The organism is Sphingomonas montana (genome assembly GCF_001956315.1).
Classification (GTDB): Bacteria; Pseudomonadota; Alphaproteobacteria; order Sphingomonadales; family Sphingomonadaceae; genus Sphingomonas_R; species Sphingomonas_R montana.
Genome location: NZ_KV887143.1, coordinates 54,997 through 279,653, shown reverse-complemented (window position 1 = coordinate 279,653; position 224,657 = coordinate 54,997). Strand labels below are relative to the sequence as shown.

Genomic DNA, 224,657 nt, shown 5'->3' with positions numbered 1-224,657 from the left:
CGCCACGACGGTGCCGACGCCGGTCTTGGTGAAGAACGCCGGAATGCCGGCCCCGCCCGCGCGGATCCGTTCCGCCAGCGTCCCCTGCGGGTTCAGTTCCAGCGCCAGCTCACCGCTCAGATATTGCTGCTCGAACAGCTTGTTCTCCCCGACATAGCTGGAGATCATCTTGGCGACCTGCCGCGATTCGAGCAGCATCCACAGTCCGAACCCGTCGGCCCCGGCATTGTTGGATACCACCGTCAGGCCCGTCACACCCGACGCGCGAACTTCCGGGATCAGGCTTTCCGGGTTGCCCGACAGGCCGAACCCGCCCGACATGATCGTCATGCCGTCGAACAACACGCCTTCCAGCGCCGCTGCGGGACTGTCGTAGATCTTGCTCTTCATGCTGCCTCCAGTGGGAGCCGACATATCTGTCCGCCGACCCGCGCCGCGCGGACCGCCCGCCTGCGGATATAGCCGAGTTCGGCCGTCTGGATATGCCGGTCGAACACGCCCGTCGTCGGAAACCGGCGGGTGGCCGTCCGCACGCCGCGCATGGGAACGGCTGGCGACGCGCGTCGTTCAATAGAGCGAAGGAGAATGACGATGGCCGACGACAATCTGGAAAACCACGCCTCCGAAGCCGGTGCCGCAGCCGGTGGCCCCAACGGCAACGAAACGGGCGATGCCAATCTGACCGAGGCACAGCGTCTCGAACTCCGCCGCCGCCGCGCGATGGCGAGCGCGGTCGACGACGCCGACGCCAGCCACCAGGGTGGCATGGGCGCACAGGGTGGCGCCGCCGATTTCGGCAAGCCCAAGAACTTCGGCCTGCCGGAGTAGGCGCCCGGCGGGGTGCCGCGGCCGATGGCCGTGGCACCCCGATCTTCAGGACGCGGCATGGGTTAAATCCCCCCCCGTTTGGTTCGAGCCTGTCGAGAACCCCGCGCTGAGTTCCCGACAAATTCGGGCATGGCGTGTGTATCAGCAAAACACCGAGATAGCGCCTGACCTGTGCCCGTTCCGACCAGGATACCACCGAAACTACTGGCGCGGTTTTCACGCCGCGCTAGTCTCCGGTCAAATCCTGATCGGAGCGCCTGGATGATCCTCGACCGCCGTACATTCGTCCTGTCCACTGCCGCTGCGGCGCTGTTGTCCGCGGGTGGCCGCGCGGTCGCCGCGGTCGATCCACGGCTCGGCACCGGGCTGGACGGCATCGCGAACGGCATTCTCGACACGTCGCCCGAAACGCTCAGCTATCTCGGGCTCGACAGCGGTGCGCGCGCCGGAGCACGCGGCCAGCTGTCGGATCGGTCGCCCGCCGCCCGCGCACGGACGCAAACCGACATCGCCCGCTACCGCCGTATCCTGGCGGGCATCGACCGCGCCGCATTGTCGCCGCACGATCGGCTGCTCTACGATTCGGTCGCCTACGAACTGGCCAACGGCGCGGCGGGTGGCCGCTTCGCCTATGGCAGCGTCGGCGTCCTGGGCGGCGGCAACCCCTATGTCATCAGCCAGCAGGACGGGGCGTACCAGAGCATCCCCGAATTCCTCGACTCCGTCCACCGCGTCGAAAACCGCGCGGATGCGGAGGCGTATCTTGCCCGCCTCGCCGCCTTCCCCACCGCGCTCGATCAGGAAACCGCGCAGGCCCGCCACGATGCCGGCCTCGGCGTCGTCGCGCCCGATTTCCTGCTCGATACCGCGCTCGGCCAGCTGCGCGATCTGCGCGCCGTGCCCGCCGCGCAGGCGCGGATGGTCACCTCGCTTACCCGTCGCACGGCGGAAAAGGCGATCGCTGGCGACTGGGCCGGCCGCGCGACGAAGATCGTGTCCGGCACCGTCTATCCCGCGCTCGACCGCCAGATCGCCGCGCTTACGACGATCCGCGGCAAGGCGACCGCGGACGCCGGCGCGTGGAAACTGCCGCAGGGCGACGCATATTATGCCTGGCTGCTGCAATATGCGACCAGCACCGATCTGTCGCCCGACGCGATCCACCGGATGGGTCTTGAACAGGGCCGCGAGCTCGACGCGCGGATGGACGCCGTCCTGAAGTCGCAGGGCCTGACGCAAGGGTCCGTCGCCGAACGACTCGCCGCGCTCACCCGCGATCCCAAACAGCTGTTCCCCAACAACGATACCGGCCGTGGCCAGGCCATCGCCTATGTCGAACAGCAGCTTGCAAAGCTCCGCACCATGTTGCCGCGTGTGTCGCGCATGACGATGCGCGCCGATCTCCAGGTCAAGCGCGTGCCGCCCGATATCGAGTCCGGCGCGGCGCTCGGCTACATGAACTTCGCCTCGCTCGACGGGTCGCGGCCGGCCATCTACTATATCAACCTGAAGGACATGGGGAACTGGCCGCGCTTCACCATTCCCTCGCTGTCCGCGCATGAAGGCCTGCCGGGCCACACTTGGCAGGGCGCCTATGTCGCCGAACATCGCGACGACGTACCGCTGATCGGGTCGCTGATGGGCTTCAACGCCTATACCGAAGGCTGGGCGCTCTATTCGGAACAGCTGGTCGACGAACTCGGCTTCTACGACGACGATCCGCTCGGCCGGCTGGGCATGTACCAGGCGCTGCGCTTCCGCGCGTCGCGGCTCGTCACCGATACCGGCCTCCATGCCAAGCGCTGGTCGCGCACGCAGGCGATCGACTATCTCACGTCCAGCACCGGCCGCGCGCGTGCCGCCTGCACCAGCGAGGTCGATCGCTATTGCGCCTCCCCCGGCCAGGCCTGCGGCTACAAGGTCGGCCATACCGAAATCGTCCGGCTGCGCGACAAGGCGAAAGCGGCGCTCGGCGCGCGGTACGACGTGCGCGATTTCAACGACGCGGTGATCCGCGCCGGGGCCGTGCCGCTGACCGTCCTGTCGACCGCGATCGACGATTATGTCGCGACGACGCGCCGGGCATGACGTCGCGCCCCCGTCGCATGACGATTGCGCAAACAGCATCGTGGCATCCGATCTAAGCACTTGCGAATCAACGTGCTGCGCTGCACAAAGAGTGTGCCTTTCAGGCATCCTCTCCTAAAACTTACGGGCTGGCCTTCGGGTCGGCCCTTTTTTTATGTGCGCTTATGCGATAACGCCGCCGCTCTGCAGCTCGGCCGAACAGCATAACTCGGAGCGGAGCCGCCGGCATGACCGGCAACGGCGTGCCGCAGCTGGGGGATCGAGCGTCTCGACGCTCTCCCCCAGACGCCGGGGCGGGTCCCCATCTCAAAGGCTGATCGCTGAAATCGGACCAGACCTGTTCTGACGTCGTTGTTCAGTAACCCGAAGCAGTCGTCATCCCGGACTTGATCCGGGATCCAAGGACGCAAGCGCAGACCCCGACCCTGGATCCCGGATCAAGTCCGGGATGACCGAACCGTTTGCGCAAAGGGGCGGAGAAAACCTCAAAGCGGGCCGGCACCCACCAAACCCGTCCATCCCGAGCGCAGTCGAGGGACCCGTCGAGCGCAGCCGAGACGGCCAACAGCCCCCCCCTCGGCTCCGCTTGAGGAAGCGTGCCTCGACTTCGCTCGGCATGGACGGGTGTTCAGTGATTCGATCGGAAGTCATCGCGCTCTGAAGCGCCATGATCGCGTCTCTCATACGGTCGCACTCTAAAGGTCGACAGCGTCCAGGATGATCGCATGCTGCCCCTGCTCGGGCATCGTGGCCGCGATCCGGGTCGCCACCCGTTCGATCCGCGCGCGCACCGTGTGGGACATCGCGCCGGCGGGACCGATGCCCAGCTTGGCGTCCGCGCCCGCCGTCAGGCACACGACAAAGGCGCGCGCATCGTAACAGGCGCGGTAGCAGCTCAGCATGGGCATCTGCACCGTGCCGCCCGCCACCGTCGGGTCGCGCAGCGGGTTGATGATGAGGGTCGGGGCGCGGCGCATACCCGCATCTACACCGGACCGCCGCCCTGCTCCAGCCACCGTCCAATTCCCCGGAAACCCACGACGATTGCGCTAACAACACGCGTCACGACCAAAAACGCACTTGTCTCAACGCGTGCTGCATCGCACAAGGATCGGGCCTTTCAGGCATCCTCTCCTAAAACTTTACGGGCTGGTCTTCGGATCGGCCCTTTTTTTGCCCGACGCCGATCGGTGCGCCGAACCCTGCCGTCACCGCGCGATATAACGGTCCGGCCGGTGCCAGGCGATCAGGATAAGGCTGATCGCCGCGGCGCTCAGTGCGGACCAGCCCAGCCGGTCGATGCTGACCACCGGGATCGCCGCCGCCAGGATCAGCACGTCGATCGCGATCTGCGTCCGGCCCGCATTCCAGCCACGTCGGCGTTGCAACCACAATGTCACGACGCCGGTGCCGCCCACGCCCGCATCGTGCCGCGCCAGCGACAATATGCCCATCCCGATCACCGTGCCGCCCACCAGGGCTGCGAACATCGGATGCACCGTCGCGATCGTCAGCGACAGCTTGGCGACCGCCGATATCGCCGCGATCCCGACATTGACCAGCACCGTCTTCACCGCGAACCGCGCACCCATCACGCGGTGCGCGAACAGAAAGAACGGAATGTTGATGACCGTGAACAGCACCCCGACCGGCAACGGCACCAGATAGGACAGCAGCAGCGCGACGCCGGCGATCCCCCCGGTCACCAGCCCCGCGGCGTGCAGCAGCACCAGCCCCAGCACCAGCAGGATGCACCCGACGACCAGCGCATAGCCATCCTCGACCAGGCTGTGCGCCGTTCCGGTCACGCCCGTCTCCGGTGTCTTGCTGCCGGTCGGCATACGGGTCGGCGTGGTGGTCGTCATGCGAAGGACCCGGATCCGGTGTGGCTGTATCGTCCGGCATCCGCTCCACCGGCCTGCTCGCGGCGCGACCTGTGTCACCCTCCTACCCCGCCCGGTCGCGCCCGTCGATGGACGACGCACGACCCGGTGCCGGATCACCCGCCGCGCCGCCCGGCCAGAACCGATCGATCCGACGCCCCACGCCGTCATGCCGCGCACGCCGTATGACGACCGCATCGCGCCCGCCCGCGCCATTTCGCTTGTCGCCGGGCAAGCCGGTACGCCAGGATGCGGCATGTCCATTCCCGAACTCCCCACGATGCGCCCGCTCGATCCGCGCCAGGTCGCCGTGCTCCGCGCGCATGGTGCGGCCGCCGCGGTGCCGGTGCTGCTGGCCACCGGCGTGGCGGAACTGGCTCTGGCGGCGAACGACGGGCCGAACGGCATCGTCGCCGCGCTTGCGCTGCTCGTCGTCGGCTGGCTGGTGATGGTGGCGCCCCGCCGGCGCTGGCGGCGCTGGTCCTACGCCTTCACGTCGCACGAACTGCATGTCGCCTCCGGCTGGCTGACGCAGGTCCATACCATCGTGCCGGTCGCGCGCGTCCAGCATATCGATCTGGCGCAGGGCCCGGCCGAACGGCGCTACGGCGTCGCCACGCTCGTCCTGCATACCGCCGGCACGGACCATAGCCGCGTCACCGTGCCCGGCCTCGCCCGCGCCGATGCCGAATCGATCCGCGACACGATCCGCGCCCATATGCTGCCCACCCCGTCAGCCTCGGCCCGGCCGGTCGCCCCGTCATGACCGACGTTTCCCATCACGCCGCCACCCCGCGCCGGCTCGATCCGCGCTCGCTCGTCCTGACGGCGGTCCGCAAGCTGCCGTCGCTGCTGTTCGGCATCCCGCTGGTCGCGACGATGAACGGCACGGGCCGGATCTGGCTGATCCCGCTGGCGCTCGCGGCGCTGATCGTCGGCGCGACGTCGCTCTGGCTGCGCTGGCGGTCCTTCACCTATGCGGTCGGCGTGGACGAGGTCGTCATCGCGCAGGGCATCGTCAATACCCGTCGCCGCTCCATCCCGATCGACCGGATCCAGGACGTCGCCGTCGAACGCGGGCCGCTGGCGCGCCTGTTCGGCCTCGCCACCGTCCGGCTGGAAACCGGCGCGGGCGAAACCGACGAGGGTCTGCTCGACGGCGTATCGCTGGCCGAGGCGCAGCGCCTGCGCGGCCTGCTCCGCGGCCCCGCGCTTGGCCCGGTCGGTCGGACCATGGCCACCACCGATACCGCGACCGCGACCGCCCCCGCCGAACGGATCCTGTTCGCGATGGGCGGCCGCCGGATCGCGCTGATGGGTGCGTTCGGCTTCTCGCTGGTCTGGCTCGCCGCTCTCGGCGCCGTCTGGCAGGCGGCGGACGGGTTCATTGATCTGGACTATGACCGCGTCGTCGACCGGATCGGCACCGCGCGCACCGCCGCGACGCGGGCGCTGTCGCTGCTCACCGTGCTGGCGACGGGTGGCGCGCTGCTCGCCACCGGGGTCGTCGCGGGCTTCGTCCACACGCTGATGACGCAACACGGGTTCCGGCTGTCGCTGGCCGACGGGCGCTTCCACCGGGTGCGCGGGCTGCTGACCCGGACCGAGGTGATCGTCGGCATCGCCCGCATCCAGCTCGCGCTGGTCGAACGCGGGCCGTTGTCCGGCCGGCTCGGCTGGGCATCGCTGCGGTTCCAGACCCTCGGCGGCAGCGACGATGCCGGCGGGCGGCAGGACATGGCCCCGTTTGCCCGCGACGCGGAAATCGCCGCGATCGTCGCGGCCGCCGGCCTGCCCGCATTCGATCCGCAACCGCTGCGCACGGTCGCGGCAAACCATGTCCTGCGCAGCGCGCTGGTCCATGCCGGCGCGCCGCTGGTCGCGCTGATCGTCGCCGGCATCCTGTTCCCGCCCGCCTTCTTCGGCCTGCTCCTGCTGCCGGTCCCCATCGGCAGCGCCCTGCTCGCCCGCCGGCATCACCGCTACGCGCTGGCCGGGCGCAGCCTCCAGGTGACGCGCGGTGTCCTGACGCGCCGCGAATGGACGGTTCCGCACGATGCGGTCCAGGCGGTGTCCCTGTCGCGCAGCTGGCTGCAACGCCGGCTCGGGCTCGTCACCGTGCGGATCGACACGGCGGGTGCGCGTGGCCTGCACCGGCCCGACATCGTCGATATCGCGCCGGCCGACGCGGTCCGGCTGGCGGCCAATCTGACGATGACCGAAATGAAATGGGAAACCGTTCGCAGTTCGGGCGTTGCCACACCCGTTACGACCCCGCAACGGGGACCAGACGACGAAAGGAACGATCATGAGCATCACGACACTGAAGGGTGACGGCAACGAAATCGGCGGCAAGCTTAAGGAAGCCGCAGGCGACCTGACCGGCGATCGCTCGCTGCAGTCGAGCGGCGTGGCCGACCAGGTGACCGGCAAGGTCCAGCAGGGCGTCGGTGCCGCGCGTGATGCGATCTCCGAAAACGTCGCCCCGCTCGCCGACAAGGCGAAGGGGTTCGCCAAGCAGCGCCCGTTCGCGACCGCGGCTCTGGTCGGCGTCGTCGGCATCGCGCTGCTCAACACGCTGCGCGGCCGCTAAGCCGTTTTCTCCAGCGTCCCGGCCGGTCCGGGACGCTGGGGACATCCTATTCGAATTCCATGATTACCGCGTCGACCGCCAGGCTGTCGCCCGGCCCTGCGTCGATCCGCGCCACGATGCCCGCCTTCTCCGCGCGCAGGATGTTCTCCATCTTCATCGCCTCGACCACCGCCAGCGGCTGACCCGCCTCGACGCGGTCGCCCGCCGCCACATGCACCGCGGTGACCAGCCCCGGCATGGGGCACAGCAGGAACCGGCTCAGGTCCGGCGGCACCTTCTCGATCATATGCTGCGTCAGCGCCGCTATCTCCGGCCGCAGCACGCTCACCCGGTGGCTCGCCCCCCGCGTCGTGAACCGCCACTGCGTCCCCCGCCGCGCGACGCGGATCGCCAGCGGCTCGCCGTTGACGGTCGCCTCTACCAGCCGCTGCCCCGGCACGTACGGCGCGTCGACCACCAGCCCGGTTCCATCCACCGTCACCTGCTCGCCCTCGATCAGCACGTCATGCGCCACGCCGTCGATCGTCGCGACCCACGTCGCCACCTCGTCGGGCGCGCCGTTCAGCTGACCGCTGATCTGCCCTGCGCGCAGGGTCTCCGCCGTTGCGATCAGCCCCGCCACCGCCGCCATCCGCGCGACCAGCGCCGCGTCGGCCGGCGCGCCTGCGAACCCGTCGGGATATTCCTCCGCGATGAACCCCGTCGTGATCGCGCCGGACCGGAACCGCGGATGCTGCATCAGCGCGGACAGGAAATCGACATTGTGACCGATGCCGTCGATCTCGAACCGGTCGAGCGCCGCCACCTGGGCGTCGATGGCGTCCTTGCGGTCGGCACCGTGGGTGATGAGTTTCGCGATCATCGGGTCGTAGAACATCGAGATATCGGAACCCTCGACCACCCCGTCGTCGACGCGGACTTCCGCCGACGTCGCCGGTGGCCGATACCGCACTAGCCGGCCGGTCGACGGCAGGAACCCGCGATACGGGTCCTCGGCATAAACCCGCGTCTCCACCGCCCAGCCGTCCAGCCACACATCGTCCTGCCCGAACGACAGCCGCTCGCCCGCCGCCACGCGGATCATCTGTTCGACCAGGTCCAGGCCGGTCACATATTCGGTGACCGGATGCTCCACCTGCAACCGTGTGTTCATTTCCAGAAAATAGAAACTGCGGTCCGCTCCCGCGATGAACTCGACCGTCCCCGCGCTGTGATATCCCACGGCGCGCGCCAGCTCGACCGCCTGCGCGCCCATCGCGCGGCGCATCTTGGGCGTCACGAACGGCGACGGCGCCTCTTCCACCACCTTCTGATGGCGGCGCTGCACCGAACATTCGCGCTCGCCCAGATAGACCAGATTGCCATGCTGGTCGCCCAGCAGCTGGATCTCGATATGGCGCGGGCTCTCGACGAACTTCTCGATGAACACCCGGTCGTCGCCGAACGACGCCAGCCCCTCGCGCTTCGTCGCGTCGAACCCCTCACGCACGTCGCGCTCGCTCCACGCCAGCCGCATCCCCTTGCCGCCGCCGCCGGCCGACGCCTTCATCATCACCGGATAACCGATGCCGTCCGCAATCTCGACGGCATGATCGGTATCGCGGATCTCGCCGATGAAGCCCGGCACCACCGACACGCCCGCCGCCAGCGCCAGTTTCTTGGATTCGATCTTGTCGCCCATCGCCGCGATCGCGGCCGGCGGCGGGCCGATGAATGCGATGTCGTTGTCCGCCAGCAACCGTGCGAATGACTCCCGTTCCGACAGGAACCCGTATCCCGGGTGCACCGCCTGCGCGCCCGTCTCCTTCGCCGCCAGCAGGATCGCGTCCGCCAGCAGATAGCTGTCCGACGCCGGCGGCGGTCCCAGGCGGACACTCTGGTCGGCCATCAGGACATGCGGGCTGCGCGCATCCGCATCGGAATAGACCGCGACCGTCTTGATACCCATCGCGCGCGCCGTGCGGATCACCCGGCACGCAATCTCGCCGCGATTGGCGATCAGGATCTTGTCGAACATGCTGGTCCTCTCCAAACGCGCTTTTTCCCAAGCACTTGATCATATTCCGGTGCAGGCCGGGGCTTGGACGCAAGGGCTTCACCTAAACCCCGGCTTGGCGCCGGGGAACGATAGCGGCCACTACTTCGCCAACGCCGCCGACAGCCGCATGTCGGTCCCGCCGTCCGCCGCGTTGCGTGTCCCCGCCGAAATGCGCACCGCGCGCCCGTCCGGCCCGGCGGCGGACCAGTCGGTGACGGCCTGCCCCTTGCCGGACCGCGTACGGCCCGTCTTCAACGCCAGCGCCTCGGCCACCCGCGCCGAAAAGCCCAGCTGGTCGACGCTGCCCGTGGCACGACCCAGCACGGTGCAGCGCATCGCCCCGTCCCGCGCCTGCCCATAGGTGACGAGCGCGCGATCCGCCCGCCACGCCTGCCCCACGCCCGCATCGCGGCGCGGGATGGCCGCGAACGACAGGTCCGACGCCGCAACGGCCGCCGAAAACGCCGTCGGATCGGTCAGGTTGGGCAGGCAAAGCGTCTTGAACAGCGCGACTGCCGCCGCCGGATCGACCGCGACCCGCTGCGGCTGCCCGGCTGCCGCGCCCGGCAACGTCGTAACGACCGGCGGGCGCGCAGCCAGCATCTCGGCGGACGGCGCCACCGCCTGCGCGGTCAGCAGCAGCGCAAGCCCGATCATGCCCCCGCACTCATCGGCATCAGTCCCAGCGCCGCGAACAGCGCGCCGTCCGCATCGCCACCCGCATTCTCCGTCGTCAGCAACCGGTCGCCGGTGAAGATCGAATTCGCCCCGGCCAGGAAGCACAATGCCTGGCACGCCTGGCTCATGCTCTCCCGCCCCGCCGACAACCGCACGCTGGACGTCGGCATCAGGATGCGCGCCACAGCCACGGTCCGCACGAATTCGATATCGTCGATCCGTGCCTCGCCGCCTGCGATCATCCGATCGCCGATCGGCGTCCCCGCGATCGGCACCAGCGCGTTCAGCGGCACGCTTTCAGGGTGCTTCGGCAACGTCGCCAGCGCATGCAGGAAATCGACCCGGTCCGCGCGGCTCTCGCCCATCCCCAGGATCCCGCCGCAACACACCGCCATGCCCGATGCGCGGACATTCTCCAGCGTGTCGAGCCGGTCGCCATAGGTCCGCGTCGTCACGACCTCGCCGTAAAACTCCGGCCCGCTGTCGAGATTGTGGTTGTAGTAATCGAGCCCCGCACCGGCCAGCCGCTCCGCTTGGCTCCGGTCGAGCATGCCCAGCGTCATGCACGTCTCCAGTCCCAGCGCCTTCACCTCCGCGACCATCGCGGTCAGCGCCGGCATGTCGCGCTCCTTCGGGCTCCGCCACGCCGCCCCCATGCAGAACCGCTCGGACCCCGCCGCCTTCGCCGCGCGCGCCGACGCCACCACCGCGTCATGATCCATCAGCTTGGACGCCTTCAGCCCCGTCTCGAACGATGCCGACTGCGAACAATAGCCGCAATTCTCCGCACATCCGCCCGTCTTGATCGACAGCAAAGTCGACAGCTGCACCCGGTTCGCATCATGATGCGCACGGTGCACCTGCTGCGCCCGGTACAACAGATCCATGAACGGCAGATCGAACAGAGCGGCGATGTCGGCATGCGCCAACGCAGCGGGGGGCGCGTCCGAAACCCCTCCTTCCCGAGCCTCTCCACCCCGTCCATCCTGAGCGAAGTCGAGGGACCGCCCGAGCGCAGTCGAGGGCTCGACGTCTCGGCTGCGCTCGACGGGTGCCTCGACTGCGCTCGGCATGGACGGCTTACTGATAAGGGTATCGGTCATCATACTCACTCCACACCCGCCGGCGGCACATTATGCCCCAGCAACTGCAACACCTGCGCGGCCGCGTCCACCAGGTTGGTACCCGGCCCGAAGATCCCCTGCACCCCCGCGTCGCGCAGGATCTGGTAATCCTGCGCCGGGATCACCCCGCCCGCGATCACCTTGATGTCGCTCCGCCCCGCCTCGCGCAGGTGGCCGATCAGTTCGGGGATCAGCGTCTTGTGCCCGGCCGCCAGGCTCGATGCGCCCACCACGTCCACGTCGCGCGCGACCGCCAGTTCGGCCGCCTCGCGCGGCGTCTGGAACAGCGGGCCGGCGACGATCTCGAACCCCAGGTCGCCGAACGCGGACGACACCAGGTTCGCGCCGCGGTCATGCCCGTCCTGTCCCATCTTGGCGACCAGCATCCGCGGAGCATGCCCTTTGCGCTGCGCGATCGACGCCACGCCGTCCTTCAACCCATCCCAAGCCGCGTCGCCCTCATAGGCGCTGCCATAGATGCCCGACACCGGCGTCGGCTGCGTGCCGTACCGCCCGAACACCGTCTCCATCGCCGCCGAAATCTCGCCCAGCGTCGCGCGCGCCCGCGCGCACGCGACCGCCAGCGCGAGCAGGTTCGCGTCCCCGCGCGCGCCCTCGGTCAGCGCCGCCAAGGTCGCCGCGCACGCCGCCTCGTCACGCCCGGCCTTCACGGACGCGATCCGCGCCACCTGTGCCTCGCGCACCGCGACATTGTCGACATCCAGGATGTCGATCGGGTCCTGATCGGGCAGCGTATATTTGTTCACCCCGACGATCACCGCCTCGCCGCGGTCGACGCGCGCGGCGAAACCGGCCGCCGCCTCCTCGATCCGCCGCTTGGGCATGCCGCTCGCCACCGCCTTGGTCATGCCGCCCAGCGCCTCGACCTCCTCGATGATCGCCCAGGCCTCGTCGTGCAGCTGCTTGGTCAGCGCCTCGACATAGTAAGACCCGCCCAGCGGATCGACCACCTTCGTGATCCCGGTCTCCTCCTGCAGCACGATCTGCGTGTTGCGCGCGATCCGTGCGGAGAAATCGGTCGGCAGCGCGATCGCTTCGTCCAGCGCGTTGGTGTGAAGCGACTGCGTCCCCCCGAACGCCGCGGCCATCGCCTCCACGGTCGTGCGGATCACATTGTTGTACGGGTCCTGCTCGGTCAGCGACACGCCGCTCGTCTGACAATGCGTGCGCAGCATCTTGGACCGCTCGTCCTTCGCGCCCAGCTCGGTCATCACCCGGTACCAGAGCGTCCGCGCCGCACGCAGTTTCGACACTTCCATGAAGAAGTTCATGCCGATCGCGAAAAAGAACGACAGCCGACCCGCGAACGCATCGATGTCCTGCCCGCGCGCGATGGCGGCGCGTGCATATTCCATCCCGTCGGCGATTGTGAACGCCAGCTCCTGCACCTGCGTCGCGCCAGCTTCCTGCATGTGATAGCCGGAGATCGAGATGCTGTTGAACTTCGGCATGTACGCCGACGTATATCCGATGATGTCCGCGATGATCCGCATGCTCGGTTCCGGCGGATAGATATACGTGTTGCGGACCATGAACTCCTTCAGGATGTCGTTCTGGATCGTCCCGTCGAGCAGGTGCTGCGGCACCCCCTGCTCCTCGCCCGCCACGATGAAGAACGCCAGGATCGGGATCACCGCGCCGTTCATCGTCATGCTGACCGACATCTTGTCGAGCGGGATGCCGTCGAACAGGATCTTCATGTCGTCGATCGTGTCGATCGCCACGCCTGCCTTGCCGACGTCGCCCGTCACGCGCGGATGGTCGCTGTCGTATCCGCGGTGCGTCGCCAGGTCGAACGCGACCGACAACCCCTTCTGCCCCGCCGCCAGATTGCGCCGGTAGAATGCGTTGGACGCCTCCGCGGTCGAAAACCCGGCATATTGCCGGATCGTCCACGGCCGCCCGGCATACATCGACGCGCGCACCCCGCGCGTGAACGGCGCGAACCCCGGCAACCCCGGATCGATCCCCGCCACGTCCTCGGCGGTATAAAGCGGCTTCACCACGATCCCCTCCGGCGTCCGCCAGTCGAGATCGCGCCCCTTCACCTCCTTGGCCGCCGCCCGCTCCCAATCGGCCAGCGTCGGGTCCGACTTGGGCTCAGGCTGAACCGCTTCCTTAGGCGGAACCCCCGGATCTTCACCCGGAAGAATGGGCTCAACAATGTCGGTCATAACTCCCCCTCCCTTTCAAGGGAGGGGGTCGGGGGGTGGGTGCAACGTGCATGGGGAAACCCAACAGCGTCGCACCACCCACCCCCAGCCCCTCCCTTAAAAGGGAGGGGAGCCTGTCGCGTTTGCATCATGGTCATTTCCCGGAAAACTCCGCTTTGCGCTTCCCCACGAAAGCCATAACACCCTCCGCAAAATCCGCAGTCCGCCCCGCCGCCCGCTGATCCATCGCCTCCCGCGCCAAAACCTCCACCAAAGGCGCCGTCAAAGCCCCGGCCACAGCCCGCCGGATCATCCCCATCGCCCGCGTCGGCCCCGCCGCCAGCCGAACCGCCAGCGCCCGTGCCTCCGCCAGCAAGACCTCATCCTCGACGACCCGGTGGATCATCCCCCACTCCAGCGCCAACTCCGCCGGCACCCGCTCGCCCAGCAGCATCATCTCCAGCGCCTTCGCGCGCCCCGCCGCCTTCGCGACAAGCCAGGTCGCGCCGAAATCCGGCACCAACCCGATATTGACGAACGCCAGCAGGAAATAGGCCGACCGCCCCGCCACCACGAAATCCCCGTGCAGCGCCAGCGAACAACCCGCCCCCGCCGCCGCACCCTGCACCGCCGTCACCACCGGGATCGGCAGCTCGGCCAGCTGCACCGCCAGCGGATTATAATGCGTCTCCAGCATCTGCCCCAGATCGTCCGGCAGCCCCCCGTCGCTCCGCGCGATCAGGTCCGCCCCCGAACAGAATGCCCGCCCCTCGCCCGCGATCAGCACCACCCGCGCACCCTCGTCCACCGCGCGGGCCAACGCCGCACTCAGCTCCGCCAGCATCTCCGGCACGATAGCGTTCAATCGCTCCGCCCGCGCCAAAGTGATGGTCGCGACCGCCTCGTCCAGCGCGTACCGGATAGTGGTGTATTCGGTCATGTCAGCGTCCGTTCCCATAACCGTCACACTCCATCCCAAACCCGTTCGGTTCGAGCAGCATCGAGCTTGTCGAGATGCGCCCGTCGAGAACGCTGCGAAGAGTTCTCGACTCCGCGTCTCGGCTCCGCTCGACACTCGCTCGAACCAAACGGGTCGGGTGGACAAGCCCCGTTGAGGTGTCGGGGCTCAATGCCCCGCCCCCGGCGCTTCCATCAACTCCACCAGCACTCCGCCCATGTCCTTCGGGTGCAGAAAAACCACCAAAGTCCCATGCGCCCCGATCCGCGGCGCCCCAAGCACCCGCGCCCCCTTCGCGGTCATGTCAGCCACCGCCACCGCGATATCGTCCACCTCAAAACACACATGATGCTGCCCACCCGCGGGGTTCTTGCGCAGAAACCCGTGGATCGGCGATGCGTCCCCCAAAGGCTCGATCAACTCGATCTGCGTATTGGGCAGGTCCACGAAACACACCCGAACCCCCTGTGCCGGCAGATCGAACGGCTCCCCCACCGCAGCGCCGAGCATGTCGCGGTACACCGCCAACGAAGCCTCGATCGACGGCGTCGCCATCCCGACATGGTTCAAACGACCGATGGTCATGACGTCATTCCCACATCCCAACCCCGCAACGCGAACATCCCAACATCGTCATCCCGGACTTGATCCGGGATCCAGGGTCACAAAAACTGCGTCCGGAAACCCTGGATGCCGGGTCAAGCCCGGCATGACGGCGGCGCCGCGGAACCGCACGTCGGCCCCCGTCACAACGGAATATTGTCATGCTTCTTCCACGGATTCTCCAGCACCTTGCCGCGCAGCTTGCGCAGGCCCAGCGCCACCCGCCGCCGCGTCGCGTGCGGCATGATGACGTCGTCGATGAAACCCTTGGACGCCGCCACGAACGGGTTGGCGAACCGCGCCTCATATTCCGCGGTCCGCTCCGCGATCTTCTCCGGGTCGCCGGCCTCGCGGCGGAAGATGATCTCCACCGCGCCCTTCGCGCCCATCACCGCGATCTCCGCGGTCGGCCACGCATAGTTCAGGTCGCCGCGCAGATGCTTCGACGCCATCACGTCGTACGCGCCGCCATACGCCTTGCGCGTGATGATCGTGATCTTCGGCACCGTCGCCTCGGCATAGGCGAACAGCAGCTTCGCGCCATGCTTGATGATCCCGTTATGCTCCTGCGCCACGCCCGGCAGGAACCCCGGCACGTCAACGAACGTCAGGATCGGGATGCCGAACGCATCGCAGAACCGCACGAACCGCGCGGCCTTCTTGGATGAGTTGATGTCGAGCACGCCCGCCAGCACCATCGGCTGGTTCGCGACGATGCCCACCGTGCGCCCCTCGACCCGCCCGAACCCGGTCAGGATGTTGCCCGCATGCGTCGGCTGCGTCTCGAAGAAATCCCCCTCGTCCACCACCCGCGCGATCAGCTCGCGCATGTCGTACGGCTTGTTCGAACTGTCGGGGATCAGCGTGTCGAGCGCGGGTTCGATCCGGTCCCACGGGTCGGTCGTCGGCCGCACCGGCGGCTCCGCCCGGTTCGACGCGGGCAGGAAATCCACGAAGTCCCGCGTGGCGAGCAGCGTCTCGATATCGTTCTCGAAAGCCACATCGGCCACGCCGGACTTCGTGGAGTGCGTCACGGCACCACCCAGTTCCTCTTGGGAGACCACTTCGTTGGTGACGGTCTTCACCACCTCGGGGCCCGTGACGAACATGTAACTCGAATCCTTCACCATGAAGATGAAGTCGGTCATCGCGGGCGAATACACCGCACCCCCCGCGCACGGCCCCATGATGACCGAGATCTGCGGCACCACGCCTGATGCCAGCACGTTGCGCTGGAACACCTCGGCATAGCCGCCGAGCGACGCGACACCCTCCTGGATGCGCGCGCCGCCGCTGTCGTTCAGCCCGATCACCGGCGCGCCGACCTTCAACGCCATGTCCATGATCTTGCAGATCTTCTGCGCATGCCGTTCGGACAGCGACCCGCCGAACACCGTGAAGTCCTGGCTGAAGACGAACACCAGCCGCCCGTTGACGGTCCCCGATCCGGTAACGACCCCGTCGCCCGGAAAAACCTGATCCTGCATGCCGAAATCGACGCAATTATGCTCGACATAGGTGTCCAGCTCCTCGAACGACCCGGCGTCGAGCAGCACGTCCAGCCGCTCGCGCGCGGTCAGCCGCCCCTTGGCATGCTGCGCCGCCACCCGCGCCGGCCCACCACCCGCGCGCGCCTCCGCCCGTTTCGCTTCCAACCGTTCCAGGATCGCCAGCACGCTCGTCTCCTTGTGGGATCACCTCCTCCCACCCTGCGCCCGCCCACGCAAATGTGAACTTGCAAAGTTGCGAAGCGCGAGTTTGCATAATAGATCTTCTTGCTCCCCCTCCCCTTCAGGGGAGGGGGTCGGGGGGTGGGGAATGACGGGCAGTGCGGGCTCCACGGCCGTCACACCAAACAACCCGGTAGCACCCACCCCCAACCCCTCCCTTGAAAGGGAGGGGGGAAAGAAGAAAGCCAGGACAAGAAAATGCCCACCCCCCGCCGCTTCGCAGGCCAGACCCTCAAGACCCTCCGCCGCTCGGCAGCCCTCGGCCAGGCCGCCATGGCCCAGCGCCTCGGTGTCTCGGTCAGCTACCTCTCGCAACTCGAAAACGACGACCGCCCCGTCACGGCCACCGTCGCCGCCGCGCTGGCCCGCCACTTCCCGCTCGACTGGCAGGAGGACGACGATGCCCCCGCCCGCCGCCGTGCCGCCCTCGCCGATGCATTCGCCGACCCCGTCCTCGCCGCCCTCGGCTCCACCGAAGGCCTCGCCCGCACCGCCGAACAGACGCCCGCGCTCGCCGATCGCTTCCTGGCACTCCACGCCGCCTGGCGCGCGGCCGAGGAACGCCGCCAGATCGCCGACGAAGCCACCGCCTCCGGCCTCGCCACCACCGCCCGCCTGCCCTGGGAAGAGGTGCGCGACTGGTTCCACGCGGCCGGCAACTATGTCGACCTGCTCGACCGCGCCGCCGAACGCACCGCGGACGACCTGATCGGTCCTTCTCCCAGTCATCCTGACGAAAGTCGGGATCCATTATCACTTCGCCCGACCGTGACCCCGGACCACGCCGCACGCCCGTTCGACACGACGAGCGAGTCCGAAACCCCCACCATCTCCGCCATCATTGCCCATCTGGCCGATCTCGAAATCCAGGTCCGCCACAGCCCGCACGCCGACGCCCCCATGCGCCGCTACGATCCCGCCGCGCGCACCCTGACCCTCAACCGCGCGCTCCCACACGAAAGCCGCCGCTTCCTGCTCGCCCACCAGATCGCCGCCGCGGCACAAGCCGACACCATCGCCGCCATCGTCGCGGACGCGGACATCAGCCCCGCCGCGCGCCCGCTGCTCGCCATCGGTCTGGCCAACCATGCGGCCGGCGCGCTCCTGATGCCCTACGCCCGCTTCGCGCGCGCTGCGCGCGCCACCCGCCACGATATCGACCGGCTCTGTCAGCGGTTCGACGTCAGCTTCGAACAGGCCTGCCACCGCCTGTCCACGCTGCAACGCCCCGGCCAGCGCGGCATCCCCGTCTTCTTCTGCCGCGTCGACATGGCGGGCAACATCACCAAGCGACACAGCGCGACCCGGCTGCAATTCGCCCGCTTCGGCGGCGCCTGTCCGCTCTGGATCGTCCACGAAGCGGTCGCGATCCCCGACCGCATCCTCGTCCAGCTTGCCGAAACGCCCGACGGTGTGCGCTACGTCTCGATGGCCAAGGGCCTCGTCAAACCCAGCGGCAGCTTCGCCCGCGCGCCCCGCCGCTACGCCGTGGCACTCGGTTGCGAGGCGACCCAGGCCGCCGAATTCATCTACGCCGACGGCATCGGCGCCACCCCCACTCCGATCGGTATCAGCTGCCGCCTCTGCCCGCGCCCCGACTGCGACCAGCGCGCCTTTCCCCCCGCCGATCGCGCCATCGCCATCAACCCGGACGTCCGCGAAGTGGTCCCGTACCGGGTCCTTTGAGGGGGTTGCAGGTTCCAAACCCCGCTCATCCCGAGCGAAGTCGAGGGACCCTTCGAGCGAAGCCAAGAAGCCAGCGCCGCCTCCTGCACCACACCTGAAGCTACAACCAGCCCCCCTCCCCCTGCTCGGTTCGAGCTTGTCGAGAACTCGCCCAGTTCTCAACAGGCTCGAACCAAACGGTTTCAGCCGAAACTCACTCCGCCCGACGAACTCCTGTCGATCCCCGCACGACCAGTTCATAATCCGGCACGGCCCCCGCCCCGCCGCTGCCATCCGTATCCAGCAACATGTCCGCCGCGGCATAGGCCAGTGCATGGATCGGCTGACGGATCGTGGTCAGCGGCGGCCACACCGCACGCGCCAGGTCGATATCGTCGAACCCCGCGATCGACAGCGCGTCCGGCACCGCGATCCCGCGCGCATGGGCAGCGGCCAGCGCACCCGCCGCCATGTCGTCGTTGCTCGCGAAGATCGCGGTCGGCGGCGCTGCTGCATCCAGCAGCGCACCGGCCGCCGCCTCGCCCGTCTCGAAATCGAAACCGCCCGCGGCCATCAGCCCCGCCTCCGCTGCGATCCCCGCCTCTGCCAGCGCGGACCGGTATCCCTCCAGCCGGCGCTGCGCGGAAACATGGCCGGCCGGACCGGTCACGAACCCGATCCGGACATGGCCTAGGTCGATCAGGTGGCGCGTCATCCGCGCCGCCGCCCCCGCATCGTCCATCGTCACGCGGGCCTCCGCTACGGTCGGGTCCCCCGGCGTGATCCGGACATAGGGCACGCCGCGGCGTTCCAGTTCGGCGGTCACCGCGGCGATATCGCCCAGCGGCGGCGCCAGGATCACCCCGTCGACATGCGTCTCGTCGACCAGCCCACCGATTTCGGCCGCCAACCCCGGCGACGCCAGGTCGCATGGCTGCACGATCATCCGGATCCGGTCCTCCATGCACCGCGCCCGCACGCCCATCTGGATGGTGTGGACATAATAAGGGCTGGGATTGTCGTAGATCAGCGCGATCTGGAACGAGCGCGCCCCCGCCAGCGCCCGCGCGGCATAGCTTGGCCGGAAATTCAGCGCCTTCATCGCCGCTTCCACCCGCTCACGCGTGGCGGGGCGGACATGACGTTCCTTGTTCAGCACGCGCGACACGGTCTTGAACGACACGCCGGCCGCTTCGGATACGTCGCGGATCGTGATGCGCATCGCCCGTCATACTCCTGTTTGCCCACCGCGCTTGCGCCTGCACGACGAAGGCCCGCCCCTCCTGCGACGAACCGCTCGGCTAACGCAAGCGACCTGACGGCACGCGCCACCATCGCTCGGCTATGGCACCCGGACAGCATGCGGCCGCGATTGAACCGCAGCGCGTCGCCCACGTTGTCACGCCATTGTCATGGAAGAAGGATCGCCCGATGTCGCATACCCCGCCTGTTCCGGAAGCATCGATCGCGCCCTTCCCGTCCCATCCGGCACCCCAGCCGCCTGATGCCACCCCGACACCGAAGGCGCAGACAGAAAAAGCCCAGGCGGCCGGTGAGGACCGCTCGCGACTGATCACGGGCGCGGCGGTCGGCATCGGATCGGCGGCGATCGTGGCCGCCTTGCTCTACGTCAATCGAAAGCCCGGCAAGGCACCGAAGCCGGCAACGCCGCGCGCCTGACCCGAACGGGCGGCAGTACGGGGGTTGACCCCTGCCGCCGCCCTGCGCACCCTGTCGGACGATGAAATATCTCCTGCTCGCCGCCGCCGCCCTTCCGCTCATCGCCGCCGGCCCCGCGCCCGATCCGGTCGAACTACGAACGTCGATCGCCGCGCTGGTCGCATTCGGCACGCGCCATACGCTATCGTCCGCGACCGATCCGGCACGCGGCATCGGGGCGGCGCGGACCTGGGGCGCCGGGCGCTTCGCCGCCATTTCGCGGGCGTGCGGCAACTGCCTGATCGTCGAACGCCCGTCGCAGCGGTTCGACGGCCCCCGCGCGCCCGACGGCGTGATGGTCGAGGACGTCATCGCCATCCAGCGCGGGACGAACGACCCCAACCGCGTCATCATCATCCAGGGCCATATCGACAGCCGCGTCTCCGACGTCATGAACGCCACCGCCGACGCCCCCGGCGCGAACGACGACGCATCGGGCAGCGCGCTGGTGCTGGAGGCCGCGCGCATCCTGTCGAAAGAACGCTTTCCCGCCACCATCGTCTACGCGTTGCTGTCGGGCGAGGAACAGGGACTGTGGGGCGGCAAGCTCCTCGCCGACCTCGCCACCCAGCGCGGCTGGCAGATCGCCGGCGTCCTTAACAACGACATCGTCGGCAACACTCACGGCCAGGGCGGCGATCATGTCGCCAACCGCGTCCGGGTGTTCAGCGAAAGCCTGTCCGCCGCCGCCGACCTGCCCGCCGCGAAAACGATGCGCCAGATCGGCGCGGAGGATGACGGCCCCTCGCGCGCGCTCGCCAAACTCGTTCGCCGCGTCGGCACGCCGAACGCCGCCGCACTGGAGGTCGTCACCGTCCACCGCCCCGACCGCTTCGGCCGCGGCGGCGACCAGACCCCGTTCCTGGAAGCCGGCTACCCCGCCGTGCGGTTCAGCGAGGCGGTCGAAAATTACGACCGCCAGCATCAGGACCTGCGCACCGAAGGCGACACCCGCTTCGGCGACACGATCGACGGCGTCGACTTCCCCTATCTGGCGAAAGTGACGGCGCTCAACCTCGCGGTCGCCCGCGAACTGGCCACCGCCCCCGCAGCACCCACCGGCGTCACCATCGCCGGCGCGCTGAAAGCGGACACGACGGTTGCCTGGTCCCCCGTCCCGGCCGCCGCCGGCTACCGCATCCGCTACCGCCGCGCCGACAAGCCCGACTGGACCGACCACCGCGACGTGCCGGCAGGCTCGACCACGCTGGTCCTGAAGAACATCAACATCGACGACACATTCTTCGGCGTCTCTTCGCTGGCGGCCGGGGGCGCGGAAAGCGTCGTCACCTTCGCCGGCGCTGCACCGCGGCGGTAAGCGGAAGGCGAAAGGCGCGCACTTTCGCCTGGCCAAACCGAACCCCAACCCGTTCGGTTCGAGCCTGTCGAGAACGCTCCGCAAGGTCCGCGACAATCGCAGACCAGGGCCGCGCAACAGCACACAAACTACGCCCCCCAACCTCGTTCGTGCTGCGTAAAGACCGAGTAGCGCCCATCGGCGCATATCGAGGGCTTGCATCGAAGCATGGCGCACAGCCCCTTCGATACGAGCCCTCGACAAGCTCAGCCCCTAGTCAGGGTAAGCGGATCGCGGTGGGAAGACGGACTCAGAACGGAACGTCATCATCCAGATCGCTGTCGAACGCGCTCGACGTCCGCGATCCGCCGCTGGACGAGGACCCGCCCCGCGCACCGCCGCCGGAACCACCGTTCCCGCCGTCGTTGTAGCCGCCACCACCGGCGCCCCACTCGTCGCCGCCGCCGGAACCACCGCGCGCGCCGCCACCGCCGCCGCCTTCACCGCGGCCGTCGAGCATCACCAGCTGCCCGTCGAAGCCCTGCAGCACGATCTCGGTCGAATAGCGGTCGTTGCCCTGCGGGTCCTGCCACTTCCGCGTCGCCAGCTTGCCTTCGATATAGACCTTGCTGCCCTTGCGCAGATATTGCTCCGCCACGCGGCCCAGCGGTTCGGAGAAGATCGCCACCGAATGCCATTCGGTCTTCTCCTTGCGCTCGCCGGTATTCTTGTCCTTCCACGTGTCGGACGTGGCGATACGCAGATTGACGACCTTGCCGCCGTTCTGGAAACTCTTCGACGTCGGGTCCGCACCCAGATTGCCGACGATGATGACCTTGTTGACGCCTGCCATGGGGGCCGCTCCTATAGTCCGAGCGCCGTTGCCGCCCAGAACGTGAATCCTGCCGCCAGATAGGCCAGCCCGAACAGATAGGCCAAGCTGAAAAGCGGCCACTTCCAACCATTGGTCTCCCGCCGGATCACCGCGATCGTCGACAGGCACTGCGGCGCGAACACGAACCACATCAGGAACGCCAGCGCGGTCGGCAGCGACCAGCGACCGCGCAACCGCCCGACCAGCGACCGCTCGGTCTGCACCTCGTCCCCGCCCTCGATCGCATAGACGGTCGCCAGCGCCGACACCGCCACCTCGCGCGCCGCCATTGCCGGGATGATCGCCAGCGCGATCTCGTGGTTGAACCCGATCGGGCGAACGATCGTCTCCAGCCCGCTCGCGATCCGCCCGGCGGCGGAATAGCGCACCTGATCGCGCCCGGTCGGCGATTGCGGAAAGCTCAGCAGTGCCCAGAGTAGGACGGTCGCCAGCAGGATCAGCGTGCCCGCGCGGTGCAGGAAGATCCACGCACGCTGCATCAGCCCGATCGCCACGTCGCGGATCACCGGCATCTGGTAGCGCGGCATCTCCATCATGAAGCCCGCGCTCTCGCCCTTCGCAATCGTCCGGCGGATGACGAACGCCGCGATCATCGCCGACACGATCCCGGTCACGTACAGCCCGAACAGCACCAGCCCCTGCAACCCGACGCCCAGCCCCACGTCGCGCGCCGGAATGAACGCCCCGATGATGACGGCATAGACCGGCAGCCGCGCCGAACAGGTCATCAGCGGCGCGATCAGGATCGTCGTCAGCCGGTCCTTCGGATCGTCGATCGTCCGCGTCGCCATGATGCCCGGAATCGCGCAGGCGAACGACGACAGCAGCGGGATGAACGCCCGTCCCGACAGCCCGACGCCCGCCATCAACCGGTCCATCAGGAACGCGGCGCGCACCATGTACCCCGACGCCTCCAGCAGCAGGATGAACAGGAACAGGATCAGGATCTGCGGCAGGAACACCAGTACGGACCCCACGCCCGCGATCACCCCGTCGACCAGCAGAGACCGCAGGATACCCGTCGGCAGCACCGCGCCGACCGCATCCTGCGCCGCCACGAACCCGGCCTCGATCCAGCCGATCGGCGCCTCGGACCAGGCGAACACCGCCTGGAACATCACGAACAGGATCACCGCCAGCACGATCGGCCCGCTGACCGGATGCAGCGCCACCGCGTCCAGCCGGTGCGTCCAGGCACGCGCCAGGCTCTCCTCCCGCGTCGCCGCCACCGCAATCGCGCGGGCGCGGCGTTGCAGCGTGACGATGTCATGTTCCGGCGGCGCACCTGCGCGCACCGTCCGCGTCCCGTCGCCGACCACGGTGGCCAGCGCGGTCTTGAGTTCGTCCATCCCCAGCCGCCGCACCGCGACCGTCTCGACCACCGGCACGCCCAGCGCCTTCGACAGCGCGTCGACGTCGATCGTCAGCCCGTCGCGCCGTGCCATGTCCATCATGTTGAGCGCGATCACCACCGGCAGGCCGAGCGCGATCAGCTGCAACGCGAAGCGCAGATGATTGTCGAGGTTCGTCGCGTCTAGCACGACCACCAGCGCGGACGGCAACTTCTCGCCCTCCTGCCGCCCGACCACCACGTCGCGCGTCACCTGCTCGTCAGGGCTGGCCGGGTCCAGGCTGTACGTGCCGGGCAGGTCGACCAGTTCGATCGGGCGACCATCGGGCAACGCCATTCGCCCGGATTTTCGCTCCACGGTCACGCCGGGATAGTTGCCAACCTTCTGGCGGGCTCCGGTCAGCGCGTTGAACAGCGCGCTCTTGCCGGCATTGGGGTTTCCGACGAGGGCGACCAGCGGTGTCGAATTCACTCCGCCGCCATCGGAAACGGCTCGACCGACACGGCGGCGGCCGTCTTGCGCCGCAGTGCAATCGTCATGCGGCCGACGCGGCAGGCGATCGGGTCCATCCCCACCGGCCCGCGGTGCAGCGTTTCGACGCGCACGCCCTCGTCAAATCCCAGCTCGCGCATCCGCCGGGCCTCGCCCGCCTTCAACGCGGTCCAGTCGATCACGCGGATCAGCGCGGCTTCGTGCGGGGGCAGTTCGTTCAGGCGCATGACGTCCATTCACAATATTGCTTGCGAATGATTATCATTACTCCGGCGCGAAAGCCAGCCCCGATCGGATCACGATGCGGGGTAGCGCAACCGGCCCAGGAACCGCACCGGGCTGAACATCCGGTCCGGATCGGGCTTCAGCTGCGCCTTCAGTTTCTCGAACCGCATCACTCCCGCGATCCGCCGGTCGAGGAACGCGCGCGTGTCGACGAAATTGTCGCTCTGGTCGTCCATGAACACCAGCAGCGTCGCGGCATAGACCCCGGCCAGCGTCAGCCGCTTGGTATAAAAAGCCAGGTCGACCGCCGTATCGCCGGCCAGCCGCCACATCCGGTCCGCCGCGCGCCAGCCCAGCCGTGCGGCGCGACCCGCATTCTGCGGCATCGCCAGGATGGCCAGCGCGCGGCGCAACGCCTCGCGATGCATCTCGATCGTGTCCAGCCGGGCCGCTACCAGCCGGGTGATCCGGTCGCGGATCTTCCGTGCGCGCAACATCGGCGCCGGTGCGCGGATCGCCATCTCGTCGTCAACGCAAGCGAACCAGGCATCGATCATGTCGACCGCCCCGCCCGGAAACGCCAGCCGCGCGCGATCCGCCGGCACGTCCAGTTCGGCCGCCGCCTGGCCCAGCGCCGCCTCCCCCCATCCGTCGAACGCCGCATGCATCGGCAGGATCGGTGCCAGCGCGACGCGCAATTCGTCCAGCGTCATGTCCTGGGGCGCGACGGGGGCCGGCGCGTCGTCGGCAACCGGACCTGCGGTGGGGACGGGGAAGGCGATGCTGTCTGTCATGCCCCGAACATACGCCCGCGGCCCGCCGACACCAAGCGGTCCTATCGTCCACGTCCGCACTTCTTTTGGCCGGGAAAGCTTTTCTCGCGGATGCCGGACCTGCCGAAACCGCCGACGCCGCCCTATCTCCCGCTCCGATACGAACGATATGAAGGACCCGTCCCCATGCCCACCCTGTTCGACCCGATCCAGCTGGGCGATATTGCCGCCCCCAACCGAATCGTTATGGCCCCGCTCACCCGCGGCCGTTCCACGCGCGATCATGTCCCCGTCGACATGATGGTCGACTATTATACGCAGCGTGCGACTGCCGGTCTGATTATCACCGAAGCGACCGGCATCAGCCAGGAAGGGCTAGGCTGGCCCTACGCGCCCGGCATCTGGAACGACGAACAGGTCGCCGCATGGAAGTCCGTCACCGACTCCGTCCACGCCGCCGGCGGCCGCATCGTGATGCAGCTCTGGCACATGGGCCGCCAGGTCCACAGCTCGGTCATCAAGACGCAGCCCGTGTCGTCCTCCGCCACCGCGACCGCCGGCCAAGCGCACACCTATGAAGGCAAGCAGGATTTCGAGGTTGCGCGCCCGCTCGAACTCGACGAGATCCCCCGCCTGCTGAACGACTATGAACTGGCGACGCGCAACGCGCTGGCCGCCGGGTTCGACGGGGTCCAGATCCACGCCGCGAACGGCTATCTGATCGACCAGTTCCTGCGCGACAACGCCAACTTTCGTGACGACACGTACGGCGGCAGCGTCGAAAACCGCATCCGCCTGCTCCGCGAAGTGACCGAGCGGGTCATCTCGGTCGCCGGTGCCGGCCGCACCAGCGTCCGCCTGTCCCCCAACGGCGATTCGCAGGGCGTCGACGACAGCAACCCGACCGCGCTGTTCCTGCCGGCCGCCCAGATGCTGTCCGATCTCGGCATCGGCTTCCTCGAACTGCGCGAACCCGGCCCCGACGGCACGTTCGGCAACACCGACGTGCCGAAGCTGTCGCCGGAAATCCGCAAGGTGTTCAAGGGTCCGCTGATCGTCAATTCGGACTATGACTCGGTCGGCAAGGCGCAGGCCGAACTCGACACCGGCATTGCGGACGCGATCAGCTTCGGCCGCCCGTTCATCGGCAACCCCGATCTCGTCGCTCGCCTCCGCACCGGCGCCCCGCTGGCGAAGGACGATGCCAAAACCTGGTACAGCCAGGGTCCCGAGGGCTATATCGACTACCCGGCGCTGGAAACCGCTGACGCCTGATCGACTCGGAACTGCAGCCCTGCCTCACCGAGGAGACAGGGCTGCAGTCCGTTACCGCACCAGTATCTCGCCCCTCATGTTCGTGGCGGCATCGCGCAGGTTGGTGCTGCGGAACCGATAGACCGCATTGGGCGTGTCGGGTGCGCGGAAATGCACCGTGGCGCTCCGCCCCGCCTTCACATCTACCCGGTCGTTGCGAACCAGCACTGCGTCGCGCGGGGCCACGCGGGCGAGGCGAAAAAACTCCGGTGCCGAAAAATTATGCCGCCGGTCCGATCGGTTGCGGATGGTCAGCACATAGGACACCCCCCGCCGCAACATGATCCGCGCGGGGGTGAACCGCTCGTTGTTGACGCCGACCGTGATCGGCACCGCGCGCCGCACGGGCGCCGCCGCCGTCGCGCCGGTGGCGGCGGCGACCAGCCCTAGCATGAAGCCGATGGATTTCATGTGCGCTCTCCTTTGAATGAAGCGGGACAGAGGACCTCAGTCCGAAAAGCGCGTCCGCAACGCCAGCATCGCCAGCGCCGCCTTGGCCGCCTCGCCGCCCTTGTCCTTGTCCGCCGGCCGGGCGCGCACCCAGGCCTGCTGCTCGTCCTCGACGGTCAGGATCCCATTGCCGATCGCGACCCCCGCCAGGGTCAGGTCCATCAACCCGCGCGCGCTCTCGTTCGATACGACCTCGAAATGATAGGTCTCGCCGCGGATGATAACGCCCAGCGCGACGAACGCGTTGTAGCGGTCGCTTTCCGCCGCCAGCGCGATCGCCCCCGGCACCTCCAGCGCGCCCGGCACCGTCACCGTCTCATGCGTATGGCCCGCCGCCTCGATCGCGGCCTGTGCGCCCGCCACCAGATTGTCGTTCAGTTCGTCGTAGAACCGCGCTTCCACGATCAGGATATGGGCCATCGTCACTTGTCCTTTGAATTACCGCGCGGCCCGAACACCAGATCTCTACGCGCTATGAATTACAACCCGCCAATCCCGAGCGCAGTCGAGGGACCCCTTCGAGCGAAGCCGAGAAGCCAACAGCACGCCGGCAACTACGCCCGATACGCGTGACCCCTCACCCTGCGGCCAGGTTCCGCAACGCTTCCATCCGCCCCAGATAACGCGCCAGCACGTCGATCTCGACATGCACCTTGTCGTCCGCCTCCAGCCGGCCCAGCGTCGTGACCGATCCGGTGTGCGGGATGATGTTCAACCCGATCACCGGCCCGTCCGCGCGGTCCTCCACGCTGTTGATGGTCAGTGACACGCCATCGATCGTGACCGATCCCTTGCCCGCCACATAGGGCGCGATCGCGACCGGCAGCAGGATCTCGTAACGATGCGAATCGCCCTCCGGCACCTTTGACAGGATCGTGCCGACCCCGTCGACATGGCCCGTCACGATATGCCCGCCCAGCTCGTCGCCGACCTTCAGCGCGCGTTCTAGGTTCAGCGCCTGCCCCTCGTTCCACACCGGCGCGGTCCGCGACACGCTTTCGGCCGACAGGTCCACCGCGAACCAGTCCGCGCCCTTGTCCACGACGGTCAGGCAGACGCCCGCGCAGGCGATCGACGCACCCAGGTCGACCCCCCCCATGTCATAGCCACACGTGATGCGCAGCCGCCTGTCGCCCCGCGCCTCGACCGCGCTGATCGTGCCGATGTCCGTGATGATGCCGGTGAACATGCTTATTCCTCAATCCGTGACGCGGTCGTAGACTTCGAGCCGGTCGCTGCCAAGCATCCGGGCATCCACCAGCCGCCACCGCCCATGGGCCTCATGCAGCGCGTCCAGCCCGATATCGCCCAGCGCCGCCAGACCGGCCCCGACCAGGATCGGCGCACGGTACAGCAGCAACCGATCGACCAGCCCGGCACGCACGAACGCCGCCGCCGCCCCCGCCCCGCCCTCCACCAGCACGGTGTCGATCCCCGCCAAGCCCGCCACCGCCTCCGGCGCCGCGATCCGTTCCCACCCGGCCGGCGCCTGACCGCGGGTCAGCACGCCACGCCGCGGCGACCGGTCGGTCAGCCCGCCGATTCGCACGTCCAGCCGCGGCGCATCGATCCGCACCGTGCCCGCGCCCGCGACGATCAGGTCGCACCGCGCCCGCTCCAGATGCGCATGCCGCCTCGCCCGGTCGCCGGTGATCCAGCGGCTGCGCCCGTCCGCCATCGCGATCCGCCCGTCCAGCGACGTCGCCAGTTTCAGCGTGACATGCGGCCGCCCCGCCCGCTGCCGCAGCAGGAATCCCGCCATCGACGCCGCCGCACCCGCCGCCCCGCACCCGACATCGACGCGGATCCCGGCGTCCCGCAGCCGTGCGATCCCACGCCCGGCGGTGCGCGGGTCCGGATCGACCAGCGCCACCACCACGCGCGCCGGCCGTGCTGCGATCAGCAGGTCGGCACAAGCCGGCCCGCGGACGCTGTCATGCGCGCAGGGTTCCAGCGTGACGAACAGCGTTGCGCCCGTAACGTCGCCGGCCTGTTCCAATGCCACCGCCTCGGCATGCGGCCGCCCGCCCGGCTGCGTCCAGCCGCGCCCGATCACTTGGCCGTCACGCACGATGAGGCATCCCACCGCCGGATTGGGCGCGGTCCGGCCCCGCCCGCGCTCGCCGATCGCGACGGCCGCCGCCATCCAGCGCGCGTCATCCACCATGACGGGGCTCACATCCCCAACTGGCGTTCGACCTTCTTGAACTGGCGCTGGCGTTCCGCCACCCGCGCCACGCGCGCTGCCTCGTCCACCTTCTGCTGCGCGATGATCTCGGCATCGCTCCGGTCGGCGGACCAGCTCGGGATGAACGTCATCTCCGGCTCGGGCCGCTCCATATAACTATCGTGCAAAAACCCCGCCACGATCAGGACCGGCATCAGGATCGAGAGGATCGCGATCGGCGTCCGATGATCGCGGTCACCGGTCGTAATGAACGCTTTCAGGTCCGCAATCACGCGGCGCGGCGAACTGGGACGAGGGAAGACTGCCATGTGCTCAATATAGGCGCATCGCATCGGCCGCGCCACTATGACGAGAAGGACTCCCATTCCTCCAAAAGCAACGTCATCCCGGACTTGATCCGGGATCCAGGGACGCCAGACACAGCCTCTGTGGCTCTGGATCCCGGATCAAGTCCGGGATGACGAAACTCGACCTAAGCCCCCGCCGCCGCCGCCGCGCGCAACCGCGCCACTGCCCGCTCGCGCCCGATCAGCGGCAACAACGCCGCCATATCCGGCCCCGAATCCTGCCCCGTCAGCGCCAGCCGCAGCGGATGGAACAGCGCCCGCCCCTTGACCCCCGTCGCCGCCTTCAACGCCGCGGTCAGCGCATGCCACGGGTCCGCGCCCCAATCGATCCCTTCGGCCGTCTCAGCAGCCGTCGCCAGGAACCCACGATCCCCTTCGGCCACCACCGCGATTTCACCCGCGATCACCGTCCACCACGCCACCGCACCGGCAACCGTCGTCAGATTGCCGCGCACCGCGTCCCAGGCAACCGCCGTCATCCCCGCCGGCAACCGGTCCGCCACCGCCGCGAACGGCATCTGGTGGACGATCCGCGCGTTCATCGCGGCCAGCTCGTCGAAATCGAACCGCGCAGGCGCCCGCCCGAACTTCGCGAAATCGAGCGTCTCGGCCAGCACCGCGGCATCGGCAACCGGCTCGACCGGCAAACTGGTCCCGATCCGCGCCAGCAACGCCGCCACTGCCGCCGGCTCGATCCCCGCCTCGCGAAACGCATCGCAGCCGAGCGACCCCAGCCGCTTGGACAGCTTCCCCTCGTCCCCGGTCAGCAGGGCGACATGCGCGAACGCCGGCGCCACCGCCCCCAGCGCCGCGAAGATCTGCACCTGCATGCCGGTATTGGTGACATGGTCCTCGCCGCGCACGACATGTGTCACGCCCATCGCGATATCGTCTACCGCGGACGGCATCATGTAGAGCCAGCTGCCGTCCGCCCGTCGAATCACCGGATCGGACAGCAGCGCCGGATTCAACGCCTGCGGCCCGCGCACCATGTCGTCCCACGCGATCGGCGTGCCATGGTCCAGCCGGAACCGCCAATGCGGCCGCACACCGTCCGCCTCCAGCAGCGCCCGGTCCTCGTCGGTCAGCGCAAGCGCCGCCCGGTCATACACCGGCGGCAACCGCCGCGACGCAAGTATCTTGCGCTTCAGGTCCAGTTCCTGCGCGGTCTCATAGGCCGGGTAGACGCGGCCCGCCGCCCGCAGCCGCTCGAACGCCGCCTCGTACAGCGCGTCGCGGTCCGACTGCCGCACCATGCTCTCCGCCCGCAGGCCCAGCCAGTCCAGGTCGCGGACGATCGACTCCGCGAAGTCCGCGGTGGATCGTTCCGCATCGGTATCGTCCATCCGCAGCAGGAACCGCCCGCCATGGCGCAGCGCGAACAGCTGGTTCAGCAACGCGGTGCGGATATTGCCGACGTGCAGCGTACCCGTAGGCGACGGCGCGAACCGCGTGACGACCTGTCCGGTCACCGCGCTCATGCCGAACGAAACGCGTTGGTGATCGGATAGCGCCGGTCGCGACCGAAGTTCCGCCGGCCCAGCTTCACCCCCGGCGGGGCCTGCCGCCGTTTATATTCGGCGACGTACAACAGCCGCTCGATCCGCACGACCGTCTCGCGGTCGAACCCGCGCGCCACGACCTCGCCCACCGACAATTCCTCCTCCACCAGTCCGTGCAGGATCGGGTCGAGCACTTCGTAGGGCGGCAGCGAATCGCTGTCCTTCTGGTCCTCGCGCAGCTCGGCCGACGGCGGCTTTTCGATCACGCTGTCCGGCATCACCGGCCCGCGCGGCCCCAGGCCGAAGCGCGGGGCGTTCGCATTCCGCCAGCGCGACAGCGCGAATACCAGCGTCTTGTACGCATCCTTCAGCACCGAATAGCCGCCCGCCATGTCGCCGTAGATCGTCGCATAGCCGACCGACATCTCGCTCTTGTTGCCGGTGGTCAGCAGCATCGGCCCATACTTGTTGCTGATCGCCATCAGCGTCAGTCCGCGGATCCGCGACTGGATATTCTCCTCCGCCAGGTCCGGCACCCGCCCGTCGAACACACCCGCCAGCATCCCGTCGAAGGCCGTCATCGCCGCGGCGATCGGGATCGTATCGAGCCGACACCCCAGCATCCGCGCACATTCCGCCGCATCCGACAGGCTTTCCTCGCCCGTAAAGCGCGACGGCATCATCACGCACCACACCCGCTCCGGCCCCAGCGCATCCACCGCGACCGCCGCCGACAACGCGCTGTCGATCCCGCCCGACAGGCCGAGGACCACGCCCGGAAAACGGTTCGCCTCGACATAGTCGCGCAGCCCCACGACCATCGCATGATAGGCATCGACCGGGCTCGGGTCCTGCGCATGGATCACGCCCGGCCGGCACGTCCAGCCGGCGCGCGCGCCCTGACTCGGCACGGCGCGGTCCCACACCGTCTCGACCACCGCCGCGTCCCATTCGGGCAACTGGTGCGCCACGCGACCGTCGCCGTTCAGCACGAACGACGCACCGTCGAACACCAGTTCGTCCTGCCCGCCGACGCGGTTCAGGAACACCAGCGGCAAACCCGTCTCGCACACCCGCACCGCAGCGATCCCGTCGCGGCGCAGATCGTCCTTCTCCACCTCGAACGGGCTGCCATGCGGCGCGATCAGCATTTCCGCGCCTGCCGCCGCCAGATGCCCGCACACCGTGGGGAACCAGATGTCCTCGCACACCGGCAGGCCGATCCGCATGCCACGTATATCGACCGGCTCCGGCAACGGGCCGGGCGCGAACACGCGCTTCTCGTCGAACGTCCCGTAATTGGGCAGTTCATGCTTCTCGCGCACCGCTACCACCTGCCCGCCGTCCAGCACCGCCAGGACATTATGGAGCAACCCGTCGCGCACCCGGATCGTGCCCACCAGCATCGCCGGCCCGCCGTCCGCGGTCGCCTGCGCCATCCGTTCCAGTTCCGTGGCCGCCCGCGCCTGCACCGCGGGTTTCAGCACCAGGTCCTCCGGCGGATATCCGATCAGCTGCAGTTCGGGAAACAGGATCAGGTCGGCGTGGGGGTGGGCCGCGCGCACCGCCAGCATATGGTCGGCATTGCCGCGCAGGTCGCCCACCGTCTGCGGCAACTGGGCAAGGATGATGATGCGGGTGTCGGCCATGCCGCGTACCTAGGGTCACCGGCGGGTCGGGGCAATGCGGCCGGCGTTCCGGTTGGTCGCCGCCCGTGCAATCTGCCGCTAATGTGTAACAAGGCTCGCAGTTTCGCGCACCCGCGGTTATGGCACGCCGCATAACGACGGGGACCGGTTCGATGAAACTGCTGACGGGCAATGCCAATATCGGGCTCGCCACGGCGATCGCCGGCTATCTCGACCTCGAACTGACGCGGGCCAGCGTCCGGCGCTTCGCCGACGAGGAAGTGTTTGTCGAAATCCACGAGAATGTCCGCGGAGAGGATGTGTTCGTGATCCAGTCGACCGGTTTTCCCGCCAACGACAACCTCATGGAACTGCTGATCTGCATCGACGCGCTCAAACGCTCGTCGGCACGGCGCATCACCGCGGTCGTCCCCTATTTCGGCTATGCCCGGCAGGATCGCAAACCCGGTCCGCGCACGCCGATCTCGGCGAAGCTGGTCGCCAACCTGATCACCGTGGCGGGCGCGGACCGTGTCCTGTCGGTCGATCTGCACGCCGGGCAGATCCAGGGCTTCTTCGATATCCCGACCGACAATCTCTACGCCGCCCCCGTCATGTCCGCCGACATCAAAGCGCGCTTTTCCGGTCGCAACCTGATGGTCGTGTCGCCCGACGTCGGCGGCGTGGTGCGCGCGCGGGCACTGTCGAAACGGCTCGACAACGCGCCGCTCGCCATCGTCGACAAGCGCCGTGAACGGCCGGGCGAGAGTGAGGTCATGAACATCATCGGCGACGTCGCCGGCCGCTTCTGCATCCTGGTCGACGATATCGTCGATTCGGCCGGCACGCTGTGTAACGCCGCCGCCGCCCTGCGCGCCGCGGGTGCGGAGGATGTCGTCGCCTATGTCAGCCACGGCGTCCTGTCCGGCGGCGCTGTGGCGCGGGTCGAAGGATCGACGCTCAGCGAACTGGTCATCACCGATTCGATCATGCCGCCGGATGCGGTGGCGGGCGCGAACAAGATCCGCCTCCTCACCATCGCCCCCCTGCTGGGCGAAGCGATCAAGCGCATCGCCGACGAAAGCTCGGTCTCCTCGCTGTTCGACTGAGGCAACGACCGCTGGACCGGATACCGCGCCGTCCCGACCGAAGTCCCGCCCCGTTTCCTACGTCATCCTGACGGACGTCAGGATCCATGATCACGCCGCCCGATGCCGGGTGACGACACCCCACCGGACGACGCCCCGCCTTCATCCAGGCTACCGAGCGAACAAACGTGTCGCTCGGATATGCCCGAGCCAGGAGAGACCTCCGGGTCATCCATCCAAACCCCGTTTGGCGCAGCCCCACCCCAACGTCATCCCGCATCCACGGAACGGACCCGCCAGCCTCAATACACCGTGAAGATCCGCTCCACGATTCCCGCCGCGGTGCGCGACCCGACCAGCCCGGCCAGCGCGTTCCAGCGGGGCATCGGCATGCCGTCGGTCAGCACGCCGGTCGCCAATATCACGACGGCCAGCATCACGCCCCCCGCCGCGATGCCGACCAGCGTGCGCGTCGTGGCCGGCCGATCGCCGGCATCGGCGTCGCGCGCCGCGATCTGGGCGCGCAACGCCCGCACTTCCTGATACAACCGACCGACCTCGTCGGTCGCGGGTCCGGCACCGTCTTCGGGCCTGTCTGGTTCGCTCGGCACTCTGCTCGGCATGGCGGTCCCCCGGACATTGTCGGCCGGGTCGATATCATGCTTCCCGCTGCGGTGCGACGGGTAGCCTGTGGTTGCGCAATCGGGTCGATATCGCGATGACGGCGGCCATGACAGACGCCGACATCCGCCTCGCCCATCTGCTCGCCGATGCCGCCGGCGCCGCGATCCGCCCCTTCTTCCGCGCGCGGTTCGATATTGAGATGAAGGCCGACGCGTCGCCGGTGACGCAGGCCGATCAGGCCGCCGAACGCGCCATCCGCGCGCTCCTCGCCGTCCATGCGCCCGACGACGGGATCATCGGGGAGGAATATGGCAGGATCCGCGAGCATGCCGACCGCGTCTGGGTGCTCGATCCGATCGACGGAACCCGCGCCTTCATCGCCGGGCGGCCGATCTTCGGCACGCTGATCGCGCTCCTGGAACAGGGCCGCCCCGTCCTGGGCGTGATCGACCAGCCGATCTCGGGCGAACGCTGGGTCGGCGCAAACGGTCGCCCGACGACGCTCAACGACGTCGCCGTCACGACCCGCGGCTGCCCGGCGATCGGCCGCGCCTTGCTGGCCACCACCTCGCCCTGGTTGTTCGATGGCCCGGGCGGCGCGGCGTTCGACCGCGTCCGGACCGCCGTCCGCGATACCGCACTTGGCGGCGACTGCTATAATTACGCGCTGCTCGCTTCCGGCCACGGCGACGTGATCGTGGAACAGGGCCTGCAACTCTACGACTTCGCCGCGCTTGTGCCGGTGGTGGAGGGGGCCGGCGGCGTCATGCGCGACTGGTCTGGCAATCCGCTCGATGCCGCCAGCGACGGCCACGTCATCGCCGTGGGCGACCCCGCCCTGCTCGACCCGGTCCTGGCCCTGATCCGCGACGCCTGACCCTACCCCCGCACGGCCGAATCAAAACCAGCCCCTAAGCGTACCCCGGGGCAGGCCGTGGCGTGGACACAGCGCTTCTCTCCGACCCCGGTCTCCGCCGGGAACGCCCGTACCTCAGAAGATTCCCAGGAACTTCTTCCGCTTACCACCGTCCTCGGACTTCGCTTCGGCCTTGGTACCCTTGCCGACATCGGTCCGCGCCGCACCCTTCACCGTGCGCTGCGCCGTCGCGCGCGCACCGGCCAGCACCGGTCCGCAGGCGGTCGACTTCGCATCGCCCACGTCGACGAACGCCACCACCGCCGCCACCGGTGCCGCGACCACCGCCAGCCCGAGCGACGCGCCCGCCCGCGCCAGCAGTTCCGGACTGATGACCTTGTAACCCGGTGCCGCGAAATGACCGTTGATCCCGATCGGCGACTGACCGGCGAACATACTGAACTTCTTGCTGTCCGCGCGGAACGCCAGGTCGATCGACTCATCCTTGAAACTGAACCCGCCGCGGCCCAGCATCACGTTCTTGCGCGTATCGATCAGGATCGGGTCGGCCGTCGCGATCCCGTCGCGCACCGTGAAGCCGATCAGCCCGCAGTTGATCTGCACCGGTTCCTTCAGCGTCCCCTGGAACATCTTCTGCGCGAACGTCCCCAGGTCCAGCTCGGCCAGCTGGATGTTGCGCGCCCAGAACGTGCCCTGCGGCAGGATCACCGCGATCCGCCCGTCCGACGACGCCAGCGACGCGCGCAGCGAATCACCCTCGCCCGTCATCCGGATCCGCGCCTTCACCGTCCCCGTCGTGCCCGACTCGGCGACGCCGAACCCCGCCAGCAGCTTGCCCATCGGAGTCGGTGACAGGCGGATATCGTAACTGGTCCGCACCAGCCTGCGCCGCGCATTCAGCCGGACGTCCGACGTGACGAACCCGCCGGCCAGGTCGAACGTCAGCGGCGACATGGTCAAAAGGCTGCGGTCCAGCACCAGGTTCAACGCGACGTTGGACACCGGCAGGTTCGGCGCGCGCACGGTGGCAACCTTGTACCGCACCTTCGCATCGAACAGCCCGATCGAATCAGCGCGGAGCGGCGCATCGGGCAGCAGGCGCGGCACGCTGCCCGTCTGATGCACCGCCGCCTTCACGCCGACCGTCGCCAGCGCCTCCGGTTCATAACCGATGAACGGCCCGATATCGACGATGTCCACCTTGCGCGACGCGATGTCGGCATCGACCAGCAACCGGTCGTTCGGCAGCGAGATCGTCATCCGCCCGGCCAGGTCGCTGACCCCGAACCCGCCCTTCATCCTCGTGAAACGCCATTCCTCACCCACCTTGGTCAGGTCGGACGTCAGCTTGTAGCGCCGCGTCTCGGGCGTCACCACGCCCAGCAGTTCGAACAGCCCCGCCAGGTTCGGCCCGTCGGCACGCACCTTCAGGTCCGCCCCCTCCAGCACGGTTGCTCCGCGCAGCGTGCCGTCCACGCCCAGCTTGTCGCGCCCGGACACCGCCCGCATGGTCAGCCGGTTGCGCCCGCCCGCGATCGTCTCGTTCGGCGACAGGATCGCGCCCTGCATCGTGAACGGCCGCCGGCGCAGCGTGCCGTCGCCGGTAAAGCGCAGGTCGTCGGCGAACTGCGTGTCGGTCGCGCGCAACGTGTCGAACTTCACGTCGGTGCGCAGGAACAGCTTGGGGTCGATGTAGCGCAACGTCGTGCCGGCGACGTTCGCGCGCACGATCGTCGGCATCCTGAACGGCTCGCCCTTCTCGTTCGGGTCCCCCAGTGTCCAGGTGTTGCGCTGCCCGTCGGCATTCCATTCCATGTCGAGCGCACCATCGACCAGGTTCAGCTGCTTCACCCGCTGCGTGCCCCAGATCAGCGGGAACGACGCGACCCGCATGTCGATGCGCTTGGCCTTGAACAGCTCGTCCTTCGTCGCCCATTCCGGGTTCTGGATCGTGATCCCTTCCGCCACGAACTTGATGTCGAACGGATCGAAATACAGCTGGAAATCGCCAGCCACCGCCACGCGCCGCTCCGCGCTGCCACCGGCATAGCGTTCGAAATACGGCTTCAGGAACCGGCCCTTGGTTACGTACAGGACAGTCCAGGCCAGCACGACCAGTCCCAATATGCTCGCCACCACGGCCAGGATCGCGGCCAGCGAAAGCGTTGCCGGGTCGCGTGGGCGGGCCGCTGCGGCGGGCCGGGGGGGGGCGGGCGCGTGCGCCGATGCGGTGTCAGCCATCGTCGATCAACCTTGTAGGACTTTCCCGGTTCCGGGGCCTTGTGCCACGCGGCGGTTGCTTTTGGCGACGAATTTCCCTAACGCCCGGCGCTTCCGCGATCTGGAACGACGGTCCGGCCGAAATGGGCTGCCGTGGCCGTTTACAGCTGTCGCAAACGAAGGAGACAGAAATGCCCAAGCTCAAGACCAAGTCGGGGGTCAAGAAGCGGTTCAAGATCACCGCGAGCGGCAAGGTGAAGCACGGCGTCGCCGGCAAGCGCCACCGTCTGATCAGCCACAATTCCAAGTACATCCGCACCAACCGCGGCACCAGCGTCCTCTCCGCGGCCGATACGCCGCGCGTGAAGCTCTGGGCACCGTACGGTCTGAACTGAGGGAGTACGGATAAATGGCACGCGTCAAACGTGGTGTAACCACCAAAGCCCGCCACAAGCGGATCCTCGAACAGGCGAAGGGCTATTATGGCCGTCGCAAGAACACCATCCGCATCGCCCGCCAGGCGGTGGAGAAGGCCGGGCAGTACGCCTACCGTGATCGCAAGGTAAAGAAGCGCACGTTCCGCGCGCTCTGGATCCAGCGTATCAACGCCGCCGTGCGCCAGGAAGGCCTGACCTACGGCGTGTTCATGCACGGCCTGAAGCTGGCCGGCGTCGAACTGGACCGGAAGGTCCTGGCCGACATCGCCATGCACGAAGCAAGCGTCTTCTCGACCATCGTCGCACAGGCGAAGGCCGCCCTGCCGGAGGGTTCGCGCCACATGGCGTAACCCTTCGCGCCCCGGCGTGAAGACAGCAAAAAGGGCGCGGACCGGATCGGTTCGCGCCCTTTTTCACGTGAAGCGTGGCCCGGACGTTCGACCGCCCCGGCTACGCTACATTCACCGATACCGGCGGCGGTTGTTCTTCTGGCGATAGATCCGCCCACTCGCGCGGTCCTGCCGGTTATCGAGCCGCTGGCGTTCGCGGTAGGTCAGCCGTCCGCCACTCGCGCGCATGCGCTGCTCCGCACCGTTGATCCGGCCCTGATTGCGCTGCAGCCGGGCCGCCTCGCGCGGCGTGATGCGGCCGCTTCGGATACCCTGGTCGATGCGGCGTTCCTGCGAATATTGCCGCCGATTGACCTGCGCGTCCGCCGGCGCGGCTGCCGCCACCGTGGTCAGGCCCAGTGCGGCCAGCATGAGAAGAATTTTCATGATGTCTCTCCCTTATGAGTCGATCAGCGCCGCGTCTGGCGATCGGTCTTCTGCGTGCGGATGCGCTGACTCAGCGCGTCGAACCGGCGATCGAGGTCGCGGCGCTCGGCCACCGACAGTCCATTCGATGCACGGTAACGCTGCTCAAGGCGGTTCAGCGTCACGAACTGCCCACGGATACGGCCCGCCTCGGCACGGGTCAGCGCGCCGCTTCGGATCCCCTGGTTGATCCGCTGCTCCTGCTGGGACTGCCGCTGATTGATTGGCCGCCAGGACTGCGCGCTCGACAGGCTCGGGGTCAGAACCGCCACGGCCGTCGCCAGTACAAGATAGGTCTTCATCACATGCCCTCCTGATTTGATGCTGTGAGAAGGCACTGGTGCGGCTGAACCCATCATGACCGCGTCGTGCAGGAACACGACAGCTTTGGCCAACGCCTGCGCTCATACCTCAATGACCACCGGTCGAACTTTCGGCGGACGCACGTCAGACGCCGGGAACGCACCGCCCGTGGACGATCCCGCGATCAGTCCACCCGCCGCCCCTTGACGACGGCCAAGCCAATGGTCAATCCGGCGCCGATCAGGATCGTCGCGATCAACAGGACGACACCCACCACCGGGTGCAGCGAAAAGCCGTAGCGGGCGAGAATCAGCCCAGCGACGATCGCTCCGCAGACACTGAGGAAGAACACGACCCACCCCTTGGCGTTGACCGGCGCGGCCGAGACACGCCCCGCACTGCGTGAACAGACGAACCACGTATCGTCGCGCTCATTCTCGCGATCCAACATCCCCGACTCCGGCATGGCCTACACGTTCTCAGGCTCGCGGAGTCGCGTGAAGACGCAATCCGATCGATCGCAGGCCCCGCCTCCACGGCGGACCACGCACAAGAAAAACGAGCCGAACGCTGGTGCGCCCGACCCGTTTTCAAATCATATCCACGCCAACCGGATTACATGCCCGGAGGCATGCCGCCCATGCCGCCCATGCCGGGCTGCGGCGGCGCGATGCCGAGCATCTCGACGTCGAACACCAGCAACGAGTTCGCCGGGATCACGACCTTGCCGGTTCGCGGATCCGGCATCGCCTGTGCGCCGTAGCCGAGTTCCGGTGGGATCCAGAAGCGGTACTTGGCACCCGCGTTCATCAGTTGCAGGCCTTCGCTGAAGCCCGGGATCATTCGGCCGACCGGCATCGGCGTCGGCCCACCATGCGACTCGGACGCGTCGAACGTCGATCCGTCCGCCAGCTTGCCGTCATAGGTAACAATCGCCGTGTCCTGCGCCGTCGCGCGCGGCCCGGTGCCCGGCTTGACGATACGATATTGCAGGCCGGACGGCGTCGTCTGCACGCCCTGTTTCTTGGCGTTGCTCGCCAGGAACTCGGACGCCGGTTGTGCGAGCGCGACCTGCGCCCGCGTACCGACCCAGGCAAAACCGATTGCCGCAGCAAAGGCGATGCCGATGCCGACCCACAGCTTGGTCAGCGAGCCCTTGGCAATCGGACGCAGCGGTACGGCGGTCACTTCCGACATGAGCTCACTTTCTTCGGCAGATACTGGTGCCGGCTATTGCCGACAGTGCAAACGACAATCCCTTAACGGGCGCCGTCACGCTCCATGCGTTTGCGCTCCAGCTTACGGGCACGACGGATGGCGGCGGCACGTTCGCGCGCGCGCTTTTCCGACGGCTTCTCGTAATGCCGGCGCAGTTTCATCTCGCGATACACACCTTCGCGCTGCAGCTTCTTTTTCAGGGCGCGCAGCGCCTGGTCGACATTGTTATCGCGGACGATGATTTGCATGAGGTTAGTGTCTCCGGTCGATTATGCCGGTCCATGTCCGCCGATGCGCGAACCGAACCTGCCATTCCGTCAAATAGGATTCGGCGCGGAAAAGAGCTCCCGCGTCGATCAAGGGCACGCCCCTATCAGTCGCCACCCGCTATTTCAACCCGGACTCAACGCAGGTCCCCGAACGTCGGCGGCAACTTGGCGGCCCGCGCCTCCGCGATCGCGCGCAGGTCCGCGCTGGCCAGCGTGGCCGCGTTCCACGTCGCCACATCGCGCAGCCCGTCCGCCACCGTCCGCCCGCGGCTATGGTTCAGCGACCGCTTGGTCCCGACCACCGCCATCGGCGATTTCGCCGCGATCGTCCTCGCCAGCGCCCACCCGGCCGTCAGGCCCGAGTCGCGGTCGGGCGCAAGCTGGTTGACCAGGCCCCACCGCATGGCCTCCTCCGCTGCCATCCGCCGCCCGGTCAGTGCCAGTTCGCGCACGATTCCGCCGGGGATCAGATACGGCAGGCGTTGCAGCGTGCCGAGATCGGCGGTGATGCCCACGTCCACCTCGGCCACCTGAAACCACGCGTCCGCCGTGGCCACGCGCAGGTCGCAGGCGCAGGCCAGGTCGACGCCGCCGCCGATGACACCGCCGTGCAGCACCGCGATCACCGGTTGTCGCGCGCCCTCCACCGCGTCGATCGCGGCCTGCAGACCGGCGATGTCGCGCACCTGCTTTTCCGCGAACCGGCCCGGATCGCCGACGTCGGCAAACTGCGCCGCGGCCCAGCCGAGGTCGAGCCCGGCGGAGAAATGCCGCCCCCGTGCCGACAGCAGGATCGCGCGCACGCCCGAGTCGGCGGACAACGCACCGAACGTCGCGGTCAGTTCGGCAAAGAACGCGCCGTCCATGGCGTTCAGCCGCTCCGCCCCCGCCAGTTCGACATGCGCGACCGATCCGTCCTGCGAAACCGCGATCCTTGCTGCTTCCATCGTCATCCTCCCTGGCTTATCGCCGCCGGCATGACGCGTTTCACCGTGAACGGCCAGCCCATCCAGTATCTCCTCGATCCGGAGACGCCGCTGCTGTGGGCGCTGCGCGACGCATCGAACCTGACCGGCACCAAATATGGCTGCGGCGCGGGGCTGTGCGGCGCTTGCACCGTCCATGTCGACGGCAATGCCGTGCGGTCCTGCCAGGTTGCGATCGGCACGCTGGAAGGCAGCTTCGTCACCACGATCGAGGCGCTGTCGCGGGACCGTGGCCACCCCGTGCAGCAGGCCTGGATCGCGCGTGCCGTGCCGCAATGCGGCTATTGCCAGTCGGGCATGATCATGGCGGCCGCGGCCTTGCTGGCGCGCAACGGCAACCCGACCGATGCCGATATCGACGCGGCGATCACCAACATCTGCCGCTGCGGCACCTATCCGCGCATCCGACGGGCGATCCGCGCGGCGGCCGCCGTGGCGGCGGGACGCATCGTGCTGGAGGCCGGCCCCGCCCCCGGCATCGACCCGGCCGACGCCGCCCGCGCCGTGCCGGCCATGACGGTCGCCCGCCCGCGCGACTGATCCGCTGCTTGCGTGCCGATGCTTTCGGCCGGATGCTGTCTGATCGCTGACGGACCAGTTCAGCGTGCGTATCGGACGCATCCGCCATCCGTGTGACGACCGCGGCGCAAACGCCGGCGGTGAGGGAGACCAACCCATGCACAAGATGCTCACCGCACTGCTGCTCGGCGCGACGATGGCGGCACCTGTCTTGGCCCAGCAGGACCGCGGGCCCGCCCGCGCCCGCTCGGAAGGCGACCGCGGTCCGCGCGGCGATCGGCCGGAACGCATGGATCGCCGCGCCGCCGCGCCCGCGCCCGACATGCCGGTCCGCGCCGAACCGCCCGGCCAGTTCGACGAGGTCGAACAGGTCGGCCAGCGTCCGGATCGCGACGGTCGGCACCGGGACCGCCTTAGCAACCGGCGCGACGACCGCTTCGACGATCGCATCCAGGGGGGTCCAGGCCGGGGCAATCCTGATCGCGGCTATTTCGGGCGGGACGGCTTCGACCGGAACGGCCCGGATCGACGCGGACCGGACCGCGACGGGCGCTATGACGGCCCCCGCAATGGCCGCTTCGACGGGCGCGATCCACGCGGCCTGCAGCCGGGGCGTGGCAACGAAGCCTATGGCCGCAACGCATATCGCTGGCAGGGCGGATCCGGCACCTGGAATCGCGACTGGCGGAACGACGGACGCTATGACTGGCAATCCTACCGCCGCGGCAACGACCGCGCGTTCCGCGCACCGCGCTATTACGGACCACCGGGCCTGGGTGGCAACGGCTATCGCCGCTGGTCACCCGGTTACCGGATCCAGCCGGCTTTCTACGGCCGCAACTACTGGATTTCGCGGCCCGAACTGTACCGGTTGCCACCGGCCTATGGGGGGTATCGCTGGGTCCGCTATTATGACGATGTCGCACTGGTCGACATCCGGTCCGGCCTGATCGCGGACATCCTCTATTCCTTCTTCCTGTAAAGCCCGACCTGCCTCGCACAGCCCCCGCGACGCCCCCCGGTGTCGCGGGGGTTTTCGTGTCGGCGGGACGGCCTTCCGCAATCTTTCTGTTGGCTGACGAACATGTTCCCGCGTCGTTCAGTTCGACTCGGCGATAAGCGGGGCATCGGACGGAACGGGATCACCCGGCCCCGCCGAACCAGACAGGAAGGAACAGCATCATGCGCAAGTTTCTGATCGCCGGCCTCATGGCCCTGACGCTCGCCCCCGCCATGGCCGCTGCCCAGCCCGGCGAACTGCGCCGTGATCGGCAGGACATCCGCGAGGAGCAGCGCGAGCTGCGCCAGGCACAGCGCTACGGCAGCCGTCGCGACATTCGCGAGGAACGGCGCGACGTGCGCGACGCACGGCAGGAATATCGCGAGGACTGGCGCCAGTATCGCCAGCAGAACCGCCGCGTCTTCACGCAGGGTCGTTATGTCGGCCCGAACCGCAACTGGCGCTATCGCCCGGTCGCGGTCGGCTACCAGTTCCAGCCGTCCTTCTACGGCCAGCGCTACGTGATTGCCGATCCGTATCGCTATCGCCTGCCGCGTGCGACCGGCATCAACCGCTGGGTGCGCTACGGCAACGACGTCGTGCTGGTGAACACCCGCAACGGCCGCGTGGTCCAGGTGTATAACAGCTTCTTCTACTGAGGCTCACACCGCCGACGAGGGCGACCGAACGACGCACCGAACGACTCGGGGGCCATCAGGCGCCCGGGTCGCTTGTCGTCGGCGCGTGCAGCGCGTAGCGGCACATCGTCCCTGCCGGAGTTTGCCGCCCCATGCGCCTGTTCGCCGCCATCTCGATCGCCCTCGCCATGCCGCTGGCCGCATCTGCCCAGGTCGTGCGCCCCACCCCGCCCGCCGCCGCGCCGAATGCGGACGGGCTGGCGCTGCGCCGCCTGTTCACCGCCAGCGACGAGGCGATGCTGCGCCGCAATCCGATCCAGGCGCTGTTTCGCGGCGACCTGCGCTATGCCGACCGGTTCGGCGACTATATCACCGACCGCTATTTCGCCGATGAAAAGGCCGCGGCACAGGCCGATCTCGCCGCACTGGGGCGCATCGACCGCGCCCGCCTGTCGGCCGAGGACCAGTTGTCCTACGACGTGTTCCGCTATCAGACGCAGTCGACGCTGAACAGCTTCGCGCCTGCCTTGCTGAAGGCGCAGGTCGAACGGCCGATCGACCATTTCTCCGGTTTCCAGACGTTCGTGCCCGACATCTCGTCCGGCGACGGCGCGGCGCCGTTCAAGACGGTCAAGGACTATGACGACAATCTGAAGCGGCTGGACGGTTATATCGTCTACCTCGGCCGCGCCACCGACCGCATGAAACAGGGCATGGCGGACGGTATCGTCAACCCGAAGCTGGTGATGCGCAACGTCGTGGCGCAGCTCGATGCGCTGGTGGCGCAGGGGGTCGAAGGCTCCATCTTCTACAAACCCGTCACGCGCTTCCCCGCTGCCGTGCCCGCTGCCGACCGCGCCCGGATCACCGCGGCCTATGCCGCCTTCATCCGCGACCGGCTTAACCCCGCGCATGTCGCCCTGCGCGATTTCATCCGCGACCAGTATCTGCCGAAGGCGCGTGACAGCGTCGGGCTGGGCGAAATGCCCGGCGGCCCCGCGCTCTACCGCTTCATGGTCGCACAGACCACGACGACCGACATGACGCCGGACGCCATCCACACGCTCGGCCTGGCCGAGGTGGCGCGCATCCACACGGCGATGGCCAGGGTGCAGGCGACGGTCGGCTACAAGGGCACGTTGCCGCAATTTTTCGAACATATGCGCACCGATCCGCGCTTCGCCCCGCCGACGCGCGAGGCGATCCGCGACGCCTTCCTGGCGATCGACACGCGCGTGAAGGCGACCGTCGGCCGCGATTTCTCGACCATCCCGAAATCGCCGCTCGATATCCGCGCCGTCCCCGCCTTCAAGGAAAAGACCGACGCGGCCGGTTCCTACCAGCAGGGCACGCCCGACGGATCGCGGCCCGGCGTGTTCTACTACAACGCCTACGACCTGCCCTCGCGCTTCACCTGGGGTTTCGAAACCCTGTTCCTGCACGAAGCGATGCCGGGCCACCATTTCCAGATCAGCCTGGCGCAGGAAAATACCGCGTTGCCCAGCTTCCAGCGGTTCGGCGGCAACACCGCCTTCGTCGAAGGCTGGGCGCTCTACGCCGAAAGCCTCGGGCCGGAACTGGGTATGTTCACCAATCCCTACCAGCTTTACGGCCACCTGAACGACGAAATCCTGCGTGCCATGCGGCTGGTGGTCGATACCGGTCTCCATGCCAAGGGCTGGAGCCGCGACCGCGCGATCGCCTACATGCTCGACAACAGCGCGATGGGCCGCACCGACGCCACGGCGGAGGTCGAACGCTACATCGCGATCCCGAGCCAGGCCACCGCCTACAAGATCGGCCAGCTCACCATCCGCCGGCTCCGCACCCGCGCCGAACAGGCGCTCGGCTCCAGGTTCGACGTCCGCGCCTTCCACGCGCAGGTCGTGATGTCCGGCGCCCTCCCGATGGCTGTGCTGGAAGCCAAGATCGACCGTTGGATCGCGTCGCAGAAGTAGGGCGCATTCGCACAAGAGTCGGCTTGGATCAGGTCCGACCATCACCGCCGTCATCCCGGACTTGATCCGGGATGACGGTCGGTTAGAGTGACCGACACCGCCTCCAGGAAGATGGACTGTCCCCGACACCGTCATCCTGACGGAGGTCAGGATCCATTATCACTCGGCCGACGACGATAGGCCACGCCGCACCAAGCCCCATGCGCAGTCACACGCGCTGCGACAACGGCCTGTCTTCAAACGTGGAATAATCCTGTGTCCTGGCTCCACCGCGGAAACACAGTGCCCGCTATTGTTCGGCAGGAACACCTGACCAGAACCGTCGTGATAATGGATCCTGACGTCCATCAGGATGACGGCTTGGCGGGACGCACTTCCGATAACAGCACCGGGCCGTCCGCCGTACCTGGCGAACGACCCCAACCCTTACCCAAAGCTCAGCGTGCCACGCGCCCGAACGGTAGCAGCTGTTTCGCCAGCGCCTGCGCCGCCTTTGCATTGCCGGCGCGCACCGGGACCAGCACGGCATTCGCACTCCGCTGGATCATGCGGTCGAGCGCAGTCGGCGTTGCGCCGCGCAGTGACGCCTCGGCCAGCCCGCGCGCCTTGGGATCGGCCCCGTCCAGCGTCAGCCGCAGCAAGGCGGCCAGCCCCGGGAACATCGCACGATTGCCGCCCAGCGCCACCGACCGGTCGAGCGCGGCCAGCCCCGTCGCCTTCTTCGCGCCCAGCACCGTTCCGGCCATGAAACCGCCCACCGCCGTCACCGCATCGATGTTCCAGCCGGCGACGATGGCCTGCGCCTCCGGATCGCGCGGATTGGCGGCGGCCAGCGCGTTGAACCGGTCGCGCGCGTCCACCGCATCGGCCCGACTCTTGGTCAGCTTGGCGCGATAGCCGATCGCCATCGCCTTGGTCAGCTGCGCCTCGCGGTCACCGGGGTTGCGGGCCAGCGCGGCATTCGCGCCCGCCTCCGCCTGGGCCAGCTGGGCCAGCGCCGCCGCCTTGTCGCGCGCGCCGAACGCGGCGGTGGTCAGGATATCGCGTGGGCTGGCGGCAACCACCGGGCTCGCAACGAGTGCGATCGCGCACAGGGCGCTCATTTGCTTGAACATCGGTCTTCCTTTCAGGCTCTCCGACTCGAAAGGCCACGTCGCGCATATTTGCGACGCGGCCGATCGGGGCGTGATCCGCACGCCCGCCGGTCCGAAAGGGGATTGGACCGTTGCTGCGAACGCGCCGCCGGATCGTCGGTTGCGTCTTGGTTGACGGATACTTACGCCGCCTCCGTCGAACCGGACATGAATGGCCGGTCCAGCGCCTCCGCGATCAGCCGCCGGCTCGGCTCGACACCGTAGAGCGCGAAGAAACTGCCCATCCGCGGCCCCTGCTCGGCGCCCAGCAGCGTCTCGTACAGGACCTTGAACCAGTCGCGCAGCGCCTCCTTCCCGTAATGGCACTTGCCCACGTCATAGACGTGGTTCTGCAACCGGACGGCAGGGTCCCCGTCGGCATCGCCCGCCTCGTCCGCCGCCAGAAGCGCATCCAGGTCACGCAGGGCCACCGCCTCCGCCTCGCTCGGCGCGCGCCGATTGAGCGTCCCCGCCACGAAATGCGCGGCATAGGCGATCGCATAATCAATCAACCGGTCCAGCTCCGGATGCGTCTCCGCCGACAAGGTCGGGTCATACCGGTGCAGGAACGCCCACATCGTCTCGCGCTCGCCGACGCCCGGCAGGCTGGCCAGGTTCAGCAGCAGCCCGAACGTCACCGGCAGCGTGGCTGTCGGCACCGCGCCATTGTGGATATGATGCACCGGATTGCCCAGCTTCTGCTTCAGGTCCTGCGTGTGATAGTTGCCGCGGAACTGCCAATATTCGTCGATCGCCCGCGGGATCAGGCCCAGATGCAGCGACTTCGCCTTCTTCGGCTCGCGGTAGGAATAGAAGGCGATGCTCTCCTCCGGCCCGTAGCGCAGCCATTCGTCCAGCCCCAGGCCGTTGCCCTTGGACTTCGAAATCTTCTCGCCGCGCTCGTCGAGGAACATCTCGTAGGTCAGCCCCTCCGGTGGCCGCGCGCTCAGCACGCGCGCGATCTTCGATGCCTGCGTCACGCTGTCGGTCAGGTCCTTGCCCGACATTTCGTAATCGACGCCCAGCTCGACCCAGCGCATCGCCCAGTCGACCTTCCACTGCAATTTCGCCTGCCCGCTTAGCACCGACCGCTCGATCCGCTGCCCCGCATCCTCGAACGCCACGATCCCTGCCTCGGCATCCACGACGGTCACCGGCACCTGCAAGACGATCCCGCTCGTCGGGCTGATCGGCAGGATGGGCGAATAGGTCGCGGCCCGCTCGGCGCGCAGCGTCGGCAACATCACGCCCATGATCGCATCGTAATTGCGCAGCACGCCGCGCAACCCGTCGTCGAACCGCCCCGACCGATACTGCTGGGTCGACGACACGAACTCGTAATCGAAGCCGAACCGGTCGAGGAAGGCGCGCAGCAGCGCGTTGTTGTGATCCGCGAACGATGCATGGCACCCGAACGGATCGGGCACCTCCGTCAACGGCTTGCCCAGATGCTCCGTCAGCATCGCCTGGTTCGGCACATTGTCCGGCACCTTGCGCAGGCCGTCCATGTCGTCGCTGAACGCCACCAGCCGGGTCGGCGTGTCAGACAATGCGGCGAACGCGTTGCGCACCATCGTCGTGCGCAACACCTCGTTGAACGTGCCGATATGCGGCAGGCCGGACGGGCCGTACCCCGTTTCGAACAGCACCGCGCCGGCGGGCTTGCCGTCCGGATACCGCTTCAGCAGCTTGCGTGCCTCCTCGAACGGCCAGGCCTTGCTGTCCAGCGCGGCGGCGCGGAGCGTCGGATCGTTTGCCATATGTTCCCGTGTCTTCTAGCGTGTCGACTCCGGTCCTTAGAACAGCGTGCGGCGCTTGTCGTGCCGCGGGCGACCGGCATGTTGACGGAGACGCCGATGGCGACGGAAGGCCCCATTCCCCCCGGTCCGGAAATCCTGTCGGGCAGCGATGCGCTGCTCCCCGCGCTGCCGATGAAGCAGGCGCGGCGGATGGACCACAGCCCGGAACGCACCGTCTATGTGGCGCAACCGGGTCTTCGCGCGCTGCCGTCCGGTACGCTCGTCATCCTCGGGTTCGCCAGCCCGCAGCTGCTGTCCGTCATCTTCCTATTCTGGGCGATCTGGTGGCCGGCCCCCGCCACACCCAGCGCGCTGCGTTTCGCGCTGGCGGGTACGCTGCTGCTCGGCGGGCTGTCGCTGCTCGTCTTCTGGCTGCTGCTGCGCCACAATCTCGCGCTTGCCGCCGGTATCCTGCGTGCGCCCTTCACCCGCGTGACCGTGACCAACCGGCGCGTGCTGTGGACCGTCCCTTGGTCCCGCCATCCGGTGATGGAGATCGCCGCGCGGCGGATCGCGGGCGGCATCCTCGGCCCCACCGACCGGCGCGGCACGGGTTCCGCCGCGATGGTCCTGCGCGACGGCGATCCCTCCGCCGATTTCGACGGCAACATCCATTTCGACCGCCTGCCCGACGCCGCCGGCTTCGTCGCCGCGCTCGACAGCCTGCACTGAACCCGCCCCCGGCAATCCTCCTATCCCGGCGCAGGCCAGGATCCAGCCAAGCCGGATTACAATTCACCGACCGACATCCGTCTATCATGTCCGCGCTTCAGCGCCCGCCACAGGATAAACGTCTTGTTGAGGCGGTCTGCGCTACACCGCCCCATCATGGCCGCGACCCCGAAACTCAACGGCATACAGGCGCTGCGCGGCGTCGCTGCCGTCGCGGTGATCCTCTACCATGTCGCCCGCCATCTCGACCGCGCCCACGGCACCCCCGCACTGATGCGAATCTTTCAGGCGGGCCATGCCGGCGTCGACCTGTTCTTCGTGCTCAGCGGGTTCATCATCCTGTTCGTTCACGGCCGCGATATCGGCCGGCCCGCACGCCTGCCGCATTATGCCCGCCAGCGGCTGACCCGCGTCTGGCCGATCTACTGGGTCGCGCTGGCCGCCACCGTCGTGCTGGCGATGCTGGGGACGACCGGCCCGCCCGATCCCGCACGGCTCATCTGGTCGGTCACGCTGCTGCCCTCGGCCCAGCCACCTGTCCTGGGTCTCGCCTGGTCGCTGCGGTTCGAGATCGTCTTCTACGCCATCTTCGCGCTGCTCATCCTCAACCGCACGCTGGGTATTGCCGCGCTGATCGGATGGGCGGCCGTCCTGCTGTTCCTGCCGGCCGGCGCGGCACCCGGCGCGCTCGCGGGGCAACTGCGCGATCCCTACAACCTCCATTTCTTCCTGGGGATGGCGGTCGCCTGCGCCGCCCGCCGCGCGATCCCTGCCCCCGGGCCCGGCCTGTGCGCTGCTGATCCTGGGGCTGGTCGTGCGCGAACGAACCGCCGGACTCACCGTCCCGCGGCCGCTCGTCCGCCTCGGCGGTGCGTCCTATTCGCTCTATCTGTTCCAGTTCGTGTTCATGGGCCTCGCATGGAAGTTCTGGCTGGCGACCGGCCTAGACGCCGCGCTGCCGGTCGCGGTCACATTCGTCGCGCTCACCGCCGCGGCGATCACGGGCGGGATGGCGATGGCCACGTGTGTCGAACGCCCGCTGATGCGCCGCCTCGCCCCCCGCCGCTGACCGCCCCGCCGGGGATCACGGGCGCCGGTTTCGCCTGACAGCCGCGCCCCCGGCGGCTATCATGCCGTCATGCTGTCACCGCCGGCCCTCAGCGCGCTCCACGCGACTCACGGCGGCATCTGGATCGCCGATGCCGACGGCGGCGTCCGCACCGTCGGCCGGGGCGAGGCGATCGCCCATGCCGCCGAAACGCCGGTCGTGCTGCTGAACGCGCCGCTGGCCGCAACCCGGCTCGGCTACGGCGAACTGAGCGGGCTCGACCTGCTCGAACTCTACGCCTTCGTCCATCCGGCCCGGTTCGCGGTGCCGACACCCGCCGGGCTGGCGCGCGCGCTGAGCCTGCCCCCGCCGCAGGACGAAACCAGCGCCGCGGCGTTCCTGCTGATCGCGGCAGAGGCGTTGCTGGCGCGGATGGAACGCGCGGACTGGGCGGAACGCGAGGGCGGCTGGACGGCGGCCCAGACGCTCCACCGCCTCCGCTGGACCTGGGGGCCGGCCGTCGTCGCCCGCATCGCGCGCCCTGAAAAGGCCGAACGCTGGCTCTTCTCCCGCCTGCCCGAATGGGACGAGAGCGCCGCGCGTCCGCAACCGCGCCCCGTCGTGCTGGGCGATGTCGAAACCGTCGCCACGCTGGAACGGCTGGTCGGCGCCCAGGCCGAACCGCGGCAGGGGCAGCGCGACTATGCCGTCGCCGCGGCGCGCGCCTTCGACCCGCGCGTGCATGACGACCGCCCCCACGTCCTGCTGGCGGAGGCGGGCACCGGCATCGGCAAGACGCTCGGCTATCTCGCCCCCGCCGCCCTCTACGCCGCGCGTGCCGAAGGCCCGGTCTGGATCAGCACCTATACCAAGGCGCTTCAGCGCCAGCTCGACCGCGAAAGCGCGCGGATCTTCACCGATCCCGCCGAACGGCGCGAAAAGGTGGTCGTCCGCAAGGGTCGCGAAAATTACCTCTGCCTGCTCAACCTGGAGGATGCGTTGCAGGGCGGGTTCCAGGGCCGCGCCGCCATCCTCGCGCACCTTGTCGCCCGCTGGGCCGCATACAGCCGCGACGGCGACATGGTCGGCGGCGACCTGCCCGGCTGGCTGCCCACCCTGTTCCGCCGGGCGGGCTCCACCGCGCTGACCGACCGGCGCGGCGAATGCGTCTATGCCGGTTGTCCGCATTACCGACGCTGCTTCATCGAACGCGCCGCGCGCGCCAGCGAGGGCGCGGACATCGTCATCGCCAACCACGCGCTCGTCATGATCCTGGCGCAGCGCCGCCGGGACGAGGGCCGCCCGCTCGCCCGCATCGTGTTCGACGAAGGGCATCATCTGTTCGACGCCGCCGACTCCACCTTCGCCGCCGCGCTGACGGGGCAGGAAGCGATCGAGCTGCGCCGCTGGATCATGGGTCCGGAAAAGCACGCCCGCGGCCGCCGCCGTGGCCTGGCCGCCCGGCTGTCCGACGTCGGCTCCTATGACGAGGCCGGCGGCCTGGCGATCGAGAATGCGGTCCAGGCCGCCGGCGCGCTGCCTGCCGACAGCTGGCTTGGCCGGATGGGCGAGGGGTTGCCGCTCGGGCCGATCGAAATCCTGCTCGCCCGCGTCCGCGACACGGTGTTCGCCCGCGCCCGCGCTGCCGACGCCGGCTACGGGGTCGAAACGGAGGCCGCCGAACTGGACGGGCCGTTGATCGAGGCCGCCGCCCCCGCCGCGCAGGCGCTGGAGGCGCTCGTCGGCCCCATGCTCCGCCTGCGCCAGCGGCTGGAAGCGGTGCTGGAGGACGGCCCCGACTGGCTCGACGCCGCTGCCCGCGCGCGGATCGAGGGGGCGATCGGCGGCCTCACGCTGCGCAGCCGGATGCTCGGCGGCTGGATCGCGCTGCTCGGGCGGCTGGGCGGCCCGGTCGATCCGGATTTCGTCGACTGGCTGGCGGTCGACCGCGTGGAAGGGCGCGAATTCGATATCGGCCTCCACCGACACTGGCTCGATCCGTCGAAGCCACTGGCCGAAACCGTGTTGAAATCCGCGCACGGCGTGATCGTGACGTCGGCCACGCTGCGTGGCGGATCGGACTGGATCACCGCCGATGCCGCGATCGGCACCGCACATATCGCGGTCGTCCCGCGCCGGTTCGCGGTCGCCAGCCCGTTCGACTATGCCGCCCGGTCAGAAGTGCTGGTGGTGACCGACGTGAAGCGCGGCGACCTGGCGCAGCTTGCCGGCGCCTATGCGCAGCTGATCGAGGCGGCGGGCGGCGGCACGCTCGGCCTGTTCACCGCGGTCGCGCGGCTGAAGGTCGTGACCGCGCGCATCGCCGACCGGCTCGCCCGCGCCGGTCTGCCGCTCTATGCCCAGCATGTCGATCCGATCGACACCGGCACGCTGGTCGACATCTTTCGCGACGATCCACGCGCCTCGCTGCTCGGCACCGATGCGCTGCGGGACGGGGTCGACGTGCCCGGGGAATCGCTGCGGCTGGTGGTAATGGAAGGCGTGCCCTGGCCGCGCCCCACCGTGCTGCACGCCGCCCGGCGCGTCGCCGGCGGCGGATCGGCGCATGACGACCGCGTGGTGCGCGCGCGGCTGGCGCAGGCGTTCGGCCGGCTGATCCGGCGTGCGGACGATCGCGGGATCTTCGTGCTGCTGTCCGCCGCCATGCCGTCCCGTCTGCTCGATGCCTTCCCGCCGGGCGTCGCGGTTTCGCGCGTCACGCTGACGCAAGCCGTCGCGCGCGTCGCATCGCGACTTTCCCTCGACGCAAAAGCCGGGCATCAGGCCGCGACCATCGATGCGCCGGGGCTGCCATGAAGACCTTGATCCTGCTCCGCCATGCCAAGTCCGGATGGGATGACACCGTCTCGCGCGATTTCGATCGCCCGTTGAACCCGAAGGGCAAGCGGGCCGGCCGCACCGTGGGGCAGCATATGCGCACGCTCGGCCTCGCCTTCGACGCGGCGGTCGCGTCGCCCGCGGTGCGCGTGGTCGAAACGCTGGCACAGGTCGCGGACGGATACGGCGTCGCAATCGATCCGGCCTGGGACCGCCGCATCTACCTCGCCTCGGCCACAACCCTGCTCGACGTGGTGCGGGAAACGGACGACGCCGCCGCGACGCTGCTGCTGGTCGGTCATAATCCAGGGCTGGAGGATCTTGTCCTCGCGCTCGTCCCGGACCGCAACGGCAATCTGGAACGTAACAAGGTGGAGGAGAAATTCCCGACCGCCAGCCTGGCGGTGCTGCATTTCGAAATCGATCTCTGGGCCGACGTGAAGCCCGGCTCGGGCACCCTCATCCGCTTCATCCGCCCCCGCGACCTCGACCCCACGCTGGGGCCGGACACGTAATCCAACCGAACCCCCTCCCCCCACCGGGGGGAGGGCTAAGTAGGGCAAAGCTTCAAGCCGCCAGCGGAAACCGCAGCATCCGGTCCGCGACCGGCACCAGTGCCTGCCCCGGCGCACCCAGTGCGCGGCAGATTTCCGGGTGGCCCGCATCCAGCCCCCCCGTCAGCGCGCCGAACGCCGGCAGGATCAGCTTGGTCTCCGTCGCCACGAAGCATCGCCGCGCGATCCGCCGTCCGCGCACCGTGACGCGCAGCTTGGGATGGAAATGCCCCGACAGTTCCGGCCGCCGCTCGCGCGGATCGGCCTCGTGGCGCAGCACCAGCCCGTCGACCATGACCTCGTCCACCACCTCGCCGCCGCAATGGTCGGCGACCTGCCGGTCATGGTTGCCCGTGATCCAGACCCAACGCGTCGCCTCCGTCAGCGCGCGCAGGCTCGCCCGCGCCTGCGCCGGCAACCGCTCGCACCCCGCCACGTCGTGGAAACTGTCGCCCAGGCACCAGATCTCCACCGCGCCCGTCGCGGCGACCAGCGCAGTCAGGTCCGCCAGCGTCGCGATCGAATCATACGGCGGCAGCAATTGCCCGAACCGCGCGAACCAGCTCGCCTTCTCGAAATGCAGGTCGGCGACAAGCAGCGCGCGGCGTGCCGGCCAGAACAGCGCCCCCTGGGGCAAGGCCATCAGATCGTGGCCACAGAACGAAAAGGGAACCATATCGTCCCGGCCTATAGGTCGGCCGGGCGGCGTGTCGCAAGCGCGATCGCGGCGCCTGCGATCGGGATGGCGGTAATCAGGCGGCGCTCTTCTCGCTGCCCTGTGCGACGTCGGCCTTGGCGCTCACGTCGTTCGCGACGTCGCTGGCCGCCTTGACCAGCGCCTTGCCGCCGTAGATGAAGCCGTAGACCGGATAGGCCTTGATCCCGATCGACTTGATCGGCGCGTACCAGACCTTGACCTGGCTCCAGTCGTTGGCCGGCGACGCGTCGATCACCGTGACGTCGTTCTCGACCTGTCCGCGGTGGCCGTTGATGAGCGACCAGTTGGCGTGCGTCACCTTGATGATGCGGTCGCTGACGATCTTGCTGACCGTCGCGACATGGCCGACGCGCATCGCGCCGGTTGCCTTGAACACCAGCACCGCGCCCGCCTTCGGCGCCGTGCCGCGATCATATTTGCCGATCGCGCCATTCCACCAGGTGAAGGCATTGCCGAACAGGTTCACGCCCGAAAACATCCGTGCGAACGGCACGCACTGCCAGCCGAAGCTCTTGGCCTCCGCCGCAGCGGGCGTCATCGCGAAAAAAAGCAGCGCGATGAAACCAACTGCGTTCCGGGTAGTTTTGGTCATGCGTGGTCTCGCTCGCTGTTGGGTTTGAGCTATCCGATGATCTGGTGTTGGCAAAGCATCCCGCGGTCGTCTGATCCTGCCTTGCGGTGAGCTGAACGCCCATTTCGCGGCATTTTCTACTCGTCCCGGCAAAGCTTCGGTTGGTCGATCCAGGCTGCGAATGCCGCGAAGCGTCGAGACATTTCGACCGCCAGAGCTTACGCGAGAATTGACGGCTAGGCACCGCTGCCTTCCCCATCGTCCTGACGGAGGTCAGGATGACGCATGAGGGGGTAGTTCCTCCGGTCACTCACCATCCCATCCGCCACGACGCTTGATCCACCCCCCGCCGCCCGACTACGGGTTCCGCAACGACGCCCGGCGCGGCGGGACCGTGAAAGGGCGATGCGTGGACGATATCGAACAACAGAAGGCCGCCCTGCTGGCCGAGGTGGCGACCGCCGACGCCGCAGCGTTGGAGGCCATCCGCGTCGCGGCACTCGGCAAGAGCGGCAGCATCACCGCGCTCCTGAAGACCATGGGCAAGCTGACCCCCGAGGAACGCCTGGTACAAGGGCCGGCCATCCACGGCCTGCGCGAAGCGGTGACCACCGCGATCGCGGATCGCAAGGCGCTGCTTGATACACAGGCGCTCGATGCCCGGCTCGCTACCGAACGGCTCGACCTGACCTTGCCTGTGGCGCTTCCCCCGGCCGGCTCGGTCCACCCGGTCGCCCAGGTCATGGACGAACTGGCCGAAATCTTCGCCGACCTGGGTTTCGCGGTCGCGACCGGCCCCGAGATCGAGGACGACTGGCACAATTTCAGCGCTCTCAACATTCCCGAGACGCACCCGGCGCGGGCGATGCACGATACATTCTATGTCGAGCGGGTCGGCGGGCAGGCAGAGGCGCACGCCGGGCAAAGCCCGTCGTCGGACGGCGCGGAGTCCGCGTCGCCGGCCGGAGAAGCATCTGCGCCCGCAGGGCCGCGAATGCTCCTCCGCACCCATACCTCACCCGTCCAGATCCGCACGATGCTCGGCCAGCAGCCCCCCATCCGCATCATCGCACCCGGCCGCACCTACCGATCGGACAGCGACGCCACCCACACGCCGATGTTCCATCAGGTCGAGGGTCTCGTGATCGATCGCGGCATCACGATGGGCCATCTGAAATGGACGCTCGAAACCTTCGTGAAGGCCTATTTCGAACGGGGCGACATCGTCCTGCGCCTGCGCCCGAGCTATTTCCCCTTCACCGAACCCTCGGCCGAAGTGGACGTCGGATTCACCTGGGAAAAGGGCCGCCGCGTGATCGGCGGCGGGGGTGATGCAGCCGGCGGCGGCTGGATGGAAATCCTCGGTTCCGGCATGGTCCATCCGAAGGTGATCGCCGCCTGCGGACTTGATCCGGCCGAATGGCAGGGTTTCGCCTTCGGCTGCGGCATCGATCGGCTCGCGATGCTCAAATATGGAATGGACGATCTGCGTCCCTTCTTCGACGGCGACCTGCGCTGGTTGCGCCATTACGGATTCGCGGCGCTCGACATGCCGACGCTGTCCGGGGGGATATCGGCATGAAGTTCACATTGTCCTGGCTCAAGGACCATCTCGATACCGACGCCACCGCCGAACAGGTGGCCGAACGGCTGACCGCGATCGGGCTGGAGGTGGAAGGGATCGACGATCCCGCCGCAAAACTGGCGCCCTTCCTGATCGCCCGCATCCTCACCGCCGCCCCGCATCCGCAGGCCGACAAGCTGCAGATCCTGTCGGTCGACGCCGGCGGGCCGGAACCGCTGCAGGTCGTCTGCGGCGCGCCCAATGCGCGTGCCGGCCTGGTCGGCGTGTTCGGCGCGCCCGGCACCTATGTGCCCGGCATCGACGTCACGCTGAAGGTCGCGGCGATCCGCGGTGTCGAATCGCGCGGCATGATGTGTTCGGCGCGCGAACTGCTGCTGTCCGACGCGCATGACGGCATCCTGGAACTGGCCGACGACGCGCCGGTCGGCACCTCCTACGCCGACTATGCGCAATTGAGCGACCCGGTGATCGACGTCGCGATCACCCCCAACCGCCAGGATTGCATGGGCGTGCGCGGCATCGCGCGCGATCTCGCCGCCGCCGGGCTCGGCACGCTGAAATCGTTGATCGTCCCCACGATCAAGCCCGCCTTCCCCTGCCCGATCGCGATCCGCACCGACGATCCCGACGGCTGCCCCGCGCTCTACGGCCGCGTCGTGCGCGGCGTCGCGAACGGTGCCGCCCCCGACTGGATGGCGCGCCGGCTGACCGCGGTCGGCCAACGCCCGATCTCCGCGCTGGTCGATATCACCAACTATGTCATGCTCGATCATGGGCGTCCGCTCCACGTCTACGATCTGGCCAAGCTTCAGGGCGGGCTGGTCGCGCGCAAGGCCGCGGCCGGCGAGACGCTGACCGCGCTCAACGGCCGCGACTATGCGCTCACCCCGGCGATGACCGTCATCGCCGACGACACGACCGTCCACGACATCGGCGGCATCATGGGCGGGCTGCATTCCGGCGTCTCGGCGGACACCACCGATATCGTCGTCGAATGCGCCTGGTTCGAACCGACCACGATCGCCCGGACCGGCCAGGCTCTGGCGCTCACCAGCGACGCGCGCACCCGGTTCGAACGCGGCGTCGATCCGCAATTCCTCGACGACGGCCTCGCCATCGCGACCGACCTGATCCGTCAGATTTGCGGCGGCGAGGCGTCGGACGTGGTCAGGGCCGGCACCCCGCCAGAAGGGATCCGCGTGATCGCGCACGATCCAACGCTCTGCCTGCGCCTTGCCGGCATGGCCGTCCCGCCCGATCGCCAGCGCCGTATTCTGACCGCGCTCGGCTTCGGCGTCGACGCGGCCTGGAACGTGCGCGTACCCAGTTGGCGGCGCGATATCGACGGCCCGGCCGATCTGGTCGAGGAAGTCGTCCGGATAGAGGGGCTCGACATGCTCGAGTCCACCCCCCTGCCGCGCGTCGACGGCGTCGCGCAGCCCACCGCCACACCCGTGCAACTGCTGGAACGCCGGGTCCGCCGCACGGCCGCCGCGCGCGGCATGAACGAAGCGGTGACCTGGAGCTTCATCGCGCAGGCCGAGGCCGACGCGTTCGGCGGTGGAGCCTGGGCGCTCACCAATCCGATCAGCGAGGCGCTAAAGATCATGCGCCCCTCGATGCTCCCCGGCCTCCTGTCCGCCGCGAAGCGCAACGCCGATCGCGGTGCCGCCACGATCCGACTGTTCGAGGTCGGCCGGCGCTATCTGGGGGACGGCGAGCGCGCCACGCTCGGCTTCGTCCTGATGGGCGACCGCGCACGGCGCGACTGGCGCGACGGCAAGCCCGCTACCTTCGACGCCTACGATGCCAAGGCTGAGGCGCTGGCGCTCCTCGCCGCCGCCGGCGTGCCGGTCGACCGGCTTCAGGTGATGGCAGCCGTCTCGCCGGTCTACCACCCCGGCCGCTCCGCGACGCTCCGGCTCGGCCCGAAGACGATCCTCGCGGAATTCGGCGAACTTCACCCCGCCACCGCCCGCGCGATGGGTCTCGACGGCAGCGCGGTCGCTGGCGAAATCTACCTCGACGCCGTGCCGCAGAAACGCGGCACCGGCCCCGTCCGCCCCGGCTTCGCACCCCCCGCGCTCCAGCCCGTCCGCCGCGACTTCGCCTTCGTCGTCGCCCCCACGCTGATCGCCGACGACCTCGTCCGTGCCGTACGCGGCGCGGACAAGACCGCCATCGTCGATGCCCGCATCTTCGACCGCTTCGTCCTCCCCGACGGCGACCTCTCGGTGGCCGTCGAGGTCACGCTGCAACCTAACGACAAGAGCTTCACCGACGCGGATCTAACCATGATCGCCGACAAGGTGGTGGCGGCGGCAACCAAGGTCGGTGCGAAGTTGCGCTGAGCTTCACAAAATGAACTCCATCTAGTGAAGCGACCCCCTCTCCCAACCCTCTCCCCCAAGGGGGCGAGGGCTAAGTAGGCAGAGCAACAGGGCCCCCTCTCCCCTCCGGGGAGAGGGCTGGGGAGAGGGGCGGTGGCTTGAGACGACCAACGTCCCAAACCCAACCTACCGCCGCAACAAAAACACCGCATGCTCCGCCAGCAAATTCGCCTGCACCGCCGAACACCTGCGCGACCCGGCCAGAAACCACGCCTCCTCGACAACAATCCCCCGCGCCGCCACGAACGCCCGGAAATCGTCGATCGTCAGGTGATGGATATCCTGCGTCTCGTACCAGCTGACCGGCAGCGCCGCCGTCACCGGCATCCGCCCGCCCCACATCAGCGACCACCGCACGCGCCAGTAGGCGAAGTTCGGGAACGACACGAACGCCGTCCGCCCGATGCGCAGCAGCTCGTCCAGCACGCGGTCCGGCCGCCGCGCGGTCTGCAACGTCTGGCTCAGGATCGCATGGTCGAAACTGGCGTCGGGATAGGCCGACAGGTCGGTATCGGCATCGCCCTGCACCACGGACAGCCCGCGCGCGACCGCCGCAGACACGTTCGCCCCGTCGATCTCGATCCCGCGCGCATCGGCCCCCTGCCGGTCACGCAGCACGGCCATCAACTCACCCCCGCCGCATCCGATATCGAGCACCCGCGCGCCCCGCGCGACATTGTCCGCGATGATCGCCAGATCGGGGCGCAGCGCGGTCATGCCGCGCCCCCCGCTTCGACAGCGCGCAGGAACCCGTCGACGACGCGGTTCAGTTCCGGCACGTCGAGCAGGAACGCGTCATGCCCGAACGGCGACGACAATTCGACGAAGCTCGCCGCCGCGCCGCCTGCGTTCAGCGCATGGACGATCGCCCGGCTTTCCGCCGTCGGGTACAGCCAGTCGCTGTCGAAACTCACCAGGCAGAACCGCGTCGCCGACCCGGCGAACGCATTGGCCAGCCGCCCGCCATGCTCCTCGGCCAGGTCGAAATAATCCATCGCCCGCGTGATGTAGAGGTAGCTGTTGGCATCGAACCGGTCGGTGAAGCTGATCCCCTGATAGCGCAGATAGCTTTCGACCTGGAAATCCGCGTCGAACCCGAAACTCTTGCTTTCGCGTGCCTGCAAGCGCCGCCCAAACTTCTCCGTCAGCCCGGCCTCCGACAGATAGGTGATGTGCGCCGCCATCCGCGCCACCGCCAGCCCGGCGGTCGGGGCCACGTCGCCCGGCGCATAATAATTGCCCTCGCGCCAGTTCGGGTCCGCCATGATCGCCTGCCGCCCGACTTCATGGAACGCGATATTCTGCGCGCTATGCCGCGCCGCGGACGCGATCACCACCGCGGACCGCACCCGATCCGGATAGGTCGCTGCCCATTCCAGCACCTGCATCCCCCCCATCGACCCGCCGACCGCGGCCAGCAGCACGGGAACGCCCAGATGATCCATCAGCAACGCCTGCGCCCGCGCCATGTCGCGCAGCGTGATGACCGGAAACCGCATCGCGTAAGGCGCGCCCGTCGCCGGATCGACGCTGGCCGGCCCGGACGATCCCATGCAGGATCCCAGCACGTTGGCGCACACGATGAAATGCCGCGCCGGATCGACCGGCCGCCCCGGCCCCACCATCCGCGTCCACCAGCCGGGCTTCCCCGTCCGCGGATGGTCCGACGCGACATGATGATCGCCGGTCAGCGCATGACAGATCAGCACCGCGTTCGACCGATCGGCGTTCAGCGCCCCATAAGTCTCATAGGCGATATCGACCGCAGCCAGCACCGCACCCCCGTCCAGCGCGAACGGCCCGGGCAGCGTCACGACGCGCGAAAGGCCGAAACGGGCATCCTCGGACATGCCTGCGCGCTACGGGCGCACCCCACCCAAGTCAATCACTCCCTCCCCCCAACCGGCGGAGGACCGGGGTAGGGGCCGCGCTGGACACCACGCATGTGACAGCCGCCACACCGAACGCACGACGTCGCACCGCCCAACCAACAGACGCGCCATCTCCAAAGGACCAATTTGCCCGCCCCCTCGATCTTCGACATGACGAGCTTCCCTTGATCCGCTATCGCCGCGCGCATGACAGCACCTGCTCCCAAGCCCTGGATCGACGCGATCGCGCCCTATCTTCCGGGCCGCACCACCACCGACAGCGGCGTCCGCGCGACGAAATTGTCGTCAAACGAGAATCCGTTCGGCACCGGCGCGCCGGCCCGCGCCGCCTGGGCCGCCGAGGCAGGCACGCTCGATCGCTACCCCGATGCCGGCGCGACGCTGCTGCGCGAGGCGCTTGCCGCGAAATACGACCTTGATCCGGCGCGCGTCATCTACGGCACCGGATCGGACGAGATCCTGCATCTGGCGGCCGGCGCCTATGCCGGCGTCGGCGACGAGGTGCTCCAGGTCCGCTACGGCTTCTCGGTTTATGAAATCGCCGCCCGCCGCGTCGGTGCCACGCTGGTCGTGGCCCCGGACACGGACTACGCGACCGATATCGACGCGCTGCTCGCCGCGGTCACCCCGCGGACCCGCGTGGTGTTCGTCGCCAACCCGAACAACCCGACCGGCACCTACAACGACCGGCACGACATTGCCCGCCTGCACGCCGGCCTGCCCACCGACTGCCTGCTCGTGATCGACCAGGCCTATGCCGAATATCTGGCACCGGGCGCGGACGATGGTGCACTGGAACTCGCCCGCAGCGCGCCGAACGTGCTGGTCACGCGCACCTTTTCCAAGATCCACGGACTGGCGGCGGAACGGATCGGCTGGGGCTACGGCCCTGCCCCGGTCATCACCGCGCTGCACAAGATCCGCGCGCCGTTCAACGTCACCTCCGCAGGCCAGGCGGCGGCGGTCGCGGCGCTGGGCGACGACACGTTCGTCAACCGCAGCCGCGACCACAACGCCACCTGGCGCGCCTGGTTCGCCACCGCGATGAACGCGATCGACGGCCTGCGCACCGTGCCGAGCGAGGCGAATTTCGTGCTGATCCTGTTCGAAGGCCGGCTGACCGCGCAGGCCGCGTTCGAAGGGCTGATGGAACGCGGCTACATCGTCCGCTGGCTGCCGGGGCAGGGCCTGCCGCACGCGCTGCGCATCACCATCGGCACGGAAGACGAGACCCGCGGAGTCGCCGCCGCCATCGCGGACCTGGCCGCCGCCGTGGCCGCCTGATGCTGCCGTTCGCGCGCGTCGCCGTCATCGGCCTCGGGCTGATCGGATCGTCGGTCGCGCGCGCGATCCGCGCGAACCTGCCGACGGTGCGCGTCACCGGCCATGATGCCGACCCCGCGGTCCGCGCCCGCGCGCGCGACCTCGGCTTTGCCCACGACATCACCGATCTCGCCGGCACCGCGGTGCTCGATGCCGACCTCGTGCTGCTCTGCGTCCCCGTCGGCGCGATCGGTGCGGCGGCAACCGACGTCGCTGCGGACCTGCCCGCCGACGCGATCGTCAGCGATGTCGGCGGATCGAAGGTCAGCGTCGCCGCCGCCCTCCGCGCCGCCCTGCCCGACGCCGTGATCGTCCCCGGCCATCCGGTCGCAGGCACGGAGAACAGCGGCCCGGACGCGGGCTTCGCGACCTTGTTCGCCGGCCGCTGGTGCATCCTGACGCCGGACGCCGACACGCCCCCGGTCGCGACGGCACGCGTCCGCGCCTTCTGGGAATCGCTCGGCGCGCAGGTCGAGGAGATGACCGCGCACCACCACGACCTCGTCCTCGCGGTGACCAGCCACGTTCCACACCTCATCGCCTACAGCATCGTCGGCACCGCATCGGACCTCGAACAGGTGACCGAGAGCGAGGTCATCAAATATTCCGCCGGCGGCTTCCGCGATTTCACCCGCATCGCCGCGTCCGACCCCACCATGTGGCGCGACGTGTTTTTGAACAACCGGGAGGCGGTGCTGGAGATCCTGCAACGCCTGACCGAAGACGTCACGATGCTGCAACGCGCGATCCGCTGGGGCGATGGCGACACGCTTTTCGAGCTGTTCTCGCGCACCCGCGCCGTCCGCCGCGGCATCGTGGAACAGGGACAGGACGACCCGCGCGAGGATTTCGGCCGGGCGCACTGAAAGCTGGGAGCTCACTCCAAGACCGTCATCCTGACGGAAGTCAGGATCCATTATCACGACGGTCGTGGCTGAAGCCCACATAGTAATAATGGAATCCAGCGTCCGCCGGAATGACGGTCGAGGGGAAGCGCCTGCCGCCCTTCGCGCCTCAAGCCGCCAGCTTGTTGCCGTAACCGATTACGATCGTCGCGCCGACCAGGATTGCGATGCCCGCCCACACGGTGGCGCGCGTGCGGCCCGATGCCGTCTTCCATTCGCGGAGCGCGAAGCCCCACAGCGTCCCGAACACGATGATGCTGGCCATGTGCAGCGTCCAACTGGAAAAGCCGAACCGGCCCATCTGGCTTTCGCCCATCGTGTAGAAGAAGAACTGGAAATACCAGGCGATGCCCGCGATCGCGCAGAGCAGATAGTTGCGCGACAGAGGCATCGCCCGGTCCGCCCATTGCGCAGCCGAACGGTTGCGGACGATCAGCATCGCACACCAGACCAGGTTGGTGACGAGGCCACCCAGCAACACGATGCAGAGCACCGGCAGGCCTGTTCACAACGGCCCGGTGCCCGCCGCGGCCGACAGCGCCTTCACCGGTTCACCCGCGGCCAGGCCATAGGCGAAGCAGGACGACATGATGCCCGAGAAGATCGCCACGCGGATACCACGCGCGAAATCGAACTCCGCGATCGCCGCCTGCGCATGTTCGGGCGACATCTCCCGCTCCTTCATCCGCCCGGCCAGCGCGACGACCGCGATCCCGAGCAACGTCAACAGGATGCCGGCCAGGATGACGTTGCCGCTGGTCGTGGCGATCAGCTTCTCGTGGAAATCGCCCGCCACCAGCGGCGGCAGCAGCGTGCCGAACGCGGTGGACAGCCCCAGCACCACCGCCATGCCCAGCGACAGGCCCAGATAGCGCATCGTCAGCCCGTAGGTGAGCCCGCCAAAACCCCACAAGGCACCGAAGAAGATACACCAGCCCCACACCGACCCCGGCGTGGCGGACAACACGCCGCCCAGATCCGCGGTCTGCACGCTCACAAAGAACCACGGCGCCAGCAGCCAGGAGAATATCCCGCCGGTCAGCCAGTAAATCTCCCACGACCAGCGCCGCACGCCGCGGTACGGCACGTAGAAACTGGCCGAAGCGAGCCCGCCCATCCAGTGGAACAGCACGCCGAGCAGCGGATTGGCACCCATGGTCCGGTCTTTCCGATAACAACCTAGACGCAGGGATCGGTCACAGGCCGATGCCCAGTCGATAGATCCGGTCCGCGTTCCGCCCCCACAGCGCGCGGCGTTCGTCGTCGCCGAACGGCGCGATCACCTCGGCCAGCGCACCCAGCGTATGATCGAATGTGCCGAACAGCCGGTCGGTCGGGAAATCGCTCGCCACCATGCAGCGGTCGGTGCCGAACATGTCGATCGCCTCCAGCACATAGGGTCGTGCATCATCCGCCCCCCAGTCGCGCCGGACGAAGCCGAAACCCGACAGCTTGACAGCCACGTTCGGCAGGGCCGCCAGCGCGCGCATCCCGGCGCGCCACGTCGCCTTGCCCGCCGCGTCGACGTCGACCGGCATCCCCATATGGTTCACGATGACCATCGTCTCCGGGTGGCGCGCGATCAACGGCACCAGCCCTGCGAACTGCCCGGGATAGGCCTGCAGGTCGAACGACAGCCCGTGACGCCCAAGTGCGGCGAACCCGCGCTCCCACGCCGGGTCGCGTGTCACGTCGCGCGGCGTATAGGTGCGGCGCGGGTCGGCGTGCCAGTTGACGATGTGGCGGATGCCGCGGACATTGCGGTAGCGGGCGTGCGCGGCCAGCACATCCACGACATCCGGCCGGTCGAGTGCCGCGAAGGCGACGATGCCGCTCGGCATCCCGTCCGTGTCCGCCGTTTCCTGCAACCAGCGCGTTTCGTCGATCGCCGCCGCCGCCTCGGCGCCGGCATCGATATGCACCGCGCCGACGACGTTCCACTGCGCCGACTCCGCGCGGTAATCGGCGATGGTGTAGGTCCGGGCGATCGCCGCGACGCTGCCGTTCGGCCCATCGTCCGAAAAGGGCGGGGTCAGCCACGGATAGGCGATCCGGTCCAGGTCCCACAAATGGATATGGGCGTCGACGAAGGGAATATCGCGCATCGCTCGCCTCTCCTCACGCGGCATGCTGGATCCGCACGGCCTATGCCGGGTTCCGCCTGACACCCCGGTCGAAACCGGGGTGCTGCCGGATCAGAAGGTGGTGCGGCCGCCCGACGTGTCGAACGTGGATGCGGTGGTGAAACTGCACTCCTCGCTCGCCATGAAACACACCATCGCGGCGGTCTCGTACACTTCGCCCAGCCGCCCCATCGGGATCTTGCCGCGCATGTAGTCGACCTGGCTCTTGGGCAGCTGGTCCAGGATCGGGCTTTCGAACGTCGCCGGCGTCACAGCATTGGCGATGATGCCCTTGGTCGCCAGTTCCTTGCCCAGCGACTTGGTCAGGCCGATCACGCCCGCCTTCGACGCGGAGTAGGCGGACGCGTTGGGGTTGCCCTCCTTGCCCGCCACCGACGCGACATTGACGATCCGGCCGTAGCTGTTCGCGATCATGTACGGCACGATCGCGCGGCAGCAGTAGAAGACACCGTTCAGGTTGATGTCGATCACGCGCTGCCAGCTGTCGATCGGATATTCGTGCACCGGCCCGGTCGCCCCGGTGATCCCGGCCGATGCGACCAATATGTCGATCCGCCCGTCGAGCAACTGCGCCGACTCCTCGGCCGCCGCCTGAACCGCCGCCTGGTCCGAAACGTCCAGCGCGATCACGCCCGATGCACCGACCTCGGCTTTTGCCGCGGCCAGCTTTGCCGGATCCAGGTCCCACAAGACGACCTGTCCGCCTTCGGCAACGATCCGCTTGGCGGTCTGCAGGCCGAGACCCGACGCACCGCCGGTCACGACAGCGGTGCGGCCTTCGAACCGTCCGGACCAGACGCTCATGCGAAATGCTCAAGGTCGAAAGCGATGACCGTCTGACGCTGTTCACCGAGCTTGCTGATGCCAAGGTGCATCGTGTCACCCGGGTTCAGGAAGATCATGTCGGGCTTCTGTCCCTCCCCCACGCCCGGCGGCGTGCCGGTGATGAGCAGATCGCCGGGGTTCAGCGTGATGAACCGGCTGACATAGGCGATGCATTCCGCAACCGGGAAGATCATCGTGTGGGTATTGCCGGTCTGCCGCCGCGTGCCGTTCACGTCCAGGAACATGTCGAGCGCCTGCACGTCGCCGACCTCGTCCGGGGTCACCAGCCACGGGCCGGTCGGGCCGAACGTGTCGCAACCCTTGCCCTTGTCCCACTGCGAGCCCAGCTCCTTCTGGAAGGCACGCTCGGACACGTCGTTGACCAGCACATACCCCGCGACGTGCGACAGCGCGTCGGCCTGTTCGACATAGCGGCACGTCTTGCCGATCACGATGCCCAGTTCGACTTCCCAGTCCAGCTTGGTCGCGTCGCGCGGCTTCATCACCGGGTCGTTCGGCCCGGTCAGGCACGAAATCGCCTTGGTGAAGAAGATCGGTTCCGGCGGCACGGGCAGCCCGGCCTCCTTGGCATGGTCGGCATAGTTCAGGCCGATGGCGATGAACTTGCCGATGCCGTTCACCGGCACGCCGTAGCGCGGCTCGCCCTCGACCAGCGGCAGCGACTTGGGGTCGATACCCTGCAGCCGGGCGATGCCGTCCAGCGTCACTTCCGCCGGCGTCAGGTCGGCGATGACGCCGGACAGGTCGCGAATGCGGCCGTCATCGTCCAGCAGACCGGGCTTTTCCTGGCCGACCGGGCCGTAGCGCAAGAGCTTCATGTGGCGGTTTCCTCAGTGCGTATAGGGGCGGTGGAGTGGAATATCGCGGTTCAGTTCGACGCCGAACCCGGGCTTGTCGAGCGCGGAGGCGCGCATCCGGCCGTTCACCGGCACCGGTTCGCCCAGCAGCTGCGGCGCGAACATCGGCACCACTTCGGTCGGTCCGGGATGCATCATCAGGAATTCCGCGAACGGGCTGTTATGCCGCGTGATGACGAAATGGTAGGAATAGACCGACGATCCGTGCGGCACGACCATCTTGCCGCGCGCATCCGCCATCGCGGAAATCTTGAGCAGTTCGGTCACGCCGCCGCACCAGCCGACATCGGGCTGGATGATGTCGCAACATTCCATTTCCATCAGCATGCGGAAACCCCAGCGGGTCGCCTCATGCTCGCCCGTCGTCACCAGCATGCCCTTGGGCACGTTGCGCTTAAGGTCGGCATAGCCCCAATAATCGTCGGGGCTCAGCGCCTCCTCGATCCATTTCAGGCCATGTTCGTGCGCTGCGATCGCCAGCCGGGTCGCATAGTCCAGGTCCAGCGCCATCCAGCAATCGAGCATCAGCCAGAAGTCCGGCCCGCATTTCTCGCGCATGTCCGCGATCATCGCGATATTCTTGTGAAACCCTTCCAGCCCCTCGGCCGGGCCATGGTGCAGCGGCATCTTGCCACCGATGAAGCCCAGTTCCTTGGCGACATCGGGTCGCGCGCCGGTGGCGTAGAATTGCAGCTCGTCGCGCACCGCACCGCCCAGCAACTGATATACCGGCTCGTCGCGCAACTTGCCCAGCAGATCCCACAACGCCAGGTCGACGCCGGAAATGGCATTCACCACCAGGCCCTTGCGGCCATAATATTGGGTCGAGAAGTACATCTGGTCCCAGATCTTCTCGTAATCCGCGGGGTTGGCCCCCTCCAGGAAACGCGCCAGGTGCTTTTCCACGATGAACGCCGCCGGTTCGCCACCGGTCGTCACCGCGAAGCCGATCGTCCCGTCCTCCGCCTCGATCTCCACCACCAGCGTGCCCAGCACGTTGATGCCGAAGCTCTGTCGACTCTGTCGATATTCGGGATAGCGCGCCATCGGCGTGGCGATATGGTCGTCGATCCAGTGGCCCGCACCCTGATCGTGATAGTCCGCGCCGCCGCCGCGGACGACGAACGCGCGCACATGCTTGATCCTGGAAAGCGCCATGTGTCCGTCCCCTCCGCCCGATCCGCCGCCCGCCGCACCCATGTCTGCACTTGCGGATCGTACCATATTATGAGATCGGTTTCTACGGATTGGGAATGATGTCGTCAACAGGAACATCCTGCGCTAAGGATTGACGCGACGGGCCGACACCCCGCACGGGAGAGAATCGATGATGCTGCTCGAAGGAAAGACCGTCCTCGTCACCGGCGCGTCCGCCGGCATCGGTCGTGGTGCCGCGATCGGCGCGGCGCGGCACGGGGCGGATGTGGCGATCAACTACAGCCGCGACGTCGCCGGCGCGGAAAGCGCCGTGCGCGAGATCGAGGCGCTGGGCCGTCGCGCGGTCGCGATCCAGGGCGATGTCGCCGATCCGGAAACGGCCAAGGCATTCGTGCAGGGCGCGGTCGATGCGTTCGGCAAGGTGGACGTGTTCGTCAACAATGCCGGCATCTGCCCCTTCCACGCCTTTCTCGACATGCCCGTCGAAACCTTCGAACGCACGATGCGCGTCAACCTGCACGGTGCCTATTTCATGGTGCAGGCCGCTGCGAACCAGATGGTGAAGCAGGGCCATGGCGGCGCGATCGTCGCGGTGTCGTCCATCTCCGCGCTGGTCGGCGGCGAATATCAGACGCACTATACGCCGACCAAGGCCGGCCTCCATTCGCTGATGCAGTCCACCGCGATCGCGCTCGGTAAATATGGCATCCGCTGCAATTCGGTGCTGCCCGGCACGATTCTGACCGACATCAACAAGGACGATCTGGCCGACGACGCCAAGCGCCAATATATGGAAAGCCGCGTACCGCTCGGCCGGCTGGGCGCGCCCGACGATCTGGTCGGGCCGATCATGTTCCTGGCATCCGATCTGGCGGCCTATGTCACCGGCGCGTCGCTGCTGGTGGACGGCGGCATGTTCGTGAACCTTCAGTAATGGCGCGCGCCGCCTCCGCACTGGACTATCGCGATCTCGCGCGCCGCCGGCTGCCGCATTTCCTGTTCGAATATATCGACGGCGGCTCCTATGCGGAGGTGACGCTGCGCCGCAACATCGGCGATCTGGAACGTGTCGCGCTGCGCCAGCGGGTGCTGAGCGACGTGTCCTCGCTCGACCTGTCGACCGAACTGTTCGGCCACCGTCAGTCGCTACCGGTGGCGCTCGCCCCGATCGGCCTCGCCGGTCTCAATGCGCGGCGCGGCGAGGTGCAGGCCGCGCGCGCGGCGGAGGCGGCAGGCATCCCCTTCTGCCTGTCCACCGTCTCCGCCTGCCCGCTGTCGGAAGTCGCCGCCGGCACCACGCAACCGCTCTGGTTCCAGCTCTACATGATCCGCGACCGTACCTTCATGCAGGATCTGCTGGCCCAGGCGAAGGCCGCACGCTGTTCGGCGCTCGTCTTTACCGTCGACATGCCCGTCCCGGGGTCGCGCTACCGCGACTATCGGTCCGGCCTCGCCGGCGCTTCCGGCATGGCGGGGTCGCTCCGCCGGACGTGGCAGGCGGTGACGCGGCCCGGCTGGGCGTGGGACGTCGGCGTCCACGGCCGCCCGCACGCGCTCGGCAACGTCGCGCCCGTGCTCGGCAAGAATACCGGGCTGGAGGATTTCTTCGCCTGGATGCGCGACAATTTCGATCCGACCGTCGGCTGGAAGGACCTCGAATTCGTCCGTCAGCATTGGGATGGCCCGCTCATCATCAAGGGCATCCTCGATGCGGAGGACGCGAAGATCGCCGCCGATGTCGGCGCGGACGGCATCGTCGTCTCCAACCATGGCGGGCGGCAGCTGGACGGCGTGCCATCGACCGCGATGGCGCTGCCCCCGATCGCGGAGGCGGTCGGCGACCGGCTGACCGTGCTGGCCGACGGCGGCGTCCGCTCCGGGCTGGACGTTGTGCGGATGCTCGCGCTCGGGGCCAAGGGCGTGCTGCTCGGCCGGGCCTGGGCCTATGCGCTGGCCGCCGGCGGCCAGGCGGGCGTCGCGCACATGCTGAAACTGGTCGAGGCGGAAATGCGCGTCGCGATGGCGCTCACCGCCTGCACCTCGATCGCCGCGATCGACCGCAACGCCCTCGTCCGCGAAACGCTTCCGCCTACGGCGTGAGCGTCTGATCGGCCGTAGTATCAACACTTCCGTCCTCCCCGCGAAAGCCGGGATGACGCGTTACAGGAAGGCTACCGTCCACCCCAACCTACTCGGCACCCCCGGTCTGGCTGCGCCGTACCACCGTCGGCAGCGTTGCTCCATCCAGCGCGGTCGGCACCAGCGCCAGCAGCTGGATCGCTGCCAACCCCCATTGCGACGCCGCGTTGGTCGAGACATTCGGCCATTCCACCACCCCGCCGGGGAGCCGTATCCGCGGGTCGCCCGCCACCGTCCCCAGCCCGGCCACCCCGGATGCGAACTCCCCCGCGGCCCGCGCCGCCAGTGCAGCATCGCTGCTTTGCTGCGCAGCATAAGCGGTCAGTCGCGAATGCCCCTCGCGCAGGTTGCGCGGCCCGAACCGGCCACCGAACTTCGCCAGATACTCCGCCTGCGGGGCATTGTACCATGTGCAATATTCGGTCCACGCCGCCTTGTACCCTGGATTGTCGATCAGCCGGATCAGCTCCGCACTGATCTCCACCGCCCCGAACACGGCGTTCAGGTGTGATAGCCGGATCCGGTCGCCCGGATCGCGGAACCGCCCGGTCGCCAGGTCGAACGGCGCGCTGCCCGTCATCCAGCCGCGCGGCATGCGGCCGATCGTATCCATCCCCGCGAACAACCGGTCGCACCAGCGCCGGTCGCCCGTCCGTTCCCATTCGGTCAGCCACGCGCCCGCCAGCGTCGCCCAGGTCGTGCCGAACGACATCTCGATCGTGCCGGCCGGCAACGCCGCATGCACCGCGCCGGGCACCTTGCGGCCGATATCCACCGCGGACAGCGTCCGGTCCGAATCGATCAGCGCATGCATCAGGTCGCCGACCCGTTCGTCCGCGGTCAGATAGTAGAAGATCCGGCGATAGGCGGCGTTGCTGACCCGCGGCTGCTTGCTGCTGTCGCTCCAGTGTTGCACGCCGTGGCGCGTCCCCATCCCCCTGAACCGCCCTAGATGATAGACGTCGACCTCGCCGGTATGGCGCGTCATCGCCTCCGCCAACCGGAACGTCGTGGCGTCGCCGGTCCTGAGCGCGCTGTACCACAGCCACAGGTCGGGCGAGAGTTCGCTGTTCGCCCAGGCGAAACCGCCGATATCGTACCGCCACTGGTGCCGGTCCGCATCGTAGCTGTGCATCACGTCGCCATGGTTCCAGAACCCGTACCACGATCGCCGGTCGACCTCCCCGGCGTAGAAGTCGATCAGGTTCGCCAGCTGGTCCTCCACCATCCGGCGGTTGGGCGTCGACCGGTCGGGCAGCCCCCAGTCGCCGAACACGCCGGCCGCATGGATGCGCGCGGGCACCACCATCGCCTGCGGCGGCGTCGCGACCATGTCCGCCATCGCCAGCAACGTCGCGGTCGGCGGCGTCGCGGCGCAGGCCCACAGCGTCAGTTCGCTGGTCCGCGCGGTCCCGGTCGCGCTGTCCCAGCCGGGCTCATAATCCTCATAGGTCACCGCCAGGCCCTCGTTCTGCGCGGCGAAACCCTCCATCCCCATCGTGTCGCGATACGGGCGCAGGTCCATCGGCGCGGCATCGGGCGACCAGAGCCACGCGGTCAGCGTCGCGCGCTCCGCCGCGGCATCTCGAATGTCGATCTGCGACGGATGCCGCTCCCAGAACCAGCGCGACGCCAGCGCCGCCCCCCCGGTCGGCGACCCGACATAGCCCAGGCCCGTCGCGCGCGCGCCCTCCCCCGCGGCGATCCAGCCCTGCCCGGCGTGCGTTCGCTTGGCGATGGTGAAACCACGCGCCGACAGCTGTGCCAGCGACACGTCGCTCCACGCCGGAATACGGTCCAGCACGTCGCGCACCGCCGGCGCCATCTCTGCCAGCGGCGGCACCGCGCGCCCCTCTACCTGGGCCACGCGGAACGCCTTGCCCGGATCGCGCCGCAACCCGGTCAGCGGCCGCACCCCTTCGGCGAACATCCCCCCGTTACCCGTCGCCAGCCGCAGGTGGCGATCATGCAGCGCGCCCGCCATCGGCACGCCCACCCGCACGCCCAGGGCCGCGATGAAGTCCTTCGCCGGATCGCCATCATGGACGAAGCTGTGGACGATGCGCAGCGACGTCGCGCCGGCATAGGCATAGAGCCGCACCACGAACGGCAGCATCCGCCGCCCCGCGCCTGCATGCATCCCCTCCAGCCGCACGACCGCACGCACCGGCCCCGTCTGTTCCACCACCACCCGGTCGATCGTACCGGTCAGGTCGCTACGCGTCCTACCCGCCGCATCGGTCGCCAGCATCGCCACCAGCTCGGTCGCGCCCACCACGATGCGCCCGTCGATCCGCGCGGCGCGCACCAGCGCCGATCCGGTCCGGCCGATCTCCCATTCCAGCGCGCCCGTCGCGACGAACACTGCATCCGCCGTCTGGCGCACGCGGACCGGATCGGCAGGCCGCGCCGGGGTGCCGGGCACCACGACCAGAGCGTCGCCGACCGCCCCCGCCGCGAGCGCATGGGCCGTCCATTTCACCGATCCGTCCGGCCAATAGGCGGTCGGCCACGCCTGCGACGGCACCCCGCGCCCGGCCCCGTCGCGCACGGTCAACGCCCGCCCGCGGCGCAGGCTTCCTTCCGGCCACGGCACGCCGAACGTGTGCCCGGCGTTCAGCACCGGGGCGACCCCGTCGATCCAGCGGACGGGTGCTGCCGGGGCCGGGACGGACGGACGCGCGGCAAACCCCTTGCCCGGCATCGCCGCGGCCGCCCCAGCCAGCATCGTGGTGCGCAACGCGGCGCGGCGCGTGATCCGGGTGCGATTCATGGCGTGGTGATCCTGATCTTGCGGAAACGAATATGGCTCTGCGTGGTGCGCAGTCCGAACCAGCCGGACGTGTAGGGTGCGGGATCGTCCATCGCGAACAGCCGCCGGCCATCGCGCCACACCGCGATCCGCCCGCCGTCGGCGACCAGCCGGATGCGCGTCCAGCGGTTCGGCACCAGCAGGCTCGCCGCGTCGTTCCGGTCATGCTGCGGCAACAGCGGCCGCACGCCGGCCTGCCCGACATAGCGCCGCATCCGCGTCGATCCGTTCGCGTTCCCGCCGATGCCGACATAATAGAGCCTCAGCGTGTCGTAATCGGCGAATGCGCCGGACCGCACCATCGGCACCCGGCCATCCGGTTCGCGCGCCATCCAGAACGCGTTCACGTCGCTCACCCGGTCGTTCGGCCCGCCCGCCGATACCGCCATCGCCTCGAACCGGATCACGACCGGGCCGGCGATCGGTGGCCGATACCACAGCGTCAGCCCTGCCGGCGTATCGACATCGATCGCGCGCGCCCCGAACCGCACGACGGCCGGCCGCTCCGCCTCCACCCGCCAGTCCGCCGCGCGCCAGCCCGCAGCTTCGGGCACCGTGGCGCATCCCGCCAGCGCCAGATACGCCAAACCCGACCACCATGACGGCGGCCGGGTCGGGAAGGCACGGAACGAAGGCACCGAAACCCCTAGAATTTCAGCTGCGCACCCACGAAGATGCGCTGGCCATTGTCGGTATATTCGACGACGCGGGCCGCATCGATGAGATCGCGGCGGATTTCCTTGGTCAGGTTCAGCCCCTCGACCCAGAAGCTGAACATCGGCGTCAGCCGGAACAGCACCTTGGCGTCGACATAGGTTTCGCCGCCGCGGTAGAGCGGATTGTTGCCGTTGATGGCGCTGGTCGCAAATGCCAGCCAACCCGTCCGCTTGTTGACTGAAACACGCGCGTTCAGCCAGTCCTTGTCGTAGAACATGCTGGCATTGTAGGTATATTTGGACAGGCCGGGGAAACCACTGAGCGGTTCGTTGGTCGCCAGGTTGGTCAGCGACTGGTTGAGCGCGCGGGCGTAGGTCATGTTGCCCGATGCACCAAACCCGTCGAACGGCGCCGGCAGGAAGGTGAACGCGGTCTGGACGCTCGCCTCGATCCCGTCCAGCTTCGCGCCGAAGCCGTTCGTCGGCTGGCGCACCGTATACAGGATGCCGTCCCCGAACAGATCGACGCCGTTCAGCGTCTGCGCCGGCAGGACGAAGCTGGTCACGTCCTTGTAGTAATAGCCGACACTGATGAGCGTATCGCGGTTAGGATACCAGGCGACGTTCAGATCATATTGATCGGCGCGGTAGGGCTGCAGACGCGGGTTGCCGGCGGTGCAGGTATCATCACCCGCAATGGTGTTGGCCGCGTCGATCAGACAGTTGATCGCCGGCGACAGATCGATCGGCCGGGGCCGCGCCAGATTCTTGGCGTAGGTGGCGCGGATGAACAGGTTCGACAGCGCTTCCAGATTGAGGTTCACGGCCGGCAGCCAATCGTCGTAGCTGTTGTCGATCGACACCGCCTGCACCCCGGTTGTGACCGTTTCCAGCACGGGTGCGATCCCGTTCACGCCGGTGCCGGGCCGGATCCGGTTTTCCCGGCGGGTGTTCACGCTGGTCGATGCGTTGCGCGTGTGGGTATAGCGGTAGCCGGCATTGCCGGTCAGCGTCATCCCGAAGATTTCCTGTTCGAAGTTGATCTTGAAATAGGCGGACTTGATCGTCTCGTTGATGATGTAGGACGGGATCTGCGGCAGCCCGTCGGCGAACAGCAACGTGTTCTGATTGAACCGGGACAGATCGAAGAACTGCGACAACGACGCTGGTTCGAACAGCGGGATCGCCAGCCGGTCCGGTGACCCCTCGGCTTGCGGGATACCCGTAAACAGCGGCGCGCCGCCGGTGACGCCGGTATTGCCGGACAGGAACTGCTGATACTGCTCACGCGTGAAGTAAACGGTGTCCAGCGCCGGGCCGGTGGCCGGGACCGGACCGATCACCGAATTGGTGGTGACGTTGTTGTTGGTCTGGAACACCGCCGGCACGCCGACAATTCCGGCGGCGGGCACCGCCACCACTGCCGGCGTAAGCAGCCGTGCGCCGCCCGCCTGGAAGAGATCGAGCCGCTGCTTGCGATATTGTCCGCCGACCTCGATCTTCTTGAGAAACGCCCAGCCGGTGTCGTAATCGGCATCCAGCTTTAATTGGTCTTCCTTGGCGGTCGAGCGGCTCGGGCGATACTGGATGCTCGGCCCGGCCTGCACCAGCGGCTGGCCATTGGCGCCGGTCCGCGAGAAATTACCATAATCGGCAGCGTTGGCCGGATCGAAGCTTTCGGGGAAGGTGATGACTGGCAGGCCGGCTTCGTTGCGGCGATCGATGCTGATGCCGCCGACACCTGTGCTGATGCTGATATTGTTCGTGTTGTTGGTGTTCTTCGCGGAGGAGCGCGAGCCCAGACCGATGAAGTTCAGCGGGCCGATATCCCATTTGAAACCGGTCTGATAATATTTGCTTTGCTCGTTATAATCGAAATCGCGGCGGTTGACGCCGACGATCCCGTTGGCGCCGTTGAACGTAGGCACAGCGGTGGCGCTGATGTTCAGTCCGTTGCGCTGGGTGATGATGCTGGTGACCACCTGATCCTCGACCGTGGTGGTGCCGGCGGTGATCTGCGGACGCGAGGTGCCGCCGGCCGCGTTGGCCGCCAGCGCCGCGTCGAAATTATAGCGTTGGTAAACCCCGAGATCGACCGAATAGTTGACGTCGCGCAACGTCTGGTTGCGATAGTTCAGCTGCGCCTGACCCCAGACCGAGAAATTGTTCGCGACTTCGAACTGCAACTGGCCGTCGATCGACGTTCGATTGTCACTGCGGTCGAGCGTGCGGTACCGGACGGACTGCGGGGCCCAATCGAAGAACTGCGTCTCGCACGCCAGGCGATTGGCGGTGGCGACGGTCGCCGTATTGCCGGTGGTCCCGCCGCAGCTCGCATAGGTTGCGAAGTTCGCATAGAGCGGGTTGACGACGGTCTTCTGATCGGTCCGGTCAAAATCGGCGATCCGGTTCCAGTTGGTATTGGACACGGAGTCACCGCGCGTGTCGACCTGGTTGTGCGTGACGTTCAGGATGACGCCCAGCCGCCCGTCGAGCAGGTCGGACCGGCCGGCCAGCAGGTTGAACCGCGGCTGCCACTTCTTGGTCAGGTTCAGACGCTGCGCCTCACCCTTGATGCTGAAGATCGGGTCCTTCAGGTCGAGCGGACGCCGCGTCTCGACACTGACGGTGCCGCCGATCCCGCCTTCGGTCAGGTCGACGGTGTAGCCCTTGTACACGTCGATCGACTTGACGAGTTCGACCTGCAACTCGCGGAAATCGCCGGTCCGGCCACCCAAAGCGCTCTGCTGGCTGACACCGTTGATCTCGATCCGGTTCAGATCGGGTTCCACGCCGCGGATCGATATCTGATTGCCCTCGCCGAACTCGCGGCTCAGTTGCACGCCGGTGATCCGGCTCAGCGCCTCGCCCACATTCTTGTCGGGGAAGCTGGCGATGTCGTCGGCCACGATCGAATCGACCACGGTGCCGGCGTTCTTCTTGCGCGCGATCGCGGACCGCAGCGATTCACGCGTTCCGGTGACCAGGATGTCGCCGTCGGTCGGGTCGGACGTCGCCGACGGCGTGCTGGCGGCGACGCTGGACTGCTGCGCAAATGCGGGCGCGCCCATCAGCGTGGCTGCGGCGATGACGCCCCAGGATGCCGTTCCGGCCATCCCCCGTACGCGCATGTTTCCGATCATCGACTGTCCTCCCCCTTGGCGTGCGCCAACCGCGGCCCGTTGTCCGCGACCGGTCATTCTGCGCCGTCTGAGGAGTACATAACTCCCACATTTCCAGATTGAAACAACAATTTTGTCATATATGATAAGCACACACAACATGTGGGACCAAGGCGCGGGCATGGACCGGTGCCTGTCTAAGGAGAGCCTGATGCCCCGGACCGCCGTCATCGCCCGCATCCTGGCCGGCCTGTCGCTCGCCACGCTCGCTGTCGCCGCCTGTGCGGCACCGCCGGCCGGCCGGCTGGAGATGCTCGATCGCGGCATGGTCGCGGTGCCCGCGGCCGGCGGGAACCATGTCTCATGGCGGCTGCTGGCGACCGACCCGACCGACGCCGCGTTCGTCGTGCTGCGCGACGGGCGGCGGATCGCGCCGGGCGGGACGACCGGTCAGGCGGGTGCCACCAGCCTGATCGACCGCCAGGGCACGCCGGCGTCGATCTACACCGTCGCCCGCGCGGACGGCGTCGGGCGCGCGGGGCGGGCCGGCGTATGGCGCGACGGCTATCTGACGATCCCGATCGACAAGCCCGCGGACCGCACCACCCCGGCGGGCGAAACCTATTCCTACCGCGCCAACGATGCGAGCGTCGGCGATCTGGACGGCGACGGCCGGTACGAGATCGTGCTGAAATGGGATCCGTCGATATCGAAGGACAATGCGTTCGGCGGGTATAGCGGCGAAACGCTGGTCGATGCCTATACGCTCGACGGCAAGCGGCTCTGGCGGATCGATCTGGGCCACAACATCCGGTCCGGCGCGCATTACTCGCCGATCATGGTCGCCGACCTGGACGGCGACGGCCGCGCCGAAATCGCGATGAAGACGGCGGACGGCACGGTCGACGGCGCCGGCAAGCCGATCGGCGACGCGAAGGCCGACTGGCGCGGCCGCGACGGCCAGGTGCCGCAGGCCGACCGGACGGGGGCCATCACGCTGCCCGACGGGCGCAAGGTGGCGTCGATGGTTGGGCGCATCGTGCGCGGGCCGGAATATCTGACCGTGTTCGACGGGCGCAGCGGCCGGGCGCTGGCGACCGCGCCCTACGCCGTTCCGCGCGACGACCGGACCGACAGCCCGGACGTCGCGCGAATGACGGAGATATGGGGCGACGGTTATGCCAACCGGTCCGACCGCCATCTGGCGGGCGTCGCCTGGCTCGACGGACGGCTGCCCAGCCTGGTGTTCGGGCGCGGCTATTATGCGCGCACGACGGTGGCCGCCTGGGACTATCGCGGCGGCAGGCTGACGCGGCGCTGGCTGTTCGACAGCGGCGCGCCCGGCAACGCCGACTATGGCGGCCGCGGCAATCACCAGCTGTCGGTCGCCGATGTCGACGGCGACGGGCGCGACGAGGTGATCTACGGATCGATGGCGATCGACGATAATGGCCGCGGGCTGTGGACCGTCCCGCTGTTCCACGGCGACGCGATGCATGTGTCCGACCTCGACCCCGCCCGTCCCGGCCTGGAGAAGTTCGGCGTGCAGGAGGATGTCCGGCGCAACGGCGGGATCGGTTCGGCGATGCTCGACGCCCGCACCGGCGCGATCCTCTGGACGAAGCCGGCGGACAAGGACACCGGGCGCGGCCTGGCGATCGATATCGACCCGCGCCATTGGGGTGCGGAGGCGTGGGGATCGAACAGCGCCGAACTGTACGACGCCAAGGGCACCGTCATCCCCGGCGGCCACCCGCGGTCCGCCAATTTCGGGCTGTGGTGGGATGGGGACCGGTTGCGCGAACTGCTGGATGGCAACCGCATATCGAAATGGGACTGGACGACCGGTACCGAGACCCGCCTGCTGACCGCGGACGGCACCGCGTCCAACAACGGCACCAAGTCCAACCCCGCGCTCAGCGCCGACCTGATCGGCGACTGGCGCGAGGAGGTGCTGCTGCGCACCGCGGACGACCGTGCACTCCGGCTCTACACCACGCCGATCCCGACCACGGAACGCATTGTCACGCTGATGCAGGATCCCGTCTACCGGGCGGGCGTGGCGTGGCAGAATGGCGGCTACAACCAGCCGCCGCACGTCTCCTATTATCTCGGCGCCCCCGCCCCGCGATGAGGGGCGGGGGCGGCGCGGCGGCTCCGGCTACCGCGCCCGCGCCACTTCCACCGCATAGATCTGCGGATCGCCGTCCTTGTTGGATCGGAAGATCAGCCATTTGCCGTCCGGCGTGAAATGGATGTTCGGTTCCAGCCGGTAATCATGGCCGCGCATGTCGACCAGCTTCTCCGCCGTCAGCAGCCCCGGCGCGATCAGGCTGGCGCTGTCGGCGGCGTGGATGCCCGCCACGTCGGGAATGGCGCTTGGGGTGAAGGCGTAGATCCACTTCCCGTCCGGCGCGTGCGCCACCATGCCGGCATCGCCGCCGTCGCCCGCGAACAGCCGGCCGTCGGGCGACTGCGTATAATGCACCGACCACTGGTCGCGTTCGAGGTGATACCAGGTCCGCTTCCGCGTCGCGATGTCATAGCCGGCCAGCCAGAACACCTGCCCACGCGGGGTCTGCAGATCGTACCAGATCGTCTTTCCGTCCGGGGACCAGTATTCGTGGCCGGCTATCTCCATGTTCATCGTGCGGGCATGCACCTTGGTCAGGCCGCTGCCGTCGGTGCGGATCGTCCAGATCCGGTCCACCTTGTGCCACGGCCCTTCGTGGCAGAACATCAGCAGCCCGGGATCGGTCGGCGAGAATTGCAGATGGTTCAGCCAGTCCGTCGCGCGGTGGACGACCTTCCGGGCGCCGGTCCGGATATCGATCGTGAAGATCTCCATCGGAATCTTCGCCTCCAGCCGGTCGTTCAGCCGCACCTCCTTGGCATCGGCGAACGGCAGCGGCTTTCCGTCCGGGCCGTTCGCCGCATAGTCCGCCTGGCCGTAGCGCGCCGTGCCCGTCCCACCAGGCTGCAGCGGCATCGCGCGTTCCGCCACCTGCCCCAGCAGCAGCGTCTCGTCCGCGTTGATCGACCCGATCGACCCGGCCGGGATCGTCGCCACCGTCCGCGCCTTGCCGCTGTCGATGTCTGCGGCGAACACCGTCGTCGCGCCGACCTCCCCGTTCGGCCCGCCGCCCGGCCCGGCCTTTCCCCGCCGCGCATAATAGACGGTCCGCGTGCGCCGCCCAGCGAACAGCAGTTCCAGCCCGGCGCCGCGCACGATCGGCCGGATCGACCAGTCCTTCAGGTCGATCGCGGCGATCCCGTCCGCGGTCGCGATCACCATCTTGTCACCTTGGGGGGTGAACGGATTTTGATGGAAATACAGGCTCGCCATGCCCGGCGCGGTCGAAATGCGGACCACGCGGTGGCCGGTGGCGGGATCGATCACCGGCGTCGCGGCCGGTGTGCCCGTACCGATCGCCAGCGCGCACAGCGCCGCCGCCCACATGCCCGTCCGCATCGCGCTCTCCTCTTTTCTTATCGATCGACGTCCGCGCTATCATATCAACTATGGACATGCCATTCCATGATGTGGGAACAGTCCAGCGATCGATCCGCGGCATGCCGACAGGATCGACCGGCGCCTGAGGAGATACCACGATGTCGCGACGGATGATCCCCAGCCTGGCTGCGGCGGCCCTGCTCCTGGCGACCGCCACGACCGCCGCCCCGCCCGCGCCCGGCACCACCATCTTCATCGCCGGCGACTCCACCGCCGCCCCATACCGCGCGAACCGCGCGCCGCAGACCGGGTGGGGGATGCTGCTGCCCTGCGCGCTCGACGCGACGGTGCGGGTCGAAAACCGCGCGGTCGGCGGACGCAGCACGCGCACCTTCATCACCGAAGGGCGGCTCGACCGGATCGCCGCGGACATCCGCGCGGGCGACGTGCTGCTCATCCAGTTCGGCCATAACGACGCCAGCATCGACAAGCCCGAACGCTATGCGCGGGCCGACACCGATTATGTCATCAACCTGCTGCGCTACATCGGCATCGCGCGAAAGGCCGGCGCGTTCCCGGTGCTGCTCACCCCCGTCCCGCGAAACGCCTTCACAGGCGCCACCGCGGACGAGAGCTTTCCACGCTACGCCGCCGCCATGCGCCGCGTCGCGCAGCAGACGAACACCCCGCTGATCGAGGTCGGTCGGCAGGGGGCGGCATGGCTGACCCGGACCGGGGCGGCACGCGCGCAGGCGTATTACCTGCACCTGCCCGTCGGCACGACCAACTATCCCCGCGGGTTGAGCGACAACACCCATTTCAGCGAGGCGGGCGCGCGCGGCATCGCCACGATCGTGGCGCGTGGCCTGCGCGGCCTGAACCTGCCGGTGTCCACGCATGTCCGCGGCGATGTCGCGCCCCCCGGTCCGGTCGCCCGCGGGCCGATGGCGTGCCCGGTCCGGCGATGATCGCGCCGCTGGCCGCAATGCTGATCGCCGTCGCGCCCCCTGCGCCCCCTCCCGCGCCGATGACCCCTGCGACGACCACCTATGTGCTGGCCGGCAAGGCAGCACCCGGCACCGTCGCGGTCGCCCCGGACATGATGTTCTCGACGGCCGCCGGCCACGGCTACGAACCGGGCGGCCCCGGCCTGTTCTCGGTCGCGGTCCCGCCCGGCAACTACGGCGTCACCCTGACGCTGGGCGACCCAGCCCGCGCCGCGGTCACCACCGTGAAGGCGGAGTCGCGCCGCCTGATGCTCGATCGCGTGGCGACGGCGCGCGGCCGCACCGTGACGCGCAGCTTCGTCGTCAACGTCCGCACGCCGGCGCTGCCACCCCCGCCCGCCAACGCGCCCGGCGGATCCGCCGTCCGGCTGAACGATCGCGAACAGGGATCGCGCAACTGGGACGACCGGCTGACGCTGGAACTGCTGGGCACTCCCGCCGTCGCCCGCATCCAGGTCGCGCCCGTCACGGTGCCGACCGTCTTTCTGGCCGGCGACAGCACGGTGACCGACCAGCCATCCGAACCGGCGGCCAGCTGGGGCCAGATGCTGCCCGCGCTGTTCGACGAGGGTGTCGCGGTCGCCAACCATGCGGAGTCGGGCGAAACGCTCAAATCCTTCATCACGGAGTTGCGGCTGGACCGGATCCTGGCCGAAATCCGGCCGGGCGACTGGCTGTTCGTCCAGTTCGGCCACAACGACCAGAAGGCGCAGTGGCCGCAAACCCACGCACCCGCCGCCACCACCTACCGCGACTATCTGCGCGTCTATGCGGCGGAGGCGCGGCGGCGGGGCGCGACCCCGGTGTTCGTCACCTCCCCCGAACGGCGCAGCTTCGAGCCGGACGGCCGGATCAAGCCCACACTGGCCGACTATGCCGACGCGGTCCGCGCCGTCGGCCGCGAACTGGACCTACCGGTCATCGACCTGAACCGCGCGACCATCGCCTTCTACGAGGCACTCGGCCCGGCGCGCGCGCCGCTCGCGTTCAACGACGGCGGCCGCGATGCGACGCACCATAATGGCTATGGCGCGGACCAGATCGCCCGGATGGTGGCGGCGGGGATCCGTACGTCCGGACTGCCGCTCGCCCGCCACCTGATCGCGGGGCGGCCCTATGATCCGGCGCATCCCGACGCGCCCGAAAGTTTTACCGTGCCGGCCAGCGCGGCGCGCAGCGACCTGCGCCCAAGGGGGAATTGACGATGGACCTGGATCGCCGCGCACTCATCGCCGCCGGGCTGGCCGTCACCGCCACGGCCGGCGCGCAACCCCGCCCTGCCGCCGCCGCGTCCGCCCGTTTCCCCATCTGGCCCGGCCGACCGCCCGGATCGCCGGCCACGCCGGTCGTCGATGCGGTGGTGCGCCGGTCGGTGGACGGTCCGGCCGACGACATCGCCTGGCCGCATGTCGGCACGCCGATGCTGACCGTCACCCCCGCCGCCCGGCCGACCGGCGCGGCCGTGCTGCTCGTCCCCGGCGGCGGCTATACCCGCGTGGCGGTGGGGCGGAACGGATCGGCGATCGCCGCCTGGTTCGCCGCGCGCGGGGTTACCGCGTTCGACCTGCTGTATCGCCTGCCGCACGATGGCTGGGCGGCGGGGCCGGACGCGCCGTTGCAGGATGCGCAGCGCGCGATGCGGCTGATCCGGTCGCAGGCCGCGCGCTGGCGGATCGATCCGGTGCGCGTCGCGGCACTCGGCTTCTCCGCCGGCGGGCATCTCGCAGCCCGGCTGGCCGCACGGTCCGCGCTGGCGACCTACGCGCCGATCGACGCCGCCGACGGGCTGTCCACGCGCCCGATCGTCGCCGGGCTGCTCTATCCGGTCGTCACGCTGACCGAACCGTTCGCGCATGGCGGATCGCGCAAGGAACTGTTCGCGGGAACGCCGTCCCCCGCCGACCTGCGCCGGCTATCGACCGATCAGGATCTGCCCGCCGACATGCCGCCCACCTTCCTCGCCCACGCCGCGGACGACCGCGTGGTGAAGGTGGACAACAGCCTGCTCCTCCATGCCGCGCTGCGCCGCGCGAACGTGCCCGCCGAAATGATCCTGTACGAACGCGGCGGTCACGGCTTCGGCCTGAAGCGGGCGGACGGAATCGCCTTTACCTGGCCGGAACAGTTTGTCGGCTGGGCGAACACCCACGGCCTGGGCGCATGATCGCCGACCGCCGCACCGTCGCCACCGGGCTGATCGGCACCTTGGCCGCCCTGTTCCCCTTCCCCGCCCACGCGCGCACGATCGTGGACGTCCGCCGGTTCGGTGCGGCGGGCGACGGCGTCCGGCTCGATACCGATGCGATCAACCGCGCCATCGCGGCCGTATCGCGGGCCGGCGGCGGCACCGTGCGGCTGACGGCGGGCCGTTATCTCAGCTTCTCGATCCGGCTGCGCGATAATGTGACGCTGCTGATCGATCGCGGCGCGACGCTGCAGGCGGCGGACCCCGCGGTCCACGCCGGCCGCTACGACCTGCCCGAACCCAACCGCCATGATCTCTATCAGGATTTCGGGCATAGCCACTGGCACAACAGCCTGATCTGGGGCGACGGGGTGCGCAACGTCGCAATCCTGGGTCCGGGGACGATCGACGGGCGCGGGCTGACCCGCAACGGCCCCGGCGCGCGCTGGCGCAAGGGCACGGGCGAACGGCCGCTGTCGATGCGGCAGATGAGCCGCGCCGAAATCGACAGGCTGGAACCCGACGCGCGCGCCATGGACGGGCTGGGCAACAAGGCGATCGCGCTGAAGAACGCCCGCAACGTCCGGCTGGCGGATCTGACGATCCGCGACGGCGGCCATTTCGCGGTACTGGCGACCGGCGTGGACGACATGGCGATCGAACGGCTGACCATCGATACGCAGCGCGACGGCATCGACCTGGATTGCGTCCGCCGCGTCCGCGTCACCGGCTGTACCGTCAACACCCCCAATGACGACGCGATCGTCCTGAAAAGCAGCTGGGCGCTGGGCGAAACACGCCCGTCCGAAGACGTGCTGATCGCGGACTGCCGGGTCAGCGGCTATGATCCCGGCACGCTGCTCGACGGCCGCCGGCTCCGCACGCAGGCGGTGGCGCCGGACCGCGATCGGGTGACCGGGCGGATCAAGCTGGGCACCGAATCGACCGGCGGCTACCGCAACGTCACGATCCGCGACTGCCGGTTCGATCGGTGCCGCGGGCTGGCGCTGGAGGCGGTCGACGGCGGCATCATGGAAGACATCGCGATATCCGGCCTGCGCATGCACGAGGTGACGACCGCACCGCTGTTCGTCCGGCTGGGCGACCGGCGCCGCGGGCCGGACGGCACCGGCATCGGCGCGGTCCGCCGCATCGCGATCCGCGACGTGACGGCCACCGGCATCGACCATCGCTACGCCGCCACGCTGGCCGGGCTGGCGGGCAACCCGGTCACCGACATCGCGCTGTCCGACGTCCGGCTCGTCTATGCCGGCGGCGGCACCGCGGCGGACGCGGCGCGCGCGATCCCCGACGTGGCCGATGCCTATCCCGAACCCAGCATGTTCGGCGTGTCACCGGCCTGGGGGCTGTTCGCCCGCCACGTGCGCGGGCTGGACGTCCGCGCGCTCACGCTGGAAACCGCCACGCCCGACGCCCGCCCGCCGATCCTGCTGGCCGACGTCGCCGGTGCCACCGCGCTCGCCACGCCGCGCTGGTCCGACCGGATCGTCCGTTGACACCTACAGTTCGACAATATATCTCACATGTTGGATAGCAGTCTCACATGATTGGACTGCGCGGCACAGATAGTACGGAGGGGGAACGCGCCATGACCACGCATGCATTCCGCATGATGCTGAAGCCGGGCCAGGCCGACGAATATCGCCGGCGCCACGACGCGCTCTGGCCCGATCTCGCCGCCGCGCTCACCGATGCCGGCATCCACGACTATGCGATCTTCCTCGATCCCGAAACCAACGCGCTGTTCGCGGTGCTGAAGGTGCATGACGACGCGGACCGTCGCGCGACGCTGCCCGGCTTGCCGGTCATGCAACGCTGGTGGGACCATATGGCCGACATCATGGAGGTCGAACCCTCCAACCGCCCATGCGAGACACCGCTGATCCCGATGTTCCACTTCGCATGATGCGTCGCCTGCCCCTGCTAACGGTGCTGCTGGCAACCGCGATGCCCGCGTCGGCCGCCGCGCCGCGCGCATCGGGCACGCCGCACGCCGTGACGTTCGATCGTCATTCGGTGATGATCGACGGCCGGCCGACGGTCCTGTGGGGCGGCGAATTCCATCCCTTCCGGCTGCCCAGCCCCGACCTGTGGCGCGACATCCTGCAGAAGATGAAGGCCAGCGGCTACAACACGGTCGCGATCTATTTCGACTGGGGGTATCACAGCCCGAAACGCGGCGTGTACGACTTCACCGGTGTCCGCGACATGGACCGGGTGCTCCGGATGGCGGCGGAGGAGGGGCTGTACGTCATCACCCGCGCCGGGCCTTATGTGAATGCGGAACTGACGCGCGGCGGCTTCCCCGGCTGGCTGGTGAACCAGTCGGCCAAGGCCCGCACCGACGATCCGGAATATCTCGCGGCGGCGGACGAATGGCTGACGCGGATCAACGCGATCATCGCGCGGCACCAGCTGACCGACGGTCGCGGCACCGTCATCCTGCACCAGATCGAAAACGAACTGGCCGTCGTCCAGCCGACCCAGGCGCGCTACATGCAGCATCTGTACGACAAGGCGCGCGCCGACGGAATCACCGTGCCGATCTTCCACAACGATCAGGGCCGCAACGGCTATTGGGTGCCGAAGGGCGCGAATGTGCCGAAGACGGTCGAAGGGCCGGTCGATCTCTACGCGTTCGACGGCTATCCCGGCGCTACCTGCGACGTTCACAACCGGCCGACCAACGGCCCGCCCGCCCCCGATTGGGGTCTCTACGGCACCGGCGGTGCGCGCGGCGGCGCGTCGGCCAGCCCCAACACGCCCGGTTTCGCGGCCGAATTCGGCGGCGGCTGGTTCGATTACTGGGGATCCAACGGCGGCTACGACTGCAACGCGGTGCAGCGCGGCAAGCGCTACCAGCGGGTCTTCTACGGCACCAACATCGCCAACGGGATCACGGTCCAGAGCTTCTACATGACCTATGGCGGCACCAGCTGGGGCTGGCTGCCCGCACCCGTCGTCTACACCAGCTACGACTATGGCGCCGCGATCGATGAGGCGCGCGGGCTACGGCCCAAGGCGCTGGAACTGAAACAGCTCGGCCAGTTTCTGGCGGCCGCCCCCGATATCGCGCGGATGGACAGGGCCCCGCCCGCCACCGCCAGCGACCCGGATATCCAGGTCTATCACAACGTCAACGCCGCCACCGGCGCACGGCTGTTGTTCGTCACGCACAAACCGTCCAACGGCCGCAGCGACGACCGCTTCACGATCACCGCCGCGCTGAAGGATGGACCGACCACGTTCCCGGCCGGCGCACCGATGCGGCTGAACGGTTTCGACGGAAAGCTGCTGCTCGCCGACTTCCGGCTGGAACGACAGGAACTGGTCTATTCCACGTCGGAACTGCAGACCCATCTGCCGCTGGGCGATACCGACCTCGCATTGTTCTACGGGCGGGCGGGCGAACCGGGCGAAACCGTGCTGCGCTATGCCACGCAGCCGACCGTCACCGGCCCGGTCGAACAGGTTTACGACGCCGCGAAGGGCCGGCTCAGGCTGAACTACACCCATGCCGGCATCGCCCGCGTGCAGATTACCGGCGGCGGGCGCCCCCCCCTGACGCTGCTGCTGGCCGACGAGGACAGCGCCGCGCGCTTCTTCCGCACCGAAAGCGCGGCCGGCCCGGTCCTGTCGCACGGTCCCGACCTGGTCCGCAGCGCGACCGCGACGGGCGGCACGCTGGCGCTGACCGGCGACGTCGCCGTGGCCGCGCCGCTTGAAATCTGGGGGCCGCCGGCCGTCCGCACGCTGCGCTGGAACGGCCGCGCGCTGCCCGTCACGCGTGGCCCGGGCGACAGCCTTGTCACCGCCGCGCTGCCCGGCCCGGCCGTGATCGCGCTCCCCCCGCTGACCGACTGGCGGCAGGCACCGGAATCGCCCGAGGCGCAGCTCGGCTTCGACGACAGCCGGTGGGCGGACGCCAAGGGCGCACGGCAGACCGCAACGATCCGCCCGCCGGTCGGTCAGCCGAACCTGGGCATGGACGCCTACGGCTTCCACGAAGGGGACGTATGGTATCGCGGGCGCTTTGCCGGCGGCACCGATGCGCGCAAGCTGACCCTGCACTATGGTGCCGGTGGCGCGGGCATGTTGCAGGTCTGGCTGGACGGGACGTTCGTCGGCCAGCACGAACTGGCCGGCGGCCTGCCGCGCCCGATCACGACCGGCGTCGCCGATTTCGTGCTGCCGGTGCGGGCCCAGGCGGCGGGCGAGCATCTTCTGTCGGTCATGGTGCGCAACAATTCGCACAATTGGGATCTCGATACCGACGATTTCCACAAGGAAACGCGCGGGCTGATCTCCGCCTCGCTCGCCGCCCCGACCAGCCACAGCTTCGCGGTCCCGATCGCGTGGAAGATCCAGGGGACGCAGGGCGGCGAGGACATCGTCGATCCGGTCCGCGGCGTCGCCAATAATGGCGGGCTGTTCGGCGAACGTGAGGGCTGGCACCTGCCCGGCTTCGCGGACGGCGGCTGGGCGAAGACCCCCGCCCCGGCCGGCACCCCGTCGACCGCCGCGACACCCGGCACCACCTGGTATCGCACCGCATTCGACCTGGGCATCCCCACCGATCAGGACGCCACGATCGGCATCGCGATCGGCAACACCGCCAAGCCGCGATCGGACGGCACCTACCGCGTGCTGATCTTCGTCAACGGCTGGAACATGGGGCAGTTCGTCGCCAATGTCGGGCCGCAGCGCATTTTCCCGGTGCCCGCCGGCATCCTGAACCATCGTGGCCGCAACACGCTCGCGCTCGCCGTCACCGGCGACGGGAAAGCCGGCAGCGCGCTGGAACCGGTGAAGCTGGTCACGATCCGCAATGTCCGCGGCGGCATCCCCGTCGCCGCCGTCCCATTCCCTTCATGGCGCGCCCGCGCCCGATAACCCCAGCCGGGCGCCCGCGCCCGATAGAACCGGAGCTTTTCCCTTGGCAGCCCTTACCCACACCGTGCCCCGCAAGGCCGTTACCGATGCGATCGCCAAGCTGATCGACAATCTGGTCAACATCAAGGACGAGACCGGCGAGTTCCTGCTGCGGCTGGACGATGGCCGCGTCATCGATACCAAGGGTTGGAACGACTGGGAGTGGACGCACGGCATCGGCCTGTTCGGGCTGTACCGCTATTATGAACAGACCAACGACGGCCATGCGTTCGACGTGATGATGCAGTGGTTCCAGGACCGCTTCGCCGCCGGCACGCCGACCAAGAACATCAACACCATGTCGCCCTTCCTGACGCTGGCGTTCCTGTACGAGGAAACCGGCGACCAGAGCTTCCTGCCCTATCTGGACACCTGGGCCGAATGGCTGATGGACCCCGCCGGCCTGCCCAAGACCGAGGAAGGCGGCTTCCAGCACATCGTGTTCAACGACGAGAACCCGCAGGAAATGTGGGACGACACGCTGATGATGTCGGTGCTGCCGCTCGCCAAGATCGGCCTGCTGCTCGATCGCCCGCATTATGTCGAGGAGGCGAAGCGCCAGTTCCTGGTCCACATCAAATATCTGGCCGATCGGCAGACCGGCCTCTGGTATCATGGCTGGACGTTCGATGGCCGCCACAACTTCGCGGGCGCACTCTGGGCGCGCGGCAATTGCTGGGTCACGATCGCGATCCCCGAAATCATCGAGATGCTCGACCTGCCCGAGGGCGACGCGTTCCGCACCTTCCTGCTCGATGCGCTCGCCGCTCAGGTGAAGACGCTGGCCGAACATCAGGACGCCAGCGGCCTGTGGCACACGCTGATCGTCGACCCGACCAGCTATCTGGAGGCATCGGCCACCGCGGGTTTCGCCTACGGCATCCTGAAGGCCGTGCGGAAACGCTATCTGCCGGTCGACTATCTGCCCGTCGGCATCAAGGCGATCGAGGCCGTGCTGGCGAACATCGACGATGCGGGCGAGCTGAAACAGGTCAGCTTCGGCACCGCGATGGGCGACACGATGCAGTTCTACAAGGACATCCCGCTCACCTCGATGCCCTACGGCCAGAGCCTCGCGATCTGCGCGCTGGGCGAATTCATGCGGACGTATATCTGACCCGACCGGCCCCCGCGCAAACGGCGTAGGGGGCCGGACACCATCAAGGCCCGCGCGCAAGACGGACCCCGAAAAGCCGTCTCCCAAGGAAGGAAGCCCATGGCCACCACCGCGCCGCAGCGCCGGGTCCGCCCGATCAACTATATCGCGTACGGCGCGAACGACGTGCTGGGCGCCGGGTCGATGGCGGTCATCAGCACCTGGATCCTGATCTTCTACACCAGCTTCTGCGGGCTTTCCGCGGTGCAGGCGACGATCATCTTCGGCGTGGCGCGCGTGCTCGACGCGGTGGCCAGCCCGCTCATCGGCTACACGTCCGACAATCTGGGGCGCAGCTGGCTGGGCCGGCGGTTCGGCCGGCGGCGCTTCTTCATCCTGGCGGCGATCCCGCTGCTGCCCTCCTTCGCCATCATGTGGGTCGCGGGGCAGAGCTTCTGGTATTATCTCGTCACCTATGTGCTGTTCGAGCTGGTCTACGCGATGGAGATCATCCCGTACGAGACGCTCGCCGCCGAAATGGCGACCGACTACAAGACCAAGGCCAAGTTCGCCGGCGCGCGCATCCTGCTGGGGCAGTTGTCGGCCATCCTGGCGGCGTTCCTGCCCGGCCGGCTGATCGGCTGGCTGGGGCCGGACTCGCCCGACACCTATCTCATCATGGGCATCGTGTTCGCCGCGCTGTTCATGCTCGCCGCCACGATGCTGTACGTGTTCAGCTGGGAACGGCCGCTGCCGCCGACGCTGACGGAGGACGAGGCGGCCCGCCCCGGCGCGGTCGATGCGGTCAGGGCGCTGTACCGCAACCTGTTCTCCACGCTGCGCATCCGCGCGTTCCGGCTGCATCTCGGCATGTATCTCGGCGGCTATATCAGCCAGGACATCTACAACGCCGCCTTCACCTATTTCGTGATCTTCGCGCTGGGCGGGTCCGCGCTGATCGTGTCGAACCTCGTCGGCGTCACCTATGCGGTGCAGTTCGTCGCCGTCATCCTCGCGATCAACTTCGCGCTGAAACTGTCGCCGGCCAAGGCGTACCGCTTCGCCGCGGTCAGTTTTGCGATCGGCGTGCTGCTGTTCCTCGCCATGTTCCTGGCCGGGCTGCCGGCGACCAGCGCGATGCTGTGGATCCCGGTCGTGTTCGCGGGCCTCGGCCGCGGCGCGCTCAACTACATCCCCTGGGCCACGTACAATTACATGGCCGACGTGGACGAGATCGTGACCGGCCGCCGCCGCGAAGGCGCGTTCGCCGGCGTCATGACGTTCGTGCGCAAGATGAGCCAGGCCGCCGCGATCATCTTCGTGGGCCAGGTGATGCAGGCCGGCGGCTTCGTGTCGAAGGCGGACATCCAGAGCCCGCAGGCCATCACCACGATCGTTGCGGTCATGGTGACCGGTACGATCGCGATGCTGTGTTTCGGAGTGCTGGTCTCGTTCCGCTTCCGGCTCGATCCGCGCACCCACGCCATCCTGATGGAGGAGATCGAACGACTGCGCGCCGGCGACCCGACCCCGCCCGATGCGGACCGGCGCGCGGTGGTGGAGGACCTGTCGGGCTGGCGCTACGACCAGCTATGGGGCCGCAACCCGGTCGCGTGACCGCCACGGCGGCTTGACGGACCCGCGCCGCTGTCGAAAAGGTTGAACCGGCCGGCCACCCGGCACATGGGACAGATCATCACGCTATGAGCCAGGACAGCGACATCGACGACGGCGCCCTGCCGGGCAGCGACAAGCCGGGACCGAAGATCCAGACCGGCAGCCAGACGCTGCTGCGCGGGCTGGACGTGCTCGACATGGTGTCCGAAGGGCCGATCCCACTGCCCGAACTGGCCGCCCGGCTCGGGCTGACCCGGTCGACCACGCACCGGCTGGCCAATGCGCTGGTCGACCGGCGCTATCTCGGCTTCGTGCCGCGGCTCGGCTACCGGCTCGGGCCGAAACTGCTCGAACTCGGTTTTCTGGCGCAGCGTCAGGCCGACATCGTCCAGGTCGCCCGCCCGCATATCGAGGCGCTGGCCGCGCTGAGTGAGGATACCGTCCACCTCGGCGTGATGGAGACGGACCGTGCGCTGTATCTCGACAAGATTCCCGGCCGCCGCCGCGTGGAGATCAGCAGCCGGGTTGGCGACCGCCAGCCGCTGACCTCGACCGGGCTCGGCAAGGCGCTGATGCTCGATCATCCGGCCGCCAGCTGGCGCGACGTGTTCGACACCGATCGCACCAACGGCGCCCCCCCCGCCGATTTCGCGCTCTGGTCCGAACGGATGGCGGGCTATGTCGCGCGCCGGCTCGCCTTCGATCTGGAGGAGAATGAGGACCAGATCCGCTGCGTCGCCGCCCCGATCCGCGATGCGACAGGGCAGATCGTCGCCGCGATCAGCGTATCGAGCGCCGCGCAATATATGGACGACGCCCGCATGACATCGCTCGGCGACGATGTCCGCGCGACGACGGAGGCGATCAGCCGCGATCTCGGCTGGAACGGCAACCTGCCCACCCCACCCCGCCGCGGCAGGCCGTGACGGACTGGGCATCGCCGCTGCGCGAAAACTTCGTCATCGCGCACGTGATCCGAGATCCCGCTTCTTCTCCACGGCGACGCAAGCTCGTGGAACCCTGGATCAGGTCCGGGGTGGCGACGTCCAGGTCGGCCTCCACCCTCCTCAGAAGGCCGGGATCACCGCCCCCTTGTACCGCGCGGCGATAAACGCCTTCACGTCCGCGCTGCGCAATGCGGCGATCAGCTTCACGACCTTCGGGTCACGCCCCGCCGGGGCCAGCCCGACCAGATAATTGACATAGGGACTGTCCTTGTCCTCGATCGTCAGCGCGTCGCGCGTCGGATCGAGCTTCGCATCGAGCGCGTAGTTGGTGTTGATGAGCGCCATGTCGACCTGGTCCAGCACGCGCGGCAGCGTCGCGGCCTCCAGCTCGCGGAACACCAATCCGCGCGGGTTGGCGACGACATCGCCGACCGTGGCCAGCGGATCGGCTGGGTCCTTCAACCGGATCAGCCCAGCCTTGGCCAGCAACGTCAGCGCGCGGCCTGTCGTGCTGCTGTCGTTCGGGATCGCGACCGTGGCCCCCTGCGGCAACGCGGCCAGCGTCTTCCACCTGCGCGAATAGGCCCCCAGCGGCTCGACATGGATCCCCGCCAGCGTCACCAGCTTGGTCCCGCGCGCCGCGTTGAACCCGTCAAGGTACGGTTTGGTCTGGAAATAATTGACCGCGATCCGCCCCTCGGCGACCTGCACGTTTGGCTGGACATAATCGTTGAACGTCCGCACCTCCAGCGTCACGCCCTCCTTGGCCAGCACCGGCTTCACATGTTCGAGGATCTCGGCATGCGGCACCGCCGTCGCCGCCACGACCAGCACCTTCGGATCGGCCGCGGCACTACCGCCGCCGCCACCGCACGCGGTGAGGAGGGTCAGGGCGGCGAGGCCCGCGAGCAGGTTCCGTCTCAACATCATGAACTCCAAAACCACCCAGACCCAAATCTGAACCCAAACCCCAAGACCCGTTTGGTTCGAGCCTGTCGAGAACTCTGCGCTGGGTTCTCGACAGGCTCGAACTGCTCGGTGGCAGCGCGCAGTTCTCGACAAGCTCGAACCAAACGGGATGGGCGCAAGAGCCTACCCCCGCACCAATCGCCGCACCAGCCAGTCGCCCAGGCTCTGGATGCCCTGCACCAGCAGCAGCAGCAGCGCCACCGTCACCACCATCACGTCGGTCTGGAACCGCTGGTAGCCGAACCGGATCGCCAGGTCGCCCAGGCCACCCGCGCCCACTACGCCCGCCATCGCGGTGAACGACACCAGCGCCACCGCGGTCACCGTCGCGGCCGCCACGATCCCCGGCATCGCCTCGGGCAGCAGCGCGCGCCACACCAGATCGCGCGTCGTTGCGCCCATCGCCCGCACCGCCTCCACCGTGTTGCGGTCGACGCCGCGCAGCGCGGTCTCCACCAGCCGCGCGAAGAACGGCGCCGCCCCCACCACCAGCGGCGGGATCGCGCCCGCGACGCCCAGCGATGTGCCCACCAGCAATATGGTGGCCGGGATCATCACGATCAGCAGGATGATGAACGGCACCGACCGCAGCAGGTTGACCGCCAGCGCCAGCGCCCCGTTGCCCAGCCGGTTCGCCCACACCTGCCCCGGCGACGTCAGGAACAACGCGATGCCCAACGGCAACCCGAACAGGATCGTCAGCACCAGCGACCCACCGAGCATCGCCAGCGTATCAAGGCACGCCTGCGCGATGTCCGCCCACACGATATCGACAAACCACCCGCTCACGCGCTGACCCGCCCATAGCGGCCGAGCGCCGCGATCGCCGCATCGGTGTCGCCACCCGACAGGCCCAGCGTCAGCTGGCCATAACGCTCGTCGCGCAACCGCCCGATCCGCCCGTCCAGGATCGCGAAGTCCGCCCCCGTCTCGCGTGCGACCATCGTCAGCACCGGCTGCCCGATCGTGTCGCCATGACAGGTCCAGCGCACGACCCGCCCGGCAAACTCCGCAAAGTCCGCCGGACCCTGCTCGCCCGCCTCGGCCAGCAACGCGCGCGTTTCCGCCGCCTGCGGATCGAGGAAGATGTCCGCCACCGCGCCCTGTTCCACCACGCGTCCGGCATGCAGCACCGCGACCCGGTCGCAGACCTGCCGCACGACGTCCATCTCATGCGTGATCAGCACGATCGTCAGCCCCAGGTCGCGGTTGAGGTCGGCGATCAGCGCCAGCACGTCGCGCGTCGTCTCGGGATCGAGCGCACTCGTCGCCTCGTCGCACAGCAATATGTCCGGCCCGGTCGCCAGCGCGCGCGCGATCCCCACGCGCTGCTTCTGCCCGCCCGACAATTGCGCGGGATATTTCGCGCCATGATCGCTCAAGCCGACCCGCGCGAGCAGCTCCGCCACCCGTACCGCCCGGTCGCGCGCTGCCATGCCCGCCACCTTCAGCGGAAACGCGACATTGTCCGCCACCGTCCGCGACCCGAGCAGCCCGAACTGCTGGAAGATCATCCCCACCCGCCGCCGCAACGTGCGCAACGCCGCCTCGTCCAGCGTCGCGACGTCGGCGCCGTCGACCAGCACCTGACCAGAACTCGGCCGCTCCAGCCCGTTCAGCATCCGGATCAGCGTCGATTTGCCCGCGCCCGACCGGCCGATGATGCCGAACACCTCGCCCCGCGCCACTTCCAGCGTGACGCCGTCCAGCGCCACCGCGCCGCCCGCGAACCGCTTCGTCACGCCGTCCAGACGGATCATCCCTGAATGACCTGTGCCGCGAACCGCTCCATCTCCTCGGCCTGCGGGCTCATCTGGAGCAGCAGCAGGTCGAGCCCCACGCCCTCATAATCCGCGATCCGCTGCTTCAGCTGCTCCGGCGTGCCGACCAGGTTCGGCCGCAGCCCACGGTTCGACACCGCATATTCGCGCAGCTTCAGCTCGCGCTCCAGCTGCGTCCCCGACAGCCACTGGTCAAAATTGTCGTACCCGGCGGGCAGGTCGCGCACGGTCGTGATGCGGTCCAGCTCGCGCTTCGCCTCCGCCTCGCTGTCGCGCACGATGGCATAGGCCGCCATTCCGAACGTCATCGGCCGACCGTTCGCCCGCGCCCGCATGTCCACGATCTTGGGCGCCACCGCGTCCACCGGATCGCCGTGCATCACATAGGCGCTGCACTGGCCGGCGATCATCGTCTTCGCCGCGTCGCTTTCGCCCCCGGCATACAGCGTCGGCATCCTGGCGGGTTTCGGCGAACAGATCGCCTGGTCGGTGGTGTAGAACTTACCCGAAAAACTGAACCGCTCCTCGGTCCACAGCCCCTTGACCACGTCCAGCCATTCCGACGTACGCGCATAACGGTCGTCATGCGCATCGAACTGCAGGCCATATTGCTTGGCCTCGTCCGCCCACCAGGACGACACGACGTTCAGCGACAGCCGCCCGCCCGAAATCCGGTCGACGTTGGCCGCAGCCTTGGCGAACAGCGCCGGCTGGTGGAAATTCGGCCGCACCGCGACCATGATCTCTTGGCGTTCGGTTACCGCCGCGATCGCCGCCGCGGTCGACCACGCATCGAGCGCCGGCTGGTCCACGCCCTTGATATCGTTCAGGTTCAGCTCGGCGATCAGCGTCAGGTCGTACCCGATCTGCTCGGCCCGCACCGCCAGGTCGCGCGCATACGCCCAGCTTGCCGGCCGCTCGTCGTCGACATTGCGCAGCCAGCCGCCGAACACCGGCATCCAATACCCGTATCTCACGTCTTGCTCTCCACGATACGGTCCGCCAGCCAGTCGATCAGCCGGTCATGCGGATCGAACCCGATCACCGACACCGGATCCGCCACGAAGTTCGACAGCGCGTTGACGTCGTAGAAGCGCGCCGTCCCGTCGCGATCATCGATCATCACCTCGACCCCGCCGACGTCCATCCCCGACGCCACCGCGATCCGCTCCGCCGCCGCGATCAGGTCGGGCGCGGGATGCGCCTGCATCACCGACACCGCCGCCTTGCCGGGCGCAGCCAGGCAGACATCGGCTGGGCAGAGGTCGAACCCGCCGCCGCCGTCCACGTCGATCGCGTAGAGATATTTGCCGCCCAGCGTCTCGATCCGCGTGATCGCACCGCCCCTGACCGGCACATATTCCTGCACCATCAGCACGCGGTCGATGCTGTCCGGCGCGGTCCCGTCCGCCACCGCCGCGGCAAGCTCGTCCGCGCTGTCGTACCGCACGATCCCCGCGCCCGACCCGCCGATATTGGCCTTCACCACCACCGGAAAGCGCAAGGTCGCCGCGGCCGCGACCAGGTCCGCCGCCCGGTGGGCGATCCGCGTCGCCGGAATGGCCAGACCAAGGCCCGCGATCAGCGCCAGCTGCCGCGCCTTGCTGGCATCGATGCCCAGCACGTCCGCGCCGTTCACCACCCGCGCACCCGCCGCCCGCCATTGCGCCATCAGCGCCTGCGCGAAAAAGATCGGATGCTCCGGCGCCCGCAGGAAACTCGACATCGCGATCCGATTGAACACGACCGGGGCGGGTGGGCGCATGTCGGCGGGGTCGAACACCAGCCCGTCCGCATGGACCGGGTCGAACGCGATCCCACGCGCCTCCAGACCCGCGAACAACGGCAGGAACCAGGCGGGATGTTCGTAAAGGATCGTGATATCGGGCATAGCGCCTCTGTAGCCGCCGGCTGCAGGTGCGGCAAAGCCAGTCTCGCTTGACGGCCGCGAACCGCCGGTTTGCACGGGCTTCATTCGGTGCCCGGCAGACACTGCGCCTTGTCCGCACGCTGGACCTGCCGGCAGTTCCAATATCCCCGCCCGGCCTTCTCGCCGGCCCGCCGTTGGTACAGGAACGTGGCGGTACGGAGCGAAGCCAGCTGGAACGGGACCGAATCCGCCACCTTTTCCGGGTCCAGCCAGCCGCCGACCGTGCAAGCGGGCAAGTCGCGGCATACCGCCTGCGCCACAGCCAGGTAGCCATCGGGGGCCGCATTGGGCTCCAGTTCCAGCGCATATTCGCTGCCCTTGGCGGTCCCGGTCCGAACGATGTGGCCGTGCAGCGCAGACGACGGCACGCCGGGCAGCATCACTGCGGGCCGCCGCTTCAGATACACCGTTTCTTCGGTGGGCATCGCGGGCACGTCGAACGTCGCCACGCCACCCATCGCGGGGCCGATCACCGGGATCCCATCCGCCGTCGCCAGCGTCGCCGCACCCGGTACGCGCGGATCGACCACCTCGCCGCCGGCGTAGCGCCCGCGGAACGCGCCCGGCGTCCCCCAATAGCCGCGCCAGCGGAAGAACAGATGCGTCTTCACGCGCGACAGCTTGTCCAGCGTGGCGCTCCAGTACGGCACCACCCAGTCGGTATGATAATGGGTGGCATAGCCGACCGACCTGTCGACCGCCCCGGCCAGCGCCTTGGCCGCCACATCCTCCGCCCGCGTCCACGCGACGTCGGACGGGCGGCGTACCATCGCCCCGTCGCAGGTGAAGCTGAACTGGCATCCCGTCCGCCGTTCGCTGCCCTGGAACACCACGCCGCACACCGTCTTGGGATAGGCCGGATGGCGCACGCGGTTCAGCACGACCTGCACCACCGAACGCTGCCCGACCGGATCGTCGCCCGCCTCGTAATAAGCGGCGGTCGCCAGGCATGCGGTGGCGGCGACGCGGTCCACCGCGCTGCCGGCGAACTTGAACGGCGGGGCGGCACGCACCGGGCCGGACACGAACGGCACCATCGAATTGATGAGCCGCGCACGGTCCGGCGTGAACTCGATCAGCTCAAGCGGTTCCACCACCGGCTGCGGCACCGGCGGCACGACCGTCGCCGGCCGCGTCGCCGTGCGGGCCTGCGTCGGCTGCGGCCGCGCCCGTCGGCCCGCACCGCCGTTCCCGCCACCGATGCCCAGCAGGATCGCGAGCAGCAATAGCATGATGACGCACGCGGCAAAGACGACGCGGCGGCGCTGATCCTGGGTCAGGTGGATCGTCGGCGGCAGGATCGTCGGGAATGGCACGCGGGGTCGTCTCCTCATCATTCGCGGCGGCAACGCCCCGCTGCCCCGTTCGTGCCGTCCGAATCACGGAACGGCATGCGGCGTAGCGCGCTGTCCGGTCATGACGCTCTTCTTCACCGCCGATACCCATTTCGGCGACCACCGCACGCGCAATATTCACCGCCGCCCGTTCCCCGGCGTGGCGGAGATGGACGCGGCGCTGGTCGCCGGCTGGAACGCCGTGGTCGGCCCGGACGACGATGTCTGGCATCTCGGCGACGTCGCGCGTCGGTTGCAGGACGTCGGACCGCTGCTGGCGCGGCTGAACGGCCGCAAGCATCTGCTGCGCGGCAACAACGACGCGCCCGGCATCGCCGATTGCGCGGGCTGGGCCTCGGTCGGCGACTATGCCGAACTTACGGTAGGCGGCACCGCGATCGTCGCCTGCCACTACCCGTTCCGCAGCTGGAACGGCCAGCATCGCGGCACGCTCAACCTGCACGGCCACAGCCACGGCAAGCTGAAATCCCTACCCCGCCAACATGACGTCGGCGTCGACGCTCGCAACTTCCGCCCCGTCACGCTGGCGGAACTCCGCACGCAAGCTTCTCCCCCGACATGACCGGGCAGGACCAGCCCGTCGGTTCAGCCACCCGACCACCCATCAGTCCCCTGCGCACGCCGGGGAACGGCATCGTTCAGCCCATCACCTCCGCCAGCCGGTGCCCGGACAGCCACGCGCTTTCCACCCGCGGCCCGGACAGCCAGTCCCCGCAGACGCCCAGCCCCGCCGCGCCGTCCCACAGGGCATCGCACCCGACCTGCCCCGACCGGGCATAGCGCCAGCGATGCGCGCCTGTCGCGACCGGCGTGGGCAACGCACCCCCCGCCACCCCGCCAAGGGCATCCAGCACCGCGGCCTGCACCGCCGCCGGCTCATCTTCCAGATGCGCGGTCGACCAGTCCGCGGTCGCATGGATCGCCCAGGCCTCCGGCCCCCCGTGCCCGGGCTTTGCGCCGCCCCGTGCCGCGAAATCGATGATTCCCGCCCGCTTCACAACGTCGCCGATCGCCAGCGTCTCGTCGAACACCGCCAGCACCGTCCAGCACGGCAGCGACGGCGTCGCCCGCGCCCGGTCCGCAAAGGCCGGAACCCAGCGTTCGACCAGCGCGGGGACCTGCTCGGCCGGCACCGCCACCACCACCGCATCGAAACCGCCATGCACCGCATCGCCCGCATGCAACGTCCAACCGTCGCCATCCCGCGCGATCGCATCGATCCGCGTCGCAAACCGCACATCACCGGCCTCCGCCATCGCGCGAACCGGGGCGTTCATCGCCGGCGTGCCGACCCAGGCATCGTCGCCCGCCGCCGGCCAGCGCGCGACCACGCCGGTCGTCGCCCAATGCGCCACGCGGGCCGTGAAATCCGGATCGCGCACCGTGAAATATTGCGCGCCCAGGTCGCACGTGACCTGGCCCAGCGGCGTGTCCAGCCGCCGCGTCGCCATCCGCCCGCCCGGGCCGCGGCCCTTGTCGAACACGGCAACCGCATGCCCGCCCGCCCGCAGCCGTTCGGCGCACGCCAGCCCCGCCATCCCGGCCCCAATGATCGCCACCCGCATCCGCATTCCCTTTTCCTCACCGCATGGCTGGCATAGCGGCGCCCGCGCGCCATATGAAGGGCATGGCGACACTGACGGTCTGGTACGATGGCGGATGCCCGCTCTGTCTGCGCGAAATCGCGTTGATGCGGCGTCTGGACCGTGCTGCGGCGATCCACTTCGTCGATGCGGCGAGTAGCGACACGTCCTGCCCGGTCGATCGCGCCGCCTTGCTGGCCCGGTTCCACGCGCGGGAGGACGGCGTGCTGCTGTCCGGTGCCGCGGCCTTCGCCGCGATGTGGCGCGCGATCCCGCTGCTCCGCCCGATCGGCCTCGCCGCGCGCAATCCCCGCGTCCTGGCGTTGCTGGAACGGGCCTATATCCGCTTCCTGCGCTATCGCCCGCGCCTGCAGGCGCTCGCCCGCCGCCGCGGATAGCGCCCCCCTGTTTTCAACCGATCGGACCATATCATGACCGAACAAGACACCCCCGTCTGGCTGATCTCCGGCTGTTCCACCGGCTTCGGCCGCGCACTGGCGGAGGCCGTGCTGGCGCGCGGCTGGCGCGTCGTCGCCACCGCGCGCGATGCCGAACGCGTGGCCGACATCGTCGCGATCGCGCCCGACCGCGCGCTGGCCGTGGCGCTGGACGTCACCATCGGCAATGAGGTCAGCGCCGCGGTCGCGGCGGCGGAGGACCGGTTCGGCCGCATCGACGTGCTCGTCAACAATGCGGGCTACGGCTACCAGTCCTCGATCGAAGAGGGCGACGACGTCGAGATCCGCGCGCAATTCGACGCCAACGTCTTCGGCCTGTTCGCGCTCACCCGCGCCGTCCTGCCCGGCATGCGGATCCGCCGGTCGGGTCATATTGTCAACATCACCTCCGTCGCCGGCCTCGTGGGCTATCCCGGTTCGGGCTATTACGCCGCCTCCAAGCATGCGGTCGAAGGCTTCTCGGACTCGCTCAAGGCCGAGGTCGCACCGCTCGGGATTGCGGTCACCTGCGTCGAACCGGGTCCGTTCCGTACCGACTGGGCGGGGCGCTCGCTGAAGCAGACGCCCAACGTCATCGTCGACTATGCCGAAACCGCCGGTGCGCGGATGGCGACCACGTCGGGCTATAGCGGCACGCAGGCCGGCGATCCGGTCCGCGCCGCGCAGGCGATGATCGCGCTGGTCGAACGCGCCGATCCGCCCCGCCACCTCGTGCTCGGCAAATGGGGACATGATGCGGCCGTGAAGGCCTTGCGCGAACGGCTGGCGGAGGTGGAGGCCGGTCGCGACATCGCCCTGGCCGCCGATTTCCCGGAGGACTGACGCCCGCCACAAGCGGATGGGTGGACAGGGCGGGGTCTTTGCTGTCCCTTGGGCGCGACGAAGCCCGGACTGCAGGACCCCGCCCCTATGCGCATGAAATCGATCGAGGCGCTTTGCGCCGCCCTGCTGATCGGGACGGCGCTCGCCCCCGCGACCGCCCAGCTTGACTTAAAGGTCGCGACCGTCGCCGCGATCCCGCCCGGCGGCGATGTGCCCAAGGCGTTTATGCCCGTCCGGACGGGCTACGACTATGTGAAGCGCACGGTCATGATCCCGATGCGCGACGGGGTGAAACTACACACGGTCATCCTCGTTCCGAACGCGGTGAAACGCGGTCCGATCATGCTCGATCGCACGCCGTACAATGCCGACAGCATGCTGGCCCGCGGCGGCGGCGGTCCGCTGATCGAACAGAATCTGTCGCCCGCCTATGCCGAACTGGCGCGCGCCGGCTACATCATCGTCGGGCAGGACGTGCGCGGCAAGGACGGGTCGCAGGGCGACTATGTCATGAACCGCCCGTTGCGCGGTCCGCTGAACACGACCCGCGTCGACCATGCGACCGACGCGTACGACACGATCGACTGGCTGGTGAAGCACATTCCCGAATCGAACGGCCGGGTCGGCACGATCGGCACCAGCTACGACGGTTTCACCGCGCTGATGAGCCTCATCAACCCCCACCCCGCATTGAAGGCATCGGTGCCGATCAACCCGATGGTGGACGTGTGGAAGGGCGACGACTGGTTCCACAACGGCGCGTTCCGCCAGGAAATGATGAGCTACGTCTACAAGCAGACCGCCACCAAGGGGTCGGACGCGGCCTGGTTCACGACGCGCTACGACGACTATGACAGCTTCATGGCACATGGTTCCCCCGCCGCCTATGGCCGCGCGATGGGCATGACCGCGCTTCCCTTCTGGAACCGGCTGATGCAGCATCCTGCCTATGACGCCTTCTGGTCCGAACAGGCGGTCGACAAGCTGCTGGCCAGGGCACCGCTCACCGTCCCGACGCTGTTCGTCGACAGCCTGTGGGATCAGGAGGATATCTACGGCGCGCCCGCCGCCTATGCCGCCACCAAGGCGCACGGCGGCGGCAACGCGCATCTCGTCCTCGGCCCCTGGCATCACGGCCAGGGCAATGGCGACGGATCGCGGCTCGGTGCGATCGACTGGGGGTCGGATACGGGCAGGGCGTTCCGGCAGGACGTGCTGATCCCGTTCCTCGACAGCCACCTGAAGGAAGGTGCGCCGCGCGCCGACATCGCGCCCGTCACCGCGTTCGAAACCGGCACCAATCGCTGGGTGCGCCATGCCGACTGGCCGCTCGCCTGCGCCACCGGGTGCGCCACCGGCATGACGCCGCTCTACCTGACCGCGAACAGCGGCCTCTCACTCGGGATCGCCCCCGCCGCATCCGCCGGCTATGACGAATATGTCTCCGACCCGGCCAAGCCGGTCACCTACCGCCAGCGGCCCAACATGTCGCCCTGGGCGCCCGGCTCCACATGGCGGCAATGGCTGGTCGACGATCAGCGGTTCGCCGCCGGGCGCCCGGACGTGCTGACCTATTCCACCCCCGTCCTGACCGCGCCGGTCAAGATCGCCGGGCAGGCCGTCGCCCATCTGTTCGCATCGACCAGCGGGACCGATGCCGACTGGGTCGTCAAACTGATCGACGTCTATCCCGACATCGTGCCGGCAAAGCCCGAAATGGGCGGCTACCAGCTTGCCGTGGCGATGGACGTCCTGCGCGCCCGCTACCGCGACGACCCGTCGAAGGCGACGCCCGTACCCGCGGGGCAGGTCGTTCCCTATGCCGTCACGCTGCCCGACGCGGATCATGTCTTCCTGCCCGGCCACCGCATCATGGTGCAGGTCCAGTCCAGCTGGTTCCCGCTCTACGACCGGAACCCGCAGACCTTCGTCGCCGACATCATGGACGCCAAGCCGGCGGACTATGTGAAGGCCACCCAGCGCATCCACCACGCGCCGGGCCAGGCCAGCTACATCGCGCTACCCGTGATGCGGTAAAGCTCGACACCCGCACAGGAGCCCTAGCGCAAGACCCGTCCATCCCGAGCGAAGTCGAGGGACCCTTCGAGCGCAGCCGAGAAGCCGACATCGCCCCAAAGGCTGCGCTCGAAAGCCATCGACGCCCAACCCCGTTCGGTTCAAGCCGGTCGAGAACCCGACCCGATCCCCGCTCACCGCAGCGACGCGCAGAACGCCGCGGACAGCAATGCGTGGGACAGGCCCCTGCCCTGCCAGATCTCGCCGAAGTCCACGCTGTCGTCGTTGATGAAGATCGCGACCGACCGGCCCAGCGCGGGCGCGATGACGTTGCGCACCTGTGTGCCGGCCACATCGCCGCGCCGCTCGATCAGCGTGACCGGACCCGCGCATCCAGCCAGCGGAGCGGGAAATGACCATGCCCCCAACGCCTGATATCCCAGCTTCGGGTCCCCCTGCCACAGCGTCACCTGGCTTGTCGGCGACAGCAGCCGCCCCGCCAGCAACGCCCGATCGAACAGCGCCAGATCCCGTGCGGATCCGGTCAGCGCGCCCGCCGCACCGAATGTCGCGACGTTGATCGCCGGATAGGGCTTGCCTCCCGCGCTGTATCCGATTGCCGCCGCACCGTCCGGTGCCATCCGCAGCGTCCGCAGCCCCAGTGGCCGTCCGATCCGCGCCGTCACCAGCGCCGCGAACGGCATCCCGCTCACTCGCTCCAGAATTGCCGCCAGCACCAGATAATCGCAATTATTGTAGGCGAAACCTGCGCCCGCCGCCGTCCGCGCTGCCCCGGCACACAGGCCATAGGCACGCGCGCGGTCGCCGATCCGTGCGCCTGTCTCCGTGTAGAAGGCCGGCACGCCCCGCGCGTCCTCCGCCGTATCGTTCGGGTTCGGCAGACCGGACTGATGCTGCAACAACTGGCGGACCGTGATCCCGTCCCCCGCCGCCCCCGGCCAGTCGGGCAGGTAACGGCGGATCGTACCGTCCAGCGTCAGAGTGCCGGCATCTACCTGCTGCATCGCCAGCACGGCGGCCACCTGCTTGGTCACCGATGCCCACAGCCAGCGCTCGCCCGCGCGGTGCGGCCGGCTGCGTGCCCGGTCCGCGGCGCCACGCACCCGGTCCACGACCGGCCCGTCGACGTCCGCCAGGACGATCTCGCCTGCCAGCCCGGCCCGCGCCGCCACTGCCTCCATCCGGTCCATTGCCGCCGCCGGGTCCGGCATCGCGGCCTTCGGCGGCACCTCTGCCGCGCTCGGTGCCGCGACCACCATTAGCGACATCGCGGCGCACGATGCCGCCGCCAGCAACCCCCAGACCCCACCACCCTTTCGCACGGCCCGTCTCCCGCCGATCGATCCGGGTTGCAGAATGCCAAACCCGACGCCGGCCCGCCACGGCCGAAACGTCCATCTCAGCCGTTGGTCACCGGCCCGTTCAATGCATTGATCGCATCCAGCACCTGCGCCTCGATCGCCTCGCGCTTCTGGCCGGGGGGGATCGGGGGACCGAACCGGAACGTCACCGTGCCGGCATGCTTCACGAACCCCTTGGGATAGACCCGGCCGCTGTCCAGCGCGACCGGCACGACGGGCAGGCCGAGCGTGCGGTACAAACCGGCGAACCCGGGGCGTAGCGGTGCGCGCATGCCGGGCGGGGTGCGGGTCCCCTCCGGAAAGATCACGATCGACCGGCCGGCCGTCACCGCCGCCTTGGCCGCGCGCATCATGACGCGCAGCGCGGTCGCCGATCCGTCGCGATCGACCGGGATCACTCCGTGCGCCCGCGCCGCGCGACCCCAGCCGAAGATTTCGCTCAGTTCCTTCTTCACCACCACCGCCGGGTCGGGCAGCAGGATGATGAGTTCGAGCGTCTCGAACATCGACTCGTGCTTGGCGGCGACCAGCGTCGGTTCCTGCGGGATGGTCCCTTCCACCTGGATCCGGATGTTCAGCAGCCAGCGTGCGCACCAGCGATGCCAATAGGCCCAGCCGCGACTGACCTTCAGCACCGCCGGCGTGCCGAGCGGTGCCACCAGCAGCGCCAGCGTCACCGCTCCCACCGATCCCGGATAGAAGAACAGCGCGAACAGGATCGATCGGATCAGCGGCATGGACTGGCTTTCATGGGTGAACGCTCCGCACAGGATGAGGCGACGGACCTGTCACTCCCTCTATCCCGTCATCCTGACGGACGTCAGGATCGATTATCACTCCGTCCGGGGCCGCCTCAACCATAGTGATACCGGATCCCAGCGTCCGCCGAGATGACACCCCCAGAGCGACCGACACATTCCCTTCCGTCAACTATCCCTCAATAGCCCAGCGGTGCGGAAATCCGCCGCAGCAGATATTTGGTATATTCAGTCATCAGTACCAGGAAACCGGGCTCGCTGCGCACCCCGTCCGGCACGACCGTCACGTCGCGGCCCAGCACGCGCACCAGTTCGAACCGCGCGCGCGCCATGTGCCAGTCGGTCGTGACCAGCCGGATCGAGCGATAGCGGTGGCGGCCGACCCAGGCGGCGGTCTCGTCCGCGTTGCTCCGCGTATCGACCGATTCGTCGCCCAGATCGATGCAACACGCGATCAAGCGCCGCGGCACGCCATATTCGGCGGTCAGGTCGCGCGGCCGCACGCGCCGGTCGACGCCGGAAATCAGCATGCGCCGGGCATGCCCCGCCTGCAGCAACGCCGTCCCGCGCGGGATTCGCCCCGGCCCGCCGGTCACCACCACGATCCCGTCGGTCTGCCCGTTTGGCCCCGACTCCGGCCCCGGTCCCGGCAGCGCGACCGCGAACCATACGAACCCCAGCGCCCAGACGAGCAGGACGAGCGCACCCAGCCGCACCATCATGGCCGGACGATCACAGCAGCCGCCCCAGCGCACGCACCACCGTCCAGCGCGCCGCCGCCGCTGCCAGCAGCGTGGTCGCCAGCGGCAACGCCACCAGCACCCCGCCACCCCACGCCGGCAGCGCGACCGCGCCCACCAGTTCCGATTCCAACCCAGCCAGCTGCCGCCCGATCAGCGTCAGCACCAGCATGCCCGCCCCCAGCCCGATCAACCCGGCGAACAGCGCATCCAGCGCAATCCGCCGCTGGAACAGCCGGGCCACCTGGATATCGGTCGCGCCCAGCAGGTGCATGACGTCGATCGTCCCGCGATGCGTGTCGAGCGCGGACGCCGCCGCCAGCACCACCACGAACCCGGTCGCCGCCGTCATCAACAGCACGATCGCCAGCGCCAGCCACCGCAGCGTACCGATCAGGCGCGAAACCGGGGCCAGCGCCGCACGATGATCGTCGATCCGCGCATCGGGCGCGACCCGCGCCAGCGTCCGTGCCAGGTCCGGCACCGCATCGGCGCGCGTCAGTCCGACGTCGATCAGGACGGGCAGCGGCAGGTCGTCCGTGCCCTGCGCACCCAGCCAGGGTTCCAGCAACGCCGCCATTTCCGCGGCGCCCACCCGCTCGACGCTGCGCACCGCGGGGTCGCCGCGCAATGCCGTCAGCGTCACCGCCGCCTGCCGTTCGCGCGCGTCGGCATCGGCTTGCACGATCTGTACCGTGGCGCGGGTTTCCAGCCCGCCGCCCATCCGCTGCGCCGCCTGCCCCAGCGCCAGCCCACCCGCCGCGGCCAGAGTCGTCAGGAACAGCATGACCGCCAGCACCCACGGCATCGGCCCGGACAGCCGCCCTTCCCGCAGCAACCGCCGGTCGGCGGCGCGCACGGACGGGAACAGTGCGGTCAGCCGCCTCATGCGCTGTTCCGCGGTGGATAGCGCAGCGCACCGGTCGGATCGGACAGCCGCCCGCCCTCCAGCCGCAACGTCTGCGCGTTCGACACGCGCGACAACAGGTGAATATCGTGCGTCGCCACGACGATCGTCGTGCCCAACCGGTTCAGTGCATCGAACAGATGCAGCAACCGCCCGGCCATTTCCGGATCGACGTTGCCGGTCGGTTCGTCCGCCACCAGTATTTCCGGCCGCGCGATCACCGCACGCGCGATCGCCACGCGCTGCTGCTCCCCGCCCGACAGCGTCGCCGGCCGGGTGTCCGCGCGCGACGCCAGTCCGACCCAGGCCAGCATCTCGCGCACCGGCGTATCCAAGTCGCGTTCCTCCACCCCCGCCACGCGCAACGGCAGCGCGACATTGTCATAGACCGACAGATAGGGGATCAGCCGGAAATCCTGGAACACCACGCCGATCCGGCGGCGGAACCCCGGCAAGCGGTCGCGCGGCACCGTCACGATATCCTCGTCGAACAGGTGGATCGCGCCGCGCGTCGGCCGCTGCGCCAGGTACAGCAGCCGCAACAGCGACGTCTTGCCCGCGCCGGATGCACCGGTCAGGAAATAGAAGGACCCCGGCGCAAGCGCGAAATTCAGGTCGGACAGCGTCTCGCCGTCCGAACCCCCATCCGCGCCGTAACGCAGGCCGACATTCTCGAACCGGACGATGCTGCCCATCGGCCTCCCTTCCGCGTCCGCCTTGGCATGGCGCGGGTCCGCTCCGCAAGCCGGCCGCGGCGGTCCGGGCAATGCGGCGGCGCCGCCATTTGTTCGCCCCGCCGCGCTTGCCGCGATGCGGACAAGGTGCTTTATCGATCGGGCACCGCCCCCGCCCCGCCGCCAGACCGTCCGGAATCCGATGATCCTCATCTGCCCCGCCTGTTCCACCCGATATCTGGTCCCGGACACCGCGATCGGGGCCACGGGCCGGCAGGTCCGCTGCGCCGCCTGCCGCCACAGCTGGTTCGAATCACCGCCAGCCGGTATGGCGTCCGCCGATCCGGCACCGCCGGCCCCGGTTCCGACGGCACAGCCCCCCGCCCCGCCGACCATTGCTCCGCCCATCTCCACCCCACCGATTCCGGCGGCCGTCATGCCGCAGCCCCGCCCGGTCGCACCGCCACCGCAAGCCCCGCCGCCGCTGGTCGAGCCGCCAGCGCCGCAGCCCCGCCGCGTCTACGGCGAGGAGGATCTGGCCGCGCGCAGCGGGATCGATCCGTTCGCGCATGCGCCGCCCTTCCGCCCGCGTCGCAACCCGGCGAAGCTCTGGACGCTGATCGCCGTGCTGGTCGGTGTGGCGCTGATCGCGGCGATCGCGGCGCTGCTCGTGCTCGTCCCCACCGACATGGCCGATCGCATCGGCATCGGCACCGGCGGCACGCAGAAACTTTACGTCCAGCCATTGAATCGGGAACGGCGGGTGATGGAAAGCGGCAACATATTGCTGGAGGTCAGCGGTCGGGTCATCAATCCGACCGATACCGTTCAGACGGTGCCGGACATTCGCGCGGAGGTGCGCGATGGATCGGATCGCACCGTTTATAGCTGGACGATCTCGCGCCCCGTCCGGATCCTGCAACCCGGCGCACATGCCGATTTCGACAGCGCCGCGGTAGATGTGCCGAAAAGCGCCACGGGCGTCAGCCTGAGGTTGGTCGACTCGATCGCGAACTGACCGCCACCCGGCGCGCGACGACCAGGAACCGCGCGCCCTGCAACGCGGCCGCGGCCACCATCCCGCCACCGCATGCCAGCGCCAGCCCCGGCGCGCCCCAGCCCGCCGCATACAACCACCAGCCGAGTCCGCCGGTCACCCCGAAATAGGCGACCACGCCGTTCAGCCCCGCCGCCACCTGATCCCCCATCGACCGCAGCGCATAGACCAGCACCAGCTGGATTCCGTCGAACAGCATGAACGGCGCCAGCGTCGCGACCAGCACGATCCCCATGTCGATCGCCGCCGGATCGGGCGCCGACAGCGGCGGCACGATCCATGTGGCGGTCAGCCACAGGACCGCGCCCATGCCCCCCATCGCCAGTGCTGCCAGCCCGACCGCGATCAGCGTGCGCGGCACCGCCTGTTCCGGTACGCCCGCCCCCACCGCATTGCCGGCCCGCACACCCGCCGCCGACCCGAACCCCAGCGCCGTGGCGAACGCCAGGTTATGGAGCGAGAACATCGCCTGGAACCCTGCCGCCGCCACATCGCCCAGTCGCGTCGACAGCACGATCAACCAGGCAAAACCGATCAGTTCCAGCGCGGACGTCAGCGCTGGCACGACGCCGAACCGCGCGACGTTCGGCACGTCGCGCAACGCGGCGGTCCACGCCGCTACGGACAGGTCGCGGATCCGGCGCGGCCCGGCGTCCGACACGGTCCACGTCGCCACCAGCAGCGCGACCGCGCCCAGGACGGATACCGTCGCGGTCGCGTGCGCCGCCCCAACCGCGCCCAGCGCCGGCAGCCCGAAATGCCCGCCGACCCATGCCCAGGCGAGCACCGCATTGGCCGGCAGCATCCCCAGATTGACGATCGTCACACGACCCGGTCGGCTGATCCCCTCCAGAAAATATCCGGTCGCGATCAGGATCAGCTGCGCCGGCATCGCCGCCGCCATCGCGCGCACCACCGCGCCGCCTTCGGGCACCAGCGCGGGCGCCACGCCCGCCGCGCGCAGCATCGCCTCGCCCCCCAGCAACAATGTCCCGCCCAGCACCGCGCCCAGCAGCACCGCATAGATCAGCCCGACGCGCAGGCAGCCGCCGGTCTGCGCAGGATCTCGCGCGCCGTCCGCCCGCGCGGTGAACACCAGCACGCCAACCAGCGCGGCCAGACCCATCACGATCAGCACGAACGTCACGCTTCTGCTCGCGGCCAATGCCGCCAGCTCGTCCACCCCCGCGCGCCCGACCACCGCAACGTCGATCAGGTGCATCAACGTCCAGTTGAGGCTGCCCAGCGCCACCGGCCACGCGAGCGCGGTCAGTCGCCGGGCCTCATCCTGCCAATCTGTCGGGAACATCCTCACGCCGCGCTCGGTACAGCCTCCCCCGCCCCGCGTCACGCGTCCGGTCGCGCTTGCCGGACAATGCCTCAGCCAAAGGCGGTTGCGATCGGCCGGCACCGCTGCTAGAGACCGCCGCCTACCAACGTCGCGGTTCGCCGCGACAAGGTCCCTGATGTGCGGTCATGGCGAAATGGTAGACGCGCAACGTTGAGGTCGTTGTGTCCGAAAGGACGTGGAAGTTCGAGTCTTCTTGACCGCACCATCATAGAAAAGCCGGGCCGGGGATCACCCCAGTCCGGCTTTTCTATGTCTGGGCTTCTTTTCCCCCCTCCCTTTCAGGGGAGGGGCCGGGGGTGGTTGCTGCCGCGCAGACGGCGGCGCGCGTCACGAAGGCCGACAGGCGAGTCTGCGCTCGCCACCCACCCCCCGGCCCCCTCCCTTGAAAGGGAGGGGGAGCAGTCTTCAGCTGCGCCCGCGATACGGCTTGGGCTGATACTTCGGCGCACCATTGCCACGTCCCGGCGGCGGACCGCGCCGCACGCGGGTCTGCGGCGGCGGCGGGCGATCGCCCAGCGGTTCGATCGCGACATCGTCCTCGCCGCCCGCGGTCCGGCGCAGCGCCTCGGCGAAGCGCTCGGCCACCTCGCGGCGCACCTCGAACACCGTTTCCGAATCACCGATGCGGATCGCACCGATCTCGCTCTTGGTGATGTGGCCACGGCGGCACAGCAGCGGCAGCAGCCAGCGCGCATCGGCATTGCCGCGGCGTCCGACATCCATCCGGAACCAGATCGTGTCCTCGAACCCCTGGCGCGGCCCTTCCATGCGCTGTGCGATCTGCTGGTCGCTGTCGGCGAACATGTCTTCCGGCTCGGGCAGGCGGGCACGGTAGGACCGCACCAGCGCCGCCGCGATGTCCTCGGCCGGATGCTTCTCGAGCAGCGCGCGTGCGACCGCCAGATCGTCCTCGGCCGCGGTGCCGGGCTGGATCGTCTCGACCAGCCGCTCATGGTCCTTCTCGCGGATCATGTCCGCGGTCGGCGCCTTCTCCCACCGTGGGCGGATGTTGGCGGTCCGCATCATGCCCTCGGCCCGGCGCTTGCGCGGGAACGGCACGATCAGCACGCAGACGCCCTTGCGCCCGGCGCGGCCGGTCCGGCCCGAACGGTGCTGCAACGTATCGGCACCCACCGGCAGTTCGGCGTGGATCACGAGTTCGAGCCCGGGCAGATCGATGCCGCGCGCGGCCACGTCGGTGGCAACGCACACCCGCGCCCGGCCGTCGCGCAGCGCCTGCAACGCATGGCTGCGTTCCGATTGCGACAGTTCACCCGACAGCGCGACCGCCGCGAACCCGCGTTCGACCAGGCTGGCGTGCATGCGGCGAACATTGTCGCGCGTGGCGCAGAACACCAGCGCGCCTGGGGCTTCCTGATAGCGCAGCACGTTCACCACGGCATGTTCGATGTCCGCCGGCGCCACGGTCATCGCGATATAGTCGATGTCGGCGTGCGATTCACCGCGCGCCATCGTCTCGATGCGATGGCCGTTCTTCTGGTACCGCCGCGCCAGATCGACGATCGGCCGCGGCAACGTAGCGGAGAACAGCAGCGTGCGGCGGCTCTCCGGCGTCGTGTCGAGAATCTGCTCGATATCGTCGCGGAACCCCAGGTCCAGCATCTCGTCGGCTTCGTCCAGCACCACGGCGCGAAGACCGTCCAGCACCAGGCTGCCACGCTCCAGATGGTCGCGCAGCCGGCCCGGCGTGCCGACCACGATATGCGCGCCCTGCGCCAGGTTGCGCTGCTCCTGCCGCACGTTCATGCCGCCGACGCAGGATGCGACCCGCGCGCCGGTCTGCAGATACAGCCACTTCAGCTCGCGCTCGACCTGCAACGCCAGTTCGCGCGTGGGTGCCACGATCAGCGCCAACGGCTTCTCGGCGTAACCGAACCGCTCCTCGCCCTGCAAAAGCTCGGCGGCGAACGCCAGGCCGAACGCAATGGTCTTGCCGGACCCGGTCTGGGCGGACACAAGGAGGTCGCGGCCGACGGCGTCTGGCTCCAGCACGGCGGACTGTACGGCGGTGGGCGTTTCGTAACCGCGTTCGGTCAACGCCGCCGCCAGCAAGGGGGGCAGTTGGGAAAAAGGCATCTGTTATCCGGATCGGGTAAGGGAGTAATCGCGTCCTATAGCACCAAACCCGCGCTCCATCCACTCGCCCACGCCCACTGGAAATTATACCCGCCCAGCCAGCCCGTCACGTCAACCGCCTCACCCACGAAATACAGGCCCGGCGCGGCCTTCGCCTCCATCGTGCGCGACGACAGCCCGGCGGTATCGACCCCGCCCACCGTCACCTCGGCCTTGGCGAACCCCTCGGTCCCGTTCGGCGTGAAGTCCCAGCCGTTCAGCCGCCGCCCCGCCGCCTCCAGCTTCGCATTGGGCTGATCGGCCATGTTGCCCGGCATCGCCAGCGCGTCCGCCACCACCCCCGCCAGCCGATCGGGCAACAGATCCGCCAGCACGCGGCGCAGCTCGGTCCGCGGCCGCATCCGCTTCGCCTCCAGCAGCGCCGCCGTCGCATCGCGTTCGGGCAACAGGTCGATGGCCACGCTGTCGCCGTGCCGCCAGTAGGACGACACCTGCAGGATCGCCGGCCCGGACAGTCCCTTGTGCGTCAGCAGCGACGCCTCGCGAAACGCCGCCTTGCCGCATTTCGCCACCGTATCGAGCGCGACGCCCGCCAACCCGCGAAACGCCAGCGCATCGCCGCCGAGCGTCAGCGGCACCAGCGCCGGCCGCGGCTCCACCACCTTGCACCCGAACTGCCGCGCAAGGTCATAGGCATAGCCGGTCGCCCCGATCTGCGGGATCGCCGGGCCGCCCGTCGCCACCACCAGCGAGGGTGCGGAGAACCGCGTCCCGTTCGCCACCACCACATAGTCCCCGTCGCGCGTCACCGACTCGATCCGGTGCCCCAGCCGCAGATCGACCCCGCCCGCCCGCATCTCGTACGCCAGCATGTCGACGATCTGATGCGCCTTGCCGTCGCAGAACAGCTGCCCCAACGTCTTTTCGTGCCACGCGATCCCGTGCCGATCGACCAGCGCGATGAAGTCCGCGGCCGTGTATCGGCCCAAGGCGGACTTCGCGAAATGCGGGTTCTTCGACACGAACCGGTCGGGCACCGTGCCGATATTGGTGAAATTGCACCGCCCGCCGCCGGAAATCAGGATCTTCTTCCCCGGCGCATCGGCATGGTCGATCGCCACCACCCGCCGCCCGCGCTGCCCCGCGGTCAGCGCCGCCATCATGCCGGCCGCCCCCGCGCCCAGTACGATCGCGTCATATCGTTCGGTTGCCATGCGCTCCCTTGACGCTTGGTCGGGCCGATTGTCCACATCGTCACGTCATATTTGAACCGACAGGCCGCGCGATCCGTATTAGCATTCGTATCCGACCAACCGGGAGCCCGCGTGCCGCCGTCCACCGCCCATATCCACGCGATCGGCACCGCCGTCCCGTCCCATGACATCCATCGCGCCTTTGTCGACTGGGCGACGGCGCGGCTTGAGGGCCAGGGCAGCGACCGTCGCGCGGCCGCGCTGTTCCGCCGAATGGATCAGCGCGCTGGCATCGCGGCGCGTTGGTCCGTGCTGCCGCCCACCCCAACCGGCGGGTCGCCGGTCGCGGACGGCGGCTTCTACGCGGTCGATCCGCTGCCGCCGACGTCGGCACGGATGGCGATCTATGCGGAAACCGCCCCGCCGCTCGCCCTCGCCGCCGTGGGTGCGCTGGCCGACAAGACTTCGCTCGGCGCGATCACGCATCTCGTCGTGGCCAGCTGCACCGGCTTCATGGCGCCCGGCCTCGACCAGATCCTGGCCGACCGGCTCGGACTCGATCCCGCGGTTGAGCGCACGCTTGTCGGGTTCATGGGCTGCTATGCCGCGATCGTGGCGCTGCGCACTGCGCACCACATCGTCCGGTCCGAGCCCACGGCACGCGTGCTGGTCGTCACGGTCGAGCTTTCCACGCTCCACCTGCAACCCGCGGGCGAGCTCGAACCCTTGCTCGCCATGCTGCAGTTCGGCGACGGTGCCGCCGCCGCGCTCGTCACCGCGGACCCAGGCGGCTTCGCGATCGAACGACCGTTCGCCGCCACCCTGCCCGACACCGCGCACCTCATCCGCTGGGCGATCGGCGATACCGGCTTCGCGATGCACCTGTCGGGCGAGGTCCCCGGCCATATCGGCCGCGCGCTGACCGACCCCGTCTTCCGCGACCGGCTGTTCCCCGACGGGGTCGCCGCGATCGACGCCTGGGCGGTTCATGCCGGCGGCCGATCGATCCTCGACGCGGTGGAAGGCGCGCTCGGGCTGGACCGCCACGCGCTCGACGCCTCACGCTCCGTCCTGCGGCGCTACGGCAACATGTCGTCGGCCACGCTGATGTTCGTACTGGCCGACCTGCTTGACCGGCCCCACGCGCGCAATGGCCTCGCAGTCGCGTTCGGCCCTGGCCTCGCCGCCGACGGTTTCCGGTTCCACCGCGCATGAACCTTGCGGTCCGCAGCACGGCCGAGGAGGCGATGGACGCGCCCGACCTGCCGCAAGCGGACTATCGCGCGGTCCTGGCCGATCTCGCCAACGTCAACACTGTCACGATGGCGCGCCGCCCGACGCTCGATTTCCTTGCCCGCGCGGTCGGCACGCGCAAACGCTTCCGCCTGCTCGACGTCGGCTACGGCGAGGGCGACATGCTCCGCGCCATCGCACGCTGGGCGGCGAAGCGCGGGATCGTCGCGGACCTCGTCGGGATCGACCTCAACCCCAACAGTGCCGCCGCCGCGCACGCCGCGACACCCGCGGACATGACCATTGACTACCGCACCGGCGACTATGCGGACCTTGCCGGTGCCGGCTTCGACATCGTCGCCTCCAGCCTGGTCGCGCACCACATGACCGCGCCGCAACTCCGCGCCTTCCTGCGCTTCATGGAGGCCGAAGCCGCCGCCGGCTGGATCGTCAACGACCTCCACCGCCACCGCTTCGCCCACGCCGGCTACCCGCTGCTCGCAACCGTCATGCGCTGGCATCCGATCGTCCGCGCCGATGGCCGGCTTTCGATCGCGCGTGCTTTCCGCCCGGCGGAATGGCACGCGATCCTCGCCGACGCCGGCATCGGCCCCGCGGCACAGGTCGTGCGGCGCTTCCCGTTCCGGCTCTGCGTGGAACGGTTGCGATGACCCCGCTGATTGCCGGCGGCGGCCCCGCCGGTGCGGCCGCCGCCATCCTGCTCGCCCGCGGCGGTGCCTCCCCCCGGTTGCTCGAGCGCAGCACCGAGCCCCATGACGTCGTCTGCGGCGCCTTCCTCGGCTGGGACGCGCTCGCCAGCCTTCGCGTGCTGGGCATCGACCCCGCCGCACTTGGCGCGCACCCCATCACCCGCGTCCGCGTGATCGCCGGCGGCCGTATCGTCGAAACCGCGCTGCCACACCCCGCCGCCGGCCTGTCGCGCCGCATCCTTGACGAAGCATTGCTCGCTGCCGCCGCAACCGCCAGGACCCGCATCGACCGTGGCATCACGATCCGCGACGCGACCGGCACCACGCTCCGCCTCCGCGACGGTGACACCGCGACCGGCGACGCGCTGTTTCTCGCCACCGGCAAGCACGACCTGCGCGGCCTTGCCCGCCCGCGGCCCCTCGCCCCCTCGATCGGTTTCCGCACCGCGCTCCCGGTCTCGCCCAAGCTCACCGCAACGCTCACCGGCATGATCGAACTGCACGCCTTCGACGGCGGCTATGCCGGCATCCTGCTGCAGGAGGACGGCCGCGCCAATTTCTGCCTGTCCGCCAGTGCCGACCGCATCGGCCCCGGCGGCGTCGACGCGCTGCTGGCCGAGATCGCCCGCGACGCCCCGCTGCTCGCCGACCGCGCCGCCACCGCGCGGGACTGGGTCGCCATCGCCGGCGTCCCCTATGGCTGGCGCACCGGCAAAACCGAACCCAACCTTTTCCGGCTGGGCGACCAGGCCGCCGTCATCGCCTCGCTCGCGGGGGATGGCGTCGCGATCGCACTCGCCAGCGGCGCATCGGCGGCCCGCGCCTATCTCAGGACCGGACCCGCCGGCGCCCAAGCGTGGCAACGCGACTTCGCCGCCCGGTCGCGCCGCCCGCTGCTCGTCGCCTCCACGATCCGTCACATGGCGGAACATTCGCGCTGGCGCGGGCCGATGACCGGGCTACTCGCGGCCCTGCCCGGCATCGCCCGCATCGCTGCACGCGCCACCCGCATCGGCCATTGACGGAGCGCCATTGACGGACTGGCGCGCGCTACCCAAATTCCGGTCATGGAAAAAATCGAGAAAACCGACGCCGAGTGGCGCGCCACTTTGTCCCCGGAACAGTATCAGGTGCTGCGCCAGGCCGGCACCGAACGCGCCTTCACCGGCCCGCTGAACGACAACAAGGCGCCCGGCGAATATCATTGCGCCGCCTGCGGCACGCTTCTGTTCGACAGCGCGCAAAAATATGATTCCGGCAGCGGCTGGCCCAGCTTCACCGCGCCGGCCGAAGACGGTGCCGTCGACGAACATGTCGACCGTGCCCACGGCATGGTCCGGACCGAAGTCCGCTGTGCCGCGTGCGAAGGGCATCTCGGCCACGTATTCCCCGACGGCCCCGGCGAGACCGGCCTGCGCTACTGCATGAACTCGGCCGCGCTCGCGTTCGAGCCGCGCGAGGACTGATCGACCATCCCGGCGAAAGCCGGGATCACCCAAGAAACGAGCCAGCCCCCGTTACCCACCGTCCCGCCGGTCCCCGCTTGTCGCGCCATCGCAACCCGTCTAATCCGACGGACCATAGATGGCACGCTCCCCCAGCTCCCCCGCCGCCAATCCCGAACCCCGCCGCGGCAAGCGGTTCGGGACGATCGTCAAATGGCTGGTCGCGGCCGGCATAGCCGGGATGGTCGGCACGTTCATCGCGGTCCTGATCGCGGTCGCATCGCTGCCCGGCTATGACGAACTGAAACTCAGCCCCAACGGCCAGTCGATCCGCGTGCTGGCAGCGGACGGCACCCAGATCGTCAACATGGGCCCTGCCCCCGGCGAGTGGATCGCGATCGATGCTGTCCCGGCGGTCATGCAGGACGCGGTCATCGCGGTGGAGGATCGCCGCTTCTACCGCCATCCCGGCATCGATCCGATCGGCATGGCGCGCTCCGCCAAGACCGCCTGGGAACGGCGCGGCACCGGCCGCCGTCTTCAGGGCGCATCGACCATCACGCAGCAGATCACCCGCAACATCTTCCTCACCAACAGCCGGACGGCCGCCCGCAAGCTGCGCGAGATCATCCTGTCGATGGCGATGGAATGGAAATTCTCGAAGCGTCAGATCCTCGAACTCTACCTCAACCGTGTCTATTTCGGTGGCGGCGCCTACGGCATCGATGCCGCATCGCGTAAGTTCTACGGCCATTCCGGCACGCGGCTCAGCCTGGGCGAGGCCGCGATCCTCGCCGGCCTGTTCAAGGCGCCCTCCAACTACTCTCCCAGTGCCGACGCGCAGGCGTCGGTCGATCGCGCGCGCGTCGTACTGTCCGTCATGCGCGACGCCGGCAAGATCAGCTACACCGAACTGGCAAACACCGATCCCGCCGACGTGAAGCTGGCACCCGAGCCGAAACGCAACAGCGTACGCTACTTCACCGACTGGGCGCTGGGCCAGCTCGACACGCTGATCGACGAGACGACCGCGCCGATCGACGTCTACACCACGCTCGACCTCGGCATGCAACGCGACGCCGACAACGCGATCCGCGCCAACACGCCTGCCGGGCTGCAGGCGGCGCTCGTCTCGCTCGACCGCGACGGCGCCGTCCGCGCGATGGTCGGCGGCAAGGATTATGTCTCCTCCATCTACAACCGCGCGACGCAGGCCGAACGCCAGCCGGGGTCGGCATTCAAGCTGTTCGTCTATCTGGCGGCGCTCGAATCGGGGCTGACCCCGGCCAGCCCGGTGGTGGACGAACCGGTGACCATCGACGGGTGGAGCCCGCGCAACGCATCGCGCCGCTTCTCCGGCCGGATCGACCTGCGCACCGCCTTCGCCTTCTCGATCAATACGGTGGCCGCGCGCCTCGGGCAACAGGTCGGGTTCGATACCGTAGCCGACATGGCGCGCCGGTTCGGTGTCACCACGCCGATCAACACCCACCCTGCCATGGTGCTCGGCTCGTCCAACGTCCGGCTGATCGACATGACCCGCGCCTTCGCCTCGGTCGGTAGCGGCGGCGTCGCGGTCATGCCCTACGGCATCCTGCGCGTGGTGCAGCAGGGCACGCAGGAGGTGTTGTACGAACATCGCGCGGACGATGCCCGTGTCCTGGTGGCACCGCAGGTCGCGGCCCAGATGACCGACCTGCTCCAGACCGCGGTCAATACCGGTTCCGGTCGTGCCGCGCAGATCGGCCGCCCGGTCGCGGGCAAGACGGGCACGACCTCGTCCAACAAGGACGGCTGGTTCCTCGGCTTCTCCAGCGGGCTGACCACGGGCGTCTGGATGGGGCGAGACGATGCCAAGCCCGTCGGCGGGCTGCAGGGTGGGCGCGCGCCAGCCGCCGCCTTTGCCGCCTTCATGCGGCAGGCCGTCGCCAATCGGCCCGATCCCGGCTTCGACACCGACGTCACCCTGCCCGAATGGCAGCTGGAACCCGACGAGGAAGCGTATTTCGGCGAACCCGACCAGAATTTCGTCGATCAGGACGGCACGTCCACCGCGCCCGTCGACATCGCGCCGCCCGCACCCCGGTTGCCGGACGATGCGCCGCGCCCGCCCGCCGAACAGGCCCCGGACGAAGCCGCACCTGCGCTCGACCAGCAATGGCTGGACGGCGTCCTGACCCGCGGCGACCGGTCGGAACGCCGCCCCCGCCCCGAACGCGTCCCCCGCGACGAGGAACAGTAACCCGCCCCGTCAGGCGTTCTGCCGGCCATAGGCCTGGATGACGGCCCCGTTGCGCCGCAACCAGTCCCGTTCGACCCGCGGGTCGCGCCCGTATAGCCGCGCGACCGCTGCGTGGAAGGCCGGGCTGTGATCCATGTGGATACGATGGGCCACTTCGTGCGCCACGGTCGCCCGGCGCACCGCGGGCGGGGCCAGGATCAGCCGCCAGCTGTACCGGATGTCGCCGCCCGTCGAACAACTGCCCCACCGCGATCGCGCATCGCCGATCCCGACCGACCCGACCGTAACACCCGCCAGCGCGGCATATTCGCGCGTCTCGGCATCCAGCACGCGGCCAGCCTCCGCCGCCAGCCAGCGAAGCACGCGCCGCCCGACCAGTTCCACCGGCCCACCCAGCTGCAGCCCGTCCGCCGCCCGGCGCGGCGTGCGCGGCCCGTCGGCGGACCAGAGCACCGGCAATGCGCCGTCCTCATAGGGTATCGTCGCCCCGGGTCCGATTGCGGCCCCATCCGGTATCGCCGCCAGCTGGGCCTCGATCCAGTCCCGCTTGCTCTCGACCCAGGCCAGCGCCGGCTTCAGCGGCCCCCGCGCGGGCATGGTCAACCGAACCGAACGGTCGCGCGGGTCGATCCGCAACCGCATCACCTTGGCCTGCGTCATGCGCCGCACCACCAGCGGCAGGCCGCCGAACGACGGGACTGCGGGAACGGGGCGGGAGAAGAGGCTCACGCCCGCTGTCTAGAACGGATCACCGCCCGGGCGAACAGCTTCTTCGCGGTCGACCATGACCACGACCACCTCTCCGCCCTGGGGAAGGGGGCAGGGATGAGGGGGTAGCCGCTGCCTGATGCGATGCCTTCGATCACCACGATTCTCTCCGTCTACCGCTCCGGCGGGGTCTCGCGCCGTGCCTCGATCGCCTGCCGCTCCGCTTCCCATTCGCGGCGCAGCTGCTTGGCCCAGCCGCTCTGCCCACCCGATCCGTCCGGTGAACTGCTGCCCGCCCGCCCACCGCGCGCCGCTTCCTCGAGGTCCACATTGCGGGTGCCCCATGCCGTCGCGGCACCCGCCTTGCGGGGTTTCGGCTCCGCACGAATCACGCCGGGAATGCGGAACGGATCCTCGCGGCGCCGGCCACAGACCGTGATCGTATCGGGCTGTCCTCCGCGGCGGCAGGGTTCGGCTATCCCGGTCATCGTCCGCGCCCGCGCCATCGCCGCCGCCGACGTCATGGTCTGCCCCGCCGCGGCACCGCTACCGGCGGAAAACGACACCACCAGCATCACCCGGTGCAGCCGGGGTCCCGCCACGGGCTACAGGTCGCGGTCGACGATGTGGTTTTCCAGATCGCCGACATCGTCCTCCGACACCGTCCAGCCACGCACCGAAATGCCGGCCCGGTGCACCGCCTCCCGGTCGCCCGATATCAGGTGGTGCCAGTCGAAAAGCGGCGCGCCGTCGCGGATCAGCCGGTACGCACAGGTCGACGGCAGCCAGTCAAGCTGATCGAGTTTCGACGGGGTCAACCGCACGCATTCCGGCACGAAGGCATGTCGCCGCTTATAGTCGCTGCACTGCCCCGATCGCCGGTCGAGCAGCCGGCACGCGACGTTGGTCGGCAGCACCTCGCCCGTTTCCTCGTCCTCCAGCTTGTGGATGCAGCATTTGCCGCAGCCGTCGCACAGCGATTCCCATTGCGCCCGGCTCATTTTGGTCAGCGGGACGGTTTCCCAGAACGGGCGCGACGCGTCGGTCATGCCACCCAGCGATCGAGGTCGGAGGCCACCGCATCGGCCCCCTCGTCCGCACGCAGCAACGCGACGGGCTTGCCGTCCGGCGCGAACAGCACCGCCATCCGGCTGTGGTTCATCAGATAGGCGTCGGGCCGCGGGCCAGGCTGCTTTCCGTAACTGACGGCATAGCGTTTCGCGACCGTCGCAATCTGCGCGGCGGTACCGGTCAGCCCGACGAGCGGTGCGCCGAACGCGCTCACGAACTGCTTCACCACCGCCGGCGTGTCGCGGGCCGGATCGACCGACACGAAGATCGGCTGTACCCTCGCCGCTCGCGCAGCGTCCTTCTTCGCGAACATGCGATACCCGGCCATCATCTTCTGCACGTCCAGCGGGCAGACGTCCGGGCAATAGGTGTAGCCGAAATACATGATGCGGTACTTGTCCGCATAGCTGGCGTCGGTCACCGCACGGCCGTCCTGGTCGGTCAGCGCGAACGCCCCGCCGATCGCGGCACCGGCCAGCGGCGCTTCCGCCGTCGGCGCGGAACCGCATGCACCCAGCGTCAGCGAGAGTGCGATCAGCATCGCTGGGAATACGGACGTCTTGTTCATGGCGGGGCCAGCCATGCTGCGATATGAAGGCAGGATCAAGGATTTGGGCATCACATGGGGAATTGGGGATGCGGATGACGGGTAACAAGCGCACGATGGCCATGACGGCCGCGATGCTCTTCGCGCTGGCCGGGCTCGCGGCGCCCGCCACCGCGCAATTCACCGACAGTTTCAGCTTCCTCAAGGCGGTGCGCGACCGCGATGGACCCAAGGTCGCCGACGCGGTCGAGCGACCCGGATCACTGGTCCTGAACACCAAGGACACGTCTACGGGGGAGGCGGCGCTCCACATCCTCGTCAAGCGGCGCGACAGCGGATGGCTGGGCTACCTGCTCGCAAAAGGCGCCACCGTCGATATCCGCGATCGCGAAGGCAACACACCGCTGCTGCTGGCGTCGCAAATGGCCTATGTCGACGGTGCGCGTGCGCTGCTGGCAGAGGGCGCGGCGGTCAACGCGTTCAACACGCGTGGCGAGACGCCGATCATCCTCGCCGTCCAGGCGCGCGATCCGGTGCTGACCCGGCTGCTCATCACCAACGGCGCCGATCCGACCCGGCCCGATCGCATCGCCGGGAAGACGGCCCGCGACTATGCGGCGCAGGACAGCCGGGGCATCGCCTTGCTCAAGATCCTGGACGAGGCCAAGCCGGCAAAGGCCGTCCGTCCGGTCATGGGCCCCGTCGCCCACTGAGGTCTGACCATATCATGTAGAATGACCCTCCGGTCCGTTTGGTTCGCGGCTAGGTGATCCCGGTTGATGCTGTCGCGCCTCAGGCCGCGCGTGGCCCGCCGTCCCACGCTGCGCCTGCCGAAAAGGATATCGCATGATCGCCATCTTCGACGATCGCCAGCTCGGCCACCGGCCGGCGCACGAATTCTTCAACGGTGCGCTCACCGCCCATGCCGACACGCCGGCTCGCGCCGCCAACGTGCTGGCCGCGATCGGCGGTACGACTGCACCCGTCGATCATGGCATGGCCGCGCTGGTCGCGGTCCACGACCCCGCCTACCTCGCCTTCCTGGCACAGGCGCATGATCGCTGGCTGGCCGCGGGCCGCACGGGGGATGCGATCGGCTATGCCTGGCCCGTCGTCGGTCGCCGTCCGCTCGATCTCTCCCGAATCGATGCGTTGCTCGGCCGCTTCACCGCGGACGCCGTCACGCCGATCGACGCAGGCACCTGGGACGCCGCCTATTGGGGTGCGCAATCCGCGCTGACCGCACTCGACCACGTCCTGGCCGGGGCGGTTGCGGCGTTCGCGCTGTGCCGTCCGCCCGGCCATCATGCGGGGCGCGACTATGCCGGCGGCTACTGTTTTCTCAACAACGCGGCGATCGTCGCGCAGGCGGCGGTGGATGCTGGCCGACGCGTCGCGATCCTGGATGTCGACTATCATCACGGCAACGGGACGCAGGACATCTTCTACGATCGCGGCGACATGGCGTTTGTGTCAATCCATGCCGACCCCGGCACGGACTTTCCCTACTTCTGGGGCCATGCGGACGAAACCGGCGCGGGCGCGGGTGTCGGTGCGAACCATAATATCGTGCTGCCGCGCGGTACGGACTGGACCGACTATGCCCCCCGGCTGGACGATGCGCTGGCGACCGTCGCCGCGCATGCCGCGGACCTGCTGATCCTGTCGTTCGGGGCCGATACGTTCGAGGGAGATCCGATCGCCGGCTTCACGCTGACGACCGCGGATTTCGCCACCATGGGCCGCCGGATCGCCGCCACGGCGCCGTCGACCGTCATCGTCATGGAGGGCGGTTACGCGGTCGATGCCTTGGGTGCCAACGTCGCGGCCCTGCTCGCCGGCTTTGAAGATGCCCGGCAGACGGTCGATGGATAGGTCGCGTCCCGATCGCGGCTCAGAACCGGAATGTCGCGCAGATCAGTCCGCCGATCTGCACCACTGCGATCAGCCGCAACCGATCGGAGAAGGGCTGCTTGCGTGTCTTGTGCCGGAACAGGTGGCGAGCAAGGAAGGCTCCGGGCGTGCCGCCGATCAGCGCCAGCCAGAGCAGGGTGGTCTCGGGCACGCGCCGCAACCCGGCGCGTGCCCGCTCCTTGTCCTGCCGGAACCGCAGCATGGTCACGCCGTTCAGCGCGACCAGCCACAGAATGATCGCGCCCGTCAGCGACAACGCCCCCGGCCGATCGATCAGAGTTTGGCGGTCAGTTCCGGCACCAGCGTGAACAGGTCGCCGACCAGGCCGATATCGGCAACCTGGAAGATCGGCGCATCCTCGTCCTTGTTGATCGCGACGATGACCTTGGAGTCCTTCATGCCGGCCAGATGCTGGATCGCGCCGGAGATACCGACGGCGACATAGACTTCCGGGGCCACGATCTTGCCGGTCTGGCCGACCTGATAGTCGTTGGGGGCATAGCCCGCATCGACCGCGGCCCGCGACGCACCGACCCCCGCACCCAGCTTGTCGGCCAGCGGGTCGATCAGTTCGTGGAACTTCTCTTCCGAACCCAGCGCCCGCCCGCCCGACACGATGATCTTCGCGGACGTCAGTTCCGGCCGGTCGGACGATGCGATCTCGGCCCCGACAAAGGTCGACAAGCCCTTGTCGCCACCGGTCGCCACTGCCTCGACAGTACCGGTACCGCCGCTGACCGCCGCCTTGGCAAAGGCGGTGCCGCGCACGGTGATGACCAGCTTGGCATCCGACGACTTCACCGTCGCGATCGCGTTGCCCGCATAGATCGGCCGCGTGAACGTGCCGTCGCCCTCGACCGACAGGATGTCGCTGATCTGCGTCACATCCATCAGCGCGGCGACGCGTGGCGCGATATTCTTGCCGTTGGTCGTGGCGGGCAGCACGAACGCATCATGATGGCCCATCAGGTCCACCACCAGCGGCGCGACATTTTCGGCCAGCGCGTGGGCGTAGGCCGCATCGTCGGCGACGTGCACCTTGCCCACGCCGGCGATCTGCGCGGCGGCCTGCGCCACCGCGTCGACACCCTGACCGGCGACCAGCAGGTGGACCTCGCCGATCTGGCTTGCGGCAGTCACCGCGGACAGCGTGGCATCCTTTACCGCGCCGCCATCATGTTCGACCCAGACGAGCGTCTTCATGCCGCCACTCCCATGTCCTTGAGCTTCGCCACGAGCGTATCGACGTCGGGCACCTTGATGCCGGCCACGCGCTTGGCCGGTTCGACGACCTTGCTGGTCGTCAGCCGCGGCGTCGTGTCCACGCCGTAGTCGGCGGGGGCCCTCGTCGCCATCGGCTTCGACTTGGCCTTCATGATGTTGGGCAGCGATGCATAGCGCGGCTCGTTCAGGCGCAGGTCGGTCGTCACGATCGCCGGCGTCTTCAGCGTCACCGTCTCGGCCCCGCCGTCCACCTCGCGCGTCACGGTAACTGTATCGCCTGCGACTTCGACCTTGGACGCGAACGTGCCCTGACCCCAGCCCAGCAGCGCCGCCAGCATCTGCCCGGTCTGGTTGCTGTCGTCGTCGATCGCCTGCTTGCCCAGGATAACCAGGCCCGGCTGCTCCTCGTCCGCGATCGCCTTCAGGATCTTGGCGACCGCCAGCGGCTCCACAGCATCCTCGGTCAGCACCAGGATCGCGCGGTCCGCACCCATGGCAAGCGCGGTGCGCAGCGTTTCCTGACACTTCTGCACGCCGATCGAGACCGCCACGATCTCGGTGGCCACGCCCTTTTCGCGCAGCCGGATCGCTTCTTCGACCGCGATCTCGTCGAACGGGTTCATGCTCATCTTGACGTTGGCCAGGTCGACACCCGTCCCGTCCGCCTTCACCCGCGGCTTCACATTGTAATCGATCACCCGCTTCACGGGCACCAGGATCTTCATGGCGCTATCCTCCGGCATGACGCTGTGGCGGCGACTCAAACGCCCCGCGCGATTGATCGGCCCATAGCAGGCGCTTTACGTAAACGTAAAGGGGGCGGACGAGGTCAAAACGCCCTACGCGTTACAGTTCTTGTAATTGCGCCCCGGCGCGGGCCGGGGCCTAGGGGAAACGACTTCACCCAGGCCCGGCCTTCGCCGGGGCGCTCATGAGGTCCGGGGGAGATGGTTCCCCCGACGCATCAGGCCGCCTGCTTGACCTGCGCCACGATCTTCTTGGCTGCATCGCCCAGATCGTCGGCGCTGACGATCGGCAGGCCGCTGTTGGCCAGGATGTCCTTGCCCTGCTGAACATTGGTGCCCTCGAGCCGCACGACCAGCGGCACCGACAGGTTCACTTCCTTCGCCGCCGCGACGATGCCGTCGGCGATGATGTCGCAGCGCATGATGCCGCCGAAGATGTTGACCAGGATGCCCTCGACCGCCGGATCGGACAGGATCAGCTTGAACGCCGCCGTCACCTTCTCCTTCGACGCGCCGCCGCCGACGTCCAGGAAGTTCGCCGGGAACGCACCGTTCAGCTTGATGATGTCCATCGTCGCCATGGCCAGGCCCGCGCCGTTCACCATGCAACCGATGTTACCGTCGAGCTTGATGTAGGCCAGGTCGTACTTGGACGCCTCGATCTCGGCCGGATCTTCCTCGGACTCGTCGCGCAGCGCGAAGATGTCCTTGTGGCGGTACAATGCGTTGCCGTCGAACGACACCTTGGCGTCGAGCACGAGCAGCTGGCCATCGGTCGTCTCGACCAGCGGGTTCACTTCCAGCATTTCCATGTCGGACGCGATGAACGCCTCGTACAGCTGGCCCGAAACCTTGATCGCCTGCTTGTAGAGATCGCCCTTCAGGCCCAGCGCGAACGCCACGGCGCGGCCGTGATGCGGCTGGAAACCTTCGACCGGATCGATGATGATGCTGTGGATCAGTTCGGGCGTGTCATGCGCGACTGCCTCGATGTCCATGCCGCCTTCGGTCGACACCACGACGGCGATCCGGCCGGTCGCGCGATCGACCAGCATCGACAGATAATATTCCTTCGCGATGTCCGCGCCGTCCGTGATGTACAGCCGGTTGACCTGCTTGCCCGCATCGCCCGTCTGGATCGTGACCAGCGTGTTGCCCAGCATGTCGGTCGCGTTCTGACGCACGTCGTCCAGCGTCTTGGACAGCCGCACGCCGCCCTTCGCATCAGGGCCGAGTTCCTTGAACTTGCCCTTCCCGCGCCCGCCGGCGTGGATCTGCGACTTCACGACATAGAGCGGCCCGGGCAGGCGCTCGGCTGCTGCGACGGCTTCTTCGACGGTCATCGCGGCATAGCCGGCGGGGATCGCGACACCGAACTTGGCGAGCAGTTCCTTGGCCTGATATTCGTGGATGTTCATGGGATCGCGTCCTCTGGGTCCAGCGGAAAGTTGGCTGGGCTAAAGCATAACGGGGCGGGGATTGCCACCCCGACCCATCGGAATCGCTGCACTGCGGCACCATAGCGGGCTCGGCCGCCCGCGCCATGACCCTAGCGAGCCGCCGCGCGAGCCGGTAGGGCGAGTGCAAAGCCCGGTCAGGGCGTTCAGCGTGAGGATGATCCATGGAAATGATCGGCATAATCGGCGCGGGCCAGATGGGGGCCGGCATCGCGCAGGTGTCCGCACAGGCGGGCTACCGCGTCCTGCTGTCGGATATTTCGATCGCGGCCGCCACCAAGGGCCGCGACGGCATCGCCCGCGCGCTCGACCGGCTGGTCGCCAAGGAAAAATTGTCGTTCGAAGACGCGCAGGCCGCGGTCGCGCTGATCGAACCGGTGGGCGACGTCGCGGCGATGGCCGATGCCGCGCTGGTGATCGAGGCCGCGACCGAACGCGAGGACATCAAGCGCAGGATCTTCGCCGATGTCGGGGCGGTACTCGGTGACGACGCCATCCTCGCCACCAACACCTCGTCCATCCCGATCACGCGGCTGGCGCAGGCGGCGCCCGATCCTGCCCGGTTCATGGGCGTCCATTTCTTCAACCCGGTGCCGGTCATGCGCCCGATCGAACTGATTCGCGGCCTCGCCACCGCGGACGCCACCGTGGCGCGGGTCGAGGCCTATGCGCAGGCGCTCGGCAAGACCGTCGTCCATGCGAACGACGCGCCGGGCTTCATCGTCAACCGCGTGCTGCTGCCGTTCATCAACGAGGCCTGCTTCGCGCTGGGCGAGGGCGTCGCCACGATCGCCGATATCGACGCGGCGGTCAGTCTGGGGCTCAACCACCCGATGGGGCCGCTGACGCTCGCCGACTTCATCGGGCTCGATACCTGCCTGAACATCTGCCGCGTCCTGCACGACGGCACCGGGGACCCCAAATTCCGCCCGGCCCCCCTGCTGGTCAAATATGTCGAGGCCGGCTGGCTCGGCCGCAAGACCGGCCGCGGTTTCTACGACTATTCAGCCGAAACCCCCGTTCCAACGCGCTAACAAAGAAGCCCTCTCCCCCACCCACGGGAAGGGGGCCGGAAGAGGGGGTGCGACTGCGGCGACCGCTTGCACGAACAGAAGGGCCGGGTTCGCCAAACGCCTACCCGTCCACTCGCCAATCATACTCCAGCGGCCCCTCGCGGAACGCGAACCGGTCGAGAAGTTCGGCGACCACGCCCTGCACGCGCGCGACCTCTTCCGCATCGGCCACGCTCAACCGCAGCACCAGCGTGTCCGGTTCGGCGGTCAAGGTCAGCGGTCCCGCCGGCAGTGCGACCTCTCCTGCGTCCGGCGTATGTTCCACGACGAACCGGTGGCTCCAATGCCTGCACAGCTGCTGCAGGTAACGGCTCGCATGCGGCGTCGCGACGCGCGCGGTGGTGACGACAGGCATGACGGGCTTCCTCCACCGGTCCGGTCCAGCAGACGCTGGACCGGACCGGCAGCCGGATCAAGCCGGCGTGCGTGCCACGGTGGCGTTCAGCCGGTGACCAGCGTTCGCCGCAGAAAGGACCGGGCACGTCGCGACATACCGGCTATCAGCGCCATGACGACAACACCGACCAGCGGCACGATCCAGATGAACGCCAGTATTAGAAGTACAATACGCATTTGAGCACCTCCTAACGCCTAGTTAGGCAATGCTCGTTACATAACGGCGTCCTTGCTGTTGCCCACCTGCGGATTCGTACAACTGTTCGACGACATCCCGTTTCGGGTCAGTCTGTACCAAAATGCTACTGTTTCAGGGAACCAGCAGCAACCCGGCGAACGCTGCGCTCATCAGGTTGGCCAGCGATCCGGCCACCAGCGCGCGCAACCCCAGCTTGGCGATCATCGTACGCTGGTTGGGGGCCAGACTGCCCGTCACCGCCATCTGGATCGCGATCGAGCTGAAATTGGCGAATCCGCAGAGCGCGAAGGTGACGATCGCCACGGTCCGCTCGGACAGCGCCGCCTGCTGTTCGCCCAACGCGATATAGGCGACGAACTCGTTCAGCACGATCTTCTGCCCGAACAGCCCGCCGGCGATCCCCGCCTCGCCCCATGGCACGCCCAGCAGGTACATGACCGGCGCGAAGACATAGCCGAGCAGCCGCTGGAACGTCAGCGCCTCCACCCCGAACCACATGCCGACCCCGGTCAGCAACCCGTTGGCCAGCGCCACCAGCGCCACGAACGCCAGCACCATCGCGCCTACCGCCACCGCCAGCCGCACGCCGGTCTGCGCGCCCTGGCTGGCGGCCATGATGATGTTGGCGGGGCGCTCCTCGTCATGCGTCGCCTCCGCCATCGCGATCTGATGCTCCTCGCGCTGCGGGTCGTTGGCGTCGCCGAGCGGCAGTTCCCCCGCGGGCGGCGCGATGTCGTCCGGCATCATGATCTTGGCCATCAGGATGCCGCCCGGTGCCGCCATGAAACTCGCCGCCAGCAGATAGTCGATCCGCACCCCCATCGACGCATAGGCCGCCAGGATCGTGCCTGCGACACCCGCCATCCCGCTCACCATCACGGTGAACAGCTGCGGCGGCGTCAGCCCGGCCAGATAGGGGCGGATCACCAGCGGCGATTCGGACTGCCCGACGAAGATATTGGCGGCGGCGCACAGCGATTCCACCTTCGACACGCCGATCACCCGCTCGATCGCGCCGCCGATCCAGCGGACCACGAACTGCATGACGCCAAGGTAATAGAGGATCGACACCAGGCTGGCGAAGAAGATGATGACCGGCAGCGCGGAAATGGCGAAGCTCCGCCCGCCGATCGCCGGGTTGGCGAGCGTCCCGAACAGGAATTCCGTACCGCGCTGCGAATAGCCGAGCAGATTGGCCACCGCGCCCGACATCTGGCCAAGCACCACCTTGCCGACGCTCGAATACAGCACCAGCACCGCGATGCCGGCCTGCAGCGCGAAGGCCGCCCCCACCACCCGCAACCGGATCGCCCGGCGGTTGGAGGATAGCAGTACGGCGATCGCGAGGATAACCGCGATACCGGCAAGGCCGATCAGATATTTGAGCATGTCGGTCGGGGGCTTTCTCGGGCGGCCACGGGATCGGTCGCGGCGGACGATACACGTCGCGCGGCGAACGCACAGCCCTTCGCTTGGCCGACCGGACAGTTTGGGGGCATGGCGCCGGCGCTCCGGTCATCTTCGCGGCTTCCACGTCCGCGCGAAAACGATTAGCACCGCGCCGATGACGACACCGCCATCCGCCGCCGCCGCCATTCCCCGGTCGCTGTTCCTGTTTTCCATCCTGTACGGCGGGATGACGTGCATTGCGGGCGTGCTGGGCGTGAAGCAGGTGGCGTTGGGGCCGCTGGCGGTGGAGGCCGGCATCTTCGCGTTCCTGCTGCTGGTGGTGATCGGCAGCGCGATCGCCGAACTGCACGGCCGCGCCGCTGCCGATCGGATGGTGCGCTTCGGTTTCGTCCCGCTCGTCATGTCCGCGCTGCTGATCCAGCTGGTCCTGGTCCTCCCGACCGATCCCGGCATGTATCTGCCGGCGGTGGACGCTTTCCCGATCGTCGTCGGCCAGGGCGCACGCATGATGATCGCGGGTCTGATCGCATACGGTACGTCGCAGACGCTCAACGTCTATATCTTTTCCCGGCTCGCGGCGGGGGCCGACAACCTCCTCTGGTTGCGCGCGATGGTGGCCAGTGCCGCGTCCCAGGTCATCGATACGCTGCTGTTCATCTCGATCTCGTTCCTGGGCGAACGTGATATCGGCGGGCTGCTGGCGGGGCAGATGCTGGCGAAGGTCGTGCTGTCGATCGTGCTGGTGCCGCCGCTGATCTACCTGTTCGTGGCGCTCGGCCGGCGGATGGACCGGGCGTAGCAGCTCCGCTGGTCTGCGACTGCCGGAGACGCCGACCGGCGACCGGCGACCGTCCGCCGCCCCGTCTGGCGAAACACGCGGTTTTCGCCTATATCGACGCGATCATGACAATCCAGATGTCCATCCCCGGTCATATCGATCCGGTTCCCGTACCCCGTGCATTCGTGCCCCGCGCCGATGGCCGGATCGACCTGCTCGGCCTGTCGCAGGCGGAACTGCGCGTCGCACTCGAAACCGCGCAGCTCGAACCCAAGCAGGCCAAGCTGCGCGCAAAGCAGCTGTGGCACTGGATCTACAATCGCGGCGTCGTCGATTTCACGCTGATGACCGATATCGCCAAGTCGATGCACGGCTGGCTCGCAATGCGCTTCGTCGTCAGCCGGCCGGAGGTGGTCGAGGCGCAGGTGTCGAGCGACGGCACGCGCAAGTGGCTGCTCCGCACCGACGACGGCCAGGATTACGAGATGGTCTTCATCCCGGATGCGGACCGCGGCACGCTCTGCGTCTCCAGCCAGGTGGGATGCACGCTCAACTGCCGTTTCTGCTTCACCGGCACGATGCGGCTGGTCCGTAACCTGACGCCGGCCGAGATCGTCGGCCAGGTCATGCTGGCGCGCGACGCGCTGGGGGAATGGCCGAGCCAGCCGGAGGGCCGCATGCTCACCAACATCGTCATGATGGGGATGGGCGAACCGCTCTATAATTTCGACAATGTCCGCGATGCGCTGAAGCTCGTCATGGACGGCGCCGGCCTCGGCCTCTCCCGCCGCCGCATCACGCTCAGCACCAGCGGCGTCGTGCCGATGATGGCGCGTGCCGGGGCGGAGATCGGCGTCAACCTTGCCGTCTCGCTCCACGCGGTGACGAAGGACGTCCGCGACGAGATCGTCCCGCTCAACCGCAAATACGGGATCGAGGAGCTGCTCCAGGCCTGCGCCGACTATCCCGGCGCCAACAACGCACGCCGCATCACGTTCGAATATGTGATGCTGAAGGACAAGAACGACAGCGACGCCGATGCATACGAACTGGTCCGGCTGCTGAAGAAGTACGACCTGCCGGCCAAGGTGAACCTGATCCCGTTCAACCCCTGGCCCGGCGCGAACTACGAATGTTCCGACCCGGAACGGATCAAGCGCTTCTCCAACATCGTGTTCGAAGCCGGCATCAGCGCCCCCGTCCGCACCCCGCGCGGCCGCGACATCATGGCCGCCTGCGGCCAGCTGAAATCCGCGTCGGAGAAGAAGAGCCGCGCGGAACTCGATCGTCTGGCCGACGAGAAGCAGGCCGCGCTGGGCTGAAGTCACACACAGCGCTTGTGTCCCCCCCTCTCCCCGGCCCTCCCCCCCGGAAGGGGGAGGGAGCCGGTTGCGTCCAGGCAAAGCCCTCTCCCCTCGGGGAGAGGGGGAGACACAGGCGATGACCGTTTTGGCATCGACGCCAACTGACCACACTGGCAATACCGCCCCAAACAAACGGGGCGTACGCATATGTGGCTGTTCGATAGATTCGCCCGCAAGGCGCTGAAGACCGGCCAGCTGTCGATCATCGATGGCGACGGCAAGCGCTACGACTACGGCACGCCCGATCCCGACCGGATGCCGATCGTCGTGCGCTTCACCGACGCACGCGTCGGCAACTACATCGCGCGCCATCCCAGGCTTGGCGCGGCGGAGGCCTGGATGGACGGCCGCATGATCATCGAACAGGGTGACATCGCGGGCCTGATCGACCTGATCCGGTCCAACGGCAAATGGGAACGCGGCGGCGGGCAGCTGGGCGCGCGCAGCCCGATGAAGCGGATCGCCGGCACCATCGCGACCCGGCTCGATTCCGTGAACCGCATCGCCCGGTCGAAACAGAATGTCGCCCATCATTACGATATCGGCGACCGGCTCTACGACCTGTTCCTGGATGTCGACCGGCAATATAGCTGCGCCTACTTCACCGATCCGGACAACAGCCTGGAACAGGCGCAGCTCGACAAGAAGGCGCACATTGCCGCCAAGCTGAACCTGAAACCGGGCCAGCGCGTGCTCGACATCGGCTGCGGCTGGGGCGGCATGGCGCTCTACCTCAACCGCGTCGCCGACGTCGACGTGCTGGGCATCACCCTGTCGGAGGAACAGCTCAAGACCGCGCGCCGCCGTGCGGAGGAAGCCGGCGTCGCGGACCGCGTGAAGTTCGAACTGATCGACTACCGCGAACTCAGCGGGACGTTCGACCGGATCGTGTCGGTCGGCATGTTCGAACATGTCGGCGTGCCCAACTACCGCACCTTCTTCGCCAAATGCCGCGCGCTGATGGTGGAGGACGGCGTCATGCTGCTCCACACCATCGGACGGATGGGCGGCCCGGGCCAGACCGATGCCTTTACCGCGCGCTACATCTTCCCCGGCGGCTACAACCCCGCCTTGTCGGAGATCGTCGCCGCCAGTGAGTCGCAGCGCCTGATCTCGTCCGACGTCGAAACACTCCGCGTCCACTATGCGCTGACCATCCGCCACTGGTACGACCGCTGCGTCGCGCACAAGGCGGAGATCGAGGCGATGTTCGACGCGCGCTTCTACCGCATGTGGACCTTCTACCTTGCCGGCGCGATGAGCGCGTTCCGCCACGGCGGCATGTGCAACTACCAGATCCAGTATGTCCGCAGCCGCTGGGCGTTGCCGCTGACACGCGACTATCTGGCGAGCGCCGAACGGGCATTGCAGGCGCAGGACTGAGCCGCTGGACGACGTCGCGGCGACGTCGCGAGCCTGCCCGTCCTACCCGCGTGCGCCGCTTCCATCACGCCAGAGCTTCGCCAGCGCCCGATCGTTCGCCGGCACGGAACGCTGCACCGGGTCGCCGCCTACCGTGCCGAAATACTCGTCGAACGCCGTCCGCGCGGCACCGCCCGCCAGGCTGACGATATCCCCGACCTTCGACAGTGCTTCGTCGCGGGCCTCCGGTGTATCGAGTTCGACCATCGCGCCATAGCCGAACTCGCGCTGCGTCAGCCTGCGTCGGGACAGCAGATGCAGCGAATGGTGACGCTTGTCCTGGACGATCTCGATGAAGATATTCTCGACACCCTCCCTCGGGCCTTCCAGCGCGTGGAGAAACGTACCGTTCTCGAACAGCACCACGCCAGTGATTTCCTCGCGCTCGTTATGGCCGGCGCACTGCACGCAAAGCCCATGGAGGTCACCATCCCACGCATCGGTGGCCCGACTGGCATAGACGAGTTGTAGCATGATCGCGCCCCGGCAAAGGATGACAGGCTAGCCAGAGCGCGGTTACGAAAATAAACATGGGTTTACGACAGGTCGCTATTCTGGCGGGCGCGACCGATCGTTATGCAATATCGATTTCAAGCGCCGAAGGCGCGGGCATCGATCGTCAGCGTTTCCGGGTCGGTACCGGCAATGGCGCGGGCGCAACGCCAGTACCCGGCTCCTGCGCCGAGAATCTTGCTTCTGCCGCCGCGCGCTCGGCACCCGTCATGCGCCCGTCATGATCGGTATCGGCCTCGTCGAAGCTACGCAGCGCGTCGGCCTGCTGCTCGGCCAGGGTGATACGGCCGTCGCGGTTCGTATCGGCGTCCGCGAACATCGATTCGAGGATGGCGGGGGGTACTGCCTTGCCCGCCGCCCACGCATCGACCTCGGCACGGCTGACCGCACCGTCGCGATCCGCGTCGAGCATGTGGCTGAGGCCGGTCGCCCGTTCAGCGGCCGCCCCCCGCAACAGGAAATCCGGCCCACGCCCCTGCGGCCCCGGCTGCTGCGCATGAACTGCCCCGCCCAGGCCAAGGGGCACCGCCAGCATCATCGCCGCGATCGTCGTCAGCATCGGCTTCATCACGTCTCTCCTTGCCCCGTCCCGGCTGTCAACGCCCCGGTGTCAGCTTGCGATCCAGGATCGCGCCCGCGCCCGGCTTGCGTGCGGCAATCTTCTCCGCCAGCGTCAGCACACCGTCGTGATTGGCATCGACCATGTCGAACGCGCGCATCGGGCGGCGCGATGCCTCCGCCGGGCTCAGCTTCCCGTCGCTGTTGCTGTCGACTGCCTTGAAAGCGGCATTGGCGGCGTTCAGCATGTCCTGCGCCTCTTTCGCGGTCGGCGCGTTCTTCGTGCCCGGCGGCGTGCGGTTCAGGACGACGCCCATCCGCTTGCCGAATTCCGCGCGGCTCATGAACCCGTCCTTGTTCGTGTCGGCCAGCTTGAACACACCGTCGACCTCCGCCTGCATCTGCGCGCGCGTCACGTCGGCGCCCGTCTTCGCCGCGGCGGCGGGTGCGGCGGAAAGCGCCGGCGCGGCGGCCAGACCGAGCATCGCGGTCATCAAGAGGGTCATCGGGGGCATAACTGTTCCTTGGTCCATGTCCGGTCCTCTACGTACGGGGCGACGATATGGGGCCGTCCAACTGTATGGCGCTTGAATGCGCTGGCCCCGGATGGCAAGGCGCGCGCGAATTTACGGGTTGAAGGGACGGACATGTCGGACGTGAAGCGGGTTGTGCTGGCCTATTCGGGCGGCCTCGACACGAGCGTGATCCTGAAATGGCTGCGCGAGGAATATCAGTGCGAGGTCGTGACCTTCACCGCGGACCTCGGCCAGGGCGAGGAGCTGGAGCCCGCCCGCGCCAAGGCGGAACTGATGGGCGTGAAGCCCGAACACATCTTCATCGACGACCTGCGCGAGGAATTCGTGCGCGACTATGTCATGCCGATGATGCGGTCGAACGCGCTGTACGAGGGGCTGTACCTGCTCGGCACCTCGATCGCACGACCGCTGATCGCCAAGCGCCAGATCGAAATCGCGCGTCAGGTCGGTGCCGACGCGGTCAGCCACGGCGCCACCGGCAAGGGCAACGACCAGGTCCGGTTCGAACTCGGCTATTACGCGCTCGCCCCCGACATCCGCGTCATCGCGCCGTGGCGCGAATGGGACCTGACCAGCCGCACGCGCCTGATCGAATATGCCGAACAGCACCAGATCCCGGTGCCCAAGGACAAGCGGGGGGAGTCGCCCTTCTCGACCGACGCGAACCTTTTGCACACCTCGTCGGAGGGCAAGGTGCTCGAGGATCCGTGGGACGAGATCCCGGACTATGTCTACTCGCGCACCGATGATCCCGTCACTGCACCCGACGTGCCGGAGGAGATCATGATCGACTTCGAACGCGGCGACGCGGTGGCGGTGAACGGCGAGGGGATGTCCCCCGCCACGCTGCTCGCCAAGCTCAACGAACTTGGCAAGCGCCACGGCATCGGCCGGCTCGACCTGGTCGAAAACCGCTTCGTCGGCATGAAGAGCCGCGGCATGTACGAGACGCCCGGCGGCACGATCTACCACCTGGCCCACCGCGGGATCGAACAGATCACGCTCGATCGCGGCGCGATGCACCTGAAGGACGAACTCGCCCCGCGCTATGCCGAACTGATCTACAACGGCCTGTGGTTCAGCCCGGAACGCGAAATGCTCCAGGCCGCGATCGACCATAGCCAGCACAAGGTGTCAGGCACCGTCCGGCTGAAACTGTTCAAGGGCAGCGTCTTCGTCACCGGCCGCCGCTCGCCCTATTCGCTCTACAGCGAAAAGGTCGTGACGTTCGAGGACGACGCCGGCGCCTACGACCAGCGCGACGCAGCGGGCTTCATCAAGCTCAACGCCCTCCGCCTCCGCCTGCTGGGCCGCCGCGATGGGCTGTAGGGCTAGACGCTAGAAGCACGAAGCGTTCCCCGGCGCATAGGCCGGGGCCTAGATGGAACGGTTGCATCCAGGGCCCCGGCCTGCGCCGGGGAACGGACGATTAAGACTTCTCCGCTCGCCGCAGCGCAATCAGGTTGATCGGGTTCCAGTACAACCGCGCCACCGGCCGCCGGCCGACCGACAACTCGCGCAGGAACATGTCTCCCTTGTCATAGGCCCGCGGCCCCAGCCGAAGCAGCCACACCGTCCGCGCCGCCTGCACCGCAGGCTCCCGCGCGATGGCCCGCAACCGGTCGCGCGGGAGCGACACGACGCCGCGGCTGCCGGTGGGGTACCACCCCCCGACCCCGATCGACGGCACGGGTGTCGGCACCGGCCGCACCGGAATGGTCACGCCGCGGTCGCGCAGCGCGAACACCAGCGGCAGCGCCCCCTCATTGGGATAGGCGAGCAGCACGTCGCCCGGCTGCCAGCGCGGGGCGAGGAACCGCACGACCCCGTACCAGTCCTGTTGCCCGCCGACATGCTGCCGCTCGCGAACATCGACCAGGATCATGTGGAACGCGACGACCAGCCCGGCGGTCAGCCCGACATGACGCCGCCACCCCGCCGCCCAGCCGATCGTCCCGATGCTCAGCAGCAGCATTGCCGGGACCGCGACCGGCGTCATGGTGCGCATGATGAACACCGGTGCGACCATCGCCGACAGCGCGATCGACAGGCCCGGGGGCACCAGCGCGAGCGCAAACAGCGCCGCTGCCAGCCGCCGCGCCGGCGCGCGCTCCATCAGTCGCCAGATCGCCAAACCGGCCAGCACGAACAACGCGACACCGGGCGCGAAACCCGGCGCGGCATAGAGGATCGCAAGCTTGCCCGGCACCGTGGCCCAGGAAAAGGTCAGCCACGTCGCCCTGACCCAGGTCGGCGCCTGATCGGCCAGAATGGCGAGCGCGGGCAGCCAGGCGAGCAGGACCAGCAGATGCCCGCTAACGATCCGTACCCAGTCGCGTCGCGACAGACGCGCACGCAGCACCAGCGCGGCGAACGCCAGCCCGATCGCGGCCGCATAGAGCACGCCCAGATTGTGCAGCCACAGCATGAGCGCCAGCCCGACGAGATAGCCCGCAAACGGCCGGCCGGCGACGCCCCGCCCGCGTTCCGCGGCGATCCCCAGCCGGACCAGCGCCCACAGCGTGCCGGCATAGACCAGAATCATCACCGGATAGGGCCGCACCTCGCGGGTCATCGCGACCAGCGCGATCGACACCGCCGCGAACGCCGTCGCCCCCCATGCGATGCGCCGCGGATCGAGCCCCGCCAGCCGCCCCGAATCGCGCGCGCCAAGCCAGATCACCGGCAGCACCGCGACACCCGCGACATACCCCAGCGACCGGTGACCGGCCAGGCTGTCGCCGAACAGCAGCGTCCAGCAGCGCAGCAGCGAATAGTAGAAGGGCGGATGCGTTTCGTAGGTCGCGACGACATGCCAGAGGAAACCGAACCCCTTGCCCGCCGCATAGGCGCTATACGCCTCGTCCAGCCAGAACGGTTCCACCAGCGATGCGTGGAACCGGAAGTACAGCGCGAGCGCGAGCAACCCGAACGCGCCGAGGATGCCGATCGTCCGGAGTAGCCGCGCCCGTTCCATGGCCGCCGCCTTAGGGTCTGGCCAGAGGGAAGGAAAGCACGCCGCATGCCGTTCGTCGGAGCCACCGAGCGTCATCCCGGCGAAAACCGGAATGACGGAGCAGATGCCAGCGCGCCTCCCACTCCCCGCATTTCTATTCCCGACGGGGCTCCGCTTCGATACAGGCAAAGCCATGACCGATCGCGCCTGGTGGCAGTGGCGGTGGTACGCGATCGGGCTGGCGTGCCTGATGGTGATCCCGCTGCTCCGTCCCGACATTCCCCCCATCACCGACCTGCTGGGCCATATCGGGCGCTACGGCGTCGAACTCGGCCGTGCGCAGTCGCCCTGGCTGCAACGCTATTATGGGTTCGAATGGGGCCTGATCGGCAATATGGGTATCGATCTGCTGGTCGTGCCGCTGTCCCGGCTGATGGGGCTGGAACCGGCGGTCAAGCTGATCGTCCTGCTGATCCCGGCGCTGACCGCCGGCGGACTGCTGTGGATGGCGCGGGAAGCGCATGGCCGCGTGCCGGCCGGCGCGGCGTTCGCGCTGCCGTTCGCCTATGGTTATCCGTTCCAGTTCGGGTTCGCCAACTTCGCGCTGTCGATGGCGCTGGCCTTCCTGGCGTTCGCCCTGTGGCTGCGGCTCGGCCGGACAGGGCGGACGCGGTTGCGCGCGCTGCTGTTCGTGCCGATCGGCCTCATGATCTGGGTCTGCCACAGCTATGGCTGGGCGGTGCTGTGCCTGCTGGCCGCCGCCGCGGAGCTGGTCCGCGCGCGGGGCGGTGGCGATGAGCCCACGCGGCCCCTGTTCGCAACGCTGTGGCATGCCGGCATCGCCTGCCTGCCACTGGTGCCGCCGATGATCCTGATGCTGGTCTGGCGGTCCGGTGCGGTCGCCGGCACGACCGGCGGTTATGCCGTCATGTGGAAACTCGGCTGGCTGGTCGCCGCGTTGCGCGACGACAACCGCCAGTTCGACATGGCCTGCGTTTCGCTCTTCATCGCGCTGCTCGGGATGGGCGTTGCGCGGATCGGCTTTCGGTACGATCGCACGCTCGGCCTGGCCGCGCTGTTTCTGTTCGCCGCCTATGCGGTGCTACCGCGCGTCCTGCTCGGTTCGGCCTATGCCGACATGCGGATGGCGCCCTATGCGCTGGCCGTCGCGGCGGTGGCGTTGCGGCCGGTCGGGGATGCGCGCTGGTGGCGGCCTGCGCTGGCGATCGCCGCATTGCTGTTCCTGCTGGTCCGGCTGACCGGCCACACGCTCCATTACGCTCGGTTGGACCGCGCCTATGACGAACAGCTTGCGGCGATCGACCATCTACCCGTCGGCGCGCGCGTGATGGTGCTGGTCAACCTGCCCTGCGAAGGGACGTGGAGCTATTCGCGGATGGACCATCTCGGCAGCATCGCGATCGGCCGCAAACAGGCGTTCGTGAACGGCCAGTGGGCGATGGCGGGTGCGCAACTGTTGACGATCCGCAACCCCCATGTCGGCCGGTTCGGCGGCGATCCGACACAGATGCTGCGCCCGCTCCGCTGTCGCCGGCGCGGCGAACCGGTGTTTCGCGATACGCTGGTGAACTTTCCGCGCGCCGCCTATGATTATCTTTGGCTGATCGACATGCCGCGGTCGGGCTGGGTCCGCTATCCCGACCTGATGCCCGTCTGGCACGGGCGCGCACGCGGCATCCTGTACCGCGTCGTGCGGCCATCCGCGCCGGTTCAGGCCGGTTCGGCGACCAGTGCCAGCGACACGCCGAAGGGCAGCGACCGCCGCGCCACGATGTGACGTTCCGCACCGAACAGCCGTTCGAGCAGGCGGTTCACGCGCGGCGACGGCATCGCATCATCGTCCCCGCCGGTCTTGCCGGTCAGCTTGTGCAGCCACCGCACCCCGACGATCAGCGGGAACAGCAGCGTGTTGAAATGGCTGCGATGCCGCACGCGGAACCCGGCGCGCACGAACACATCGGCCAGCGTGGCCGCAGTATAGCGGCGCTGGTGGTGGTGGGCGGCGTCATGCGCGCTCCACATCCACGGATTGGCGGGCACGGTCACCATCAACCGACCGCCGGGGGCCAGCTTGCGGCGCAGCGCGGTCAGCGCTTCCAGATCGCCCGGAATATGTTCCAGCACGTCGAGCAGCACGATGAAGTCGTAATGCCCGTCCTGCAACGCGACGCCGTCGGGCAGATACCCGCCCTTCACCGCGACGCCGCTGCGGGTGGAGGCGAAGGCCCGGGCGAAATCGTCCGGCTCCACCGCATCGACCGTGCCATAGCCCTGCAACAGCGGGATGTTCGATCCCGTGCCGCAGCCGACCTCCAGAATCGCCATGCCCGACCGCCGCGGGGCCTGCGCCTCGATCAGCGCCGCCACGATCCGGCGGCGTGCGGCGAACCACCAATGTTCGCCGTCGATCTCGGCCATCCGCGCATAGATGCTGGCGTCCATCAGTCCATTCCTCTGCTCGCGCCGTTGGTCCCGCCGTCCATGCCGATCCGGGTCCGCACGACGTAGATCGGCCGGTGCTTCACCTCGACCATGATGCGCCCGACATACTCGCCCAGCACGCCCAGCGACAGCAGCTGCAACCCGCCGAAGAACAGGATCGCGACCATCAGCGAGGGATAGCCCGCGACGTCTGACCCGAACAGCAGCGTGCGCGCCGCCACGAACAGCGCATAGACGATGCCGCACAGCGCGATCGCCCCGCCCAGATAGCTCCAGACGCGGAGCGGCACCGTCGATGCCGACGTGATCCCGTCGATCGCCAGCGTCCAGAGCTTCCAGTAGTTGAACTTGGTCGTGCCCAGCGTCCGTTCGACCCGGTCATATTCGACCGAGGTCTGGCGAAACCCGCCCCATGCGAACAGGCCCTTCATGAACCGGTTGCGTTCCGGCATCGTGCGGATCACCTCCACCACCCGCCGGTCGAGCAGCCGGAAATCGCCGGCATGTTCGGGAATCTTGTCCGCCGACAACCAGTTGTGCGCGCGGTAGTAGAAGTCGGCCGTGAACCGCTTGGGCAACGTGTCGCTCGCCCGGTTGCGGCGCACGCCGTACACCACCTCGTACCCGTCGCGCCATTTGGCGATCATCTCGCCGATCACTTCCGGCGGGTCCTGCAGGTCGACATCGATCGGGATCGACACCTCGCCGCGCGCGACGTCCAGCCCGGCCGACAGCGCGGCCTCCTTGCCGAAATTGCGCGACAGCGACAACGCGCGGATCCGCGGGTCGGCATGGTTGGCGGCCATGATCGCGGGCAGCGTGGCGTCGGTCGATCCGTCGTCGACGAACAGGATTTCCCAGCCCCGCGGCTCGGCCAGCGAATCGAGGACCAGCGTCACCCGCTGCACGAAGGTGCCGATCGCCGCCTCCTCGTCCTTTACCGGCACGATCATCGTCACCAGCGGGCGCGGTTCGCCGCACCTCTCCGCGCTCGCGGCCGGACCGGATATGGGAGCAGGCACGCGGTACGGGTCTGTCATTCGAAGACCCATAGCCGGTTAAGCCAGAACATCGCCACGGGTGTCACGAACATGATCGGCACGATCGGCCACCAGGTCGGCCCATGCAGCCGGTGGACCAGCAACCAGATCCAGGCGCTGTTCATCCCCAGGCTGATGAGCGAGGCGGTTACGAACCGGATGGTGGTGCGGACCTGATTGTCGCGGCTGCCGTGCCCGCGGAAGCTCCACCGGCTGTGGATGACGTAGCCGATCGACACGGCCGCGGCATAACCCGCCAGATTGGCCAGTTGCGGATGCATGCGCAGCGGCGTCGCCAGCACCCAGTAGATCGCCGCCGCCAGCGCCGTGACGCCGAACCCCGTGATGGCATAGCGCACGAACTGCCCCCCCGTGCCCGAAAGGAAGGCGCGGATCCGCCCGGCCAGGCCGGGCGTCGAATCGTCGGTTGAGGAAATCGGAAAGGTCATGCCGGTAATATGGCGCGCTAGGACTGAACGAAGTGCGCGTCAAACATGGTTGTCGCGCGCGACCCATGGTTCCATAGCGCGCTGCCCGCCGGGCCACGTTTGAAGGATGAACCGTGCCCACGACGCCGCCGACCGACGCTGCCGCCCGCCACTGGATCCGCTGGACCCTGCTGTTCTGGGCGGTCGGCGCGGCGATTCTGATCGTCTACAAGTGGCGGCAGATTAGCTGGCTGGGGCTGGCCGATACCGACGACAATCTGCGGTTCGCGCAGGTGAATGCGTGGCTTGGCGGCCAGGGTTGGTACGACCTGCGCCAGTACAAGCTCGATCCGCCGCACGGCGCCAGCATCCACTGGTCGCGGATCGTGGACCTGCCGATCGCAGGGCTGATCCTGCTGACCCGGCCGTTCGTGGGCGCGTTCACCGCCGCGCGGATCGCGGTGGCGGTGGCCCCGCTCCTGCCGCTGGGCCTGGCCCTGTTCGCGTCGGTGGTTACGGTACGTCGGCTCGTGGACCGATCCGCCTTCGCGCTCGGCGCAGGCATGTTCTTCTGCATGGGCACCATGCTGCTCATGTTCATGCCGACCCGTATCGACCATCATGGCTGGCAACTGGCGCTGCTGGCGACCGTCGTCGCGGGCAGTGCCGATCCGGTCCGCCGGCGCGGCGGGCTGGTGGCCGGCGGTGCCGCCGCCCTGTCGCTGACGATCGGGCTGGAAATGCTGCCTTATCTGGCGCTGGCGACCGGCGCGGTCGCGCTCCGCTGGGTCTGGGACCGGGCGGAGGCCCCGCGTCTGGCCGCGCATGGGATCGCGCTGGGCCTTGGCAGCGCGATCGGGTTCATGCTGTTCGCGTCGCATGACAACCGCATGGCCGTATGCGACGCGCTGTCGCCGGTCTGGCTGTCGGCGACGTTGCTGGGCGGCGGGCTGTTCGTGGCGCTGGCATCGATCCGCGACGATCGCCGCACGGTGCGACTGGCCGCGGCGGTGGCGGCCGGCGCGCTGGTGGCGGGCGGGTTCGCACTCGCCTGGCCGCAATGCCTCGGCACGCCCGAACGGCTCAGCCCCGAATTGCGCGCGCTGTGGTTCGTCCACATCAACGAAGTCCGGCCGCTCTACGCCCATGGCTGGCGGACCTGGTTCCCCGTCGGGCTGGCACCCGTGGTCGGGCTGGTCGGCTATGCCACGGTGCTGTGGCGGTCGCGGGGCACGCCGCTGTTCCCCGCCTGGGCCACGGTGGCGCTGCTCGGGCTGACATCGGCGGGGCTGATGGCGTGGCAGACGCGGTCCGGCCCGCCGGCGCAGCTGCTGGCGGTGCCCGGCATCGCCGCACTCACCTGGCTCGTGCTGCCCATGGTCGCGCGCCACCGGCTGATGATGGTGCGCATATTCGGTACGGTCGCGGCATTCCTGCTGTTGTCAGGGGTCATCGCTGGACTGGTCGTGCGCGCCGTGCCGAACGCGGCGAACGCAGCGCCGGCCCCGGTGGCCCGCCAGGGAAAACCCGGCGGCAAGCCGGCGCTTACCTACCGCAACCGGATCGACATGGCCAACCGCCGCTGTCCGACGCTGCCGGCGCTGCGCCCGATCGCGCGCATTCCCACCGCGACCGTGCTGACCTTCGTCGATTTCGGCCCGCGGCTGATCGCCATGACCCACCACCGCGCGATCGCCGGCCCCTACCACCGCAACCAGACCGCCATCCTCGACGTCATCAAGGCATTCCGTGGCACGCCCGACAATGCGCGCGCGACGATGGCGCGGCACGGCGCCACGCTGCTCCTGATCTGCCCCGGCATGTCCGAATCGACCATCTACAATGCGGAGGCCAAGGGCGGCTTCTACTGGCAACTCGCCCGCAACCGCGTGCCCGCTTGGCTGGTTCCGGTGCCGTTGCCGAAGGGCTCGCCGTTCAAGCTGTGGCGGCGGGTGGGGTAGATCGGAAAAGCAAGGCATATGCGCGAGCGCAACGCGCAACCCGGGTTATGCCGAGCCGTTCCGCATTGGATTTTTGCATACGGAAAAGGTCACGATTTCAGCGATCACGAAGCGATGCATAATTTGTGAGTTTTGCATCAAGATCGAGAGAACCGATGGCAAGTCGACGCCCCTCTAGCTAACCTTGGATCAAGGTCATTGGGTAACGCAAATGGAACGGTCATCGATCGGTAGAGGGCTTGGATGCCTTGCTATCCTACCAGCAGCTTTCATCGGATTAGCAGGCCTGACGGATGGCGTCGGCCCAACCGGGTGGCGAGGTTTCGCCGAACTATTCGGCTGGGTCGCCGTCTGTGCGACTGCATGCTACTTCATCGGCGTGCTATTCACGCCTCGGGGGTGGGCTGGAGCATGGCGCTACCTCGCTGGCGGCGCCATCGCAGGAGCACTAGCGCTAGCAGTCAATTGGCTTGGCCTCGGCGCGCCGATGGCGGCCAAGATCGCGTACACTTCGACCCTCCAAATAGTCGGTGTGGTGGCAGTGGTTGGTTGCCTGATCCTGCTCATGAACTTTGCCAGACGCACCCGTTAGGAGTGATGCAAAACTTTTGATTTTTGCATCAGGCATGAATTAACGACCTGCCGCCTCGCGCCCTCATGCGAAGCTCTGCCGGATCCCGTCGATCACGAACTGCGCGGCGAGTGCCGCCAGGATCACGCCCAGGATGCGGGTGATCATCGCTTCCACCTTGTGCCCCAGCACGCGCATCAGCGGCCCGGCGGCGAGCAGCGACAGCAGCAGGATCAGCAGCATCGAGCCAAGCGCGGCGAACACGATCGCCGTCTCCGCCAGGCCGTGCGCACGCGACGTTAGCAGCATGGTGGTCGCGATCGATCCCGGCCCGGCGATCATCGGGATCGCCATCGGGAAGACGGAGATATCCTCCTCCTCCATCGTCCGCGCCTCGGCCTCCGCCTCGCGCAGCACGCCTTCGGCGCGTTCCTCGCGGCGTTGCGTGCGCTTCTCGAACACCATCTCCAGCGCGATCAGGAACAGCATGATCCCGCCCGCGATCCGGAACGCGTCCAGGCTGATCCCCATCGCCGACAGGAACCGTTCGCCGACCAGCGCGAACACCAGCAGGATCCCCGCCGACACCATCACCGACCGGAACGCCATCGCGCGACGGTGATCGGGCGACGTGCCGCGCGTCAGCCCGGCAAAGATCGGCGCGCAACCCGGCGGATCGATCACCACGAAGAATGTGACGAAGGCGGAGATAAACAAGGTCAGCATCAGATCGCCGGCTTCGCCAGCCCGGCCCGCGCATGCGCCGCGACCAGCGTGTTGCGCAGCAGCACCGCGATCGTCATCGGCCCCACTCCGCCGGGCACGGGCGTGATCGCGCCGGCAACCGCAAGCGCCTCGTCATACGCCACATCGCCCACCAGCCGCCGGCCACCCGCATCCTCGACCCGGTTGATGCCCACGTCGATCACGGTCGCGCCGGGTTTCAGCCAGTCGCCGCGGATCATCTCCGGCCGCCCGACCGCCGCCACCACGATATCCGCGCGCCGGACCACCGCGGCAAGGTCGCGCGTCCGGCTGTGCGCGATCGTGACGGTGCAGTTCCGGTCAATCAACAGCTGCGCCATCGGCTTGCCGACAATGTTGGACCGCCCGATCACCACCGCGTCGAGCCCCGACAGGTCGCCCAGCACATCCTCCAGCAGCAGCGCGCAGCCGAGTGGCGTACAGGGCACATACCCGTCCGCGCCCACCGCCAGCCGCCCGGCATTGACGACATGGAACCCGTCGACATCCTTGTCCGGATCGATCGCGGCGATCACCGCGGCGGAATCGATATGACCCGGCAACGGCAGCTGAACGAGTATCCCGTCTACCGTCGCGTCGGCGTTCAGCTCCGCCACCAGCGCCAGCAGCGCGGCCTGCGTCGTCTCGGCGGGCAGGCGGTGTTCCGCGCCGATCATGCCGGCAGCGTGCGTCGCGCGCCCCTTTGCCCGGACATAGACGTCGCTGGCCGGGTCCGCCCCCACCAGCACGACCGACAGGCCGGGCACCCGCCCCGCCTGTTCCGCGAACGCGGCGACACCTGCGGCAACCCGATCCCGCAAGGTGGCGGCGAACGCCTTCCCGTCGATGATGCGTGCGGTCATCCGATCAGCCCAGCAGGCTCATCGCGATGTTCGGAATGACGATCGTCCGCAGGATGTAGATCAGCAGGATCACGACCATCGGCGACAGGTCGAGCGCTCCGAAATCGGGCAGGACGCGGCGGATCGGCCGGTACAGCGGCTCCGTGATCCGGTCGAGCGCGTACAGCAGCTGCCGCACGAAATCGTTCGACGTGTTGATGACGTTGAACGCGATCAGCCAGCTCAGGATCGCTTGCGCGATGATGATGTAGAGCAGCAGGCCGAGCAGGAGGTTGATGATCTGAAGGATCGCGATCATGGCGGCTCCGCATATGCGAGGGGATTGCCCTGGCCTTAGCCGGGGCGGGGATGACGGGCAATGGCAGGGTGCTTCTAAGCCCCTCCCGTTCGGGGGAGGGGCCAGTCCGGTTACCGCCGCACCAACGTCCCTGCGCCCTGTCGCGTGAAGATCTCGATCAGCATCGCGTGCGGCACGCGGCCGTCCAGCACGACCGCGGCATCCACGCCGCCTTCGACCGCATCGACGCAGGTTTCCAGTTTCGGGATCATCCCGCCGGTGATGGTGCCGTCGCGCCGCAACGCGGCGATCGCGGCCGGCGTCAGGTCGGTCAGCAACGCCTTGTCCTTGTCCAGCACACCCGCCACGTCGGTCAGCAGGAACAGCCGTTCGGCGCCCAGTGCGATCGCCAGCGCACCCGCCATCGTGTCGGCGTTCACATTATAGGTGTCGCCGTCCGGACCGACGCCGATCGGCGCCACCACCGGGATCATCCCTGCCTTCGACAGCGTATCAAACAGCCGCCGGTCGATATCGACCGGTTCGCCGACGAAGCCCAGATCCACCGGTTCCGCTGCGCCGCTTACCGGGTCGATCCGCGTGCGGCGCACCTTTTCGACCGTCACGGCATTGCCGTCCTTGCCCGATATCCCGACCGCACGCCCGCCGGCCCGGCCGATCCAGCCGACCAGTTCCTTGTTGATCTGGCCGGACAGCACCATCTCGGCCACGCGCGCGGTCTGTGCATCGGTCACGCGCAACCCGTCGATGAACGTCGATTCGACGCCCAGCGTCTTCAGCATCGCGCCGATCTGCGGTCCGCCGCCATGCACCACCACCGGATTGATCCCGACCGCCTTCAGCAGCACGATATCCTGCGCGAAATCCTCGGCAGCGGCCGGATCGCCCATCGCATGCCCGCCATATTTCACGACGAACGTCGCGCCGGCATAACGCTGGAGATAAGGCAGCGCCTCGGTCAGCGTCTCCGCCTTGGCGAGCATCGCGGGATCGGGGGCGTGGTTCGTCATGCCGGCGCGCATAGCGGGATGTGCCGGTCAGCGTAAGGGCCGACCCGCACGTCAGGCCGCGACCGCCGCCTCCACCAGCAGCACCGGCACCCCGTCCCGCACGGGATATCCGACCCCGGCGGCATCGGACACCAGCAATGCGCGGGTCGCATCCCAGCGCAGCGCAGTCCGCGTGCGGGGACAGACCAGCAGCGCCGTCATCGCCGGCTCGGGCTCGGGCGTGCGCTCGGTCACTGCATCGTCGCTTCGTCGTCGTCCCCGTCGCGCAGGCGGAAGAACAGCAGGAACTGGACGATCAGGTCCGCCCGGTCGACGATCGTGCGCGATTCGAGCAACGCCTGCTTTGCCGCCGCATCGAACGGTGCGATCTGGGCGATGCCGTTGACCAGCGCCTCGTCGTCCAGCCGGGACACCGCGTCCCAATCCAGCTGATACCCGCGCGAGTCGGCAAAGCGCCGCGATTCGCGTTCCAGGTCGGCGCGCAACACGCTGGCCAGCGGGTCTGGCTCGGCCGCATCGTCATAATCGTCGAAACTGGCCTGGACCTGCCGGAACGGCGTCGTGACATCCAGTTCGGACAGGATGCGGAAACGGGTGATCCCTTCCAGCACGATGTTGAACCGTCCGTCGTCCAGCGCCTCGAACTGCGCGATCCGCCCGACGCAGCCGACATCGTACAGCAGCGGCCGGCGATCGTCGCCACCCTCGCGCGGCTGTACCATCCCGATCCGCCGATCGCGCGCCAGCGCATCTGTGATGAGCGCCCGGTATCGCGGCTCGAACAGATGAAGCGGCAGGGACGCCCGCGGAAACAGCAGCGCGCCCGCCAGCGGGAAGACCGACAACCGATGCCGCGTGCCCCCGGTCATGTGAACAGCACCGCGGACAGCCGCCGGCGCTGTGCCCCGACCCACGGATCCATCAGGCCCACCGCGGCGAACAGCGTCAGCAGGCGCGCCCGCGCCGCGCCCTCGTTCCAGTCGCGGTCGCGTGCGATCGATTCGAGCAACACATCCGCCGCCCGGTCCCGGTCGCTGGTCATCAACGCACCGGCCAGTTCGTATCGCGCGTCATGGTCGTCCGGGTCGGCGGCGATGCGCGCCTCCAGCGGGGCCAGATCGTCCACCGGGGCCGCCGCCTGCGCCAGGGCCAGCGCGGCACGGGCCTGCATCAGCGCGGGATCATTCGCCTTTTCGGCCGGCACCGAGTCGAGCAGCGCTGCGGCCTCCTCGACCGCCCCGCCCAGCAGCAGCGCGCGCGCCTCGCCCGCCACCACGACCAGATTGTCGGGCGCCATCTCGCCCAGCTGGCGGTAGATCGACAGCGCCCGTTCCGCGTCGCCGCTGTCCAGCACCTCTTCCGCCATCGCGATCAGCGGCAGCAGGTCCGCCTCTGCCGCCGCTGCGTCGGTCTTGAGCGGCAATTGCTTCAAGATCTGGTCCAGCATCTGGGTCAGTTGGCCCTCGGTGCGCGCCGGGGTCATGTCGGCCACCAGCTGCCCCTGGAATATCGCATAGACGGTGGGCAGCGACTGGATCCGGAACTGCGCGGCGACCGCCTTGTTCTCGTCGACATTGACCTTGACCAGTTTAACGCCGCGCGCGGCGTAATCCGCCGCGATCTTTTCAAGCAGCGGGGTCAGCGCCTTGCACGGTCCGCACCAGTCCGCCCAGAAATCCACGATGACCAGCGCGTCCATCGATGGTTCGACCACATCGCGCCGAAACACCTCGATCGCCTCGCGTTCGGCCGCCGTCATAGCTAGCGTCGCCACCGTCATCGTCTCCCCGTTCGTCAGATGCCTCCTATGTGGCGCGGCCTGCGCCGATGCCAAGCCCCGCCGCCTTTTCACCGTCTTGCAAATATAAGGGCTTGCCGATCCGGAAAGCTGCGGATATTAGCCGCCGCCTGCCGCAGGGAGGTTCTGACGAACCTGCCAAGCGAACAGCGCCGAGCGGGCGTAGCTCAGGGGTAGAGCACAACCTTGCCAAGGTTGGGGTCGAGGGTTCGAATCCCTTCGCCCGCTCCATTTTCTTCCACAGGGGTGGAAGTTTCCGGATCATGTCGATCGTCAGGAACTCAGGCGACCCTGCGCGCCTTGAGGCCGATGAAGTCGTGCAGCGCGGCCAGCGGCATCGGCTTTCCATACAGATATCCCTGCACCACGTTGCAGCCGCAGGCGCGCAGCAGGTCGGTCTGCTCCACGGTCTCGATGCCTTCCGCGATCAGTTCGATGCCAAGGCCGCGTGCCAGGTTCACCATCGCGGTGACGACGGCCGCATCGACGCGGTCCGAACAGATGTCACGGATGAAGCTGCGGTCGATCTTCAACCGGGTCAGCGGATAGCGTTTCAGGAGGCTGAGCGATGCGAAACCCGTCCCGAAATCGTCGAATGCCACGCCGACGCCCAGCGTCCGTAGCGCATTGAGCGGTGCCAGCATCGTGTCGTCATGACGCAGGACGATATTCTCGGTAATCTCCAGTTCCAGCCCCTCGGGCGGCAGGCCGGTTCGCGCGAGTACGCCGATCACCTCCTCGGCCAGCCGCCCGGTGCGGAACTGCGCACCGAACAGGTTTACGCCCATCACGAGGCCGGGCACCATGGCACGCAACGCCACCGCATGGCGGCAGGCGGTGTCCAGCACCCACCGGCCGACATCGGGGGCCAGCAGGCCATTCTCGATCGTCGGCAGAAAACGCCCCGGTTCCAGCAGTCCCTGTACCGGATGCCGCCAGCGCAACAACGCCTCCGCGCCCAGCAGCGCGCCGTCGGACAGGCGGATCTGCGGCTGATAGAATAGCTCGAACTCGTCCTGTTCGATCGCGCGGCGCAGTTCGCCTTCGAAGGCGCGCCGGTGGACCACGGCGTCGCGCAGCCGCGGCGTGAAGAACCGGCGACAGTTCCGGCCTTCGCCCTTGGCCTGATACATTGCCAGGTCGGCAGCGGACAGCAGGTCCTCGGCATGGCTGCCGTCGTCGGGGCCGAAGGCGATCCCGACGCTGGCGCCGATATGGACCATCTGCCCATCGACCGGATACGGCTTGCCGATCGCCGCGATCATGCTGTCCGCCCGTTTTCCGACCGTCAGATGATCGCTCCCGTCGCCTGGGATCAGGATCGCGAACTCGTCCCCGCCCAGTCGCGCGACGGTATCGATCGGTCGGACGCAATCCAGCACGCGCCGGGCGACGGCACGCAGAACGATGTCGCCGGCCGTATGGCCCAGCGTGTCGTTCACATTCTTGAACCCGTCCAGGTCGAGCATCAGGATTGCCAGCGGCTCACCTGCCGCCATGCATTCCGCGATCCGGCCGAGCACGACCGCGCGATTGGGCAAGGCGGTCAGGCTGTCGAGATGCGCCAGGTTGAAGAGCCGCATCTCATGCGCGCGGCGCTCGCTGATATCGCGGATGATCGCACCGAAGCTGGCATTCCCACCCTCCCGCCACATCGATAGCGACAGTTCGATCGGGAATTCGGTCCCGTCCTGATGCGCCGCGTCCAGTTCCACCGTGGTGCCGACCAGGTGCGTCCTGCCGCCGGCGGCCGCCCGTTGCAGGCCGCCGCCGTGCCCGCCGCGCATCCGTTCCGGAACGATCAGGTCGATATCCGCGCCGATCGCCCGCATCGCCGTGAAACCGAACAGTCGTTCGCAGCCGCTGTTCCAGAAGGTGATCCGTCCGTGATGATCGGCGCAGATGATCCCGTCGGGCGACGTCGCGGCGATGCTTTCGAACCGCGACTTGCCGACCGCGCCCGCCGTGACCACCTGCCGCGCCGCCATCCGATCCATGACGATCGCGCCCAGCGACCGCAGGTTTTCCCGTTCGACCGGGGACAGGCCGTTGCGGGCACGACGGTCGATCACGCAGAGCGAACCGATGGCGTGGCCGTCGGGCGATCGCAGCGCGATACCGGCGTAGAAACGGATCCGCGGATTACCCAGGACGAGCGGATTATCCGCGAATCGCACATCCAGCGTCGCGTCGTTCACGACCAGGATATCGTCCTGCGCGATCGCATGGCCGCAGAACGAGATATCGCGCGCGGTGCTGCACACGTCGATGCCCACGCCAGCGGCGAAATTCTGAGTCTCCCGCCCGATCAGCGATACCAGCGCGATCGGGACGGCGAACATCCGCGCGGCCAGCCGGACGATGCGGTTGAGGAACGCATCGTCCGAATGCAGGTCCGGTCCATAGGACTCGAGGGCCGCCAGCCGGCCGTCTTCATCAAACAGGTGGGGAGCCGAACGCATAACTTCCTTCCGGCGGACCGTGCGATGATTAACGCTTCCTAGCGACCGATCCTCAACGAATCCTTACGTCAGCCTGCCATCGCCCAGCGCACGACACCCCCCGCCCCCGCGGCGGCCGCCCGGATCGCGACACGCGCGGGAACCGGTACATCCAGGCCGTGCATCGTCCGTGCCCAGCGGGGCAGCAGGTCGATACCGGCCGCCAGCACCAGCCGCTGGAACGGTGCGGCCGCGGGGTACGGTGCAGGCTGCGCCAGCAACAGGCGGGCAGTGTCCCGCGTCCGCACGTCGACCCGCAAGGCGGGCCGCATCGCGTGCATGTACGCCTGCGACCCTGCCCGCGTTTCCGGCACCGCCTCCGCGCCCAGCCGCCGCGCGAGGCCGGCCATCTCCGCATGATAGTCATCCTGCCGCCAAACCGGGAATGCCGGGTCGACATAACGCAGATAGGCCGCCAGGAAGCTGCCGACCTCCGCGGCATGCACCCAGGCCAGCAGGGCCGGGTCGTTCGCGCTATAGTGGCCGCCGCCGGGCACGATGCCGGTCACGCGCGCATGAATGCCGCGCACCCGCGCGATCGCGGCCTCCGCATCCGCGGTCGGCCCGTAGGTCGTCAGCGCGACGAACCGCGCGGTTCGGGCCAGCCGTCCGCGCATGTCCCGCCGGAAATCGGAATGGTCCAGCACGCCGGCCAGTGCGCCGGGGTGGAGCATCTGCAGCAACAGGGAAGAGACGCCGCCGATCAACATGGCGGTCACGTCACCGTGCACGGCCCAGGCTGCGGACCCTGGTCCGAACAGGCCCTGATCCCCCGGCGGCCGTGGCGCGATCGGGCCACCGGCACCGATCAGGCCCTGAACGCGCGAGCGGATCACGCTACGCGCCCCGCCCGCCGCCCGCATCATCGCGCGCCCGCGTCGCCCGGCACATGCAGTTTCGCCCAGATCGGCAGATGATCCGACGCCAGCGATGCCTTGTGGCTGTGATGGACACCTGAATCGATCACCGCCACGCCCGGCCCCACCAGGATCCGGTCGAGCGCCGCCATCGGCCGCCGCGCATGATAGCTGCGACCGGTCGGCGCGAACCGGTACGTACCGCCGAAATCGCGCAGGCAACCGCCATGCAACGACCATTCGTTCAGGTCGCCCATCAGCACGGTCGGCAACGCCTGCTCGCACGCCGCGACATGGGCGATCACCGCCTTGGCCTGTCGTCGCCGCCACAGTCCGGACAGGTCCAGATGCATGCCCACGATGCGCATCGTCGCGCCGCCGATCCGCACGTCGGCCAGTACCGCGCCGCGCGGTTCCAGCACGGGCAGGTCGAGGGGCCGGCACGCGGTGATGACGGCGGACTTGCGCACCAGGATGGCGTTGCCGTGCCATCCGATACCACCCGGACGGACATCGAACCCGACCGGGCGATAGTCCGATCGTTCCGCGATCAGGTCGATCGGGATCGCCGACAGCTTGGCCCCGAACCGCCGGTCCGCTTCCTGCAACGCCACGATATCGGCGTCGATCTCGTGCAGCACCTCCAAGATGCGGTCCGGCCGTCGGCGTCGGTCGGTGCCGATGGCCTTGCGCATGTTGTAACTGGCGACGGTGATCGTCGGCGTCATTCGCCGGCAACGTCCAGCGCGTCGCCCGCCGCCGCCAGATCGCGCCGGGCCACCATCAGTCGCACCCCGCCCATGATGCCCAGCCCCAGTGCGCCGAACCCTCATCGAACAATTCCGATTCGATCCCATCGGCCGCCAAGCGCCCACGGGCAAGTTCACCGAGGATCCGGTCCGGGAAACGGGCGAGTTCGACAAGAGACATGGAACCGCAACGCCCCGACCGGCCAAAGGGATGCGGCGTTTCGTTGCGGTTACCGAACAAACGCCCGTCATGCCATCCTGCGAAAGACCCACCCCGCCTCGGCCCCGCCGGCCGGCACTTCGCCGTCCAGCACCAGCTGGCACGTCGCGCGCGGCCGCCCGGCGGGGTCGATCCACAGGCTGTCCTCCACCGCCAGCGCGCCACCCCGGCAGCGGAACTGCCAGGATCCGCCATCCGGGAAGCGCAGCAGCGCGCCCAACCCGTCCGCGGTGACCGACGCGCTGATCCCCGGGGCAAGGTGGAAGCGGATCGAAAAACCGCTGCTGCCGGTCCGGCGCCGGCGGGGGGCGGGCAGCAGGACGTCCTCGCCGCGCAGTTCGCGCCCGTCGACGGACAGCATCAGCTGCCGCCGGTGGATCAGTCCATGCCGCCGGGCATAGCCGTCATGACTTGCGTCGATCCGGCTGCCGGCGTCCAGTTCCTGTCGATCAAGCTCCACTTCCTTCACGCCGCGACCCAGCGATCCGTCGGGGTTCAGCGCGGTCGAATTGGCATCGGCCAGTGTCAGCGTCGAATGCGCCGCCGTCGTGCGCAGCCCCTCGGCCAGGTCGGTCGGCAAGGAGGCCAGCCCGGTGCTGCCCCCGCAATTCACGACCAGCCGGCGCGGCCCGTCCGACATCTCGAACGCCAGCGTCGATGCGCATCCGCCGGACGAGGCCCGCGCGACGGGCGGCGGCGCGGCGTCCATCACCACCAGCGTGCCCTGCGCGGACAGCCGCTGATACCCCCAGTCGCGCGCCTGCCGCAGCGGGCGGGTACGGATGCCCGATGCCGTCACCGCCGTCGCCACCCGCGCGGCGGACACCGGGCCGCCGCCCTGCCAGCTCGACAGGCCGCCATCACCCAGCGTCACGCCCAGCAAAGCCGGTACGGCACGCGCCAGCACCGCCGCAAGCATGTCGGGCACCGCACGCCGCCGCGCCTCATACACCGCCACCAGTTGCGACAGCAGTTCGACCAGATCCAGCTGCGCGGTCGGCGACCGGTTGGTCAGCCCGCCGTCCGGCAACACGCAGGCCGCCAGGACCCGGGCCAGCCCCTGTTCGCCGTGCGCCAGCCGCACGTCCCCGCCCGGGATCAGCAGGCCCGCGGTCACCACCCCCGCCCATGCCGCGATCCGCGGCAACCCCGCCGGCGTCTTGTCCGCCCCGCGGTCCAGATGCCGCGCCCCCTGCGCCAGCACGTTCAATACCGCGGACCGGTACACGATGTCGTGCGACGACAGGATCAGCGGGGCATGCGCCCCCCATGCCAGGATCCGCCGGCCCCAATGATCGGTGCGCCATCCGGCATCGGTCACCCCGCCGCCATGCGCCCCCAGCCATTGCCGCACGATCAGTTCCGCGATCGGCGCGGCCCGTTCGCGCGGGGCCGCCGCGGCCAGGTCACGCAGGAAGCCGAAGGTCTGGATATGATCGACCAGCGCGGCCGGGATCGTGGCCGGATCGGCGAAATCCAGCATCGCCAGTTCCACCGCGACCCCGCGATGCCGGATCCAGCCTTCCAGCAACTCCGCACCGTCGCCCGCATGCCCCGGGATCGGGTCGGCCGGCACCGCCAGCAGCTTCAGCGGATACCGGCCCCGCAGCCGGAGACCATGAAGCGGGGAACGCCATGCCAGCCGCTGCAACTGCGCCGCCAGCCGCGCCGCCAGCGACGCGCCCTGTTCGCCGCCCGAACGGATCAACTGACGGCCGGGCTCGATACCGTCGATCGACCCCGGCTCGCTCATGCGGCGGCGGTGCCCCCGGCTGGCGCGACCGGGCCACGTATCCGCGCGATATTGTCGGCATAGGCACCCGGCCCGCCGCGGAAGGTGGCGGTGCCCGCCACCAGCACGTCCGCGCCGGCCGCGATCGCCTGGGGGGCGGTCGCGAAATCGATGCCGCCATCCACCTGCAACCAGATGTCGCGCCCGGTCTTGTCGATCATCCGCCGGATCGCCTCGATCTTGCGAAGCTGGCTGGTGATGAAGCTCTGCCCGCCAAAACCGGGGTTGACGCTCATCACCAGTACAAGGTCGACATCGTCGATCAGATAATCGAGCATCTTGGCCGGCGTGCCGGGGTTCAACACGACCCCGGCCTTGCATCCCAGCCCCGCGATCCGCTGGACCGTGCGGTGGATATGCGGCCCGGCCTCCGGATGCACGGTCATGTGGTCCGCCCCTGCTTCCGCGAACGCATCGAGATAGGCGTCGACCGGCGAAATCATCAGGTGGACGTCGATCGGCTTGGTCGTATGTGGACGGATCGCCTTGAGGACACCGGGACCGATCGAGATGTTCGGTACGAAATGACCGTCCATGACGTCGAAATGGATCCAGTCCGCGCCCGCTGCATCGATGGCGCGCACCTCCCCCCCCAACCGCGCGAAATCGGCGGACAGGATGGACGGTGCGATCAGAACGGGACGGGTCATGGCGAAGCTGTATCGGGCGGGCCGGGGCGGTGCAATCCCCGCGACCCGGCCGACGCGGTGCCGCCTACACCCGCCGCCACCGCGCGACGAAGAACCCGTCGGCACCGCCCGCATCCGCCAGCGTGCCCGGTGGCACGCGCAGACAGCCGGCCGGGTCGGGCGCGAAACCCTCGGGCAGTTCATCCGGGCGGACCGGATCGATCGCGAACCCCGCCGCGCCGAACGCGTCGGCCACATCCTCGCCCTCGCTGCGTTCCAACGAACATACCGCATAGACCAGTCGCCCGCCCGGTCGCACCATCGTCGCGGCATGCGCCAGCAACTGGCCCTGCTGCTCCGCCAGTTCCTTGATGACGCGCGGCCGGGCGCGGTGCAGCACCTCCGGATGGCGGCGGAAGATACCCGTCGCCGAACAGGGCGCGTCGAGCAGCACGACGTCGGCCGCGGCGTCGGGGGACCAGACGGCGGCATTGGCAACGATCATCCGCGCCTTGGCCCCCACGCGGTCCATATTCTCCATCAACCGGCCCAGCCGGGTGCGCGACAGGTCGATCGCGGTCGTGTCCCACCCCGCAGTCGCCAGCTGCATCGTCTTGCCGCCGGGGGCCGCGCACAGGTCGATCGCGGTGCCGCCCGCCGGGGCCGCGCCGATCAGCCGGGCGGGCAGCGAGGCAGCGATGTCCTGCACCCACCAGCGCCCATCGCCATAGCCCGGCAGTTCCTCCACCGCGGTTCCGGCGGGCAGCCGCACATGCCGCGGGGCCAGCGTCACGCCGCCCAGTTCCGTCACCAGCGCAGGATCGTCCGCCTTCAGCGTCAGATCGATCGGCGCAGGCTGCGCGATCCCGTACCGCGCCGCCTCGGCCGCCGCATCGCCCCAGGCGCGCGCCCAGCGGATGCCGACCGCGACCGGCAGGTGCGGCGGATCGGGCAACCGGTCCCCCCGCCGGATCAGCGTGCCGAACACGCCGTGGACCAGCCGGCGCGGCCCGCCGTCGACCAGCGGCAGGACGGTGGCGATCGCGGCATGTGGCGGCGTGCCCAGCGCCAGCGCCTGGACCAGCGCGATGCGCAGCGCGAAGCGTGGCTTGGCATCTTCCGGCATCGGCTTGGGCGTCGCCGAATCGATCAGCGCGTCCAGGTCCGGCAGGCGCCGCAACGCTTCGGCCGCGATGGCATGCGCGAAACCACGGTCGTCGGCGCGCTCCAGTTCCGCCGTGGCCGATGCCATCGCCGCTTCCAGCGGCAGCCCCTTGCGCAGCACCGCATCGAGCAGCCGCATCGCCGCACGGCGGGCGGGCGTACCGGGGGGATCATCCTGTCTGGTCATTTGCGGGGGCTTAGAACGTGTCGGCCTGCGAAACCACCCGCGCGCTTTGCCGGATGGTAGCGTTTTTTCAGGATCAGCCTGCTACAGCAACGTCATGGTCACCCGTTTCGAAAGCCTTCCCGAACGCCGCACGATCGTCGATCGACGCGTCGTCGCCGATCTGCTGGCGGCAATCCCGCCCGGCGATACCATCCGGATGCGGGCCGCATCCGTGGCGATCCTGCGGACCGCGCTGGACAGGGGTCGCGCCGAAATGGCGGGGCGGCTGGCGCTCCAGCCCAGTCGCGGGCGGGAAGTCGCGGCCGGCTATGCCTATCTGACCGATCAGTTGCTCCGCCTGATCTGCGATTTCACGGTTCGGACGCTGTATCCGAACGCCAATCCGTCCTCCGGCGAACGGCTGACGCTGGTCGCGGTCGGCGGTTATGGGCGCGGCGAAATGGCGCTTCATTCGGATATCGACATCGCGTTCCTGACCCCGTCCAAACAGACCGGGTGGGGCGAACAGATCATCGAATCGATGCTGTACACGCTCTGGGACCTGGGGCTGAAGATCGGCCACAGCAGCCGGTCGCTGGACGACATGATCCGGATGGCGAAGGGTGACCTGACGATCCGGACGGCCTTGCTCGAAGGGCGCTACGTCTGGGGCGATACAGGCGTGTACGAGGATGCCGCGCGCCGGTTCGACCGTGAGATCCGCGACGGATCCACCGCCGCCCGCGCGTTCGTCACGGACAAGCTGGCCGAACGCAACACGCGCCACGTCCGGATGGGCGACAGCCGGTACGTCGTCGAACCCAATATCAAGGAGGGCAAGGGCGGGCTGCGCGATCTCCATACGCTGTTCTGGATCGGCAAGTTCGCCTACCGCGTGCGAGAACTGCCCGACCTGGTCGACAAGGGGCTGCTGACGCGCGAGGAACTGCGCCGTTTCCAGCGCGCGGAAAATTTCCTGTGGGCGGTGCGCTGCCATCTCCACATCCTGAGCAACCGTCCCGAGGACCGGCTGACGTTCGACGTGCAGCGCGAGGTGGCGACGCGGATGCGCTACGCCGACCGTCCCGGCCGTTCGGGCGTCGAACGGTTCATGCAGCATTATTTCCTGACCGCCAAACAGGTGGGGGACCTGACGGCGGTGTTCCTGGCGCATCTGGACGAAACGTTCGCCGGGCGCGGGCGACGGTTCGGCATGCCGTCGATCCGGCGGCGGCGGCAGATCGACGGGTTCACGCTGGATCGCGGGCGGATCGCGCTGCCTAAACCCGATCATTTCATCGGCGATCCCGTCCGCCTGATCGAGATGTTCGCCGTCGCCGACGCCCACGGTCTGGAAATTCATCCGCTCGCCATGCGGCAGGCGGGGCGCGACGCGCGGCTGATCGACAATGTCGTGCGGGCGGACCCGCGCGCCAATGCACTGTTCCTCGGCATATTGACCAGCCCGCGCGATCCCGAAACGGTGCTGCGGTGGATGAACGAGGCGGGCGTGCTCGGCCGCTTCGTACCCGATTTCGGGCGTGTCGTGGCGCAGATGCAGTTCGACATGTACCATCATTACACGGTGGACGAACATTCGCTGCGCGCCATCGGCCTGCTGTCGCGGATCGAAAAGGGCGACCTGGGTGGCGACCACCCGATCGCGACCGAATTGTTCGCGCGGCTGGTTTCGCGGCGCGTGCTGTACGTCGCGGTATTCCTGCACGACATCGCCAAGGGCCGCCGCGGCGATCACAGCATATTGGGGGCGGAAGTCGCGGAAAAGCTCGGCCCGCGCTTCGGCCTGACGCCGGCCGAGACCCAGACCGTCGCCTGGCTGGTGCGCCATCACCTGCTGATGTCGGCGACCGCGTTCAAGCGCGACCTGTCGGATTTCAAGACGATCCTCGATTTCGCCGGCGTGGTGCAGAGCCCGGAACGGCTGCGGCTGCTGCTGATGCTGACCGTCGTCGATATCCGCGCGGTCGGCCCCGGCGTCTGGAACAGCTGGAAACGCCAGTTGCTGTCCGACCTGTACGAAGCGGGCGAGGAAGTGCTCCGCCTGGGCCACAAGCAGAAGGGCCGTGGCGAACGAATCGAGGCGAAACAGGCCCGGCTGCGCGCGGAACTGGGCTGGGACGACGCGACGTTCGATACCTATGCGCGCCGCCTGCCGGACGCCTATTGGGTCGCGGAACCCGCCGACGTGGTGGCGCGCAACGCCGCGCTGGTCGAAAGTGCCGACGCCGCGCAGCTTCCGCTGTCGATCGTCGCAACCGCCGATCCCGAACGCGGCGCAACGCTGGTCACCGTGTACGCGGGCGACCATCCGGGGCTGTTCTACCGGATTGCGGGGGCGGTGCATCTGGCCGGCGGGAACATCATCGATGCGCGCATCCACACGACGCGCGACGGCATGGCGCTCGACAATCTGCTGGTCCAGGATCCGTTCGGGCAGCCGTTCGACGAACCGTCCCGGCTGGAACGGCTGAGCGCCGGCATCGCCGATGCGCTCGCCAACCGCAGCCGGCTGGCGGACCGGTTGGCAGCCAAGCCGATGGCGCGAACGCGGGCAGAGGCGTTCGAGATCGAACCGCAGGTCATCGTCGATAACAAGGCGTCGAACCGCTATACGGTGGTGGAGGTCAATGCGCGCGATCGCCCTGCCTTGCTGAATGCGCTGGCCCACGCCTTCTTCCAGTCGAAGGTCACGATCCATTCGGCTCATATCGCCACCTACGGCGAACGCGCGGTCGATGTGTTCTATCTGACCGATCTGGTGGGGGACAAGATCGTCGCCCCCGCCCGGCTGCGTACCATGGAACGGCTGCTGCTGGCCGCCGCCGAGGGCGAAGGGTCGCTTGCCGCCGTGGCCTGAGGCCCGCCTTAACAGAACGAAATACCCCGGCGCAGACGGAAGTCCGGGCCGGGGTATGGTATTGGTGGGGGGAGGCGATGTCGCCCCCCGGTCTATCGTCAGAACTTGGTGCGTGCGGTCACGCCGAAGGTGCGCGGTTCGGCAAGGTAGCTGGCGAACAGCTGGTTGGCCGGCACGCCGAACGCCTGCGTCTGGGCACTGCTGTTGGCGCCCTGGAACGGCGCGTTGAACGCCACCTGCTGATACTGCTTGTTGAACACATTCTGGCCCCACAGTTCCAGCGACCAAGCTGACGCCGGACCACGCAGGCCGACGCGGGCATTGACCAGCGCGAACCCGTCCTGCGCCTTTTCCGGGAACAGGTCGGATCCGGTGTTATAGTCCGACGTCATGCGCGTATCGGCGTAGACCAGCCCGTGAATGCCACTGCTCGTCAGCTCCGGGGTCCAGGTGGCCGACACCGTAACGACGTTCTTGGGCGAATTGGACATCTGGTTGCCGGACAGCAGGAACAACGCAGGGTCCAGCGCCACGCCGCTCGAACTGCCGACCAGGTTTCGCCGGTAACGCGTATCGGCATAGGTGTAGCCGGCCGAAAGCTGAAAATCACGCGCGGGGTAGAGTGCGGCTTCCACCTCGACCCCCTGCGAGATCACGCCGGCCTTCGTGCCGCCGGTGCATGTGCCGGTGGCCCGGCTGTTGTCCGTATCGCCACCGGCCAGGCTGGTCTTGCAGGCCGCGATATTCTGCACGATGAAGATCGAGCCGTTGAACGTATTCAGCTGGAACGTCTTGAATTCCTGCCGGAACGCCGCGACGTTCAGGTTGAAGTGACGGCTGGTGTATTTCAGCCCGATTTCATACGCGTCGACCTTTTCCGGTTCGAACTGTAGTCCGTCCGCATCGGCGTTGGTCCGCGGGGTGAAGACGCCACTGGGCCCGCCCAGTGCCGACCGGTCGAGGTTGAACCCGCCGGCCTTGTAGCCCTTCGAATAGGACGCGTAGGTCAGCACGCGTGGCACCGGCTTCCACGACAGGACGCCCGTACCGGTGAACTCGTCTTCCTTGCGCTCGCTGTTCAGGTTCAGCGCGTTCAATGCCGGGCTGCTGTTGCCCTGGCAGCTGAGCGTCACGATGCCGCCGGCGATCGCGCCCAATGCGGGGTTGGCGAGGAACGGCGCCAGCAACGTCTGCTGCGTCGGGCAGATAGTGTTGTTATTGTCGAAATTCGCGTCGAACTTCTTGGTTTCGTTGGTGTAGCGCGCACCCAGCGTCACGCTGAGCGTGTCGGTGATGTTGATGATGTTATGCGTGAAGAAGGCGTAATTCTCGCTGCGCTGGTTGTACACGGCGCGGTTGTCGCCCGCGTCGCTGATCGTCCCGAGATTGTCGATACCGCGCAGCAGAAAGGGAGCCGCCTGACCGAACGCCCCCGTCAGCGTCGCACGCCCTGCCCCGCTCAAGCACCCGGGCGACCCCGGTGCCCGCAACGCGCCGGCCGGATTGATCGTCGCGACGATCCGGCAGGCCGCGAACTGGCCATATTGCGTACCGAACTTGATATTGTCGACGACGCGCAGCTTTTCGTTCGAATAATAGCCGCCGACCAGGAAATCGAGCACGCCATCGAATGCCGATCCCTGGAACCGCGCCTCCTGGCTGAACGTCTTGAACCGCCGGAAATTATTGCCGTCGTCGGCGCGGTAGGCAATGTCGGCGGCGTTGTAGTCGACGTCCGACGCACCGCCCGCCTTGTATTGACGGTACGCGGTGATCGACGTCAGCGTGCCTGGGCCGAGATCCCAGTCGAACTGCGCCGAACCACCCCAGTCGGTCGTCAGGTTCCGGTACGTCCGGCCGGGCGTCAGCGCGACACGGCGGTTATAGGGATCCAGATTGGCCTGCGTCGGGACGTTGGCGTTGAAATAGGGATGGCTCAGGATATCGACGATGCGGTTGGTCGCCGACTGCACGGTGGCGCCGTCCGTGTTGACGCCCCCGATCGTCGATGCGGGGTTCGCGGTCGGATCGACGGTTTCGCGGGTCGCGATATAGACCGCGCCGCAGCAGCTTTCGTTGCGCCGCGAATAATCGCCGATCAACCGGACCGAGAAATCGTCGGACGGTTCGTACAGCAGCTGGCCACGGACGAAGTAGCGGTCACGATCGTTGATCCGCGCCTCGCTGCCGCCGCCCTGCGTCGCGTTGCGGTAAAATCCGTCGCGTTCGACGTAGATGCCGTCCAGCCGGTAGGCGAGGCCGGTCTTGCCGATCGGGCCGCTGATGCCGCCCGCCAAGCGCAGGAAATCATAATTGCCGTACGTCGCCTCGGCATAGCCTTCCGACGTGAAGGACGGCTTCTTCGACACGACGTTGATGAGGCCGGCCGATGCGTTGCGGCCGAACAACGTACCTTGCGGCCCGCGCAGCACCTCGACCCGCTCGATCTCGCCCAGTTCGTTCAGGCCGGACCCGGTCCGGCTGCGGTACACGCCGTCGATGAACACCGCGACCGAGCTTTCCAGGCCCGGGTTGTCGCCCACCGTGCCGATGCCGCGGATACGCGCGGAGCCGTTGGCCTCGCTGCCGGTCGACGACACGAGCAGCGAGGGCGCAAGCTGGTTCAGCTGCCGGATGTCGGTGGCGCCGCTGTTCTGCAGCGACGCCGCGGTGACCGCGGTGACCGCGATCGGCACGTCCGACAACGGGCTGGCGCGCCGGGTGGCAGTAATGACAATCGTGCTGGGGTCGTAATCCGGACTGTTCGGGTCGCTCGCGCCGGCGGCGGGGGACGCCGGGCCGGCGGGAACGATCGCACCGGCCGTGCCGCCGGACTGGACCGCGCCGGCCTCCGTACCGGTGCCGACGGGGCGGGTCGTGTTGGCCGGGCTTGCCGGTGCCATGCCGCTATTGTCCTGCGCGACGGCCGGCGCAGATATGGCGACGATACAGGTGGACAGCAGCCACAGGGCTTTACGCATCATCTTCTCCCGAACACTTTTTGTTATGTGTTGCCGTGAACGTAAAGCGATCCATTCTGCCGCGCCAGCCGAAAGCGCGTGAAAGCCTGATAAAACGCCGTTTTGCGCCCTTTTCGCAACAGACGGACGACGGGAAAAAGCTCGCAAATGCAGCATGTCGGGTCCGCGTCGCCACGATAACGTAGCGTCTGAGCCACGCCTGACATGTCGCAGTTGCAAAAAAGCCGCCCGCCCCGGACTTGGGGCGGACGGCTCTGACGGACCGGATGGAACCGAGTCGTTACTTGGGCGACAGCACCATCAGCATCTGACGGCCTTCCATGCGGGGATGCTGTTCCACCTTCGCGGTTTCGAGCACATCGTCCTGCACCCGGCGCAAGAGGTTCATGCCCAGCTGGCCATGGGCAAGTTCGCGTCCGCGGAACCGCAGGGTAACCTTGACCTTGTCACCCTCGTCGATGAACTCGTTGAGCTTCTTCATCTTCGTATCATAATCATGATCGTCGATGTTCGGACGCATCTTGATCTCCTTGATCTCCTGCGTCTTCTGGCTCTTGCGGGCGAGGTTGGCCTTCTTCTGCGTCTCGTACTTGAACTTGCCAACGTCCAGGAACTTGGCGACGGGCGGATCGGCGTTCGGCGACACCTCGACCAGGTCCAGACCCACCTCGCGTGCCTGCTCCATCGCTTCGCGCGTGAACATTACGCCCAGATTCTCGCCATTCTCATCGATCACCCGGACCTTCTGGCTCTGGATGAATTCGTTGAAGCGAGGGCCGTTCAGCGGGGACGGCGTCGGCGCGAAACCGCGGCGGGGCATCATCGGGGGTATGGTCGTTTCTCCTGTCGGACCGTTCGTCTACGGACATGATATAGGCGATTTCGGGTGTTTGCGAAAGGGTCCGCCGTCAACAGATGCGACGACGATCGGTGATCCTACCGGTCGGCCCCGGCAAGCGCCGCGAGTGCATCCGCAATCTGGCCGCGGCGTTGCGGATCGCGGGTCATCTCCAGCATCGCGCTGAGGCTGGACCGCGCGGCGGTGACGCGCCCACCGGCCAGTTCCAGTCTTGCCCGCTCCCACCAGGCATGCCCGGCACCGGGCGCGATGATGGTCATCCGCTCGAACAGCGTCAGCGCACGGCCCGCCTCCCCTGCCTGTTCCGCTCGCATCGCCTGGTTCAGCAGCAGGCGCACCAGTATCGACCGGTTCGACATCGGCGCGACCGACCCGGCATCGCCGCGCTCCAGCAGCGCGGCCAACGCCGTGATGCCGACCACCATGCCGTCGCGAAACGGGTCGATCAGCACCGGCGTGCCGTCGCCGCCGACCCGCACCAGCACATGCCCGGGAATATCGAGCGCATCGGCTGTCCAGCCGAGTCGGCGTGCGGCCGCCACGTACAGGATCGACAGGCTGACGGGCAGGCCGCGACGCCGGTCCAACACGCGGATCATGTCCGCATTGGCCGGGTCGTCATACGTCTCGCGATCTCCGCTGAAGCCGAACGTACCGGCAACGACCTCCGTCAGGGCAGCGACGCGGTCCGTGGCATCATTGGCCTGCCCGGCGACCGTGCGGAGCCGATCGCTGATCGTCGCCAGCATTTCGATCGCCGGGTCCAGATCGACACCGGGATGGTCGAGTGCGGCCAGGTCGAGTGCCGCCAGGTCGAGCGCGATCGCTTCGTCATCGACCAAGCCGAGATGCATGATATCGGTATTCATAGACCCAAGATGGGCGGTCTTTACCGCTTAACCAAGCGGTGCCACCCGAAACCGATCAGCTGCGGACCAGTACCGGCCGTGCCCGCGTCAGCGTCGGGTAGAAGCTTTGCAGCGCCTTCACCTTCGGCAGGTCGTTGATGCGGATGTACGGCGACATCGGATTGTTCACCAGATAATCCTGATGATAGGCCTCGGCCGGGTAGAACCCGCGCACCGGCTCGATCCGGGTGACGATCGGCCGCTTCCAGACACCCGAACGGCCCAGTTGCGCGATGTAGGCGCGCGCAACCTGCGCCTGGGCCGGCGTGGTCGGCATCAGAGCGGACCGATATTGCGTGCCGTGATCCGGGCCCTGTGCGTTCAACCGCGTCGGATCGGCCACGACCGAGAAATAGATCTGCAACAGCTTGCCGTAGCTGACCACCCGCGGGTCATAGGTCACTCGCACCGCTTCGGCATGCCCGGTGTCGCCGCCCGATACGCTGTCATAGTTCGCTGTCCCACGCGCACCGTTGGCGTAACCCGAAACTGCCGAAGTGACGCCCTTGACGCGCTGGTACACGCCCTGCACGCCCCAGAAGCAGCCCCCGGCGAAGACGGCGGTCTGCATACCCCCGGTCGCGGGGTCGACTGCCGGAGCGGGCGCCCGTACCGCGACCTCGGCGGATGCCGCCGATACGGTGCTGAGCATGCCGACCGCGATCAGCCCGGCGGCAGTGGCGGCAATGACGGATGATCGGATGGACATTTCGGACGGCCTCTTATCGCGCAGCAAGGTACGCGGAGAGATACGTCGGGAACAGGGCGTGAAGTTGCAAGGTCCGGTACGCCAGCGGACAGGTGTCGACACCGTGTCCGCAATGGTCTCCAGCGCCGATCGGCAGATGTTCTAGACCAGCGCGGCGCACGCCTTGGCGATCCGGGCGCAGGCTTCGGTCAGCAACGCCTCCGACGTGGCGTAACTGATCCGGAATGCAGGTTCCAGGCCGAACGCGCCACCATGCACCGCCGCCACCCGCGCCTCGTCCAGCAGATAGGTGACCAGCTGTTCGTCGTTGGCGATCACGCCACCCTTCGGCATCGTCTTGCCGATCAGGCCGGACACGTCGGGATAGACGTAGAACGCTCCCTCCGGCGTCGGGCAGCTGATACCCGGGATCGCATTCAGCAACCCGACCACCAGGTCGCGCCGTCGCTTGAACGCGTCGTTGCGTTCGGCCAAAAAATCCTGCGGGCCGTTCAGCGCCGCCACCGCCGCCGCCTGCGCGATCGAGCAGGGGTTGGACGTGGATTGCGACTGCAGCTTGGCCATCGCCTTGATCAGCCACAGCGGCCCGCCGGCAAAACCGATCCGCCAGCCGGTCATCGCATAGGCCTTGGAACAACCGTTCATCGTCAGCGTCCGATCGTACAGATCGGGGCAGACCTGCGCGATCGTCGCGAACCGGAACCCGTCATAGACGATATGTTCGTACATATCGTCGGCTAGGATCATAACATGCGGATGGCGGCGGAACATCGCGCCCAGGGCTTCCAGCTCGTCCGCGGTGTACGCCGCACCGGTCGGGTTGGACGGCGAGTTCAGGATCACCCACTTCGTCCGCGGCGTGATCGCGGCCTCGACCTGTTCGGGCGTCACCTTGTACTGCTGGTCCGCGCCGGCCGCGACGATCACCGGCGTGCCGCCCGCGAACTGGACGATATCGGGGTAGCTCACCCAATAAGGCGCCGGGATCACGACCTCGTCCCCGGCACCCACCGTCGCGACCAGCGCGTTGAACAGCGTGTGCTTGCCGCCGACATTCACGCTGATCTGGCTGGGCGCATAGGTCAGGTCGTTGTCGCGCAGGAACTTGGCGGCGATCGCGGCCTTCAGTTCGGCCGTGCCATCGACATTGGTATATTTGGTCTTGCCCGCCCGGATCGCGGCGATCGCGGCGTCCTTCACGAAATCGGGCGTGTCGAAATCGGGTTCGCCGGCGCCCAGGCCGATCACGTCGATCCCCTGCGCCTTCAGGTCCAGCACGCGGCTCGTCATGGCCAGCGTCGCCGATGGCGTGATGCGGTCGAGACTGGCGGAGGTCTGGGTCATGTAAGGGGGCCTTTGCGTGCCGGGGCGTCCGGCGGGGGCGCGATAGCCGCTGGGGGCGCAGCTTTCAACCTGCCGATGCGGCCAGACGCGCAACGATCAACCCGCGGACCGCATTGCCGACGCGGAATCCGTTGCGCAGGTCGTCGCGGGTCAGGTCCGCCGCGACCGCCCGCCCCTCGGCGATCAGCCGCTGTCGCAGCACCCCGGGCAACAGGCCCGCATCCAGCGCGGGCGTCCGCATCGGGCCGTCCCCGACGAACAGGCTGGTGAAACTGCCTTCCGTCAAACGGCCGTCGGGTGCCTCGAACAGCACTTCCCACGTGCCCGCCGCGGCGCGGGCCGCATCGTAGAAACCGCGATCGCTGGTCTTGTGCATCAGCCGGAAATCGCGTGGATCGACCGGCAGCGGGACGATCGTCACGTCGACCGGTCCGTCCGGCACCGGCGGCAGGGCGCGCGCCTCGATTGCCATCGCCCCCGACCGTGCCAGCATCAGCCGGACGCGCGCGCCGGTCCGCAGCCGGAAGGTCGCCGCCTGCAATTCGTTGCGCACATCATGCCGATCGAACCCAAATCCCAGCGCCGCCGCCGATCGTTCCAGCCGCGCCATGTGGCGGTCCAGATCGCACAGCCCTTCCATAGGATCGAACCGCATCGTTTCGATCAGGTCGAACGGTCGTGCGCCGGTGCCGACGAAGCGCGCCTTGGCCTGCGCCTCCGCCCATTCGGCATGAAGGTCCGAATCCGCGACGATCCCCGATCCCAGCCCCATCGTCGCGATCCCCGTTCCCGCTTCGACCCGCAACGTCCGGATCGCCACGTTGAACGCCGCGTCGCCATCTGCCGCGATCCGCCCGATCGTCCCGGTATATACGCCGCGGGGCCAGGGTTCGGTTGCAGCGATGATTTCCATCGCCCGAATCTTGGGCGCGCCGGTCACCGATCCGCATGGAAATGTCGCGGCCAGTACGTCGACTCCACTCTGGCCGGGCTTCAGCGTCGCGGTGACGGTGGAGGTCATCTGATGGATCGTGGGATAGGTTTCAACCGTGAACAGGTCGGGCACCGCCACGCTGCCCGCCACCGCCACTCGCGCCATGTCGTTGCGCAGCAAGTCGACGATCATCAGGTTTTCGGCCCGTTGCTTGGGGTCGGTCGCCAGCGCATGTTTCGCGGCGGCATCTGCGGCGGCATCGGCCCCGCGTGTTGCGGTGCCCTTCATCGGCCGCGCGGTCAGCCGGTCGCCGGCCACCGTGAAGAACAGTTCGGGCGAACAGGACAGCAGGTGACGCGCCCCGTCCCACAGCAGCGCACCCCAGCCGCCGGCCGCCGCGGCGCGCAGCCGGGCGTACAACGCGCACGGATCGCCCGCCACGGCGATGTCCGCCGGAAAGGTCAGGTTCGCCTGGTAGATATCGCCCGCCGCGATCGCCGCCTGGACATGGCCGAATGCACCGGCATAGGCGGCGAAATCGATCCGCGGCACGACCGGCCCGGTCGCGGCCCCGGCCGGATCGGGCAACCAGTCCGTCGCCACCACCGCATCGACCGCTGCGAACAGCCCGAACCAACCGAGCGGCATGCCAGCATCGCCGGCCGCGGCCAGCTTGGGTTCCAGCGCCGCGCCGGCACCATAGGCAAGATACCCCGCCGCGTGCAGCCCCGCATCCCGTGCCAGACGTAGTTCGCCGAGCAACGCCGCGACATCTGCCGCCCGGTCCGCCTGCAGCACCCGCACCGGATCGCGATACAGCATCGCGACGCCATCCGGCCGCTGATCGTCGATGAGTACGAACGGGGCGGACGGCCTGTCGATCATGCCAGCCCCAGCGTTTCGCGGCGGGCCCAGCGCACCATCATCAGCACGGCTACCACCGCCAGTCCGCTGGCCAGCCCGATCCACACGCCCATCCCGCCCATCTGCTGGTGGAAGCCGAGCCACACCCCCACGCCGAGCCCGATCACCCAATATCCGAACAGCGCGAACGCCATCGGCCATGCGGTATCGTGCAATCCGCGCAGCATGCCGGCCCCGACCGCCTGCGCACCATCGACCACCTGGAACAGCGCGGCGATCGCCAGGAACGAGACCGCCAGCGTCACGACCTCCGCATTGGCCGGGTCGCCCACGTCCAGAAACGCGGACACCAGCAGCCGCGGCACTGCCAGCAGCACCGCCGCCATCAGGCACATGAAGCCCGTCGTCAGCCCGAACGTCGTCCAGCCAGCGCGCGCGACCGCGGCCCGGTCGCCGCGTCCGCTCGCCAGCCCCACGCGTACTGTCACCGCCTGCGCCATCCCCAGCGGCACCATGAACGACAGCGCGGCGATCTGGATCGCGATGGCATGCGCCGCAAGCGACGCGGTGCCCAGCAACCCCATCAGGAACACCGCCGCGTTGAACACCGTTACCTCCAGCGTCAACGTCACCGCGATCGGCAGGCCGAGCCGCCACAGCTGCGTGAACCGTGACCAGTCGCTGCGCCACCACCGCCCGAACAGGCGGTATCGCCGGAAGCGGCGGTCCACCACCGTCACCGCCGCCAGTCCGCCGAACATCAGCGTGTTCGCGATCGCGCTGCCGATCCCCGCGCCCACCAGCCCGAGCGGCGGGATGCCGATCGCGCCGAAGATCAGCACCGCATTGATACCGGCATTGACGAGCACCGCCAGCGCCGCGATGACGAGCGTCCACCCCGGCCGGCCGACCGCCGCCATGAAACTGCGCAACACCAGAAAGCCGTAGGCGGGCAGCAGGCCCCACATCGTCGCGCGGACGAACCCCTGCGCCGCACGCGACAGCGCCGGGTCCTGCCCGAACGCGACCAGGATCGCGCCGGCATGCCACAGGATCAGCCAGAACGGCACCGCCAGCACGACCGCGGACCACAGGGCCTGCCGCACGGTACGCCGTACGTCGCGCACCGCATGTGGTCGCGCGCCCAGCGCCCGCGACAGCATCGGCGACGACGCGGTCACCACGCCCGTCCCGAAGAACAGGCAGGCGGTGATGAGGTTCACGCCCAGCGCACCGGCGGCGAGCGTATCGGGGCCGACGAGTCCGAGCAGCGCGACATCGGTCGCGTTGATCGCCGCCTGCGCCACGTTGGTCAGCACCAATGGTGCGGCCAGTGCCAGCGTGGCGCGGATCTCGGTGATGACGGGCGACGACATGAGACCGCCTTAACCAGCGCAGGTCGGATCGTCACCCCGGCGTTGTATCAGCGACATTACGCCCCAGCACCGCCAACCCTGACGTCCATCAGGGCGACACTCGCAAGGTGCCGGCCCTCTCCTCAAACCAGGTCCGGTGCGCGCGCCTCCGCACGCAACGTCGCGATCGCGTCTTCCAGCTTCATCATCGTCTGCGCCTGGCTGCCCAGCCGGCGAATCGCGACGGTGCCTTCCTCCGCCTCGCGCTTGCCGACCACCAGCAGCACCGGCACCTTGGCCAGGCTGTGTTCGCGCACCTTGTAGTTGATCTTTTCGTTGCGCACGTCACGGTCCGCGCGCAGTCCGGCCGCCGCCAGCTGCTTCATCACTTCGCCGGCGTAGTCGTCGGCGTCAGACACGATCGTCGCCACCACCGCCTGCACCGGTGCCAGCCAGAGCGGGAAGCGCCCGGCATGATGCTCGATCAGGATGCCTAGGAACCGTTCGAACGTCCCCAGGATCGCGCGGTGCAGCATCACCGGCCGGTGCCGCTCGCCATCCTCGCCGATATAGCTCGCGTCCAACCGCTCGGGCAGGACATAGTCCAGCTGGATCGTTCCGCACTGCCACGTCCGCCCGATCGCGTCGGTCAGGTGGAATTCCAGCTTCGGCGAATAGAACGCGCCTTCGTTCGGCAGTTCCTCCCAGCCATATTCCGGCCCGGCCCGGCCAGCGGCGCGCACCGCATCGCGCAGATTGCCCTCCGCACGGTCCCACATCTCCTCGGTCCCGAACCGCTTGTCCGGCCGCAGCGCAAGCTTGATCGCATAGCTGTCGAAGCCAAGATCCTTGTAGACCGTGTCGAGCAGGTCACAGAACAGCCGCACCTCCTCGACGATCTGATCCTCGCGGCAGAAGATATGCGCATCGTCCTGCGTGAACTGCCGCACGCGCATGATGCCGTGCAGCGCGCCGTGCGGCTCGTTGCGGTGGCAGCAGCCGAACTCCGCCAGCCGCATCGGCAGGTCGCGGTACGATTTGATCCCCTGGCGGAAGATCAGCACATGCGCCGGGCAGTTCATCGGCTTCAGCGCCATCAGGTCGCCCTCGCCGGTCAGCACCGGACCCTCGTCCTCGGTGTTCGGCACCTCGTCCGGCACCACGAACATGTTCTCGCGATACTTGCCCCAATGGCCGGACGCCTCCCACTGGCGCGCGTCCATCAGCTGCGGCGTCTTCACCTCGGCATAGCCCGCCGCATCCAGCCGGCGACGCATATAGGCCTCCAGCTGACGCCAGAGCAGATAGCCGTTGGGATGCCAGAACACGGATCCCTGCGCTTCGGACTGCAGGTGGAACAGGTCCATCTCCTGCCCAATGCGCCGATGGTCGCGCTTGGCCGCTTCCTCGATCCGCGTCATGTGCGCGTCGAGCTGCTTCTTGTTCAGCCAACCGGTGCCGTAGATCCGGCTCAGCATCGCGTTCTTCTGGTCGCCGCGCCAGTATGCGCCCGACACGCGGGTCAGCTTGAACGCCGCGGGGTCGAGCTTGCCCGTCGACACCATGTGCGGCCCGCGGCACATGTCGAGCCACGCCCCCTGGCGATAGATCGTCAGTTCCTCGCCTTGCGGAAGCTCGGCGGCCCATTCGGCCTTGAACGTCTCGCCCTGCGCGGTCCAGCGGTCGATCAGCTGCTGCCGGCTCCACACCTCGCGCACGAACGGCTCGTTGCGCGCGATGATCGCCCGCATCTCCGCCTCGATCGCGGGCAGGTCCTCTTCGGTAAACGGCCGGTCCTTCGGCGCGAAGTCGTAATAGAAACCGTCGTCGGTCGCCGGGCCGAACGTGATCTGCGTGCCGGGGAACAGATGCTGCACCGCCTCCGCCATCACATGCGCCAGATCGTGGCGCACCAGTTCCAGCGCGTCCTTCTCGTCCTTCGCGGTGATCAGCGCGAGCTGCGCGTCGCCGTCGAACGGCCGTATGATATCGCGCACCGCCCCGTTGACGCGCGCGGCGATCGCCGCCTTGGCCAGGCCGGGCCCAATCGCCGCGGCGATATCGGCCGGGGTCGTGCCGGCCGGCACCTCACGCAACGAGCCGTCGGGAAGGGTGATCCGAAACATCTGTGTCATGGCCGGGCTTATGCGCCAGCGCGGCGACGGGGGGCAAGCCAGGACTGTCAGGGTTTTGCGAGCGTGTATCCCAGCAACGTCTCGGTCTGGATAACCCGCCCGCCACGGCTGACCGACACACGGGCCGCGCCCGTATCCGGCACCAGGACGTCGTAGCGATAGCCGGCGTTCAGGAACCGGAACCGCGTGATCCGTCCGACACGCGCCCGCACGCCCCCGACGATTGTAAGCGTGGCGGCATTGCTCCGCCCGAACCCCGCGCCCTCGACCACCGGGCCGCGCCGCATCGCATCGAAACTGCGATAGACGATATGGCCGCCGTCCTGCGTCACCAGGATGCTGCGTCGGGCATCCAGCCCCATGAAAACTGTATTGGCCGCCCAGCGACAGCCGAGCGTCCGCCCGTTCAGCGTCACGGACGAGAAGGTGGGCGTCCGTGCCGCCGCGGGATCGGCCAGCACCGCCGGCTGCACATACCGAATATCGCCGGCCGGACGACCCGCCAGCGTCAGCGGATAATGGACCTGGCTCATCCCCGCCTCACCCGCCCCGACGCCATATTGCCGCGTCACGACGTTGCCCGTTCCACGTGAAACCATGCTGATACTGCTCCGACCGCGATCGACCCGGCCGACCAGGGCGGCAATCGGTTGATCGACCGCATCGCACAGGAACCATCCGGGCCGGGGGTCGGGCGCTGCGATCATCGTGGTGGCGGCCAGCAGGGACAGTGCGATCATGGCGGTTCGACGCATCGCGACTGCTGCGGTTCCCGCTACGCCTCCGTGGAACTTGACCGGATGCCGCCTTTCCCGCTCTAACCCGTTCGACATCATCCGGAGCATCGTCTTGGCGAAACGCCTTACCCTCTACATCCTGATCGGCATGGTGCTCGGCATCGTCGTGGGGTTCGTGCTCAACAAGGCGATCGCTCCCGCCGACATCAAGGGTGCGACCGACGGCTTCACGATCGTCACCGACATCTTCCTGCGCCTGATCAAGATGATCATCGCGCCACTGGTCTTCTCGACGCTCGTCGTCGGCATCGCGCATATGGGCGACACCGCGGCGCTCGGTCGGATCGGGGCGAAGACGATGGCGTGGTTCCTGTCGGCCACGGTCGTTTCGCTGACCCTCGGGCTGATCCTGGTAAACCTGCTCGGGCCGGGCCGCGGATTGTCGCTGCCGCTCCCGCCGGTTTCCGAATCGCTCGGCCTGGATACCAAGGCGTTCAATCTTCACGAGTTCCTGACGCACATCGTCCCGACCTCGATCTTCGATGCAATGGCGAAGAACGACATTCTGCCGATCGTCGTGTTCGCGCTGTTCGTCGGCGTGGCACTCACCGCGATCGGGGAAAAGGCGTCGCCGATCGTCCGCGGCATGGAGTCGCTGGTCGCGCTGATGCTGCAGATCACCGACTATGTGATGCGCGCGGCCCCGCTGGCGGTGTTCGCAGCGATCACCCATGCCGTCGCGGTCAACGGGCTGGAAATCCTGCTGACGTTCGGCAAGTTCATCGGCAGCTTCTATCTCGGCCTCGCGGTCCTGTGGCTGGTGCTCTTCCTGGCCGCGTTCCTGTTCATCGGGCCGCGCATCACCCTGCTGATCCGCTACATTCGCGAACCGATCCTGCTCGCCTTTTCGACCGCGTCGTCGGAGGCCGCCTATCCCCGCACGCTGGAGGCGCTCGACCGGTTCGGCGTGCCGCGGCGGATCGCCAGCTTCGTGCTGCCGCTCGGCTACTCGTTCAATCTGGACGGGTCGATGATGTACATGACCTTCGCCAGCCTGTTCATCGCGCAGCTCTACGGCATCGACATTTCGGTGGGGCAGCAGATCACGATGGTGCTGATCCTGATGATCACGTCGAAGGGCATGGCCGGCGTGCCGCGCGCCAGCCTTGTCGTGATCTCCGCCGTCATGGGCAATTTCGGCATTCCGGAGGCCGGGCTGATCCTGATCCTGGCGGTCGACCAGTTTCTCGACATGGGCCGTTCGGGCACCAACGTCGTCGGCAACGCGATCGCGACCGTCGTGGTGGCGAAGTGGGAAGGCCAGCTGGAAGTCCGCGAACCCGCCGAGATCGAGCCGCCCCACGCGCCGACCCGCACCGCAACCGCCGGCCGCGCGGGCTTGGATATCGACCCGCACGCCTGAGCAGTCTGCTCCCCGGCGCAGGCCGGGGACCAGGCGCAACACCCCACCCCACCCTCAGCACATATTCCATGCTACACCCCACGCATGCCAACCCACACCCGCCCCAACCGCCCCGCGCTCAGCTACCATCACCGACGCGGCACCGGCCCGACGATCGTCTTCCTCCCCGGCTATGCCTCCGACATGACCGGGTCCAAGGCTCTCGCGCTCGACGCGTGGGCCGCCGGCATCGGCCGGGCGATGCTACGCCTCGACTATGCCGGCTGCGGCGCCAGCGCGGGCGCGTTCGAGGACCAGACGCTCACCGACTGGCGCGACGACGTCCTCGCCCTGATCGACACGGTCGTGGACGGCCCCGTCCTGCTCGTCGGGTCCTCGATGGGCGGCTGGCTCATGCTGCTCGTCGCGCTCGTCCGGCCCGACCGGATCGCCGGCCTGATCGGCATCGCCGCCGCGCCAGATTTCACCGCATGGGGCTATGACGACGCTGCCTGCGCGATCATGGCGCGCGAGGGTCGCTTCGTCGAACCGTCCGACTATGGCGATCCGATGGTCATCACTCACTGCTTCTGGGAAAGCGGCCAGGCCTCCCGGCTTCTCGACGCCCCGATCGGCATCGATAAGCCCGTCCGGCTGCTGCACGGACAGGCCGACCGCGACGTGCCGTTCGCCATCTCGCTGCGCCTGGCCGACACGCTGCGTTCAGCCGACGTGCAGACGACCCTCGTCAAGGACGGCGATCACCGGCTGTCGCGACCGCAGGATATCGCCCTGCTGATCGCGACGGTCGCCCGGCTGCTGGACATGTCATGATCGCGCTATTCCTTCTGCTGCAGGCCGGCCCCGCCGTTCCTGCGACCCTCCCCGCCCAACGGTTCGACGCCTGCACCGCGCTGGCAAAGACCGACGCCGCAGCCGCGGTGGCGGAGGGCGAGCGCTGGGTAGCGGCCAATGGCGGCGTGCCCGCCCGGCTTTGCCTGGGCCTCGGCTATGTCGCGCAGGAACGCTGGGCACCGGCCGAGATCGCCTTCGCGCAGGCCGCGACGCAGGCGGAGTCCGTCCACGACGGCCGGGCCGCGTCGCTCTGGGTACAGGCGGCGAACGCAGCCCTGGCGGGGGACGATCCCGCCAGGGCACGGTCCGACCTGGACAAGGCACTCGCCCTGCCGGTGCTGACCGACATCCTGCGCGGCGAGGCCTATCTCGACCGGGCACGCGCCGGTGTCGCGTTGAACGACCTCCCCGCCGCCCGGATCGACCTCGATCAGGCGCTGAAGCTGGTCCCCGCCGACCCGCTCGTCTGGCTGCTGTCCGCCGCGCTTGCCAGGCGGCAGGGTGACGTGCGCCGTGCGGTGCGCGATCTGGCGGAGGCACGCACCCGCGATCCCCGCGCGCCCGAGATTACCGAGGAAGCGGCCCGCATCGCCGCGATGCCGACTAAACCGGTGTCGCCGAACGGCCGCTAGGCGACGCAGCGGCCAATGGCGCGGCATTGCACCCTGCACGATCACGCCTAGATTGTGGGCATGCGATACCTCCACACCATGATCCGGGTCACCGACCCCGCCGCCACGATCCGTTTCTTCGAGCTGCTCGGCCTGAAAGAGGTCAAGCGGATGGAGAATGAAGCGGGCCGCTACACGCTGATCTTCATGGCGCCGCCGGGCCAAGAGGATGCTCAGGTCGAACTGACCCATAATTGGGATCCGGAGGACTATTCCGGCGGGCGCAATTTCGGTCACCTGGCGTACCGCGTCGATGATATCTACGCGACCTGCCAGACGCTGATGGAGGCCGGCGTGACGATCAACCGTCCGCCGCGCGACGGCCACATGGCATTTGTGAAGACGCCCGACGGCATCTCGATCGAACTTCTCCAGGACGGCAGCCTGCCCCCGCAGGAACCATGGTCGTCGATGCCCAACAGCGGCAGCTGGTAACATGATCCAGGTCGCCTACGTCCCCGTGCTGTCCGATAATTATGTCTGGATCCTGCATGACGATGTCGCCGGCGACACGGTCGTGATCGACCCAGGCGAGGCCGAGCCGGTGCTGACCGCCGCCGCCGCCCGCGGCTGGACGATCGGCCAGATATGGAACACCCACTGGCATGCCGACCATGTGGGCGGCAATGCCACGATCAAGGCGGCGACTGGCTGTACCATCACCGGTCCGGCAGCGGAGGCGGATCGTATTCCGACGCTTGACCGCACCGTGGCGGAAGGAGATCGCGTTACAATCGGTGAAGTTGAAGCGTGCGTACTGGCCGTCCCGGCACACACGGCCGGCCATATCGCCTATCATTTCGCCGACCCCGCCATGCTGTTTTCGGGCGATGTCGTCTTTGCGATGGGCTGCGGCCGCCTGTTCGAAGGCACGCCGGCACAGATGCATGCGGCGCTCGGTCGGATCGCGGCTCTGCCGGACGAAACGCTGATCTACGGGGCGCACGAATATAGCGCGGCCAACGCGCGCTATGCCCTGGTCGCCGAACCGGACAACATGGCCATCCGCGATCGCGCCGCGACGATCGAACGATTGCGTGCGGACGGGATTGCCACGCTGCCGACCACCGTGGCGCTGGAACGGGCAACCAACCCCTTCGTTCGGGCGAAAGACGTCGCGCAGCTGGCGCAGCTGCGCGCCGCCAAGGATACATTCCGCGGATAGACCGCACCGCGACAGGAGACCGGCCATGCTCGTTCGGATATCGACGGCGTTCCTCATCGCTACTGTCGCCTTGCCTGCCGTCGCGGCGCCGCGCGCCGACCTTTCGGTTCGACATTCCCCTGCACTGGACAAGGAACTTGCCGGTACGGTGGCGGGCAAGCCGGTGGACTGCATCAGCCTGCCACGCGTGCGCAGCTCCATGACGCTGTCGAACCCCGATACGATCATCTACCGGATCGGGCGCACCCGTTACGTGAATCAGCCGGCGGGTGGCTGCAACCTCCGGTCCGATCCGATCATCGTGTCGCAGCCCCCGTCGACGCGACTCTGCCGCGGGGACATCATCTCGCTCGTCGATCGCAGTTCGCGGTTTCCGGTCGGGTCGTGCGGATTGGGATCGTTCGTGCCTTATACGCCGGCGAAATAGCCTGGGTTATTTCCGGTAGAGCGCATCCAGCCGCGGTCCGTAACGGGCCCGAATAACGTGACGGCGGATCTTCAGTGACGGCGTCAATTCCTCGTTCGCGATCGAGAAGGGCTCGTCCGCCACCGCGATCCGGCGAATCTTCTCCGTCACCGAGAGCCCCGCATTGACGCGGTCGACCGCCGCCGACAGCGCACGTGCCAACCCGGGATCGTTGGGCGCCGCGACGGCACCGACGCCATTGACCACTGCCCACTCCCGCACCCAGTCCGGGTCGGGCACGACCAGCGCCACCAGATGCGGGCGCCGATCGCCATAGACCATCGCCTGCAGGATTTCCGGTTCCAGCGTCAGCATGCCCTCGACCCGCTGCGGCGCGACGTTGTCGCCCTTGTCGTTGATGAGCAGGTCCTTCTTGCGATCCGTGATGACCACCCGGCCGCCATCGTCGACATGACCGATATCGCCGGTGTGCAGCCAGCCATCGACCAGCACGCGCGCCGTTTCCGCCGGGTTGCGCCAATAGCCGTGCATCACGCATTCGCCGCGGACCAGTATCTCACCGTCCGGCGCGATCCGCACCTCCGTCCCCATCAGCGGTGGCCCGACCGTATCCATCTTGATGCCGGCGGCCGGCCGGTTGCACGAGATGATCGGTGCCGCCTCGGTCTGTCCGTAGCCTTGCAGCAAGGTGACGCCCAGCGCATCGAAGAATGTGCCGACATCCGGGTTCAGCGGCGCGCCGCCCGATACCATCGCTTTCAACCGGCCGCCGAACTTCGCCGAAATCTTCGGGCGCAGCGTGCGCGACAGGATCAGGTCCATCGGCAGATCGCGCCAGCGCGCACGCCCCGCCATCCGGCCCGCACCGATCGCCAGCGCGCGGGCCATCAGGTAATTGGGCACCCGCCCCTGCTTGGCGACCTGCTTCAATATGCGCGTGCGCAACACCTCGAACAGTCGCGGCACCACGACCATGATCGTCGGCCGCACTTCCTCGATGTTGCTGGCCAGCTTCTCCAGCCCCTCGGAATAATAGATCTGCCCGCCCAGCCCGATCGGGAAGTACTGGCCCCCGCTATGCTCGTAGGCGTGCGATGCCGGCAGGAAGGACAGGAACACCTCGTCTCCCCATCCGAAATCCGTCGAGATGACGTCGATGCAGCCGGCTACATTCTGCAGGATCGCGCCATGATGCTGCCGCACCCCGCGCGGGGCGCCGCCCGTGCCGGATGTGTACAGGATGCACGCCAGATCGGCCCGCGCGAAATCCGCGCCGGCGGCACACCGTCCGACGTCGGCGGGGCCGGCCACCAGCGTCCGCCAGTCGGCGAACCGGACATCGCCCGATTGCTGGCCGACGCCCATCGGATCGATCCCGACGATCAGGTCGCAATGCGTCGATCGCAGGACGGCCGGAAGCAGCGTGCGCGCCAGCCGCGCGGTCGACACGATCACCGCCCGCGCGCCGCTGTCGCTCAGGACATGCGCATGGTCGCGTTCCGTGTTGGTGATGTAGGTCGGTACGGTCACGCACCCCGCCGCCATGATCGCAAGATCGGCCACGCACCATTCTGGCCGGTTCTCCGACACCAGCATGACCCGGTCGCCCCGGTCCAGCCCCATGTCCCGCAACGCCGCGGCCAGCGCCGCGACTTGCTCCGCCGCCGTCCGCCAGCTGATCGACGTCCAGCTTCCGTCCTGCTTGGTCCACAGGAACGGCGCGTCGCCGCGTTCCGCCGCGCGGGTGAAGAACATCGTGACCAGATTGGGAAAGATTTCCAGTTGCCGCATGTCCGCTCCTGCCCGGCCCGTCACACGCGCCCCTATCGCCGTCGATCCTACCCCCGCCGCCCGGCCCGGCAACGATAATCGGATCAAACTATCCGGTGCCGACCGCTTCGGTGACGCTGCCGAACCCGTCGCGCGTCAGCAGCGCGGGCAGGTCGCGCGTCATCCGCCGCGCCAGCCCCGGCCCTTCATAGACCAGCGCGGAATAGAGCTGCACCAGCGATGCGCCCGCCCGGATTCGGGCATAGGCATCCGCCGCCGATCCGATCCCGCCCGCGCCGATCAGCGGCATCGCGCCTCCCGTCGCACTGCGGAAATCGCGCAGGCACTGCAGCGCCGGGCCACGCAGCGGTACGCCGGACAGCCCCCCCGCCTCGCTTGCGTGGCGTGATCGCAGCGGCGGCCGCGCGATCGTGGTGTTCGATACGATCAACGCGTCGATCCCGCTGTCGATCGCGGCACGCGCGATCCCGTCGATCTGCGGCCCGTCCAGGTCGGGCGCGACCTTCAGGAATATCGGCACCGTCCCCCGCGCGGCCTGGACCGCCGCGAGCAACGCGGTCAGCTCGCTCCCGGTCTGCAACCCGCGCAAGCCCGGCGTATTGGGTGAACTGATGTTGACCGTGACGTAGTCCGCCACTGTGGACGCGCGCGCCACGCCGGTGGCATAGTCCGCGATCCGGTCGGTTGCGTCCTTGTTCGCGCCGACATTGACGCCCACGATGCCCTTCGGCCGCCGGGCGGCGAGCCGGGCCAGCCCCGCATCCAGCCCGCCATTGTTGAATCCCATCCGGTTGATGACCGCGCGGTCGGCGGGCAGCCGGAACAGTCGAGGCCGCGGATTGCCGTCCTGCGCCAGCGGCGTCAGCGTGCCCACCTCGACGAACCCGAACCCCAGCGTCAGGAAGCCGGCGGCCGCCTGCGCGTTCTTGTCGACCCCCGCCGCCAGCCCGATGGGGTTGGGAAATGCGATGCCCGCCACCGTCGTCGTCAGTACCGGATCGACCTTCGGCACGCGTTCGGGCAGCCGCGTCAGCCCCGCGATCGTCAGGGCATGGGCGCGTTCCGCGTCGATGCGGAACAGCAGGGGGCGGACGAGATCGAAGGCGCGCATGCCCACCGCTATGGCAGGCCCGACGCGGGGTCGCTAGGCTGACCGCACATGACAGGGGATCTCGACACCATGCGTCTCGTCCATATGCTTCTCGCCGGTACGATCGTGGCCGCCGCGCCGGCCTCCTTCGCCGGCGCGCAGCCCGCCGTCCGGGCGACGGCACCGACCGCCGTCGCGCCGGGTCCGCAGGATGCCGCGCTCGCCGCATTCTTTGCTGCGGTCGATGCTGCCCAGCTGGCCCGCAGCCCGCAGGCCAAGGCCTATCGCGGCATTCGCGACGGCGATTACGGCAAGCTCGACGACGGCAGCGAGGCGGCCCGTCTGCGCGACTACACCGCCGACCAGGCGGCACTTGCCGACATGAAGCGGCGGTTCGATCCGGCCAAGCTGTCGCCCGACAGCCAGCTGTCCTACGAACTGTTCGTCCAGCAGGCGGATCGCCGCCGGGCCGCCTGGGCGTATCGCGCCAACGACTATATGTTCGATCAGATGAATGGCGTGCAAAGCCGGCTGCCCGCGTTCCTCATCAACATTCACCGCATCACCAACCGCGCGGATGCCGATGCCTATGTCAGCCGGCTGCGTGCCATCGGGCCGGTAATGGACACCGCCATAGCGACCGCGGCCCGTCGCGCGAAACTGGGCGTCCAGCCGCCGAAATGGGTCTATCCCTACGTCATCTCGGATGCGCGCAACGTCATCACCGGGGCACCGTTCGGGCCGGGTCCCGATGCGCCGCTCTATGCCGACCTGAAGAGCAAGGTCGCCGCGCTCGCTATTCCAGCGGCCGACAAGGCCCGGATCCTGCAGTCCGGCGCGGATGCGATGGTCCGTATCGTGAAGCCCGCCTACGACCGCCTGATCGTGGCGATGACCGCGCAGGAGAAGACCGCCGGCACCGACGACGGCATCTGGCGGTTCAGGGACGGCGCCGCTTACTATGCCGAACGGCTGAAGAACTACACCACCACCGCCATGACCCCCGACCAGATCCACCAGGTCGGGCTCGACAATGTCGCGCGCATCCACCGCGAGATACAGGCGATCATGACACAGGTCGGCTTCAAGGGTTCGTTGCAGGACTTCTTCGAGTTCATGCGCACGGACAAACGCTTCTACGCGCCCAACACGCCGGACGGCCGGGCGCTGTATCTGGCGGAAACGGAGAAGGCGCGGGCGGCGGTAACCGCGAAACTGCCGATGTGGTTCGGCGTCCTGCCAAAGGCACCGCTGGTGGTGAAGGCGGTCGAACCGTTCCGCGAAAAATCGGCCGGCAAGGCGTTCTACCAGAGCCCAGCCCCGGACGGATCGCGGCCAGGCACCTACTATGCCAACCTGTACGACATGGCCGACATGCCACTGTTCGAGGTCGAGGCGCTGTTCTACCACGAAGGTATTCCGGGCCATCATCTGCAGCGCGCGATCCAGACGGAACTGACCGAATTGCCGCCGTTTCGCCGCTATGGCGGGTTCACCGCCTATACCGAGGGGTGGGGCCTTTATTCGGAGAAGCTGGCCAAGGACATGGGCCTCTATACCGATCCCTATCGCGACTTCGGCCGGCTCCAGCTCGAATTGCATCGCGCGATCCGGCTGGTCGTCGATTCCGGCCTACACCACAAACGCTGGACCCGCGAACGCGCGATCCAGTATGTCCGCGACAACAGCGCGGACGCGCCCGGCGGGATCGTGAAGGCGATCGAACGCTACATCGTCTATCCGGGGCAGGCGACGGCCTATCTCGTCGGCCGCCTGAAGATCAGCGAACTGCGCGACCGGGCGCAGGCGCAACTGGGCCAGGCCTATGACGTCCGCGCGTTCCATGATGTCGTGCTGAAGAGCGGCCCGCTGCCGCTCGATATCCTCGAACGCCGGGTCGACGCCTGGATTGCCGCGACGAAGGCCTCGTAGCGGCGGGGATCGCGGCGGCGGGTCGTCCCGCATAGACCATTGACCCCCATGCTGCCGCATAGCAGCATAGGGGCATGGCCACTTCCCCTCCGATCACCCAAAACCCGGACATCCGCTTTCTCGGGCGGATCCTGGGCGATGTCATCCGCGCCTATGGCGGGGACACGCTGTTCCGGCGGATCGAATATATCCGTTCGGTCTCGGTCGATCGCGCGCGCGGCGTGGCCGGGGCCGACACGATCGACACCGGGCTCGATGCGCTCGGACTCGACGATACGCTTGCGTTCGTCCGGGGCTTCATGCTGTTCTCCATGCTCGCCAACCTGGCCGAGGATCGGCAGGGCGTCGCCGCGGAGCCGGGGGCGGACATCGCCGCTGCGCTCGACCGGTTGGCGGCCGAGGGCGTGTCGCGGGCCGATGCCGCCGCCCTGCTCGATCAGGCGCTGATCGCCCCGGTCCTGACCGCGCACCCGACCGAAGTGCGGCGCAAGAGCATGATCGACCATCGCAACCGGATCGCGGCGCTCATGGCGCTGCGCGACGCGGGCGAAACCGAAACCGCCGACGGCGACATGATCGACGCGGCGATCGCCCGCCAGATCGCGCTGTTGTGGCAGACCCGCCCGCTCAGGCGCGAACGGCTGTACGTCGCGGACGAGGTCGAAACCGCGCTCGCTTACTTGCGCGATGTCTTCCTGCCCGTGCTTCCGGCACTCTACGGCCGCTGGGAACGGGCGCTCGGGCACCGACCGAAGAGTTTCCTGCGGCCCGGCAGCTGGATCGGCGGCGACCGCGACGGCAACCCGAACGTCAACGCCGATACGCTCGAATCGGCGCTGTGCCGCGCCTGCGACGCGGTGTTGAGCGACTATCTCGACCGGCTCCACGCGCTGGGGGCCGAACTGTCGATCTCGACCGAACTCGCCACCACCACCGCAGCCGTCACCGCCCTGGCGGACCGCAGTCATGACGATGCGCTGGCGCGGCGCGACGAACCCTATCGCCGCGCGGTCAGCGGCATCTATGCGCGGCTCGCTGCGACTTATCGCGCGATCATAGGCCATGAGCCGGCCCGCCCCGCACTGCTGCCGGGCGATGCCTATCCCGATCCGCAGGCGTTCCGCGCCGACCTGGTCGAACTGGCGCGCGCACTGGCCGCATCGGGGGAAGGCCTGCTCGCCACCGGCGGCGCGCTCAGCCGGCTGATCCGTGCGGTCGAGACATTCGGCTTCCATCTGGCCACGCTCGATCTGCGCCAGAATGCCGATGTCCACGAACGCGTTGTCTCCGAGCTGCTCGCCGCGTCCGGCGTCGAACCGGATTATCTGGCGCTGGACGAAGACGCACGGATCGCACTCCTGCGCCGCGAACTGGCCGGCACTCGGCTGCTGTCGTCGCCCTTCGCCACCTATTCCGACGAGACCACCTCCGAACTGGCCATCGTCCGCGCCGCTGCCGCCGCGCACCGCCGCTACGGCAACCAGTCGATCACGACCTATATCATCTCAAAGGCCGCGACCGTGTCGGACCTGCTGGAGGTCTGCGTCCTGCTCAAGGAAGCGGGGCTTTACCGCAGCGAGGCGACGCCGCAATCGGACCTGATGGTCGTTCCGCTGTTCGAAACGATCGAGGATCTGGAAGCTGGACCCGCCGTCATGCGGGCCTGGTTCGCACTGCCGGAAATCGCCGCGATCACCGGCAACCGCGGCCATCAGGAGGTGATGGTCGGCTATTCCGATTCGAACAAGGACGGCGGTTACCTGACCTCGGTCTGGAGCCTGAACCGCGCCAGCCGCGCGCTGGCGGACGTCTTCGCCGAATCGGGCACGCGGATGCAGCTGTTCCACGGGCGCGGCGGCGCGGTCGGGCGTGGCGGCGGATCGTCGTTCGCCGCGATCCGCGCACAGGCCCCCGGCACCGTCCAGGGCCGGATCCGCATCACCGAACAGGGCGAGGTCATCGCGGCAAAGTTCGGCACGCGCGAAAGCGCCATCGCCAACCTGGAAGCCACGACCGCCGCGACCCTGCTCGCGACGCTGGAGGCACCGACGCTCAGCGCAGCCGACACCGCGCGCTTCTCCGCCGCGATGGACCGGCTGTCGCACGATGCGTTCACCGGCTACCGCGAACTCGTCTACGGAACCGATGGATTCCGCACCTTCTTTCGGCAATTCACGCCGATTGCGGAAATCGCCGATCTCAAGATCGGGTCCCGCCCCGCCAGCCGTACCAAGTCGGATCGGATCGAGGACCTGCGTGCCATACCCTGGGTGTTCAGCTGGGCACAGGCACGCGTCATGCTGCCCGGCTGGTACGGCGTCGGCGATGCGCTGGCGCGGTTCGAGGACAAGGGCCTGCTCCGTGACATGGTCGCCGGCTGGCCGTTCTTCCAGGCGACGCTCGCCAACCTCGAAATGGTGCTGGCCAAGTCGGACATGGCGCTGGCCGAACGTTATACCGTGCTGGTCGAGGATCAGACGCTGGGCATGGGCATCTTCGGCCGGATCCGTGCCGCATGGGATACCACTCATGCCGGCCTGCTCGGCATCACCCGCCAGACCCGGCTGTTGGAACGCAGCCCCGCGCTCGATGCATCGATCCGGTTGCGGTTGCCCTATATCGAACCGTTGAACCTGTTGCAGATCGAACTGCTCAAGCGTCACCGAGCGGGCGAAACCGACGCGCGCATTCGGGAGGGGATCCAGCTCTCGATCAACGCCATCGCCACGGCGCTCCGGAACAGCGGGTAGCATTATGGCCGTCATCTCGGCGCAGGCCGGAATCTCTCTCCTGTGAAGCGCGCACTTCAAGCCCAAGGGAGATCCCGGCCTTCGCCGGGATGAAGGACGGCGGGCTTGTCCCTGTCGCCCATCTCGGCAAAATCACCGCGCGATACCACCCGCCGCCAGTACCGCCAACGTCACCAGTTCACTGGCCGTCGCCGACATCGTCGCGATCTGCACCGGGTGCTTCAGCCCTACCAGCATCGGGCCGATCACCGCATCGCCGCCGAGTTCGCGCAGCAGCTTGGCCGAGATGTTGGCCGATTGCAGCCCCGGCATCACCAGCACGTTGGCCGGGCCGGACAGCCGGCTGAACGGATAATTCTTCATTACCGCCGGATTGAGCGCAACGTCGGGCGCCATTTCCCCCTCATATTCGAAGCCAACGTCGCGTCCGTCCAGGATCTTCACCGCGTCGCGGATATTGTCGACCCATTTGCCGTCCGGGTTGCCGAACGTCGAATAGCTCAGGAACGCGACGCGCGGTTCCTGACCCATCCGCCGCGCGACCTCGGCCGTATGTTCGGCGATGTCGGCAAGCGCCGGACCGTCAGGCCGCTCGGTGACGGTGGTGTCGGCCATGAAGACGGTGTGGCTGCGCCCGACCATCACATGGATGCCGAACGGCCGCCGTCCGTCGATCGGATCGATCACGCGCATCACCTGCCGTAACGTCTGGGCGTAGGTGCGGGTGACCCCGGTGATCATCGCATCGGCCTCCCCCAGTTCCAGCAGCAGCGCGCCGAAGATGTTGCGGTCCTGGTTGACCATCGCCTCTACCTCACGGCGCAGATAACCGCGCCGCTGCAGCCGGGCGTAGAGCGTATCGACCATCCGTTCGATCAGTGGCGAATTGCGGCTGTTGTGCAGTTCGAACGTGGACGGATCGTCGACGCCCAGCGCGCGCAGCTTGTCCGGCACTTCGTCGCGCCCGACCAATACGGGCGTACCCAGCCCCGCCTCGCGAAATGCGATCGCCGCGCGCAGCACGGTCTCCTCCTCAGCCTCCGCGAACACCACGCGCTTGGGGCTGCGGCGCGCGCCTTCATAGGCCAGCTGGAGGATCGACGTGGTGGGGTTCAGCCGCGCCTTCAACGCATCGCGATACGCGTCCATGTCCGGGATCGGCCGCCGTGCGACGCCCGTATCCATCGCCGCCTGCGCCACGGCCACCGGCACGATCTCCAGCAACCGCGGGTCGAACGGGGCCGGAATGATGTACTCGCGGCCGAACCGCGGCGCAGTGCCGCCATAGGCGATCGCCACCTCCTCGGGCACCTGCTGCCGTGCGAGGTCGGCCAGCGCGCGGGCCGCCGCGATCTTCATCTCGTCGTTCACGCTGGTCGCCCGCACGTCCAGCGCGCCACGGAAGATGAACGGGAAACCGAGGACATTGTTGACCTGGTTCGGATAGTCCGAACGGCCCGTCGCGATGATGACGTCCGCGCGCACCGCCTTTGCATCTGGCGGCAGGATTTCCGGATCCGGGTTCGCCATCGCGAAAATGATCGGGTCCGGCGCCATCGACCGGACCATGTCCGGCGTCAACGCGCCCTTGACCGACAGGCCCAGGAACACATCCGCCCCCGCCACCGCATCGGCCAGCGTGCGGGCGTCCGTCGCCGCGGCATGCGCCGACTTCCACTGGTTCATGCCTTCCGTCCGGCCCTGGTAGATCACACCCTTGGAATCGCACATCACGACGTTTGTGGCACTGACACCCATGGCCTTCACCAGTTCGGTGCACGCGATCGATGCCGCGCCCGCCCCGTTCACGACGACCTTGATATCCTTCAGGTTGCGGTTGGTCAGGTGGCACGCGTTGATAAGCCCGGCGGCCGCGATGATGGCCGTACCGTGCTGGTCGTCATGGAACACCGGGATGTTCATCCGCTCTTTAAGCGTCTGTTCGATCACGAAGCATTCCGGCGCCTTGATATCCTCCAGGTTGATCCCGCCGAAGCTGGGCTCCATCAGCTCGACCGCCGCGATGAACTTGTCGACATCCTCGGTCGCGAGTTCGATATCTATCGAATCGACGTCGGCGAACCGCTTGAACAGGACGGCCTTGCCTTCCATCACCGGCTTGGATGCCAGTGCGCCCAGATTCCCGAGGCCCAGGATCGCGGTGCCGTTCGAGATGACCGCGACCAGATTACCCTTGGCGGTATAGTCGTAGGCGCAGTCGGGATCGGCGGCGATCGCCAGCACCGGCACGGCGACCCCGGGCGAATAGGCCAGGCTTAGATCGCGCTGCGTCGCCATCGGCTTGGACGCGATGATCTCGATCTTCCCCGGCCGGCCCTGGCTGTGGAACAGCAAGGCCTCCCGCTCGGAAAACTGAATGATGCTCATGCCGTCTCTCCGTCCATTTTCCGCATTAGTGGGCGAAGCGGACGGGGGGGACAAGCGTGGATCCACGCACCCCGGCGCGTCTTCGCTTCAATCCGGCCGCGGTACGGGCTAGGACCGTGCCACATGGCACGATCGCAACAGACCGACGGGGTCACCGACACCGGCACCGCAACGCCGATGATGGCGCAATATCATGTGCTGAAGGCCCAGGTGCCGGATTGCCTGCTGTTCTACCGGATGGGCGACTTCTTCGAACTGTTCTTCGACGATGCGAAGGCCGCCGCCGCCACGCTCGACATCGCGCTCACCGCGCGCGGCATGCATGACGGGCAACCCGTCGCCATGTGCGGCGTGCCGGTCCATGCGGCGGAAGGATATCTGGCGCGACTGATCAAGGCGGGTCACCGCGTCGCCATCGCCGAACAGACCGAAAGCCCGGCGGAGGCGAAGAAGCGCGGCGGATCGAAATCGCTCGTCGCGCGCGGCATCGTGCGGGTCGTCACCGCCGGCACGCTGACCGAAGAATCGTTGCTGGATGCGAAGGCCGCCAACTGGCTGGTCGCGCTGGCGGAGGCAGGCGGCGAACTGGCGATCGCGGCAGCGGATATCTCGACCGGCCGGTTCGAGATCGGATGCGTGCTCCGCGGACAACGCGACGCGGAACTGGCGCGTCTGTCCGCCGCCGAGATCGTCGTTCCCGACACGCTGGAGGACGCCCCCCACGGGGCCTACCCCTGCCCGCGCGCCCGGTTCGACAGCGCCGCGGGCGAAGCGCGGATGAAGACGCTGTTCGGCGTTGCCACGCTGGACGGCTACGGCGCATTTTCCCGCGCCGAACTGTCGGCGGCGGCCGGGCTGCTCGCCTATCTCGACAATGCCGGGCAGGGTACGCTGCCGTTCCTGCAACCCCCCGAGCGCCGCCAGGCCGCGGGCCATATGCTGATCGACGCGGCGACGCGCGAAAGCCTGGAACTGACGCAGGCGACGGACGGTGGCCGGCGTGGCAGCCTGCTCGACGCGGTCGACCGGACGGTGACCGGCGCAGGTGCCCGCCTGCTGCGTGCCGATATTGCCGCCCCCCTGACCGATCGGGGTGCGATCGAGGCCCGGCTGGATCTGGTCGCGCTGTTCGAAGCGGACGCAGCCCTCCGCGATACGGTCCGCCGTGCGTTGAAGGCGCAACCGGACATCGGCCGTGCGCTCGGCCGGATCGCGGCGGGCCGCGGTTCGCCGCGCGACGTCGGCCAGCTCCGCGACGGGCTGGCGGAGGCACGCGGCCTGCACGATCGGCTGGGCCGGCTGGACGACCAGCCGGCCTTGCTCATGACCCTGCTGCCGCAGCTTGCCGGGCATGGTGCGCTGGTGGATCAGCTTACGCGCGCCCTGGTCCCGATGCCGCCCGTCGATGCGGACAAGGGCGGCTACATCGCCGAAGGCTATGACGCCGCGCTCGATACGCTGCGGGCGTCCGGCGGCGACGGACGGCGCGCGATCGCCGGGCTCGAGGCACGCTACCGCGCCGAAACCGGCATCGCCACGCTGCGCATCCGTCACAACGGCGTCCTCGGCTATCATGTCGAAGTCGCCGCGCGTCATGCCGATCCGCTGATGCGCGCGGAATCCGGCTTCACCCACCGCCAGACGCTGGCCGGCGTCGTCCGGTTCAATGCGCCGGACCTGCACGATCATGCGGTCAAGGTGGGACAGGCCGGCGCGCATGCCTTGGCCGCCGAAGCGGCGCATCTGGAGGAACTGACCCAGGCCGTGCTCGACCGGCGCCACGCGATCGCCGGCACCGCCGATGCGCTCGCCCGTATCGACGTCGCGGCCGGGCTGGCCGAGCGGGCTGGCGAAGGCGGCTGGTGCCGGCCGACGCTCGTCGATCACAGCTGTTTCGACATCGTCGGCGGGCGGCATCCGGTCGTAGAACAGGCGGTGGCGTGTGCCGGCGGGCGGTTCGTCGCCAACGACTGTGCCCTGTCGGAGGAAAGCCGGCTGTGGCTGGTGACCGGGCCCAACATGGGCGGCAAGTCCACCTTCCTGCGCCAGAATGCGGCGATCGCGGTGCTGGCGCAGGCCGGCAGCCCGGTGCCCGCGACGTCCGCCACACTGGGGCTGGTCGACCGGTTGTTCAGCCGGGTGGGCGCGTCCGACAATCTGGCGCGCGGCCGATCGACCTTCATGGTGGAAATGGTCGAGACCGCGGCGATCCTGGCGCAGGCGACGCCGCGCAGCTTCGTCATCCTTGACGAGGTCGGCCGTGGCACGTCGACCTATGACGGTCTCGCCATCGCCTGGGCGGTGGTGGAGGCGATCCACGACCGCAATCGTTGCCGCTGCCTGTTCGCAACCCATTATCATGAACTGACCCGGCTGGCCGAGCGGCTCGATGCCCTGACCCTCCATCACGTCCGTGCGCGGGAATGGAAGGGCGAACTGGTCCTGCTGCACGAACTGGTGCGGGGTCCGGCCGATCGCAGCTACGGGCTGGCGGTGGCCAAGCTGGCGGGGCTTCCCGCCCCCGTCGTCGCCCGCGCCAAATCGGTGCTGGCGAAACTGGAGGCGGGGCGTAACGCCACCGGGGGTCTGGCTGCCGGGCTGGACGACCTGCCACTGTTCGCGGCGGCCGCGGCAGCCGAACCGAAGGTCGATCCGTTACATGCCGCGCTTGCCGCGGCCGATGCAGACGCGCTCACCCCGCGCGAGGCGCTGGAACTTGTCTACCGCCTCAAGACGATCTTGGAGAATGATCCGGGGTGACGCGATCGAACAGGCGCCCGGCCCCTTGCCGCACGCTCACTACTGCCCACATGGGAACGGCACGGTCGACAGGAGACAAGCGCCATGCCACGCCCCACCGATTTCGTACCGCCCAAGAACCTATCCCCCAATCCGCCAGTGCCTACCCCGGAGCCCATCGCGCCGGAGCCGGAAAGCGGTGGCCCAAAGGGACCGGAGCCCACGCGCTACGGCGATTGGGAAAGCAAGGGTATTGCCTGGGACTTCTGATCCGTCAGACATGCTCGCTCTTCAGCGGGCGGGCGAGCAGGCGATCCACCACGTCGCGCACTGCCATCCGCCCCGCCAGCAGCGCGCAGACTGCGGATACGATCGGCATGTCCACGCCGACGCGGGCAGCGGCCTGTTCCAGTACGGGCGCGGTCGAGGCCCCTTCCGCCACGGTCCGACGGTCCGCCAGCAGGGTTGTCGCAGACAATCCCTGTCCCAACCCCTTGCCCAGCGAGAAATTGCGCGAACTGACCGACGAACAGGTCAGCACAAGGTCACCCAGCCCGGACAACCCGGCAAGCGTTTCCACCCGTGCGCCGCGGGCCAGGCCGAACCGGGTCATTTCGGCAAAGCCCCGCCCGATCAGCGCGGCGCGCGCGTTCTGGCCAAGCCCCGCGCCCTCGACGACGCCGCAGGCGATCGCAAGGACATTCTTCACCGCCCCGCCAATCTCGGCTCCGATCACATCGCTGCTCAAATAGGGGCGGAAACCGGGCCGTGCGATCCGCGCCGCCAACATGCCACCCAGCGCCTCATTCTCGCAGGCCAGCGTCACCGCCGTCGGCAGGCCGTCCGCCACCTCATGCGCGAATGTCGGGCCGGACAGCACGGCGACCGACGCGCCCGGCGCGGCTTCCGCAGCCACTTCCGACATCAGCATGCCGGTTCCTGCCTCGATTCCCTTGGCGCACAGGATGCGAGGCGCAGTACCCGGCACTTGCGCCAACAGGCCGCGCAGATGCTGCGCCGGTGGCACGACGAGTAACGCCTCGCACCGGCCCAACGCGGCCAGATCACCCGTTGCCTGTATCTGATCCGACAGCGGACGATCCGGCAGATAGGCCGGGTTGCGCCGGGTGTCGTTGATCGCTGCCACCACGTCCGGCTCGTACGCCCATAGCAGGACGGGCTCGCCGTCCTGCGCGATGACCTGGGCCAGCGCGGTGCCCCACGCGCCCGCGCCCAATATGCCGATCATGCCTTCACCCCCGCACCGCGTGCCTTTTCCGCCGACGGATCGAGCGGCCAGCGTGGCCGGGCGGCGATGTCGAGCGGATCGAACAACCCCGCCGCATGGCGTTCCGCGCCGGCCCAGCCGATCATCGCCGCATTGTCGGTACACAGCCACAGCGGTGGCGCGACGAATCGCAGCCCCCCCGCCGCCGCCAGCGCCGACAGGGCCGACCGCACCGCACCGTTTGCCGCCACCCCGCCGGCCACGACCAGCGCGGTCGCTCCGTCCACGCGCTCCATCGCGCGACGGGTCCGATCGACCAGGCAGTCCACAACCGCCTGCTGGAACGCCGCCGCGATATCGTCCGGCTGGTGGGTGCCCGCATCGCGCGCGCGCAGCACGGCGCTCTTCAGACCCGCGAAGGAAAAATGCGGTTCGGGCGAACCCAGCAACGGCCGCGGCAAAGGCACCTTGCGGGCATCGCCGCGCCGTGCCGCGATCTCGACCGCCGGGCCGCCGGGGAAACCGAGACCCAACAGCTTGGCAGTCTTGTCGAACGCCTCCCCCGCGGCATCGTCGATCGTCGTGGCCAGCCGCCGATAGCGGTCGACCCCCTCCACGAACAGCAGTTGGCAATGCCCGCCCGACACCAGCAGCAGCAGATAGGGAAATGCCAGGTCCGGATCGGACAGCCGCGGGCTGAGCGCATGACCCTCCAGATGATTGACCGCGATCAACGGCTTGCCCGCCGCCAGCGCCAGCGCCTTGCCCGTCACCAGCCCGACCATCACACCGCCGATCAGGCCCGGCCCGGCGGTCGCCGCAACCGCATCGACATCCGCCAGCGTGCAGCCCGCATCCGCCAGCGCGCCCTCGACCAGTGGCATCAACATTTCGACATGCGCGCGCGCCGCGATTTCCGGCACCACGCCGCCATAGGGACGGTGCGCCGCCTCCTGCCCGGCAAGCCGGTGCGACAGGATAGTCCGGTCGCCCTGCACGACTGCGGCCGCGGTTTCATCGCAGCTCGATTCCAGGCCAAGGATCAGGGTCATGGGGGCTTTTGCCACGCGGTCGGGATTGCGTACAGGGCATGTGCCGATTTGCGGAACATGCGCGCAGCGATTAGGCGGTGCGCCATGATGCTCCCGCTTCGCCTCGGAACCCGCGGATCCCCGCTTGCGCTTACCCAGGCGCGCATGGTGGCAGCCGCCGTGACCGCGGCGCACGGCCTTGCCCCGGACGCGATCGCCATCGTGCCAATTCGCACGTCGGGCGACCGGATCCAGGACCGCGCGCTGGCCGACGTCGGCGGGAAGGCGCTGTGGACCAAGGAACTGGACCGCGCGCTGTTCGACGGCGCGATCGATTTCGCGGTCCATTCCATGAAGGACGTTGAAACGATCCGCCCCGAACCGATCGTCATCGCCGCGATGCTGGCCCGCGCCGACGTCCGCGACCGCATGATCGGCGCGCCATCCGTGGCCGCCCTGCCGCCCGCCGCCCGCGTCGGCACGTCGTCTCCACGCCGCGCCGCGCAACTGGCGCGGGCGCGGCCCGATATCCGCACCGTCCTGTTCCGCGGCAATGTGGCGACCCGTCTCGCCCGGCTGGAGGCCGGCGAAGCGGACGCCACATTGCTCGCCGCCGCGGGGCTCGACCGCTTGGGTCACGCCGCGATCGGTCACGCCATACCGACGTCCGAGATGCTCCCGGCCCCCGCGCAGGGCGCAGTCGGGATCGAGACGCTGGCCGACGCGCAGGACATCCGCCTGCTGCTCGCCGCGATCGATCATCGCGACACCAGCCTGGCAGTCGTCGCCGAACGCGCCTTCCTGGCGGTGCTGGGGGCGGATTGCCGGTCACCGGTCGCGGCACTGATGGCGCGCGACGGAGCGGACTGGCGGCTGCGCGCGGAAATCCTGTCGATGGACGGTACGCTCTGCGAATCCGGTGAGGTCGTCATCGCCGGGGACGATCCGGCCGATCATGCCGCGATGGCCGGGGATCTCGCCCGCAGCCTGCTCGACCGGGCACCACCGGCCCTGCGCACCCTGTTCGCCCGATGAAACTCCTCATCCTTCGGCCGCGTGTCGGGGGCGATGCGACTGCGGTTCGCGCGGGCCGACTCGGGTTCGATCCGGTGGTGGCCCCACTGTTCCACTATCGCAGCCTGCCCTGGTCTCCGCCCGACCCCAAAACGGTCGACGCCGTGTTGCTGACCAGTGCCGCCGCGGTTCGGCTGGGCGGGGACGGTCTGGCGCGGTTCCGTTCCCTGCCGGTCCAGGCGGTGGGCACCGCCACCGCAGACGCCGCGCGTTTGGCCGGGTTCACGGACATCACGACCAGCGGTAAGGATGCGGACGCAGCGCTTATCCAGCTGGCCGCGCGTGGACACCGCGTCATCCTGCACTTGGCGGGACGCGAGCATATCGCTGTGGAGCGTCCGTCGCTGTCGATCCAGCGCATCCCGGTGTACGCGGCAGATGCGGTCGACAGGCTGCCCGATGCCGCCGCTGCAGCACTTGCGGATCGCGCGGTGGTCCTGCTGCACTCGCCGCGCGCGGCAACCGTTTTCGCAGGCTTGGTACGGACGCGGACCACCGTCCGGATCGCCTGTTTCAGCTCTGCGGTCGCCGATGCAGCCAATGCGGGATGGGCCGGTGTCGCAGTCGCGACCCACCCGACCGACGACGCCCTCTTTGCGGCAGCCCGCTTGTTGTGCGATCAGGAGCTGGACGGGATGCTGGAGCCGCAATGACCGAAGAGTGGGACCACCCCGCGCAGGACGCGCGCCGATCGCGAACATGGCTCTGGCTGCTGCTGGCGCTTCTCGTCGGACTGGCGGCAGGGGCGGCCGTCGCGGTCTATGTCTTGCAGCAGTCGCAGCCCGGACGTCGGCTTGCGGGACTGGAACCGAGCGCGGCGGCGGCCCCGGTCGTCATGCGTCCCGAACCGGTTTCAGCGTCGGTGACCCGGTCGGTCGCGGTCACGACCGATCTGGCCCGGAGGGTGGAACGCACCGAGCAAGGGATCGCGGAACTGGCCCAGCGCACCACCGAAAGCTCCAGCAATGCAGAGCGGGCGGAGGGGCTGCTCGTTGCGTTCGCCGCCCGGCGCGCGCTCGATCGCGGAACGCAGCTCGGCTATATCGAAGGTCTGCTGCGGGAACGGTTCGGCGGCGGTCAGCCGCAGGCCGTGGCGACTATCCTGTCCGCCTCCCACCAGCCGGTGACGCTGGAGGAACTGCAGACCGGACTTGACGACATCGCTCCGACGCTGCTGGCCCGCGGCACCGAAGACAGCTGGTGGCAAGGCATGCGGCGCGAACTGGCCGGGCTTGTCGTGGTCCGCCGCGCGTCCGCCCCGTCGATTGCGCCGGTCGATCGATTGACGCGCGCACGGCGTCAATTGGAAAGCGGGCATGTCGACACGGCGCTCGCGGAGATTGCACGGCTTCCCGGTCGGGCATTGGCGGGCGCCTGGATCGTCAAGGCACGCCGTTATGTCAGCGCGCGTCGTGCGCTCGATACGGTGGAGACTGCCGCGTTGCTGGCACCCCACCGTCCCCTAGTACAAACAACGCCGGACGCGCCGGATGCCGATGCGATCAGATCGCCCGTGCCGGTCGTTACGGAAGACGCGATCCCGCCCGCCTGATCCACGAATCGTTTCCGGGTCGATCGGACTTGCGTCCCGCGAATCGGGCAGGCAGTTGAAGGGCATGTCCACGCCCCCGCTCCGTGCCGTCGTCATTCCGGTGACCCCCTTGCAACAGAATTGCACGCTGCTCTGGTGCACGGCCACGATGCGGGGCGCGCTGGTCGATCCGGGTGGCGACCGTCCACGGCTGATTGCCGCCGCGAAACAGCACGGCGTCACGGTGGAGAAGATCCTGCTGACGCATGGCCATATCGACCATGCCGGGGCGGCTGGCCTACTGGCAGAACAACTGGGCATTCCGATCGAGGGGCCGCAGGAAGCCGACCGGTTCTGGATCGCACGGCTGGACGAGGACGGTCGTGCCTATGGCATCGAGGGCAAACCGTTCGAACCCGATCGCTGGCTCGAGGATGGTGACACCGTCCTGGTCGGCGACCTGACGCTGGATGTCTATCACACGCCCGGACACACGCCAGGTCACGTCATTTTCCACCACGTCCCGTCGCGCTTCGCTCAGGTCGGCGATGTCCTGTTCCAAGGGTCGATCGGTCGGACCGACTTCCCGCTGGGCGATCATCAGACCCTGATCGACTCGGTCGTAAAAAAACTATGGCCGCTGGGGGATGAGACCAGCTTCGTTTGCGGTCACGGCCCGCCATCGACCTTCGCGCACGAACGCCGCACCAATCCCTTCGTGGGGGATGCCGCGCTCGGCCGCTGACGCCGTGCCGGCCCCTTAGCCGGCGAACCCGTACAGCAGCATCGCACCCCACACGATCAACGCCGCCGTGACCGCGAACGTGACCAGAATGCCACCGGCGCGCAGAGGATTGGGAGTCGGCCGCTCCATACCGAATGCGTGCGCGATCCGTGCCAGGACCAGCGCGATACCCAGTGCGAACAGCAATTGCGAAGCGCCGACGCGCATCTCGATCAACCCGATCAGGATCAGCGCGAGCGGAACATATTCGAGGAAGTTGGCCTGCGCCCGCATCCGTGCCGTCAGCAACGGATTGCCGCCGTCCCCGATCGAGACCTTTGCGCCCAGGCGCGCCTTGCCGGCGCGGAATGCCAGCCAGAGATTGATGAGGGCGAAGGCGACTGCGAACATCAGCGTATAGGTCAGAGTCACGTCATATCCTCGCTCGTTGGGTGCCCGGCCTCTCGCACGCGGTCGCTACGCTTGCAACTCGAAGGCGAATCGCTATAGGTCCGCGGCTCGCGACGAGCTTTGCCCGATCGACCCGCGGTTCCGATCCGAACCGATGGTCGCGTGGCGCAGAGCGCGTCGTTTCTTCGTTTCGACAGAATATTGGAACAGGTGCCGCAATGGCCGTCCCCAAAAGAAAAACCTCGCCGTCCAAGCGCAACATGCGCCGGAGCCACGACTCGCTTTCGGTGGAGTCGTTTCAGGAATGCCCCAATTGTGGCGAACTGAAGCGGCCGCATCATTTGTGCAACTCGTGCGGTCACTATAACGGACGCGAGATCGTCGCGATCGAAGCCTGATCCGACGGTTTTGATCAGATGGGCGACCGTCCTTCGCAATACGGACGATCGGTCATAGCGCCGGTGCGGATCGCCATCGATGCCATGGGCGGCGACGCAGGCCCCGCAACGATGGTTGAAGGCGCCGCGATTGCGGTCCGTTCGGACCCGCGGCTGACGGTATCGTTGTTCGGAGATGCGGAAAGCATCGATCGGGAACGGTCCCGGTTCCCGATTCTTGCCGGTCGGTCTGACGTCGTCCACGCCCCGCACGTCATTTCGGGCGAGGACAAGCCGAGTCAGGCAATCCGACGGGCAAAAGACAGTTCAATGGGACTGTCGATTGCTGCCGTAAAGGCCGGTGATGCGGGTGCCAGTGTGTCGGCGGGCAATACCGGTGCCTTAATGGCAATGTCCAAGCTTGCGTTACGGACGATGCCGGGCATCGACCGTCCGGCCCTGGCCGCGCTGTTGCCGACGCTGGGTGACAACGACCTGGTCCTGCTCGATCTCGGTGCCAACACCGAATGCGATGCGCGCAACCTCGTCCAATTTGCCGTCATGGGTGCTGCCTATGCGCGGACGGTCATGGGGCTGCAGCGCCCGCGGGTCCGGTTGCTCAATATCGGCACCGAAGAACTCAAGGGCACCGAGGAATTGCGCGACGCCGCACAGGCGTTGCGTGATGCGACGGATCTGCCGATCCAGTTCGATGGTTTCATCGAGGGTGACCGACTGGGTCGGGGCGAGGCCGACGTCATCGTGACCGACGGCTTTTCGGGCAATATAGCACTCAAGACGATCGAGGGTACGGCACGGTTCGTTGCCGACCTATTGCGGCGTGCCTTCTCAAGTTCGATCCGGTCGAAAATCGGGTTTCTCATCTCGCGACCCGCGACAGAACTGCTTCGTCACCATCTCGATCCGAATAATCATAACGGTGCGGTTTTTCTCGGGCTGAACGGCATTGTGGTCAAAAGCCATGGTGGCGCCAGCGCGCAGGGTGTCGCCAATGCAATCGGTGTCGCGGTGAAGCTGGTCGAGGCGGACATAACCCGCCTGGTGACCGAGGATCTGGCATCGATCCGATCGCCGATCATTACCGGTGGCGGCAAATGACAGCCGGCCCGATCGTCCGGCGTGCGCGGATCATCGGCAGCGGATCGGCACTTCCCGAACGACGGGTCTCGAACGCCGAACTGGCGGAGACGGTCGACACATCCGATGAATGGATCGTCGAGCGGACCGGGATTCGGTTCCGGCATATCGCCGGCGAAAACGAGACGACCGCTACCCTGGCTACCGCTGCCGCGCGCCGCGCGCTGGATGCGGCCGGCATCATTCCGGATCAGATCGACCTGATCGTGCTGGCGACGGCGACGCCGGACCAGACTTTTCCCGCCACCGCAACGAAGGTGCAGGCCGCACTTGGCATAAACGACTGTATCGCGTTCGACGTCCAAGCGGTCTGTTCGGGTTTTCTGTACGCGCTGTCCGTTGCCGAAAGCATGATCCGCGGCGGTGCGGCCCAGACGGCCCTCGTCATCGGTGCCGAAACGTTCAGCCGGATCCTGGACTGGGAGGATCGTGGGACGTGCGTGCTGTTCGGCGATGGCGCGGGGGCGGTCGTGCTGTCTGCAGAAGAAAGCGCGTCCGCTGCCGAACCGCGCGGCATCCTGTCGGTCAGCCTCCATGCCGATGGTCGGCACAACGGCCTGCTTTATGTGGATGGCGGGCCGTCGACCACCGGGACGGTCGGCAAATTGCGCATGAAGGGACCGGAAGTATTCAAGCACGCGGTCACCAACCTCGCATCTGTGCTTCACGAGGTGCTGGACCGCGCCGGCCTACAGATTGCAGACGTGGACTGGGTCGTCCCGCATCAGGCCAATCGCCGTATCCTCGACGCGACGGCGCGCAAGCTGGGACTGCCCAAGGAGCGGGTCGTCGTCACGGTCGATATCCATGCGAACACCTCGGCGGCTTCCGTCCCGCTCGCGTTCGACGTCGCGGTGCGCGATGGTCGCATCAAGCCAGGCAATCTGGTCGTGTTCGAGGCGATGGGCGGGGGCTTCACCTGGGGCGCGGCAGCGATCCGTCTGTAACGTCCGCCGGCTGCTTGTCTCTCCGGCGTGATCGATTTAGACGGTAGCGACTATCGGGCAGGAACATGAAGATGAGCGATATCGACACATTGACCCGCGCCGACCTGAGCGACCGGGTCCACGGAGAGATCGGTCTTGCCCGTGCCGACGCATCCCGGATCGTCGAGACGCTGCTTTCCGAACTTTGTGGTTCGCTTGCCCGCGGTGAGAATGTCAAAGTGTCCGGGTTCGGCAGCTTCGTCCTGCGTGACAAGGGCGAACGGATCGGTCGCAACCCCAAGACCGGGGTAGAAGTCGCGATCGCACCACGCCGCGTACTAACGTTCCGCGCGAGCCAGATCACGCGGGATCGCATCGCCCGTGGCTGTTGATCGGAGCGCATGACCGACGAACGTCCACCACGGCCCAAGGCGGCGACCGCGTTCCGTACCATTGGCGAGGTCGCGACCGAACTGGGTGTGCCCCAGCACGTCCTGCGCTACTGGGAGGGGCGTTTCCCTCAGCTCAAGCCATTGCAGCGGGCCGGCAACCGACGTCTCTATCGCCCGGCCGATATCGATCTTGTCCGGCGGATCCACGCGTTGTTGAATACCGAGGGGTACAGCATCCGCGGCGTCCAGAAGCTGCTGACAGACGGTGTGCCGGTTCCGGTTCCGGCTGCGCTCGCGATCGAGCCGGTAATCGCGGATCGAACCGACCTTCATATCCGGGAGCTTCGGGACATTCGGCAGGTTCTGGCAGATGCCCTGAAGCAGGACGATATATCCGGCTAAGCGGCGGCAATGCCCTGTAAATCAGCATGTCGCCCGACATGCCTGTTTTTTGTGCAATACCGTACAGTCGATTGCCGTCGAGTTAACCTTATCGCATCTTCGATATAGCTGGCACGGATTTTGCTTGGATACCCTGGGGCAACGGACAGGGGCGGCCATGAAACTCGTGATTGCAATCATAAAGCCGTTCAAGCTGGACGAAGTGCGTGAAGCGCTTTCGCTGCTTGGCGTGCAGGGCATGACGGTGACCGAGGTGAAGGGTTTCGGCCGGCAGAAGGGCCAGACCGAAATCTACCGCGGGGCCGAGTACAGCACGAACATGGTCCCAAAGATCAAGCTGGAGGTAGCCTGCCCGGACTCGCTGGCCGGGCGGGTCGTGGAAGCGACACAAGCTGCGGCCAACACCGGCGCGATCGGCGACGGCAAAATCTTCGTCCTCGACCTAGTGGAAGCGGTGCGCATTCGCACCGGTGAAACCGGCGACATCGCGCTCTAAACCCAGGGGGGTAGACCATGACCATGATGAAAAGGATTGCCGCGATATCGGCTGCGGCCGGCACCGCCGCCTTCTTCGCCCTGCCCGCCTGGGCGCAGGATGCGGCCGCAACTGCGACGGTCGCCGTTGCCGCACCGCCGGTCGCGAACAAGGGCGACACCAGCTGGATGCTGATTTCGTCGGCCCTGGTGCTGATGATGTCCGTGCCTGGCCTGGCGCTCTTCTACGGCGGACTTGTTCGCACGAAGAACATGCTTTCGATCCTGATGCAGGTCCTGACGATCGTGGCCGTCGCCGCCCTGGTCTGGGTCTGCTGGGGCTACAGCATGGCTTTCACCGGCGGCTCGCCGTTCGTTGGCGGGTTGGGCAAGGCGTTCCTGAAGGGTGTCGATGCGACGACCGTTGCAGCCACCTTCTCCAACGGCGTCTATATTCCGGAATATGCATACATCGTGTTCCAGATGACCTTCGCCTGCATCACGCCGGCGCTGATCGTCGGCGCGTTTGCGGAGCGCGTCAAATTCTCTTCGCTGATCGTGTTCGTGGTCCTCTGGCTGACGCTGGTCTATTTCCCGCTGGCCCACATGGTCTGGTACTGGGCGGGCCCGGACTTCCTGCCGACGCAGCCCGGTGACTGGGGCTATCTGTACGGCAAGGGCGCGCTGGATTTCGCCGGCGGCACCGTCGTCCACATTAACGCGGGCATTGCCGGTTTCGTCGGCTGCATCATGATCGGCAAGCGCATCGGGTACAAGAAGGAGCCGATGCCGCCGCATTCGTTGACCATGACCATGATCGGCGCATCGCTGCTGTGGGTGGGCTGGTTCGGTTTCAACGCCGGATCCAACCTGGAGGCGAACGGACTGGCGGCACTGGCATTCATCAACACGTTCGTCGCGACCGCCGCTGCAGCGATGGCTTGGGCCGTGATCGAACAGGTCGTCCACAAGAAGCCATCACTTCTGGGTGCTGCGACCGGAGCCGTCGCCGGCCTTGTCGCGATTACCCCGGCGGCCGGATTCGCCGCGCCGATGACGTCGATCGTCCTGGGTATCGTCGTCTCGATCGTCTGCTTCTTCTTCGTGACGACCGTCAAGAACAAGTTCGGCTATGACGACACGCTCGACGTGTTCGGCGTCCACTGCGTCGGCGGCATCGTCGGCGCGATCGGGACGGCGTTCGTCGCAGCCCCCTCGCTCGGCGGCCAGGGTGTCTTGGACTACACCGTTATGCCCGCGGTCGCTGGCACATACGACATAGGAAAGCAGCTGGGTATCCAGGTGCAGGCCGTGCTCATCACGCTCCTCTATTCAGGTATCGTGTCCGCCATCCTCTACTTCATCATCGAAAAGACGATGGGGCTGCGGGTTGATGCCGAGACCGAGAGCGAAGGCCTGGACATCGCCGAGCATGGCGAGCGGGCCTATAATTACTGACCAGTTCGGGGATTCCGGATCCGGCATCCCCCCAAGAGGTTCCTCCTGCGAACCACTGGGCCGGCGGCTTCAACCGTCGGCTCTTTTTTGTTCGGTTTCGCATGACCCGGTGGCGTCGGCGTGGGGTTTCGCGCCAGTTTTCACGGTTTTGGGAGGGATGCCGTCGTGCCATGGCAGTACTCCGTCGGGCCGTATCGGCACCGACGATGTTCTGGCCGGCCAATCTGCCCTGCGACGGAGGCACTATGACCCCAAAGCCGGTCAGACTTTGGTGAGCAAACTCCGGACCGGGGTCAGGTCATAACCTGCGCCGCCTGCCTTGGCGAACAACGATGCGGGTTCGTCGCCAAGCCGTGCGCGCGCAACGGCCCACAGCAACGTCGAGCGCGTGCCCGACCGGCAGAAGGCCAGGACCGGACCGTCGGCCTTACGCAGGACGGTCGTCATGTGATCGATCATCGCATCTGTCATGCCGGCCTGCCCCATCGGAATAGCATGATAGCTCAAGTCTGCGGCCTTCGCGGCCCGGGCCATCTCCTCCGTCGTCGGCTGCCCCGCCTCCTCGCCATCGGGACGATTGTTGATGACGGTGCGGTACCCGGCATCGGCGATCGCCTGAAGCTGTTCGGGCAGGAGCTGGCCGGCGACGCTGGTCATGTCATCGAGTCTGCGGTACATGTCCGTCTCCTTGGGTTTACTGGGCATCCAGCACGTCGAGGAACATGCGGCCATATTCCTCCAGCTTGCGCGCGCCGACGCCCGTGACCCGGCCGAGCGCGCTCAGCGTCTTCGGCCGGATCGCCGCCATTTCCCGCAACGTCGCGTCGTGGAAGATGACGTAGGGCGGCACGCCAAGATCCTTCGCCAGCGTCCGGCGGCAGGCACGCAGCGCCTCGAACAGCGGATCATGGGGATGTTCCTCCGCGACGCCACCGCCGCGCCGCCGTGTCGCGCGGACCGCGGGCTTGACGATGGCAAGCGTCTCCTCCCCCTTCAGCAGCGCACGCGCGCCGGGCCCGAAGGACAGCCCGCCATAATCGTCAGAGCGCAACGCATCGCGGGCCAGCAACGCGCGCGCCACCGGCTTGATGAGCGCAAGATCGTCCGCGGTGGCGATGCCGAAGACGGACAGCTTGTCATGCCCCAGCGTCCGGATCTTCTCGGTATCGCGGCCGGCAAGCACGTCGGTCAGATGCGCGACGCCGTAACGCATTTCGGTGCGAAACGCGGCGGACAGCAATTTGCGGGCGGCCTGGGTCGCGTCGATGCTGGACGGCGGATTCAGACAGTTGTCGCAATTCCCGCACGCGGCGGGCGGGTCCTCGCCGAAATGACGGAGCAGGATCGCGCGGCGACACCCGGCGGCCTCGACCAGTGCGCCGAGCGATGCCAGTCGCTGGCGTTCGCTGCGCTGGCGATCCTCACCGATATCGTCGGCGATCCGGCGCGTGGCGCGGGCAAAATCGTCCGCGCCCCAGAAGAGATGGGCAACGGACGGATCGCCGTCGCGGCCGGCGCGGCCGGTTTCCTGATAATAGCCCTCGATCGATTTCGGCAGGCCGGCATGCGCCACAAACCGGACATCGGGCTTGTCGATGCCCATGCCGAACGCAACAGTGGCGACCATCACCATGTCCTCGGACGTCACGAACGATTCCTGGTTGCGGGCGCGGACGGCGGCGTCGAGGCCCGCATGATAGGCCCGCGTCGGGCGGCCCGTGCTGGTGGCCAGCGCTGCGGCGAGCTTTTCCGTCGCGTCGCGGGTGGGGGCGTAGACGATTCCGGGTCCGGGCGTGTCGCGGACGATCTGCGCCAGTTGCGTCGGCAGACCGTCGCGCGGGCTGATGCTGTAGCGGATGTTCGGGCGATCGAACCCGGCCAGGATCAGCCCGTCGGCAGGGATGCCGAGTTGCGCGAGCACGTCGTCGCGGGTGTGGCGGTCGGCAGTGGCGGTAAGCGCCAGACGGGGTATCTCGGGATGATCCTCCACCAGCGCTCGCAGCAGGCGGTAATCAGGGCGGAAGTCATGGCCCCATTCGCTGACGCAGTGCGCCTCGTCGATGGCGATCAGGCTGAGCTGGACGCGGTCCACCATGCGGCGAAACCCCTCGCCCGACGCGCGTTCCGGCGCGACGTAGAGCAGGTCGAGGTCGCCGGCCAGGAAGCGGCGGACGGTCTCCTCCCGATCGTCGTTGGCGGAGGTGAGTGCCGCGGCCTTGATGCCGGCGGCCGATGCAGAGCGGACCTGATCGTGCATCAGCGCGATCAACGGCGAAATGACGAGGCCGGTGCCGGGGCGCGCCATGGCCGGGACCTGGTAGCAGAGCGACTTGCCCGCGCCGGTCGGCATGACGGCCAGCGTGTGGACGCCCGCCATGATGCGATCGATCACATCCTGTTGCCGGCCACGGAAGCTGGAATAGCCGAAGGTTTGGTGGAGGACGTCGAGGGGATCAAGCACAGCGGTGACATAGGCCGGGGGGCCGGGGGTTGCCAGCCTTGTTGCCGGCCGATTGTACGCCGCATCGCCGAAGGTTATGCTTTCGACCTGTGCGTCATGGCGGATACCTGCGTAACCGGACGCAACAGCTTCTCGGTGCGTCGACCGACAATTCGCAAGCGAACCGGGGGTAGGCATGCCGGGAACCGATGAACTGACGGAACGCCAGCGGGCGACGCTACGCCTGTTGTTGCAGGGCCATGACGCCAAGAGCATTGCGCGGGAGCAGGGCCTGTCGGTGCACACCGTCAACGAACGGCTGCGTGATGCCCGTCGCACCTTGGGCGTGACAAGCAGCCGGGCGGCGGCACGGATGCTGGCAGCGGCGGAAGCACACCCCGAAAAATCAGGGGACGATTTGTTCAGGGTCGCGGATGAACCAGCCCCTGCAGTAGCGCCAGCGATGTCGCGGCCGGACGTTCCGCCGCCCTACTGGAGATTCACCGCCATGATCCTTGCCGTCGTTTCGACTGTCAGCCTGACTGGGCTGGCTTATAGTTTCCTGGGATCACCCGCAGGGACAGTGGACGCGCCGCGGGTCGTCGCCATGACACCGGCCAGCGGTGCAGTCGTACGCGCCGGCACGATCCGCATCGCCGTGACCTTCGATCGTCCGATGCGACGAGACAGTTACTCGTTCGTCAAAACCGGGACGGCGCCTTACCCGGACTGCGACCGACAGCCGACCGTGTCGGCAGATGGTCGAACATTCATGCTTGCCTGTCATGTGGTGGCCCATCAGCGTTACAGCGTCGGGATCAATGGCGGACGGTTCCGGAATTTCGCGGCGGCCGACACCGGCCAACCCGCAATCCCGGCGCTACTGTCGTTTTCAGTAGGTTCCTAACGCTTGCCGAGCGAGTGGTGTCGCAAGCGCCCTCACTCCGCCGCAACGGCGGCCTCCTGTTCGTTCGCCTGCCGTGCCCACATGGCGGCGTAGGCGCCTTCGCGGCGGAGCAGGTCGGCATGAGTGCCGCGTTCGACGACGCGGCCCGCCTCCAGCACGACGATCTGGTCGGCATCGACGACGGTGGACAGGCGGTGAGCGATGACGATCGTCGTGCGACGGGCCGAGACGCGGGCGAGCGTTTCCTGAATGTCGGCCTCGGTCCGGCTGTCGAGTGCGCTGGTCGCTTCGTCCAGGATCAAGATCGGCGGGTTCTTGAGCAGCGTGCGGGCGATGGCCACGCGTTGCTTCTCGCCCCCCGACAACTTCAGGCCGCGTTCGCCGACCTTGGTATCGTAGCCGTCCGGCATCGATGCGATGAAGTCGTGGATCGCGGCCCCGCGAGCGGCGGCCTCGATCTCGGCCTGCGACGCGCCCTCGTGGCCATAAGCGATATTGTAGCCGATCGTGTCGTTGAACAGCACCGTATCCTGCGGCACGATACCGATCGAGGCGCGCAGCGACGCCTGCGTGACCTCGGCGATATCCTGTCCGTCGATGCTGATGCGGCCGCCGGTGATATCGTAGAAGCGGAACATGAGTCGGGCGAGCGTCGACTTGCCCGCGCCGGACGACCCGACCACCGCCAGTGTGTGCCCGGCGGGAATATCGAGATCGATGCCGTGCAGGATCGTGCGTTCCGGATCATAGCCGAACCGGACCCGATCGAACCGGATCGCCGCCCCACCGATGGCGAGCGAAAGTGCGCCGGGCTTATCGACCACTTCCGACGGGGTATCGATCAAGTCGAACATTGCACGCATGTCGATCGCCCCCTGTCGAAGCGTGCGATAGACCATGCCGAGGAGGTCGAGCGGGCGGAACAGCTGGGCGAGCAGCGTGCTGACCAGCACGGCATCACCCGCCGAGAAGCGGCCGCGCGACCAGCCCCAGACGACGAATCCCATGCCGCCGGCCATCATCAGATTGGTGATGAGCGACTGGCCGATGTTGAGATAGGCCAGCGACGTCTCGTTCTTGACGGCCGCCCCGGCGTAGAGCGTCATCGCGCGATCGTAGCGGCGGGCCTCGCGCTCCTCCGCGCCGAAATATTTGACGGTTTCGAAGTTCAGTAGCGAATCGACCGCATGGGCGACCGCGCCGGTATCGAGATCGTTCATCTGTTCGCGCAGCTTGTTGCGCCAGTCGGTGACGACGCGGGTATAGGCGATGTAGGCGACGACCATGACGAGCGTCGCGACGACCAGTTCCCAACCAAAGCGCGACCCGAAGATCTGAAGGACCAGTCCCAGTTCCAGAAAGGTCGGGGCGATGTTGAACAGCAGGAAATACAGCATCGTATCGATGCTCTTGGTACCACGTTCGACCACCTTGGTGACCGCGCCGGTGCGGCGATTGAGGTGGAAGCGCAGCGACAGTGCGTGGAGATGGCGGAACACGCTGGCTGCCAGCCGGCGGGTCGCGTCCTGCCCCACCCGTTCGAACACCGCGTTGCGCAGATTATCGAACAGCACGCTGGCGAAACGCGCGGCGGCGTAGCCCGCGACGAGCATGAGGACGAGGAAGACCGTCCGAGATCCGCCGGGCAGGCCCCCCGATACGCCCATTGCATCGACCGCGCCCTTTAGCGCGAAGGGCGCGCCGTAGACCTGCACCGCCTTAGACGCGAGGACGAACAGCAGGGCGATGACGATCCGGACGCGGAGCGCCGGCGCGTCCTTCGGCCAGAGATAGGGCAGGAAGCGGGCAAAGGTCCGAAAACCCTTGTCGGGCATCGGCGCGGCGGGAGCGGTATCTGGCGGCATCGGACAGGTAGATAGGGACTATGACGCGAGACACCAACGCGGGGTGGAACCGGAAGCGCAACGACCGGTTTTCGTGGCAATACCAAGCGGGAACGATGCGATGGAACCGATCCTCTACGTGCTGGCGATTCTGGGCTGCGGCGACGGCCAAACCAAGTGCGAACAGGTTCGGCTGGAACCGGCGCACTATACGTCGGTCGCGTCGTGCCGTGCGGCTGCGACCGGTGCATTGATGCGGAGCACCGACCTTTCCTACCCGGTGGTGATGAGCGAGTGCCGGACGGCAGGCACTGTTACGGCCTCGACGCAGGTGCCAGTGCAGGTGGCGTCGCGCTAGGATTTGGTGGGGCGGGGGTTCGGCCTGTAACTCTTTGACATCGAGACGAGAAAGCACTCCTCAGACCGTCATTCCAGCGGACGCCAGGATGACGCCGAAGGGCAACTCTACTGCCGGCCCCCGTCCCCTCGAAAAACACGTTCAGGCCAGCCGCCCGGCCAGCAACTCCGGCAAGTCGCCGCTCTCGCCGCGTGCTTCCGACATAAAACGATCCTTGAGCGGCTGGATACGCTGCACTGCGGCCAGGCCGAAACGCCGGACGGTCGCAGCGGTGCGGCCGCCGAGGCCGAACAGGCGGGTCAGACCGTCCGTCGTGGAGGCGACCAGGAACGTATCAAGCGCCCGCCAGCGTTCGTAGCGAGCGAGCAGTTGCGCGTCACCCGGATCAAGACCGAGCCGCGCCCCTTCGACCAGCACCTGCACCAATGCCGCGACGTCACGGAAGCCGAGGTTCAAGCCCTGCCCGGCGATCGGGTGGATGCCGTGCGCCGCATCACCGACCAGTGCCAGCCGTTCTGCAGTGATGTGCGCCGCATGGTGAAACCCAAGCGGATAGGACGCGCGCGCGCCGTTGGCCGTGATGGCCCCGAGGAGGCCGCCCATCCGCTTTTCCGCTTCCGCCGCAAAGGCCCGGTCGGGCAGGCCGAGCAAGGCAGGCCCGTCGCGCGCAGCCACGCTCCAGACAATCGCCGAACGATGGCGGCCGTCGGGCTCGTCACGCATCGGCAGGATCGCGAACGGCCCGGCGGGGTAGAAGATCTCGTGCGCGACGCCGTCGTGCGGGCGTTCGTGGTGGATGCCGCCGATAATCGCGTGATGGTCATACTGCCAGCGCGCGACACGGATGCCACTCGCCTCGCGCGTGGGGGAGGCGCGACCCTCGGCGGCGATGAGCAGCGGGGCGGAAACGATCCGACCATCGTCCAGCGTCACGCGGACGCCGGTGGCATCGCGCACGGTCGCAACCGGACGCGCGGGTTGCAGCAGCGTGACACCGCCGGCATCGACCGCCGCCGCGCGCAGGGCGGCACGCAGGAGGCGGTTTTCGAACATGATGCCGAGCGGGCCGTCGGCTGGATCCGCATCGAAGGCGAGGCCACCAACCAGTCCGTCCGTCACCCGGATCGTGCGGATCGGGCACCCCTGCCCCTCCAGCCGATCCGCGACGCCGATCGCCTGCAGCATGCGCCACGACGCGCTGGCGACGGCGGAGGCGCGCCCATCGAAACCGGGCGCGGCCTGCACCGCCGGGTCCGCCGGGTCGACCACGATGCTGGTCAGACCATGCGCGTCGAGCGCGGTGGCAAGGGTGAGCCCGACGAGTCCGCCGCCGAGGATGATGACGTCCGCTGTATCCATACTGGTAATGTACGCGGTGCATGGCGGCGGGGAAACGGACTTTTGCGGGGGCGGGGCAAATGGTCCGGGTGACGCGTGCGCGACGACAGGCGCGGTGTGCGCGCCTTGACCCAGTCCCGCCCACCGACGCATGATGTGTGTGTTACGAAACGCACATGGCGGCACGATGCACGGCCGGAGCGGACGTGGGCGGGATCGAGACATGGCGAGCAATCAGGTGGCGTCCACGGTGTGGCGCGCGCAGGCGAAGGCGGCGGCGGTGCGCTCCGGCACGATGGCGTGCGCCGCGGGGCTGCTGGCGGCGACTTTGGCGCTCGGGTTCGCCCTCGCCAGCTATCATGGCAGCGATCCGTCGCTGAACACCGCGGCGCAGGGGCCGGTCGAAAATGTGCTCGGGTCGCCCGGGGCCTGGGCCGCGGACATCCTGTTCACGCTGTTCGGCCTGCCGGCGCTGATGCTGGTGCCGTTGATGCTGCTGGCCGGGTTGCGGCTGTGGCGCGGTGCGCCGGCAGGTCGATGGAAACGGTCGCTGCTGCTGTCGGCAGGCGGCATCGTGCTGCTGGGCGGTGCGCTGACGCTGTTCCGGAACGGGGCGGGCGGATCCTTGCCGGCCGGTTGGGGCGGAACGGCCGGGATCGGAGTCGCGGGCGCGGTCGATGCGGTCGCCGCGTTGCTGCCCGGTCCGGCCGGGCGGATCGTGCGGCTGGCGGTGATGGCGCTGCTGGTGGCGGCGGGGTTGGCGCTGGGCGTGCGCGGGCTGGCATTGCAAGCGGGAGAACGCGCGTTCCTGGGCCGCATGCGGCCGCGGCGGCGCGTGCGCGCCGACGGGACGGTCGAGGATTTTGATCAGGACGGCATACCGATCGACGAACTGGTGGTGCCGATGCCCCGCCCGCCACGCGCCGTGGCAGTGCCGGACGGCCGCGCGCCGCCGGTCATCACCGAACCGGCGATGGCCCCCGCCCCCGCGCGCAAGGCTCCGTCGCAGACCAAGCTGGATATCCGCGACAATTACGAATTGCCGCCGATCGACCTGCTGACGCCGCCGCCGCCGCCGACCGGCGTGCCGATCGACCGGGCTGCGCTGGAACGCAATGCGCGGCTGCTCGAGTCGGTGCTCGACGATTTCAAGGTGAAGGGTCAGATCGTCGAGATCCGGCCCGGCCCGGTCGTGACGATGTACGAACTGGAACCCGAATCCGGAATCAAGGCGAGCCGGGTGATCGCGCTGGCCGACGACATCGCGCGCAACATGTCCGCGCTGTCAGCGCGCGTCGCGGTGATTCCGGGGCGGACGGTGATCGGTATCGAACTGCCCAACCAGAAGCGCGACATGGTGGTGCTGTCCGAACTGGTGGCGAGCCAGGGCTTCGAGGACCAGCAGGCGCAATTGCCGATCATCCTGGGCAAGAACATCGCGGGCGACCCGGTGATCGCGGACCTGGCGCCGATGCCGCATCTGCTCGTCGCCGGGACCACCGGGTCGGGCAAGTCGGTCGGCTTGAACTGCATGATCCTGTCGCTGCTCTACCGGCTGACGCCGACTCAGTGCCGGATGATCATGATCGACCCGAAGATGCTCGAGCTTTCGATCTACGACGATATCCCGCATTTGCTGTCGCCGGTCGTGACCGATCCGCCCAAGGCGATCCGCGCGCTCAAATGGGCGGTGGAGCAGATGGAGGAACGCTATCGGATGATGGCGTCGGTCGGGGTCCGCGGCCTGGGGTCGTTCAACGACAAGGTGCGGCAAGCCAAGGCCAAGGGCCAGCCGCTCGGCCGAAAGGTACAGACCGGCTACGACGCGGAGACCGGCACGCCGATCTACGAAGAAGAGAAGCTGGAATATGAGGTGCTGCCGCAGATCGTCGTGATCGTCGATGAGCTGGCGGACCTGATGATGACGGCCGGCAAGGAGGTCGAGTTCCTGATCCAGCGGCTGGCGCAAAAGGCGCGTGCGGCAGGCATCCACCTCATCATGGCGACGCAGCGGCCGTCGGTGGATGTCATCACGGGTGTCATCAAGGCGAACCTGCCGACCCGCATCAGCTTCCAGGTCACCAGCAAGATCGATTCCCGTACCATCCTGGGCGAGCAGGGCGCAGAGCAGCTGCTGGGCAAGGGCGACATGCTGTACATGCCGGGCGGCAAGCAGATCGCGCGCGTGCACGGTCCGTTCGTCAGCGACGAGGAAGTGCGCGCGGTCGCCGACTTCTGGCGCGCGCAAGGCCAACCGGACTATATCAAGAGCGTGACCGAAGAGCCGGAGGATGGCGGCTACGCCATGGAGGGCGCGCCAACCGGACCAGACGATCCCGAGACGCAGGTTTATCACCGTGCCGTGCAGCTGGTGGTGGAGAACAAGAAGGCATCGACCAGCTGGCTGCAGCGCCAGTTGCGGGTCGGCTACAACAGCGCGGCGCGGCTGATCGAACGGATGGAGAAGGAAGCGATCATCAGCCAGCCCGACCATGTCGGCCGGCGCGAGGTGCAGGTCGAACCGGAGGACCTGCCGCGTATCTTGGGATGAAGATCGGGGCGGACATGGCGTCCGCCCCGACCGGATTGATCAGACCAGCTTGGTCAGCTTGGCCGCGATCTCGTACATTTCCTCGGGTGCATAGTCCGGGGTGAAGGCGCAGGGAACGCCGGCCAGTTGGTGGATCTTGCCGCCGTCGGGCATGCCGCGCACGACCTCCAGATTGCCGGGGGGATCGCCGGGCAGCGCGACTTCATCCTTGCTCCAGATACCCGCCATTTCGTTATAGTCGTCGGGGCTGAAGGTGTAGAGCCGGCGATGCGATCCTTCGTCGAGATACTTCTGCGATTCCGGGATCTTGTCCAGATTGATGTTAGGCGTCGGCAGCATCTTCTTCAGGTCGACGCCGGTCAGCTTCTGGATCGCCAGAGCGTAGGAGTGCGCATGCACTGATCCGCGGACGAGCAGATAACCGCACACTTCGCGGCCCGTCGGGTCGGTCAGCGTTTCGTACACGCGCAGCTTGTGAAGGCGCGCACCGCATTCCAGATGAAAATTGTGCAGCAGGTCGGTGATGACGTTGCCGGTCGTCGTGATGAAATCATTGTTCCACGACGCGCCGTTGCTGTTGACCGGCGTGACGCCGCCACCATTCGACAGGAACGAGGCCGCCAGCCGGATATCGGTCATATCCTCGAACGGCGCACCCGAAATGTCGCCGCCATCGCCGGTATCGTCGCCATCGGGCCCGTTGTTCAGCATCGCGACGCCGTTCGACACGAGTTCGACATGGCCCAGTTCCTCGGCTGTGATCGATGCCACGAGGCTGTAGAACGGACGCAGCTTGCTCTTCGAGCGGAAGTTGAAGCTCTGGAACATATAATTGCCCAGCGTGGACATCTCGCCATATTTGCCGCCCAGCAATTCCTGAAGTGCGGCGGCCGCGTTCGGGTCCTTCGCCTTGGGTGCAGGAAGATTGGCTTGCAGCTTGTCGACACGCATGAACATGGGTCGTACCTTTGAAAGGAGGAACCTGTTTAACCTGTCCCCGTCCGATTAGTTTCGATGATTGACCTATGTTGGAACGATTTGGGCGACTCAGCGTACAGGCCGCACTATATTTGCGCCGAACAGAAATCGGCGTCATTTTCATGACGGATAGGCACTTGATGGAACCCGGCGGGGTTCAGAGCGCATTCAACCGCGAGCCGTTATCCGGTACGCAATCCCGAACTATCCGACTGGAGTTTCCATGTTCCGTCCTGCCCTGATCGCCGTCGCCGCGATCCTTCCCGCCCTGACCATGCCGACGCTTGCGGCAGCGCAGACTGCACCGCTGGCCCAGGTGTCGCAGCATTTGCGCGGGGTGACGACGATGACGGCGGATTTCATCCAGACCGACCGCATGGGCAAGTCGGTCGGCGGCGTGCTGAGCATGAAGCGCCCCGGCAAGGTGCGTTTCCAGTATCAGAAGGGTGTGCCGCTGACGATCGTGGGGGATGGCAAGGCGCTCACTGTCTATGATTCGGCGGTGCGGCAGGAATCGCGCTGGCCGATCGGCAATTCGCCGCTGGCGGTGCTGCTCGACCCGTCGAAGGATCTGACCCGGATCGCCAAGGTGGTGCCCGCCCCCAACCCGCGCATGTTGCTGGTCGAGGCGCGCGACCCGAAGCATCCGGAGTTCGGCACGACGACGATCGCGTTCGACCGGGTGGCATCGGCCCCGGGCGGGCTGACCCTGATGGGCTGGTCCACGCTGGATGCGCAGGGCAATCGTTCGGCGGTGCGGCTGAGCAATCAACGGTTCAACGGCCCGGTCGACGATCGGCTGTTCCGCTGGACCAACCCGCGCCGCGCAGGTCCGCGCGGATAATTAGCCGTGATCCGTTCATCCGCGCGACAGGAACGAAGTCTATAGAGGGACTTGCGGTTGCGGAGCCGCCCCGGGTTTTCCCCCTGTTATCCGGTCAGGTTCCGTACCCCGCCTGCGTGACGAACGACAGGTCGGCCCTCGCTCCATGCCCCCGGAGCGGGGGCCTTTTTGTTTGAGCCGCGGTGTAACTGTTCGTACGATGCCGATGGTGCAGCGGGTGCGACACGGTGAATCTTGCGGCCGTAGCGAACGGGTTCTCGAACCCGCCTGATGCGTCATGTGGAGGACAGCAAGTCTCTGCCGCCCGTTGCATCACCGATCCACGCGCATGAGCCATTGGCGTAGTGACCGATCGATCGCTACATCGCACCGCATGGACCGGATCAAGATCGCATCGTGGAACATCAACTCGGTGCGAGCACGGCTCGATATCGTGCGGCAATTCCTGATCGACGAAACGATCGACATCCTGTGTTTGCAGGAAACCAAGGTCGTGGACGATATTTTCCCTGCGGCGGCGTTCGCCGAGCTGGGATATGTCCATCCCGTCCTGAACGGGCAGCGGATGCATCACGGCGTCGCGATCCTCAGCCGAGTGCCGCTGACCGCCGACCTGCGCCACGACTGGCAGGATAATGGCGAGGCACGCCATGTCGGTGCGGTACTGGAATGCGGCATAAGGATCGAGAATGTCTATGTGCCGGCGGGCGGCGACGTGCCGGACCGGGCGCTGAACCCCAAGTTCGGGCAGAAGCTGGATTTCATCGAGCGGATGACGCGCTGGTCGGAAACGGTGGCCGAACCCACGTTGCTGGTAGGCGATTTCAACATCGCGCCGCTGGAATGCGACGTGTGGAGCCACAAGCAACTGATCGACGTCGTCAGCCACACGCCGATCGAGGTCGCCGCGCTGGACCGGTTGCAGGCGGCGGGCAAGTGGGTCGATCTCGGCCGGACATTCGTGCCCGCGCCGGCCCCGCTGTTCACCTGGTGGAGTTACCGCGCGGCGGACTGGCGCGCGTCGAACCGCGGCCGGCGGCTGGACCATATGTGGGCGACGGCGGACGTGGCCGCCAAGGCGGTGGCGCACCGGGTACATGTCGACTGCCGCGACTGGCTGAAACCGTCCGACCATGTGCCGCTGGTGACCGAGTTCGCGCTGTGAGGGCGGCTTCCGAAGCCACGACCGATCCGCGCGCGGCGGCCCGCGCGATCGATGCGCTGCGCCGCGGCTGGCCGGTGACGGTTGCCGGCGAGGACGGCGCGATCCGGGTGCTGGCGATCGAGGGCGCGGACCCGGGCCGGCTGGCGGCGTTCGATCCGGCGGGCAGTGCGGGCGTGCTGCTGTCGCCGGCGCGGGCCGCGACGCTGAAGCTGGCGAACCAGCGGGCGGCGGGCGATACGGCGCAGCCGGTGCTGATCGGGCGGACGCCGTGGCTGGATTTCGACGGCGCGGTGGCGCTGGCTGACCCGCAGCTCGACCTGGCCACGCCGTTGAAGGGACCGTTCCGCGCGATGCCGCTGGTACCGGTCGCGGCGGCGGAGGCGGCGCTGGAACTGGCGCGCCGGGCGGGGTTGCTGCCGGCGTTCTTCCTGTTGCCCGCCGAGGGCCCGGTGGACATGCCGGTAGATGTTCGCGTGGCCGATCTGGCGGCGTTCGCAGTGCCTGCGAACCTGGCCATCGCGTCGCGGGCGCGCCTGCCGGTGGCGGCGGCAGAAACGGCGGAGATCGTCGCGTTCCGCACGCCGGACGACCCGACCGACCATGTCGCGCTGCTGATCGGCCAGCCGGACGGACGGCCGCCGCTGGTGCGGTTGCACAGCGAGTGCCTGACGGGCGATGCCTTGGGGTCGCTGAAGTGCGATTGCGGGCCGCAACTGGATGCGGCGCTGGCGGCGATCGCGGCGTCGGGCTGGGGCGTGCTGCTGTACCTGCGGCAGGAGGGGCGCGGGATCGGGCTGATCAACAAGCTGCGCGCCTATGCGTTGCAGGATCAGGGATATGATACGGTCGATGCGAACCTGCGGCTGGGGTTCGCGGTCGATGTGCGCGATTTCGGCGTGGCGGCGCGGATGCTGGCGCTGCTGGAGATCGATGCCGTGCGGTTGCTGACCAACAATCCGGCCAAGGTGGCCGGACTCGAGGCGGCAGGGATCGCGGTCGTCGAGCGTGTGGCGCATGTCGTGCCCTCCAACCCGCACAACCATGCGTATCTGGCGACCAAGCGCGACCGGACCGGCCACCAGCTGTGATCCGGGTCGATACGGCCGCCGGTACGGTGCAGATCGGCGAGCGGACGATCGGCTGCACGATCGGGCGGGGCGGCGCGTGCGACGCGGCCGACAAGCGCGAGGGCGACGGGCGGACGCCGCGGGGATCCTGGCCGGTGCGCGCGGTGCTGCTGCGGCCGGATCGGGTCGCGGTGCCAGAGGGGCTGACGCTGCCGTGGCGCTGGATCGCGCCGGCGGACGGGTGGAGCGACGATGTCCGCGATCCGGCGTACAACCGGCCGGTGACGCATCCGCATCGCTTCTCCGCCGAACGGCTGTGGCGCGAGGACGGGTTGTACGACGTGATTGTCGTGCTGGGTCACAACGACGCGCCGCCTGTGCCGGGGCTGGGCAGCGCCATCTTCCTGCATTGCCGCGATGGCGACCGTGCGACGGAGGGATGCGTGGCGGTGGCGCGCGACACCTTGCTGGCGCTGTTGCCGCAGGTTCGGGTGGGGACACTGGCGGAGGTCCGATAGCCGCTGAGGGGCGCGAAATAGGGGCGCGGGGCAAATGCGGGGTGCTTTTTTGGTAAGTCGTTGAATTCGCTCGAATAGGATTTCGGCCTATTGGAATGATCCACGTGAAACGCGCGGAAAACCGCCATTCCCTATGCGGGGAGGGTCGGGCGAGGTGCGGGTTTCGGCATGGTTTTCGACACGATCTGTGCGCTACGCGCGGTTCGGGCACCGGTTTAACGAGTTTTGCAGCGATGCCATGCGTCGAGCGCCTACCCGGACCGAGCGCCGACCTGACACGCAGTCAACGGGTACAGTGGCTGGCAATCCGGTGCGATCCGGACCGGGGCGCTACCACGTCGTGAAGGTCAGCTCGCCGAAGCAGCGGCTGTCCGCGCCGAATTCGAACGCGGTTTCCATTAATCCGTAAACTTCGCCGATAGCCACCAGCCTTCCGTAGGAACCGTTCCGCTCGGGTTGCGGAAGATCCATCAGGACGATGCGAAGATGGTCGGCCGCGTCGATATCGTCAGGAATGCCGGACTCGAAATAGAACTGGATGGTCCGGTCCCGATCATCGATCAGGCCAAGAAAGTTGCCCTGCACGCCGCGTACCTCGTCGGACCAGATCAGGTTGGCCTCGTGCAGATCGACTTGCCTGGCCTGATCGGAGGTCGGCCCGTTGCCGCAATCATTCCAGAACACCCGCATCCGTACACCTCCGAACCTGATCTTACCGAAACTCCTGATCCTGCTCCGAATATATGCGGTTTTGCGGAAAGGGTCGACACGGGTCTCCGCGGCTTTCCGACTATAAACAGCGATCGAGACGGCCGGGGGTTTCCCAAAAGAATCGTTCAACGGGAATGATGGAATGTCTCGTTGTGGTGGTTAGCGGCCGTTCGCGCGGATGATGAGCCGTCGTTTGAACATTACGGCCAGACGGTCCTCCGACACGCCGTTTAGCTCAGGTTCGCCCGACCAAGCGAAAACACCCTTTGTACCCTTCGGTGTTGGTGGTGGACCACCGAGCATGCCGGAGCATGTCGGCGGATCGAAACCCCAACTGTTCTTGATCGTCACGCGCGCTCCAGCCCGCAGGTCGCCCTTGTAAACGTGCAAGATGCGTAGCTGCCCGTCGCGATCATTGGCGATGCCACGCGTCAAAACGCCGTAGACAATGTTGTCCGAGGCGCGAGCGATAGCCTCCGCTCGCTGTTCAACCGTGGGCAGCGGCGGCTCGATGATCCCAGACGGAAGCGGAAGGCACGCTAGCGCCGTGGAGGGCGCAAGCATCAGGAAAGCCGAAGCTAGAGGCAAGCGCATATAATAGCCTTCGAGATAACGATCGTTCGACAGGCGGGAGGAAAGCACTTTGCGTCAGCGTCCACAATTGGGCGTTAGCGGACGTTTCAGCCTTCCCACAAACGCATGTGGCGCGGGAGAACTGCGCGCGATGCTGGCCCTGTGCTTTTGGGTGGCCATGCTTTCCCGAAACCTGTTCCCGATCGGGCTTTCCCGAAACTGCCTGTCGGACATGGCGAAATGGGAAGGCGGTGCGCGGTTTTCGACCGGCCGGAAACGGGCAAGGCCTTGGCGAGCGCTTCGTGGCTCGTGCCGAAGACATGCGCAGAAGGAGGCCTCACCCGATCCTCCCCCGCAAAGGCGGAAGAGGGTTCAGGGACGCGGTGGGACGGTTGCTAAGGCCCGGTCGCCGAACAGGGCGGTGCCGATGCGGACGTGGGTGGCGCCGATCAGGACGGCGGTTTCATAATCCTGCGACATGCCCATGCTGAGGCCCGGCAGGCCGTGGTCGCGGGCGAGTTTTGCGAGCAGTGCGAAATAGGGAGCGGCCTCCACATCGGCGGGCGGGACGGCCATGAGGCCGGCGACGGGCAGGTTCGCGGTGCGTGCGGCCGCAAGGAGCGCGGGCAGGTCGGCGATCGGGCAGCCGCCCTTCTGGTCCTCCGCGCCGATATTGACCTGGAGGAAGCAGTCGGGCCGGCGATCGGCCTTGTCCATCGCGCGGGCCAATGCTGCGACCAGCGAGGGGCGATCGACACTGTGGATCGCGTCGAACAGCGCGACCGCGGCGTCTGCCTTGTTCGATTGCAGCTGCCCGACGAGGTGGAGCGCGATGTCGGCGTGGGACTCGCGCAGCGCGGGCCATTTCGATTCGGCTTCCTGAACGCGGTTTTCGCCGTAAGCACGGTGACCGGCGGCGAGCAGCGGGGCGATCTCCGCGGCGCTGCGCGTCTTGCTGACCGCGATCAGCGTGACGGCGTGCGGCGTGGGGCGGAGTGCGGCGGCCCGCGCGATGCGCGTCACGGCGTCGGCGAGGCGGGCGGCGGGATCCGGGTTGGCGGAAGTATCGGATGTCATGGCGCGCGCTATACAGGCGACGATGCCGACACGCCACGCCCGACCGCCCGCCGTCCCGACACTGTGGCTGATGACCGACCCGCGGATGGGGGAAGCGCTGTGGCCGGCCCTGGCCCGGCTGCCGCGTGGGGCCGGCGTGATATTCCGTCATTATGGCGTGCCGGGGCGGCGCGCGCTGTATGACCGGGTGCGGCGGATCGCGCGGGCGCGCGGGCTGGTGCTGGTGCTGGCGGGTACGCCGCGCCAAGCGATCGGGTGGCGGGCGGACGGGGTGCATGGGGTGAAGGTCGGCCCGGCGCGACTGCGGACGGTGGGGGCGCATGACAGGGCCGAGGTGATGCGGGCGGCGCGGCTGGGTGCGGACTGCGTGCTGGTGTCGCCGGTGTTCGCGACGCGGTCGCATGTCGGGGGGGCGGCGCTGGGACGGGTGCGGTTCGGGATGCTGGCGCGGGGCGCGCGGATGCCGGTGATCGCGCTGGGCGGGGTCGGGGCGCGGGCGGCGCGCGGGCTGGCTGCGCTGGGCGCGCGGGGCTGGGCGGGGATCGATGCGTTTGTGAGGTGATGACTGGGTTTTGAGCTGGCGTCCAACCGGAGTGCGCACTTGCCCTGCGCATGTGGGCGTACGGTTGGTGTTGGGCCAGTCTTTGATCGCTTCGGACCGGACTTTGCGAGTGGATCAGCTATGATTGCTGAAGATGGATCCGGGCTAGGCTTCGGGCTTGGTTTTGGGGTGCTGTCGGCTTCTCGGCTTCGCTCGAAGGGTCCCTCGACTGCGCTCGGGATGGGCGGTTTCTAGGGCGGCCGGATCAGTGTTCGGCCCGTTTGGGCGGGTGGTCGTGTGTTCGGTGGACAGGATTGTCCTTCGATACGGGTCTTCGGCTTCGCTCAACCCCTACTCAGGACAAGCAGTGCTGGCGTGAGACCGAACCAATGCCTTGCACCACAGGTGATTGGCGTTCGCACATACTCCGCAGTCCGCTCACGGGATACACCGCGGTCAGAAGCGGAAGGCGGTGCCGATGTAGACGGCCTGGCTGTCGCGACGCTGATCGGCGATTGCGTCGATCCGTTCGCGCTGCGTCTTGTAGCGCAGGCCGCCGGCCAGATCGAGGTTGCGGGTGAGCGCATAGGCACCGCCCAGATCGACCGAATAGGTCTGGTCCGCGCCCAGCAGCGACGGGCGGCCGCCGATCGCGCGATCGGCGCCCAGTTGCAGCTTCGTGCTCCACTTGCGGTTCGCGAAGCTGACGCCCAGGTCGATCGCCTCATTGTCGATCGGCAGGATATTGCCCTCGGTCCGGGCGAAATCGCCGGACAGCGCGAACTTCTTCCAGCCGACCGAGACGCCCAGGCTGTAGGCGGACGGCGCGAGCGACAGGTTGGCGACGTTGGTGATGATCCCGGCGCGCTGCGCCTCGATCCGGGCATTGGCGGCGCGGGCGCGGACGGCGACCGTGACGGCCCGCCGGCTGCCGGGTGCGGCGGACGGAGTGAAGCGGAAGCCGCTGCTGTTCAGGCCCGACATCCGGGCGAGTGCCGCGCGGCGCGGATCGGCCGAGGCCGGGGTGAAGGAGCCAATGCCGCTGGCCGACGGAAGCGAGATGCCGGACGCGCCCGAAACGCGCTTGCGCGGCACTGCGGCGTCGGCACTGACGGGGGTGGCGACGGACGTGACGAAGGCGAGCGCACCCAGCACCCCGGACAGCCCAGCAATGGCGCGATTCGCGGCCATGGTCGTCATTCCCTGCACCCCTCTGAAAACTGCGCTAGCACGGCGGGGTTGCGCCTCGCCAGAGACCGCGAGCGATTCTCGGATGCGCTGTTGCACCAACTCCACAGGTGCCGCGCCGCAGGGGCGGGGGCGCGTGCTTGCGGGCGTGCGCCCAGGCCCTATAACGGTGGCGATCCCGCCGTTTTCGGACGGCCCTGCCCTGTTGCCTATCGAGGTTCCGTCATGCGTCTGTCCCGCCCCGCGCTCATCCTCGGCCTCGTCGCACTCACCGCATGCGGCGGGGGCAAGGAAAAGGCCGGCCTGGCGACCGCGATGGCGCCGTCGCGCGTCACGACGATCGGGGTGAACAGCTATCTGTGGCGCGCCGCGCTCGACACGCTGTCGTTCATGCCGATGGGGCAGGTCGATTCCAACGGCGGCGTGATCGTGACCGACTGGTACCAGAACCCGGCGTTGCCGTCCGAGCGGATGAAGGTGACCGTGTCGATCCTGGACCAGGACCTGCGTGCCGACGCGCTGCGCGTGGCGGCATCGCGCGAAGTGTATCAGGGCGGGCGCTGGACGGAGTCGCCGGTGCAGGCGGCCACCGTGCAGAAGCTGGAAGAAGTGATCCTGACCAAGGCCCGCGACCTGCGCCGTACCGCCGTTGCGGGCTGATCGCCACGTGATGATGGAAGGTCAGGCGCAGGGGTCCGCCCCGGTACGGTTCAACGCGCTCGACGCCGACCCGCGCTGGCAGGCGACCTGGGCGGAACGCGGCACGTTCGAGGCGGACGACGCGAGTCCGAAGCCAAAAAGCTATGTGCTGGAGATGTTCCCCTATCCGTCCGGGCGGATCCACATGGGGCATGTCCGCAACTATACGATGGGCGACGTGCTGGCGCGCTATCGCCGGATGACGGGGCACGAGGTGCTGCACCCGATGGGGTGGGACGCGTTCGGGATGCCGGCGGAAAACGCGGCGATGGAGAAGGGCGTCCATCCGGGCGCGTGGACGCGCGCGAACATCGCCGACATGCGGACGCAGCTGAAGCGGCTTGGCTTCGCGCTCGACTGGAGCCGCGAGCTGGCGACGTGCGAGCCGGACTATTACGGGCAGGAACAGGCGCTGTTCCTCGACCTGTTCGCGCATGGGCTGGTGTACCGCAAGGAAAGCGCGGTGAACTGGGACCCGGTCGATCATACGGTGCTGGCCAACGAACAGGTGATCGACGGGCGCGGATGGCGGTCGGGCGCGCTGGTGGAGCGGCGCAAGCTTAGCCAGTGGTTCCTGCGGATCACCGATTTCGCGGACGACCTGCTGGCCGGCTTAAGCGATCTGGACCAATGGCCCGCCAAGGTGCGGACGATGCAGGAGAACTGGATCGGCAAGAGTCGGGGCCTCAAGTTCCGGTTCGATATCGCTGATCCGTTGCCGGGTCACGAGACGCTGGAAGTCTTCACGACGCGGCCGGACACCATCTTCGGCGCGAGTTTCGCGGCGATCGCGGCGGACCATCCGATCGCGCAGGCGCTGGCCGCGAACGACGTAGGCCTGGTCGACTTTATCGCGACGTGCAAGCGGACGGGCACGGCGGCGGCCGAGGTCGAGACGGCGGAGAAGCTGGGCTTCGATACCGGGCTGCGCGTGGTGCATCCGTTCGATCCGGAGTGGACGCTGCCGCTGTTCGTCGCGAACTTCGTGTTGATGGAATATGGGACGGGCGCGGTGTTCGGCGTGCCGGCGCACGACCAGCGCGACCTGGATTTCGCGCGGAAGTATCAGCTGCCGGTGACGCGCGTGGTCGCCGCCAGCGCGGAGCAGGCGGATGCGCCGGTGGAGGACGAGGCGGACAGCGCGCCGGGCGTGCTGGTCCATTCGCGATTCCTGGACGGGTTGTCGGTCGAGGCCGGCAAGGCCGAGGTCATCGCGCGGGCGGAGGCCGGTGGCTGGGGCGAGGGCACCACCGTCTGGCGGCTGCGCGACTGGGGCGTGTCGCGGCAGCGTTACTGGGGCACACCGATCCCGATCGTGCATTGCGACGCGTGCGGCGTGGTGCCGGTGCCGACCGAGCAGCTGCCGGTGGTGTTGCCGGAGGATGTGACGTTCGACGTGCCAGGCAATCCGCTCGATCGGCACCCGACCTGGAAGCATGTCGATTGCCCGGCATGTGGGGCACCGGCGCGGCGCGAGACCGATACGCTCGACACGTTCGTCGATTCGTCGTGGTACTTCATCCGCTTCGCCAGCCAGCCGGACGACAAGCCGTTCGACAAGGCGGTGGCGGAACAGTGGCTGCCGGTGGGGCAGTATATCGGCGGAGTGGAGCATGCGATCCTGCACCTGCTCTATGCGCGGTTCTGGACGCGCGCGCTCAACCGGATCGGGCGGCTGGACGTGGCGGAGCCGTTCGGCGGGCTGTTCACGCAGGGGATGGTGACGCACGAAACCTATTCGCGCACGGTCGAGGAGCGGACCGAGACGGGCGAAGTGCTGACCGTGCCGAAATGGCTGTCGCCCGACGATATCGAGCGGCGCGACGCGGGTGTGTTCGAGACGGCGACGGGCTTGGCCGTGACGGTCGGGCGCGTCGAGAAGATGTCGAAGTCCAAGAAGAACACGATCGATCCGGGACCGATCGTCGACCAATATGGCGCGGACGCGGTGCGCTGGTTCATGCTGTCCGACAGCCCGCCGGAACGCGACCTGCCGTGGAGCGAGGCAGGGATCGAGGGGGCGTGGCGGCTGGTGCAGCGCGTGTGGCGGCTGACCGAGCCTGCCGCCGCCGGTGACGGTGTCGCGCCGGAGCTGGAGCGGCTGCGGCATCGCACGATCCAGGGCATCGCGGACGATATAGACGCGTTGCAGTTCAACAAGGCGGTGGCCAAGCTGTTCAGCTTCGTCGCGGCACTAGAGAAGGCCCCCGCAGGGCCGGACCGGGCCCGAGCTGCGGAGACGCTGATCCTGCTGGTCGCACCCATGATCCCGCATCTGGCGGAGGAAGCCTGGGCGCGGGCGGGGCATGACGGGCTGGTCGCCGATGCGGCGTGGCCGGCGGTCGACCCGGCGATGCTGATCGACGATCAGGTGACGATCGCGGTGCAGGTGAACGGCAAGCTGCGCGATACGCTGACCGCCGCGAAGGACGCCGACAAGGCGGTGCTGGAGGCGATGGCGATGGCATCCGACAAGGTGATCCGCGTGCTGGACGGCGCGACCCCGCGCAAGATCGTGGTGGTGCCCGGTCGTCTGGTGAACATCGTCGCATGAGGGGGGTACTCCTCGCGCTGATCGCCGCGGCCAGCCTGTCGGGCTGCGGGCTGCGGCCGGTCTATGCAGGGGGCGGCAGCGGGCCGGTGGCGACGGCGCTGGCCGATGTCGCGGTCGCGCCGATCCCGGGCAAGGCGGGCTATTTCATGCAGGGCGCGCTGGCGAGCCGGCTGACCGGCGGGGCGGCCGCAAGCAAGCGGATCGAGGTCGAGCTGGACGACCGGATCACCGGGTTCGGCATCCGCCGCGACCAGGCGGTGACGCGCGAGCGGCGGACGTTGCGCGCGCGATACCGGCTGGTCGATGCGAAGGCGGGTACGGTGCTGCTCGATGCGACCGCCAGTTCGGACGCGGGCATCGACGTGGTGAGTTCGGAATATGCGCTGATCGCCGCGGAGGAAACCGCGCTGGAACGGCTGTCGGGCGACATCGCCGACCAGATCGTGGCGCGGCTGGCGCTGTATGCCGAGCGGACACCCGCACCCGAATGATCCTCAAGCGCCCCCAGATGGAGCGGGCGCTGGACAAGCCGGACCCCGGGGTCCGCATGTTCCTGCTCTACGGCCCCGACGAGTCCGGGTCGCGCGAACTGGCCGGGCGGCTGGGCAAGGCGTTACCGGGCGCGGAACGGATCGACCTGACCGGCGCAGGGCTGAAGGCGGATCCGGCGCGCCTGTCGGACGAGGCGATGGCGATGTCGCTGTTCGGGGACAAGCGCTACATCCGCGTCGAGCCGGCGGGCGACGACATGATCGACGCGGCCGAGGCGCTGATGGAGGCGCCGGGCGCAGGCAATCCGGTGGTGGTGGTGGCCGGCGCGTTGCGCAAGGACGCCAAGCTGGTGAAGCTGGCGACGGCGCGGCTCGATGTGATGGCGTGCATTTCCTACCTGCCCGAAGGGGGCGAGGCGGACCGGATCGCGCTGTCCATGGGGCAGTCGCGCGGGGTCAGGATGGGGCCGGAAATCGCGCAGCGGCTGGCGGCGGCGAGCGGCGGGGATCGGGCGCTGCTGGCCCAGGAGATCGACAAGTTCGCGCTGTACCTGGATGCCGCGCCGGACCGGCCGATGGAACTGGACGCGGCCGGGTTCGCGGCGCTGTCTGCCGATGCGGAGGAAGGCGACGTCGGTGCGCTGGTCAATGCGACGTTCGATGGCGATCTGGCCGTGCTGGAGGCGGCGCTGGCGCGGATCGATGCGGCGGGCGAGGCGATTCCGGTGCTGCGGGCGCTGGGGCGGCGCGCGCTGCTGCTGTCCAACCTGCGCGCCGAGGTGGCCGGCGGCAGCAGCGTGGATCATGCGATGGCGACGGCGGGCAAGGCGGTGTTCTTCAAGGAACGCGGGATCGTGGCAGGGCAGGTCGCGCGCTGGAACCCGAAGGCGCTGGCCCGGACGATCGAGCGGCTGGCGGCGGCGGAGCGCGATGCGAAGTCTTCGCGATCAGCAGGGGGCGCCGGGTTGGGCGAGGAACTGTTCGCGATCGGCCGGCAGGCGCGGCGGGGGCGGTAGGATTTGGTGGGGTGTGGTTCATACTGCGCTTCTCGTCCTGACCTCGCCCTCCCGTCCATGCCGGGCGCAGTCGAGGCACTCATTCCCCCGAGCGTAGCCGAGGGGCCGAGGTCGGCTTCTCGGCTGCGCTCGAAGGGTCCCCGACTGCGCTCGGGGTGGGCGGAGTCTGGATTGTGGATTTTGAGGTTCAAGCGCTCAATCCGTTTGGTTCAAGCCTGTCGAGAACTTAGCTCCGGTTCTCGACAGGCTCGAACCAAACGGACTGTGGTGTGGTGCTGATGGACGCCGTGAATCTGTCCAACCGACTCAGATCGCCTCGCCGCTCAGGCGCTGGCAGATCATGTCGAGCTGGTCGAGCGTGGCGTAGCGGAGGGTGACGGTGCCGCCGTCATCGCTGTGGGCGATGCCAACCTTCAGGCCGAGCAGGTCGCCGATCTGGCGTTCGAGCGCCTGGATGTCGGCATCGGGTTCCGCCCTGGGGGCGGGCGTGCCGGGGGTGGCGGCGCGGTCGCGCGGGCCGCGCGCGTCGCGGGCGAGCTGTTCGGTTTCGCGGACGGACAGCCCGCGGTCGATGACCTGACGGGCGAGCAGCATCGGGTCCTTTGCGGTGACGAGCGCGCGGGCGTGCCCCATCGAAAGCGCGCCGGTCGACACGTCGTTGCGGACCGGTTCGGGCAGGTCGAGCAGCCGGACGAGGTTGGCAACGTGGCTGCGCGACTTGTTGACGAGCTTGCCGAGCGCCTCTTGGCTGTGGCCATAGTCGGCAATCAGCCGCTGATAGGCCTCCGCCTCCTCGATCGCATTCAGGTCCTGCCGCTGGATATTCTCGATCAGCGCGACTTCGAGCGTTTCGATATCGCTGAAATCGCGGACGATGACCGGCACTTCGTGCAGGTGCGCACGCTGCGCCGCACGCCAGCGCCGTTCGCCGGCAATGATCTGGTAGCCGCC

The 224,657-nt window shown here is 68.1% G+C and carries 207 protein-coding genes, 2 tRNA genes and 2 pseudogenes (1 of these 211 running past the window's edge); 93 read left to right on the top strand and 118 right to left on the bottom strand.

Annotated features, from left to right (window positions below; genetic code table 11):
* Together BKY59_RS04785 and BKY59_RS17605 are read right to left on the bottom strand one after the other, a co-directional pair.
* The coding region (locus tag BKY59_RS04785) for a CoA transferase subunit A (protein ID WP_129586195.1) at positions 1–390 on the bottom strand (390 nt) is incomplete at its 3' end.
* A complete protein-coding gene (locus BKY59_RS17605) occupies positions 387–533 on the bottom strand; it encodes a hypothetical protein (protein ID WP_165374792.1) in 147 nt (48 codons plus the stop codon). The genes BKY59_RS04785 and BKY59_RS17605, both read right to left, overlap by 4 nt.
* A 58-nt stretch (positions 534–591) precedes the next feature.
* Between BKY59_RS17605 and BKY59_RS04780 the strand changes: the two genes are divergently transcribed.
* Positions 592–828 (top strand): hypothetical protein, encoded by a 237-nt coding sequence (locus tag BKY59_RS04780; RefSeq protein WP_129586194.1) that lies wholly within the window; start codon positions 592–594, stop codon positions 826–828.
* Positions 829–1,089: 261 nt separating this feature from the next.
* Positions 1,090–2,916: a DUF885 domain-containing protein gene (locus BKY59_RS04775; protein ID WP_076068942.1), complete on the top strand. Its 1,827-nt coding sequence runs from the start codon at positions 1,090–1,092 to the stop codon at positions 2,914–2,916.
* Between the two features lie 695 nt (positions 2,917–3,611).
* Here the strand turns inward: BKY59_RS04775 and BKY59_RS04770 are convergent.
* From BKY59_RS04770 to BKY59_RS17600, 3 genes are all read right to left on the bottom strand, one after another.
* Positions 3,612–3,893, bottom strand: a complete 282-nt coding sequence (locus BKY59_RS04770; protein WP_076068940.1) for a hypothetical protein — start codon at positions 3,891–3,893, stop codon at positions 3,612–3,614.
* Positions 3,894–4,124: 231 nt separating this feature from the next.
* The gene (locus tag BKY59_RS04765; protein ID WP_076069027.1) at positions 4,125–4,757 is read right to left on the bottom strand and encodes a YitT family protein; all 633 of its coding nucleotides are present in this window, start codon (positions 4,755–4,757) and stop codon (positions 4,125–4,127) included.
* A 106-nt stretch (positions 4,758–4,863) separates the two neighbouring features.
* Positions 4,864–5,034: a hypothetical protein gene (locus tag BKY59_RS17600; protein ID WP_165374791.1), complete on the bottom strand. Its 171-nt coding sequence runs from the start codon at positions 5,032–5,034 to the stop codon at positions 4,864–4,866.
* 21 nt (positions 5,035–5,055) lie between these two features.
* Between BKY59_RS17600 and BKY59_RS17595 the strand changes: the two genes are divergently transcribed.
* Genes BKY59_RS17595 through BKY59_RS04750 form a run of 3 tightly spaced genes read left to right on the top strand, consistent with a single transcriptional unit; the run spans position 5,056 to position 7,392 of the window.
* Positions 5,056–5,565 (top strand): PH domain-containing protein, encoded by a 510-nt coding sequence (locus BKY59_RS17595; RefSeq protein WP_076068938.1) that lies wholly within the window; start codon positions 5,056–5,058, stop codon positions 5,563–5,565.
* Complete coding sequence (locus tag BKY59_RS04755; RefSeq protein WP_076068936.1) at positions 5,562–7,133, top strand: PH domain-containing protein; 1,572 nt, start codon at positions 5,562–5,564, stop codon at positions 7,131–7,133. The genes BKY59_RS17595 and BKY59_RS04755 overlap by 4 nt, the downstream gene beginning before the upstream one ends.
* On the top strand, positions 7,108–7,392 hold the full coding sequence (locus BKY59_RS04750) for a CsbD family protein (RefSeq protein WP_076068934.1): 285 nt from the start codon (positions 7,108–7,110) through the stop codon (positions 7,390–7,392). Before BKY59_RS04755 ends, BKY59_RS04750 begins: the two co-directional genes overlap by 26 nt.
* 46 nt (positions 7,393–7,438) lie before the next feature.
* Here BKY59_RS04750 and BKY59_RS04745 read toward each other — a convergent pair whose 3' ends face one another.
* The 7 genes from BKY59_RS04745 to BKY59_RS04715 all read right to left on the bottom strand — a co-directional run bounded on the left by BKY59_RS04745 (position 7,439) and on the right by BKY59_RS04715 (position 16,643).
* Positions 7,439–9,409 carry an acetyl-CoA carboxylase biotin carboxylase subunit gene (locus tag BKY59_RS04745; RefSeq protein WP_076068933.1) on the bottom strand — a complete coding sequence of 657 codons (1,971 nt, stop codon included), beginning with the start codon at positions 9,407–9,409 and terminating at the stop codon, positions 7,439–7,441.
* Between the two features lie 120 nt (positions 9,410–9,529).
* Positions 9,530–10,087 (bottom strand): hypothetical protein, encoded by a 558-nt coding sequence (locus tag BKY59_RS04740; RefSeq protein WP_076068931.1) that lies wholly within the window; start codon positions 10,085–10,087, stop codon positions 9,530–9,532.
* Entirely contained in the window at positions 10,084–11,037 is a 954-nt protein-coding gene (gene bioB / locus BKY59_RS04735) for a biotin synthase BioB (RefSeq protein WP_076068929.1), read from the bottom strand. The genes BKY59_RS04740 and bioB overlap by 4 nt, the downstream gene beginning before the upstream one ends.
* A gap of 179 nt (positions 11,038–11,216) precedes the next feature.
* Positions 11,217–13,427 (bottom strand): methylmalonyl-CoA mutase, encoded by a 2,211-nt coding sequence (gene scpA / locus BKY59_RS04730; protein WP_083671871.1) that lies wholly within the window; start codon positions 13,425–13,427, stop codon positions 11,217–11,219.
* Positions 13,428–13,560: 133 nt separating this feature from the next.
* On the bottom strand, positions 13,561–14,346 hold the full coding sequence (locus BKY59_RS04725; RefSeq protein WP_076068927.1) for an enoyl-CoA hydratase-related protein: 786 nt from the start codon (positions 14,344–14,346) through the stop codon (positions 13,561–13,563).
* Between the two features lie 186 nt (positions 14,347–14,532).
* A complete protein-coding gene (mce, locus tag BKY59_RS04720; protein ID WP_076068925.1) occupies positions 14,533–14,949 on the bottom strand; it encodes a methylmalonyl-CoA epimerase in 417 nt (138 codons plus the stop codon).
* A 161-nt stretch (positions 14,950–15,110) separates the two neighbouring features.
* Positions 15,111–16,643: an acyl-CoA carboxylase subunit beta gene (locus BKY59_RS04715; protein WP_076068924.1), complete on the bottom strand. Its 1,533-nt coding sequence runs from the start codon at positions 16,641–16,643 to the stop codon at positions 15,111–15,113.
* A gap of 252 nt (positions 16,644–16,895) precedes the next feature.
* On the opposite strand from BKY59_RS04715, the gene BKY59_RS04710 reads away from it, so the two are divergent.
* Entirely contained in the window at positions 16,896–18,383 is a 1,488-nt protein-coding gene (locus BKY59_RS04710) for a helix-turn-helix domain-containing protein (RefSeq protein WP_076068922.1), read from the top strand.
* 193 nt (positions 18,384–18,576) lie between these two features.
* Here the strand turns inward: BKY59_RS04710 and BKY59_RS04705 are convergent, their stop codons facing one another.
* A complete protein-coding gene (locus BKY59_RS04705) occupies positions 18,577–19,584 on the bottom strand; it encodes a LacI family DNA-binding transcriptional regulator (RefSeq protein ID WP_076068920.1) in 1,008 nt (335 codons plus the stop codon).
* Between the two features lie 122 nt (positions 19,585–19,706).
* On the opposite strand from BKY59_RS04705, the gene BKY59_RS04700 reads away from it, so the two are divergent.
* A complete protein-coding gene (locus BKY59_RS04700) occupies positions 19,707–20,042 on the top strand; it encodes a hypothetical protein (protein ID WP_076068918.1) in 336 nt (111 codons plus the stop codon).
* Between the two features lie 61 nt (positions 20,043–20,103).
* Positions 20,104–21,399 (top strand): M28 family metallopeptidase, encoded by a 1,296-nt coding sequence (locus tag BKY59_RS04695; protein WP_076068916.1) that lies wholly within the window; start codon positions 20,104–20,106, stop codon positions 21,397–21,399.
* 289 nt (positions 21,400–21,688) lie between these two features.
* On the opposite strand, the gene ssb is transcribed toward BKY59_RS04695, so the two are convergent.
* From ssb to BKY59_RS04675, 4 genes are all read right to left on the bottom strand, one after another.
* Positions 21,689–22,231 carry a single-stranded DNA-binding protein gene (ssb, locus tag BKY59_RS04690; protein WP_076068915.1) on the bottom strand — a complete coding sequence of 181 codons (543 nt, stop codon included), beginning with the start codon at positions 22,229–22,231 and terminating at the stop codon, positions 21,689–21,691.
* A gap of 11 nt (positions 22,232–22,242) precedes the next feature.
* Positions 22,243–24,096 (bottom strand): ferrous iron transporter B, encoded by a 1,854-nt coding sequence (feoB, locus tag BKY59_RS04685; protein WP_076068914.1) that lies wholly within the window; start codon positions 24,094–24,096, stop codon positions 22,243–22,245.
* On the bottom strand, positions 24,093–24,344 hold the full coding sequence (locus BKY59_RS04680; RefSeq protein ID WP_129586202.1) for a FeoA family protein: 252 nt from the start codon (positions 24,342–24,344) through the stop codon (positions 24,093–24,095). The genes feoB and BKY59_RS04680 overlap by 4 nt, the downstream gene beginning before the upstream one ends.
* A 69-nt stretch (positions 24,345–24,413) precedes the next feature.
* Complete coding sequence (locus tag BKY59_RS04675; protein ID WP_420822073.1) at positions 24,414–25,010, bottom strand: COQ9 family protein; 597 nt, start codon at positions 25,008–25,010, stop codon at positions 24,414–24,416.
* A gap of 291 nt (positions 25,011–25,301) precedes the next feature.
* Between BKY59_RS04675 and BKY59_RS04670 the strand changes: the two genes are divergently transcribed.
* Positions 25,302–26,390, top strand: coding sequence for an alkene reductase (locus tag BKY59_RS04670; protein WP_076069022.1), 1,089 nt, complete (start codon positions 25,302–25,304; stop codon positions 26,388–26,390).
* A gap of 51 nt (positions 26,391–26,441) precedes the next feature.
* Here the strand turns inward: BKY59_RS04670 and BKY59_RS04665 are convergent, their stop codons facing one another.
* From BKY59_RS04665 to BKY59_RS04635, 7 genes are all read right to left on the bottom strand, one after another.
* Entirely contained in the window at positions 26,442–26,840 is a 399-nt protein-coding gene (locus BKY59_RS04665; protein ID WP_076068912.1) for a cupredoxin domain-containing protein, read from the bottom strand.
* Positions 26,841–26,876: 36 nt separating this feature from the next.
* Positions 26,877–27,299 carry a 6,7-dimethyl-8-ribityllumazine synthase gene (ribH, locus tag BKY59_RS04660; RefSeq protein ID WP_076069020.1) on the bottom strand — a complete coding sequence of 141 codons (423 nt, stop codon included), beginning with the start codon at positions 27,297–27,299 and terminating at the stop codon, positions 26,877–26,879.
* 157 nt (positions 27,300–27,456) lie between these two features.
* Positions 27,457–28,068 carry a riboflavin synthase gene (locus BKY59_RS04655; RefSeq protein ID WP_076068911.1) on the bottom strand — a complete coding sequence of 204 codons (612 nt, stop codon included), beginning with the start codon at positions 28,066–28,068 and terminating at the stop codon, positions 27,457–27,459.
* A gap of 9 nt (positions 28,069–28,077) precedes the next feature.
* Entirely contained in the window at positions 28,078–29,046 is a 969-nt protein-coding gene (gene ribD / locus BKY59_RS04650; protein ID WP_276205481.1) for a bifunctional diaminohydroxyphosphoribosylaminopyrimidine deaminase/5-amino-6-(5-phosphoribosylamino)uracil reductase RibD, read from the bottom strand.
* Between the two features lie 8 nt (positions 29,047–29,054).
* Complete coding sequence (locus BKY59_RS18005; RefSeq protein WP_076068910.1) at positions 29,055–29,375, bottom strand: hypothetical protein; 321 nt, start codon at positions 29,373–29,375, stop codon at positions 29,055–29,057.
* A 164-nt stretch (positions 29,376–29,539) separates the two neighbouring features.
* Positions 29,540–30,895, bottom strand: a complete 1,356-nt coding sequence (locus BKY59_RS04640) for a glutamate--tRNA ligase (RefSeq protein WP_076068909.1) — start codon at positions 30,893–30,895, stop codon at positions 29,540–29,542.
* Positions 30,892–32,565 carry an NAD+ synthase gene (locus BKY59_RS04635; protein ID WP_076068908.1) on the bottom strand — a complete coding sequence of 558 codons (1,674 nt, stop codon included), beginning with the start codon at positions 32,563–32,565 and terminating at the stop codon, positions 30,892–30,894. The genes BKY59_RS04640 and BKY59_RS04635 overlap by 4 nt, the downstream gene beginning before the upstream one ends.
* A gap of 152 nt (positions 32,566–32,717) precedes the next feature.
* Here BKY59_RS04635 and BKY59_RS04630 point away from each other — a divergent pair, with 152 nt between their 5' ends.
* Positions 32,718–33,653, top strand: a complete 936-nt coding sequence (locus BKY59_RS04630) for a ribose-phosphate pyrophosphokinase (protein ID WP_076069016.1) — start codon at positions 32,718–32,720, stop codon at positions 33,651–33,653.
* A gap of 281 nt (positions 33,654–33,934) precedes the next feature.
* On the opposite strand, the gene BKY59_RS04625 is transcribed toward BKY59_RS04630, so the two are convergent.
* Positions 33,935–34,243 (bottom strand): Rossmann-fold NAD(P)-binding domain-containing protein, encoded by a 309-nt coding sequence (locus tag BKY59_RS04625; RefSeq protein WP_129586193.1) that lies wholly within the window; start codon positions 34,241–34,243, stop codon positions 33,935–33,937.
* Between the two features lie 119 nt (positions 34,244–34,362).
* Here BKY59_RS04625 and hisN point away from each other — a divergent pair, with 119 nt between their 5' ends.
* Positions 34,363–35,133 carry a histidinol-phosphatase gene (gene hisN / locus BKY59_RS04620; protein WP_240499955.1) on the top strand — a complete coding sequence of 257 codons (771 nt, stop codon included), beginning with the start codon at positions 34,363–34,365 and terminating at the stop codon, positions 35,131–35,133.
* Between the two features lie 114 nt (positions 35,134–35,247).
* On the opposite strand, the gene BKY59_RS04615 is transcribed toward hisN, so the two are convergent.
* The gene (locus tag BKY59_RS04615; RefSeq protein ID WP_076068906.1) at positions 35,248–37,374 is read right to left on the bottom strand and encodes an AsmA family protein; all 2,127 of its coding nucleotides are present in this window, start codon (positions 37,372–37,374) and stop codon (positions 35,248–35,250) included.
* 170 nt (positions 37,375–37,544) lie between these two features.
* Here BKY59_RS04615 and rpmI point away from each other — a divergent pair, with 170 nt between their 5' ends.
* Together rpmI and rplT are read left to right on the top strand one after the other, a co-directional pair.
* Entirely contained in the window at positions 37,545–37,748 is a 204-nt protein-coding gene (gene rpmI / locus BKY59_RS04610) for a 50S ribosomal protein L35 (RefSeq protein ID WP_076068905.1), read from the top strand.
* Between the two features lie 14 nt (positions 37,749–37,762).
* Complete coding sequence (gene rplT, locus BKY59_RS04605; RefSeq protein ID WP_076068904.1) at positions 37,763–38,140, top strand: 50S ribosomal protein L20; 378 nt, start codon at positions 37,763–37,765, stop codon at positions 38,138–38,140.
* A gap of 111 nt (positions 38,141–38,251) precedes the next feature.
* On the opposite strand, the gene BKY59_RS04600 is transcribed toward rplT, so the two are convergent.
* From BKY59_RS04600 to BKY59_RS04575, 6 genes are all read right to left on the bottom strand, one after another.
* A complete protein-coding gene (locus BKY59_RS04600; protein WP_076068903.1) occupies positions 38,252–38,566 on the bottom strand; it encodes a hypothetical protein in 315 nt (104 codons plus the stop codon).
* Positions 38,567–38,589: 23 nt separating this feature from the next.
* Positions 38,590–38,907, bottom strand: a complete 318-nt coding sequence (locus BKY59_RS04595) for a hypothetical protein (protein WP_076068902.1) — start codon at positions 38,905–38,907, stop codon at positions 38,590–38,592.
* A 185-nt stretch (positions 38,908–39,092) separates the two neighbouring features.
* Positions 39,093–39,359, bottom strand: a complete 267-nt coding sequence (locus tag BKY59_RS04590) for a hypothetical protein (RefSeq protein WP_076068901.1) — start codon at positions 39,357–39,359, stop codon at positions 39,093–39,095.
* A 164-nt stretch (positions 39,360–39,523) separates the two neighbouring features.
* Positions 39,524–40,105, bottom strand: coding sequence for an FKBP-type peptidyl-prolyl cis-trans isomerase (locus BKY59_RS04585; RefSeq protein WP_076068900.1), 582 nt, complete (start codon positions 40,103–40,105; stop codon positions 39,524–39,526).
* A 62-nt stretch (positions 40,106–40,167) separates the two neighbouring features.
* Complete coding sequence (gene rpsU, locus BKY59_RS04580; protein WP_076068899.1) at positions 40,168–40,374, bottom strand: 30S ribosomal protein S21; 207 nt, start codon at positions 40,372–40,374, stop codon at positions 40,168–40,170.
* Between the two features lie 155 nt (positions 40,375–40,529).
* Positions 40,530–41,348, bottom strand: coding sequence for an enoyl-CoA hydratase-related protein (locus BKY59_RS04575; RefSeq protein ID WP_076068898.1), 819 nt, complete (start codon positions 41,346–41,348; stop codon positions 40,530–40,532).
* A 24-nt stretch (positions 41,349–41,372) separates the two neighbouring features.
* On the opposite strand from BKY59_RS04575, the gene BKY59_RS04570 reads away from it, so the two are divergent.
* The 4 genes from BKY59_RS04570 to BKY59_RS04555 all read left to right on the top strand — a co-directional run bounded on the left by BKY59_RS04570 (position 41,373) and on the right by BKY59_RS04555 (position 45,496).
* Positions 41,373–41,921 carry a (2Fe-2S)-binding protein gene (locus BKY59_RS04570; protein WP_076068897.1) on the top strand — a complete coding sequence of 183 codons (549 nt, stop codon included), beginning with the start codon at positions 41,373–41,375 and terminating at the stop codon, positions 41,919–41,921.
* Positions 41,922–42,057: 136 nt separating this feature from the next.
* A complete protein-coding gene (locus tag BKY59_RS04565; protein WP_083671868.1) occupies positions 42,058–42,882 on the top strand; it encodes an RcnB family protein in 825 nt (274 codons plus the stop codon).
* A gap of 200 nt (positions 42,883–43,082) precedes the next feature.
* Entirely contained in the window at positions 43,083–43,559 is a 477-nt protein-coding gene (locus BKY59_RS04560; RefSeq protein ID WP_076068896.1) for an RcnB family protein, read from the top strand.
* 131 nt (positions 43,560–43,690) lie between these two features.
* Entirely contained in the window at positions 43,691–45,496 is a 1,806-nt protein-coding gene (locus BKY59_RS04555; RefSeq protein WP_076068895.1) for a DUF885 domain-containing protein, read from the top strand.
* A 437-nt stretch (positions 45,497–45,933) separates the two neighbouring features.
* Here the strand turns inward: BKY59_RS04555 and BKY59_RS04550 are convergent, their stop codons facing one another.
* Both BKY59_RS04550 and BKY59_RS04545 read right to left on the bottom strand, forming a co-directional pair.
* Entirely contained in the window at positions 45,934–46,599 is a 666-nt protein-coding gene (locus BKY59_RS04550) for a hypothetical protein (RefSeq protein ID WP_240499954.1), read from the bottom strand.
* A 173-nt stretch (positions 46,600–46,772) separates the two neighbouring features.
* Positions 46,773–48,389 carry a lysine--tRNA ligase gene (locus BKY59_RS04545; protein WP_076068893.1) on the bottom strand — a complete coding sequence of 539 codons (1,617 nt, stop codon included), beginning with the start codon at positions 48,387–48,389 and terminating at the stop codon, positions 46,773–46,775.
* Positions 48,390–48,485: 96 nt separating this feature from the next.
* On the opposite strand from BKY59_RS04545, the gene BKY59_RS04540 reads away from it, so the two are divergent.
* The 4 genes from BKY59_RS04540 (at position 48,486) to BKY59_RS04525 (ending at position 53,501) form a co-directional block, all read left to right on the top strand.
* Positions 48,486–49,100: a hypothetical protein gene (locus BKY59_RS04540; RefSeq protein WP_076069010.1), complete on the top strand. Its 615-nt coding sequence runs from the start codon at positions 48,486–48,488 to the stop codon at positions 49,098–49,100.
* A 156-nt stretch (positions 49,101–49,256) separates the two neighbouring features.
* Positions 49,257–50,207, top strand: coding sequence for an acyltransferase family protein (locus BKY59_RS04535; RefSeq protein ID WP_076068892.1), 951 nt, complete (start codon positions 49,257–49,259; stop codon positions 50,205–50,207).
* Between the two features lie 31 nt (positions 50,208–50,238).
* Complete coding sequence (locus BKY59_RS04530; RefSeq protein WP_076068891.1) at positions 50,239–52,965, top strand: ATP-dependent DNA helicase; 2,727 nt, start codon at positions 50,239–50,241, stop codon at positions 52,963–52,965.
* Positions 52,962–53,501, top strand: coding sequence for a SixA phosphatase family protein (locus tag BKY59_RS04525; protein ID WP_076068890.1), 540 nt, complete (start codon positions 52,962–52,964; stop codon positions 53,499–53,501). The genes BKY59_RS04530 and BKY59_RS04525 overlap by 4 nt, the downstream gene beginning before the upstream one ends.
* A gap of 52 nt (positions 53,502–53,553) precedes the next feature.
* On the opposite strand, the gene pdeM is transcribed toward BKY59_RS04525, so the two are convergent.
* Both pdeM and BKY59_RS04515 read right to left on the bottom strand, forming a co-directional pair.
* Positions 53,554–54,216 carry a ligase-associated DNA damage response endonuclease PdeM gene (gene pdeM, locus BKY59_RS04520; protein WP_076068889.1) on the bottom strand — a complete coding sequence of 221 codons (663 nt, stop codon included), beginning with the start codon at positions 54,214–54,216 and terminating at the stop codon, positions 53,554–53,556.
* 76 nt (positions 54,217–54,292) lie between these two features.
* Positions 54,293–54,796 carry a CHAP domain-containing protein gene (locus BKY59_RS04515; protein ID WP_240499953.1) on the bottom strand — a complete coding sequence of 168 codons (504 nt, stop codon included), beginning with the start codon at positions 54,794–54,796 and terminating at the stop codon, positions 54,293–54,295.
* Between the two features lie 442 nt (positions 54,797–55,238).
* On the opposite strand from BKY59_RS04515, the gene pheS reads away from it, so the two are divergent.
* Both pheS and pheT read left to right on the top strand, forming a co-directional pair.
* Complete coding sequence (gene pheS / locus BKY59_RS04510; protein WP_076069009.1) at positions 55,239–56,411, top strand: phenylalanine--tRNA ligase subunit alpha; 1,173 nt, start codon at positions 55,239–55,241, stop codon at positions 56,409–56,411.
* Positions 56,408–58,765 carry a phenylalanine--tRNA ligase subunit beta gene (gene pheT / locus BKY59_RS04505; RefSeq protein ID WP_076068887.1) on the top strand — a complete coding sequence of 786 codons (2,358 nt, stop codon included), beginning with the start codon at positions 56,408–56,410 and terminating at the stop codon, positions 58,763–58,765. Before pheS ends, pheT begins: the two co-directional genes overlap by 4 nt.
* 165 nt (positions 58,766–58,930) lie before the next feature.
* Here the strand turns inward: pheT and metW are convergent, their stop codons facing one another.
* Together metW and metX are read right to left on the bottom strand one after the other, a co-directional pair.
* Positions 58,931–59,521, bottom strand: coding sequence for a methionine biosynthesis protein MetW (metW, locus tag BKY59_RS04500; protein WP_076068886.1), 591 nt, complete (start codon positions 59,519–59,521; stop codon positions 58,931–58,933).
* The gene (gene metX, locus BKY59_RS04495) at positions 59,518–60,654 is read right to left on the bottom strand and encodes a homoserine O-acetyltransferase MetX (protein WP_076068885.1); all 1,137 of its coding nucleotides are present in this window, start codon (positions 60,652–60,654) and stop codon (positions 59,518–59,520) included. The genes metW and metX overlap by 4 nt, the downstream gene beginning before the upstream one ends.
* Positions 60,655–60,882: 228 nt before the next feature.
* Here metX and hisC point away from each other — a divergent pair, with 228 nt between their 5' ends.
* Positions 60,883–61,980, top strand: coding sequence for a histidinol-phosphate transaminase (hisC, locus tag BKY59_RS04490; protein WP_076068884.1), 1,098 nt, complete (start codon positions 60,883–60,885; stop codon positions 61,978–61,980).
* Positions 61,980–62,885 carry a prephenate/arogenate dehydrogenase family protein gene (locus BKY59_RS04485; protein ID WP_076068883.1) on the top strand — a complete coding sequence of 302 codons (906 nt, stop codon included), beginning with the start codon at positions 61,980–61,982 and terminating at the stop codon, positions 62,883–62,885. Before hisC ends, BKY59_RS04485 begins: the two co-directional genes overlap by 1 nt.
* Positions 62,886–63,033: 148 nt before the next feature.
* Here BKY59_RS04485 and rhaT read toward each other — a convergent pair.
* From rhaT to rhmD, 5 genes and pseudogenes are all read right to left on the bottom strand, one after another.
* Positions 63,034–64,080: pseudogene (gene rhaT, locus BKY59_RS04480) on the bottom strand (L-rhamnose/proton symporter RhaT).
* Positions 64,081–64,120: 40 nt separating this feature from the next.
* Positions 64,121–65,029, bottom strand: coding sequence for an amidohydrolase family protein (locus tag BKY59_RS04475; protein WP_076068882.1), 909 nt, complete (start codon positions 65,027–65,029; stop codon positions 64,121–64,123).
* Positions 65,030–65,119: 90 nt separating this feature from the next.
* Complete coding sequence (locus BKY59_RS04470; protein WP_076068881.1) at positions 65,120–65,872, bottom strand: SDR family NAD(P)-dependent oxidoreductase; 753 nt, start codon at positions 65,870–65,872, stop codon at positions 65,120–65,122.
* The gene (locus BKY59_RS04465) at positions 65,869–66,732 is read right to left on the bottom strand and encodes a 2,4-didehydro-3-deoxy-L-rhamnonate hydrolase (protein WP_076068880.1); all 864 of its coding nucleotides are present in this window, start codon (positions 66,730–66,732) and stop codon (positions 65,869–65,871) included. Before BKY59_RS04465 ends, BKY59_RS04470 begins: the two co-directional genes overlap by 4 nt.
* 12 nt (positions 66,733–66,744) lie before the next feature.
* Positions 66,745–67,929 (bottom strand): L-rhamnonate dehydratase, encoded by a 1,185-nt coding sequence (gene rhmD / locus BKY59_RS04460; RefSeq protein WP_129586192.1) that lies wholly within the window; start codon positions 67,927–67,929, stop codon positions 66,745–66,747.
* Positions 67,930–68,098: 169 nt separating this feature from the next.
* Between rhmD and BKY59_RS04455 the strand changes: the two genes are divergently transcribed.
* Both BKY59_RS04455 and lldD read left to right on the top strand, forming a co-directional pair.
* The gene (locus BKY59_RS04455) at positions 68,099–68,863 is read left to right on the top strand and encodes an L-rhamnose 1-dehydrogenase Lra1 (RefSeq protein ID WP_076068878.1); all 765 of its coding nucleotides are present in this window, start codon (positions 68,099–68,101) and stop codon (positions 68,861–68,863) included.
* Complete coding sequence (gene lldD, locus BKY59_RS04450; protein ID WP_076068877.1) at positions 68,863–70,029, top strand: FMN-dependent L-lactate dehydrogenase LldD; 1,167 nt, start codon at positions 68,863–68,865, stop codon at positions 70,027–70,029. The genes BKY59_RS04455 and lldD overlap by 1 nt, the downstream gene beginning before the upstream one ends.
* Positions 70,030–70,117: 88 nt before the next feature.
* On the opposite strand, the gene BKY59_RS04445 is transcribed toward lldD, so the two are convergent.
* The 3 genes from BKY59_RS04445 to BKY59_RS04435 form a co-directional block, all read right to left on the bottom strand.
* Positions 70,118–72,841, bottom strand: a complete 2,724-nt coding sequence (locus BKY59_RS04445; protein WP_076068876.1) for an exo-rhamnogalacturonan lyase family protein — start codon at positions 72,839–72,841, stop codon at positions 70,118–70,120.
* On the bottom strand, positions 72,838–73,434 hold the full coding sequence (locus BKY59_RS04440) for a DUF6250 domain-containing protein (protein WP_240499952.1): 597 nt from the start codon (positions 73,432–73,434) through the stop codon (positions 72,838–72,840). The genes BKY59_RS04445 and BKY59_RS04440 overlap by 4 nt, the downstream gene beginning before the upstream one ends.
* A 92-nt stretch (positions 73,435–73,526) precedes the next feature.
* Entirely contained in the window at positions 73,527–76,679 is a 3,153-nt protein-coding gene (locus tag BKY59_RS04435; protein WP_165374790.1) for a TonB-dependent receptor, read from the bottom strand.
* A 190-nt stretch (positions 76,680–76,869) separates the two neighbouring features.
* Between BKY59_RS04435 and BKY59_RS04430 the strand changes: the two genes are divergently transcribed.
* Entirely contained in the window at positions 76,870–78,792 is a 1,923-nt protein-coding gene (locus BKY59_RS04430) for a rhamnogalacturonan lyase (RefSeq protein ID WP_076069007.1), read from the top strand.
* Positions 78,793–78,819: 27 nt separating this feature from the next.
* On the opposite strand, the gene BKY59_RS04425 is transcribed toward BKY59_RS04430, so the two are convergent.
* Complete coding sequence (locus BKY59_RS04425; protein ID WP_076068873.1) at positions 78,820–80,130, bottom strand: oligogalacturonate lyase family protein; 1,311 nt, start codon at positions 80,128–80,130, stop codon at positions 78,820–78,822.
* A gap of 152 nt (positions 80,131–80,282) precedes the next feature.
* Here BKY59_RS04425 and BKY59_RS04420 point away from each other — a divergent pair, with 152 nt between their 5' ends.
* The 9 genes from BKY59_RS04420 to BKY59_RS04380 all read left to right on the top strand — a co-directional run bounded on the left by BKY59_RS04420 (position 80,283) and on the right by BKY59_RS04380 (position 91,896).
* Complete coding sequence (locus tag BKY59_RS04420; RefSeq protein ID WP_076068872.1) at positions 80,283–81,080, top strand: rhamnogalacturonan acetylesterase; 798 nt, start codon at positions 80,283–80,285, stop codon at positions 81,078–81,080.
* The gene (locus BKY59_RS04415) at positions 81,062–82,321 is read left to right on the top strand and encodes a rhamnogalacturonan acetylesterase (RefSeq protein WP_240499951.1); all 1,260 of its coding nucleotides are present in this window, start codon (positions 81,062–81,064) and stop codon (positions 82,319–82,321) included. Before BKY59_RS04420 ends, BKY59_RS04415 begins: the two co-directional genes overlap by 19 nt.
* 2 nt (positions 82,322–82,323) lie before the next feature.
* On the top strand, positions 82,324–83,283 hold the full coding sequence (locus BKY59_RS04410) for an alpha/beta hydrolase (protein WP_129586191.1): 960 nt from the start codon (positions 82,324–82,326) through the stop codon (positions 83,281–83,283).
* The gene (locus tag BKY59_RS04405; protein WP_076068870.1) at positions 83,280–84,821 is read left to right on the top strand and encodes a rhamnogalacturonidase; all 1,542 of its coding nucleotides are present in this window, start codon (positions 83,280–83,282) and stop codon (positions 84,819–84,821) included. The genes BKY59_RS04410 and BKY59_RS04405 overlap by 4 nt, the downstream gene beginning before the upstream one ends.
* A 92-nt stretch (positions 84,822–84,913) precedes the next feature.
* Entirely contained in the window at positions 84,914–85,231 is a 318-nt protein-coding gene (locus BKY59_RS04400) for an L-rhamnose mutarotase (RefSeq protein WP_076068869.1), read from the top strand.
* The gene (locus BKY59_RS04395) at positions 85,228–88,218 is read left to right on the top strand and encodes a glycoside hydrolase family 35 protein (RefSeq protein WP_240499950.1); all 2,991 of its coding nucleotides are present in this window, start codon (positions 85,228–85,230) and stop codon (positions 88,216–88,218) included. The genes BKY59_RS04400 and BKY59_RS04395 overlap by 4 nt, the downstream gene beginning before the upstream one ends.
* 43 nt (positions 88,219–88,261) lie before the next feature.
* Complete coding sequence (bglB, locus tag BKY59_RS04390; RefSeq protein ID WP_076068868.1) at positions 88,262–89,374, top strand: beta-galactosidase BglB; 1,113 nt, start codon at positions 88,262–88,264, stop codon at positions 89,372–89,374.
* Positions 89,375–89,473: 99 nt separating this feature from the next.
* Positions 89,474–90,970, top strand: coding sequence for an MFS transporter (locus BKY59_RS04385; RefSeq protein ID WP_076068867.1), 1,497 nt, complete (start codon positions 89,474–89,476; stop codon positions 90,968–90,970).
* 86 nt (positions 90,971–91,056) lie between these two features.
* On the top strand, positions 91,057–91,896 hold the full coding sequence (locus BKY59_RS04380; protein WP_076068866.1) for an IclR family transcriptional regulator: 840 nt from the start codon (positions 91,057–91,059) through the stop codon (positions 91,894–91,896).
* A 141-nt stretch (positions 91,897–92,037) separates the two neighbouring features.
* On the opposite strand, the gene BKY59_RS04375 is transcribed toward BKY59_RS04380, so the two are convergent.
* The 6 genes from BKY59_RS04375 to BKY59_RS04350 all read right to left on the bottom strand — a co-directional run bounded on the left by BKY59_RS04375 (position 92,038) and on the right by BKY59_RS04350 (position 97,913).
* Complete coding sequence (locus BKY59_RS04375) at positions 92,038–92,847, bottom strand: MetQ/NlpA family ABC transporter substrate-binding protein (RefSeq protein WP_240499949.1); 810 nt, start codon at positions 92,845–92,847, stop codon at positions 92,038–92,040.
* A gap of 162 nt (positions 92,848–93,009) precedes the next feature.
* Positions 93,010–93,675 (bottom strand): methionine ABC transporter permease, encoded by a 666-nt coding sequence (locus tag BKY59_RS04370; protein WP_076068865.1) that lies wholly within the window; start codon positions 93,673–93,675, stop codon positions 93,010–93,012.
* Positions 93,672–94,646: a methionine ABC transporter ATP-binding protein gene (locus tag BKY59_RS04365; RefSeq protein WP_076068864.1), complete on the bottom strand. Its 975-nt coding sequence runs from the start codon at positions 94,644–94,646 to the stop codon at positions 93,672–93,674. The genes BKY59_RS04370 and BKY59_RS04365 overlap by 4 nt, the downstream gene beginning before the upstream one ends.
* Complete coding sequence (locus BKY59_RS04360) at positions 94,643–95,644, bottom strand: LLM class flavin-dependent oxidoreductase (RefSeq protein WP_076068863.1); 1,002 nt, start codon at positions 95,642–95,644, stop codon at positions 94,643–94,645. Before BKY59_RS04360 ends, BKY59_RS04365 begins: the two co-directional genes overlap by 4 nt.
* Complete coding sequence (locus BKY59_RS04355; protein ID WP_076068862.1) at positions 95,641–96,558, bottom strand: ATP-grasp domain-containing protein; 918 nt, start codon at positions 96,556–96,558, stop codon at positions 95,641–95,643. Before BKY59_RS04355 ends, BKY59_RS04360 begins: the two co-directional genes overlap by 4 nt.
* A gap of 80 nt (positions 96,559–96,638) precedes the next feature.
* Positions 96,639–97,913, bottom strand: a complete 1,275-nt coding sequence (locus BKY59_RS04350; protein WP_076068861.1) for a cell wall hydrolase — start codon at positions 97,911–97,913, stop codon at positions 96,639–96,641.
* Positions 97,914–98,013: 100 nt separating this feature from the next.
* Between BKY59_RS04350 and BKY59_RS04345 the strand changes: the two genes are divergently transcribed.
* Positions 98,014–98,514 carry a metallophosphoesterase gene (locus BKY59_RS04345; protein ID WP_076068860.1) on the top strand — a complete coding sequence of 167 codons (501 nt, stop codon included), beginning with the start codon at positions 98,014–98,016 and terminating at the stop codon, positions 98,512–98,514.
* 76 nt (positions 98,515–98,590) lie between these two features.
* On the opposite strand, the gene BKY59_RS04340 is transcribed toward BKY59_RS04345, so the two are convergent.
* Positions 98,591–99,523 (bottom strand): NAD(P)/FAD-dependent oxidoreductase, encoded by a 933-nt coding sequence (locus tag BKY59_RS04340; protein ID WP_338056508.1) that lies wholly within the window; start codon positions 99,521–99,523, stop codon positions 98,591–98,593.
* Positions 99,524–99,579: 56 nt separating this feature from the next.
* Between BKY59_RS04340 and BKY59_RS04335 the strand changes: the two genes are divergently transcribed.
* The 3 genes from BKY59_RS04335 (at position 99,580) to BKY59_RS04325 (ending at position 102,852) form a co-directional block, all read left to right on the top strand.
* The gene (locus BKY59_RS04335) at positions 99,580–99,933 is read left to right on the top strand and encodes a thiol-disulfide oxidoreductase DCC family protein (RefSeq protein WP_076068998.1); all 354 of its coding nucleotides are present in this window, start codon (positions 99,580–99,582) and stop codon (positions 99,931–99,933) included.
* 33 nt (positions 99,934–99,966) lie between these two features.
* Positions 99,967–100,815 carry an oxidoreductase gene (locus BKY59_RS04330; RefSeq protein ID WP_076068859.1) on the top strand — a complete coding sequence of 283 codons (849 nt, stop codon included), beginning with the start codon at positions 99,967–99,969 and terminating at the stop codon, positions 100,813–100,815.
* Positions 100,816–100,902: 87 nt separating this feature from the next.
* A complete protein-coding gene (locus BKY59_RS04325; protein WP_076068858.1) occupies positions 100,903–102,852 on the top strand; it encodes a CocE/NonD family hydrolase in 1,950 nt (649 codons plus the stop codon).
* A gap of 173 nt (positions 102,853–103,025) precedes the next feature.
* Here the strand turns inward: BKY59_RS04325 and BKY59_RS04320 are convergent, their stop codons facing one another.
* The 5 genes from BKY59_RS04320 to ftsE form a co-directional block, all read right to left on the bottom strand.
* The gene (locus BKY59_RS04320) at positions 103,026–104,174 is read right to left on the bottom strand and encodes a serine hydrolase domain-containing protein (protein WP_129586190.1); all 1,149 of its coding nucleotides are present in this window, start codon (positions 104,172–104,174) and stop codon (positions 103,026–103,028) included.
* A gap of 77 nt (positions 104,175–104,251) precedes the next feature.
* The gene (locus BKY59_RS04315) at positions 104,252–104,950 is read right to left on the bottom strand and encodes a lysophospholipid acyltransferase family protein (RefSeq protein WP_076068856.1); all 699 of its coding nucleotides are present in this window, start codon (positions 104,948–104,950) and stop codon (positions 104,252–104,254) included.
* A 200-nt stretch (positions 104,951–105,150) separates the two neighbouring features.
* A complete protein-coding gene (locus tag BKY59_RS04310) occupies positions 105,151–105,693 on the bottom strand; it encodes a YdcF family protein (protein ID WP_076068855.1) in 543 nt (180 codons plus the stop codon).
* A gap of 10 nt (positions 105,694–105,703) precedes the next feature.
* Complete coding sequence (locus BKY59_RS04305; RefSeq protein ID WP_076068854.1) at positions 105,704–106,600, bottom strand: cell division protein FtsX; 897 nt, start codon at positions 106,598–106,600, stop codon at positions 105,704–105,706.
* Positions 106,597–107,313 (bottom strand): cell division ATP-binding protein FtsE, encoded by a 717-nt coding sequence (gene ftsE / locus BKY59_RS04300; RefSeq protein ID WP_076068853.1) that lies wholly within the window; start codon positions 107,311–107,313, stop codon positions 106,597–106,599. Before ftsE ends, BKY59_RS04305 begins: the two co-directional genes overlap by 4 nt.
* Between ftsE and BKY59_RS18295 the strand changes: the two are divergent.
* A pseudogene (locus BKY59_RS18295) lies at positions 107,303–107,551 on the top strand (hypothetical protein); the annotation flags it as partial. The gene ftsE and the pseudogene BKY59_RS18295 sit on opposite strands and share 11 nt — an antisense overlap.
* Before the next feature lie 177 nt (positions 107,552–107,728).
* Complete coding sequence (locus tag BKY59_RS04295) at positions 107,729–108,310, top strand: hypothetical protein (RefSeq protein WP_240499959.1); 582 nt, start codon at positions 107,729–107,731, stop codon at positions 108,308–108,310.
* On the opposite strand, the gene BKY59_RS04290 is transcribed toward BKY59_RS04295, so the two are convergent.
* Positions 108,276–109,658 (bottom strand): MATE family efflux transporter, encoded by a 1,383-nt coding sequence (locus BKY59_RS04290; RefSeq protein ID WP_076068851.1) that lies wholly within the window; start codon positions 109,656–109,658, stop codon positions 108,276–108,278. The two genes, BKY59_RS04295 and BKY59_RS04290, sit on opposite strands and share 35 nt — an antisense overlap.
* A 161-nt stretch (positions 109,659–109,819) precedes the next feature.
* Here BKY59_RS04290 and BKY59_RS04285 point away from each other — a divergent pair.
* A tRNA-Leu gene (locus tag BKY59_RS04285) sits at positions 109,820–109,905 on the top strand.
* A 200-nt stretch (positions 109,906–110,105) separates the two neighbouring features.
* On the opposite strand, the gene BKY59_RS04280 is transcribed toward BKY59_RS04285, so the two are convergent.
* On the bottom strand, positions 110,106–111,797 hold the full coding sequence (locus BKY59_RS04280; protein WP_076068850.1) for a DEAD/DEAH box helicase: 1,692 nt from the start codon (positions 111,795–111,797) through the stop codon (positions 110,106–110,108).
* 35 nt (positions 111,798–111,832) lie between these two features.
* Complete coding sequence (locus BKY59_RS04275) at positions 111,833–113,011, bottom strand: BaiN/RdsA family NAD(P)/FAD-dependent oxidoreductase (protein WP_076068849.1); 1,179 nt, start codon at positions 113,009–113,011, stop codon at positions 111,833–111,835.
* 111 nt (positions 113,012–113,122) lie between these two features.
* Here BKY59_RS04275 and BKY59_RS04270 point away from each other — a divergent pair, with 111 nt between their 5' ends.
* The 5 genes from BKY59_RS04270 to BKY59_RS04250 all read left to right on the top strand — a co-directional run bounded on the left by BKY59_RS04270 (position 113,123) and on the right by BKY59_RS04250 (position 118,620).
* The gene (locus BKY59_RS04270; protein ID WP_076068848.1) at positions 113,123–114,205 is read left to right on the top strand and encodes a type III polyketide synthase; all 1,083 of its coding nucleotides are present in this window, start codon (positions 113,123–113,125) and stop codon (positions 114,203–114,205) included.
* Positions 114,202–114,894, top strand: coding sequence for a methyltransferase domain-containing protein (locus BKY59_RS04265; RefSeq protein WP_076068847.1), 693 nt, complete (start codon positions 114,202–114,204; stop codon positions 114,892–114,894). Before BKY59_RS04270 ends, BKY59_RS04265 begins: the two co-directional genes overlap by 4 nt.
* The gene (locus tag BKY59_RS04260; RefSeq protein ID WP_129586189.1) at positions 114,891–115,955 is read left to right on the top strand and encodes an FAD-dependent monooxygenase; all 1,065 of its coding nucleotides are present in this window, start codon (positions 114,891–114,893) and stop codon (positions 115,953–115,955) included. The genes BKY59_RS04265 and BKY59_RS04260 overlap by 4 nt, the downstream gene beginning before the upstream one ends.
* A 45-nt stretch (positions 115,956–116,000) precedes the next feature.
* Complete coding sequence (gene msrB / locus BKY59_RS04255) at positions 116,001–116,399, top strand: peptide-methionine (R)-S-oxide reductase MsrB (protein ID WP_076068846.1); 399 nt, start codon at positions 116,001–116,003, stop codon at positions 116,397–116,399.
* A 118-nt stretch (positions 116,400–116,517) separates the two neighbouring features.
* Positions 116,518–118,620 carry a transglycosylase domain-containing protein gene (locus BKY59_RS04250; RefSeq protein ID WP_076068845.1) on the top strand — a complete coding sequence of 701 codons (2,103 nt, stop codon included), beginning with the start codon at positions 116,518–116,520 and terminating at the stop codon, positions 118,618–118,620.
* A gap of 9 nt (positions 118,621–118,629) precedes the next feature.
* Here BKY59_RS04250 and BKY59_RS04245 read toward each other — a convergent pair whose 3' ends face one another.
* The 4 genes from BKY59_RS04245 to BKY59_RS04230 form a co-directional block, all read right to left on the bottom strand.
* The gene (locus tag BKY59_RS04245) at positions 118,630–119,349 is read right to left on the bottom strand and encodes a YgjP-like metallopeptidase domain-containing protein (RefSeq protein ID WP_076068844.1); all 720 of its coding nucleotides are present in this window, start codon (positions 119,347–119,349) and stop codon (positions 118,630–118,632) included.
* A 152-nt stretch (positions 119,350–119,501) separates the two neighbouring features.
* Positions 119,502–119,930 carry a hypothetical protein gene (locus tag BKY59_RS04240; protein ID WP_076068843.1) on the bottom strand — a complete coding sequence of 143 codons (429 nt, stop codon included), beginning with the start codon at positions 119,928–119,930 and terminating at the stop codon, positions 119,502–119,504.
* A 3-nt stretch (positions 119,931–119,933) separates the two neighbouring features.
* Positions 119,934–120,377 carry a YcgN family cysteine cluster protein gene (locus BKY59_RS04235; RefSeq protein ID WP_076068842.1) on the bottom strand — a complete coding sequence of 148 codons (444 nt, stop codon included), beginning with the start codon at positions 120,375–120,377 and terminating at the stop codon, positions 119,934–119,936.
* Complete coding sequence (locus BKY59_RS04230) at positions 120,374–120,982, bottom strand: SCO family protein (RefSeq protein ID WP_076068994.1); 609 nt, start codon at positions 120,980–120,982, stop codon at positions 120,374–120,376. The genes BKY59_RS04235 and BKY59_RS04230 overlap by 4 nt, the downstream gene beginning before the upstream one ends.
* A gap of 53 nt (positions 120,983–121,035) precedes the next feature.
* Between BKY59_RS04230 and BKY59_RS04225 the strand changes: the two genes are divergently transcribed.
* Both BKY59_RS04225 and BKY59_RS04220 read left to right on the top strand, forming a co-directional pair.
* A complete protein-coding gene (locus BKY59_RS04225; protein ID WP_076068841.1) occupies positions 121,036–121,659 on the top strand; it encodes an ankyrin repeat domain-containing protein in 624 nt (207 codons plus the stop codon).
* A gap of 133 nt (positions 121,660–121,792) precedes the next feature.
* Positions 121,793–122,821: a histone deacetylase family protein gene (locus BKY59_RS04220; RefSeq protein ID WP_076068840.1), complete on the top strand. Its 1,029-nt coding sequence runs from the start codon at positions 121,793–121,795 to the stop codon at positions 122,819–122,821.
* Between the two features lie 19 nt (positions 122,822–122,840).
* Here BKY59_RS04220 and BKY59_RS04215 read toward each other — a convergent pair whose 3' ends face one another.
* The 4 genes from BKY59_RS04215 to sucC form a co-directional block, all read right to left on the bottom strand.
* The gene (locus BKY59_RS04215) at positions 122,841–123,062 is read right to left on the bottom strand and encodes a DUF1294 domain-containing protein (protein WP_076068993.1); all 222 of its coding nucleotides are present in this window, start codon (positions 123,060–123,062) and stop codon (positions 122,841–122,843) included.
* Positions 123,063–123,133: 71 nt separating this feature from the next.
* Entirely contained in the window at positions 123,134–124,063 is a 930-nt protein-coding gene (locus tag BKY59_RS04210; protein ID WP_076068839.1) for an electron transfer flavoprotein subunit alpha/FixB family protein, read from the bottom strand.
* Complete coding sequence (locus BKY59_RS04205) at positions 124,060–124,809, bottom strand: electron transfer flavoprotein subunit beta/FixA family protein (protein WP_076068838.1); 750 nt, start codon at positions 124,807–124,809, stop codon at positions 124,060–124,062. Before BKY59_RS04205 ends, BKY59_RS04210 begins: the two co-directional genes overlap by 4 nt.
* A 239-nt stretch (positions 124,810–125,048) precedes the next feature.
* Positions 125,049–126,248, bottom strand: a complete 1,200-nt coding sequence (sucC, locus tag BKY59_RS04200) for an ADP-forming succinate--CoA ligase subunit beta (RefSeq protein ID WP_076068837.1) — start codon at positions 126,246–126,248, stop codon at positions 125,049–125,051.
* 203 nt (positions 126,249–126,451) lie between these two features.
* Here sucC and BKY59_RS04195 point away from each other — a divergent pair, with 203 nt between their 5' ends.
* The gene (locus tag BKY59_RS04195; RefSeq protein WP_076068836.1) at positions 126,452–127,321 is read left to right on the top strand and encodes a 3-hydroxybutyryl-CoA dehydrogenase; all 870 of its coding nucleotides are present in this window, start codon (positions 126,452–126,454) and stop codon (positions 127,319–127,321) included.
* Positions 127,322–127,421: 100 nt separating this feature from the next.
* Here BKY59_RS04195 and BKY59_RS04190 read toward each other — a convergent pair whose 3' ends face one another.
* The 3 genes from BKY59_RS04190 to BKY59_RS04185 form a co-directional block, all read right to left on the bottom strand.
* Positions 127,422–127,715, bottom strand: coding sequence for a DUF2218 domain-containing protein (locus tag BKY59_RS04190; RefSeq protein ID WP_076068835.1), 294 nt, complete (start codon positions 127,713–127,715; stop codon positions 127,422–127,424).
* Between the two features lie 86 nt (positions 127,716–127,801).
* A complete protein-coding gene (locus tag BKY59_RS18200) occupies positions 127,802–127,933 on the bottom strand; it encodes a hypothetical protein (protein ID WP_276205479.1) in 132 nt (43 codons plus the stop codon).
* A 133-nt stretch (positions 127,934–128,066) separates the two neighbouring features.
* A complete protein-coding gene (locus BKY59_RS04185; protein ID WP_076068834.1) occupies positions 128,067–129,344 on the bottom strand; it encodes a NupC/NupG family nucleoside CNT transporter in 1,278 nt (425 codons plus the stop codon).
* Between the two features lie 175 nt (positions 129,345–129,519).
* Between BKY59_RS04185 and BKY59_RS04180 the strand changes: the two genes are divergently transcribed.
* The 3 genes from BKY59_RS04180 (at position 129,520) to BKY59_RS04170 (ending at position 132,890) form a co-directional block, all read left to right on the top strand.
* Positions 129,520–130,164 (top strand): queuosine precursor transporter, encoded by a 645-nt coding sequence (locus tag BKY59_RS04180; RefSeq protein ID WP_076068833.1) that lies wholly within the window; start codon positions 129,520–129,522, stop codon positions 130,162–130,164.
* A gap of 116 nt (positions 130,165–130,280) precedes the next feature.
* A complete protein-coding gene (rlmN, locus tag BKY59_RS04175) occupies positions 130,281–131,465 on the top strand; it encodes a dual-specificity RNA methyltransferase RlmN (protein ID WP_076068991.1) in 1,185 nt (394 codons plus the stop codon).
* 189 nt (positions 131,466–131,654) lie between these two features.
* Entirely contained in the window at positions 131,655–132,890 is a 1,236-nt protein-coding gene (locus BKY59_RS04170; RefSeq protein ID WP_076068832.1) for an SAM-dependent methyltransferase, read from the top strand.
* 42 nt (positions 132,891–132,932) lie between these two features.
* Here BKY59_RS04170 and BKY59_RS04165 read toward each other — a convergent pair whose 3' ends face one another.
* The 3 genes from BKY59_RS04165 to BKY59_RS04155 form a co-directional block, all read right to left on the bottom strand.
* On the bottom strand, positions 132,933–133,403 hold the full coding sequence (locus tag BKY59_RS04165) for a BLUF domain-containing protein (protein WP_076068831.1): 471 nt from the start codon (positions 133,401–133,403) through the stop codon (positions 132,933–132,935).
* A 145-nt stretch (positions 133,404–133,548) separates the two neighbouring features.
* Positions 133,549–134,010, bottom strand: coding sequence for an EF-hand domain-containing protein (locus BKY59_RS04160; RefSeq protein WP_076068830.1), 462 nt, complete (start codon positions 134,008–134,010; stop codon positions 133,549–133,551).
* A 28-nt stretch (positions 134,011–134,038) separates the two neighbouring features.
* Positions 134,039–134,506, bottom strand: coding sequence for an EF-hand domain-containing protein (locus tag BKY59_RS04155; protein ID WP_076068829.1), 468 nt, complete (start codon positions 134,504–134,506; stop codon positions 134,039–134,041).
* A gap of 141 nt (positions 134,507–134,647) precedes the next feature.
* On the opposite strand from BKY59_RS04155, the gene BKY59_RS04150 reads away from it, so the two are divergent.
* The gene (locus BKY59_RS04150) at positions 134,648–135,865 is read left to right on the top strand and encodes an argininosuccinate synthase (RefSeq protein ID WP_076068989.1); all 1,218 of its coding nucleotides are present in this window, start codon (positions 134,648–134,650) and stop codon (positions 135,863–135,865) included.
* A 100-nt stretch (positions 135,866–135,965) separates the two neighbouring features.
* Here the strand turns inward: BKY59_RS04150 and BKY59_RS17230 are convergent, their stop codons facing one another.
* A complete protein-coding gene (locus tag BKY59_RS17230; protein WP_076068828.1) occupies positions 135,966–137,513 on the bottom strand; it encodes a glycosyltransferase family 39 protein in 1,548 nt (515 codons plus the stop codon).
* A 172-nt stretch (positions 137,514–137,685) separates the two neighbouring features.
* Here BKY59_RS17230 and BKY59_RS04140 point away from each other — a divergent pair, with 172 nt between their 5' ends.
* The gene (locus tag BKY59_RS04140) at positions 137,686–139,290 is read left to right on the top strand and encodes a hypothetical protein (RefSeq protein WP_076068827.1); all 1,605 of its coding nucleotides are present in this window, start codon (positions 137,686–137,688) and stop codon (positions 139,288–139,290) included.
* Here the strand turns inward: BKY59_RS04140 and BKY59_RS04135 are convergent.
* The 3 genes from BKY59_RS04135 to BKY59_RS04125 form a co-directional block, all read right to left on the bottom strand.
* Positions 139,224–139,955, bottom strand: a complete 732-nt coding sequence (locus BKY59_RS04135; RefSeq protein ID WP_076068826.1) for a class I SAM-dependent methyltransferase — start codon at positions 139,953–139,955, stop codon at positions 139,224–139,226. The two genes, BKY59_RS04140 and BKY59_RS04135, sit on opposite strands and share 67 nt — an antisense overlap.
* A complete protein-coding gene (locus tag BKY59_RS04130; protein ID WP_076068825.1) occupies positions 139,955–140,908 on the bottom strand; it encodes a glycosyltransferase family 2 protein in 954 nt (317 codons plus the stop codon). The genes BKY59_RS04135 and BKY59_RS04130 overlap by 1 nt, the downstream gene beginning before the upstream one ends.
* Before the next feature lie 83 nt (positions 140,909–140,991).
* Positions 140,992–141,444 carry a GtrA family protein gene (locus BKY59_RS04125; protein WP_083671859.1) on the bottom strand — a complete coding sequence of 151 codons (453 nt, stop codon included), beginning with the start codon at positions 141,442–141,444 and terminating at the stop codon, positions 140,992–140,994.
* A gap of 113 nt (positions 141,445–141,557) precedes the next feature.
* On the opposite strand from BKY59_RS04125, the gene BKY59_RS04120 reads away from it, so the two are divergent.
* The gene (locus tag BKY59_RS04120) at positions 141,558–143,384 is read left to right on the top strand and encodes a hypothetical protein (RefSeq protein WP_076068824.1); all 1,827 of its coding nucleotides are present in this window, start codon (positions 141,558–141,560) and stop codon (positions 143,382–143,384) included.
* A gap of 655 nt (positions 143,385–144,039) precedes the next feature.
* Here the strand turns inward: BKY59_RS04120 and BKY59_RS04115 are convergent.
* From BKY59_RS04115 to BKY59_RS04085, 7 genes are all read right to left on the bottom strand, one after another.
* Entirely contained in the window at positions 144,040–144,681 is a 642-nt protein-coding gene (locus BKY59_RS04115; protein WP_076068823.1) for a MarC family protein, read from the bottom strand.
* A complete protein-coding gene (gene folD / locus BKY59_RS04110) occupies positions 144,681–145,562 on the bottom strand; it encodes a bifunctional methylenetetrahydrofolate dehydrogenase/methenyltetrahydrofolate cyclohydrolase FolD (protein ID WP_076068822.1) in 882 nt (293 codons plus the stop codon). The genes BKY59_RS04115 and folD overlap by 1 nt, the downstream gene beginning before the upstream one ends.
* A 4-nt stretch (positions 145,563–145,566) precedes the next feature.
* Complete coding sequence (locus BKY59_RS04105; protein ID WP_076068821.1) at positions 145,567–145,860, bottom strand: YggT family protein; 294 nt, start codon at positions 145,858–145,860, stop codon at positions 145,567–145,569.
* 110 nt (positions 145,861–145,970) lie between these two features.
* A complete protein-coding gene (argB, locus tag BKY59_RS04100; protein ID WP_076068985.1) occupies positions 145,971–146,870 on the bottom strand; it encodes an acetylglutamate kinase in 900 nt (299 codons plus the stop codon).
* 51 nt (positions 146,871–146,921) lie between these two features.
* A complete protein-coding gene (locus BKY59_RS04095) occupies positions 146,922–147,071 on the bottom strand; it encodes a Trm112 family protein (RefSeq protein ID WP_129586196.1) in 150 nt (49 codons plus the stop codon).
* Positions 147,072–147,100: 29 nt separating this feature from the next.
* Positions 147,101–147,739 carry an LON peptidase substrate-binding domain-containing protein gene (locus tag BKY59_RS04090; RefSeq protein ID WP_076068819.1) on the bottom strand — a complete coding sequence of 213 codons (639 nt, stop codon included), beginning with the start codon at positions 147,737–147,739 and terminating at the stop codon, positions 147,101–147,103.
* Entirely contained in the window at positions 147,736–148,629 is an 894-nt protein-coding gene (locus BKY59_RS04085; RefSeq protein WP_076068818.1) for a tetratricopeptide repeat protein, read from the bottom strand. The genes BKY59_RS04090 and BKY59_RS04085 overlap by 4 nt, the downstream gene beginning before the upstream one ends.
* Positions 148,630–148,824: 195 nt before the next feature.
* Between BKY59_RS04085 and BKY59_RS04080 the strand changes: the two genes are divergently transcribed.
* A tRNA-Gly gene (locus BKY59_RS04080) sits at positions 148,825–148,899 on the top strand.
* Between the two features lie 50 nt (positions 148,900–148,949).
* On the opposite strand, the gene BKY59_RS04075 is transcribed toward BKY59_RS04080, so the two are convergent.
* The 6 genes from BKY59_RS04075 to BKY59_RS04050 form a co-directional block, all read right to left on the bottom strand.
* The gene (locus BKY59_RS04075; protein WP_076068817.1) at positions 148,950–151,130 is read right to left on the bottom strand and encodes a putative bifunctional diguanylate cyclase/phosphodiesterase; all 2,181 of its coding nucleotides are present in this window, start codon (positions 151,128–151,130) and stop codon (positions 148,950–148,952) included.
* A 68-nt stretch (positions 151,131–151,198) separates the two neighbouring features.
* Positions 151,199–152,035: an oxygenase MpaB family protein gene (locus BKY59_RS04070; protein WP_240499948.1), complete on the bottom strand. Its 837-nt coding sequence runs from the start codon at positions 152,033–152,035 to the stop codon at positions 151,199–151,201.
* Positions 152,032–152,754, bottom strand: a complete 723-nt coding sequence (locus BKY59_RS04065; RefSeq protein ID WP_076068815.1) for an endonuclease/exonuclease/phosphatase family protein — start codon at positions 152,752–152,754, stop codon at positions 152,032–152,034. Before BKY59_RS04065 ends, BKY59_RS04070 begins: the two co-directional genes overlap by 4 nt.
* Positions 152,755–153,023: 269 nt before the next feature.
* Positions 153,024–154,748, bottom strand: a complete 1,725-nt coding sequence (locus tag BKY59_RS04060; RefSeq protein WP_076068814.1) for a heparinase II/III family protein — start codon at positions 154,746–154,748, stop codon at positions 153,024–153,026.
* On the bottom strand, positions 154,745–155,437 hold the full coding sequence (gene rpe, locus BKY59_RS04055) for a ribulose-phosphate 3-epimerase (RefSeq protein WP_076068813.1): 693 nt from the start codon (positions 155,435–155,437) through the stop codon (positions 154,745–154,747). The genes BKY59_RS04060 and rpe overlap by 4 nt, the downstream gene beginning before the upstream one ends.
* A gap of 64 nt (positions 155,438–155,501) precedes the next feature.
* Positions 155,502–156,767, bottom strand: a complete 1,266-nt coding sequence (locus tag BKY59_RS04050; protein WP_076068812.1) for an RsmB/NOP family class I SAM-dependent RNA methyltransferase — start codon at positions 156,765–156,767, stop codon at positions 155,502–155,504.
* Between the two features lie 94 nt (positions 156,768–156,861).
* Here BKY59_RS04050 and BKY59_RS04045 point away from each other — a divergent pair, with 94 nt between their 5' ends.
* Positions 156,862–159,624 carry a [protein-PII] uridylyltransferase gene (locus BKY59_RS04045; RefSeq protein WP_076068811.1) on the top strand — a complete coding sequence of 921 codons (2,763 nt, stop codon included), beginning with the start codon at positions 156,862–156,864 and terminating at the stop codon, positions 159,622–159,624.
* 98 nt (positions 159,625–159,722) lie between these two features.
* Here the strand turns inward: BKY59_RS04045 and BKY59_RS04040 are convergent, their stop codons facing one another.
* From BKY59_RS04040 to BKY59_RS04000, 9 genes are all read right to left on the bottom strand, one after another.
* The gene (locus BKY59_RS04040; RefSeq protein WP_083671877.1) at positions 159,723–162,605 is read right to left on the bottom strand and encodes a TonB-dependent receptor; all 2,883 of its coding nucleotides are present in this window, start codon (positions 162,603–162,605) and stop codon (positions 159,723–159,725) included.
* Between the two features lie 280 nt (positions 162,606–162,885).
* Entirely contained in the window at positions 162,886–163,428 is a 543-nt protein-coding gene (gene infC / locus BKY59_RS04035; RefSeq protein ID WP_420822070.1) for a translation initiation factor IF-3, read from the bottom strand.
* A 113-nt stretch (positions 163,429–163,541) separates the two neighbouring features.
* Complete coding sequence (locus BKY59_RS04030) at positions 163,542–164,333, bottom strand: SirB1 family protein (protein WP_076068810.1); 792 nt, start codon at positions 164,331–164,333, stop codon at positions 163,542–163,544.
* Between the two features lie 55 nt (positions 164,334–164,388).
* Complete coding sequence (msrA, locus tag BKY59_RS04025; RefSeq protein WP_076068809.1) at positions 164,389–165,081, bottom strand: peptide-methionine (S)-S-oxide reductase MsrA; 693 nt, start codon at positions 165,079–165,081, stop codon at positions 164,389–164,391.
* A gap of 141 nt (positions 165,082–165,222) precedes the next feature.
* The gene (locus tag BKY59_RS04020) at positions 165,223–166,425 is read right to left on the bottom strand and encodes a pyridoxal phosphate-dependent aminotransferase (RefSeq protein ID WP_076068808.1); all 1,203 of its coding nucleotides are present in this window, start codon (positions 166,423–166,425) and stop codon (positions 165,223–165,225) included.
* Positions 166,426–166,489: 64 nt separating this feature from the next.
* Positions 166,490–168,244 (bottom strand): aminodeoxychorismate synthase component I, encoded by a 1,755-nt coding sequence (gene pabB / locus BKY59_RS04015; RefSeq protein WP_076068807.1) that lies wholly within the window; start codon positions 168,242–168,244, stop codon positions 166,490–166,492.
* A complete protein-coding gene (locus BKY59_RS04010; RefSeq protein ID WP_076068806.1) occupies positions 168,241–169,599 on the bottom strand; it encodes an MATE family efflux transporter in 1,359 nt (452 codons plus the stop codon). Before BKY59_RS04010 ends, pabB begins: the two co-directional genes overlap by 4 nt.
* A gap of 122 nt (positions 169,600–169,721) precedes the next feature.
* Positions 169,722–171,713: a threonine--tRNA ligase gene (thrS, locus tag BKY59_RS04005; RefSeq protein ID WP_076068805.1), complete on the bottom strand. Its 1,992-nt coding sequence runs from the start codon at positions 171,711–171,713 to the stop codon at positions 169,722–169,724.
* Between the two features lie 47 nt (positions 171,714–171,760).
* On the bottom strand, positions 171,761–172,453 hold the full coding sequence (locus BKY59_RS04000) for a hypothetical protein (RefSeq protein WP_076068804.1): 693 nt from the start codon (positions 172,451–172,453) through the stop codon (positions 171,761–171,763).
* A 109-nt stretch (positions 172,454–172,562) separates the two neighbouring features.
* On the opposite strand from BKY59_RS04000, the gene BKY59_RS03995 reads away from it, so the two are divergent.
* From BKY59_RS03995 to BKY59_RS03970, 6 genes are all read left to right on the top strand, one after another.
* Positions 172,563–173,873, top strand: a complete 1,311-nt coding sequence (locus BKY59_RS03995) for a dicarboxylate/amino acid:cation symporter (protein ID WP_076068803.1) — start codon at positions 172,563–172,565, stop codon at positions 173,871–173,873.
* 84 nt (positions 173,874–173,957) lie between these two features.
* Complete coding sequence (locus tag BKY59_RS03990; protein ID WP_076068802.1) at positions 173,958–174,686, top strand: alpha/beta fold hydrolase; 729 nt, start codon at positions 173,958–173,960, stop codon at positions 174,684–174,686.
* The gene (locus BKY59_RS03985) at positions 174,683–175,339 is read left to right on the top strand and encodes a tetratricopeptide repeat protein (protein ID WP_129586187.1); all 657 of its coding nucleotides are present in this window, start codon (positions 174,683–174,685) and stop codon (positions 175,337–175,339) included. The genes BKY59_RS03990 and BKY59_RS03985 overlap by 4 nt, the downstream gene beginning before the upstream one ends.
* 60 nt (positions 175,340–175,399) lie before the next feature.
* Positions 175,400–175,813: a VOC family protein gene (locus BKY59_RS03980; protein WP_076068801.1), complete on the top strand. Its 414-nt coding sequence runs from the start codon at positions 175,400–175,402 to the stop codon at positions 175,811–175,813.
* A 1-nt stretch (position 175,814) separates the two neighbouring features.
* Complete coding sequence (gloB, locus tag BKY59_RS03975; protein ID WP_076068800.1) at positions 175,815–176,543, top strand: hydroxyacylglutathione hydrolase; 729 nt, start codon at positions 175,815–175,817, stop codon at positions 176,541–176,543.
* A gap of 25 nt (positions 176,544–176,568) precedes the next feature.
* Positions 176,569–176,970 carry a hypothetical protein gene (locus BKY59_RS03970; RefSeq protein ID WP_076068799.1) on the top strand — a complete coding sequence of 134 codons (402 nt, stop codon included), beginning with the start codon at positions 176,569–176,571 and terminating at the stop codon, positions 176,968–176,970.
* Positions 176,971–176,976: 6 nt separating this feature from the next.
* Here the strand turns inward: BKY59_RS03970 and BKY59_RS03965 are convergent, their stop codons facing one another.
* A complete protein-coding gene (locus BKY59_RS03965; RefSeq protein ID WP_076068798.1) occupies positions 176,977–178,761 on the bottom strand; it encodes an AMP-dependent synthetase/ligase in 1,785 nt (594 codons plus the stop codon).
* Positions 178,762–178,849: 88 nt separating this feature from the next.
* Entirely contained in the window at positions 178,850–179,872 is a 1,023-nt protein-coding gene (locus BKY59_RS03960; protein ID WP_076068797.1) for a quinone-dependent dihydroorotate dehydrogenase, read from the bottom strand.
* Positions 179,873–179,920: 48 nt separating this feature from the next.
* Between BKY59_RS03960 and BKY59_RS03955 the strand changes: the two genes are divergently transcribed.
* Both BKY59_RS03955 and ppc read left to right on the top strand, forming a co-directional pair.
* The gene (locus tag BKY59_RS03955) at positions 179,921–181,783 is read left to right on the top strand and encodes a DUF885 domain-containing protein (protein WP_240499947.1); all 1,863 of its coding nucleotides are present in this window, start codon (positions 179,921–179,923) and stop codon (positions 181,781–181,783) included.
* Positions 181,784–181,857: 74 nt separating this feature from the next.
* Complete coding sequence (gene ppc, locus BKY59_RS03950; RefSeq protein ID WP_076068795.1) at positions 181,858–184,533, top strand: phosphoenolpyruvate carboxylase; 2,676 nt, start codon at positions 181,858–181,860, stop codon at positions 184,531–184,533.
* Positions 184,534–184,665: 132 nt separating this feature from the next.
* Here the strand turns inward: ppc and BKY59_RS03945 are convergent, their stop codons facing one another.
* Positions 184,666–186,921 carry an NADP-dependent malic enzyme gene (locus BKY59_RS03945; protein WP_076068794.1) on the bottom strand — a complete coding sequence of 752 codons (2,256 nt, stop codon included), beginning with the start codon at positions 186,919–186,921 and terminating at the stop codon, positions 184,666–184,668.
* A gap of 177 nt (positions 186,922–187,098) precedes the next feature.
* Between BKY59_RS03945 and mutS the strand changes: the two genes are divergently transcribed.
* Both mutS and BKY59_RS03935 read left to right on the top strand, forming a co-directional pair.
* Positions 187,099–189,681 (top strand): DNA mismatch repair protein MutS, encoded by a 2,583-nt coding sequence (gene mutS / locus BKY59_RS03940; RefSeq protein WP_076068978.1) that lies wholly within the window; start codon positions 187,099–187,101, stop codon positions 189,679–189,681.
* Between the two features lie 84 nt (positions 189,682–189,765).
* On the top strand, positions 189,766–189,930 hold the full coding sequence (locus BKY59_RS03935) for a DUF1674 domain-containing protein (protein ID WP_076068793.1): 165 nt from the start codon (positions 189,766–189,768) through the stop codon (positions 189,928–189,930).
* A gap of 4 nt (positions 189,931–189,934) precedes the next feature.
* Here BKY59_RS03935 and BKY59_RS03930 read toward each other — a convergent pair whose 3' ends face one another.
* Positions 189,935–190,909, bottom strand: coding sequence for an NAD(P)H-dependent glycerol-3-phosphate dehydrogenase (locus BKY59_RS03930; protein WP_076068792.1), 975 nt, complete (start codon positions 190,907–190,909; stop codon positions 189,935–189,937).
* Positions 190,906–191,940, bottom strand: coding sequence for a tRNA (adenosine(37)-N6)-threonylcarbamoyltransferase complex transferase subunit TsaD (gene tsaD, locus BKY59_RS03925; RefSeq protein ID WP_076068791.1), 1,035 nt, complete (start codon positions 191,938–191,940; stop codon positions 190,906–190,908). Before tsaD ends, BKY59_RS03930 begins: the two co-directional genes overlap by 4 nt.
* A gap of 84 nt (positions 191,941–192,024) precedes the next feature.
* On the opposite strand from tsaD, the gene hemC reads away from it, so the two are divergent.
* From hemC to BKY59_RS03905, 4 genes are all read left to right on the top strand, one after another.
* Positions 192,025–192,954 carry a hydroxymethylbilane synthase gene (gene hemC / locus BKY59_RS03920; RefSeq protein WP_206362010.1) on the top strand — a complete coding sequence of 310 codons (930 nt, stop codon included), beginning with the start codon at positions 192,025–192,027 and terminating at the stop codon, positions 192,952–192,954.
* The gene (locus tag BKY59_RS03915; protein WP_076068789.1) at positions 192,951–193,646 is read left to right on the top strand and encodes a uroporphyrinogen-III synthase; all 696 of its coding nucleotides are present in this window, start codon (positions 192,951–192,953) and stop codon (positions 193,644–193,646) included. The genes hemC and BKY59_RS03915 overlap by 4 nt, the downstream gene beginning before the upstream one ends.
* Positions 193,643–194,545 (top strand): MICOS complex subunit MIC60, encoded by a 903-nt coding sequence (locus BKY59_RS03910; RefSeq protein ID WP_076068788.1) that lies wholly within the window; start codon positions 193,643–193,645, stop codon positions 194,543–194,545. Before BKY59_RS03915 ends, BKY59_RS03910 begins: the two co-directional genes overlap by 4 nt.
* A gap of 64 nt (positions 194,546–194,609) precedes the next feature.
* On the top strand, positions 194,610–195,269 hold the full coding sequence (locus tag BKY59_RS03905) for an MBL fold metallo-hydrolase (protein ID WP_076068976.1): 660 nt from the start codon (positions 194,610–194,612) through the stop codon (positions 195,267–195,269).
* A 15-nt stretch (positions 195,270–195,284) separates the two neighbouring features.
* Here the strand turns inward: BKY59_RS03905 and BKY59_RS03900 are convergent, their stop codons facing one another.
* The gene (locus BKY59_RS03900) at positions 195,285–195,680 is read right to left on the bottom strand and encodes an MAPEG family protein (protein WP_076068787.1); all 396 of its coding nucleotides are present in this window, start codon (positions 195,678–195,680) and stop codon (positions 195,285–195,287) included.
* Between the two features lie 197 nt (positions 195,681–195,877).
* Here BKY59_RS03900 and rpmF point away from each other — a divergent pair, with 197 nt between their 5' ends.
* From rpmF to BKY59_RS03865, 7 genes are all read left to right on the top strand, one after another.
* Entirely contained in the window at positions 195,878–196,057 is a 180-nt protein-coding gene (gene rpmF, locus BKY59_RS03895) for a 50S ribosomal protein L32 (protein WP_076068786.1), read from the top strand.
* An 18-nt stretch (positions 196,058–196,075) separates the two neighbouring features.
* Positions 196,076–197,155: a phosphate acyltransferase PlsX gene (gene plsX / locus BKY59_RS03890; protein WP_076068785.1), complete on the top strand. Its 1,080-nt coding sequence runs from the start codon at positions 196,076–196,078 to the stop codon at positions 197,153–197,155.
* Complete coding sequence (locus BKY59_RS03885) at positions 197,152–198,141, top strand: beta-ketoacyl-ACP synthase III (protein ID WP_206362009.1); 990 nt, start codon at positions 197,152–197,154, stop codon at positions 198,139–198,141. Before plsX ends, BKY59_RS03885 begins: the two co-directional genes overlap by 4 nt.
* 71 nt (positions 198,142–198,212) lie before the next feature.
* A complete protein-coding gene (locus tag BKY59_RS03880; protein WP_076068972.1) occupies positions 198,213–198,512 on the top strand; it encodes an integration host factor subunit alpha in 300 nt (99 codons plus the stop codon).
* Positions 198,513–198,521: 9 nt separating this feature from the next.
* The gene (locus tag BKY59_RS03875; RefSeq protein WP_076068784.1) at positions 198,522–198,914 is read left to right on the top strand and encodes a MerR family transcriptional regulator; all 393 of its coding nucleotides are present in this window, start codon (positions 198,522–198,524) and stop codon (positions 198,912–198,914) included.
* Positions 198,915–199,071: 157 nt separating this feature from the next.
* Positions 199,072–199,410: a P-II family nitrogen regulator gene (locus tag BKY59_RS03870; protein WP_076068783.1), complete on the top strand. Its 339-nt coding sequence runs from the start codon at positions 199,072–199,074 to the stop codon at positions 199,408–199,410.
* A gap of 23 nt (positions 199,411–199,433) precedes the next feature.
* Positions 199,434–200,846: an ammonium transporter gene (locus BKY59_RS03865; protein WP_420822072.1), complete on the top strand. Its 1,413-nt coding sequence runs from the start codon at positions 199,434–199,436 to the stop codon at positions 200,844–200,846.
* Between the two features lie 261 nt (positions 200,847–201,107).
* On the opposite strand, the gene BKY59_RS03860 is transcribed toward BKY59_RS03865, so the two are convergent.
* Together BKY59_RS03860 and recQ are read right to left on the bottom strand one after the other, a co-directional pair.
* The gene (locus BKY59_RS03860; RefSeq protein ID WP_076068781.1) at positions 201,108–201,524 is read right to left on the bottom strand and encodes a protein tyrosine phosphatase family protein; all 417 of its coding nucleotides are present in this window, start codon (positions 201,522–201,524) and stop codon (positions 201,108–201,110) included.
* 16 nt (positions 201,525–201,540) lie between these two features.
* Entirely contained in the window at positions 201,541–203,307 is a 1,767-nt protein-coding gene (gene recQ / locus BKY59_RS03855) for a DNA helicase RecQ (protein ID WP_076068780.1), read from the bottom strand.
* A 175-nt stretch (positions 203,308–203,482) separates the two neighbouring features.
* Here recQ and BKY59_RS17020 point away from each other — a divergent pair, with 175 nt between their 5' ends.
* Positions 203,483–204,193, top strand: a complete 711-nt coding sequence (locus BKY59_RS17020; protein WP_083671856.1) for a LuxR C-terminal-related transcriptional regulator — start codon at positions 203,483–203,485, stop codon at positions 204,191–204,193.
* 32 nt (positions 204,194–204,225) lie between these two features.
* Here BKY59_RS17020 and BKY59_RS03845 read toward each other — a convergent pair whose 3' ends face one another.
* Entirely contained in the window at positions 204,226–206,058 is a 1,833-nt protein-coding gene (locus BKY59_RS03845) for an ABCB family ABC transporter ATP-binding protein/permease (protein ID WP_076068779.1), read from the bottom strand.
* 100 nt (positions 206,059–206,158) lie between these two features.
* On the opposite strand from BKY59_RS03845, the gene BKY59_RS03840 reads away from it, so the two are divergent.
* Complete coding sequence (locus tag BKY59_RS03840; RefSeq protein WP_076068778.1) at positions 206,159–206,395, top strand: hypothetical protein; 237 nt, start codon at positions 206,159–206,161, stop codon at positions 206,393–206,395.
* Positions 206,396–206,536: 141 nt separating this feature from the next.
* On the opposite strand, the gene BKY59_RS03835 is transcribed toward BKY59_RS03840, so the two are convergent.
* Complete coding sequence (locus BKY59_RS03835; RefSeq protein ID WP_076068777.1) at positions 206,537–207,754, bottom strand: FAD-dependent monooxygenase; 1,218 nt, start codon at positions 207,752–207,754, stop codon at positions 206,537–206,539.
* Between the two features lie 202 nt (positions 207,755–207,956).
* On the opposite strand from BKY59_RS03835, the gene BKY59_RS03830 reads away from it, so the two are divergent.
* Positions 207,957–210,284: an FtsK/SpoIIIE family DNA translocase gene (locus tag BKY59_RS03830; protein ID WP_076068776.1), complete on the top strand. Its 2,328-nt coding sequence runs from the start codon at positions 207,957–207,959 to the stop codon at positions 210,282–210,284.
* 39 nt (positions 210,285–210,323) lie between these two features.
* Here the strand turns inward: BKY59_RS03830 and BKY59_RS03825 are convergent, their stop codons facing one another.
* Positions 210,324–211,241: a manganese catalase family protein gene (locus BKY59_RS03825; RefSeq protein WP_076068775.1), complete on the bottom strand. Its 918-nt coding sequence runs from the start codon at positions 211,239–211,241 to the stop codon at positions 210,324–210,326.
* 244 nt (positions 211,242–211,485) lie between these two features.
* Here BKY59_RS03825 and BKY59_RS03820 point away from each other — a divergent pair, with 244 nt between their 5' ends.
* The 4 genes from BKY59_RS03820 to BKY59_RS03805 all read left to right on the top strand — a co-directional run bounded on the left by BKY59_RS03820 (position 211,486) and on the right by BKY59_RS03805 (position 214,856).
* Positions 211,486–212,106, top strand: a complete 621-nt coding sequence (locus BKY59_RS03820; protein WP_076068774.1) for a LolA family protein — start codon at positions 211,486–211,488, stop codon at positions 212,104–212,106.
* Between the two features lie 373 nt (positions 212,107–212,479).
* Positions 212,480–213,271, top strand: coding sequence for an exodeoxyribonuclease III (locus BKY59_RS17995; protein WP_076068773.1), 792 nt, complete (start codon positions 212,480–212,482; stop codon positions 213,269–213,271).
* Positions 213,268–214,359, top strand: coding sequence for a GTP cyclohydrolase II (gene ribA / locus BKY59_RS03810; RefSeq protein ID WP_076068772.1), 1,092 nt, complete (start codon positions 213,268–213,270; stop codon positions 214,357–214,359). The genes BKY59_RS17995 and ribA overlap by 4 nt, the downstream gene beginning before the upstream one ends.
* Positions 214,356–214,856, top strand: a complete 501-nt coding sequence (locus tag BKY59_RS03805; RefSeq protein WP_076068771.1) for a L,D-transpeptidase family protein — start codon at positions 214,356–214,358, stop codon at positions 214,854–214,856. Before ribA ends, BKY59_RS03805 begins: the two co-directional genes overlap by 4 nt.
* A 330-nt stretch (positions 214,857–215,186) precedes the next feature.
* On the opposite strand, the gene BKY59_RS03800 is transcribed toward BKY59_RS03805, so the two are convergent.
* The 3 genes from BKY59_RS03800 to BKY59_RS03790 all read right to left on the bottom strand — a co-directional run bounded on the left by BKY59_RS03800 (position 215,187) and on the right by BKY59_RS03790 (position 217,217).
* On the bottom strand, positions 215,187–215,546 hold the full coding sequence (locus BKY59_RS03800) for a hypothetical protein (protein ID WP_076068770.1): 360 nt from the start codon (positions 215,544–215,546) through the stop codon (positions 215,187–215,189).
* A 180-nt stretch (positions 215,547–215,726) separates the two neighbouring features.
* On the bottom strand, positions 215,727–216,209 hold the full coding sequence (locus BKY59_RS03795; RefSeq protein WP_129586186.1) for a hypothetical protein: 483 nt from the start codon (positions 216,207–216,209) through the stop codon (positions 215,727–215,729).
* Positions 216,210–216,512: 303 nt separating this feature from the next.
* The gene (locus BKY59_RS03790; protein ID WP_076068768.1) at positions 216,513–217,217 is read right to left on the bottom strand and encodes a YggS family pyridoxal phosphate-dependent enzyme; all 705 of its coding nucleotides are present in this window, start codon (positions 217,215–217,217) and stop codon (positions 216,513–216,515) included.
* A gap of 22 nt (positions 217,218–217,239) precedes the next feature.
* On the opposite strand from BKY59_RS03790, the gene BKY59_RS03785 reads away from it, so the two are divergent.
* On the top strand, positions 217,240–217,779 hold the full coding sequence (locus BKY59_RS03785; RefSeq protein WP_076068971.1) for a thiamine phosphate synthase: 540 nt from the start codon (positions 217,240–217,242) through the stop codon (positions 217,777–217,779).
* Between the two features lie 435 nt (positions 217,780–218,214).
* On the opposite strand, the gene BKY59_RS03780 is transcribed toward BKY59_RS03785, so the two are convergent.
* Positions 218,215–218,949: a porin gene (locus BKY59_RS03780; protein ID WP_076068969.1), complete on the bottom strand. Its 735-nt coding sequence runs from the start codon at positions 218,947–218,949 to the stop codon at positions 218,215–218,217.
* Between the two features lie 222 nt (positions 218,950–219,171).
* Between BKY59_RS03780 and BKY59_RS03775 the strand changes: the two genes are divergently transcribed.
* From BKY59_RS03775 to holA, 4 genes are read left to right on the top strand one after another with little or no spacing between them, the layout of a single operon-like run.
* The gene (locus BKY59_RS03775; RefSeq protein ID WP_076068767.1) at positions 219,172–219,606 is read left to right on the top strand and encodes a DUF3576 domain-containing protein; all 435 of its coding nucleotides are present in this window, start codon (positions 219,172–219,174) and stop codon (positions 219,604–219,606) included.
* A gap of 13 nt (positions 219,607–219,619) precedes the next feature.
* Complete coding sequence (gene leuS, locus BKY59_RS03770) at positions 219,620–222,199, top strand: leucine--tRNA ligase (protein ID WP_076068968.1); 2,580 nt, start codon at positions 219,620–219,622, stop codon at positions 222,197–222,199.
* Positions 222,196–222,690, top strand: coding sequence for an LPS assembly lipoprotein LptE (gene lptE / locus BKY59_RS03765; protein ID WP_076068766.1), 495 nt, complete (start codon positions 222,196–222,198; stop codon positions 222,688–222,690). Before leuS ends, lptE begins: the two co-directional genes overlap by 4 nt.
* Positions 222,687–223,706 (top strand): DNA polymerase III subunit delta, encoded by a 1,020-nt coding sequence (gene holA / locus BKY59_RS03760; RefSeq protein WP_076068765.1) that lies wholly within the window; start codon positions 222,687–222,689, stop codon positions 223,704–223,706. Before lptE ends, holA begins: the two co-directional genes overlap by 4 nt.
* Positions 223,707–224,012: 306 nt before the next feature.
* Here the strand turns inward: holA and BKY59_RS03755 are convergent, their stop codons facing one another.
* Positions 224,013–224,657 carry the 3' portion of a ParB/RepB/Spo0J family partition protein gene (locus tag BKY59_RS03755; RefSeq protein ID WP_076068764.1) on the bottom strand. Its footprint extends 264 nt past the window's final position, so only the last 645 of its 909 coding nucleotides appear in the window; its start codon lies off the right edge, out of view; the stop codon is at positions 224,013–224,015.

Excerpts from the sequence above, each read along its gene's own strand:
- rpe (WP_076068813.1), bottom strand. The coding sequence starts at position 155,437 with ATGACCCGTCCCGTTCTGATCGCACCGTCCATCCTGTCCGCCGATTTC.
- BKY59_RS04675 (WP_420822073.1), bottom strand. The coding sequence starts at position 25,010 with ATGCATGCGGCGTTCGACGGATGGGGGGAGGCGGCGCTGGGCCAGGCG.
- BKY59_RS04700 (WP_076068918.1), top strand. The coding sequence starts at position 19,707 with ATGGCACCCGGACAGCATGCGGCCGCGATTGAACCGCAGCGCGTCGCC.
- BKY59_RS04075 (WP_076068817.1), bottom strand. The coding sequence starts at position 151,130 with ATGCGTTCGGCTCCCCACCTGTTTGATGAAGACGGCCGGCTGGCGGCC.
- BKY59_RS04130 (WP_076068825.1), bottom strand. The coding sequence starts at position 140,908 with ATGATCGTGCCGGTAAAGGACGAGGAGGCGGCGATCGGCACCTTCGTG.
- BKY59_RS04295 (WP_240499959.1), top strand. The coding sequence starts at position 107,729 with ATGCCGCAGCCCCGCCCGGTCGCACCGCCACCGCAAGCCCCGCCGCCG.
- metW (WP_076068886.1), bottom strand. The coding sequence starts at position 59,521 with ATGACCGCGCTGCGCCCCGATCTGGCGATCATCGCGGACAATGTCGCG.
- BKY59_RS03875 (WP_076068784.1), top strand. The coding sequence starts at position 198,522 with ATGACCGACGAACGTCCACCACGGCCCAAGGCGGCGACCGCGTTCCGT.
- mce (WP_076068925.1), bottom strand. The coding sequence starts at position 14,949 with ATGACCATCGGTCGTTTGAACCATGTCGGGATGGCGACGCCGTCGATC.
- BKY59_RS04530 (WP_076068891.1), top strand. The coding sequence starts at position 50,239 with ATGCTGTCACCGCCGGCCCTCAGCGCGCTCCACGCGACTCACGGCGGC.
- BKY59_RS04220 (WP_076068840.1), top strand. The coding sequence starts at position 121,793 with ATGATCGCCATCTTCGACGATCGCCAGCTCGGCCACCGGCCGGCGCAC.
- BKY59_RS03840 (WP_076068778.1), top strand. The coding sequence starts at position 206,159 with ATGGAACCGATCCTCTACGTGCTGGCGATTCTGGGCTGCGGCGACGGC.
- BKY59_RS04525 (WP_076068890.1), top strand. The coding sequence starts at position 52,962 with ATGAAGACCTTGATCCTGCTCCGCCATGCCAAGTCCGGATGGGATGAC.
- BKY59_RS04275 (WP_076068849.1), bottom strand. The coding sequence starts at position 113,011 with ATGGCAACCGAACGATATGACGCGATCGTACTGGGCGCGGGGGCGGCC.
- rplT (WP_076068904.1), top strand. The coding sequence starts at position 37,763 with ATGGCACGCGTCAAACGTGGTGTAACCACCAAAGCCCGCCACAAGCGG.
- hisC (WP_076068884.1), top strand. The coding sequence starts at position 60,883 with ATGACAGCACCTGCTCCCAAGCCCTGGATCGACGCGATCGCGCCCTAT.
- BKY59_RS04050 (WP_076068812.1), bottom strand. The coding sequence starts at position 156,767 with ATGACCAGACAGGATGATCCCCCCGGTACGCCCGCCCGCCGTGCGGCG.
- BKY59_RS03880 (WP_076068972.1), top strand. The coding sequence starts at position 198,213 with ATGAGCGATATCGACACATTGACCCGCGCCGACCTGAGCGACCGGGTC.
- pdeM (WP_076068889.1), bottom strand. The coding sequence starts at position 54,216 with ATGGTTCCCTTTTCGTTCTGTGGCCACGATCTGATGGCCTTGCCCCAG.
- pheT (WP_076068887.1), top strand. The coding sequence starts at position 56,408 with ATGAAGTTCACATTGTCCTGGCTCAAGGACCATCTCGATACCGACGCC.
- BKY59_RS03785 (WP_076068971.1), top strand. The coding sequence starts at position 217,240 with ATGCCGACACGCCACGCCCGACCGCCCGCCGTCCCGACACTGTGGCTG.
- BKY59_RS04070 (WP_240499948.1), bottom strand. The coding sequence starts at position 152,035 with ATGATGCGGGCGGCGGGCGGGGCGCGTAGCGTGATCCGCTCGCGCGTT.
- BKY59_RS04020 (WP_076068808.1), bottom strand. The coding sequence starts at position 166,425 with ATGACCCAGACCTCCGCCAGTCTCGACCGCATCACGCCATCGGCGACG.
- rpmF (WP_076068786.1), top strand. The coding sequence starts at position 195,878 with ATGGCCGTCCCCAAAAGAAAAACCTCGCCGTCCAAGCGCAACATGCGC.
- BKY59_RS04670 (WP_076069022.1), top strand. The coding sequence starts at position 25,302 with ATGCCCACCCTGTTCGACCCGATCCAGCTGGGCGATATTGCCGCCCCC.
- BKY59_RS04380 (WP_076068866.1), top strand. The coding sequence starts at position 91,057 with ATGAGCCAGGACAGCGACATCGACGACGGCGCCCTGCCGGGCAGCGAC.
- BKY59_RS04555 (WP_076068895.1), top strand. The coding sequence starts at position 43,691 with ATGCGCCTGTTCGCCGCCATCTCGATCGCCCTCGCCATGCCGCTGGCC.
- BKY59_RS04355 (WP_076068862.1), bottom strand. The coding sequence starts at position 96,558 with ATGCCCGATATCACGATCCTTTACGAACATCCCGCCTGGTTCCTGCCG.
- BKY59_RS04775 (WP_076068942.1), top strand. The coding sequence starts at position 1,090 with ATGATCCTCGACCGCCGTACATTCGTCCTGTCCACTGCCGCTGCGGCG.
- BKY59_RS04565 (WP_083671868.1), top strand. The coding sequence starts at position 42,058 with ATGCACAAGATGCTCACCGCACTGCTGCTCGGCGCGACGATGGCGGCA.
- BKY59_RS04740 (WP_076068931.1), bottom strand. The coding sequence starts at position 10,087 with ATGATCGGGCTTGCGCTGCTGCTGACCGCGCAGGCGGTGGCGCCGTCC.
- BKY59_RS04560 (WP_076068896.1), top strand. The coding sequence starts at position 43,083 with ATGCGCAAGTTTCTGATCGCCGGCCTCATGGCCCTGACGCTCGCCCCC.
- folD (WP_076068822.1), bottom strand. The coding sequence starts at position 145,562 with ATGACCGCACGCATCATCGACGGGAAGGCGTTCGCCGCCACCTTGCGG.
- BKY59_RS04095 (WP_129586196.1), bottom strand. The coding sequence starts at position 147,071 with ATGACGGCGCTGCTGGTCTGTCCCCGCACGCGGACTGCGCTGCGCTGG.
- mutS (WP_076068978.1), top strand. The coding sequence starts at position 187,099 with ATGATGGCGCAATATCATGTGCTGAAGGCCCAGGTGCCGGATTGCCTG.
- BKY59_RS04630 (WP_076069016.1), top strand. The coding sequence starts at position 32,718 with ATGAAACTGCTGACGGGCAATGCCAATATCGGGCTCGCCACGGCGATC.
- BKY59_RS04310 (WP_076068855.1), bottom strand. The coding sequence starts at position 105,693 with ATGATGGTGCGGCTGGGTGCGCTCGTCCTGCTCGTCTGGGCGCTGGGG.
- BKY59_RS04475 (WP_076068882.1), bottom strand. The coding sequence starts at position 65,029 with ATGCGCGATATTCCCTTCGTCGACGCCCATATCCATTTGTGGGACCTG.
- BKY59_RS03780 (WP_076068969.1), bottom strand. The coding sequence starts at position 218,949 with ATGGCCGCGAATCGCGCCATTGCTGGGCTGTCCGGGGTGCTGGGTGCG.
- BKY59_RS04385 (WP_076068867.1), top strand. The coding sequence starts at position 89,474 with ATGGCCACCACCGCGCCGCAGCGCCGGGTCCGCCCGATCAACTATATC.
- BKY59_RS03825 (WP_076068775.1), bottom strand. The coding sequence starts at position 211,241 with ATGTTCATGCGTGTCGACAAGCTGCAAGCCAATCTTCCTGCACCCAAG.
- BKY59_RS04000 (WP_076068804.1), bottom strand. The coding sequence starts at position 172,453 with ATGATCGCACTGTCCCTGCTGGCCGCCACCACGATGATCGCAGCGCCC.
- lptE (WP_076068766.1), top strand. The coding sequence starts at position 222,196 with ATGAGGGGGGTACTCCTCGCGCTGATCGCCGCGGCCAGCCTGTCGGGC.
- argB (WP_076068985.1), bottom strand. The coding sequence starts at position 146,870 with ATGACGAACCACGCCCCCGATCCCGCGATGCTCGCCAAGGCGGAGACG.
- BKY59_RS03775 (WP_076068767.1), top strand. The coding sequence starts at position 219,172 with ATGCGTCTGTCCCGCCCCGCGCTCATCCTCGGCCTCGTCGCACTCACC.
- BKY59_RS04400 (WP_076068869.1), top strand. The coding sequence starts at position 84,914 with ATGACCACGCATGCATTCCGCATGATGCTGAAGCCGGGCCAGGCCGAC.
- BKY59_RS04770 (WP_076068940.1), bottom strand. The coding sequence starts at position 3,893 with ATGCGCCGCGCCCCGACCCTCATCATCAACCCGCTGCGCGACCCGACG.
- holA (WP_076068765.1), top strand. The coding sequence starts at position 222,687 with ATGATCCTCAAGCGCCCCCAGATGGAGCGGGCGCTGGACAAGCCGGAC.
- BKY59_RS04325 (WP_076068858.1), top strand. The coding sequence starts at position 100,903 with ATGCGCATGAAATCGATCGAGGCGCTTTGCGCCGCCCTGCTGATCGGG.
- ribH (WP_076069020.1), bottom strand. The coding sequence starts at position 27,299 with ATGGCCCATATCCTGATCGTGGAAGCGCGGTTCTACGACGAACTGAAC.
- BKY59_RS04250 (WP_076068845.1), top strand. The coding sequence starts at position 116,518 with ATGGCACGCTCCCCCAGCTCCCCCGCCGCCAATCCCGAACCCCGCCGC.
- BKY59_RS04190 (WP_076068835.1), bottom strand. The coding sequence starts at position 127,715 with ATGCCTGTCGTCACCACCGCGCGCGTCGCGACGCCGCATGCGAGCCGT.
- BKY59_RS03905 (WP_076068976.1), top strand. The coding sequence starts at position 194,610 with ATGTCCACGCCCCCGCTCCGTGCCGTCGTCATTCCGGTGACCCCCTTG.
- BKY59_RS04040 (WP_083671877.1), bottom strand. The coding sequence starts at position 162,605 with ATGCGTAAAGCCCTGTGGCTGCTGTCCACCTGTATCGTCGCCATATCT.
- BKY59_RS04455 (WP_076068878.1), top strand. The coding sequence starts at position 68,099 with ATGATGCTGCTCGAAGGAAAGACCGTCCTCGTCACCGGCGCGTCCGCC.
- BKY59_RS04445 (WP_076068876.1), bottom strand. The coding sequence starts at position 72,841 with ATGAATCGCACCCGGATCACGCGCCGCGCCGCGTTGCGCACCACGATG.
- BKY59_RS04335 (WP_076068998.1), top strand. The coding sequence starts at position 99,580 with ATGGCGACACTGACGGTCTGGTACGATGGCGGATGCCCGCTCTGTCTG.
- BKY59_RS04205 (WP_076068838.1), bottom strand. The coding sequence starts at position 124,809 with ATGAAGATCCTGGTGCCCGTGAAGCGGGTGATCGATTACAATGTGAAG.
- BKY59_RS04750 (WP_076068934.1), top strand. The coding sequence starts at position 7,108 with ATGAGCATCACGACACTGAAGGGTGACGGCAACGAAATCGGCGGCAAG.
- tsaD (WP_076068791.1), bottom strand. The coding sequence starts at position 191,940 with ATGACCCTGATCCTTGGCCTGGAATCGAGCTGCGATGAAACCGCGGCC.
- BKY59_RS04280 (WP_076068850.1), bottom strand. The coding sequence starts at position 111,797 with ATGCCTTTTTCCCAACTGCCCCCCTTGCTGGCGGCGGCGTTGACCGAA.
- msrB (WP_076068846.1), top strand. The coding sequence starts at position 116,001 with ATGGAAAAAATCGAGAAAACCGACGCCGAGTGGCGCGCCACTTTGTCC.
- BKY59_RS04655 (WP_076068911.1), bottom strand. The coding sequence starts at position 28,068 with ATGTTCACCGGCATCATCACGGACATCGGCACGATCAGCGCGGTCGAG.
- ftsE (WP_076068853.1), bottom strand. The coding sequence starts at position 107,313 with ATGGGCAGCATCGTCCGGTTCGAGAATGTCGGCCTGCGTTACGGCGCG.
- BKY59_RS04575 (WP_076068898.1), bottom strand. The coding sequence starts at position 41,348 with ATGACGATGGAAGCAGCAAGGATCGCGGTTTCGCAGGACGGATCGGTC.
- BKY59_RS04705 (WP_076068920.1), bottom strand. The coding sequence starts at position 19,584 with ATGCGCATCACGATCCGCGACGTATCCGAAGCGGCCGGCGTGTCGTTC.
- BKY59_RS04695 (WP_076068916.1), top strand. The coding sequence starts at position 20,104 with ATGAAATATCTCCTGCTCGCCGCCGCCGCCCTTCCGCTCATCGCCGCC.
- BKY59_RS03910 (WP_076068788.1), top strand. The coding sequence starts at position 193,643 with ATGACCGAAGAGTGGGACCACCCCGCGCAGGACGCGCGCCGATCGCGA.
- ribD (WP_276205481.1), bottom strand. The coding sequence starts at position 29,046 with ATGGTGGATGACGCGCGCTGGATGGCGGCGGCCGTCGCGATCGGCGAG.
- BKY59_RS04180 (WP_076068833.1), top strand. The coding sequence starts at position 129,520 with ATGACGACACCGCCATCCGCCGCCGCCGCCATTCCCCGGTCGCTGTTC.
- msrA (WP_076068809.1), bottom strand. The coding sequence starts at position 165,081 with ATGTCCATCCGATCATCCGTCATTGCCGCCACTGCCGCCGGGCTGATC.
- BKY59_RS04465 (WP_076068880.1), bottom strand. The coding sequence starts at position 66,732 with ATGAAGCTCTTGCGCTACGGCCCGGTCGGCCAGGAAAAGCCCGGTCTG.
- BKY59_RS04420 (WP_076068872.1), top strand. The coding sequence starts at position 80,283 with ATGATCCCCAGCCTGGCTGCGGCGGCCCTGCTCCTGGCGACCGCCACG.
- BKY59_RS04470 (WP_076068881.1), bottom strand. The coding sequence starts at position 65,872 with ATGAGCGTCTGGTCCGGACGGTTCGAAGGCCGCACCGCTGTCGTGACC.
- BKY59_RS04265 (WP_076068847.1), top strand. The coding sequence starts at position 114,202 with ATGAACCTTGCGGTCCGCAGCACGGCCGAGGAGGCGATGGACGCGCCC.
- BKY59_RS04425 (WP_076068873.1), bottom strand. The coding sequence starts at position 80,130 with ATGCGGACGGGCATGTGGGCGGCGGCGCTGTGCGCGCTGGCGATCGGT.
- BKY59_RS04550 (WP_240499954.1), bottom strand. The coding sequence starts at position 46,599 with ATGAGCGCCCTGTGCGCGATCGCACTCGTTGCGAGCCCGGTGGTTGCC.
- leuS (WP_076068968.1), top strand. The coding sequence starts at position 219,620 with ATGGAAGGTCAGGCGCAGGGGTCCGCCCCGGTACGGTTCAACGCGCTC.
- BKY59_RS04755 (WP_076068936.1), top strand. The coding sequence starts at position 5,562 with ATGACCGACGTTTCCCATCACGCCGCCACCCCGCGCCGGCTCGATCCG.
- BKY59_RS04195 (WP_076068836.1), top strand. The coding sequence starts at position 126,452 with ATGGAAATGATCGGCATAATCGGCGCGGGCCAGATGGGGGCCGGCATC.
- scpA (WP_083671871.1), bottom strand. The coding sequence starts at position 13,427 with ATGACCGACATTGTTGAGCCCATTCTTCCGGGTGAAGATCCGGGGGTT.
- BKY59_RS03820 (WP_076068774.1), top strand. The coding sequence starts at position 211,486 with ATGTTCCGTCCTGCCCTGATCGCCGTCGCCGCGATCCTTCCCGCCCTG.
- BKY59_RS04590 (WP_076068901.1), bottom strand. The coding sequence starts at position 39,359 with ATGTTGGATCGCGAGAATGAGCGCGACGATACGTGGTTCGTCTGTTCA.
- BKY59_RS17995 (WP_076068773.1), top strand. The coding sequence starts at position 212,480 with ATGGACCGGATCAAGATCGCATCGTGGAACATCAACTCGGTGCGAGCA.
- ssb (WP_076068915.1), bottom strand. The coding sequence starts at position 22,231 with ATGGCAGGCGTCAACAAGGTCATCATCGTCGGCAATCTGGGTGCGGAC.
- BKY59_RS04365 (WP_076068864.1), bottom strand. The coding sequence starts at position 94,646 with ATGATCCGTCTGGACGGCGTGACGAAGCGGTTCGCGGGCGGCGCGGTG.
- BKY59_RS04315 (WP_076068856.1), bottom strand. The coding sequence starts at position 104,950 with ATGCCGCTGATCCGATCGATCCTGTTCGCGCTGTTCTTCTATCCGGGA.
- BKY59_RS04150 (WP_076068989.1), top strand. The coding sequence starts at position 134,648 with ATGTCGGACGTGAAGCGGGTTGTGCTGGCCTATTCGGGCGGCCTCGAC.
- BKY59_RS04235 (WP_076068842.1), bottom strand. The coding sequence starts at position 120,377 with ATGACCGACGCGTCGCGCCCGTTCTGGGAAACCGTCCCGCTGACCAAA.
- BKY59_RS04745 (WP_076068933.1), bottom strand. The coding sequence starts at position 9,409 with ATGTTCGACAAGATCCTGATCGCCAATCGCGGCGAGATTGCGTGCCGG.
- rlmN (WP_076068991.1), top strand. The coding sequence starts at position 130,281 with ATGTCCATCCCCGGTCATATCGATCCGGTTCCCGTACCCCGTGCATTC.
- BKY59_RS04665 (WP_076068912.1), bottom strand. The coding sequence starts at position 26,840 with ATGAAATCCATCGGCTTCATGCTAGGGCTGGTCGCCGCCGCCACCGGC.
- BKY59_RS03885 (WP_206362009.1), top strand. The coding sequence starts at position 197,152 with ATGACAGCCGGCCCGATCGTCCGGCGTGCGCGGATCATCGGCAGCGGA.
- BKY59_RS04515 (WP_240499953.1), bottom strand. The coding sequence starts at position 54,796 with ATGACGCCCGCTGCGGCGGAGGCCAAGAGCTTCGGCTGGCAGTGCGTG.
- BKY59_RS04710 (WP_076068922.1), top strand. The coding sequence starts at position 16,896 with ATGCCCACCCCCCGCCGCTTCGCAGGCCAGACCCTCAAGACCCTCCGC.
- BKY59_RS03985 (WP_129586187.1), top strand. The coding sequence starts at position 174,683 with ATGATCGCGCTATTCCTTCTGCTGCAGGCCGGCCCCGCCGTTCCTGCG.
- hisN (WP_240499955.1), top strand. The coding sequence starts at position 34,363 with ATGACAGACGCCGACATCCGCCTCGCCCATCTGCTCGCCGATGCCGCC.
- BKY59_RS04600 (WP_076068903.1), bottom strand. The coding sequence starts at position 38,566 with ATGAAAATTCTTCTCATGCTGGCCGCACTGGGCCTGACCACGGTGGCG.
- lldD (WP_076068877.1), top strand. The coding sequence starts at position 68,863 with ATGGCGCGCGCCGCCTCCGCACTGGACTATCGCGATCTCGCGCGCCGC.
- pabB (WP_076068807.1), bottom strand. The coding sequence starts at position 168,244 with ATGATCGACAGGCCGTCCGCCCCGTTCGTACTCATCGACGATCAGCGG.
- sucC (WP_076068837.1), bottom strand. The coding sequence starts at position 126,248 with ATGAACATCCACGAATATCAGGCCAAGGAACTGCTCGCCAAGTTCGGT.
- hemC (WP_206362010.1), top strand. The coding sequence starts at position 192,025 with ATGATGCTCCCGCTTCGCCTCGGAACCCGCGGATCCCCGCTTGCGCTT.
- BKY59_RS04615 (WP_076068906.1), bottom strand. The coding sequence starts at position 37,374 with ATGGCTGACACCGCATCGGCGCACGCGCCCGCCCCCCCCCGGCCCGCC.
- BKY59_RS04545 (WP_076068893.1), bottom strand. The coding sequence starts at position 48,389 with ATGGCAAACGATCCGACGCTCCGCGCCGCCGCGCTGGACAGCAAGGCC.
- BKY59_RS03955 (WP_240499947.1), top strand. The coding sequence starts at position 179,921 with ATGACAGGGGATCTCGACACCATGCGTCTCGTCCATATGCTTCTCGCC.
- BKY59_RS17595 (WP_076068938.1), top strand. The coding sequence starts at position 5,056 with ATGTCCATTCCCGAACTCCCCACGATGCGCCCGCTCGATCCGCGCCAG.
- BKY59_RS04305 (WP_076068854.1), bottom strand. The coding sequence starts at position 106,600 with ATGAGGCGGCTGACCGCACTGTTCCCGTCCGTGCGCGCCGCCGACCGG.
- BKY59_RS04090 (WP_076068819.1), bottom strand. The coding sequence starts at position 147,739 with ATGACCGGGGGCACGCGGCATCGGTTGTCGGTCTTCCCGCTGGCGGGC.
- BKY59_RS04290 (WP_076068851.1), bottom strand. The coding sequence starts at position 109,658 with ATGTTCCCGACAGATTGGCAGGATGAGGCCCGGCGACTGACCGCGCTC.
- rhmD (WP_129586192.1), bottom strand. The coding sequence starts at position 67,929 with ATGGCGCTTTCCAGGATCAAGCATGTGCGCGCGTTCGTCGTCCGCGGC.
- BKY59_RS04540 (WP_076069010.1), top strand. The coding sequence starts at position 48,486 with ATGGCGACGGAAGGCCCCATTCCCCCCGGTCCGGAAATCCTGTCGGGC.
- BKY59_RS04680 (WP_129586202.1), bottom strand. The coding sequence starts at position 24,344 with ATGCGCCTGAACGAACTGCCCCCGCACGAAGCCGCGCTGATCCGCGTG.
- BKY59_RS18200 (WP_276205479.1), bottom strand. The coding sequence starts at position 127,933 with ATGCGTATTGTACTTCTAATACTGGCGTTCATCTGGATCGTGCCGCTG.
- BKY59_RS04045 (WP_076068811.1), top strand. The coding sequence starts at position 156,862 with ATGGTCACCCGTTTCGAAAGCCTTCCCGAACGCCGCACGATCGTCGAT.
- BKY59_RS04065 (WP_076068815.1), bottom strand. The coding sequence starts at position 152,754 with ATGACGCCGACGATCACCGTCGCCAGTTACAACATGCGCAAGGCCATC.
- rpsU (WP_076068899.1), bottom strand. The coding sequence starts at position 40,374 with ATGCAAATCATCGTCCGCGATAACAATGTCGACCAGGCGCTGCGCGCC.
- BKY59_RS04635 (WP_076068908.1), bottom strand. The coding sequence starts at position 32,565 with ATGGCCGACACCCGCATCATCATCCTTGCCCAGTTGCCGCAGACGGTG.
- BKY59_RS04160 (WP_076068830.1), bottom strand. The coding sequence starts at position 134,010 with ATGAAGCCGATGCTGACGACGATCGCGGCGATGATGCTGGCGGTGCCC.
- rpmI (WP_076068905.1), top strand. The coding sequence starts at position 37,545 with ATGCCCAAGCTCAAGACCAAGTCGGGGGTCAAGAAGCGGTTCAAGATC.
- BKY59_RS04210 (WP_076068839.1), bottom strand. The coding sequence starts at position 124,063 with ATGAAGACGCTCGTCTGGGTCGAACATGATGGCGGCGCGGTAAAGGAT.
- infC (WP_420822070.1), bottom strand. The coding sequence starts at position 163,428 with ATGATGCCCCGCCGCGGTTTCGCGCCGACGCCGTCCCCGCTGAACGGC.
- BKY59_RS03965 (WP_076068798.1), bottom strand. The coding sequence starts at position 178,761 with ATGCGGCAACTGGAAATCTTTCCCAATCTGGTCACGATGTTCTTCACC.
- BKY59_RS03790 (WP_076068768.1), bottom strand. The coding sequence starts at position 217,217 with ATGACATCCGATACTTCCGCCAACCCGGATCCCGCCGCCCGCCTCGCC.
- BKY59_RS03980 (WP_076068801.1), top strand. The coding sequence starts at position 175,400 with ATGCGATACCTCCACACCATGATCCGGGTCACCGACCCCGCCGCCACG.
- BKY59_RS04260 (WP_129586189.1), top strand. The coding sequence starts at position 114,891 with ATGACCCCGCTGATTGCCGGCGGCGGCCCCGCCGGTGCGGCCGCCGCC.
- BKY59_RS03870 (WP_076068783.1), top strand. The coding sequence starts at position 199,072 with ATGAAACTCGTGATTGCAATCATAAAGCCGTTCAAGCTGGACGAAGTG.
- BKY59_RS04215 (WP_076068993.1), bottom strand. The coding sequence starts at position 123,062 with ATGCTGCGGTTCCGGCAGGACAAGGAGCGGGCACGCGCCGGGTTGCGG.
- plsX (WP_076068785.1), top strand. The coding sequence starts at position 196,076 with ATGGGCGACCGTCCTTCGCAATACGGACGATCGGTCATAGCGCCGGTG.
- BKY59_RS03800 (WP_076068770.1), bottom strand. The coding sequence starts at position 215,546 with ATGCGGGTGTTCTGGAATGATTGCGGCAACGGGCCGACCTCCGATCAG.
- thrS (WP_076068805.1), bottom strand. The coding sequence starts at position 171,713 with ATGACACAGATGTTTCGGATCACCCTTCCCGACGGCTCGTTGCGTGAG.
- BKY59_RS04225 (WP_076068841.1), top strand. The coding sequence starts at position 121,036 with ATGCGGATGACGGGTAACAAGCGCACGATGGCCATGACGGCCGCGATG.
- BKY59_RS04230 (WP_076068994.1), bottom strand. The coding sequence starts at position 120,982 with ATGGCTGGCCCCGCCATGAACAAGACGTCCGTATTCCCAGCGATGCTG.
- BKY59_RS04060 (WP_076068814.1), bottom strand. The coding sequence starts at position 154,748 with ATGAGCGAGCCGGGGTCGATCGACGGTATCGAGCCCGGCCGTCAGTTG.
- BKY59_RS03960 (WP_076068797.1), bottom strand. The coding sequence starts at position 179,872 with ATGCGCGCCTTCGATCTCGTCCGCCCCCTGCTGTTCCGCATCGACGCG.
- BKY59_RS04585 (WP_076068900.1), bottom strand. The coding sequence starts at position 40,105 with ATGTCGGAAGTGACCGCCGTACCGCTGCGTCCGATTGCCAAGGGCTCG.
- gloB (WP_076068800.1), top strand. The coding sequence starts at position 175,815 with ATGATCCAGGTCGCCTACGTCCCCGTGCTGTCCGATAATTATGTCTGG.
- BKY59_RS03970 (WP_076068799.1), top strand. The coding sequence starts at position 176,569 with ATGCTCGTTCGGATATCGACGGCGTTCCTCATCGCTACTGTCGCCTTG.
- BKY59_RS03860 (WP_076068781.1), bottom strand. The coding sequence starts at position 201,524 with ATGTACCGCAGACTCGATGACATGACCAGCGTCGCCGGCCAGCTCCTG.
- BKY59_RS04405 (WP_076068870.1), top strand. The coding sequence starts at position 83,280 with ATGATCGCCGACCGCCGCACCGTCGCCACCGGGCTGATCGGCACCTTG.
- BKY59_RS03845 (WP_076068779.1), bottom strand. The coding sequence starts at position 206,058 with ATGCCGCCAGATACCGCTCCCGCCGCGCCGATGCCCGACAAGGGTTTT.
- BKY59_RS03930 (WP_076068792.1), bottom strand. The coding sequence starts at position 190,909 with ATGATCGGCATATTGGGCGCGGGCGCGTGGGGCACCGCGCTGGCCCAG.
- BKY59_RS04115 (WP_076068823.1), bottom strand. The coding sequence starts at position 144,681 with ATGCTGACCTTGTTTATCTCCGCCTTCGTCACATTCTTCGTGGTGATC.
- BKY59_RS04345 (WP_076068860.1), top strand. The coding sequence starts at position 98,014 with ATGACGCTCTTCTTCACCGCCGATACCCATTTCGGCGACCACCGCACG.
- BKY59_RS03835 (WP_076068777.1), bottom strand. The coding sequence starts at position 207,754 with ATGGATACAGCGGACGTCATCATCCTCGGCGGCGGACTCGTCGGGCTC.
- BKY59_RS04170 (WP_076068832.1), top strand. The coding sequence starts at position 131,655 with ATGTGGCTGTTCGATAGATTCGCCCGCAAGGCGCTGAAGACCGGCCAG.
- BKY59_RS18005 (WP_076068910.1), bottom strand. The coding sequence starts at position 29,375 with ATGGCAGTCTTCCCTCGTCCCAGTTCGCCGCGCCGCGTGATTGCGGAC.
- BKY59_RS04780 (WP_129586194.1), top strand. The coding sequence starts at position 592 with ATGGCCGACGACAATCTGGAAAACCACGCCTCCGAAGCCGGTGCCGCA.
- BKY59_RS17230 (WP_076068828.1), bottom strand. The coding sequence starts at position 137,513 with ATGGAACGGGCGCGGCTACTCCGGACGATCGGCATCCTCGGCGCGTTC.
- BKY59_RS04725 (WP_076068927.1), bottom strand. The coding sequence starts at position 14,346 with ATGACCGAATACACCACTATCCGGTACGCGCTGGACGAGGCGGTCGCG.
- BKY59_RS03865 (WP_420822072.1), top strand. The coding sequence starts at position 199,434 with ATGATGAAAAGGATTGCCGCGATATCGGCTGCGGCCGGCACCGCCGCC.
- BKY59_RS04435 (WP_165374790.1), bottom strand. The coding sequence starts at position 76,679 with ATGATCGGAAACATGCGCGTACGGGGGATGGCCGGAACGGCATCCTGG.
- BKY59_RS04010 (WP_076068806.1), bottom strand. The coding sequence starts at position 169,599 with ATGTCGTCGCCCGTCATCACCGAGATCCGCGCCACGCTGGCACTGGCC.
- BKY59_RS04375 (WP_240499949.1), bottom strand. The coding sequence starts at position 92,847 with ATGATGTTGAGACGGAACCTGCTCGCGGGCCTCGCCGCCCTGACCCTC.
- BKY59_RS03915 (WP_076068789.1), top strand. The coding sequence starts at position 192,951 with ATGAAACTCCTCATCCTTCGGCCGCGTGTCGGGGGCGATGCGACTGCG.
- BKY59_RS03830 (WP_076068776.1), top strand. The coding sequence starts at position 207,957 with ATGGCGAGCAATCAGGTGGCGTCCACGGTGTGGCGCGCGCAGGCGAAG.
- BKY59_RS04595 (WP_076068902.1), bottom strand. The coding sequence starts at position 38,907 with ATGAAGACCTATCTTGTACTGGCGACGGCCGTGGCGGTTCTGACCCCG.
- BKY59_RS17020 (WP_083671856.1), top strand. The coding sequence starts at position 203,483 with ATGCCGGGAACCGATGAACTGACGGAACGCCAGCGGGCGACGCTACGC.
- BKY59_RS04140 (WP_076068827.1), top strand. The coding sequence starts at position 137,686 with ATGACCGATCGCGCCTGGTGGCAGTGGCGGTGGTACGCGATCGGGCTG.
- BKY59_RS03990 (WP_076068802.1), top strand. The coding sequence starts at position 173,958 with ATGCCAACCCACACCCGCCCCAACCGCCCCGCGCTCAGCTACCATCAC.
- BKY59_RS04330 (WP_076068859.1), top strand. The coding sequence starts at position 99,967 with ATGACCGAACAAGACACCCCCGTCTGGCTGATCTCCGGCTGTTCCACC.
- BKY59_RS04535 (WP_076068892.1), top strand. The coding sequence starts at position 49,257 with ATGGCCGCGACCCCGAAACTCAACGGCATACAGGCGCTGCGCGGCGTC.
- BKY59_RS04570 (WP_076068897.1), top strand. The coding sequence starts at position 41,373 with ATGACGCGTTTCACCGTGAACGGCCAGCCCATCCAGTATCTCCTCGAT.
- BKY59_RS04640 (WP_076068909.1), bottom strand. The coding sequence starts at position 30,895 with ATGAGCGCGGTGACCGGACAGGTCGTCACGCGGTTCGCGCCGTCGCCT.
- BKY59_RS04165 (WP_076068831.1), bottom strand. The coding sequence starts at position 133,403 with ATGCTACAACTCGTCTATGCCAGTCGGGCCACCGATGCGTGGGATGGT.
- BKY59_RS03945 (WP_076068794.1), bottom strand. The coding sequence starts at position 186,921 with ATGAGCATCATTCAGTTTTCCGAGCGGGAGGCCTTGCTGTTCCACAGC.
- BKY59_RS04030 (WP_076068810.1), bottom strand. The coding sequence starts at position 164,333 with ATGAATACCGATATCATGCATCTCGGCTTGGTCGATGACGAAGCGATC.
- BKY59_RS04485 (WP_076068883.1), top strand. The coding sequence starts at position 61,980 with ATGCTGCCGTTCGCGCGCGTCGCCGTCATCGGCCTCGGGCTGATCGGA.
- BKY59_RS04155 (WP_076068829.1), bottom strand. The coding sequence starts at position 134,506 with ATGACCCTCTTGATGACCGCGATGCTCGGTCTGGCCGCCGCGCCGGCG.
- BKY59_RS04185 (WP_076068834.1), bottom strand. The coding sequence starts at position 129,344 with ATGCTCAAATATCTGATCGGCCTTGCCGGTATCGCGGTTATCCTCGCG.
- BKY59_RS04765 (WP_076069027.1), bottom strand. The coding sequence starts at position 4,757 with ATGCCGACCGGCAGCAAGACACCGGAGACGGGCGTGACCGGAACGGCG.
- BKY59_RS04125 (WP_083671859.1), bottom strand. The coding sequence starts at position 141,444 with ATGACCTTTCCGATTTCCTCAACCGACGATTCGACGCCCGGCCTGGCC.
- metX (WP_076068885.1), bottom strand. The coding sequence starts at position 60,654 with ATGTCCGAGGATGCCCGTTTCGGCCTTTCGCGCGTCGTGACGCTGCCC.
- BKY59_RS03935 (WP_076068793.1), top strand. The coding sequence starts at position 189,766 with ATGCCACGCCCCACCGATTTCGTACCGCCCAAGAACCTATCCCCCAAT.
- BKY59_RS04430 (WP_076069007.1), top strand. The coding sequence starts at position 76,870 with ATGCCCCGGACCGCCGTCATCGCCCGCATCCTGGCCGGCCTGTCGCTC.
- BKY59_RS04135 (WP_076068826.1), bottom strand. The coding sequence starts at position 139,955 with ATGGACGCCAGCATCTATGCGCGGATGGCCGAGATCGACGGCGAACAT.
- BKY59_RS04340 (WP_338056508.1), bottom strand. The coding sequence starts at position 99,523 with ATGCGGATGCGGGTGGCGATCATTGGGGCCGGGATGGCGGGGCTGGCG.
- BKY59_RS04085 (WP_076068818.1), bottom strand. The coding sequence starts at position 148,629 with ATGACGGCGGCCGAACGCGAGGCGATCGAGGTGTTTCGGCGCGATGTG.
- ppc (WP_076068795.1), top strand. The coding sequence starts at position 181,858 with ATGGCCACTTCCCCTCCGATCACCCAAAACCCGGACATCCGCTTTCTC.
- BKY59_RS04105 (WP_076068821.1), bottom strand. The coding sequence starts at position 145,860 with ATGATCGCGATCCTTCAGATCATCAACCTCCTGCTCGGCCTGCTGCTC.
- BKY59_RS04410 (WP_129586191.1), top strand. The coding sequence starts at position 82,324 with ATGGACCTGGATCGCCGCGCACTCATCGCCGCCGGGCTGGCCGTCACC.
- BKY59_RS04395 (WP_240499950.1), top strand. The coding sequence starts at position 85,228 with ATGATGCGTCGCCTGCCCCTGCTAACGGTGCTGCTGGCAACCGCGATG.